198 protein-coding genes, 1 rRNA gene and 3 riboswitches (1 of these 202 cut by a window edge) are annotated in these 224433 nt (G+C 69.6%); of the genes, 100 read left to right on the forward strand and 99 right to left on the reverse strand.

Going from position 1 to position 224433, the window contains the following annotated elements; translation table 11 throughout:
* Nucleotides 1-657 carry the 5' portion of an alpha/beta fold hydrolase gene (locus tag PFX98_RS03120; RefSeq protein WP_285233713.1) on the reverse strand. It extends 192 nt beyond the left edge of the window, so only the first 657 of its 849 coding nucleotides appear in the window; the start codon lies at nt 655-657; the stop codon falls past the left edge of the window.
* 131 nt (nt 658-788) lie between these two features.
* Here PFX98_RS03120 and PFX98_RS03125 point away from each other — a divergent pair, with 131 nt between their 5' ends.
* The 6 genes from PFX98_RS03125 (at nt 789) to PFX98_RS03150 (ending at nt 7007) form a co-directional block, all read left to right on the forward strand.
* Nucleotides 789-1931 carry a sensor histidine kinase gene (locus PFX98_RS03125; protein WP_285233714.1) on the forward strand — a complete coding sequence of 381 codons (1143 nt, stop codon included), beginning with the start codon at nt 789-791 and terminating at the stop codon, nt 1929-1931.
* Nucleotides 1928-3010, forward strand: a complete 1083-nt coding sequence (locus tag PFX98_RS03130; protein ID WP_285233715.1) for a histidine kinase — start codon at nt 1928-1930, stop codon at nt 3008-3010. The genes PFX98_RS03125 and PFX98_RS03130 overlap by 4 nt, the downstream gene beginning before the upstream one ends.
* A complete protein-coding gene (locus tag PFX98_RS03135; RefSeq protein WP_285233716.1) occupies nt 3007-3774 on the forward strand; it encodes a LytR/AlgR family response regulator transcription factor in 768 nt (255 codons plus the stop codon). The genes PFX98_RS03130 and PFX98_RS03135 overlap by 4 nt, the downstream gene beginning before the upstream one ends.
* Nucleotides 3775-3849: 75 nt before the next feature.
* Complete coding sequence (locus PFX98_RS03140) at nt 3850-4389, forward strand: protein tyrosine phosphatase family protein (RefSeq protein WP_285233717.1); 540 nt, start codon at nt 3850-3852, stop codon at nt 4387-4389.
* Between the two features lie 2 nt (nt 4390-4391).
* The gene (locus PFX98_RS03145) at nt 4392-4733 is read left to right on the forward strand and encodes a nuclear transport factor 2 family protein (RefSeq protein WP_285233718.1); all 342 of its coding nucleotides are present in this window, start codon (nt 4392-4394) and stop codon (nt 4731-4733) included.
* A gap of 54 nt (nt 4734-4787) precedes the next feature.
* Nucleotides 4788-7007, forward strand: coding sequence for a molybdopterin-dependent oxidoreductase (locus PFX98_RS03150; RefSeq protein ID WP_285233719.1), 2220 nt, complete (start codon nt 4788-4790; stop codon nt 7005-7007).
* On the opposite strand, the gene PFX98_RS03155 is transcribed toward PFX98_RS03150, so the two are convergent.
* From PFX98_RS03155 to PFX98_RS03175, 5 genes are all read right to left on the reverse strand, one after another.
* Nucleotides 7004-7852, reverse strand: a complete 849-nt coding sequence (locus PFX98_RS03155; RefSeq protein ID WP_285233720.1) for an alpha/beta fold hydrolase — start codon at nt 7850-7852, stop codon at nt 7004-7006. The genes PFX98_RS03150 and PFX98_RS03155 overlap by 4 nt on opposite strands.
* Before the next feature lie 7 nt (nt 7853-7859).
* Complete coding sequence (locus PFX98_RS03160; RefSeq protein WP_285233721.1) at nt 7860-10082, reverse strand: TonB-dependent receptor; 2223 nt, start codon at nt 10080-10082, stop codon at nt 7860-7862.
* Nucleotides 10083-10502: 420 nt separating this feature from the next.
* Complete coding sequence (locus PFX98_RS03165; RefSeq protein ID WP_285233722.1) at nt 10503-11288, reverse strand: 3-hydroxybutyrate dehydrogenase; 786 nt, start codon at nt 11286-11288, stop codon at nt 10503-10505.
* Nucleotides 11285-12823, reverse strand: coding sequence for a class I adenylate-forming enzyme family protein (locus PFX98_RS03170; RefSeq protein ID WP_285233723.1), 1539 nt, complete (start codon nt 12821-12823; stop codon nt 11285-11287). The genes PFX98_RS03165 and PFX98_RS03170 overlap by 4 nt, the downstream gene beginning before the upstream one ends.
* A complete protein-coding gene (locus PFX98_RS03175; protein ID WP_285233724.1) occupies nt 12820-13986 on the reverse strand; it encodes an acetyl-CoA acetyltransferase in 1167 nt (388 codons plus the stop codon). Before PFX98_RS03175 ends, PFX98_RS03170 begins: the two co-directional genes overlap by 4 nt.
* A gap of 84 nt (nt 13987-14070) precedes the next feature.
* Between PFX98_RS03175 and PFX98_RS03180 the strand changes: the two genes are divergently transcribed.
* Complete coding sequence (locus PFX98_RS03180; protein WP_285233725.1) at nt 14071-14649, forward strand: PAS and helix-turn-helix domain-containing protein; 579 nt, start codon at nt 14071-14073, stop codon at nt 14647-14649.
* A 9-nt stretch (nt 14650-14658) separates the two neighbouring features.
* On the opposite strand, the gene PFX98_RS03185 is transcribed toward PFX98_RS03180, so the two are convergent.
* A complete protein-coding gene (locus PFX98_RS03185) occupies nt 14659-15867 on the reverse strand; it encodes a serine hydrolase domain-containing protein (protein WP_285233726.1) in 1209 nt (402 codons plus the stop codon).
* Between the two features lie 378 nt (nt 15868-16245).
* On the opposite strand from PFX98_RS03185, the gene PFX98_RS03190 reads away from it, so the two are divergent.
* On the forward strand, nt 16246-16452 hold the full coding sequence (locus PFX98_RS03190) for a cold-shock protein (RefSeq protein ID WP_285235527.1): 207 nt from the start codon (nt 16246-16248) through the stop codon (nt 16450-16452).
* A gap of 305 nt (nt 16453-16757) precedes the next feature.
* Nucleotides 16758-16979 (forward strand): hypothetical protein, encoded by a 222-nt coding sequence (locus PFX98_RS03195; RefSeq protein ID WP_285233727.1) that lies wholly within the window; start codon nt 16758-16760, stop codon nt 16977-16979.
* 80 nt (nt 16980-17059) lie between these two features.
* Here PFX98_RS03195 and PFX98_RS03200 read toward each other — a convergent pair whose 3' ends face one another.
* Genes PFX98_RS03200 through PFX98_RS03210 form a run of 3 tightly spaced genes read right to left on the reverse strand, consistent with a single transcriptional unit; the run spans nt 17060 to nt 22868 of the window.
* Nucleotides 17060-18439, reverse strand: a complete 1380-nt coding sequence (locus PFX98_RS03200; RefSeq protein ID WP_285233728.1) for an efflux transporter outer membrane subunit — start codon at nt 18437-18439, stop codon at nt 17060-17062.
* A 1-nt stretch (nt 18440) separates the two neighbouring features.
* Entirely contained in the window at nt 18441-21605 is a 3165-nt protein-coding gene (locus tag PFX98_RS03205; protein WP_285233729.1) for an efflux RND transporter permease subunit, read from the reverse strand.
* Between the two features lie 18 nt (nt 21606-21623).
* Nucleotides 21624-22868: an efflux RND transporter periplasmic adaptor subunit gene (locus PFX98_RS03210; RefSeq protein WP_425334688.1), complete on the reverse strand. Its 1245-nt coding sequence runs from the start codon at nt 22866-22868 to the stop codon at nt 21624-21626.
* Between the two features lie 157 nt (nt 22869-23025).
* Between PFX98_RS03210 and PFX98_RS03215 the strand changes: the two genes are divergently transcribed.
* Together PFX98_RS03215 and PFX98_RS03220 are read left to right on the forward strand one after the other, a co-directional pair.
* Nucleotides 23026-23709 (forward strand): TetR family transcriptional regulator, encoded by a 684-nt coding sequence (locus PFX98_RS03215; RefSeq protein ID WP_285233731.1) that lies wholly within the window; start codon nt 23026-23028, stop codon nt 23707-23709.
* A 99-nt stretch (nt 23710-23808) separates the two neighbouring features.
* Entirely contained in the window at nt 23809-26106 is a 2298-nt protein-coding gene (locus tag PFX98_RS03220) for a YgiQ family radical SAM protein (protein ID WP_285233732.1), read from the forward strand.
* 11 nt (nt 26107-26117) lie between these two features.
* Here the strand turns inward: PFX98_RS03220 and PFX98_RS03225 are convergent, their stop codons facing one another.
* Both PFX98_RS03225 and PFX98_RS03230 read right to left on the reverse strand, forming a co-directional pair.
* Nucleotides 26118-26468: a hypothetical protein gene (locus PFX98_RS03225; RefSeq protein WP_285233733.1), complete on the reverse strand. Its 351-nt coding sequence runs from the start codon at nt 26466-26468 to the stop codon at nt 26118-26120.
* Complete coding sequence (locus PFX98_RS03230; protein WP_285233734.1) at nt 26465-26866, reverse strand: phage holin family protein; 402 nt, start codon at nt 26864-26866, stop codon at nt 26465-26467. The genes PFX98_RS03225 and PFX98_RS03230 overlap by 4 nt, the downstream gene beginning before the upstream one ends.
* 293 nt (nt 26867-27159) lie before the next feature.
* On the opposite strand from PFX98_RS03230, the gene PFX98_RS03235 reads away from it, so the two are divergent.
* Nucleotides 27160-29406, forward strand: coding sequence for a putative bifunctional diguanylate cyclase/phosphodiesterase (locus PFX98_RS03235; RefSeq protein ID WP_285233735.1), 2247 nt, complete (start codon nt 27160-27162; stop codon nt 29404-29406).
* A 28-nt stretch (nt 29407-29434) separates the two neighbouring features.
* Here PFX98_RS03235 and PFX98_RS03240 read toward each other — a convergent pair whose 3' ends face one another.
* From PFX98_RS03240 to PFX98_RS03305, 14 genes are all read right to left on the reverse strand, one after another.
* Nucleotides 29435-29749 (reverse strand): ElaB/YgaM/YqjD family protein, encoded by a 315-nt coding sequence (locus tag PFX98_RS03240; RefSeq protein WP_285233736.1) that lies wholly within the window; start codon nt 29747-29749, stop codon nt 29435-29437.
* 83 nt (nt 29750-29832) lie between these two features.
* Nucleotides 29833-30948 carry an alanine dehydrogenase gene (ald, locus tag PFX98_RS03245; protein WP_285233737.1) on the reverse strand — a complete coding sequence of 372 codons (1116 nt, stop codon included), beginning with the start codon at nt 30946-30948 and terminating at the stop codon, nt 29833-29835.
* 111 nt (nt 30949-31059) lie between these two features.
* On the reverse strand, nt 31060-31296 hold the full coding sequence (locus tag PFX98_RS03250; RefSeq protein ID WP_285233738.1) for a hypothetical protein: 237 nt from the start codon (nt 31294-31296) through the stop codon (nt 31060-31062).
* Nucleotides 31297-31317: 21 nt separating this feature from the next.
* Nucleotides 31318-32826 carry a C25 family cysteine peptidase gene (locus tag PFX98_RS03255; protein WP_285233739.1) on the reverse strand — a complete coding sequence of 503 codons (1509 nt, stop codon included), beginning with the start codon at nt 32824-32826 and terminating at the stop codon, nt 31318-31320.
* A gap of 95 nt (nt 32827-32921) precedes the next feature.
* Nucleotides 32922-34364: an alkaline phosphatase PhoX gene (locus PFX98_RS03260; RefSeq protein ID WP_285233740.1), complete on the reverse strand. Its 1443-nt coding sequence runs from the start codon at nt 34362-34364 to the stop codon at nt 32922-32924.
* Between the two features lie 137 nt (nt 34365-34501).
* The gene (locus PFX98_RS03265; RefSeq protein ID WP_285233741.1) at nt 34502-35410 is read right to left on the reverse strand and encodes a hydroxymethylglutaryl-CoA lyase; all 909 of its coding nucleotides are present in this window, start codon (nt 35408-35410) and stop codon (nt 34502-34504) included.
* A 3-nt stretch (nt 35411-35413) separates the two neighbouring features.
* A complete protein-coding gene (locus PFX98_RS03270) occupies nt 35414-37408 on the reverse strand; it encodes an acetyl/propionyl/methylcrotonyl-CoA carboxylase subunit alpha (protein WP_285233742.1) in 1995 nt (664 codons plus the stop codon).
* Between the two features lie 36 nt (nt 37409-37444).
* A complete protein-coding gene (gene bioB / locus PFX98_RS03275) occupies nt 37445-38503 on the reverse strand; it encodes a biotin synthase BioB (RefSeq protein WP_285233743.1) in 1059 nt (352 codons plus the stop codon).
* Nucleotides 38500-39210 carry a dethiobiotin synthase gene (gene bioD, locus PFX98_RS03280; RefSeq protein WP_285233744.1) on the reverse strand — a complete coding sequence of 237 codons (711 nt, stop codon included), beginning with the start codon at nt 39208-39210 and terminating at the stop codon, nt 38500-38502. The genes bioB and bioD overlap by 4 nt, the downstream gene beginning before the upstream one ends.
* Nucleotides 39207-40436 carry an aminotransferase class I/II-fold pyridoxal phosphate-dependent enzyme gene (locus PFX98_RS03285; RefSeq protein WP_285233745.1) on the reverse strand — a complete coding sequence of 410 codons (1230 nt, stop codon included), beginning with the start codon at nt 40434-40436 and terminating at the stop codon, nt 39207-39209. The genes bioD and PFX98_RS03285 overlap by 4 nt, the downstream gene beginning before the upstream one ends.
* Nucleotides 40426-41721 carry an adenosylmethionine--8-amino-7-oxononanoate transaminase gene (bioA, locus tag PFX98_RS03290; protein WP_425334659.1) on the reverse strand — a complete coding sequence of 432 codons (1296 nt, stop codon included), beginning with the start codon at nt 41719-41721 and terminating at the stop codon, nt 40426-40428. The genes PFX98_RS03285 and bioA overlap by 11 nt, the downstream gene beginning before the upstream one ends.
* 5 nt (nt 41722-41726) lie before the next feature.
* Nucleotides 41727-42512: an enoyl-CoA hydratase/isomerase family protein gene (locus PFX98_RS03295; protein ID WP_285233747.1), complete on the reverse strand. Its 786-nt coding sequence runs from the start codon at nt 42510-42512 to the stop codon at nt 41727-41729.
* Entirely contained in the window at nt 42509-43039 is a 531-nt protein-coding gene (locus PFX98_RS03300; protein WP_285233748.1) for a GNAT family N-acetyltransferase, read from the reverse strand. Before PFX98_RS03300 ends, PFX98_RS03295 begins: the two co-directional genes overlap by 4 nt.
* 31 nt (nt 43040-43070) lie before the next feature.
* Nucleotides 43071-44678 carry a carboxyl transferase domain-containing protein gene (locus PFX98_RS03305; RefSeq protein ID WP_285233749.1) on the reverse strand — a complete coding sequence of 536 codons (1608 nt, stop codon included), beginning with the start codon at nt 44676-44678 and terminating at the stop codon, nt 43071-43073.
* A 165-nt stretch (nt 44679-44843) separates the two neighbouring features.
* On the opposite strand from PFX98_RS03305, the gene PFX98_RS03310 reads away from it, so the two are divergent.
* From PFX98_RS03310 to PFX98_RS03335, 6 genes are all read left to right on the forward strand, one after another.
* A complete protein-coding gene (locus PFX98_RS03310; RefSeq protein ID WP_285233750.1) occupies nt 44844-45584 on the forward strand; it encodes a TetR/AcrR family transcriptional regulator in 741 nt (246 codons plus the stop codon).
* A 74-nt stretch (nt 45585-45658) separates the two neighbouring features.
* Nucleotides 45659-47263 carry an ABC transporter substrate-binding protein gene (locus PFX98_RS03315; protein ID WP_285233751.1) on the forward strand — a complete coding sequence of 535 codons (1605 nt, stop codon included), beginning with the start codon at nt 45659-45661 and terminating at the stop codon, nt 47261-47263.
* A 78-nt stretch (nt 47264-47341) separates the two neighbouring features.
* Nucleotides 47342-48352 carry an ABC transporter permease subunit gene (locus PFX98_RS03320; protein WP_285233752.1) on the forward strand — a complete coding sequence of 337 codons (1011 nt, stop codon included), beginning with the start codon at nt 47342-47344 and terminating at the stop codon, nt 48350-48352.
* On the forward strand, nt 48345-49226 hold the full coding sequence (locus PFX98_RS03325; protein ID WP_285233753.1) for an ABC transporter permease subunit: 882 nt from the start codon (nt 48345-48347) through the stop codon (nt 49224-49226). Before PFX98_RS03320 ends, PFX98_RS03325 begins: the two co-directional genes overlap by 8 nt.
* Nucleotides 49223-50218 carry an ABC transporter ATP-binding protein gene (locus PFX98_RS03330; RefSeq protein WP_285233755.1) on the forward strand — a complete coding sequence of 332 codons (996 nt, stop codon included), beginning with the start codon at nt 49223-49225 and terminating at the stop codon, nt 50216-50218. Before PFX98_RS03325 ends, PFX98_RS03330 begins: the two co-directional genes overlap by 4 nt.
* Complete coding sequence (locus PFX98_RS03335; protein WP_285233757.1) at nt 50215-51189, forward strand: ABC transporter ATP-binding protein; 975 nt, start codon at nt 50215-50217, stop codon at nt 51187-51189. Before PFX98_RS03330 ends, PFX98_RS03335 begins: the two co-directional genes overlap by 4 nt.
* A 13-nt stretch (nt 51190-51202) precedes the next feature.
* Here the strand turns inward: PFX98_RS03335 and PFX98_RS03340 are convergent, their stop codons facing one another.
* Nucleotides 51203-51790 (reverse strand): Hcp family type VI secretion system effector, encoded by a 588-nt coding sequence (locus PFX98_RS03340; protein WP_285233758.1) that lies wholly within the window; start codon nt 51788-51790, stop codon nt 51203-51205.
* An 82-nt stretch (nt 51791-51872) separates the two neighbouring features.
* On the opposite strand from PFX98_RS03340, the gene PFX98_RS03345 reads away from it, so the two are divergent.
* The 3 genes from PFX98_RS03345 to PFX98_RS03355 are packed head-to-tail and all read left to right on the forward strand — an operon-like array spanning nt 51873 to nt 57327.
* Entirely contained in the window at nt 51873-53300 is a 1428-nt protein-coding gene (locus PFX98_RS03345) for a methyltransferase regulatory domain-containing protein (protein ID WP_285233760.1), read from the forward strand.
* A gap of 59 nt (nt 53301-53359) precedes the next feature.
* Nucleotides 53360-54961: a FecR family protein gene (locus PFX98_RS03350; RefSeq protein WP_285233761.1), complete on the forward strand. Its 1602-nt coding sequence runs from the start codon at nt 53360-53362 to the stop codon at nt 54959-54961.
* Complete coding sequence (locus tag PFX98_RS03355) at nt 54961-57327, forward strand: hybrid sensor histidine kinase/response regulator (protein ID WP_285233762.1); 2367 nt, start codon at nt 54961-54963, stop codon at nt 57325-57327. The genes PFX98_RS03350 and PFX98_RS03355 overlap by 1 nt, the downstream gene beginning before the upstream one ends.
* Here PFX98_RS03355 and PFX98_RS03360 read toward each other — a convergent pair.
* From PFX98_RS03360 to PFX98_RS03370, 3 genes are read right to left on the reverse strand one after another with little or no spacing between them, the layout of a single operon-like run.
* Nucleotides 57320-57910 carry a DedA family protein gene (locus PFX98_RS03360; protein WP_285233763.1) on the reverse strand — a complete coding sequence of 197 codons (591 nt, stop codon included), beginning with the start codon at nt 57908-57910 and terminating at the stop codon, nt 57320-57322. The two genes, PFX98_RS03355 and PFX98_RS03360, sit on opposite strands and share 8 nt — an antisense overlap.
* Nucleotides 57910-58203 (reverse strand): hypothetical protein, encoded by a 294-nt coding sequence (locus PFX98_RS03365; protein WP_285233764.1) that lies wholly within the window; start codon nt 58201-58203, stop codon nt 57910-57912. The genes PFX98_RS03360 and PFX98_RS03365 overlap by 1 nt, the downstream gene beginning before the upstream one ends.
* A gap of 40 nt (nt 58204-58243) precedes the next feature.
* On the reverse strand, nt 58244-59128 hold the full coding sequence (locus PFX98_RS03370) for a LysR family transcriptional regulator (RefSeq protein ID WP_285233765.1): 885 nt from the start codon (nt 59126-59128) through the stop codon (nt 58244-58246).
* 83 nt (nt 59129-59211) lie between these two features.
* Here PFX98_RS03370 and PFX98_RS03375 point away from each other — a divergent pair, with 83 nt between their 5' ends.
* The 4 genes from PFX98_RS03375 (at nt 59212) to PFX98_RS03390 (ending at nt 62995) form a co-directional block, all read left to right on the forward strand.
* A complete protein-coding gene (locus PFX98_RS03375; RefSeq protein WP_285233766.1) occupies nt 59212-59628 on the forward strand; it encodes a DoxX family protein in 417 nt (138 codons plus the stop codon).
* Nucleotides 59629-59638: 10 nt separating this feature from the next.
* Nucleotides 59639-60313 (forward strand): glutathione S-transferase family protein, encoded by a 675-nt coding sequence (locus PFX98_RS03380; RefSeq protein WP_285233767.1) that lies wholly within the window; start codon nt 59639-59641, stop codon nt 60311-60313.
* 76 nt (nt 60314-60389) lie between these two features.
* On the forward strand, nt 60390-60857 hold the full coding sequence (locus tag PFX98_RS03385; RefSeq protein WP_285233768.1) for a (2Fe-2S)-binding protein: 468 nt from the start codon (nt 60390-60392) through the stop codon (nt 60855-60857).
* Nucleotides 60858-60859: 2 nt separating this feature from the next.
* Nucleotides 60860-62995 (forward strand): xanthine dehydrogenase family protein molybdopterin-binding subunit, encoded by a 2136-nt coding sequence (locus PFX98_RS03390; RefSeq protein ID WP_285233769.1) that lies wholly within the window; start codon nt 60860-60862, stop codon nt 62993-62995.
* Here PFX98_RS03390 and PFX98_RS03395 read toward each other — a convergent pair whose 3' ends face one another.
* Both PFX98_RS03395 and PFX98_RS03400 read right to left on the reverse strand, forming a co-directional pair.
* On the reverse strand, nt 62996-64297 hold the full coding sequence (locus PFX98_RS03395; RefSeq protein ID WP_285233770.1) for an HD-GYP domain-containing protein: 1302 nt from the start codon (nt 64295-64297) through the stop codon (nt 62996-62998).
* 40 nt (nt 64298-64337) lie between these two features.
* Nucleotides 64338-64532 carry a heavy-metal-associated domain-containing protein gene (locus tag PFX98_RS03400; RefSeq protein WP_285233771.1) on the reverse strand — a complete coding sequence of 65 codons (195 nt, stop codon included), beginning with the start codon at nt 64530-64532 and terminating at the stop codon, nt 64338-64340.
* Nucleotides 64533-64628: 96 nt separating this feature from the next.
* Here PFX98_RS03400 and PFX98_RS03405 point away from each other — a divergent pair, with 96 nt between their 5' ends.
* The gene (locus PFX98_RS03405) at nt 64629-67031 is read left to right on the forward strand and encodes a heavy metal translocating P-type ATPase (RefSeq protein ID WP_285233772.1); all 2403 of its coding nucleotides are present in this window, start codon (nt 64629-64631) and stop codon (nt 67029-67031) included.
* Nucleotides 67031-67459: a Cu(I)-responsive transcriptional regulator gene (cueR, locus tag PFX98_RS03410; protein ID WP_285233773.1), complete on the forward strand. Its 429-nt coding sequence runs from the start codon at nt 67031-67033 to the stop codon at nt 67457-67459. The genes PFX98_RS03405 and cueR overlap by 1 nt, the downstream gene beginning before the upstream one ends.
* A 1-nt stretch (nt 67460) precedes the next feature.
* Here cueR and PFX98_RS03415 read toward each other — a convergent pair whose 3' ends face one another.
* Together PFX98_RS03415 and PFX98_RS03420 are read right to left on the reverse strand one after the other, a co-directional pair.
* Nucleotides 67461-68444: an SGNH/GDSL hydrolase family protein gene (locus tag PFX98_RS03415; protein WP_285233774.1), complete on the reverse strand. Its 984-nt coding sequence runs from the start codon at nt 68442-68444 to the stop codon at nt 67461-67463.
* Between the two features lie 139 nt (nt 68445-68583).
* Nucleotides 68584-70533 carry a GspE/PulE family protein gene (locus PFX98_RS03420; RefSeq protein ID WP_285233775.1) on the reverse strand — a complete coding sequence of 650 codons (1950 nt, stop codon included), beginning with the start codon at nt 70531-70533 and terminating at the stop codon, nt 68584-68586.
* 97 nt (nt 70534-70630) lie between these two features.
* Between PFX98_RS03420 and PFX98_RS03425 the strand changes: the two genes are divergently transcribed.
* Nucleotides 70631-71182: an NADPH-dependent FMN reductase gene (locus tag PFX98_RS03425; protein WP_285233776.1), complete on the forward strand. Its 552-nt coding sequence runs from the start codon at nt 70631-70633 to the stop codon at nt 71180-71182.
* A gap of 1 nt (nt 71183) precedes the next feature.
* Nucleotides 71184-72089, forward strand: a complete 906-nt coding sequence (locus tag PFX98_RS03430) for a pirin family protein (RefSeq protein ID WP_285233777.1) — start codon at nt 71184-71186, stop codon at nt 72087-72089.
* Here PFX98_RS03430 and PFX98_RS03435 read toward each other — a convergent pair.
* From PFX98_RS03435 to PFX98_RS03450, 4 genes are all read right to left on the reverse strand, one after another.
* Nucleotides 72067-74085, reverse strand: coding sequence for a hypothetical protein (locus tag PFX98_RS03435; protein WP_285233778.1), 2019 nt, complete (start codon nt 74083-74085; stop codon nt 72067-72069). The two genes, PFX98_RS03430 and PFX98_RS03435, sit on opposite strands and share 23 nt — an antisense overlap.
* Entirely contained in the window at nt 74082-74630 is a 549-nt protein-coding gene (locus PFX98_RS03440; RefSeq protein WP_285233779.1) for a PEP-CTERM sorting domain-containing protein, read from the reverse strand. Before PFX98_RS03440 ends, PFX98_RS03435 begins: the two co-directional genes overlap by 4 nt.
* A 101-nt stretch (nt 74631-74731) precedes the next feature.
* Nucleotides 74732-75604, reverse strand: coding sequence for a pirin family protein (locus PFX98_RS03445; protein WP_285233780.1), 873 nt, complete (start codon nt 75602-75604; stop codon nt 74732-74734).
* Nucleotides 75605-75636: 32 nt separating this feature from the next.
* Nucleotides 75637-76275, reverse strand: a complete 639-nt coding sequence (locus PFX98_RS03450; protein WP_285233781.1) for an FMN-dependent NADH-azoreductase — start codon at nt 76273-76275, stop codon at nt 75637-75639.
* A 123-nt stretch (nt 76276-76398) separates the two neighbouring features.
* Here PFX98_RS03450 and PFX98_RS03455 point away from each other — a divergent pair, with 123 nt between their 5' ends.
* Nucleotides 76399-77349: a LysR family transcriptional regulator gene (locus PFX98_RS03455; protein ID WP_285233782.1), complete on the forward strand. Its 951-nt coding sequence runs from the start codon at nt 76399-76401 to the stop codon at nt 77347-77349.
* Here PFX98_RS03455 and PFX98_RS03460 read toward each other — a convergent pair.
* Complete coding sequence (locus PFX98_RS03460) at nt 77318-78019, reverse strand: TonB family protein (protein ID WP_285233783.1); 702 nt, start codon at nt 78017-78019, stop codon at nt 77318-77320. The two genes, PFX98_RS03455 and PFX98_RS03460, sit on opposite strands and share 32 nt — an antisense overlap.
* 155 nt (nt 78020-78174) lie before the next feature.
* A riboswitch (TPP riboswitch) is annotated at nt 78175-78299 on the forward strand.
* Nucleotides 78300-78395: 96 nt separating this feature from the next.
* On the opposite strand from PFX98_RS03460, the gene thiC reads away from it, so the two are divergent.
* The 5 genes from thiC to PFX98_RS03485 are packed head-to-tail and all read left to right on the forward strand — an operon-like array spanning nt 78396 to nt 83861.
* Entirely contained in the window at nt 78396-80258 is a 1863-nt protein-coding gene (thiC, locus tag PFX98_RS03465) for a phosphomethylpyrimidine synthase ThiC (protein ID WP_285233784.1), read from the forward strand.
* Between the two features lies 1 nt (nt 80259).
* Nucleotides 80260-81318 (forward strand): FAD-dependent oxidoreductase, encoded by a 1059-nt coding sequence (locus tag PFX98_RS03470; RefSeq protein ID WP_285233785.1) that lies wholly within the window; start codon nt 80260-80262, stop codon nt 81316-81318.
* Nucleotides 81315-81521, forward strand: a complete 207-nt coding sequence (gene thiS / locus PFX98_RS03475) for a sulfur carrier protein ThiS (protein ID WP_285233786.1) — start codon at nt 81315-81317, stop codon at nt 81519-81521. Before PFX98_RS03470 ends, thiS begins: the two co-directional genes overlap by 4 nt.
* A 4-nt stretch (nt 81522-81525) precedes the next feature.
* Nucleotides 81526-82317 (forward strand): thiazole synthase, encoded by a 792-nt coding sequence (locus PFX98_RS03480; RefSeq protein ID WP_285233787.1) that lies wholly within the window; start codon nt 81526-81528, stop codon nt 82315-82317.
* A complete protein-coding gene (locus PFX98_RS03485; protein WP_285233788.1) occupies nt 82314-83861 on the forward strand; it encodes a bifunctional hydroxymethylpyrimidine kinase/phosphomethylpyrimidine kinase in 1548 nt (515 codons plus the stop codon). Before PFX98_RS03480 ends, PFX98_RS03485 begins: the two co-directional genes overlap by 4 nt.
* Before the next feature lie 17 nt (nt 83862-83878).
* Here PFX98_RS03485 and PFX98_RS03490 read toward each other — a convergent pair whose 3' ends face one another.
* Together PFX98_RS03490 and PFX98_RS03495 are read right to left on the reverse strand one after the other, a co-directional pair.
* Nucleotides 83879-84793, reverse strand: coding sequence for a glutaminase (locus PFX98_RS03490; RefSeq protein ID WP_285233789.1), 915 nt, complete (start codon nt 84791-84793; stop codon nt 83879-83881).
* Nucleotides 84794-84883: 90 nt separating this feature from the next.
* Complete coding sequence (locus PFX98_RS03495; protein WP_285233790.1) at nt 84884-85273, reverse strand: nuclear transport factor 2 family protein; 390 nt, start codon at nt 85271-85273, stop codon at nt 84884-84886.
* A gap of 165 nt (nt 85274-85438) precedes the next feature.
* Here PFX98_RS03495 and PFX98_RS03500 point away from each other — a divergent pair, with 165 nt between their 5' ends.
* From PFX98_RS03500 to PFX98_RS03525, 6 genes are all read left to right on the forward strand, one after another.
* Entirely contained in the window at nt 85439-86164 is a 726-nt protein-coding gene (locus tag PFX98_RS03500; RefSeq protein ID WP_285233791.1) for a type 2 periplasmic-binding domain-containing protein, read from the forward strand.
* 66 nt (nt 86165-86230) lie between these two features.
* Nucleotides 86231-87247: an ABC transporter substrate-binding protein gene (locus PFX98_RS03505; protein ID WP_285233792.1), complete on the forward strand. Its 1017-nt coding sequence runs from the start codon at nt 86231-86233 to the stop codon at nt 87245-87247.
* Between the two features lie 10 nt (nt 87248-87257).
* Nucleotides 87258-87833 carry an SCO family protein gene (locus PFX98_RS03510; RefSeq protein WP_285233793.1) on the forward strand — a complete coding sequence of 192 codons (576 nt, stop codon included), beginning with the start codon at nt 87258-87260 and terminating at the stop codon, nt 87831-87833.
* Nucleotides 87830-88249, forward strand: a complete 420-nt coding sequence (locus PFX98_RS03515) for a cupredoxin domain-containing protein (protein ID WP_285233794.1) — start codon at nt 87830-87832, stop codon at nt 88247-88249. Before PFX98_RS03510 ends, PFX98_RS03515 begins: the two co-directional genes overlap by 4 nt.
* On the forward strand, nt 88246-89022 hold the full coding sequence (locus tag PFX98_RS03520; RefSeq protein ID WP_285233795.1) for an ABC transporter permease: 777 nt from the start codon (nt 88246-88248) through the stop codon (nt 89020-89022). The genes PFX98_RS03515 and PFX98_RS03520 overlap by 4 nt, the downstream gene beginning before the upstream one ends.
* Nucleotides 89012-89782: an ABC transporter ATP-binding protein gene (locus PFX98_RS03525; RefSeq protein WP_285233796.1), complete on the forward strand. Its 771-nt coding sequence runs from the start codon at nt 89012-89014 to the stop codon at nt 89780-89782. Before PFX98_RS03520 ends, PFX98_RS03525 begins: the two co-directional genes overlap by 11 nt.
* Here PFX98_RS03525 and PFX98_RS03530 read toward each other — a convergent pair.
* Nucleotides 89779-90018 carry a DUF1272 domain-containing protein gene (locus PFX98_RS03530; protein ID WP_285233797.1) on the reverse strand — a complete coding sequence of 80 codons (240 nt, stop codon included), beginning with the start codon at nt 90016-90018 and terminating at the stop codon, nt 89779-89781. The two genes, PFX98_RS03525 and PFX98_RS03530, sit on opposite strands and share 4 nt — an antisense overlap.
* Nucleotides 90019-90228: 210 nt before the next feature.
* Here PFX98_RS03530 and PFX98_RS03535 point away from each other — a divergent pair, with 210 nt between their 5' ends.
* The 3 genes from PFX98_RS03535 (at nt 90229) to PFX98_RS03545 (ending at nt 92319) form a co-directional block, all read left to right on the forward strand.
* Entirely contained in the window at nt 90229-91131 is a 903-nt protein-coding gene (locus PFX98_RS03535) for a type 2 periplasmic-binding domain-containing protein (protein ID WP_285233798.1), read from the forward strand.
* A gap of 9 nt (nt 91132-91140) precedes the next feature.
* The gene (locus tag PFX98_RS03540) at nt 91141-91815 is read left to right on the forward strand and encodes an alpha/beta hydrolase (protein ID WP_285233799.1); all 675 of its coding nucleotides are present in this window, start codon (nt 91141-91143) and stop codon (nt 91813-91815) included.
* An 84-nt stretch (nt 91816-91899) separates the two neighbouring features.
* The gene (locus tag PFX98_RS03545; RefSeq protein WP_285233800.1) at nt 91900-92319 is read left to right on the forward strand and encodes a c-type cytochrome; all 420 of its coding nucleotides are present in this window, start codon (nt 91900-91902) and stop codon (nt 92317-92319) included.
* A gap of 12 nt (nt 92320-92331) precedes the next feature.
* Here the strand turns inward: PFX98_RS03545 and PFX98_RS03550 are convergent, their stop codons facing one another.
* Together PFX98_RS03550 and PFX98_RS03555 are read right to left on the reverse strand one after the other, a co-directional pair.
* On the reverse strand, nt 92332-93558 hold the full coding sequence (locus PFX98_RS03550; protein WP_285233801.1) for a sensor histidine kinase: 1227 nt from the start codon (nt 93556-93558) through the stop codon (nt 92332-92334).
* Nucleotides 93548-94882 carry a sigma-54-dependent transcriptional regulator gene (locus PFX98_RS03555; protein ID WP_285233802.1) on the reverse strand — a complete coding sequence of 445 codons (1335 nt, stop codon included), beginning with the start codon at nt 94880-94882 and terminating at the stop codon, nt 93548-93550. Before PFX98_RS03555 ends, PFX98_RS03550 begins: the two co-directional genes overlap by 11 nt.
* Before the next feature lie 158 nt (nt 94883-95040).
* Here PFX98_RS03555 and PFX98_RS03560 point away from each other — a divergent pair, with 158 nt between their 5' ends.
* The 3 genes from PFX98_RS03560 to PFX98_RS03570 are packed head-to-tail and all read left to right on the forward strand — an operon-like array spanning nt 95041 to nt 99476.
* The gene (locus tag PFX98_RS03560; RefSeq protein ID WP_285233803.1) at nt 95041-96330 is read left to right on the forward strand and encodes an efflux RND transporter periplasmic adaptor subunit; all 1290 of its coding nucleotides are present in this window, start codon (nt 95041-95043) and stop codon (nt 96328-96330) included.
* A 21-nt stretch (nt 96331-96351) separates the two neighbouring features.
* Entirely contained in the window at nt 96352-97029 is a 678-nt protein-coding gene (locus tag PFX98_RS03565) for an ABC transporter ATP-binding protein (RefSeq protein WP_285233804.1), read from the forward strand.
* Between the two features lie 17 nt (nt 97030-97046).
* Complete coding sequence (locus PFX98_RS03570) at nt 97047-99476, forward strand: FtsX-like permease family protein (protein WP_285233805.1); 2430 nt, start codon at nt 97047-97049, stop codon at nt 99474-99476.
* A gap of 30 nt (nt 99477-99506) precedes the next feature.
* On the opposite strand, the gene PFX98_RS03575 is transcribed toward PFX98_RS03570, so the two are convergent.
* Entirely contained in the window at nt 99507-99965 is a 459-nt protein-coding gene (locus PFX98_RS03575) for a MerR family transcriptional regulator (RefSeq protein ID WP_285233806.1), read from the reverse strand.
* 61 nt (nt 99966-100026) lie between these two features.
* On the opposite strand from PFX98_RS03575, the gene PFX98_RS03580 reads away from it, so the two are divergent.
* Nucleotides 100027-101085, forward strand: coding sequence for an MBL fold metallo-hydrolase (locus tag PFX98_RS03580; RefSeq protein ID WP_285233807.1), 1059 nt, complete (start codon nt 100027-100029; stop codon nt 101083-101085).
* A 249-nt stretch (nt 101086-101334) separates the two neighbouring features.
* On the opposite strand, the gene PFX98_RS03585 is transcribed toward PFX98_RS03580, so the two are convergent.
* The 7 genes from PFX98_RS03585 to PFX98_RS03615 all read right to left on the reverse strand — a co-directional run bounded on the left by PFX98_RS03585 (nt 101335) and on the right by PFX98_RS03615 (nt 109180).
* Complete coding sequence (locus tag PFX98_RS03585) at nt 101335-102231, reverse strand: M48 family metallopeptidase (protein WP_285233808.1); 897 nt, start codon at nt 102229-102231, stop codon at nt 101335-101337.
* 19 nt (nt 102232-102250) lie between these two features.
* Nucleotides 102251-103042, reverse strand: coding sequence for a lysophospholipid acyltransferase family protein (locus PFX98_RS03590; RefSeq protein WP_285233809.1), 792 nt, complete (start codon nt 103040-103042; stop codon nt 102251-102253).
* A gap of 5 nt (nt 103043-103047) precedes the next feature.
* Complete coding sequence (gene gmhB, locus PFX98_RS03595; RefSeq protein WP_285233810.1) at nt 103048-103704, reverse strand: D-glycero-beta-D-manno-heptose 1,7-bisphosphate 7-phosphatase; 657 nt, start codon at nt 103702-103704, stop codon at nt 103048-103050.
* 18 nt (nt 103705-103722) lie between these two features.
* The gene (gene glyS, locus PFX98_RS03600) at nt 103723-105831 is read right to left on the reverse strand and encodes a glycine--tRNA ligase subunit beta (RefSeq protein ID WP_285233811.1); all 2109 of its coding nucleotides are present in this window, start codon (nt 105829-105831) and stop codon (nt 103723-103725) included.
* 3 nt (nt 105832-105834) lie between these two features.
* On the reverse strand, nt 105835-106755 hold the full coding sequence (glyQ, locus tag PFX98_RS03605) for a glycine--tRNA ligase subunit alpha (RefSeq protein ID WP_285233812.1): 921 nt from the start codon (nt 106753-106755) through the stop codon (nt 105835-105837).
* Between the two features lie 65 nt (nt 106756-106820).
* Nucleotides 106821-108296 (reverse strand): apolipoprotein N-acyltransferase, encoded by a 1476-nt coding sequence (lnt, locus tag PFX98_RS03610; RefSeq protein ID WP_285233813.1) that lies wholly within the window; start codon nt 108294-108296, stop codon nt 106821-106823.
* Nucleotides 108296-109180, reverse strand: coding sequence for a CorC family transporter (locus tag PFX98_RS03615; protein ID WP_425334660.1), 885 nt, complete (start codon nt 109178-109180; stop codon nt 108296-108298). Before PFX98_RS03615 ends, lnt begins: the two co-directional genes overlap by 1 nt.
* A gap of 119 nt (nt 109181-109299) precedes the next feature.
* On the opposite strand from PFX98_RS03615, the gene PFX98_RS03620 reads away from it, so the two are divergent.
* The 6 genes from PFX98_RS03620 to PFX98_RS03645 all read left to right on the forward strand — a co-directional run bounded on the left by PFX98_RS03620 (nt 109300) and on the right by PFX98_RS03645 (nt 115824).
* Nucleotides 109300-110352, forward strand: coding sequence for a CobW family GTP-binding protein (locus tag PFX98_RS03620; protein WP_285233815.1), 1053 nt, complete (start codon nt 109300-109302; stop codon nt 110350-110352).
* Nucleotides 110353-110501: 149 nt separating this feature from the next.
* Nucleotides 110502-111218 carry an RNA polymerase-binding protein DksA gene (gene dksA, locus PFX98_RS03625; RefSeq protein WP_285233816.1) on the forward strand — a complete coding sequence of 239 codons (717 nt, stop codon included), beginning with the start codon at nt 110502-110504 and terminating at the stop codon, nt 111216-111218.
* A 45-nt stretch (nt 111219-111263) separates the two neighbouring features.
* Nucleotides 111264-113009 carry a hypothetical protein gene (locus tag PFX98_RS03630; RefSeq protein ID WP_285233817.1) on the forward strand — a complete coding sequence of 582 codons (1746 nt, stop codon included), beginning with the start codon at nt 111264-111266 and terminating at the stop codon, nt 113007-113009.
* A 76-nt stretch (nt 113010-113085) separates the two neighbouring features.
* Nucleotides 113086-113658, forward strand: coding sequence for an ATP-dependent protease subunit HslV (hslV, locus tag PFX98_RS03635; protein ID WP_285233818.1), 573 nt, complete (start codon nt 113086-113088; stop codon nt 113656-113658).
* The gene (hslU, locus tag PFX98_RS03640; RefSeq protein WP_285233819.1) at nt 113655-114965 is read left to right on the forward strand and encodes an ATP-dependent protease ATPase subunit HslU; all 1311 of its coding nucleotides are present in this window, start codon (nt 113655-113657) and stop codon (nt 114963-114965) included. Before hslV ends, hslU begins: the two co-directional genes overlap by 4 nt.
* Nucleotides 114966-115032: 67 nt before the next feature.
* On the forward strand, nt 115033-115824 hold the full coding sequence (locus PFX98_RS03645) for a potassium channel family protein (protein ID WP_285233820.1): 792 nt from the start codon (nt 115033-115035) through the stop codon (nt 115822-115824).
* Here the strand turns inward: PFX98_RS03645 and PFX98_RS03650 are convergent.
* Entirely contained in the window at nt 115816-120582 is a 4767-nt protein-coding gene (locus PFX98_RS03650; RefSeq protein WP_285233821.1) for a beta strand repeat-containing protein, read from the reverse strand. The genes PFX98_RS03645 and PFX98_RS03650 overlap by 9 nt on opposite strands.
* A gap of 186 nt (nt 120583-120768) precedes the next feature.
* Here PFX98_RS03650 and PFX98_RS03655 point away from each other — a divergent pair, with 186 nt between their 5' ends.
* Nucleotides 120769-121851, forward strand: coding sequence for a helix-turn-helix transcriptional regulator (locus tag PFX98_RS03655; RefSeq protein ID WP_285233822.1), 1083 nt, complete (start codon nt 120769-120771; stop codon nt 121849-121851).
* On the opposite strand, the gene PFX98_RS03660 is transcribed toward PFX98_RS03655, so the two are convergent.
* Entirely contained in the window at nt 121852-122619 is a 768-nt protein-coding gene (locus tag PFX98_RS03660) for a type III pantothenate kinase (protein ID WP_285233823.1), read from the reverse strand. It abuts the gene before it with no gap.
* 139 nt (nt 122620-122758) lie between these two features.
* Between PFX98_RS03660 and PFX98_RS03665 the strand changes: the two genes are divergently transcribed.
* Nucleotides 122759-124498 carry a methyl-accepting chemotaxis protein gene (locus PFX98_RS03665; RefSeq protein WP_285235528.1) on the forward strand — a complete coding sequence of 580 codons (1740 nt, stop codon included), beginning with the start codon at nt 122759-122761 and terminating at the stop codon, nt 124496-124498.
* Nucleotides 124499-124510: 12 nt separating this feature from the next.
* Here PFX98_RS03665 and PFX98_RS03670 read toward each other — a convergent pair whose 3' ends face one another.
* From PFX98_RS03670 to PFX98_RS03680, 3 genes are read right to left on the reverse strand one after another with little or no spacing between them, the layout of a single operon-like run.
* Nucleotides 124511-124909, reverse strand: coding sequence for a nuclear transport factor 2 family protein (locus PFX98_RS03670; RefSeq protein WP_285233824.1), 399 nt, complete (start codon nt 124907-124909; stop codon nt 124511-124513).
* Between the two features lie 35 nt (nt 124910-124944).
* Complete coding sequence (locus PFX98_RS03675; protein ID WP_285233825.1) at nt 124945-127086, reverse strand: molybdopterin cofactor-binding domain-containing protein; 2142 nt, start codon at nt 127084-127086, stop codon at nt 124945-124947.
* Nucleotides 127083-127613: a (2Fe-2S)-binding protein gene (locus PFX98_RS03680; RefSeq protein ID WP_342399171.1), complete on the reverse strand. Its 531-nt coding sequence runs from the start codon at nt 127611-127613 to the stop codon at nt 127083-127085. The genes PFX98_RS03675 and PFX98_RS03680 overlap by 4 nt, the downstream gene beginning before the upstream one ends.
* 153 nt (nt 127614-127766) lie before the next feature.
* On the opposite strand from PFX98_RS03680, the gene PFX98_RS03685 reads away from it, so the two are divergent.
* Nucleotides 127767-128654 (forward strand): LytTR family DNA-binding domain-containing protein, encoded by an 888-nt coding sequence (locus PFX98_RS03685; protein ID WP_285233826.1) that lies wholly within the window; start codon nt 127767-127769, stop codon nt 128652-128654.
* Here the strand turns inward: PFX98_RS03685 and PFX98_RS03690 are convergent.
* Genes PFX98_RS03690 through nirB form a run of 5 tightly spaced genes read right to left on the reverse strand, consistent with a single transcriptional unit; the run spans nt 128606 to nt 135406 of the window.
* Nucleotides 128606-129064, reverse strand: a complete 459-nt coding sequence (locus tag PFX98_RS03690; RefSeq protein WP_285233827.1) for a GNAT family N-acetyltransferase — start codon at nt 129062-129064, stop codon at nt 128606-128608. The genes PFX98_RS03685 and PFX98_RS03690 overlap by 49 nt on opposite strands.
* 3 nt (nt 129065-129067) lie before the next feature.
* Nucleotides 129068-129838 carry a uroporphyrinogen-III C-methyltransferase gene (cobA, locus tag PFX98_RS03695; protein ID WP_285233828.1) on the reverse strand — a complete coding sequence of 257 codons (771 nt, stop codon included), beginning with the start codon at nt 129836-129838 and terminating at the stop codon, nt 129068-129070.
* The gene (locus PFX98_RS03700; protein ID WP_285233829.1) at nt 129835-132591 is read right to left on the reverse strand and encodes a nitrate reductase; all 2757 of its coding nucleotides are present in this window, start codon (nt 132589-132591) and stop codon (nt 129835-129837) included. The genes cobA and PFX98_RS03700 overlap by 4 nt, the downstream gene beginning before the upstream one ends.
* 1 nt (nt 132592) lies before the next feature.
* Nucleotides 132593-132970, reverse strand: coding sequence for a nitrite reductase small subunit NirD (gene nirD / locus PFX98_RS03705; protein ID WP_285233830.1), 378 nt, complete (start codon nt 132968-132970; stop codon nt 132593-132595).
* Between the two features lie 9 nt (nt 132971-132979).
* Nucleotides 132980-135406 (reverse strand): nitrite reductase large subunit NirB, encoded by a 2427-nt coding sequence (gene nirB / locus PFX98_RS03710; RefSeq protein WP_285233831.1) that lies wholly within the window; start codon nt 135404-135406, stop codon nt 132980-132982.
* A gap of 65 nt (nt 135407-135471) precedes the next feature.
* Between nirB and PFX98_RS03715 the strand changes: the two genes are divergently transcribed.
* Nucleotides 135472-137190 carry a bifunctional protein-serine/threonine kinase/phosphatase gene (locus PFX98_RS03715; RefSeq protein ID WP_285233832.1) on the forward strand — a complete coding sequence of 573 codons (1719 nt, stop codon included), beginning with the start codon at nt 135472-135474 and terminating at the stop codon, nt 137188-137190.
* A gap of 4 nt (nt 137191-137194) precedes the next feature.
* On the opposite strand, the gene PFX98_RS03720 is transcribed toward PFX98_RS03715, so the two are convergent.
* A complete protein-coding gene (locus PFX98_RS03720; protein ID WP_285233833.1) occupies nt 137195-138457 on the reverse strand; it encodes an MFS transporter in 1263 nt (420 codons plus the stop codon).
* A 189-nt stretch (nt 138458-138646) separates the two neighbouring features.
* Here PFX98_RS03720 and PFX98_RS03725 point away from each other — a divergent pair, with 189 nt between their 5' ends.
* Entirely contained in the window at nt 138647-139894 is a 1248-nt protein-coding gene (locus PFX98_RS03725; protein ID WP_285233834.1) for a type IV pili methyl-accepting chemotaxis transducer N-terminal domain-containing protein, read from the forward strand.
* Here PFX98_RS03725 and PFX98_RS03730 read toward each other — a convergent pair whose 3' ends face one another.
* From PFX98_RS03730 to PFX98_RS03745, 4 genes are all read right to left on the reverse strand, one after another.
* On the reverse strand, nt 139895-140698 hold the full coding sequence (locus tag PFX98_RS03730; protein ID WP_285233835.1) for an ABC transporter ATP-binding protein: 804 nt from the start codon (nt 140696-140698) through the stop codon (nt 139895-139897).
* 3 nt (nt 140699-140701) lie between these two features.
* The gene (gene ntrB / locus PFX98_RS03735; protein ID WP_285233836.1) at nt 140702-141586 is read right to left on the reverse strand and encodes a nitrate ABC transporter permease; all 885 of its coding nucleotides are present in this window, start codon (nt 141584-141586) and stop codon (nt 140702-140704) included.
* Nucleotides 141587-141596: 10 nt separating this feature from the next.
* Nucleotides 141597-142814, reverse strand: coding sequence for a CmpA/NrtA family ABC transporter substrate-binding protein (locus PFX98_RS03740; protein ID WP_285233837.1), 1218 nt, complete (start codon nt 142812-142814; stop codon nt 141597-141599).
* Between the two features lie 229 nt (nt 142815-143043).
* Entirely contained in the window at nt 143044-143700 is a 657-nt protein-coding gene (locus PFX98_RS03745) for an ANTAR domain-containing response regulator (protein ID WP_285233838.1), read from the reverse strand.
* A gap of 83 nt (nt 143701-143783) precedes the next feature.
* Here PFX98_RS03745 and PFX98_RS03750 point away from each other — a divergent pair, with 83 nt between their 5' ends.
* Nucleotides 143784-144509, forward strand: coding sequence for an AsmA family protein (locus PFX98_RS03750; protein ID WP_285233839.1), 726 nt, complete (start codon nt 143784-143786; stop codon nt 144507-144509).
* A gap of 9 nt (nt 144510-144518) precedes the next feature.
* Here the strand turns inward: PFX98_RS03750 and PFX98_RS03755 are convergent, their stop codons facing one another.
* The 6 genes from PFX98_RS03755 to PFX98_RS03780 form a co-directional block, all read right to left on the reverse strand.
* On the reverse strand, nt 144519-144845 hold the full coding sequence (locus PFX98_RS03755) for a c-type cytochrome (protein WP_285233840.1): 327 nt from the start codon (nt 144843-144845) through the stop codon (nt 144519-144521).
* Nucleotides 144846-144947: 102 nt separating this feature from the next.
* Entirely contained in the window at nt 144948-146264 is a 1317-nt protein-coding gene (locus PFX98_RS03760) for a S8 family peptidase (RefSeq protein ID WP_285233841.1), read from the reverse strand.
* A complete protein-coding gene (locus PFX98_RS03765) occupies nt 146261-146965 on the reverse strand; it encodes an anti-sigma factor (RefSeq protein WP_285233842.1) in 705 nt (234 codons plus the stop codon). Before PFX98_RS03765 ends, PFX98_RS03760 begins: the two co-directional genes overlap by 4 nt.
* A 10-nt stretch (nt 146966-146975) precedes the next feature.
* Nucleotides 146976-147566, reverse strand: a complete 591-nt coding sequence (locus PFX98_RS03770) for an RNA polymerase sigma factor (RefSeq protein WP_285233843.1) — start codon at nt 147564-147566, stop codon at nt 146976-146978.
* Between the two features lie 83 nt (nt 147567-147649).
* A complete protein-coding gene (locus PFX98_RS03775) occupies nt 147650-148378 on the reverse strand; it encodes a TorF family putative porin (protein WP_285233844.1) in 729 nt (242 codons plus the stop codon).
* 37 nt (nt 148379-148415) lie between these two features.
* Entirely contained in the window at nt 148416-150482 is a 2067-nt protein-coding gene (locus tag PFX98_RS03780; RefSeq protein ID WP_285233845.1) for a TIGR03118 family protein, read from the reverse strand.
* 147 nt (nt 150483-150629) lie between these two features.
* Here PFX98_RS03780 and PFX98_RS03785 point away from each other — a divergent pair, with 147 nt between their 5' ends.
* Together PFX98_RS03785 and PFX98_RS03790 are read left to right on the forward strand one after the other, a co-directional pair.
* Entirely contained in the window at nt 150630-151076 is a 447-nt protein-coding gene (locus PFX98_RS03785; protein ID WP_285233846.1) for a hypothetical protein, read from the forward strand.
* Between the two features lie 5 nt (nt 151077-151081).
* On the forward strand, nt 151082-152170 hold the full coding sequence (locus tag PFX98_RS03790) for a hypothetical protein (protein WP_285233847.1): 1089 nt from the start codon (nt 151082-151084) through the stop codon (nt 152168-152170).
* Here PFX98_RS03790 and PFX98_RS03795 read toward each other — a convergent pair.
* From PFX98_RS03795 to PFX98_RS03810, 4 genes are read right to left on the reverse strand one after another with little or no spacing between them, the layout of a single operon-like run.
* The gene (locus PFX98_RS03795) at nt 152153-153166 is read right to left on the reverse strand and encodes an SRPBCC family protein (protein ID WP_285233848.1); all 1014 of its coding nucleotides are present in this window, start codon (nt 153164-153166) and stop codon (nt 152153-152155) included. The two genes, PFX98_RS03790 and PFX98_RS03795, sit on opposite strands and share 18 nt — an antisense overlap.
* Nucleotides 153167-153185: 19 nt before the next feature.
* On the reverse strand, nt 153186-154469 hold the full coding sequence (locus PFX98_RS03800) for a TRAP transporter large permease (protein ID WP_285233849.1): 1284 nt from the start codon (nt 154467-154469) through the stop codon (nt 153186-153188).
* Between the two features lie 4 nt (nt 154470-154473).
* Nucleotides 154474-155097: a TRAP transporter small permease gene (locus PFX98_RS03805; RefSeq protein ID WP_285233850.1), complete on the reverse strand. Its 624-nt coding sequence runs from the start codon at nt 155095-155097 to the stop codon at nt 154474-154476.
* A 33-nt stretch (nt 155098-155130) separates the two neighbouring features.
* Nucleotides 155131-156171, reverse strand: coding sequence for a TRAP transporter substrate-binding protein (locus PFX98_RS03810; protein WP_285233851.1), 1041 nt, complete (start codon nt 156169-156171; stop codon nt 155131-155133).
* A 150-nt stretch (nt 156172-156321) separates the two neighbouring features.
* On the opposite strand from PFX98_RS03810, the gene PFX98_RS03815 reads away from it, so the two are divergent.
* The 5 genes from PFX98_RS03815 (at nt 156322) to PFX98_RS03835 (ending at nt 163248) form a co-directional block, all read left to right on the forward strand.
* Nucleotides 156322-158316 (forward strand): sensor histidine kinase, encoded by a 1995-nt coding sequence (locus tag PFX98_RS03815; protein ID WP_285233852.1) that lies wholly within the window; start codon nt 156322-156324, stop codon nt 158314-158316.
* Nucleotides 158306-158917 carry a response regulator transcription factor gene (locus PFX98_RS03820; protein WP_285233853.1) on the forward strand — a complete coding sequence of 204 codons (612 nt, stop codon included), beginning with the start codon at nt 158306-158308 and terminating at the stop codon, nt 158915-158917. Before PFX98_RS03815 ends, PFX98_RS03820 begins: the two co-directional genes overlap by 11 nt.
* 406 nt (nt 158918-159323) lie before the next feature.
* A complete protein-coding gene (locus PFX98_RS03825; RefSeq protein ID WP_285233854.1) occupies nt 159324-159848 on the forward strand; it encodes a P-loop nucleotide/nucleoside kinase family protein in 525 nt (174 codons plus the stop codon).
* 70 nt (nt 159849-159918) lie between these two features.
* The gene (locus tag PFX98_RS03830) at nt 159919-160575 is read left to right on the forward strand and encodes a DUF4145 domain-containing protein (protein WP_285233855.1); all 657 of its coding nucleotides are present in this window, start codon (nt 159919-159921) and stop codon (nt 160573-160575) included.
* 864 nt (nt 160576-161439) lie between these two features.
* Nucleotides 161440-163248, forward strand: coding sequence for a tetratricopeptide repeat protein (locus tag PFX98_RS03835; RefSeq protein WP_285233856.1), 1809 nt, complete (start codon nt 161440-161442; stop codon nt 163246-163248).
* Between the two features lie 14 nt (nt 163249-163262).
* Here the strand turns inward: PFX98_RS03835 and PFX98_RS03840 are convergent, their stop codons facing one another.
* The gene (locus PFX98_RS03840) at nt 163263-165311 is read right to left on the reverse strand and encodes a serine hydrolase domain-containing protein (protein ID WP_285233857.1); all 2049 of its coding nucleotides are present in this window, start codon (nt 165309-165311) and stop codon (nt 163263-163265) included.
* Between the two features lie 188 nt (nt 165312-165499).
* On the opposite strand from PFX98_RS03840, the gene icmF reads away from it, so the two are divergent.
* Nucleotides 165500-168790, forward strand: coding sequence for a fused isobutyryl-CoA mutase/GTPase IcmF (icmF, locus tag PFX98_RS03845; RefSeq protein WP_285233858.1), 3291 nt, complete (start codon nt 165500-165502; stop codon nt 168788-168790).
* 32 nt (nt 168791-168822) lie between these two features.
* Here icmF and PFX98_RS03850 read toward each other — a convergent pair whose 3' ends face one another.
* Complete coding sequence (locus PFX98_RS03850) at nt 168823-169758, reverse strand: VTT domain-containing protein (RefSeq protein ID WP_285233859.1); 936 nt, start codon at nt 169756-169758, stop codon at nt 168823-168825.
* A 99-nt stretch (nt 169759-169857) separates the two neighbouring features.
* Between PFX98_RS03850 and PFX98_RS03855 the strand changes: the two genes are divergently transcribed.
* Complete coding sequence (locus PFX98_RS03855; protein WP_285233860.1) at nt 169858-170232, forward strand: rhodanese-like domain-containing protein; 375 nt, start codon at nt 169858-169860, stop codon at nt 170230-170232.
* Nucleotides 170233-170247: 15 nt separating this feature from the next.
* On the opposite strand, the gene PFX98_RS03860 is transcribed toward PFX98_RS03855, so the two are convergent.
* Nucleotides 170248-170703: a rhodanese-like domain-containing protein gene (locus PFX98_RS03860; protein WP_285233861.1), complete on the reverse strand. Its 456-nt coding sequence runs from the start codon at nt 170701-170703 to the stop codon at nt 170248-170250.
* Nucleotides 170704-170805: 102 nt separating this feature from the next.
* Here PFX98_RS03860 and pdxR point away from each other — a divergent pair, with 102 nt between their 5' ends.
* The 5 genes from pdxR to PFX98_RS03885 all read left to right on the forward strand — a co-directional run bounded on the left by pdxR (nt 170806) and on the right by PFX98_RS03885 (nt 175351).
* The gene (gene pdxR, locus PFX98_RS03865) at nt 170806-172248 is read left to right on the forward strand and encodes a MocR-like pyridoxine biosynthesis transcription factor PdxR (protein ID WP_285233862.1); all 1443 of its coding nucleotides are present in this window, start codon (nt 170806-170808) and stop codon (nt 172246-172248) included.
* On the forward strand, nt 172245-172916 hold the full coding sequence (locus tag PFX98_RS03870; protein WP_285233863.1) for a glutathione S-transferase family protein: 672 nt from the start codon (nt 172245-172247) through the stop codon (nt 172914-172916). Before pdxR ends, PFX98_RS03870 begins: the two co-directional genes overlap by 4 nt.
* Before the next feature lie 69 nt (nt 172917-172985).
* Entirely contained in the window at nt 172986-173807 is an 822-nt protein-coding gene (locus tag PFX98_RS03875; protein WP_285233864.1) for a class I SAM-dependent methyltransferase, read from the forward strand.
* Nucleotides 173808-173822: 15 nt separating this feature from the next.
* Entirely contained in the window at nt 173823-174641 is an 819-nt protein-coding gene (locus tag PFX98_RS03880) for a transporter substrate-binding domain-containing protein (RefSeq protein ID WP_285233865.1), read from the forward strand.
* A gap of 71 nt (nt 174642-174712) precedes the next feature.
* Nucleotides 174713-175351 (forward strand): class I SAM-dependent methyltransferase, encoded by a 639-nt coding sequence (locus tag PFX98_RS03885; protein WP_285233866.1) that lies wholly within the window; start codon nt 174713-174715, stop codon nt 175349-175351.
* Here the strand turns inward: PFX98_RS03885 and PFX98_RS03890 are convergent.
* A complete protein-coding gene (locus PFX98_RS03890) occupies nt 175348-176451 on the reverse strand; it encodes a calcium:cation antiporter (protein WP_285233867.1) in 1104 nt (367 codons plus the stop codon). The two genes, PFX98_RS03885 and PFX98_RS03890, sit on opposite strands and share 4 nt — an antisense overlap.
* 38 nt (nt 176452-176489) lie before the next feature.
* Between PFX98_RS03890 and PFX98_RS03895 the strand changes: the two genes are divergently transcribed.
* A complete protein-coding gene (locus tag PFX98_RS03895; RefSeq protein WP_285233868.1) occupies nt 176490-177095 on the forward strand; it encodes a YdeI/OmpD-associated family protein in 606 nt (201 codons plus the stop codon).
* 8 nt (nt 177096-177103) lie between these two features.
* On the opposite strand, the gene PFX98_RS03900 is transcribed toward PFX98_RS03895, so the two are convergent.
* Genes PFX98_RS03900 through PFX98_RS03915 form a run of 4 tightly spaced genes read right to left on the reverse strand, consistent with a single transcriptional unit; the run spans nt 177104 to nt 183762 of the window.
* Entirely contained in the window at nt 177104-178078 is a 975-nt protein-coding gene (locus PFX98_RS03900) for a transglycosylase SLT domain-containing protein (protein ID WP_285233869.1), read from the reverse strand.
* A gap of 29 nt (nt 178079-178107) precedes the next feature.
* Nucleotides 178108-179784 (reverse strand): magnesium transporter CorA family protein, encoded by a 1677-nt coding sequence (locus tag PFX98_RS03905; RefSeq protein ID WP_285233870.1) that lies wholly within the window; start codon nt 179782-179784, stop codon nt 178108-178110.
* Between the two features lie 45 nt (nt 179785-179829).
* Nucleotides 179830-181626, reverse strand: a complete 1797-nt coding sequence (locus PFX98_RS03910; protein ID WP_285233871.1) for a carboxyl transferase domain-containing protein — start codon at nt 181624-181626, stop codon at nt 179830-179832.
* 51 nt (nt 181627-181677) lie between these two features.
* Entirely contained in the window at nt 181678-183762 is a 2085-nt protein-coding gene (locus PFX98_RS03915) for a TonB-dependent receptor plug domain-containing protein (protein ID WP_285233872.1), read from the reverse strand.
* Nucleotides 183763-183911: 149 nt separating this feature from the next.
* Here PFX98_RS03915 and PFX98_RS03920 point away from each other — a divergent pair, with 149 nt between their 5' ends.
* Nucleotides 183912-184961: a proline racemase family protein gene (locus PFX98_RS03920; RefSeq protein WP_285233873.1), complete on the forward strand. Its 1050-nt coding sequence runs from the start codon at nt 183912-183914 to the stop codon at nt 184959-184961.
* A 10-nt stretch (nt 184962-184971) separates the two neighbouring features.
* Nucleotides 184972-185718, forward strand: a complete 747-nt coding sequence (locus PFX98_RS03925) for an AraC family transcriptional regulator (RefSeq protein WP_285233874.1) — start codon at nt 184972-184974, stop codon at nt 185716-185718.
* A gap of 11 nt (nt 185719-185729) precedes the next feature.
* Here PFX98_RS03925 and PFX98_RS03930 read toward each other — a convergent pair whose 3' ends face one another.
* The 3 genes from PFX98_RS03930 to PFX98_RS03940 all read right to left on the reverse strand — a co-directional run bounded on the left by PFX98_RS03930 (nt 185730) and on the right by PFX98_RS03940 (nt 191428).
* Nucleotides 185730-187823: a prolyl oligopeptidase family serine peptidase gene (locus PFX98_RS03930; protein ID WP_285233875.1), complete on the reverse strand. Its 2094-nt coding sequence runs from the start codon at nt 187821-187823 to the stop codon at nt 185730-185732.
* Nucleotides 187823-190624: a TonB-dependent receptor plug domain-containing protein gene (locus PFX98_RS03935; protein ID WP_285233876.1), complete on the reverse strand. Its 2802-nt coding sequence runs from the start codon at nt 190622-190624 to the stop codon at nt 187823-187825. Before PFX98_RS03935 ends, PFX98_RS03930 begins: the two co-directional genes overlap by 1 nt.
* 108 nt (nt 190625-190732) lie before the next feature.
* A complete protein-coding gene (locus PFX98_RS03940) occupies nt 190733-191428 on the reverse strand; it encodes an ArsR/SmtB family transcription factor (protein WP_285233877.1) in 696 nt (231 codons plus the stop codon).
* 51 nt (nt 191429-191479) lie between these two features.
* On the opposite strand from PFX98_RS03940, the gene PFX98_RS03945 reads away from it, so the two are divergent.
* From PFX98_RS03945 to PFX98_RS03955, 3 genes are read left to right on the forward strand one after another with little or no spacing between them, the layout of a single operon-like run.
* The gene (locus tag PFX98_RS03945; protein ID WP_285233878.1) at nt 191480-192445 is read left to right on the forward strand and encodes a cytochrome P450 family protein; all 966 of its coding nucleotides are present in this window, start codon (nt 191480-191482) and stop codon (nt 192443-192445) included.
* Between the two features lie 7 nt (nt 192446-192452).
* A complete protein-coding gene (locus tag PFX98_RS03950; RefSeq protein ID WP_285233879.1) occupies nt 192453-192797 on the forward strand; it encodes an antibiotic biosynthesis monooxygenase family protein in 345 nt (114 codons plus the stop codon).
* Between the two features lie 13 nt (nt 192798-192810).
* Nucleotides 192811-193281, forward strand: a complete 471-nt coding sequence (locus PFX98_RS03955) for a CreA family protein (protein WP_285233880.1) — start codon at nt 192811-192813, stop codon at nt 193279-193281.
* A gap of 12 nt (nt 193282-193293) precedes the next feature.
* Here the strand turns inward: PFX98_RS03955 and PFX98_RS03960 are convergent, their stop codons facing one another.
* Nucleotides 193294-194289 carry a zinc-dependent alcohol dehydrogenase family protein gene (locus tag PFX98_RS03960; protein WP_285233881.1) on the reverse strand — a complete coding sequence of 332 codons (996 nt, stop codon included), beginning with the start codon at nt 194287-194289 and terminating at the stop codon, nt 193294-193296.
* Nucleotides 194290-194474: 185 nt separating this feature from the next.
* On the opposite strand from PFX98_RS03960, the gene PFX98_RS03965 reads away from it, so the two are divergent.
* Nucleotides 194475-195371, forward strand: coding sequence for a LysR family transcriptional regulator (locus PFX98_RS03965; protein ID WP_285235530.1), 897 nt, complete (start codon nt 194475-194477; stop codon nt 195369-195371).
* A 30-nt stretch (nt 195372-195401) separates the two neighbouring features.
* Nucleotides 195402-195788 carry a VOC family protein gene (locus tag PFX98_RS03970; RefSeq protein ID WP_285233882.1) on the forward strand — a complete coding sequence of 129 codons (387 nt, stop codon included), beginning with the start codon at nt 195402-195404 and terminating at the stop codon, nt 195786-195788.
* 30 nt (nt 195789-195818) lie between these two features.
* Here PFX98_RS03970 and PFX98_RS03975 read toward each other — a convergent pair whose 3' ends face one another.
* On the reverse strand, nt 195819-196718 hold the full coding sequence (locus PFX98_RS03975; protein WP_285233883.1) for a LysR family transcriptional regulator: 900 nt from the start codon (nt 196716-196718) through the stop codon (nt 195819-195821).
* 70 nt (nt 196719-196788) lie between these two features.
* Here PFX98_RS03975 and PFX98_RS03980 point away from each other — a divergent pair, with 70 nt between their 5' ends.
* Nucleotides 196789-196989 (forward strand): YjiS-like domain-containing protein, encoded by a 201-nt coding sequence (locus PFX98_RS03980; RefSeq protein WP_285233884.1) that lies wholly within the window; start codon nt 196789-196791, stop codon nt 196987-196989.
* On the opposite strand, the gene PFX98_RS03985 is transcribed toward PFX98_RS03980, so the two are convergent.
* Nucleotides 196940-200494, reverse strand: coding sequence for an alpha-1,6-glucosidase domain-containing protein (locus PFX98_RS03985; RefSeq protein ID WP_285233885.1), 3555 nt, complete (start codon nt 200492-200494; stop codon nt 196940-196942). The genes PFX98_RS03980 and PFX98_RS03985 overlap by 50 nt on opposite strands.
* A gap of 187 nt (nt 200495-200681) precedes the next feature.
* Here PFX98_RS03985 and PFX98_RS03990 point away from each other — a divergent pair, with 187 nt between their 5' ends.
* From PFX98_RS03990 to PFX98_RS04000, 3 genes are all read left to right on the forward strand, one after another.
* Complete coding sequence (locus PFX98_RS03990) at nt 200682-202187, forward strand: AMP nucleosidase (protein ID WP_285233886.1); 1506 nt, start codon at nt 200682-200684, stop codon at nt 202185-202187.
* 48 nt (nt 202188-202235) lie between these two features.
* Complete coding sequence (locus PFX98_RS03995; RefSeq protein ID WP_285233887.1) at nt 202236-203396, forward strand: GGDEF domain-containing protein; 1161 nt, start codon at nt 202236-202238, stop codon at nt 203394-203396.
* A gap of 134 nt (nt 203397-203530) precedes the next feature.
* Nucleotides 203531-204160, forward strand: a complete 630-nt coding sequence (locus PFX98_RS04000) for a GNAT family N-acetyltransferase (protein ID WP_285233888.1) — start codon at nt 203531-203533, stop codon at nt 204158-204160.
* On the opposite strand, the gene PFX98_RS04005 is transcribed toward PFX98_RS04000, so the two are convergent.
* A complete protein-coding gene (locus tag PFX98_RS04005; RefSeq protein ID WP_285233889.1) occupies nt 204161-204904 on the reverse strand; it encodes a TetR/AcrR family transcriptional regulator in 744 nt (247 codons plus the stop codon).
* Between the two features lie 97 nt (nt 204905-205001).
* On the opposite strand from PFX98_RS04005, the gene PFX98_RS04010 reads away from it, so the two are divergent.
* A complete protein-coding gene (locus PFX98_RS04010; protein ID WP_285233890.1) occupies nt 205002-205994 on the forward strand; it encodes a GNAT family N-acetyltransferase in 993 nt (330 codons plus the stop codon).
* A gap of 21 nt (nt 205995-206015) precedes the next feature.
* On the opposite strand, the gene PFX98_RS04015 is transcribed toward PFX98_RS04010, so the two are convergent.
* From PFX98_RS04015 to PFX98_RS04025, 3 genes are all read right to left on the reverse strand, one after another.
* Nucleotides 206016-207185 carry a serine hydrolase domain-containing protein gene (locus PFX98_RS04015; protein WP_285233891.1) on the reverse strand — a complete coding sequence of 390 codons (1170 nt, stop codon included), beginning with the start codon at nt 207183-207185 and terminating at the stop codon, nt 206016-206018.
* Between the two features lie 127 nt (nt 207186-207312).
* Nucleotides 207313-207876: an RNA polymerase sigma factor gene (locus PFX98_RS04020; RefSeq protein ID WP_285233892.1), complete on the reverse strand. Its 564-nt coding sequence runs from the start codon at nt 207874-207876 to the stop codon at nt 207313-207315.
* A gap of 6 nt (nt 207877-207882) precedes the next feature.
* Complete coding sequence (locus tag PFX98_RS04025; RefSeq protein ID WP_285233893.1) at nt 207883-208095, reverse strand: YgaP family membrane protein; 213 nt, start codon at nt 208093-208095, stop codon at nt 207883-207885.
* Between the two features lie 169 nt (nt 208096-208264).
* Here PFX98_RS04025 and PFX98_RS04030 point away from each other — a divergent pair, with 169 nt between their 5' ends.
* Nucleotides 208265-209917: an isovaleryl-CoA dehydrogenase gene (locus PFX98_RS04030; protein WP_285233894.1), complete on the forward strand. Its 1653-nt coding sequence runs from the start codon at nt 208265-208267 to the stop codon at nt 209915-209917.
* Nucleotide 209918: 1 nt separating this feature from the next.
* On the opposite strand, the gene PFX98_RS04035 is transcribed toward PFX98_RS04030, so the two are convergent.
* Nucleotides 209919-210716 carry an alpha/beta hydrolase gene (locus PFX98_RS04035; protein WP_285233895.1) on the reverse strand — a complete coding sequence of 266 codons (798 nt, stop codon included), beginning with the start codon at nt 210714-210716 and terminating at the stop codon, nt 209919-209921.
* A 73-nt stretch (nt 210717-210789) separates the two neighbouring features.
* Nucleotides 210790-210882: riboswitch (glycine riboswitch) on the forward strand.
* Between the two features lies 1 nt (nt 210883).
* A riboswitch (glycine riboswitch) is annotated at nt 210884-210997 on the forward strand.
* A gap of 84 nt (nt 210998-211081) precedes the next feature.
* On the opposite strand from PFX98_RS04035, the gene PFX98_RS04040 reads away from it, so the two are divergent.
* The 8 genes from PFX98_RS04040 to PFX98_RS04075 all read left to right on the forward strand — a co-directional run bounded on the left by PFX98_RS04040 (nt 211082) and on the right by PFX98_RS04075 (nt 217932).
* Nucleotides 211082-212374 carry a D-amino acid dehydrogenase gene (locus tag PFX98_RS04040; protein ID WP_285233896.1) on the forward strand — a complete coding sequence of 431 codons (1293 nt, stop codon included), beginning with the start codon at nt 211082-211084 and terminating at the stop codon, nt 212372-212374.
* A gap of 122 nt (nt 212375-212496) precedes the next feature.
* A complete protein-coding gene (fusA, locus tag PFX98_RS04045) occupies nt 212497-214587 on the forward strand; it encodes an elongation factor G (protein WP_285235531.1) in 2091 nt (696 codons plus the stop codon).
* A 118-nt stretch (nt 214588-214705) separates the two neighbouring features.
* Complete coding sequence (locus PFX98_RS04050; RefSeq protein ID WP_285233897.1) at nt 214706-215260, forward strand: hypothetical protein; 555 nt, start codon at nt 214706-214708, stop codon at nt 215258-215260.
* A gap of 378 nt (nt 215261-215638) precedes the next feature.
* Nucleotides 215639-215821: a hypothetical protein gene (locus tag PFX98_RS04055; protein ID WP_285233898.1), complete on the forward strand. Its 183-nt coding sequence runs from the start codon at nt 215639-215641 to the stop codon at nt 215819-215821.
* 48 nt (nt 215822-215869) lie between these two features.
* Nucleotides 215870-216148 (forward strand): hypothetical protein, encoded by a 279-nt coding sequence (locus tag PFX98_RS04060; RefSeq protein WP_285233899.1) that lies wholly within the window; start codon nt 215870-215872, stop codon nt 216146-216148.
* Nucleotides 216129-216335: a hypothetical protein gene (locus tag PFX98_RS04065; protein WP_285233900.1), complete on the forward strand. Its 207-nt coding sequence runs from the start codon at nt 216129-216131 to the stop codon at nt 216333-216335. The genes PFX98_RS04060 and PFX98_RS04065 overlap by 20 nt, the downstream gene beginning before the upstream one ends.
* A 130-nt stretch (nt 216336-216465) precedes the next feature.
* The gene (locus tag PFX98_RS04070; RefSeq protein ID WP_285233901.1) at nt 216466-217305 is read left to right on the forward strand and encodes an HDOD domain-containing protein; all 840 of its coding nucleotides are present in this window, start codon (nt 216466-216468) and stop codon (nt 217303-217305) included.
* A 9-nt stretch (nt 217306-217314) separates the two neighbouring features.
* Nucleotides 217315-217932 (forward strand): methyltransferase domain-containing protein, encoded by a 618-nt coding sequence (locus tag PFX98_RS04075; protein WP_285233902.1) that lies wholly within the window; start codon nt 217315-217317, stop codon nt 217930-217932.
* 15 nt (nt 217933-217947) lie between these two features.
* Here PFX98_RS04075 and PFX98_RS04080 read toward each other — a convergent pair whose 3' ends face one another.
* Nucleotides 217948-218430, reverse strand: a complete 483-nt coding sequence (locus PFX98_RS04080) for an Lrp/AsnC family transcriptional regulator (protein WP_285233903.1) — start codon at nt 218428-218430, stop codon at nt 217948-217950.
* A gap of 122 nt (nt 218431-218552) precedes the next feature.
* Between PFX98_RS04080 and hppD the strand changes: the two genes are divergently transcribed.
* Nucleotides 218553-219683 (forward strand): 4-hydroxyphenylpyruvate dioxygenase, encoded by a 1131-nt coding sequence (hppD, locus tag PFX98_RS04085; RefSeq protein ID WP_285233904.1) that lies wholly within the window; start codon nt 218553-218555, stop codon nt 219681-219683.
* Nucleotides 219684-219728: 45 nt separating this feature from the next.
* Here the strand turns inward: hppD and PFX98_RS04090 are convergent, their stop codons facing one another.
* Nucleotides 219729-220652: a PGAP1-like alpha/beta domain-containing protein gene (locus PFX98_RS04090; protein ID WP_285233905.1), complete on the reverse strand. Its 924-nt coding sequence runs from the start codon at nt 220650-220652 to the stop codon at nt 219729-219731.
* An 81-nt stretch (nt 220653-220733) separates the two neighbouring features.
* Here PFX98_RS04090 and PFX98_RS04095 point away from each other — a divergent pair, with 81 nt between their 5' ends.
* Genes PFX98_RS04095 through PFX98_RS04105 form a run of 3 tightly spaced genes read left to right on the forward strand, consistent with a single transcriptional unit; the run spans nt 220734 to nt 224161 of the window.
* Complete coding sequence (locus PFX98_RS04095) at nt 220734-221465, forward strand: DUF8198 family protein (protein ID WP_285233906.1); 732 nt, start codon at nt 220734-220736, stop codon at nt 221463-221465.
* A 60-nt stretch (nt 221466-221525) separates the two neighbouring features.
* The gene (locus PFX98_RS04100) at nt 221526-223220 is read left to right on the forward strand and encodes a long-chain-fatty-acid--CoA ligase (protein ID WP_285233907.1); all 1695 of its coding nucleotides are present in this window, start codon (nt 221526-221528) and stop codon (nt 223218-223220) included.
* 2 nt (nt 223221-223222) lie between these two features.
* Nucleotides 223223-224161: an MBL fold metallo-hydrolase gene (locus PFX98_RS04105; RefSeq protein WP_285233908.1), complete on the forward strand. Its 939-nt coding sequence runs from the start codon at nt 223223-223225 to the stop codon at nt 224159-224161.
* Between the two features lie 70 nt (nt 224162-224231).
* Here the strand turns inward: PFX98_RS04105 and rrf are convergent.
* Nucleotides 224232-224344: ribosomal RNA gene (rrf, locus tag PFX98_RS04110) — 5S ribosomal RNA — on the reverse strand.
* Between the last annotated feature and the right edge of the window lie 89 nt (nt 224345-224433).

The following is a 224433-nucleotide window of genomic DNA, read 5'->3' on the forward strand; positions in this document are numbered from 1 at the left end:
GTGCGCCAGGCCCGGCCGCAGGTCCAGGCCCTGCATTTCGCCGGCCGCGAAGTGCAGCAGGATGTCGGTGTTGAGCAGCACGCGCGCGCCGGCATCGGGGTCGATCGGATCACGCGTGTTGTAGAGCTTGCGGCAGCCGGCCCAGTAGGCGGCCCAGGTGTCGGCATTGGGCGTGCTCCAGAAGGCGCGCGCCAGCTCGCGCGCCACCGGCCCGCCGCGGCGCTCGAACACCGCCAGCTTGCGCGCCAGGCCCATGTGGTGCGAGGTGCTGGAGAGCACTACCTTGGACGCATGGCCGGGGTGGCGTGCCAGGTAATGCTGGGCCACGAAGCCGCCGAAGCTCTGCCCCAGCACGATGGGCTTGACCAGGCCCAGCGCGTCCGACAAGCGCACCACGTCATCGGCCCAGGTATCCAGCGTCCATTCGCTGCGCGGGCGCGGGTCGCTGCGGCCATGGCCGCGGTGGTCGTAATAGATGATCTGGGCCACATCGGCGAGCGCGCCGAAGCCGGGCTTGAAGGCCGAATGGTCGAAGCCGGGCCCGCCATGCATGCAGATCAGCGTCGGCAGCTCGCGCATCAGCGGGCCGTCCGGCAGCAGGCCGGGGCCCTGCACATCGACAAAAAGGCGCACGCCCGGGGCAATTTCAAGTCGCATGAATTTCACTCCTGGTGGCCAGTATGCCGTGGCCCGCCTCCCCAAGCCGATTTCGTCGCCGCATGGCGGCGTCGGTCGCAAGGCGCTCGCCCCGGCCTGGCGGCGGCGGCAGAATCGCTACCATGCCCTCCATGCCCAGCAGCCCCGGTAGCCCTGCCAGAGCCTTCCGTGCGGTCTTCAACCTGCGCGTGCTGGCGGCCATGGTGGGCCTGTGCGTGCTGTTCGCCGGCTCGCGCGTGCTGACCTGGTACGTCGGCTACAGCGATCTGCACAAATGGCTGATGGGCTGGCTGAGCTACACGCGCCAGACCCTGATCTCGGGCTTTGTGCTGCTCTTGCTGATCGGCTGTGCCGAGGCCTGGCTGGCGCGCTGGCCGCTGCGCACGGAATCCGCCAAGCGCCTGCTGCGCGCTGGCGCGGTGCTGCTGGGCGCGGCCCTGGGCGCCGTGCTGCGCAACCGCGTGGCCTACTGGCTGGACCCGGCGCGCGTCAAGTTCGAATGGAGCTGGTTCTTCAGCCTGCTGCTGCTGTGGAGCGCGCTGGGCGGGCTGGGCTATGCGCTGTTCCTGAAATCGCAGCGCGCCAACCTCAGCCGCCAGGCCCTGGCCGAGGCCAGGCTGCAGAGCGAACGCCTGCAGATACGCCAGGTCGAGGCCCAGGTGTCGGCGCTGAACGCGCAGATCGAGCCGCATTTCCTCTTCAACACGCTGGCGAACGTGAAGCGCCTGTACGAGACCACGCCCGAGCGCGGCCGCGACATGCTGGGCCATTTGATCGCCTATCTGCGCTCGGCCCTGCCCGGCATGCGCCGCAGCCAGTCCAGCCTGGGCGAGGAGCTGGCCCTGGTGCGCAACTACCTCAGCATCCTGCAGATGCGCATGGGCCCGCGGCTGCGCTTTCGCATCGAGGTGCCCGAGGCGCTGCAGTCCGTCGTGCTGCCGCCGATGGTGCTGGCCACTCTGGTGGAGAACGCCATCAAGCATGGGCTGGGCCCCTTGCCCGAGGGCGGCGAGATCTGCATCCGCGCCGCACGGCGCGAGGTACAGGGCGGCGCGCAGGGCCTGGTGATCGAGGTCCAGGACAACGGCCATGGCTTCAGCGCCAGCGCCGGCAGCGGCGTCGGTCTGGCCAACACGCGCGCGCGCCTGCAAGCCATGTTCGGCGACGCCGCCCGCCTCGAACTGGAGGCCGCCAGCCCGCGCGGCGTGCTGGCGCGGCTGCACCTGCCGCTGCTGGCGCTGGCGGTGGCCGAGCCCGCGGAGGCCCTCGCGTGAGCGGCCTGACGGCCCATGTCTGGCAGTCCTGGCGCAGCCTGCGCGCGCGCGAGCTGGCCGGCTGGTTGCTGATCGGCCTGCTGTTCGGCGTGCTGGATTCCAGCTCGCTGATCTATGTGCTGGACCAGCCGGGCTGGCCGCTGGCCCTGCTGGGCCAGCTGATCTCGCCGCTGGTGCTGGTGCTGGTGATCGCCCTCATCTGGCTACCGGTGGACCGCAGCGACGCGCAGCATCCGGCCCGGCCCTGGCGCCTGGCCGCCGCCCTGCTGCTGGGCGCGGGCCTGGCGCTGCTGCTCTTGCAGTGGCTGCTGCAGTGGCTGGCCTGGCCCGACGCGATGGCGCTGATGATGAAGAAGGAGGGCAAGCCGCCCTACGACCGCTGGCACTGGACCGGCGTGCTGGGCGATGCGCTGTTCGCCAGCCTCTGCGCCGGCCTGGTGGTGGCCCTGCACGAGATGAACCGGGGCCAGCAGGCGCTGGAGCTGGCGATGCAGGGCAGCCTGCAGGAGCAGACGGTGCTCAAGCGCAAGGCCATGGCGGCGCGCCTGGCCACGCTGCAGGCCCAGGTCGACCCGCAATTCCTGTTCGACACCCTGGTCGGCATCGAGCAGGACTATGCGCGCGGTGCGGCCGGCGCGGCCCTGCGCATGGAGCAGCTGATACGCCATTTGCGCGTGGCCCTGCCGCGCCTGCGCGAATCGGGCAGCAGCCTGGAGGCCGAGGCCGAGCTGCTGGAGAGTTATCTGGCGGTGCGCCTGGGGCCGGCATCGCCCGGGCTGCGGCGCGACTGGCCGGCCGAGCTGGGGCAGCTGGCGGTGCCGCCGATGGTGCTGCTACCGCTGCTGCAACGTGCGCTGGCGCTCAGCGAGGGCGCGCCCGGCCCCTGCGAGCTGCGCGCGGAACTGAACTCGCCGGGCTGGCGCGTCGGCCTGCGCTTCGGCCGCCCCGGCCTGTGTGGCGACGCCGCCGAGATCGCCGGCCTGCAGCAGCGCCTGCAAAGCACCACCGATACCCAGACCCGCCTGGCCTGCAGCAGCAGCGCCGATCACACCCTTTTCAGCCTCGAGCTGCACCCATGAACAGCAGTGCCCCCACCGCCATCGTGGCGGAAGACGAAGACACCTTGCGCCATGAGCTGGTCGAGCAGCTCGGCCGGCTCTGGCCCGAGCTCAGCATCGTCGCCGAGGCCGGCGACGGCATCGAGGCCCTGCGCCTGCTGGAGCTGCACAAGCCCGACCTGATGTTCCTGGACATCCAGATGCCCGGCCTGACCGGCATCGAGGTGGCCCGCCAGGTGGGCGCGCGCAGCCATGTGGTGTTCGTCACCGCCTACGACCAGTACGCGGTGCAGGCCTTTGACGAGGGCGCCGTCGATTACCTGCTCAAGCCCCTGCAGGCGGCGCGCCTGTTCACCGCCATCAACCGCCTCAAGCAGCGCCTGGCGCAGCCGCTGGCGGACCTGAGCGCGGTGCTGGACCGCCTGGCCGCCGCGCCCCGGCTGCTGGAGACGCCGCGCCAGCCGCTGCGCTGGATCAACGCCTCGGTGGGCCAGACCCTCAAGCTCATCACCGTGGACGAGGTGCTGTACTTCCAGTCCGACAACAAGTACACGCGCGTCGCGATCCGCGAGGGCGAGGCGCTGATACGCAAGCCGCTGAAGGAGCTGGTGGAGGAGCTGGACGCCCAGCAGTTCTGGCAGATCCACCGCTCCACCCTGGTGAACGCGGCCGCGATCGCCGGCGTAACGCGCGACTTCCGCGGCCGTCTGCAGGTCAGGCTGAAGGACAGCACCGACGTGCTGCTGGTGGCCGAAAGTTACGCCCACCTGTTCAAGCAGATGTAAGGGCGGTGGCCAGACCAGACTTTTGGCATCGGCGCAGGCGCTGCTTACCATCGGCTCCGATCCCTGGAGTCCGCCATGAAGAACCGCCTGGCAGCCGGCATGCGCCTGCTGCTTTCCCTGCCCCTGCTGTTGAGCGCGGCTGCGCATGCGGCGCCGCCGGCACCGCCCAATCTGGTGGCGCTGAGCGAACAGCTGGTGACCTCGGGCCAGCCCTCGGCGGATTGGCTGGCCACGCTGGGCGCGCAGGGCTTTGATGCGGTGATCTATCTGGCGCCGCCCACCGTCGGCGATGCGGTGCGCGAGGAGCCGCTGATCGTGGCGCGCCAGGGCCTGGTCTTCATCAACATCCCGGTGCGCTTCGACGCACCCAGCGCGCGCGATTTCGAGACCTTCGCGGCCCAGCTGGGCGCCCTCAAGGGCCGCAAGGTGCTGGTGCACTGCCAGGTGAATATGCGCGCCAGCACGCTGAGCTTTCTTTACCGCACGGTGGTGGAGAAGGCCGAGCCGCGCCAGGCCTATGAGCAGGTCGCGCGCATCTGGACCCCGTCGGGGCCCTGGAAGACGCTGATGCTTGATCAGCTGCGTCAGCACCAGATCAACTTCGACCCGTTCTGACCATGCAATACACCTTGTTTGCCCTTGAACAGGAACTCGCCCTGGTGGGCCACCATCCGGGCCCCGAACGGCTGGAGCAGCTGATTGCCGACGAGTTCGTCGAGCATGGCAGCTCCGGCCGCATCTGGACCAAGGCCCAGCTGCTGGAGGTGATGCCCCGATGGCCGGTGGTGCAGCGCGAGGTGAGCGAGTTCAGCGCCGAGGCGCTGGCCGAGAACCTCGCTCTGGTGCGCTACCGCTCGCTGCGCATGGGCCAGCTGAGCCTGCGGGCCTCGGTCTGGAAGCGCCAGCCGCGCGGCTGGCAGATCGTCTTCCATCAGGGAACACCCGTGTCGCCAACTTGACCCCGGGCAAACCGGCCTCGTCTCACAATCGGCCGACCAACCGGAGACGAGCGCATGGCCGAACAAACCCACTACCGCATCTGCCCCCTGTGCGAAGCCTGCTGCGGGCTGGAGATACGCAGCGAGGGTGACAAGGTCATCGCGATCCGCGGCGCCGAGGGCGATGCCTTCAGCGCCGGCTACCTCTGCCCCAAGGGCGTGTCGCTGAAGGACCTGCACGAGGACCCCGACCGGCTGCGCCAGCCGCTGATCAAGCGCGATGGCCGCTTCGTGCCGGCCAGCTGGGACGAGGCCCTGGCCGAGGTGGAGGCGCGCCTGCTGCCGATCCTGCGCGCGCATGGGCCCGACGCGGTGGCCGCCACGGCGGGCAACCCCTCGGCGCACAAGATCAGCCTGCTGGCCTACTTCCCGCGCCTGGTGCGTGCGCTGGGCACGCGCAATGTGTTCTCGGCCTCGACGCTGGACCAGATGCCCAAGCAGCTCAGCAGCGGCCTGATGTACGGCCACTGGCTCTCGATCCCGGTGCCCGACCTGCCGCGCAGCGATCTGCTCATCATCCTGGGCGCCAACCCCATGATCAGCAACGGCAGCCTCTGGACCGTGCCCGACTACCGCGGCAAGGCCAAGGCGATGCGCGCCCGCGGCGGCCGCATCATCGTGATCGATCCGCGCCGCAGCGAGACCGCCGCCGCGGCCGACGAGCACCTGCCGATCAAGCCCGGCGGCGACGCCTTCCTGCTGCTGGGCATGCTGCACACCCTGTTCGACGAGGGTCTGGTAGAGCTCAAGCACCTGGCCGCGCATGTCAACGGCCTGGACGAGTTGCGCGCCGCCGCCAGCGCCTATGCGCCCGAACGCATGGCGGCCGGCTGCGGCATTGCCGCGGCCGAACAGCGCCGCCTGGCGCGCGCGCTGGCGAGCACGCCGCGCGCCTCCATCTATGGCCGCATCGGCACCTGCACGCAGCGCTTCGGCACGCTCAACAGCTGGCTGATCGATCTGCTCAACATCCTCACCGGGCACCTGGATGCCGAGGGCGGCGCGATGTTTCCCAAGGCCGCCGCCTTCGCATCCAACACCCAGGGCAAGCCGGGCCAGGGCAAGGGCATCAGCACCGGCCGGCGCCACAGCCGCGTGAGCGGCGCGCCCGAGGTGTTCGGCGAACTGCCCATCACCTGCCTGGCCGAGGAAATCGAGACGCCTGGCGCCGGCCAGGTGCGCGCGCTCATCACCCTGGCCAGCAACCCGGTGCTGTCGGCGCCGAACGGCCCGCGCATCGCCAAGGCGCTGGATGCGCTCGAGTTCATGCTGAGCCTGGACATCTACCTGAACGAGACCAGCCGCCATGCCGACGTGATCCTGCCCGGCCTCTCGCCGCTGGAGGATCTGCATTACGACATGGCCTTCCCCCAGCTCAGCTGGCGCAACCACGCGCGCTTCTCGGGGCCGGTGTTCGCGCGCCCCGCCGGCCAGCCGGAGGAATGGGAGACCCTGCTGCGCCTGGCCGCGATGGTCGAGGGCAAGGATTGGCGCGGCGATGTGGGCGCGCTGGACGACGCCTACGTGGCGGCCGACGTGCAGCGCCTGGCCGGCGAACACGCGCCAGCCGTGCTGGCGGCCCTGCAGCCGCAACGTGGCCCCGAGCGCCTGATCGATCTGGCGCTGCGCAGCGGCCCCTATGGCGACCGCTTCGGCCTCAAGCCCGATGGCATCAGCCTGGCCAAGGTCAAGGCCGCCCCCTGCGGGCTGGACCTGGGCGAGCTCAAACCACGCATCCCCGAACTGCTGCGCACGCCCTCGGGCCGCATCGAGCTGGCGCCAGCCGCCCTGCTGGCCGACCTGGGTCATGTGGACGCGGCGCTGGACGCGCTGCAAAGCGCAGCCGCCGGCCTGCTGCTGATCGGCCGGCGCGACACCCGCTCGGGCAATAGCTGGATGCACAACCTGCCGGTGCTGGCCAAGGGCCCGGAGCGCTGCACCCTGCTGGTGAACCCGGCGGACGCCGCGCGCCTGGGCCTGGTCGATGGCAGCCAGGGCCGGCTGCGCACCGCCACCGGCGAGCTGCTCGCGCGCGTCGAGCTGAGTGCCGAGATGATGGCCGGCGTGGTGAGCCTGCCGCATGGCTGGGGCCATGACCTGCCGGGCGCGCAGCTGGGGCTCGCCCGGGAGCGCCCGGGCGTGAACCTGAATGCGCTGCTGGACGATGCGGCGCGCGACCCGCTCTCCGGTAACGCCGTGTTGAGCGGCGTGCCGGTGGCGCTCAGCCCGGCCTAGGCATAGGCGCGCGCCAGCAAGGCCTGGATGGCCTCCTGCGCGGCCGGCTCGTCCAGCGTCGGCGCGTGGCCGCGGCCGGCGATCTCCACCGCCTGCAGCTCGGGCAGGCGCGCGCACATCGCCGCCACGGTGGCGGCCGAGAGGATGTCCGAGCGATCGCCGCGCAGCACCAGCGCCGGCTTGCCCCGGATGGCATCGAACAGCGGCCACAGCGTGGGCGCGGCGCTGCCCGAGTTGACCCCCTGCGCGATCGCCGGGTCGTAGTCGGGCACGGCCACCAGGCCCTCCATCACATGCGTGGCCATCACCATGTCCAGCCAGTCGGCCGGGCCGAAGTCGGGGAAGTTGCCGTCGTTGATGCGCTGCAGCCGCGCCACCGCCTGCTCCAGCCCGCCGGCCTCGGCCGGCTCGCCCATATAGGCCTGGATGCGCGCCACGCCGCGCGGGTCGAGCTCGGGCCCGACATCGTTGAGCACCACGGCGCGCAAGCGCGCCGGCTGCAGCGCGGCCATGATGATGGCCATCAGCCCGCCCAGCGAGGTGCCGACCACGCTGCACTCGGCCAGCCCGAGCAGGTCGAGCAGGGTGAACATGTCGGCCGCATAGCGGTCGGGCCGGTAGCGGGCGGGGTCGGGGTCACGCTGCGAGTGACCGCGGCCGCGCTGGTCCGGGCAGATCACGCGGTAACGCGCGCTCAGGGCCAGGGCCAGGCGATCGAAGTCGCGGCTGTTGCGTGTCAGCCCGGGCAGGCACAACACGCAGGGCGCGCCCGGGCCGGGGCCCGGGTAGTCGCGCGCGAACAGCCGCAGCCCGTCGTCACTGCGGTAGTAACGCTGCAGGTACATGGCCGCCTCAGAACTTCATCTGCACGCCCAGCGTGACCGTGCGCGGCGCGCCGTAATAGCCGCTCAGGATGCCCAGTGCCGGGATGTTGTAGCCATCGGTGCGGTAGGCCTTGTCGGTGAGGTTGCTGCCCTGCAGCGAGAAGCTGAGGTTCTTGCTGCGCTCCCAGATCAGGCCGGCGGACAGCAGCGAGTAGGCGTCCTGCGCAATGATCTCGCTCAGATCGGTGGTGGGGTAGACCTTGGTGCGATAGCTCAGGCCGACGCGCGCGCGCAGCAGGCCGCCGAAGGCCGGCTGGCTCAGGTGCTCGAGGTTCAGGCCGCCCTGGAACTTGGGCGCATTGGAGAACTTCTTGTCCTTGGCCACGTTGACGCCCTTGTCCATGTACTCGTCGTACTTGGCATGCAGGGCGGCGAGGTTGCCGCTGACGGTCCAGGCCGAGCTGGGGCGCCAGACGAACTCGAGCTCGGCGCCCTGCACGGTGGCCTTGCCGGCGTTGGTGAAGTCGCCCAGGAAGGTGGGCGCGCCATTGATGACCACGGTGCTGAACACCGAGAGCTGCACGTTCTTGTACTTGTTGTGGAAGGCCGCCGCATTCAGCTCCAGCCGGCCGCCGTCCAGCACCATCTTGGAACCCAGCTCGAAGGAATCGAGGGTCTCGTCCTCGAAGGGCTTGAGCGTGAGCGGGTTGGCCTGGTTGGCGCGCACGTTGTAGCCGCCGGACTTGAAGCCGCGCGAGGCGGTGGCGTACAGATTGGTGGTACTGCTGAACTTGTAGTCCATCGACAGCTTGGGCGCGGTGTTGTGCACCTTGCGCGTCTTGTCGAAGTCGGCCGCGGTGGCCACCACCTTGGTGTAGGTGCCGTCGGAGAAGCCCTGGTTGAGCACCACCGCGCGCTTGCTCTCCTCGGTGAGGCGCAGGCCGGCGGTCAGGCCCAGGTCGGGCGTCAGGCGCCAGTTCCAGTCGCCGTAGACGGCCGTGCTCTTGGTGTAGACCTTGCCGTTGGTGTTGCCGAAAGAACGGAAGATGGTGTCCGCCAGGAAGGCGTTCAGCACCGTGCCGCCGGCCTTGCCATCGAACTGGTAAAGGCCGAGCACGCCCGACTGCGTGCCGCCGGCGTCGTAGGTGAACTGCAGCTCGTTGCTGCGCTGGCTGTCCGAATAGCTGGCGCGCACGTCGGCGATCTTGTTGGGCAGGCCGTCGAAGTCGATGCCGGTGGCGGTGTCGCCGCTGCGATAGGCGCTGATGAACTTGGCGGTCCAGGCGTCCGAGACATTCCAGGTGGCGGTGAGCGACTGGCCACCGCCATGGGTGAAGTTGGCGTTGGCCATGCCGCTGGTGATGTCGTAGCGGCTGGTCGGCACCGGCGTCTTGAGCGGGTCCCAGGTGCTGTTCACCGCCATGCGCTGGAAGCCGCGCATGTTCGAGTCGTCGCGCGTGCGGTCGATGCTGAACAGCACATTGAAGGGCATGCCGGTGGGGAAGAAGCCGAAGCTGGCGCGGCCGGCATTGGTCTTCTGGTTGCTGACGGCGCTGCCGTCCACCAGGTTGTGGCCATAGCCATCGTGGTTCAGGCTGGCCAGGGCCACGCGGCCGCGCAACTGCCCGTCGGCGCTGGCCGCCCCGGCAGCAGCCTTGAGATTGATCTGGCCATAGTTGCCGAAGGCAAAGCTCAGCGCACCCTCGGTGTCCTTGCCGAGCGGGCGCGACACGTACTTGATGGCGCCGCCAATGGTGTTCTTGCCGTACAGCGTGCCCTGCGGCCCGCGCAGCACTTCCACGCGCTGCACATCGAACACGTCCAGCAGGCCGCCCTGGGGCCGTGCCACATAGACATCATCGAAGTAGATGCCCACGCCCGGGTCCACGCCCCACAGCGGATCGGCCTGGCCGACGCCGCGGATGAAGCTGGTGACGGTGGTGTTGCTGCCGCGCGCGGCATAGACGGTGAGGTTGGGCACCTGGCCCTGCAGGTCGCCGAGGTCCTTCACGCCCAGGGTCTCCAGGGCCTTCTCGGTCATGGCGGTCACGGCCACCGGCACGTCGCGCAGGCTTTCTTCGCGGCGGCGCGCGGTGACGGTCACCGTCTCCAGCGTCGTCACCTCGCTCTTGGCCTCGTCGGCGGGCTTGCCGCTGGCCGCGGGCGCGGTCTGTTGTGCCATCGCGGGGGCGGCAAAGGCTGCGGCCAGGGCCAGGCAGAGGCGGCTGATGCGTTGATGCTGAAGGGTCATGAGGTCTCCGTTTTGTGGTCTGAACTTTTTTGAGGGCGAGTCCACCCAGCCGGCGCGCGCGGCCGGCGCAAATGGGCGGGTGGGGAATGCGGGGCTGGCGCGCGCCTAAAGCGGGCGTTAAGCGGGCGCTAAGCGGGCGCAGCCGTGGTGTGGGTGCTGGTCATGCCTGTCTCCAACTTGTTGTCATGGCCTGTGCGCGGCCAGGTAGGCTTTTCTTTGCAAAGGCCATGCCCAAGGCCGGCCCGGCGGCCCCAAGCAAGTGCAAACCACTAGGCTTTGGGGCCGAAAGCGGGGCTGGCTCGCCGCTTGGCCGCGCCGGGCCGCGGCGCACAGCGCCCAATTGTCCACACAACAGGCACCGATACGTAAATCGTTGTCCAATTTTCAGTCGATGTCTGTGTTTCAGACAGCTGGTGCGGCTCATTGCGCCGTCCAGCCGCCGTCCACCGGCAGGGCCACGCCGGTGATGCCGGCGGCCGCCTCACTGCACAGGAACACCGCTACCTCGCCGATGCGCTGCGGCGGCAGCAGGGTCAGGTTGGGCTGTTTCTCGCGCAGCAGTTCGCGGATGCCGGCCTGGCGGTCGCCGCCCAGGGCGGCGGCGACCGCCTCAATCTGCGGCTGGATGATGGCGGTGTCGGTCCAGCCCGGGCAGATGCAGTTGACCGTGATGCCCTCGGCCGCGGTCTCCAGCGCCACGCCCTTGGACAGGCCCACCAGCCCATGCTTGGCAGCCAGGTAGGCGGCCTTGTTGACCGAGGCCACCAGGCCATGCACCGAGGCGATGTTGACGATGCGGCCCCAGCCGCGCGCGCGCATCCGCGGCACCGCCGCCTTCATGGTGTGGAAGGCCGCGCTCAGATTGACCGCCAGGATGGCGTCCCAGCGCTCGGCAGGAAATTCCGCAATGCCGCAGGTGTGCTGGATGCCGGCGTTGTTGACCAGGATGTCGGGCGCGGCCAGCGCCGCGCTGGCGGCGGCAAGCAGGCCCGCGGCCGCCTGGGCATCGCCCAGATCGGCGCGCACATAGGCGGTGCGGCGCCCCGTGGCGCTGGCCAGTTCGGCGGCCACCGCATCGCCCTGCGCCTGCGGCTCGATGCCATGCAGCACCAGGTCCGCGCCGGCTTCGGCCAGGCAGCGGGCGATCGCCAGGCCTATGCCCTGGGTGGCCCCGGTCACCAGGGCGGTACGGTCGTGCAAGGTCATGTCTCGTCGTCCTTCTTGAGTTGCTGGCGCAGCGCCGTCTTCAGCACCTTGCCGTAATGGTTCTTGGGCAGCGCATCGACGAACAGATAGCGCTTGGGTCGCTTGAAGCGCGCCAGGGCCTGCAGGCATTGCGCATCCAGCGCGGCGGCGTCCGGTTGCGCGCCGGCCTCGGGCGCGACAAAGGCCACCACGATCTCGCCCCATTCGGCATCCGCCTGGCCCACCACCGCCACCTCGCGCACGCCGGCGCAGCGCAGCAGCACCTCCTCGACCTCGCGCGGGTAGATGTTGGAGCCGCCGCTGATGATGAGGTCCTTGGAGCGGTCCTTCAGGGTCAGAAAGCCCTGGGCATCGAGCGCGCCCATGTCGCCGGTCCAGAGCCAGCCACCGCGCAGGGCCTGGGCCGTGGCCTCGGGCTGCCGCCAGTAGCCGGCCATCACGGTGTCGCCGCGCACCAGCACCTCGCCGGTCGCGCCGGCCGGCAGCGCATTGCCCTGCTCGTCCGCCACGCGTACCTCCACCAGGCTTTGCGCCACCCCCACCGAGGCCAGACGGGCGAGCCAGTCGGGATGGTCGCGGTCGGCCAGCTGCGCGCGGGCCAGCGCGGTGATGGTCATGGGCGACTCGCCCTGGCCATAGATCTGCACGAAGCGCGGCCCCATCAGGGCCAGCGCGCGCTGGATGTCCTGCACATACATGGGGCCGCCGCCATAGACGATGGTCTTGTAGCCCGAAGCGTCGCCGCCGCTGGCCTGCAGATGCTCGACCAGGCGCTTCACCATGGTGGGGGCGGCAAACAGGCACAGCCGCCCCAGCCGCTGCGAAAGCCCCTGCAGCTCAGCCACATCGAAGCCGCCCGAGCGCGGCACCACATGGCGCGCGGCCCCGGCGACGAAGGCAAAGTTGTAGAGCCCGGCGCCATGCGACATCGGCGCCGCATAGACGATCACGTCCTCGGCCTCGACCGCATCCACGTCGATGAAATAGCAGGCCGTCATGGCGAGCAGATTGCGATGCGTCTGCATCACGCCCTTGGGCCGGCCGGTGGTGCCCGAGGTGTAGAACAGCCAGGCCAGATCGTCGGGGGCGCGCGCCTGCATGGGCGCCGGCTCATGGGCCAGCAGCGCGGCATAGGCGGCCTCGTCGGGGCAGCAGAGCATGCGCAGGCCCGGCATGCTGGCCAGCTCGGGCTGCAGCGCGGCGCCCAGGTCGGCGCTCACGAACAAGGCCTCGGCACCGGCGTCCTGCACGATGTAGGCGAGCTCCTTGGCGTGCAGCTTGGCATTCACCGGCACCACCGCCAGCCCCGCCCACCAGGCCGCATAGAGCAGCTCCAGATAGGCCGGGTGGTTGCTCATATAGAGTGCCACACGCGCACCCGGCCGCAGGCCGCAGCCCTGGCTCAGGCCATGCGCCAGGCGCGCCACCCGGTCGGCCAGCTCGCCATAGCGGACCAGCAGCTCGTCGCCGTGCAGCAGGGCTGGCCGCTCCGGGTGAAGCAGCGCGCTGCGCTGCAGCAGGCTGGCCAGGTTCATTGCACCCGCTCCAGCACGCTGACGTAATTGGCCACCGCCGAGCCGCCCATATTGAAGACGCCGCCCAGGCGCGGCTGCGGCAGCTGCATCTCGCCCGCCTCGCCCACCAGCTGCATGGCGGCCAGCACATGCATGGAGACGCCGGTGGCGGCGATCGGGTGGCCCTTGGCCTTGAGCCCGCCCGAGGCATTCACCGGCAGCGCGCCATCGGCCATCACCAGGCCCTGCTCCAGCACGCGGGCGCCCTGCCCGGGCGGCGCCAGGCCCATGGCCTCGTAGCTGAGCAGCTCGGCGATCGTGAAGCAGTCGTGCACTTCGGCGAAGGAGAGATCGCGCACGCCGATGCCGGCCTGCTGCAGGGCCTGTGCCCAGGCGCGACGCGGGCCCTCGAAGGCGAGCGGGTCGCGCCGCGAGAGCGGCAGGAAATCGTTCACCTGCACGCGGCTGCGCAGCGCCACCGCGCGCCTGAACTGGCGTGCCAGGCTGGCATCCACCAGGATCAGCGCGGCCGCCCCGTCCGAGACCAGCGAGCAATCGGTCTTGCGCAGCGGCGCCGCGATCAAGGGGTTGCGCTCAGAAACTTCGTTGCAGAACTCGAAGCCCAGGTCCTTGCGCATCTGCGCCCAGGGGTTGCGCACGCCGTTGGCGTGGTTCTTGGCGGCGATGCGGGCCAGCACCGCGCCGTGATCGCCATGGCGCTCGAAATAGGCCTGGGCGATGCGGCCGAAGATGCCGGGAAAGCTCAGGCCCTGGCTGGCCTCCTCGGGCACATAGGAGGCATTGCCAAGGATGCGCGTGACCTCGGCGCCCGACACCGCCGTCATCTTCTCGGCCCCCACCACCAGGGCGATGCGGGCACGGCCGGCCTCGATCGCGTCGGCCGCCGCATACAGCGCCGCGGCACCGGAGGCACAGGCATTCTCCAGCCGCGTGGCCGGGGCCCAGCGCAGCGCCGCGTTGGCCTGCATGGGCAGGGAGGAGGCAAAGATCTCCGGCACGAAACCGCCGTTGAGCTGACCGAGCCAGATGCCGTCGACCTCGGCGCCGCCGAGGCCCGCGTCCGCCAACGCGCCCTGCGTCACGCCGCCGATCAGCTGCTCGAGATCCAGGCCGTCCAGACGCCCGAACTTGCTGTGGGCCCAGCCAACGATGCACACTGCCATGCCATGCTCCTTGTGAGGTTCGGCGCGACTATAGGAACAGCGCCGCGCCCGCGAAACACGTACAACTACCTCAGGACTGCCCCCATGCCCGCCAGCGACGCCAGTGCCGAACCGAGCGCCGACGCCGATCTCAACCTCGCCTTCGACCTCGCTCCCGTGGGCCTGTGCGTGACGCGCGAACGCGGCATCCAGCGCTGCAACGATGCCTTCGCCGAGATGTTCGGCTACCAGCCTGCCGAGCTGGCGGGCCGCTCGATGGCCTGCCTCTACCCCTCGGATTCCGAGTTCGAGCACATCGGCGCGCAGGGTTTCAACGTGATGCTGGAGACCGGCCGCTACAGCGACGAGCGCATCATGAAACACCGCAGCGGCCGGCTGTTCTGGGTGCATGCGGCCGGGCGTTCGCTGCGCCGCGATCAGCCCTTTGCCTGCGCGGTCTGGATGTTCGAGGACATCTCGGCGCGCCGCGCCGTCACCGTGGACCTGACGGCGCGCGAGCGCGAGATCGTGCGCCAGCTGGCCGCCGGCCAGAGCACCAAGCAGATCGCGCGCCTCTTGGGCATCAGCCCGCGCACCATCGACGGCCACCGCGCCCGCATCATCCGCAAGGTCGGCGCCAGCAGCGCCAGCGAGACGCTGGCCAAGCTGGTGGGGCTGGCCTGAGCGGCCGGCTCAGGGCTGGTAGAAGCGCAGCAGGCCCTGCCACAGCGCCAGCGCCTCATGGGCCATGCTGGTGCTGCCGGCCAGGGGCTTGGCGTCGGCGGCCAGTTGCACCATCACCAGCTTGAGGGCCGGATCGATCAGCATCATCTGGCCGAACACGCCCAACATCGCAAAGCGGCGCGAATTGCCCGGGAAGGTCCAGAACTGGTAGCCGTAGCCGAAGTAGGGGCTGGCGCGGCCGGGCTGGAAGGCCGGCGCATGCAGGTGCCAGTCGGTGGCCTCGCGCAGAAAACGCGCCGGGATGATTTGCTGGCCGTTGTCGGGGCGCCGGCCATCGTTGGCCAGCAGCACGCCCAGGCGCGCGTAGTCGCCCAGCGTGGCGTTGAAGTTGCCCGCCGCGGCCTCCAGGCCGGTGCGGTCGGCGCGCCACAGCGCGCTCTGCTCGGCGCCCATCGCCTGCCACAGTCGCGGCCCCAGGTAGTCGCTCAATGACTGGCCGGTGGCGCCGCGCAGCGCCGCCGCCAGCATCACCGTCTCGGTGCTGGCGTAGTGAAAGCGCGTGCCCTGCGGCGCGATGCGCTGGTTGATCTGGCTGGCGGCGGCCTCCAGGCCCTCGCGGCTGGCGGCACGGCCGTAGCGGGCCAGATCGTCCTGGCCGTCGTAGCGCTCCTCGAAACGTACGCCCGAGGCCATGCGCAGCAGATTGCGCAAGCTGGTCTGGCCGTACAGGGTGTCGGCCAGGCCAGGCGCATAACGCTCGGCCGTATCGTCCAGCGAGCGCAGCTTGCCCTCCTGCAGCGCCAGCCCCACCGCCAGCGCGACGATGGACTTGGCCATCGAGTGCGAGACAAAGCGGTGCTCGGGCCCGCGCTCGTACTGATAGCGCTCGAGCTGCACCACGCCGTCCTTCACGATCATCAGGCCCATCACGCGCTGGCGCGCCAGGTAGGCGCTGACGTCGCGCTCGACGCCATCGTCCGCCAGCCAGCGCAGCGCCGGCTCGCTGGCCGCGCGAGGCAGCCGCAGCGGCTGCTCGCTGGCCGGCAACTGGTGCACCGGCCCATTCAGGATGCCGGCGATCGCGCCCTGGTTGCTGAAGGAGCCCACGCGCACCGCTTCATTGCTGAACCAGTCGCCGGCGGTGCCGAGCGGATAGCCCTGCTGGCGCCCCAGCAGATCCTCATCGGGGGCGGCATGCAGCAGCGCCGGCAGCAGCATGGCCAGCCATATGCAATGCCTTGTCGTCGCCATCACCACCGTGCTGCCGCCCCTGCGAGTCTTGTTTGATGAGGCGCATTTCAACAGCATTCCCGGCCGCTCCCAATCCCAGGGACTGGGGGCCAAGTAGCGCCGGCCGTGAAACTTCGTTAGGGTGAACCGGGTAACTGTGGTACATTCGGCAGCATAGATACGCACAAGACCGTTTCTTCAAGGTCTTCAATCTGCAGCCCCGCCGTACGTTCGCTTCATTCGTCGCGCCAGGCTCGCTCCAGTTTTAACTCCCCGTTTGACTGTTCTTGAGTGTTTCTGTCTCCGCAGGCCATGTGGTCGCGGAGTGTTTTTCAATAGTTTCCTAAGGAACAGATCATGACGACTATGCAAACCGGTACCGTGAAGTGGTTCGACGACGGCAAGGGCTTTGGTTTCATCACCCCCGATGACGGCACCAAGGACCTGTTCGCCCACCACAGCGAAATCCGCAACAACGGCGGCTTCCGCACCCTGGCCGAAAACCAAAAGGTCGAGTTCGAAGTGAAGCAAGGCCCCAAGGGCCTGCAAGCCGCCAACATCCGCGGCGTGTAATTCACGGGGCCTGGTGGATCTTTCGAGCTCCGCCCGGCCTCTGAACTCAGCCTGGGAAGGCTGGGACCCTGGTGCAAGCCAGGGTCTCTATCCGCAAGCAGCGTTGACCCAACAACATCTGTCTTGCGATTGAATGCAGTGACCCGTGTCACTCATCTGCGCGACCCGATGCGCAGCGGCGCCAGCAAAGCTGGTTGCCAACCCGGTGCATGGCACCAAATCCCTTTATCGCAATCCGCGCCAAGACGGTTTCCCTATTCGCTCACGCCACAGGGACGGCATCAAGGCGCACACCTCAAAAGACTATGCAAACGAAAAAAAGCATTGAGGTGGGGCGTTTCCTTGTCTCACCTTTCACCAAACCCACCCATGACGGCGGCTTCGCAGCCTCGGTCTCGATCCGCTCCGGCCAGGGCATGGCCAGCCATGACCGCGTGATGCGCTTCACGCCGCGCTTTGCCACGCAGCGCGCCGCGATCGCCTATGCCACCCGCGAGGGCGTGGCCTGGGTCAGCAAACTCCATTAAGACGCCTCGGCGCCTTGCCAACAAAAAGGGCGACTCCTTGCGGAGCCGCCCTTTTGCTTTGCAGCGGAAGAACCTGAGGGTCAGGTCTTGCCTGGCAGCGCCACGCCGCCGCCCAGCGCCTTGTAGAGCTGCACGCCGTTGACCAGCTGCGCCAGCCGCACCTGCAGCGCCGCCTGGCGCGCCGCGAAGCTGGCGCGCTGGGCGTCCAGCAGCTCCAGCGAGCTGGAGGCGCCGTTGGCAAAACGCAGCTCCACCAGTCGCAGACGCTCGGCCTCGGCCGCGGCCTGCGCATCCTGGGCGCGCGCCTGCTCGCCCAGCGTGGCCCGGCCCGCCAGCGCGTCGGCCACCTCGCGGAAGGCGCTCTGCACGCTCTTCTCGTACTGCGCCACCGCGATCTCGCGCGCCGCCTTGGCCGAGGCCAGGTTGGCTTCGTTGCGGCCGCTGTCGAAGATCGGCAGCAGCAGTTGCGAGGCAAAGCTCCAGGCGGTGTTCTTGAACAGGCCGTCGAGCTCCGAGCTGGCCGTGCCGAGGCTGGTGGTGAGCGTGATGCTGGGGAAGAAGGCCGCACGCGCCGCGCCGATATTGGCATTGGCGGCGCGCAGCAGGCTTTCGGCCTGCAGCACATCGGGCCGCTGCACCAGCACTTCGGAGGGCAGGCCGGCCGGCAGCTCGGCGAGCTGCTGCGCGGCCAGGGCCTGGCCCGCCGGCAGATCGGCCGGCAGGGGCTGGCCGAGCAGCAGCACCAGGGCGTTCTCGTCCTGGGCGCGCTGGCGTTCGGCCTGCGCCACGGCCGCACGCGCGGCCTCGAGCGCCGAGGCCGCGCCGGCCAGATCCAGGCTGGAGGCGGCGCCGTTGTCGAAGCGCAGCTTGAAGAGGCGATGGCTGTCCTCGCGCGTCGCCAGGGTCTGGCGCGCCAGCTGCAGCAGCTCCTCGTCCGCCTGCAGGCCCAGATGGGCAGCGGCCACCGCGGCCACCAGGCTCAGCTGGGCCGCGCGCGCGCCCTCGGCGCTGGCCAGGTAGCGCTGCGTCGCCGCGTCGCTCTGGTTGCGCAGCTTGCCGAACAGGTCCAGTTCATAGGCACTGATCTGCAGGCCGGCCTGGTAGCTGCTGGTGATGGTGTCGTCCTTGCCGGGCTGGCGCGAGCTGGCCAGGCCGACGCCCACGGTGGGCAGCTGGTTCGCGGCACTGACGCGCGCCAGCGCCCGCGCCTGCTCCACATTCAGCAGGGCCACGCGCAGATCGCGGTTGTTCTGCAGCGCCAGCTCGATCAGCTTACGCAGCCGCGCATCAGCGTAATAGCGCTGCCAGTCCAGTTGCGCGGCCGCCTCGGGGCCCTGGCTGGGCTGGGCCCAGGACTGCGCCACTGGTGCGGCGGGGCGCTGATGCTCGGGCGCCAGATTCACGCAGCCGCTCAGGGCCGCGGCCATGAGGACACTCAAGGTCAGGATTTGCTTGCTCATCTCAGCGGCCCTCCGTCGTGTTGCTGGCTTCACTCATTGCCGCCTCATGCGCATACAGCCGCCGCTGCCGGTCGCTGCCCTTGAAGATGCGTCGCACCACCAGGAAGAACACCGGCACGAAGATCACCGCCAACACCGTGGCCGAGATCATGCCCGACAGCACGCCGGTGCCGATGGCACGCTGGCTGGCCGAGCCCGCGCCGGTGGCGAAGAACAGCGGCGTCACGCCCAGGATGAAGGCCATCGAGGTCATGATGATGGGGCGGAAGCGCAGATGGCAGGCTTCCAGGATGGCCTCGATCAGGCCCTTGCCCTCGGCCTGCAAGTCCTTCGCGAACTCGATGATCAGGATGGCGTTCTTGGCCGAGAGGCCGATGATGGTGATCAGGCCCACCTTGAAGTAGACGTCGTTGGGCATGCCGCGCAGGCTGGCACCGGCCAGCGCACCCAGCAGACCCAGCGGCACCACCAGCAGCACCGAGAGCGGGATGGACCAGCTCTCGTACAGCGCCGCCAGGCACAGGAACACCGCCAGCAGCGAGAAGGCGAGCAGGATGGTGGCTTGCGAGCCCGAGAGCTTTTCCTCGCGCGACAGGCCGGTCCACTCATAGCCGATGCCGGGCGGCAGCTGCTTGACCATCTGCTCCAGCTCGGCCATGGCCGCGCCGGTGGAGGCACCGGGCGCGGCGTCGCCGGCCAGGCGCATCGCCGGGTAGCCGTTGTAGCGCGTGGCCTGCATCTGGCCGGTGATCCAGTGGGTGCGGGCAAAGGCCGACAGCGGCACGCCCTGGCCCTTGGCATTGCTGACGTTCAGGCGCAGCAGGTCCTCGGGCTGCATGCGGGCGGCGGCATCGGCCTGCACCACCACGCGCTGCAGGCGGCCGCTGCTGGGGAAGTCGTTCACATAGGCCGAGCCCAGCTGGGTGCCGATCACCGCGGCGATCGCGTCGTAGCTGACGCCCAGGGCGTTGGCCTTCTCGCGGTCGATGTCCAGCTGCAGCTGGGGGGCGTCTTCCAGGCCGTCGGGGCGCATGCCGGTGATGAGCTTGCTCTGGCTGGCCATGCCCATCAGCTGGTTGCGCGCGTTCAGCAGCGCCTCGTGGCCGAGGCCGGCGCGGTCCTGCAGGCGCAGGGCAAAGCCGGTGGCCGTGCCCAGCTCAGGGATGGGCGGGGGCGAGAGCGGGAAGATGAAGGCATCGCGCACCGCCATCATGGCGCCGAAGGCGCGGCCGGCCAGCGCCGAGGCGCTGTGCTGCGGGCCGACGCGCTCCTCCCAGGGCTTGAGCGGCACGAACACCAGCGCGGCGTTCTGGCCCTGGCCCGAGAAGGAGAAGCCGATCACGCCCACAGTGTGCTGCACCTCGGGCTGCTTGAGCATGAAGTCTTCCACCTGCTTGACGGCCGCCTCGGTGCGGCTGGCGGTAGCGCCCGGGGGCAGCTGCACATTGACGATCAGGTAGCCCTGGTCTTCGTTGGGCAGGAAGGAGGTGGGCATGCGGGTGTAGAGCAGGCCCACGGCCGCCACCACCACGCCATACACGATCAGCATGCGGCCGCTCTTCTTCAGCAGCTTGGCCACCCAGCCCTCATAGCCCTTGGCGGTGCGCGCGAAGCCGCGGTTGAACCAGCCGAAGAAGCCGGTCTTGGCGTGCGCATGGCCGGCCTGCACCGGCTTCAGCAGGGTGGCGCACAGCGCCGGCGTGAGCGTCAGCGCCATCAGCGCCGACAGCAGCATGGAGGCCACCATGGCCAGCGAGAACTGGCGATAGATATTGCCCACCGAGCCGGCAAAAAAGGCCATCGGCACGAACACCGACACCAGCACCACGGTGATGCCGATGATGGCGCCCGAGATCTGGCTCATCGCCTTGCGCGTGGCCTGCAGGGGCGGCAGCCCCTCCTCGTTCATGATGCGCTCGACGTTCTCCACCACCACGATCGCGTCGTCGACCAGGATGCCGATCGCCAGCACCATGCCGAACAGCGTCAGCACATTGATGGAGAAGCCCATCCACAACATGATGGCGAAGGTGCCCAGCAGGGCCACCGGCACCACGATGGTGGGGATCAGGGTGTAGCGCCAGTTCTGCAGGAACAGGAACATCACCAGGAACACCAGAACGACGGCCTCGACCAGGGTCTCGACCACCTGGCTGATGGAGATCTTCACGAACTTGGACGAGTCGTAGGGGATCGCGTAGTTCACGCCCTCGGGGAAGTAGCGCTCCAGTTCCAGCATGCGCTCCTTCACCGCGGTGGCCGAGGCCAGGGCGTTGCCGCTGGGGGCCAGCTGGATGCCGATGCCGGTGCTGGGCTTGCCGTCCAGGCGTGAGTAGGAGCCATAGCTCTGGCCACCCAGCTCGATGCGCGCCACGTCCTTGAGGCGCACGCTGGAGCCGTCGGTATTGGCGCGCAGCACGATGTTGCGGAACTGGTCCACCGTCTCGAGCTGGCCCTTCACCACCACCGTGGCCGACATGGTCTGGCTGGAGAGATTGGGCAGCTCGCCGATCGAGCCCGCCGGCACTAGCGCGTTCTGCGCGCGGATGGCGGCATTCACCTCGGCCGGGCTGATGTTGAAGGACAGCAGCTTGGCCGGGTCCAGCCAGATGCGCATGGCGCGCTCGGTGCCGAACAGCTGGGCCTGGCCGATGCCGGGCAGGCGCTGCAGTTCGGGGATGATGTTGCGCGAGGCATAGTCACCCAGGGCCACCGGGTCCAGCGTGCCGTTCTTGCTGGAGAGCGTGACGAAGAGCAGGAAGTTGCTGCGCGACTTGTCCACGCGCACGCCCTGCTGCACCACCTGGGCGGGCAGGCGCGGCGTGGCGCGGCCGAGGCGGTTCTGGATCTCGACCTGGGCCAGGTCGATATTCGTGCCGGGCTCGAAGGTGACGGTGATGGCGCCGGTGCCGTTGGCCTGGCTGACCGATTCCATATAGGCCAGGCCGGGCGCGCCATTGAGCTCCTGCTCGATCACCGAGACGACGCTCTCGTCCAGGGTCTTGGCCGATGCGCCCGGGTAGGCGGTGCTGATGACCAGCGATGGCGGCGCCACCGTGGGGTACTGCGCCACCGGCAGCTTGGTGACGGAGACCGCGCCGAACACCAGGATGAACAAGGCGATCACCCAGGCGAACACCGGCCTGTCAATGAAGAAACGTGACATGTGTGGTGCCTCCTCGGCTTAGCGGCTGGCGGCGGAGGCCGGTGCTGCTGCGGCGTTGGGCACCCACGGCACCGGCGTCACCGGCGCGCCGGGCACGAACATCTTCTGGAAACCGTCGACGATGACTTGATCGCCCGGCTTGAGGCCGTCCAGCACCACCCATTGGTTGCCCTGGGCCGCGCCCACCTTGACCATGCGCGGCTCGGGCTTGTTGCCGGCGCCGACGATCAACACCGAGTCACCCTGGTTGCTGCGCTTGACCGCCTGCTGCGGCAGCAGGATGCCGGCGGGCAGCTCGGCCTGCGCCAGGCGCACGCGCACATATTGGCCGGGCAAGAGCTGACCCTCGTTGTTCGGCACCTCGGCGCGCAGCAGCACCTGGCCCGAGCTGGCGTCCACGCTCAGGTCGGTGAAGAGCAATTTGCCGGGCTTGGCCAGCTCGCTGCCATCGTCCAGGGCAATGCGCACCTGCGCCGCCTGGGCGCCGGCCGAGCGCAGTTGGCCCTTGGCCAGCGCGGCGCGCAGCTGCTGCACCTCATTGGCGCTCTGGGTGAAGTTCACGTAGACGCTGGAGGTCTGCTGGATCAGCGCCAGCTGGGTGGCCTCGGCGGCGCTCACCAGGGCGCCCTCGGTCACCAGGGCACGGCCGATGCGGCCGGAGATCGGCGCCGTCACATGGGCGTAGTCCACGTTCAGCTTGGCGGTCTGGATCGCGGCCTTGGCGGCAGCCACATCGGCCTCGGCGGACTTGGCGGCCGCCACCGAGCTCAGGTATTCCTGCTGGCTGATCGCCTTGGCATCCACCAGAGGCTTGTTGCGTTCGGCCTGAGCCGCCGCCTGGGCCAGATTGGCCTGGGCCTTGGCCAGGCTGGCCTGGGCACTTTCCAGCGCGGCCAGGTAGGGGGCCGGATCGATCTGGAACAGCGGCTGGCCGGCCTTGACCTCGCTGCCTTCGGTGAACAGGCGCTTCAGCACCACGCCGTTCACGCGCGCCCGCACCTGGGCGGTGCGCTGGGCCTCCACGCGGCCCGGTAGCTCGGTCTGCAGCGCCACCGCCTGCAACTCGGCCTTCAGCACGCCCACCGGGGCCGGCGGCGGCATGCCACCGCCACCCGCGCCGGCGGCCTTGTCGCCGCCGCCGCAGGCGCTGAGCGCCGCGGCCACCGCCACCACAAGGGGCAGCAGGTAAAGGGCGCGGGCACGCAGGCCAGCGCCGGATGAGGATGTTGCGGCGACTGTTACTGCTTCTTCTTGGACTGGCATCACGATGGGATTCCTCTCTGCAACTCGGTAGAACAACGACGAACGGCGCGTCGGTTTTCGACATGGGGATGGGGCGGAGTATAAACATACATTCGCGTATGTATGTTTCTTGACCTAAAATCCCTACACCATGGCCAGGAAAACCAAGCAAGAAGCAATGGAGACACGCCACCGCCTGCTCGACGCGGCGGAGCAGCTCTTCCATCAGCACGGGGTTTCACACACCTCGCTGCAGGATATCGCGCAGGCCGCCGGCCTGACGCGCGGCGCCATCTATTGGCACTTCGAGGACAAGGCCGAGCTCTTCGACGCCATGATGGAACGCGCCGCCATGCCGCTGGAAGAAGGCATGAGCATGACGAGCGAGGCCTCGCCGCAGCTGAGCCTGGCCGAGCTGCGCTGGGGCCTGGTGAACGTCTTCTACTCGGCCATGCACAACGAGCGCACCCGGCGCGTGTTCGAGATCGCGATGCAGAAGGTGGAGTACACCGGCGAGCTGCAGGCCCTGAAGGACCGCAAGCTCAGCGCCCATCGCGATTGGCGCGCGCAAAACCAGGCCGCGTTCGACCATGCGGTGGCCCTGGGCCAGCTGCCCAAGGCGATGGACACCCGCCTCGCCGCGATCGCCCTGGTGGCCCTGGTGGACGGGCTGATCCATCAATGGATCATGGACCCCGAGTCCTTCGACCTGATGCAGGTGGGCCAGGCCAGCGTGGAGGGCTTTCTCACCAGCCTGGCGCAAAGCGGCAGCGCCCTGCTGCCGCCCATGAGCGCCGAGGAACGGGCCCGCCTGGGCCAGGCCGGCATTTGCCGGCGCGCGGCACAAAGCCACGCCGAATGACCTTTCAAGCCCCGGGCCTTCGTCGGGAGGGTTCGGGTTTGTGCCGAGTCAAGGGACAATCGCGGGTTGCCCGCGCCCGATTGATCTGAAAGCCCTGCCGTGTCCGCCCATCCCGCCATTACCCCGCCCAAAGCCTCCAAGGCCCTGACGGCCTACCGCCCGTTCTGGGCCAAGCGCTTTGGCGTGGCGCCCTTCCTGCCGATGAGCCGGGCCGAGATGGAACAGCTGGGCTGGGATTCCTGCGACATCATCATCGTCACCGGCGACGCCTATGTGGACCATCCCAGCTTCGGCATGGCGGTGATCGGCCGCACGCTGGAGGCGCAGGGCTTTCGCGTCGGCATCATCGCGCAGCCCGATTGGCAGAGCGCCGATCCCTTCAAGGTGCTGGGCAAGCCGAACCTGTTCTTCGGCGTGGCGGCAGGCAATATGGATTCGATGATCAACCGCTACACGGCCGATCGAAAGATTCGCAGTGACGACGCCTACACGCCCGGCGGCGAGGCGGGCAAGCGGCCGGACCGCGCCACCCTGGTCTACACCCAGCGCTGCAAGGAGGCCTGGAACGATGTGCCGGTGGTGATCGGCGGCATCGAGGCCTCGCTGCGCCGCATCGCCCATTACGACTACTGGAGCGACAAGGTGCGCCGCTCCATCCTGGTGGACGCCAAGGCCGATCTGCTGGTGTATGGCAATGCCGAGCGGGCCATCGTCGAGATTGCCCACCGGTTGGCGCAACGCAAGCCCATCGAGAGCATCACCGATGTGCGCGGCACCGCCTTCATGCGCCGCACCAACGACCCGACGGCCGCCGGCTGGTTCGAGCTGGATTCCAGCTCGGTGGACCTGCCCGGCCGCGTGGACGAGCTGATCAGCCCCTACCAGGAGATCGCGCAGGAGACTTGCGACAGCGCCACCGCCTCCGACGCGCCGAAGCCGATCACCATCCACCGCAGCGGCAAGATGGCCCTGCCCCCGCGTGAACAGACCGTGATACGGCTGCCGGCCTACGAGCAGGTGAAGAGCGACCCGGTGCTGTACGCCCATGCCAACCGCGTGCTGCATCTGGAAACCAACCCCGGCAACGCGCGCGCCCTGGTGCAGAAGCACGGCGAGCGCGACCTCTGGATCAACCCACCGCCCATCCCGCTGACCACGGCCGAGATGGACCATGTGTTCGACCTCAACTACGCGCGCGCGCCGCACCCGCGCTATGCCGACGAGCATGGCGGTCATGATGGCGCGACCAAGATCCCGGCCTGGGAGATGATCCGCTTCAGCGTCAACATCATGCGCGGCTGCTTCGGCGGCTGCACCTTCTGCTCCATCACCGAGCATGAGGGCCGCATCATCCAGAGCCGCTCGGAAGACTCGGTGATCCGCGAGATCGAGGAGATGCGCGACAAGGTGAAGGGCTTCACCGGCGTGGTGTCCGACCTCGGCGGTCCCACCGCGAACATGTACCGCATCGGCTGCAAGAGCCCCGAGATCGAGGCCGCCTGCCGCAAGCCCAGCTGCGTCTACCCCGGCATCTGCCAGAACCTGCAGACCGACCACGGCCCGCTGATCCAGATGTACCGCCGCGCCCGCGCGCTCAAGGGCGTGAAGAAGATCCTGATCGGCTCGGGCCTGCGCTACGACCTGGCGATCAAGTCGCCCGAGTACATCAAGGAGCTGGTGACCCACCATGTGGGCGGTTACCTGAAGATCGCGCCCGAGCACACCGAGGGTGGGCCGCTGTCCAAAATGATGAAGCCGGGCATCGGCACGTACGACAAGTTCAAGCAGCTGTTCGAGCAGGCCAGCGAGGAAGCCGGCAAGAAGCAGTACCTGATCCCCTACTTCATCGCCGCGCATCCTGGCACCGCCGACGAGGACATGATGAATCTGGCGGTGTGGCTGAAGAAGAACGGCTTCCGCGCCGACCAGGTGCAGACCTTCTACCCCAGCCCGATGGCCACCGCCACGGCGATGTACCACACCAGCAAGAATCCGCTGAAGAAGGTCACGCGAGACAGCGAGACGGTGGACATCGTGCGCGGCGAGCGCCGCCGCCGCCTGCACAAGGCCTTCCTGCGCTACCACGATGCCAACAACTGGCCCTTGCTGCGCGAGGCCCTGCAGGCGATGGGCCGGGCCGATCTGATCGGCAACGGCAAGCACCACCTGATCCCGACCTACCAGCCGATGACGGACGGCAGCTACGAGAGCGCGCGCCGCAAGAACTCGACGCCGGTGAAACCCTGTAGCGCCAAACCGACGGCCAAGCCCGCCGGCACGGCGCCGCGCAAGGGTCAGATCTTGACCCAGCACACCGGACTGCCGCCGCGCAACACCGGAGCCAAGCCGGCGCGCCCCGCCGCCAGGCCGGGCACGGCCAAGCCGCCAAAACGCTGAGCGGGGGCTGATCAGGGCTGGGGCGGTGGCTCCGACTGCGTTTCGGCTGGCTGCGCCTGCCAGGCACGCCACAGTCTGAGCGCCTGCAAGCCCGTCTTCAGCAGGCCCAGCAGGCCGGCCACCTTGGCCGGGCGGCGCAGCATCAGCACCACGCCGGCCACCCCCAGGCCGGTGGCCGCCGCCCGCCAAGGCGGTGGCAGGCCGCGCAGCAGGCGCAGGCCGCGCCAGGCCCAGGGCATCCAGCCCAGCGGCCGCACCAGCTCGCGCACGTCGGCCTGCAGATCGCCACGCAGCGTGGCGCTGCGCATGCGCAACTCCAGCTGGCGCAGGCGCAGCGTCTGTTCTGCATCGCGCCAGATCATGATGACGAGCTCCCCAGAGCGTCGCGGTCGCGCGCCAGTTCGGCGGCGCTGGCGGCGAACACCCCGTCGGGGCTCTGCAGCCGGTCGCGCGCCCGCCCCAGCATGGCGTAGCCCAGGCCGGCGTACACCAGGCACAGCCCCAGTGCCACCGCCCAGCGCCAGCCCTCGGGGCTCAGCAGCAGCAGGGCCAAGCTCAGCATCACCACCGCTGCCATCACCAGCATCACGGCCAGCAGGGCCGTCACCAGAGCCGAGACTAGGCGCAGCTTCTCAGCCTCGAGCTCGGTGCCCAGCAGTTCCAGGCGCAGCTGCAGCAGTACCAACAGATGGCCGCCCAAGCGCTGCAGCGCTGGCTTCAGCCCGCTGCCGGCGCCATCATCAGTTGCGGGGCTGCTCATGCCTCATCTCCGTGTGAACGAATGCCAGCATTGTGCTCGCAGCGCTGCAAATCAGGGTAAGGCCTGTCCCTCCCTAGACACAGGGAGGCGCCGGCTTGGGCTACAGTCCGGCTAGCAGACAAAGACCTATGACCAAAGCCTCGAAGAAGCGCCACAACACCCGCTTGATCGCCACGATCGAGCCTGTCGGTGCGGTCCATAGTGGCGCAAAGGCTGGGCTTGAGGCAAGCTACGGCGTGCTCGTACTTGTCCGCCTCACCACCCCCAAGGTTGAATAAATGTCGGAAAGCCAGATGTCCAACAGCGCAGAGCTCGCCCCAGGCGATGACGACCTGCTGGAGTTCCTGGACGGTCCCGAGCATCACGACGAGATACCCGCGCACGAGCAACAGCCCTGGCGCATCCTGATCGTCGACGACGACGCCGATGTGCACAAGGCCACCGAGCTGGCCATGCAGGGCCTGCAGGTGGAGGGCCAGCCGCTGTCCTTTCTGCACGCCGAATCGGCCGCGCAGGCGCGCCAGGTGCTGAGCGCCGAGCCCGATCTGGCGGTGGTGCTGCTGGACGTCGTGATGGAATCGGAAGACGCCGGCCTGCAGCTGGTGCGCTTCATCCGCGACGATCTCAAGCTGCGCGCGGTGCGCATCGTGCTGCGCACCGGCCAGCCCGGCTATGCGCCCGAGATCGAGACGGTGCAGACCTACGACATCAACGACTACAAGACCAAGTCGGAGCTGACGCGCACGCGGCTCTACACCGTGCTCACCGCCGCGATCCGCTCCTACCGGCAGATCCGCGCGCTGGAAAGCAACCGCAAGGGCCTGGAGCTGATCGTCGAGGCCAGCACCGAGCTGAGCCGGCTGCAGGGCCTGCAACGCTTTGCCGAGGGCGTGGTGACCCAGCTCTGCGCCCTGCTGGGCATCCTGCCCGAGGGCCTGGTGTGCGCGCGCTCGAGCGCCGATGTGGACGATCAGTCGCGCATCGTCGCCGCCGCCGGCCAGTTCAGCAGCCTGATCAACTGCCCGCTGGGCGCGGTGCAGGTCACCAAGGTCAGGCACATCCTCACGCGCTGCCTCAGCGAGCGCCAGAACATCTACGAAGACGGCTGCACCTGCCTCTATTTCGGTCTCTCCAACGGTCGCGCCCTGGCGGCCATGGTGGACGTGGGCCGCCCCCTGGACGAGCTCGACCAGCAGCTGCTGCGCGCCTTCTGCTCCAACATCGCGGTGGGCTTCGAGAACGTGGTGCTGTATTCGCAGCTGATCGACCAGGCCTACAACGACCAGCTGCTGCACCTGCCCAATCGCACCCGTTTCATCGAGCTGCTGGAGCAGAACCTCAAGCATCCCGACGGCATCACGCTGGCGCTGATCGACCTGGACGACTTCTCCGACGTCAACGACGCCTTCGGCCACCGCTTCGGCGACCAGGTCCTGCAGGCCGTGGTGTCACGCCTGGCGGACCAGCTCGGCTTCAACACCTCGATGGCGCGCGTGGCGGCCGATGCCTTCGGCCTGATGGGCCCGAACCATCTGGTCAACGGCGACAACATCCGCAACCTGTTTGCCGAGCCCTTCACGGTGGCGGGCGAACGCCTGCAGCTCTCGGCCACCACCGGCCTGGTGCGCCTGACCGAGTCGAATTCGGTGGGCTCGGAACTGCTGCTGGATGCCCAGATCGCGCTCAAGCGCGCCAAGCAGCAGCACCGCGGCTCCTCGCAGTATTTCTCCGCCGCCATGGGTACCGACGCGCGCGAGCGCTTCAAGCTGCTGAAGGGCCTGCGCGCCGGTTTCGAGGAACGCCGTCTGTTCGTGGTCTACCAGCCTCAGGTGGATCTGGTGAGCCGCCAGCCGCTGGGCGCCGAGGCGCTGCTGCGCTGGCGCACCGCCGAGGGCCAGTTCGTGCCGCCGGACCAGTTCATCCCGCTGGCCGAGCAATCCGGGCTGATCATCAGCATCGGCGACTTCGTGCTGCGCACCGCCTGCTTCCAGCTCAAGCATCTGCGCGACCTGGGCTATCAGGACTTCCGCATGGCGGTGAACATCTCGCTGGCCCAGTTCCGCCATCCGCTCTTCATCCAGACCGTCAAGGCGGCGCTGGAAGACAGCGGCGTGCCGGGCACCAGCCTGGAGCTGGAGATCACCGAATCGATGGCGATGGAAGACATCTCCCTGGTGCTGCGCGTGCTGGCGGACATCCGCAGCACCGGCGCCTCGGTGGCGATTGACGACTTCGGCACCGGCTTCTCCTCGCTGAGCCAGCTGCGCCAGCTGGACGTGGAGCGGCTCAAGATCGACCGCGCCTTCGTGCGCGAGGCCCAGAGCAGCAATGCCGGCTCCACCATTGCGCAAATGGTGGTGAACCTGGGCCGCGGCCTGGGCATGCGCGTGATCGCCGAGGGCATCGAGACCGAAGAGCAGTGCCAATACCTGCAGACCCTGGGCTGCCACGAGGGCCAGGGTTATCTGTTCGCCAAGCCCATGATGGCCGACCAACTCCAGCTCTGGCTGGAGAGCGGTAAGGGCGAGCCGCTGCAGTAAGCCGGCCCGCCCCCTGCGCGGCAGGTGGCTACTTGCTGCGCGCGATCAACATGCCCAGCAGCAGGCCGACGCCGGCCGCCACGCCGATGGACTGCCAGGGGTTCTCGTGCACATAGTTGTCGGTGGCCTTGCCGGCGGCCTTGGCCTTCTCGATCGCAGCCTCCTGCAACTCGGTGAGATGGCGCTTGGCGCGGTCCAGGCTGGCCTGGACCTTGGCGCGCAACTCGCTGGCGCCCTCGCCGGCCTGGCCGGCGGTGGCCTTCAGCAGGGACTCGGCCTCGGCGACGACGGCGTGCAAATCTGCCACCAGGCGTTCCTTCTGGGCGTGTACTTGGTCTGACATGGCGTCCTCCGTTGCGGTACTGGGATCAATGCTTGTACACCTTATCCCAGCCCGGTGCAGCCCCAATGTCCCAGATCAACGTATCAGGCCAGCAGGGTGTCGGCGCTCACATAGGCATAGCCCAGATCGCGCGCCACCGCCTCGTAGGTGACGTGGCCGGCGGCCACGTTCAGGCCCGCCTTCAGATGCGGGTTGTCCTTGAGCGCCTGCTTCCAACCCTTGTCGGCCAGCGCCACGGCATGGCCGATGGTGGCGTTGTTGAGCGCGAAGGTGGAGGTGCGCGCCACCGCGCCGGGCATGTTCGCCACGCAGTAATGCACCACGCCGTCCACCACAAAGGTGGGCTCGGCATGGGTGGTGGCGTGCGAGGTCTCGAAGCAGCCGCCCTGGTCGATCGCCACGTCCACGATCACCGCACCCTTCCTCATGCGCGACACCATCGCGCGCGTCACCAGCTTGGGCGCCGCGGCGCCGGGGATCAGCACGCCGCCGACCACCAGATCGGCCGACAGCACCGCCTCTTCCACGCTCTGCGCCGTCGAGTACTGAGTGGTGATGCGGTTGCCGAACACCAGGTCCAGCTGGCGCAGGCGGTCAACGCTCTTGTCCAGCACGGTCACCCGCGCGCCCATGCCCACCGCCATCTGCAGCGCATGCGTGCCCACCACGCCGCCGCCCAGGATCACCACATGGGCGGGCGCCACGCCGGGCACGCCGCCCAGCAGCACGCCCATGCCGCCCTTGCTCTTTTCCAGATGCGCGGCGCCGGCCTGCACGGCCATGCGGCCGGCCACCTCACTCATGGGCGCCAGCAGCGGCAGGCCGCCGCCGGGCGCGGTGACGGTTTCGTAGGCAATGCAGATCGCGCCGCTCTTCACGAGTGCGGCGGTCTGCTCGGGGTCCGGCGCCAGGTGCAGATAGGTGTAGAGGATCTGGCCGGGGCGCAGCATCGCGCATTCCTGCGGCTGCGGCTCCTTGACCTTGACGATCATCTCGCTCTGCGCAAACACCGTGGCGGCGTCGGGCGCCAGCTGCGCGCCGGCGGCCAGGTACTGCTCGTCATCCAGCCCGATGGCGGCGCCGGCACCGGCCTGCACCAGCACGCTGTGGCCGCGGCTGCTGAGTTCGCGCACGCTGGCGGGCGTCAGGCCCACGCGGTACTCGTGGTTCTTGATTTCCTTGGGGCATCCGATCTTCATGGCTTGTCTCCGTTCTTGTAGGACTTGGCTCCGCGCTTTGTACGACCGGCAGCCGTCCGAGCGCAAATGGCATTTGCCGCGCTACAGCGGCATTAGCAACGCTAATCGGCGCTAATCCGCCGCCTCTTCCCAACGCTCGACCAGGAAGAAACCCTCGGTGGCACGCCCCAGCAGGCGCAGGCGGCGCCCCTCCAGCGCCTCCAGCTCGGAGTCGCGAAAGGGGTTGCCGCCCACGCGCCGCAGCACATGCTGCAGCCCCTGGGCGTCCTCCAGCACCATGCCCCGGTGCTCGCTCTTCGTGCCCTGCGCCAGCAGGCGCTTGCTGATCTTGCCCACGATCTCGCTCATCGGCCAACCTTTGTGTGGAAATTAGCGCGAATGCACCCGCCGCACATGCAGCAGCTGGCCGTTCTCCTCGGTGGCGACGATGGCCAGCAGATGCGGCACGCGCTGCTCGCCCGTGCCATGCTGCGCCAGGCCCTTGAGCACATGGATGCGACGTATCGGCCCCTTGCCGCCGATCTCGAAGCTCAGCCGCGAGACCTCGCCCTGCAGGCCCGATTCGCGCGCCATCATCTGCATGGTGCGCTCCACCGGTGCGGCCGGCTCCAGCGGCTTCGACCGCACCGGCGGCAGCGCGCGTGCCAGGTGCCGCCCCTCGCGCTCCAGCCGCTCGCGCCGCAGGCCGCGCACACCGCGGTCCTGCACCTTGGCGAAGGCCTGCTTGAAGGCCTTGGTCTTGCTGAGGGCATGGGCGGCATAACCCACCGGCTGCAGGGCCGGATCGCCGAGCAGGTAGAACTGGCCCAGGGTCTTCAGATCGAAGGGGTCCAGATGGGTGCGTTCGCCGGCGAACTTCTGGCGCGCCTCCAGCGCAGCGCGGCCCAGCGAGGAGCCCGCCAGCACGCGCTGCAGGAAATACTGGCAGATCAGGTCGGCCGAGCCATTGCCCTCGCTGGGCCCGTAGGCAATCGTGGTGCTGCCGAAAAAGCCGCTCGCGCCGTCGGCCAGGTAGCTCAGCGCGATGCCCTGGGTGCCGGCGCTCTCGGCCGGATCGTAGAGCTGGGCGCCATAGCAGCACTCGGCGGCCACCACGGTGCCGGCGGTGATCTTGCCGGTGAGCAGATTGGCGCGGTGCGCCACCGGATAGGCGTCGCCGCGCTGGCCGAAGTATTCGGGCGAATGGGCGGCGCCATGGCAGTTGATGAAGTGCATGCGCGGGGCCAGGTCTTGCTTGGCCCAGCGCGGGCCCTTGGGCGGCGCCAGGTTCAGCGGCGCGGCGTCGCCAAAGGTGTTGTTCACGCTCAGGCGCGTGGAGCCCTGCCAGACCTCGGCCGAAAGCGCGAAGCTCTGCTGATAGTCCTCGCGCGGCAGCGGCTTGGCGCGGGCCGAGGCGCGCAGCAGCTGCAGCAGCAGATCGGGCTTGCTGGCGCCCGGCACATCGGGCAGGCGCCCCACCACCCGGGTCGGCCCCAGGAAGCGGTTCACGTCGGTGCCGTAGGGCGCCTCGCAGGCATAGGGCAGATCGCTGGGCACGGTCTTGTCGTCGTCCCCGCCCGGGCCACCATAGGCCGGGTTCACCAGCGGCACCATGGGCAGCACGTCCAGCGCGCCGAGCAGCAGGATGTAGTGCGGCTTGGCCGCCGTGGCCACGGCATCGATGGCGGCCTTGAGCGCGCGCGCATCGGGCTTGGCCGGCACCGCGGCGCCATAGGGCTTCATCGCCGAGGCCAGGCTGACGTCCAGCACCACGGTCTCGATGCCGCGCTTCTTGTCGGCGCTCACCAGGGTCTTGAGCGCCGCATCTACCTTGGCCAGCCCGGCCGCCGCGTACTTGGCACGTAAGGCCGCGCCATGCTTGATCACCAGCTTGTCCATCTTGTGCTCCCGGGGGGCAAAAGCCCATTGTGGCGAGGGGTCGGCCGCAATGGCAATGCGCTGCCCCTAACTTGGCACAAGCTGGTGGGTAGGCTTCAGTCCCCGCGACGGCGGCGCGCCAGGCCGGCCACGCCCAGCAGGCCGGCCAGCATCAGCGCATAGGTCTGCGGCTCGGGCACCGCCGAGATCTGCACCAGGCTGTCCACGCCGCTGCTGGGGTGCTGCACATTGACGTAGGCCAGGTTGGGATTGAACTTGTCGAAGTACAGGCCGGTGGGCTCGGCGCCGGTGGTGCTGAGGCTGGCCCACTTCGCCACCGAATCGGCCACGCCATCGTTGTCGCTGTCCTTGGCAAACCAGATGTCGGCCTTGCCGCCATCCTGGTCTTCGATCACATAGATATTGCCGGCGGCATCGATGGCGAGATTGTCCGGGTTGCTCCAGCTCGCGCCCACCTTGAGGCCGGTGGCCTGGTCGATGCTGTTGTTGTCCGCGAACAGCTTCACCGTGCCGGTATCGAGGTTCAGCGAGTAGACGCGGCCTCGGCCGTTGCCGCTCACGCCGTCATTGTCGGAATCGGTGGTGGTGAAGTAGATCATCTGCTGGCCATTGGGCAGCAGCTTGAACTCCAGGTCCTCGGGGCGGTTGTAGCCGGTGCCGAGCACGCTCGCATGGTCGGCGGTGGCGCGTCCGTCAATCGTGCCGTCGCCCAGCACGGTGGAAACACCGGGCAGCGCGCCGCCTGTGGCATTGGTGATCGCCACCCAGGAGGCCCCGCCCGTGATGGCCGCACCGTTATTGCCTTCGAACTGGGCGCCCGCGCCGACCTTCAGCACAAAGGTCTGGCCGGCCGCGAAGAAGTCATTGCCGTTGCTGGCATTGGGGCTGGCCGACACGTATTTGTAGATGGCACCGCCGTTGAGTTCGTCGACGAAGTAGAGATTGTTCTGCTGGTCGAAGGCCAGGCCCTCGTGCGAGACGCGCGGCAGGATCGAGCGCTGCACGAAATTGCCGCCATTGGCCGCCGCCGTGGTGGCATTCGTCAGCTCGAACAGCCGGCCCTTGCTGCTGCCGCTGCCCCAGGACTCCTCGGCCGTGAGGTAGCTGCCCCAGGGCGTCCAGCGCGAGGCATCGCCCGAGACAAAGCCCTGCGTGCCGGGCGCCACGATGGTGACCGTGCGGGTGGCGTAGTTCTTGTCCCAGAGATCCACGCGCTGCACGCCGGCGCTGCCGGTCTCGAAGGGCATGAACAGATAGCGGCCGGCCTGCGCGCCCGTCTCGTTGGCGGTGATCATGTCCCAGCTGCCCGAGTTGGAACCCGGCAGCAGGCTGTTCTGGGTCTTGCGATCGGCCAGCAGCAGCTGGCTGAACTTGGGCGAGGAGAGCTGGAAGGGCGCGCTCTCGGGCAGCGCACCGGCGGCCACATTGCCGATCAGCGGTGTGAAGTTGGCGAACTCGGTGGCGGCCGCCTGCGCCTGGCTGGCGAGCAGGGAAAGCAGGCCGATGGCGGCAGCGATGCGGGATGGCTTGACGAACATGGAGGGCTCCGATGGTCTGGCTGTCAACAACGACAGCCAGCAGTCTCGGAAGCCGCCATGACCGGGCCGTGACGCCGGGGGTCAGGCCTTGTCCCCGGATTCGGGCTCGCGCGGCTGATCCGACCGCCCAGGGCCGCTCAGCCCGCCCGCTTGGCCAGCAGCGCGCGTCCCACGCGCGAGACCGGCGGGCGGCCCAGCACGTTCGAGATGTAGGCGCCGGCGTCGACCAGCTTGTCGATGTCGATACCGGTCTCTAGCCCCAAGCCATTCAGCATGAAGACGACGTCTTCGGTCGCCACATTGCCGGTCGCACCCTTGGCATAGGGGCAGCCGCCCAGGCCGGCCACGCTGGCGTCGAAGTTGTGCACGCCCAGCTCCAGGCAGGCGTAGATGTTGGAGAGCGCCTGGCCGTAGGTGTCGTGGAAATGGCCGCTCACCTCCACCAGGGGGTAATGCTTGAGCGCACGCTCCATCGCCGCCTGGATCTTGCGCGGCGTGCCCACGCCGATGGTGTCGGCCACGCCCAGGTGGTCGACGCCGATGCCCTTCATCAAGAGCACCACGCGCTCAACCTGGTCGGCGCTGATGTCACCCTCATAGGGGCAGCCCACCGCGCAGGAGAGCGCGCCGCGCACCTTGAGGCCGGCGGCATGGGCGGCCTCCACCACGGGGGCGAAGCGCTCGATGCTCTCGGCGATCGAGCAGTTGATGTTCTTCTGGCTGAAGGCCTCGCTGGCGGCCGCGAACACCACGATCTCGTCCGGCTTGGTCGGCAGCGCCGCCTCCAGGCCCTTCATGTTCGGCGTCAGCACCGAGTAGCGCACGCCGGGCTGGCGCGCGATGGCGGCCATGACCGCCTCGTTGTCGGCCATCTGCGGCACCCATTTGGGGCTGACGAAGCTGGTGACCTCGATCTCGCGCAGGCCGGCGGCCTGCAGCATGGCCACCAGCTGCGCCTTGTGTTCGGTGGCGACCGGCTGCTTTTCGTTCTGCAGGCCGTCGCGCGGGCCCACATCGACCAGGGTGACGCGGCTTGGCAAGTTCATCTTTCAGGCCTCCATGCGCAGCAGTTCGGCACCATCCGTCACCTGATCGCCGACGGCGAACAGCAACTCGGCCACCACGCCGTCGCGCGGCGCGTTGATGGTGTGCTCCATCTTCATCGCTTCCATCACCGCCAGCGCCTGTCCCTTGGCCACCTTGTCACCCGGCTGGGCCAGGAAGGACACCAGCTTGCCGGGCATGGGGGCGGTGAGGCGGCCGCCTTCGCCGCCACCCTCGCCGGCATGGGCAATCACGTCCACCTCGGTGACGATGGCCGAGCCCTCGGCCGCGAACACGGCGACGCGCTCGCCCTGGGCATAGGTCTTCACTGTCACGCGCCGCTGTGCCAGGCCTTCACCCAGCAGCAGTTCATGCGATTCGAGGCCCGCGGAGTTCACCGCGAAAGGCAAAGATTGCCCCTCCACCGTGAGATGCATGCCACCCTGGTGGTGGCGCGAGAGCAGCACCTCGTGGTGCGTGCCGCCAGCCTCCAAATCAAAGCGGCGTGCCGAGGCGCCGTACATGCGCCAGCCGTCGCGTGCGGTCCAGGGGTCGGTGCTCTGCAGCGCGGCTTCCTTGGCCAGGGTATGGGCCACCACCGCGGCGGCGCTGATCTGCAGCGGCAGGCCGGGCTGGTCGAACAGCGCGGCGCGCTCGCGCTCGATCAGGCCGGTGTCCAGATCCGCACCGGCGAAGGAAGCGGTGGCGGCGCAGCGGCGCAGAAAGGCCACATTGGTCTGCAGGCCGACGATATGCGTGTCGCGCAGCGCCGCATCCAGGCGCGCCAGAGCCTGGGAGCGGTCCTCGCCCCAGACGATCAGCTTGGCCACCATGGAGTCGTAGTAGGGGCTGATCTCGTCGCCCTCGCCCACGCCGGCATCGATGCGCACATGGCCGCGCTCGAAGCTCACATGCGCCGGCCAGCGCGCCACGTCCAGGCGGCCGGTGGCGGGCAGGAAGCCGCCATCGGGGTTCTCGGCACAGATGCGCGCCTCGATGGCGTGCCCATGCATTTGCAGTTCATGCTGCTTGAGCGGCAGCGCTTCGCCGGACGCCACGCGCAATTGCCACTCCACCAGGTCCTGGCCGGTGATGGCTTCGGTGACCGGATGCTCCACCTGCAGGCGGGTGTTCATTTCCATGAAGTAGAAACGGCCGTCCTGCTCGGCGATGAACTCCACCGTGCCGGCGCCCACATAGCCCACCGCCTTGGCGGCCGCCACCGCGGCCTCGCCCATCTCGCGGCGGCGCGCCGCGCTCATGCCGGGGGCCGGGGCCTCTTCCAGCACCTTCTGGTGGCGGCGCTGCACCGAGCAGTCGCGCTCGAACAGGTAGACGCAGCTGCCCTGGCTGTCGCCAAACACCTGGATCTCGATGTGGCGGGGCTTCTGCACATAGCGCTCGATCAGCACCGCATCGTCGCCAAAGCTGTTGATGGCCTCGCGCTTGCAGGAGGCCAGCGCGGCGTCAAAGTCGGACGCCTGCAGCACCGCGCGCATGCCCTTGCCGCCGCCGCCAGCGCTGGCCTTGATCAGCACCGGATAGCCGATGCGGTCGGCCTCCCGCTTCAGCAGTGCCGGGTCCTGGTCGGCGCCGTGATAGCCGGGCACCAGGGGCACGCCGGCCGCTTCCATCAGGCGTTTGGACTCGGCCTTCAGGCCCATCGCGCGAATCGCCGAGGACGGCGGGCCGATGAAGACCAGGCCGGCCTTGGCGCAGGCTTCAGCGAACTCCTCGTTCTCGCTCAGAAAGCCGTAGCCGGGGTGCACGGCCTCGGCGCCGGTGGCCTTGGCCGCCTCGATGATGCGCTGCCATTGCAGGTAGGAATCGCGCGGCGCCGGGCCGCCGATCAGCACCGCCTCATCGCAGGCCTGCACATGCTTGGCACGCGCATCGGCCTCGGAATAGACCGCCACGGTCTTGACGCCCAGACGGCGCGCGGTGGCCGCCACGCGGCAGGCGATTTCGCCGCGGTTGGCAATGAGGATCTTCTTGAACATGGCGGAGTCTCCGGGGTCTTCGTTTTTCTTGTCGGTTCAGTGCGTAGCGCAGCCGTGCTCGCTGCAGCCGGCACTGGGCTCGGCGCTCAGCTCGGCCTCGGTGGCGCAATGCATGCCCAGGCGGTCCAGCAGGGCGCGGTCCTTCTCGGCCTGCGGGTTGCTGGTGGTGAGCAGCTTGTCGCCATAGAACATGCTGTTGGCACCGGCCAGGAAACAGAGCGACTGCAGGCTCTCGGGCATCTCCTCGCGGCCGGCCGAGAGGCGCACCATGGCGCGCGGCATGATGATGCGGGCCACCGCGATGGTGCGCACGAACTCGAACGGGTCCAGCGCGGCGGTGCCGGCCAGCGGCGTGCCTTCCACCTGCACCAGGTTGTTGATGGGCACCGACTCGGGATAGGGGTCCAGATTGGCCAGCTGCACCAGCAGGCCGGCACGCTCGCGGCGCGTCTCGCCCAGGCCGACTATGCCGCCCGAGCAGACCTTCAGGCCGACGTTGCGCACGCGGTCCAGCGTGTCCAGGCGGTCCTGGTAGGTGCGCGTGGTGATGATCTGGCCGTAGAACTCGGGCGAGGTGTCGAGGTTGTGGTTGTAATAGTCCAGGCCCGCCTCACGCAATTGCTCGGCCTGGCCATCACCCAGCATGCCGGCGGTGAGGCAGGTCTCCAGGCCCAGGGCCTTGACCTCGGTGATCATCTCGCCGATCGCTTCCAGATGGCGTTCCTTGGGCGTGCGCCAGGCCGCGCCCATGCAGAAGCGCGTGGCGCCATTGGCCTTGGCGGCGCGCGCCGCCTCCATCACCTCCTGCAAGGGCAGCAGCTTCTCGGCCTTCAGGCCGGTATCGAAGTGCGCCGACTGCGGGCAGTACTTGCAATCCTCTTCGCAGCCGCCGGTCTTGATCGAGAGCAGCGTGGAGAGCTGCACCGCGTTGGCGTCGAAGTTCTCGCGGTGCACCTGCTGGGCGCGGAACATCAGGTCGTTGAAGGGCAGCTCGAACAGGGCGGCGACCTCGTTGACCGTCCAGGCCTTGCTGTTGCGGCGCTCGGCGTCGGTGCTGGGAGTGAGGGACTGGACTTGGTTAAACGTCTGTTTCATGGGAAGGATTCCAGGGCTTGCAGCAGCGGCGGCTGAGGCAGATGCGCGGCGACTGCCGCAGGGGAAGGATCGAAGAGCCGGGGCACATGGCCCCAGCAGGGAGCGTTGAAGGGTGCGGCGGACAGCACCGCCGTCAATGCGGCCAGATTGTCCGCCACATGGGGCATCTCGGTGTCCACGGTATTGGCCACCCAGGCGGCCAACCGCAGGCCGCGCGCGGCAATCGCCTCGGCGGTGAGCAGGGCGTGGTTGATGCAACCCAGACGCAGGCCGACCACCAGCACCACCGGCAGCTGCAGATCGGCCGCCAGGTCGGCGGTGTCCCAATGCGGGCTCAGGGGCACGCGGAAGCCGCCCACGCCCTCGACGATGCACAGCTCGGCGCGCGCGGCGGTGCTGCGCACGGCATGCAGCAGCGGCTCGCGATCAATGGTGCAGTCCTCCAGGCGGGCGGCGATGTGCGGCGCGCAGGCGGCGCGCAGCTGCAGCGGGCCGACCTCGGCATCGCTGAGCGCCATATTGCTGGCCGCGCGCAGGCGCCGCACGTCCTCGTTGACCCAGGCGCCGTCGACGAAGTCCTGCCCCGCCGCGATCGGCTTGATGGCGGCCACGCGCAGGCCCAGCTGCGCAAACGCGTGGGTCAGGCCGGCGCTGATGCAGGTCTTGCCGATCTCGGTGTCGGTGCCGGTGATGAAGAAGCCTCTCATGCTGCCACCCTGTCCATGTCCGCGGCCGCCGACGCGAGCGCCGCCAGCAGCTGTTCCACATCGGCCGCACTGTGTGTGGCGCACAGCGTGATGCGCAGCCGCGCCTCGCCCTTGGGCACGGTGGGCGGGCGGATGCCGGGCACGCGCAGGCCCTCGCGCTCCAGCCTTGCAGCCAGCTGCATCACCTCGGCATTGCCGCCGACGATCAGCGGCTGCACCGGCGTCTCGGAGGCGGCCAGCTTCCAGCCCAGGCGCGGATGGCGGGCCAGCAAGGCCTCGATGCCCTTGCGCAGCTGGGCTTGCAGGCGCACCAGGTTCTCGCGGCGCTGCACACCGGTTTCGCCCTCGATCAGATCGAAGCTGGTGAGCAGCGCATGCTCGATCGCGGCCGGCGAGGCGGTGGAGAAGATGAAGTTGCGGGCGGCCTGCAGCAGGTACTCGACCACCGTCTCATGCGCCACCACGAAGGCGCCGGCCAGGCCCGCGGCCTTGCCCAGCGTGCCCACCAGGATCAGGCGCTGGCTCTTCAGGTCGAAATGCTCCAGCGAGCCACGGCCCTTGGCGCCCAGCACGCCGAAGCCATGGGCATCGTCGACGATCAGCCAGGCATCGAATTCCTCGGCCAGGGCCAGCAGCTGCGGCAGCGGCGCGAGGTCGCCATCCATGCTGAAGACGGCATCGCTGACGATCAGCTTGATCTTGGCCTGGCTCGCCGCCAGCAGCGTGCGCAGCTGGCCCACGTCGGCATGGCCGAAGCGCGTGACCTTGGCCTTGGCCAGGCGGGTGCCGTCGATCAGCGAGGCATGGTTGAGCGCCTCCGAGAAGATCTCGGTCTGCTCATCGCCCAGCGCGGTGACCACCGCCAGATTGGCCATATAGCCGGTGCAGAAGCCGATCGCGCGCGCCTGCGGGATGTGCGGCGCGAACCAGTCGGCCAGGGTCTGGGCGACGCGCTCATGCGCCACCGTGTGGCCGCTGATCAGCGGCGAGGCGCCCGAGCCGCCACCATAGATGCGCGCGCCCTCGGCCAGGGCCTCGGCGATGCGTGGATGGGCGGCCAGGCCCAGGTAGTCGTTGGAGCAGAACATCAGCAGTTCGCGCGCGATGCCATCAGCGCCACGCACGATCTGGCGCGGCGCGGTGCGGCTCTCGGCCTGGCGCAGGAAGCGCGTGAGGCTTTGCGCCTCGATGGCCTTGAGCTTGGTGTTCAGGTGTTCAAGCAACATCGTCGAGGGTCCGGCGCACGGCCTCGGCCAGGAAGGCCGCGGTCTGCTGAGCATCAATCAGATAAGGGGGCATCAGGTAGACGGTGGCGCCGATCGGGCGTATCAGCAGCTCATGGGCGCGCGCCGCCAGATGGAAACGCTCGGCGAACCGTTCGCCGGGCTTCTTCACGTCGAAGGCCAGGATCATGCCGCGCTGGCGAAAGTGCTCGACCCGTGGGTCAGCCGCCAGCGGCGCGAGGGCCTCGGCCAGCAGGGCGGCCTGCACGCGATTGGCCTCCAGCTGGCCGGCATCGAAGCGGTCCAGCACCGCGTTGGCGGCGGCGCAGGCCAGGGCATTGCCGGTGTAGGAATGCGAGTGCAGAAAGCCGCGCGTCACATCCTCGGACCAGAAGGCGCGGTAGACCGCATCGGTCGTCAGCACCAGCGACAGCGGCAGGGTGCCGGCGGTGATGCCCTTGGAGAGCAGGATGAAGTCGGGCCAGTCGGCGCCCGTTTGTTCCCAGGCAAAGAAGGTGCCCGTGCGGCCGCATCCCACCGCGATTTCATCCGCGATCAGGTGCACCTCGAACTCGCGCGTCAGTTCACGCAGCGCCTTCAGGTACGAGGGCGCATGCATCACCATGCCGGCGGCGCCCTGCACCAGGGGCTCGACGATCACCGCGGCGATATGTTCATGGCGCTCGGCCAGCAGGGCGCGCATCGCGGCCAGGGCCTCGGCCTCGTTGTCCAGGCGGCTGTCGGGCGAGCTCACGATATGGGCGCGCATCAGCAGCGGGTCGTAGGCATCGCGGAAGATCGCCACATCGGTGACGGCCAGCGCGCCGATCGTCTCGCCGTGGTAACCGTTCTTCAGGCAGACGAACTCGCGCTTGTCGCCGCGGCCCAGATTGCGCCAGGAATGAAAGCTCTGCTTGAGCGCGATCTCCACCGCGCTGGCGCCGTCGCTGCCGAAGAAGCAATGGCCCAGGGCGCCGCCGGTGCGCGCCGAAAGCCGCTCGGCCAGGCGCACCGCCGGTTCATGCGTGCAGCCCGCCAGCATCACATGCGGCAAGGTGTCGAGCTGCTGCTTGATGGCGGCGTTGATGCCGGCATCGGCGTGGCCGAACAGGTTCACCCACCAGCTGCTGTTGGCATCGAAATAGCGCCGGCCATCGAAGTCGTGGAGCCACGGCCCCTCGCCCCGCGCGATCGGCAGCGGTGGCACGCTTTCAGCCCGCGCCATCTGGGTGCAGGGGTGCCACACCGCATCGAGGCTGCGGCGCTGCAGGGCCTGGGTCGCGCTCATCGTCGTCATGCCAGCCAGCTGGGCTTGCTCTTGTTCAGGAAGGACTGCACACCTTCGCGGCCCTCGGCGCTGGCGCGGATGTCGGCAATGCGGCGCGCGGTGTCGTCGCGCAGCGCGGGCGTGATGGCCTGATGGGCCACGTCCTGCACCAGCTTCTTGCAGGCGCGCACGGCGGCCGGGCCGTTGGCCACCAGGGCCGCCAGCAGGGCATCGACCCGCTCGTCCAGCGTCTCCGGCGTGGCCAGCTCATGCACCAGGCCCAGGCGCTGCGCCTCGGCGGCGCCGAAGCGCTCGGCGGTGAGGAAGTAGCGGCGCGAGGCCTGCTCACCCAGCGCCCGCACCACATAGGGGCCGATGGTGGCCGGCAGCAGGCCCAGCTTGGCCTCCGACAGGCAGAAGCCCGCGCCCTCCACCGCCACCACCATGTCGCACACCGACACCAGGCCCACGCCGCCGGCATAGACATCGCCCTGCACACGTGCGATCACGGGCACCGGGCAGCTGTAGATGGTCCACAGCATCTCGGCCAGGCGCGAGGCATCGGCGTGGTTCTCGTCCCAGCTGTAGCCGGCCATGGCCTTCATCCAGTTGAGATCGGCGCCGGCGCAGAAGGCCTTGCCCTCGGCGGCCAGCACGATGGCCCGCAGGGTCGGGTCTTGCGCCAGCTCGGCAAAGGCCTGCGTGAGTTCGGCGATCACCGCCTCGTTGAAGGCATTGCGCACCTCGGGGCGGTTCAGGGTCACGCGGGCCACATGGCCCATGCGTTCAATCTTCAAGCTGCTGGTCGTCATGCGATTTCCTTCGTCCGCAGCGGCTTCACCATCAGCACGCTGGAATAGGTCTTGCCGTCCCACTGCACCTCGCCGACCTGCTGGTAGCCGCGCTTGAGATAACGCTGGCGCAGGTGCTGGGCGGGGCCGGCGGTGTCGAGCGCCACATGGGCGAAGCCGCGCTCGGTGGCCCAGGCCTCGGCGGCGTCCATCAGGCGCTCGCCCAGGCCCTGGCCCTGGCAATCCGGGTCGACGGCGAACTGCGACAGGATGGCGGTGTCCTCGCGCAGATACCAGGGCGTGTTGAGGCACCAGGCATCCTGCTCGGGCCGGTAGGGCCCGCGCACATTCACCGTGCCCAGCAGGCGGCCCGCGCGCTCCGCCACCAGGCAGCCGCCGGCGGCCACCCGCTTGGCGGTAACGGCCACGCTCTGGTCGGCCGCGGTGAAGTTCCAGCCCTGCGCGGCCAGGGCCGCATAGGCCTTGTGCAGCAGCGCGGTGAGCGCGTGCAGATCATCGTCGGCACGCAGGGGGCGGATCACGATCATGGGGTCGGGTCTTGCCAGGCCTTGCGGCGGTTTACATGCGGAACACGCCGAACTTGGTATCCGGGATCGGCGCGTTGAGCGCGGCCGACAGGCCCAGCGCCAGCACGCGGCGCGTGTCGGCGGGGTCGATCACGCCGTCGTCCCACAGGCGGGCGCTGGCGTAATAGGGATGGCCCTGGTCTTCGTACTGCTGGCGGATCGGCGCCTTGAAGCTTTCCTCTTCCTCCGCGCTCCACGAACCGCCCTTGGCCTCGATGCCGTCGCGCTTGACGGTGGCCAGCACGCTGGCGGCCTGCTCGCCACCCATCACCGAGATGCGCGCGTTCGGCCACATCCACAGGAAGCGCGGGCTGTAGGCACGGCCGCACATGCCGTAATTGCCGGCACCGAAGCTGCCGCCGATGATGACGGTGAACTTGGGCACCTGGGCGCAGGCCACGGCGGTGACCATCTTGGCGCCGGCGCGGGCAATGCCCTCGTTCTCGTACTTGCGGCCCACCATGAAGCCAGTGATGTTCTGCAGGAACACCAGCGGGATCTTGCGCTGGCAGCACAGCTCGATGAAGTGCGCGCCCTTGTTGGCGCTCTCGGCGAACAGGATGCCGTTGTTGGCGACGATGCCCACCGGCATGCCCTCGATATGGGCGAAGCCGCACACCAGGGTGGCGCCGTAGCGGGCCTTGAATTCATCGAACTCGCTGCCGTCGACGACGCGCGCGATCACCTCGCGCACATCGAAGGGCTTGCGCGTGTCGGTCGGGATCACGCCATGCAGCTCGGTGGCATCGAACAGCGGCGCACGCGGCGCCTGCATGGCCATGCCGATGTTCTTCTGCCAGTTCAGGCGCGCCACCGACTGGCGTGCGATCGCCAGCGCATGGGTGTCGTTATTGGCCAGGTGGTCGGCCACGCCCGAGAGGCGGGTGTGCACATCGCCGCCGCCCAGGTCTTCGGCGCTCACCACCTCGCCGGTGGCGGCCTTCACCAGCGGCGGGCCGCCCAGGAAGATGGTGCCCTGGTTCTTCACGATGATGGTCTCGTCGCTCATCGCCGGCACATAGGCGCCGCCCGCCGTGCAGGAGCCCATCACCACGGCGATCTGCGCCAGCCCCTTGGCCGAGAGATTGGCCTGGTTGTAGAAGATGCGGCCGAAATGGTCGCGGTCCGGGAAGACCTCGTCCTGGTTCGGCAGATTGGCGCCGCCCGAGTCCACCAGATAGATGCAGGGCAGATGGTTCTGCTCGGCGATCTCCTGGGCGCGCAGATGCTTTTTCACCGTGATGGGGTAGTAGGTGCCGCCCTTCACCGTGGCGTCGTTGCACACGATCATGCATTCCACGCCCGAGACGCGGCCGATGCCGGCAACGATGCCGCCGCCGGGCGCGGCGTTGTCATACATATTCAGGCCGGCCAGCGGGGCCAGTTCCAGAAACGGCGTGCCGGGGTCCAGCAGCATCTCCACCCGGTCGCGCGGCAGCAGCTTGCCGCGTGCGGTGTGCTTGGCACGCGCGGCCTCCCCACCACCCTGGGCGATCTTTTCAAGCCGCGCGCTGAGGTCGGCGATGAGCGCCCGCATGGCCTCGGCATTGGCCTTGAAATCGGCCGAGCGGGCGTTCAGTTTGGTGGTCAAAACCGGCATGGTGTCTCCAGCGAGGCGTACAAACTGAGTACGACTCAATTCATCTTGTTGCAGCGCCCTGCCCAGGTCGGCAGCGCGCACACGAGGCCGCAAGGATAAGCCAGCCGGCGCCCCAAGGCAAGCCGGCTTCACAAAGACTTGAGCTTTACTCAATTCCCACGCAGAATGCGCCCCGTGAGCGCCATTCTCCCCGCCAGCACCGCACGCCGCGCGCCCGTCAGCGCCAAGGCGGAGCAGCGCGTGCGCGACATCCTGCGCGTGGGCCGATCGGTCTTTGCCCAGCGCGGCTACGAGAAGGCCACCACCACCGAGATCGCCAAGCAGCTGGGCATTTCCGAGGCCACCGTGTTCACCTATTTCCGCGGCAAGCGCGAGCTCTGCATGCGGGTGATCGCCGACTGGTACGACGAGATCATTGCCGCCATCGAGGGTGGCCTGCCGCGCGAGGCCTCGGTGCGCGAGCAGCTGGAGTTCGTGGTGCACACCCACCTGCGCCTGTTCCTGATCCAGGGCACGGGGCTGTGCGAGCTGGTGCTGTCGGAAGGCCGCAAGCGCGAGGCCGACATGACCAACGCCAAAGGTGCGGAACAAGGCGCCGAGTTCGGCGAGGCCTTCATCGAGCTGCAACGTCGCTATACCGCACCGCTGATGGACCTGCTCTCGCGCGGCCAGGCCCTGGGCCAGGTGCGCCAGGACATCCCGCTGCGCATGTTGCGCTCGCTGGTGTTCGGACCGATGGAGCACATGCTCTGGGAGGTCATCATCGCCGGGCGCCAGATCGATGTGGACCAGAGCGCGCGCGACCTGGTGGCCCTGCTCTGGCCGGCCCTGCAGACACCCGATGCCGAGCTGCAGGCGCTGCGCCGCCTGCGCAGCGAGATCCAGACCGCCTTGCAAGGTAGCTGAAGTCACCCCGGGTTACCCCGATGTTTGATGCCGGCAGACCGGCTAGCATCGGCCGACTTTTCATGGAGGGTGAGATGAAGAAGACGCGATTCCTGCGATTGGCCGCCGTGCCCGCCACGTTGCTGAGTCTGGGCCTGCTGAGCGGCGCCGCCCAGGCCAAGACCCTGGTGTATTGCTCCGAAGGTTCGCCCGAGAACTTCACCCCCGCGCTCAACACCACCGGCACCAGCTTCGACACCATCCGCGGCGTGTTCGACAAGCTCACCGCCTTCAAGCGCGGCAGCACCGAGGTGGTGCCAGGTCTTGCCGAAAGCTGGACCATCTCGCCCGACGGCAAGACCTATACCTTCAAGCTGCGCGCCGGCGTCAAGTTCCACAGCGTGCCCGGCTTCAAGGCCACGCGCGACTTCAATGCAGACGACGTGGTGTGGAGCTTCGAGCGCCAGTGGAAGGCCGATCACCCCTATGCCAAGGTCTCGGGCGGCAAGTTCGACTACTTCGCCGACATGGGCCTGAAGGACGATCTGGTGGCGGTGGAGAAGGTGGATCCGCTCACCGTCAAGCTGGTGTTCAAGCGCCCCAACGCCACCATGCTGGCGAATCTGGCGATGGAGTTCGCCTCCATCCAGTCGGCCGAATATGCCGACGCCCTGGCCAAGCAGAACAAGAAGGAGCAGTTCGACCAGGTGCCCGTGGGCACCGGCCCCTTCAACTTCGTGATGTACCAGAAGGACGCGGTGATCCGCTACAAGGCCAACAAGGACTATTTCGGCGAGAAGGCCCTGGTGGACGACCTGGTGTTCGCCATCACGCCCGACCCGACCGCGCGCTACAGCAAGCTCAAGGCCGGCGAATGCCATTTCGCCGCCTACCCGCGCCCGGCCGACCTGCCCGAGATGCAGAAGGACCCCGCGCTCAAGGTCATCAGCGCGCCCGGCATGAACATCGCCTACTGGGCCTTCAACACGCAGAAGCCGCCGCTGGACAAGAAGGACGTGCGGCTGGCGCTCTCCATGGCGGTGGACAAGGCGGCGATCCTGAAGGATGTCTACCTGGGTGCCGGCCTGCCCGCCAAGAACTTCATCCCGCCCACCCTGATGGGCTACAACGACGCCATCAAGGACGTACCCTTCGACCCCGCCAAGGCCAAGGAGCTGCTCGCCAAGTCGGGCCTCAAGCTGCCGCTGGAGATCGACCTCTGGTACATGCCGGTGCAGCGCCCCTACAACCCCAACGCCAAGCGCATTGCCGAGATGATGCAGTCCGACCTGGCCAAGGTGGGCGTGAACGCCAAGCTGGTGAGCTACGAGTGGGGCGAGTACCGCAAGCGCCTGCAGCAGGGCGAGCACATGACCGGCATGATGGGCTGGACCGGCGACAACGGCGACCCCGACAACTTCTTCTTCCTGCACGGTTGCGACGCCGCGCGCGCCGGCGGCCAGAACCTGGCCAAGTGGTGCCACAAGGGCTTTGACGACAAGCTCGAACAGGCGCGCGCGCTAACCGACAACAAGGCCCGCGCCAAGCTTTACAGCGAGATGCAGCAGATCGAGCACGACGAGGTGCCCGATTTCAAGATCGCGCATGGCGTGGTGTTCGAGGTGATGCGCAAGGAAGTCACCGGCTACAAGCAGAGCCCCTTCGGCTCCCATCTGTTCAACGGCGTCGACCTGAAGTAAACCCATCAGGGCAAGGCAACGCCCGGCCCCCATGCAACGGGGCCGGGCGTGTTTGTTTGTCCTTGCCAGCAGCCACCCATGTTCAAGTTCCTGCTGCGCCGCCTGGCGCTCACCATCCCCACCTTCTTCGCGCTGATGTTCGTCACCTTCGTGGCGATACGCATGGTGCCGGGCGATCCGGTGGAGGCGCGCGTGGGCGAGCGCGGCATCTCGCCCGAGCGGCTCGCGCAGTTCCGCCACGAGCTGGGGCTGGATCAGCCGGTGTGGAAGCAGTTCGCCGACTACTGCTGGCAGCTGCTGCATGGCGACTTCGGCACCTCGCTGTCCACCAACGAGAAGGTGCTGACCGAGTTCCTCGCCCTCTTCCCCGCCACCATCGAGCTCTCGCTGTTCGCGATGCTGCTGGCGGTGCTGATCGGCGTGCCGGCCGGCACCCTGGCCGCGGCCAAGCGCGGCAGCTGGTTCGACCAGACCCTGATGGGGCTCTCGGTCACCGGCTACTCGATGCCGATCTTCTGGTGGGGCCTCTTGCTCATCATGTTCGTGGGCGAGCGCTGGGGCCTTACGCCGGTGTCGGGCCGGGTGGATCTGATCAAGTATTTCTACGAGCCCGTCACCGGCTTCATGGTCATCGATGCCTGGCTCTCGGGCCAGGTCGGTGCGGTAAAGGACGCGCTGCACCACCTGGTGCTGCCGGGCTTTGTGCTGGGCACCATCCCGCTGGCGGTGATCGCGCGCATGACGCGCTCGTCCATGCTGGAGGTGCTGAGCGAGGACTATGTGCGCACCGCGCGCGCCAAGGGCCTGCCGGCCTGGCGCGTGGTGGGCGTGCATGCGCTGCGCAATGCGCTGATCCCGGTGGTCACCATCATCGGCCTGCAGGTGGGTACGCTGCTGGCCGGCGCGGTGCTGACCGAAACCATCTTCTCCTGGCCCGGCATCGGCAAATGGCTGATCGAGTCGATCTCGCGGCGCGACTACCCGGCCCTGCAGGGCGGCGTGATGCTGGTCTCGGCGGTGGTCATCCTGGTCAATCTCCTGGTCGATCTCAGTTACGGCCTCATCAATCCCCGCATCCGTCATGGCTGAGCTCGCTGCCCCTCCCTCCCGCTTCAAGGCCTTCTGGTCGGCCTTTGCAGAGAACCGCGGCGCCGTCATCGGCCTCGTGCTGCTCACGCTGATCGTGCTGATGGCGATCTTTGCCGACCTGATCGCGCCGCATTCGCCCACCGAGCAGTTCCGCGAGGCGGTGCGCGCCCTGCCGGCCTGGGAAGACGGCGGCAGCAACCGCTTCCTGCTGGGCACCGACGCGCTGGGCCGCGACCAGCTCTCGCGCCTCATCCACGGCGCGCGCATCTCGCTCTTCATCGGCCTGTCGGTGATGGGCGTGGCCCTGGTGGTCGGCGTGCTGCTGGGCCTGGCCTGCGTCTCGTTCGGCAATGCAGTGGACGTGCTCATCACCCGCTGCATGGATCTCATCATGGCCGTGCCCGGCCTGGTGCTGGCCATCCTGGTGGTGGCGGTGCTCGGCCCCAGCCTCACCAACACCATCGTGGCCGTGACCCTGGTCTCGCTGCCGCGCTATGTGCGCCTGCTGCGTGCCTCGGCGCAGGCGGAACTGGGCAAGGACTATGTGACCGCCGCGCGCGTGGCCGGCGTGCGCAAGTGGCGCCTGATGTTCGTCACCGTGCTGCCCAACTGCCTCTCGCCGCTGATCGTGCAGGCCGCGCTGGGCGTGTCGGACGCCATCCTCGAAGCCGCGGCGCTGGGCTTTCTGGGCCTGGGCGCGCAGCCGCCCACCGCCGAGTGGGGCACCATGCTGGCCGATGCGCGCGAGTTCATCCGCTCCAACCCCTGGCAGGTCACCCTGCCCGGCCTCGCCATCCTGTTCACCGTGGTCGCGATCAACCTGACCGGCGACGGTCTGCGTGATGCGCTGGACCCCAAGATGCGTCGCACATGAGTTCGCTTCTCGATATCAAGGGCCTGACGGTCCGCTTCGCCACCCGCGGCGGTGCCTTCACGGCCGTCGATGGCGTGGACCTGCAGCTCGCGCCCAACGAGGTGCTGGCCATCGTCGGCGAGTCGGGCTCGGGCAAGTCGGTGGCCATGCTGGCGCTGATGGGCCTGCTGCCCTGGACCGCCACCGTCACGGCCGAACGCATGGCGTTCGATGGCCATGACCTCGCCAAGCTCTCGCCGCGCGCACGCCGCCAGATCGTCGGCCGCGACATGGCGATGGTGTTCCAGGAGCCGATGAGCTCGCTGAACCCTTGCTTCACCGTGGGCTACCAGATCGGCGAGGCCCTGGCCGCGCACACCACGCTGGACCGCCGCGCGCGGCGCGCCCGCGTGATCGAGCTGCTGGAGCGCGTCGGCATCCCGGACGCAGGCAGGCGCCTGAACGTGTTCCCGCACCAGCTCTCGGGTGGCATGAGCCAGCGCGTCATGATCGCGATGGCACTGGCCTGCTCGCCCAAGCTGCTGATCGCCGACGAACCCACCACCGCGCTGGACGTCACCATCCAGGCCCAGATCCTGGACCTGCTGCTGCAGCTGCAGCGCGAGAATGGCATGGGCCTGGTGCTGATCACCCACGACCTCGGCGTGGTGGCCGAGACCGCCCACCGCGTGGTGGTGCAGTACGCAGGCCGCCAGGTGGAGTCGGCGGCCGCGGACGCGCTGTTCCGCAACCCGCACCACCCCTATACCGCCGCCCTGCTGGCCGCCCTGCCCGAACATGCGGCGCAGGACGGCAGCAAGCTGCTGGCCGCCATCCCCGGCATGGTGCCCGGCCAGTTCGACCGGCCCCAGGGCTGCTTGTTCGCGCCGCGCTGCGCGCATGCCACCCAGCGCTGTCAAGACCTGGCCCCGGTGCTGGCCGACGAGGCCCTGGGCCGCGCGCTGTGCCACACCCCGCTGCAGGCGGGTGTGCCTCTGGAGTTGCAGGCATGAGCGATCAAAAAGCAGAAATCGTCTTGAAGGCGCGCGATCTGAAGCGCAGCTACGAGGTGCGGCGCGGCCTGTTTGCCGGCAGTGCCACCGTCCAGGCCCTGGGCGGGGTGAGCTTCGAGGTGGCGCGCGGCCAGACCCTGGCGGTGGTGGGCGAGTCCGGCTGTGGCAAGTCCACGCTGGCGCGCCTGCTCACCATGATCGAGGCGCCCAGCGCGGGCAGCCTGCAGCTCAAGGGCGTGGAAGTGGCCACGGCCAGCGAGGAGCAGAAGCGCCTGCTGCGCCGCCAGGTGCAGATCGTGTTCCAGAACCCCTATGGCTCGCTGAACCCGCGCCAGACCGTCATCGATGCGCTGATGGAGCCGCTGCTGGTGAACGGCATCGGCGACGCCAGCTCGCGCCGCGCCGAGGCCGAAGCGATGATGGCCCGCGTGGGCCTGCGCCCCGAGCAGGCCGCGCGCTATCCGCATATGTTCTCGGGCGGCCAGCGCCAGCGCGTGGCGATCGCGCGCGCGCTCATGCTCAAGCCCGAGGTGCTGGTGCTCGACGAGCCGGTCTCGGCCCTGGATGTGTCGATCCGCGCCCAGGTGCTGAACCTGCTGGTGCAGCTGCAGCGCGAGCTGGGCGTGGCCTATGTCTTCATCTCGCACGACCTCTCGGTGGTGCGGCACATGGCCGACGAGGTGGCGGTGATGTACCTGGGCCGCATCGTCGAACGCGGCCCGCGCGACGCGGTGTTCGAGCACCCGGCCCACCCCTACACCCAGGCACTGCTGTCGGCCACGCCCACCGTGGACCCGGCGCTGCGGCGCGAACGCATCATCCTGCAGGGCGAGCTGCCCTCACCGCTGGCGCCGCCCTCGGGCTGCGCCTTCCATGCACGCTGCCCCAAGGCCGAGGCGCGCTGCTCGGCCGAGGGTCAGGTCTTGCGGGCGTTGGGAGACCAGCAGGCTGTCGCCTGCTTCAAGGCCTGAACTGAACTCGAAATCAGAAGGCCCTGTTCGCCTTGCAGTCGAAGGTGAAGGTCTTCGGCGTATCCAAGCCGCCATCGGCCTTCTGCGTGCGGTAGCTGAATTCGAACTTGGACGCGGCCAAGGACACCGACTCGGTGATGCGCGTGCCATCCGAGGCCGCGTCGCTTTGCTGCACCGAGGTGACAAAAATCTCGCTCAGGACGACGGTGTAGTAGTCCGTGTCGCCCTTGCCAGACACCGAACGGAACGCCAGCGTGCCCTTGGCAATGTGCTTGCCAGTCATCACCGCCTCCATCAGCTTCGGGCTGGCAATATCGATGGACTTCATCACGTTCACATCGCCACAGCTGACCTTGCCGGCGCCACCGCCACCGCCACCGCCGGTGGAGGCAGGATTGGAGAAGCCCTGGGAGTAGGAGCGGATCTCGATCCATTCCTTGTGCTTGGCATCGGTGGATTCGCCCTTGATGCCGTCGAGCTGCAGGAACACATCGGTGGCGGCCTGGGTCGGCAGGGCACCGACCGCGGCCAGGGCGCCCGCGAGCATCGGACGGGCCAGACGGCTAACCAGCCTGGGCTTGGGATCAGCGGCATCGGACATAGGACCTCCTGGGGTAGGCAGTGGGCCGATTCTCAAGCGCGCCCCTAGCCACCACAAGCCCCTCCCCCTAGACTGGCCCCGCATGGACCAAGACAGCTACGACCGCTTGCCCTACCCCGGGAACCCCTACCCGGACACCCATATCGCCCACCTGCACAGCCTCGGGTGCTGGTTCGGCCTGCGGCCGGCGCCGCCCGAGCAATGCCGGGTGCTGGAGCTGGGCTGCGGCGATGGCGCCAATCTCGCGCCGATGGCGGCGCAGTATCCGGGCAGCCAGTTCACCGGCCTGGATCTGGCGCGCCAGCCGATCGCGCGCGCCGAGGCGCTGGGCAGGCAGATCGGACTGCAAAACGCCGCCTGGCTGGCGGCCGACCTGTGCGACTGGCAGCACCAGGGGCCTTACGACTACATCATCGTGCACGGCCTCTACTCCTGGGTGCCGGCGGCGGTGCGCCAGGCCCTGCTGCAATTGCTGGAGCGGGCGCTGGCGCCGCAGGGCATCGCCTTCGTCAGCTACAATTGCTATCCCGGTTGCCACCGCCGCGCCCAGGTGCGCGAGCTGCTGCGCTACCACGTCGAGGGCCTCGATTCGGAGCAGGCCCGCCTGAGCGAGGCGCGCGCCCTGCTGCAGTTGCTGATCGGTGCGCGCGCCGAGACCGATGTGGCCGCGCAGGCCTGGCGGCGTGAGCTGGAACGCGCCGCACGCAGCTCGGACGGCGCGCTCTTCCACGACGACCTGGCCGAGGTCAACCAGCCCTTCTACTTCCACGAATTCCTGGCCCAGGCCGAGGGCGCGGGCCTGCAGTTCCTGGCCGAGGCCGAGCTGCCCGCGATGGGTCTGCATGGGCTCTCCATCGAGGCGCGCACCGCGCTGGGCCAGCTGGACCCGCTGGCGCGCGAGCAGTACCTGGACTTCGTGCGCGAACGGCGTTTCCGGCAAAGCCTCCTGTGCCGGCAAGACCTGACCCCGAATCGCCAGCCCGCGGCCGGCCAGCTGGCGGCCTACCACCTCAGCGCCGATCTCAAGCTGCAAGGCGAGCTCGACGCCACCGCCCCGCACAGCCAGCAGACCGTGATGCGCGACGCCCTGCAGGCCCTGCAGGCGGCGGCGCCGCGCAGCCTGCCGGTGCCGGCGCTGCTGGCCAGCCTCATGCAGCTGCACGCACCGGCCCACCACGAGGCCGGCCTGCTGGCCATTCTGTATGCCGGGCTGATGAGCGGGCTGGCGCGCCTGCATGCGCAGGCCCTGGCGCTGCCCGAACAGGTGGGCGCCCGCCCGGTCGCCAGCGCGGTCGCCCGGGCGCAGCTGCGGCTGGAGCCCGGCTGCGACACGATCACCACCCTGCGCCACGACATGCTGCGGCTGGACGAGCCCATCGTGCGCGAACTGCTGCCGCTGCTGGACGGCAGCCGCGATCGCGCCGCGCTGGCCGCCGCGCTCGGCCTGGATGCGGCCACCCTGGATGCCCATCTGCGCAAGCTGAACGATCTGGCCCTGTTCAGCGCTTGAGCGCCTCGCCCCTCTTGGCTACTATCGCCGCACAGGCCCAGCCAGGCCCAGGAGGAGGCATGAGAGCAAGCGTGAAACTCGCAGGCGCAATGCTGCTGACGGCCTGCGCGGCCGGGGCCCAGACGCCCGCCGAGGCCGACTGGCGCTATCGCATCGCGGTCGGCGACACCCTGATCGCCCTCACCGAAACCTTTCTGCAGCCCGGCCACAGCTGGCGCGAGCTGCAGAAGCTCAACCATGTGGCCGACCCGCTACGCCTGCCGCCCGGCGGCCAGCTGCGCATGCCGGTGGCCTGGCTAAAGCGCGAGGCCAGCGTGGCGCAGACCCTGTTCGTCCAGGGTCAGGTCATGCTGAGCCGGCCTCAGCAGGAGGAGCAGCGCCTGCAGATCGGCGCCGAGCTGCGTAGCGGCGATCGCCTGCGCAGCGCCGCCCAATCCTCGGCCAGCCTGCGCTTCGCCGATGGCTCGCGCCTGCTGATCCCGCCGCTCAGCGACCTGACGCTGGAACAGCTGCTGGTGTATGGCCGCAGCGCCATCCCGTCGGTGCAGCTGCGCCTGCACCAGGGCGGCGCCGACAGCCAGGTGCAGCCGACCCAGGGCCGCGTGCCGCACTACGAGATCCGCACCCCCAGCATCAACCTGGGCGTGCGCGGCACCGAGTTCCGCGCCCAGGTGGACGGCGCGCTAGCGCGCCTGCAGGTGCTCAGCGGCACGGTCGCGGCCGATGGCCAGGCGGTGCCGGCCGGCATGGGTCTGCTGGCCGATGGCCAGGGCCGGCCGCGCGGCGCCGCGCTGCTGGCCGCGCCCGATCTCGCCGGCCTGCCGGGCTTGATCGAACGCCTGCCGCTGCGCTTCGCCTGGCCGAGCCAGGGCGCGGCCGGCGGCTGGCGCGCCCAGGTGTTTGCGCGCGGCGACTTCACGCGCCTGCTGCTCGATCAGCGCGGCAGCGCCGCGCAGGCCAGCTGGGCCGACGATCTGCCCGACGGCGACTACACCCTGCGGCTGCGCGCCATCGACGCGCTGGGCCTGGAGGGCCAGGCGGCCGACCATGCCTTCCGCCTCAAGGCGCGCCCCGAGCCGCCCTTCATCCAGGGCCCGGCGCCCGCCGCCAGGCTTTATGGCGAGGCGGCGGAGCTGAGCTGGACCCTCAACACCCAGGCGCGCGCCTACCGCCTGCAGATCGCGCGCGACCCCGGCTTTGGCGAGCTGGTGCTGGAGCAGGCCGCGCTGGCCGACAGCCGCCATCGCGCCGCCCTGCCGCCCGGCGTCTACCACTGGCGCCTGGCCTCGCTGGCCGCTGACCAGGGCCCCTGGAGCGAGGCCCAGCGCTTTGAGCTCAGGCCCATGCCGCCCAGCCCGGCAGCGGCGGAACCCGATCTGAGCGGCGACGGCCTGCAGCTGCGCTGGCGCGCCGAGGCCGGCGTGGCGCGCTACGAGCTGCAATGGGCCGGCGATGCCGCCTTCAGCCAGGGCCTGCAAAGCTTCGCCAGCGAGCAGCCAGCGCTCAGCCTGCCGCGCCCCGGCCCCGGGCGCTACTACCTGCGCATGCGCTGCCTGGACGCCGACGGCCAGGCCGGCCCCTGGGGCCAGGTGCAGCTGATCGAGGTGCCCTACCCGCGCTGGCTGTGGCTGCTGCCGCTCGGGCTGTTGCTGGCACTCTGATGCAACTTGGCCTGAGCCCGCATCTGCAGCGCCTGGGCCAGTTGGCGCGGTTGCCGCTGCTGGCCCTGCCGCTGGCGCTGCTGATCTGCACCCTGGCCCAGCCCCTGCTGCGCCCGCTGGAGCAGGGGCTGGAGGACCGCCTGCTGCGTGCCACTGCCCAGCCGCTGCAGGCCGGCGAGCTGGCGCTGATCGACATCGACGACGCCTCGCTGCGCGCGCTGCAGCCGCAGCTGGGCGACTGGCCCTACCCGCGCAGCGTCTATGCCCTGCTGCTGGACTATCTGCGCGACGCCGGCGTCGAGCTGGTGGTGTTCGATCTGGTGCTGACCGGTGCACGCACCGGTGATGAGGCGCTGGCCCACGCCATCGCGCTGGGGCCGCCCACCGTGCTCGCCGCCGCCGCCCTGCAGCAGGACAAGACCCAGATGGAACTGCAGCCCGCCGAGATGGCCATGCTGCGGCGCCAGGCCATGGTGGCCGGCGGCGCGGCCCAGCCCTGGGACGCGCTCACCCTGCCCGCACCCGCCCTGCTGGGCAGCGCACCGCCGGGCAGCCTGGGCCTGATCTCGGCGCCGCTGGACGGCGACGGCGTGCTGCGCCGCCTGCCGCTCTGGCATCGCTACCAGGGTCAGGTCTTGCCGGCGCTGCCGCTGGCGGCGCTGCAGCGCCGCGGCACGCCCCTGCCCGACTGGCACAAGGACGCGCAGGGCCGCGTGCAGCTCAAGCTGGCGGCGCGCCTGGACGGCGTGCTGCCGCTCAACTGGGCCCATGTGATGCAGGCCGCGCTGGGCGCCATCGACGACCCCGAACAGCGCCGCCTGCTGCGCGGGCGCACCGTCTTCATCGGCAGCAGCGCCTTCTTTGCCGACGCCGTCAGCACCCCGCTGGGCCGGCTCTCCGGCAGCGCGCTGATGGCCAGCGCCTATGTCTTGCTGGCGCGCGCCCAGGTGCTGGCGCCGGCGGGTGCGCTGTGGAGCGGCGTGCTGCTGCTGCTGGCCTGGGCACCGGCGCTCGGCGGCTGCCGGGCCGCGCGCCCGCATTGGCGCCGGCTGGCCGGCTTCTCGCTGCTGGCGCTGCTGCTGATGCTGGCGCTGGCCTATGGCCTGGTGCAGCAGGCCTTGCTGATGCCGGCCCTGCTGGCGCCGCTGACGGTGCTGCTGCTGGGCCTCTTGCTGGCGGCCGCGGCCGAGCAGCGCTGGCATGCGCTCACCGAGCGCCAGCTGCGCCACGAGCGCGAGGTGGCGGAGGCCGCCAACCAGGCCAAGACGCGCTTTCTCGCCCATGTCAGCCACGAGATCCGCACCCCCATGAACGCGGTGCTGGGCATGGCCGAGATCCTCGCCGGCACCGCACTCGACGCCGAGCAGCGCCGCTATGTGCAGGTGTTCCAGCGCGCCGGCCAGCAGCTCTTCGAGCTCATCAACGACCTGCTGGACAACGCCAAGATCGAGGCCGGCAAGCTGGGCCTGGCGCCGCATGCCTTCGAGCTGGGCGAGCTGCTGAGCCAGCAGATCGAGCTGCTGCGCCCGCGCGCCGAGGCCCAGGGCCTGTGGCTGCGGCTGACGCTGGCGCCCGCGGCGCAGGGCTGGGTCTGGGGTGATGCGCAGCGCGTCGCCCAGATCCTCGTCAATCTGGTGGGCAATGCCATCAAGTTCACGCGCCAGGGCGGCGTCGATGTGCAGGCCTGGCGCGCCGAGGACGGGCGCCTGGGCCTGAGCGTGCAGGACACCGGCATCGGCATCGCCCCCGAGCAGCATGAGCGCATCTTCCAGCCCTATGCCCAGGCCGAGGCCGAGACCGCGCGCGAGTTCGGCGGCACCGGCCTGGGCCTGGCGATCACGCGCAGCCTGGTGGAGCTGATGGGCGGGCAGATCAGCCTCACCAGCACGCCCGGCGAAGGCAGCCGCTTCGAGCTGCGGCTGGACCTGCCGGCCCGGCCCGCGCCGGCGCGTGCGAGCCAGGCGCCGCGCCCCGAGCCCGGCCAGCCCCAGGCAGCGCTGCAGCTGCTGCTGTGCGAGGACAACGAGGTCAACGCGCTGGTGATCGAGGCGATGCTGCAGCCGCTGGGCCATCGCATCGAGCTGGCGAGCGATGGCGAACAGGCGCTGGCCAAGCTGCAGCAGGGCCGCTATGACCTGGTGCTGATGGACCTGCAGATGCCGCGCCTGGACGGCCTGGAGGTGACGCGGCGCTGGCGCGCCATCGAGGCCGCGCAGGGGCGCCGCCGCACCCCCATCATCGCGCTCACCGCCAACGCCTTTGCCAGCGATATCGCGCAGAGCCTGGCGGCGGGCTGCGATGCCCACCTCAGCAAGCCCATCGGCCGGCAGGCGCTGCTGCAGGCGCTGGCGCGCTGGGCTACTTGAACAGCAGGCGCAGCGCCAGCCCGCCCAGGCCGAGCACCAGGCCCAGCACCACCAGGCCGCCCAGGTGCTCATGCACCAGCGGCACGCGGCCCAACCAGTAGCCCGCGGCAATCAGGCCGCCCGACCAGGCCACACAGCCGGCCAGCGCGGCCGTGGCGAAGGGCCGCGCCGGCATGCGCGCCACCCCGGCCGCCAGCGGCGCAAAGGTGCGCAGCACCGCCACATAGGGCGAGACCAGCAGGCTGGGGCCGCCCCAGCGGGCAAAGAAGCGCTGGCCGCGCGCCAGCAGCGCGCGGTTCAGCCAGCGGTAGGCATGGCTCTCCAGATGCCGGCCCAGCCGCAGGCCCAGGCGATAGGCCAGCAGGCTGCCGCCCCAGGCGGCCAGCGCCAGCAGCGGCACCAGCAGCGCGGCGCGCAGGGCGCCCTGGGCACATAAGGCGCCGCACAGGAACAGCAGCGGATCGCCGGGCAGGAAGAACAGCGGCGCCACGCCGATCTCGCAGAACACCAGCGCGAACAGCAGCAGGTAGACGCCCTGGTCGTAGCGCGCGATCCACTCGGTCAGCAGGGCGGTGAGGTCCATCAACGTCTCCGGTAGGACAGGCCGTGCACCAGCACATGCTCGCAGAGCTTGAACACCAGGTAGGCGGCGATCGCGGCGAAGGCGCTGAGCCACAGCTCCAGCAGCTGCTGCAGGCCGCCGTCCTGCAGGGCCTGCCAGCCATGCGTGCCGAGCAGGCTGGCGTTGGCGCTCACCAGCTTCACCAGGTCCAGCGAGAGGCAGCCGAACAGCACGAAGCTGGCCGTCATCAGCGCAAAGCAGGCCATGCGGTGCTGGCTCAGCCAGTGGTGGAGCTTGCTGTGACCGTCGTGCATGGGCGTCTCCCTTGGTCCGGAAGCGCCCATCCTAGCCGGCTCAGGCCAGCGCCATGCTGCGCGCCAGGTGCGCGTACACCGCCGCCACCCGACGCAGGTGGCGCGACTCGGGATGCGTCAGCAGCCACAGCTCGGTGCGGCAATCCTCCAGCACCTCGGTGAGCTGGCGCAGCTGCGGCTGGCCGCGCGCCAGGAACAGCGGCAGCACGCCCACCCCCAGGCCCAGGCTCACCAGCTCCATCACGCTGAGAATGCTGTTGACGCGGTAGGCCGGCCGCACCCTGGGGAAATGGCGCTTGCGCCATTGCACCGAGGGATGCTCGGGCAGGGCATCGTCGGGCGCGATCCAGTCCGCCTTGCCGGCCTCGACATCGGCATAGTGCTTGATCGCGCTCTTGCCGGCCGCGAACAGCGCCACGTCGATGGGGCCGAGGCAGCGCCCCACCAGATGCTGGGGCGGGCGCCGCGTGGCGCGCACCGCGATATCGGTGTCGCGGCGCGTCAGGCTGGCGAGCTCGTTGCCGGCGTGCAGCTCGAAGCTCAGCTGCGGATGCTGGGCGTGCAGGGCCTTCAGGGCCGGCGCGACCAGGCCATGCAGGATGGTGTCGGTGGTGCTGATGCGCACCGTGCCGCTCACCTGCCCGGGCAGCTGCTGGGCGGCCGAGCGGGCCGTCTCCAGCACCGCCTCCAGCTGCTCGCCCTGCTCGGCCAGCTGCTGCGCCAGCTCGGTGGCCGCATAGCCGCTGCGCGAGCGCACGAACAGCGGCAGGCCCAGCCCGCGCTCGACCCGCTGCACCGCGCGGAACACCGTCGAGCCATCCAGGCCCAGGCGCTCGGCCGCCCCGGCGAGCGTGCCGGCGCGCACCAGCGCCAGCAGCAGCTGGAGGTCGGTGGCGCTCAGTCGGTATTGCGTTTGTGCATGCATGGCTTGCGGAGCCGCCTATTTTGCCGGCGCTGACGCAATCCTACATTCCGCCCATCGTCCACTCGATTTCTCAGGAGTTCCCCATGTCCCAGCTCAATTCCGGCACCCCCTACGGCATCGCCCTGCTACGCCTCGGCCTGGGCCTGATGTGGATCGCCCATGCGCTGCTGAAGCTGCTGGTGTTCACGCTGCCGGGCACCGCGCAGTTCTTCGCCAGCCAGGGCCTGCCCGGGGCGCTGGCCTATCCGGTGTTCGCGGCCGAGCTGCTGGGCGGTCTGGCCATCCTGCTGGGCCTGTACGCGCGCCAGGTCTCGCTGGCGCTGCTGCCCATCATGCTGGGCGCGGCCTGGGTGCATCTGCCGAATGGCTGGGTCTTCACCAGCGCGGGCGGCGGCTGGGAATATCCGCTCTTCCTGGCGCTCGCCTCGCTGTCGCTGTGGCTGCTGGGCGATGGCGTCTGGTCGCTGCGCCGCAGCGCGCGGTTGACCCTGGGGCGCTGAGGTGCTCGCCATGCAGCCCGCCTACACCCTCGTCAGCCACCCGCTGTGCCCCTATGTGCAACGCGCCGCCATCGTGCTGGCCGAGAAGGCCCTGGCCTTCGAGCGGCGCGACATCGACCTGGCGCGCAAGCCCGACTGGTTCATGCGGATCTCGCCGCTTGGCAAGACGCCGGTGCTGCTGGTCGCCGGCGGGCAGGCGATCTTTGAATCCGCCGTGATCTGCGAGTATCTGGAGGACTGCCATGGCCCGGCCCTGCATCCCGCCGATGCCTTGACGCGCGCGCGCCATCGCGGTTGGATGGAGTTCGGCTCGGCCACGCTGAACGGCATCGCCGCCTTCTACAACGCGCCGGATGCCGCAGCGCTGGCGCAGCGCGCCGCCGAGCTGCGCGGCCGCCTCAAGCAGCTGGAGGCCGCGCTCGGCGCAGGGCCCTGGTTCGCGGGCCGGCAGTTCGGCATGGTGGACGCGGTGTTCGGTCCGGTGTTCCGCTACTTCGAGCTGTTCGACACCTTGGACGAGTTCGACTTCTGCGCCGCCCTGCCCAGGCTGCAGGCCTGGCGTGCCGCACTGGCGCGGCGCGCCTCCGTGCGCATGGCGGCGCCGGCCGACTACGCCGAGCGGCTGCGCGACTTTGTGCTGGCGCGCGGTGCCGCGCTGGCAGCGCGTCTGCAAAGCCGCGTCTGAGCGCAGGCACGCCAGCAAGAAAGCGCCGCCCTGTGTATGCTTGCCGCCATCTTTGCCATCCATCAAGGAGACTTGGATGATCAAGTTGACCGTCAACGGCAAGCCGGCGAGCCTGGATGCCGACCCCGAGATGCCCCTGCTGTGGGCCCTGCGCGAGGATCTGCAGCTCACCGGCACCAAGTTCGGCTGCGGCATGGCGCTGTGCGGTGCCTGCACCGTGCATCTGGACGGCCAGCCGGTGCGCGCCTGCTCCACGCCCTTGTCGGCCGCGGCCGGCAAGAAGGTCACCACCATCGAGGGCGTGGGCAGCAGCAAGACCGGCCGCGCGGTGCAGCTGGCCTGGCTCAAGCTCGACGTGCCGCAATGCGGCTACTGCCAGAGCGGCCAGATCATGAGCGCCTGCGCCCTGCTGGGCAGCAAGGCCAGGCCCAGCGACGCCGATATCGACGCCGCCATGAGCGGCAACATCTGCCGCTGCGGCACCTACAACCAGGTGCGGGCGGCGATCCACGACGCCTCGGCCACGCTGACGAAGGGGGCCTGATCATGAGCAGCTCGCGTCGCGACTTTCTCAAGACCGGCGGCAGCGCCGCCCTGGTGGTTTCCTTCGCCCTGCCGCTGGCCGCGCCCAAGCGCGCCGAGGCGGCGCTCAGCAACAGCTTCAACCCGAACGCCTATCTGCGCATCACGCCGGACAACCGCATCACCGTGGTGTGCGGCTCGGCCGAGATGGGCCAGGGCGTGCTGACCGCCATCCCCATGCTGGTGGCCGAGGAGCTGGACGCCGACTGGGCGCTGGTGAGCGTCGAGCAGGCGCCGGTCGACCAGGCCTACAACAACCCCATGTTCGGCATGCAGGCCACCGGCGGCAGCACCACCGTGCGCGGCCAATGGGCGCCGATGCGCGAGGCCGGTGCCGCCGCGCGCGCCATGCTGGTGGCTGCCGCCGCCGAGACCTGGGGCGTCGATGCCGCCACGCTGCGCACCGAGCGCAGCCAGGTGTTCGGCCCGGGCGGCAAGAAGCTCAGCTATGGCGCGCTGGTGGCTGCCGCCGCCAGGCAGAAGGCGCCGGCCAAGCCCGCGCTCAAGGCCAGCAAGGACTTCAAGATCCTGGGCAAGCCCACGCGCCGCCTGGACAGCGCCGCCAAGATCAACGGCACGGCGCAGTTCGGCATCGATGCGCGCGTGGACGGCATGCTGGTGGCGGTGATGGCGCGCGCGCCCATCGCCGGCGCCAAGCCCAAGGCGATGAACGAGGCCAAGGCACGCGCCGTCAAGGGCGTACGCAAAATCATCAGCATCGACAGCGGCGTGGCCGTGCTGGCCGATGGCTACTGGGCCGCCAAGCAGGGCCGCGATGCGCTCGCGGTGCAATGGGATCTGGGCGCGCACGCCGATCTCTCCGCCGCCAAGGTGCATGAGCTGCTCGTCTCGGGCGCCAACCAGGCCGAGGCGGTGGCGCGCGACGAGGGCAATGTGAAGGACGCCGCGGCGAATGCCGCCAAGACCCTGAGCGCCGAGTACGAGGTGCCCTATCTGGCCCACGCCTGCATGGAGCCGCTCAACTGCACCGCCTGGGTCAAGGGCGACGAGGTCACGATCTGGGCCGGCACGCAGAGCCAGGGCCCGGCGCAGGGCATCCTGGCCCAGATCGGCGCGGTGACGCCGGCCAAGGTCAAGATCAACACCTTGCTGCTGGGCGGCGGCTTCGGGCGCCGCTTCGCACCCGACTTCACCATCGACGCCACCCTGCTCTCCAAGCTCAGCGGCAGCCCGGTGAAGCTGATCTACAGCCGCGAGGACGATATAGCGGCGGGCTTCTACCGCCCGGCCTCGCTGGTGCGCTTCGAGGGCGCGCTGAACGAACAGGGCCAGCCCACGCTGCTGCGCGCCGCGGTGGCCAGCCCCTCAATCATGGCGGCCTCGGGTTTCATGCAGATCCCCGAGAACGGCGTGGATGCGATGGCGGTGGAGGGCCTGGCCGACCAGCCCTATGAGATCGCCAACCAGCGCATCGTCTACGGCCGCGCCGAGCCGGGCCCGCAGGTCTGGTTCTGGCGCTCGGTGGGGCATTCGCAGAACGCCTTCTTCATCGAGAGCTTTGTCGACGAACTGGCGCATGCGGCCAAGGCCGACCCGCTCAAGTTCCGCCTCGGCCTGCTGGCCAAGCACCCGCGCCTGCGCGGCGTGCTGGAGCTGGCCGCGGCCAAGGCCGGCTGGGGCCAGCCCGCGCCCAAGGGCGTGCATCGCGGCATCGCCGTGGCCGAGAGCTTTGGCAGCTTTGTGGCCGAGGTGGCCGAGGTCTCGGTGGCCAAGGACGGCACGCCCAAGGTGCACCGCGTGGTGGCGGCGGTGGACTGCGGCCAGACCGTGAATCCGCAGACCATCGCGCGCCAGATCGAGAGCGCCATCGTCTACGGCCTCTCGGCCGCGCTCTACGGCAAGATCACCCACAAGGACGGGCGCGTGGAGCAGAGCAACTTCCACGACTACCCGGTGCTGCGCATGAGCGAGATGCCGAAGGTGGAGGTGCACATCGTGCCCAGCATGGAGGCGCCCGGCGGCATCGGCGAGCCCGGCACGCCACCGATCGCGCCGGCGGTGATGAACGCCATCTTCGCCGCCACCGGCGTGCGCGTGCGCAAGCTGCCGCTGGAGACGGCCGCACTGGCCAAGGCCTGATCAGGCGGGCGGCGGGCCCTCGTCCTTGAGGGCCGCGACCAGGTCCAGCACCACCGCCTGGTCGCCCGGCTTGAGCGCGCTGCTGCGCAGCAGCACCACGCGCTCGAGCTCGCGCAGGCGCCAGTCGAACTCGCGCGCCATCGCCTCCACCTCCAGCCGCACCGCCCATTCATCCGGGCCCAGCATCTCGGCCAGCTGTTGCGGCGCCTGCGCATCCAGCCCGGCGCTGGAGAAAGCCAGCAGCAGGCGCTCGAAGCGCAGCCGGCAGGGGCGCAACAGCTTGCGCATTTCCTCGTTGTCGGAGGCCACCAGGGCCTGAATCAGGCCGGCGCGGGCGCGATAGCGCCGCATCGCGATCTGCAGGCTGTGCACCCGGTCCAGCCCCTGCAGCGGCGCCGCTGCGGCCGGCGCATGCGGCACGCTGGCGGCGGCCTCCAGCAGCAGGCTCAGCAAATCGTTGTTGAACTCGCCCAGCACCAGGGTCGAGGCCACGCGCGCATGCACGGCCGCTGAGGTGCCCGCTTCCAGCACGCCGATCAGCCATTCGGCCAGCGCCAGGATCTGCCCTTCCAGGCCGAAGCGCTCGCCGTCCAGGCTGCGCGGATAGCCAAAGCCATCCAGGCGCTCGTGGTGGCACAGCACCGCCTCGGCCTCGGCCACGCTGGCACCCGGCATGCGCAGCAGCACGCGGTGGCCCACCACCGGGTGGGTCATGACATGGCGCCATTGCTGGATGTCGAGCTGGGCTTCGGGCTGCCAGAGGCCGGGATCCAGATAGAGCTCGCCGATGTCGTGCATCAGGCCGGCCCGCCCCAGCATGCGATGCAGGTCGACATCGCCGGGCCGCAGCCGCCGCGCCAGGCCCTTGGCCAGCAGGGCCACGCTGACGGCATGGCGCAAGCGCCCCTCGCGATGCTCGGCATAGACCGTCAGCATCGACAGCATCTCCGCGCTGAGCCCCAGCCGCCCCAGCAGGGACTGGGGCGCCGCGCCGGGCTGCGCGCCGGTGGCTGCACGCAGGATCGCGTGCTCGTCCAGCAGTTCCTCGGCAAGCGCCTGGACCTGCGCCTCGCTGACCACGCCCTGCACTTCCAGGCAGTCTTCCAGCGGCCGCGTCAGCTTGTGCTCGAGCAGGCGCTCGCGCATCTCGGCGCTCATGCGTGCGCCCTTGGACAGAAGCTTGACGCCGCTCTGGCTGACGATGTCGTCCGTCACCGCCACCTCGTGCAAGGCCGCGGTATGCACCAGGTGGTTCAGGTAGTTCGGATTGACCGCTTCGGTCTGCGCTCCTTGATCTTGCACGGCAAGCCTCCCCTGGGTCGGCTCGCTATTGTGGCGCGCTTCAGTTGGCCGGGGGATAGCCGGCTTCGGTCAGCGCCGCCACCAGGGCGGCCTGGCTGAGCTGGCTCTCGACCTGCACCTTGTGGCTGGGCAGGTCGAACTGCAGCTTGGCCTGGGCATCGAGCGCCTGCACGGCCTTGGTGATGCTGGCAACGCAATGGCCGCAGCTCATATCGGGCAGGGTGAATTCGGACATGGTGGACTCCTGTTGGTATTGTCACTGTAGAGCTTGCCATCATGGTAATGTCAAGCCGCTTGACATTGACATGATGTCAAGCATCAAACTGCGCACATGACCGATCAACTCACCCTCCCCATCACCGGCATGAGCTGCGCCTCCTGCGTCAAACGCGTGGAGAAGGCCTTGCTGGGTGTGCCCGGCGTGCAGGCTGCCGAGGTCAACCTCGGCACCGAGAGCGCCAGCGTCAGCGGCACCGCCGCGTTGCCCGACATGGCGGCCACGCTGGCGCGCGCTGGCTATGCCGTCGCCGAGCGCGAACTGACGCTGCAGATCAGCGGCATGACCTGCGCCTCCTGCGTCGGCCGGGTGGAGAAGGCACTGCTGAAAGTGCCCGGCGTGCTGCGGGTGAGCGTCAATCTGGCGCTGGAGAACGCCAGCGTCGGCATGCTGGCCAATGTGGACCCGGCCGCACTGCTGGCCGCCGTGCAGCAGGCCGGCTACCAGGCCGCCCTGGAGGCCGGCGAGGCCAGCGGCGCCGATGCGCCGCGCCCGGTGGACTGGCAGCACAGCGGCTGGCCGGTGCTGATCGCCGCCCTGCTCTCGGCGCCGCTGGTGCTGCCCATGCTGGCGATGCTGGCCGGCCGCCACTGGATGATCGATGGCTGGCTGCAGCTGGCGCTGACCCTGCCTGTGCAGTTCTGGCTGGGCGCGCGCTTCTACCGGGCCGGCTGGGCCGCGCTGCGCGCCGGCAGCGGCAATATGGATCTGCTGGTGGCCCTGGGCACCAGCGCCGCCTTCGGGCTCTCGGTCTACGAGCTGCTGCAAAACGGCGCACGCAGCATGTCGCTGTACTTCGAATCGGCGGCGGTCGTGATCACCCTGGTGCTGCTGGGCAAGTGGCTGGAGGCGCGCGCCAAGCGCCAGACCAGCGAGGCAATCCGCGCCCTCAAGGCGCTGCGCCCGGAGACCGCGCGCGTGCGCCGCGCCGGCGCCGAGCTCGAGCTGCCGCTGGCCCAGCTGGTGCTGGGCGACGAGGTGGTGGTGCGCCCCGGCGAGCGCATCCCGGTCGACGGCCTGGTGCTGGCCGGCGCCAGCCAGGTGGACGAATCGCTCATCACCGGCGAGAGCCTGCCGGTGGCCAAGGAGGTCGGGGCCCGGGTGGTGGGCGGCGCCGTCAACGGCGAGGGCCTGCTGACGCTGCGCACCACCGCGCTGGGCGCCGAATCCACGCTGGCGCGCATCGTGCGGCTGGTGGAATCGGCGCAGGCCAAGAAGGCGCCGATCCAGCGCATGGTCGATCAGGTCAGCGCCTGGTTCGTGCCGGCGGTGATAGCTGCCGCCCTCGTCACCCTGCTGGGCTGGGGCTTGGTGCGCGGCGACTGGACCCAGGCGCTGCTGAACGCGGTGGCGGTGCTGGTGATTGCCTGCCCCTGCGCGCTGGGCCTGGCCACGCCCACCGCCATCATGGCCGGCACCGGGGTGGCGGCCCGCCATGGCATTCTCATCAAGGACGCCGAGGCGCTGGAAATCGCCGCCAGGCTGGAGGTGGTGGCCTTCGACAAGACCGGCACGCTGACCCTGGGCAAGCCCGAGCTGCTGGCCTTTCACAGTGCCGCCGGCCTGGATGAGGGCCAGACCCTGGGCCTGGCCGCCGCCCTGCAGGCGGGCAGCGAGCATCCGCTGGCGCTGGCGGTGCGCCAGGCCGCCGCCCAGCGCGGCCTGGCCGTGCCGTTGGTGCAGGGCCTGCGCGCCGTGGCCGGCCGCGGCGTTGCCGCCCAACTTTCCACGCAACCGCCCGGGCAAGACCTGGCCCCGCGCGAATTGCAGCTGGGCAGCGCCCGCTACATGCAGGAGCTGGGCGTGGACCTGGGCGCCATGCAGGCCGAGGCCACCGCCCTGCAGGCCCTCGGCCGCACGGTGTCGTGGCTGGCCGAGGGCGGCGCGGGCCAGCAGCCGCGCCTGCTGGCCCTGCTGGCCTTTGGCGACCAGCTCAAGCCCAGCGCCGCCGCGGCGCTGGCCAGCCTGCGCGCGCTGGGCGTGCACAGCGTCATGCTCAGCGGCGACAACCGCGGCAGCGCCGAGGCGGTGGGGCGCCAGCTCGGGCTCGACGAGGTGCGCGCCGAGGTGCTGCCCGAGGACAAGGCCCGCATCGTCAGCGAGCTGAAGCGGCAGGGCCATGTCGGCATGGTGGGCGACGGCATCAACGACGCGCCGGCGCTGGCCGCGGCCGATGTGGGATTCGCGATGGCCACCGGCACCGAGGTGGCGATGCAGGCGGCCGGCGTGACCCTGATGCGCGGCGACCCGGCGCTGGTGGCGCAGGCGATCTCGCTCTCGCGCCGCACCGTGCGCAAGATCCACCAGAACCTGTTCTGGGCCTTTGCCTACAACGTGGTGGGCATCCCCTTGGCCGCGCTGGGCTTTCTGAACCCGGTAATCGCCGGCGCGGCAATGGCTTTTTCGAGCGTGTCGGTGGTCAGCAATGCCCTGCTGCTCAAGCGCTGGAGACCGTGATGGACGAAGCATCGATGACGAGCTTGTGCAATATCGGCGAGGCCGCGGCGCGCAGCGGCGTCTCCGCCAAGATGATCCGGCACTACGAGTCGCTGGGCATGCTGCCCAAGGTGGCGCGCACCGAGGCCGGCTACCGCCTCTATTCCGAGCGCGAGGTGCACACCCTGCGCTTCATACGCCGGGCGCGCGACCTCGGTTTCTCGATCGTCGAGATCAGCGAGCTGCTCAAGCTCTGGCAGAACCGCCGCCGCGCCAGCGGCGATGTCAAGCGCATCGCGCTGGCGCACATCGCCGACCTGGAGCGCCGCCTGGCCGAGATGCAGGCCATGAAGCAGACGCTCGCGCAGCTGATCAGCTGCTGCCATGGCGACGAGCGCCCGGATTGCCCGATCCTGGAAGAACTGGGCAGCGCTCAGGGCCCCCGCTAGCCTAGCGCGCGTCGCGGCGGCGCCGTGCCGCCAGCGTGCAGAACAGCAGGCCCAGGCTCATCAGCGCATAGGAGGCCGGTTCGGGCACGGCCACCGCCAGCACGCCGTCCGCCAGGATCTGGTGCGCCTTGTCGGTCGGATGGATGCCGTCAAAGTAGAGCGCGCTGGCGGGATCCGCACAGGCATTGCTGAGCGCGCCACAGGCATGCAGCACATCGCTGAAGCCCAGCGCGGCGGCATTGGCCACCGCGCCATGCATGAAGCCGAAGAAGTCGAAGCGCAGCACCGCCTCGCCCGCCAGCCGCTGATCGAGTGCCCCGTTCATGGCCATGGAGAGCGAGGTACTGGCAAAGCTGGCCAGGGAACCATAGCTGTTGGCCAGCGGCGTCAAACCGAAATCGGGGGTATTCCAGACCAGGATGTGCTGGGCGCCGGCCGCCTGCAGGCTGTCGACGATGGCGCCGACGTCTGCCGCGTAGGCCATGGCGGTGGCCCCTATCGTGCTGTTGATGTCGGCGCCCATCAGCATCGCTTCCAGCGCCACACGGGCGTTATTGCCGCCACCGGCCACCACGTAGAGCGCGTTCGGGTCGGCCATGCCGGACTGGCGCGTCAGGTACTGCCCCAGTTGGGTGTTCAGGCTGATGGGATAACCGCCGGCGCCATCGCTGCCCGTCTCGGCGCCGCCGTAGGCGAAGATATCGCCGCCCGCCTGGGACGGCAAGGCGGCCAGGCCGAGCTTGGCGGCAAAGCGTTGTGCCCACACCTGGCCGTTGGTGTAGGTGCCCGACGCATAGCTGCGCTGCGCAAAGTAGCCATCGCCGGTGATCTGCTGGTCTGCGTCGCTGCCGAACAGCAGGGCGTTGTTGCCAACATCCGAAAGGCTGTCGCCGAACACAACGAGGCGATCGTAGCTCGCGGCCTGCACCACCAAGGTGAGCGTCAGACCCGCGCACAGCAGCGCCGACTTGAGAATTTTCTTCATGGTTTTCTCCCTGCTTGTCGCTTTTCTCTGCGGCCAATGACCATCGTCCGCCGCCGCGCAGCATCTGCGCTAGGCGGTGCGCTTGTCAACCAGACCTTGCACAAAAGCGCCATTCAAACGGGGGGTGGCCGGCTCGAATTCAGTTGGTCGCAGCCAGCACCTCGGGCAGGTCGGTCAGGCCGGCCAGCAGTTTCTCGATGCCGTCCTGGCGCAAGGTGCGCATGCCGCTGCGCTGCGCGCTGACGAACATCTCGGCGGCCGGGGCGCGGCGGCGTATCAGCTCGCGCAGCGATTCGTCGGCGATCACCAGCTCGTGGATGCCCAGGCGGCCGTGGTAGCCGGTGCCGCCACAGGTGTCGCAGCCATGGCGGCGGTACTGGCGCAGGCCGCCGCCAGCTCCGTCAACGCCGAAGCGCTGCCGCCAGCCGGCCAGCAGCTCCTCCTCGTTCATGGCCTCGGCCGCGCCGCCGCCGGATTGCTGATACAGGCGCAAGAGCGAGCGCGCCGCGCGTTCATCCAGCGGCTCGACGATGCGGCAATCCAGACACAGCCGCCGCACCAGGCGCTGCGCCAGCACCGCCAGCAGCGAGTCGGAGAACATGAAGGGGTCCAGGCCGATCTCCAGCAGCCGCGTCACGCTCTCGGGCGCCGAGTTGGTGTGCAGGGTGGACATCACCAGATGGCCGGTCAGCGAGGCCTCCACCGCGATGCGCGCGGTCTCCTCGTCGCGCATCTCGCCGATCATGATGACGTCGGGGTCGGCGCGCAGAAAGGTGCGCATGGCGGCCGCAAAAGTCCAGCCGATGCGTGCGTTCACCTGCACCTGGCGCAGCCCGTCCTGGCTGATCTCGATCGGGTCCTCGGCGGTCCAGATCTTGCGCTTGTCCTCGTTGAGCTCGCGCATCACCGAGTGCAGGGTGGTGGTCTTGCCGCAGCCGGTGGGGCCGCAGATCAGCAGCAGGCCATAGGGCTTGCTCATCATGCGGCGCAGGCCCGCCAGATTGGTCTCGGACAGGCCGATCGCGTCCAGCGGCAGCGGCTTCATGCCGCCCAGCAGGCGCAGCACCACGTCTTCCAGGCCGCCGCTGGTGGGCACGGTGACCATGCGCAGCTCCAGCGATGTGCCGCCGAAGCGCGCGAAATCGATCTTGCCGTCCTGCGGCCGGCGGTGCTCGGAGATGTCGAGATCGGCCATGATCTTGAGCCGCGCCACCAGCGCGAAACGCACCCGCGCGGGCAGCTCCAGATAACGGATCAGATCGCCGTCCACACGCAAGCGGATGCGCACCGGCTTGGGCGACTCGAAGGTCTCCACATGGATGTCGGAGGCGCGCAGCTCGATGGCATCGGCGAGCAGGCGGTTGACCAGGCGCACCAGCGCGTTGTCGGACTCCGACACCACCTCGGCATCGGTTTCGGAGGTGCCGGGATCGGCCTGGCTCAGCTCCTGGGCGAGTTCGCGCACGGTGGCCATCTGCGGCGTGCCGGCGCCGGCATTGGCGGCATCGCCGCTGGGCACCTGGTAGGCCATGGCGATGGCCTGCGAGAGCGTGCCCGCCGCCGCCAGCACCGGGCGCACGCGCAGCTCGCTGACGAAACGCAGGTACTCCAGCAACCGGTAGTCCCAGGGGTCGGAGACCACCACCACCAGCACCTCGTCGCGCACCAACAGCGGCAGCACGCCCTCGCGCTGCGCAAGCGCGCGCGGGATGCGCGCCAGCGCCGCCGGCTCGGGCTTGAGCTGGGCCAGATCGACGGTGGGCACGTCCAACCAGCTGGCCAGGGCGATGCGCAGCTGCGCCGGGCTGAGCAGCCCCAGCTGCACCACCAGCTCGCCCAGCGGCACATGCTGCTCCTGCGCGCGCTGGCGGCGCAGCGCCGATTCCAGCTGGCTGGCGGTGAGCATGCCGGCCCCGACCAGGGCCTGGCCCAGATGGGCCGCATGATGTTCGGGCTCGCGCTGCAACGCCGCCCAGACACCTTCCATATCCGCCTCCACCGGCGGCACGCCCAGCTCGGTGCTTGGCCGGCTCAGCGCATCCAGGGCGGCGGGTACGGTGTCGTGTTCGTAGTGGTGGGGCTCGCTCATATGCACAGGCTAAGGCCGGCGCGCCGGCGCGACGCTTGATCTGCATCAGATCGTAGCCGCTCGGCCACAATCAGCCATCCCATCCGCAGGTATCGACATGACCCGATTGATCGCCCTTTCCGGCAGCCTGCGCCAGGCTTCCTTCAATACCGCCCTGCTGCGCGCCGCCACCGGCCTGGCGCCGCAGGGGGTCGACATCGAGCTGCGCACCCTGCATGGCATCCCGCTCTACGACGGCGATGTGGAAGCCCAGGGCGTGCCGGCGGCGGTGAGCCGGCTGCGCGCCGAGATCCAGGCCGCCGACGGCCTCATCATCGGCACGCCCGAGTACAACAACTCCATCCCCGGCGTGCTCAAGAACGGCCTCGACTGGCTCTCGCGCCCGCCGGCCGAGGGGCGCAAGACCTTCTTCGGCAAGCCGGTGGCGGTGCTGGGGGCCACGCCCGGCGGCTTCGGCACGGTGCAGAGCCAGGACGCGATCCTGAGCGTGCTGCGCGCCTTCGGCTGCAGCTGCTGGTTCGGCGGCCGGCTGATGGTGTCCAAGGCGAATACCCTGTTCGATGCGCAGGGCGAGCTGCTCGACGAGACGCTCAAGCAGCAGCTGCGCGATTTTCTGAGCGGCTTTGCCGCACAACTCGGAAGGCCATGAGATGAGCAAAAAGTTCGAACTGCTGCCGGCACATTTCGGCGATGTCGGCGGGCTGACGATACGCCGCGCCCTGCCCACCGCCAGGCGCCGCATGGTGGGCGCCTGGTGCTTCCTCGACCACGCCGGGCCGGCCGAGCTGCCCGCCGACAAGCCCATGCGGGTGGGCCCGCATCCGCACACCGGCCTGCAGACCTTTTCCTGGCTGATCGAGGGCGAGGTGCTGCACCGCGACTCGCTGGGCACGGTGCAGATGCTGCGCCCCGGCCAGGTGAATCTGATGACGGCGGGCCGTGGCATCGCGCATTCGGAAGAATCGCAGACGGCACGCTTGCAGCTGGCCCAGCTGTGGATCGCGCTGCCGGACGCGCAGCGCTTTTGCGAACCCGCCTTCGAGCATTTCCCGCTGCTGCCGCAACTCGCCCTGAACGGCTTCAACACCACCCTGCTGGTGGGCCGCTATGGCGCCGCGCATTCACCCGTGCCCAGCCACACGCCCCTGCTGGGCATGGACCTGCGCTGCCAGGCGCCGGCCAGCACCGAGCTGCTGCTGACCCCGGGCTACGAGCATGGCCTGATGGCGCTGGAGGGCGAGCTGCAGATCGGCATGGAGGACGGTGAGCGTCAGACCCTGAGCCCCGGCCAGCTGCTCTATCTGGCCCCCGGCGCGCATCGGCTGCAGCTCAGCAGCGCGGCGCCGGCGCGCCTGCTGCTGCTGGGCGGCACGCCCTTCGAGGAGCCGGTGCTGCTGTGGTGGAACTTCGTCGCGCGCGACAGCGAGGAGGTCCAGCGCTTCGCCGCCGACTGGAACGCCGGCATCGGCTTCGGCACGGTGCAGGGCTACGCGGGCGAGCGCCTGCTCGCCCCCGATCCGGCCGGCCTGAAGCTCAAGTCCCCGGCGCGAAATTGAACACGCCGGAGCCGTGCTGTGGGCGCGCCCCGCCGGTGCGTATCAGGATCAGCACGGTGAAGCTGACATTGCCGCCCGAGACGTTCTTGAAGCCGCTCGGGTACTGCATCTCCATGCAGAAGCTGGAGAAGGTGGCGAGGCAGCCGAAGTTCTCGTCGAAGCTGTTGTAGACCACCTGGGCGGGCTGCTGGTGCGCCAGGTCGTAGGCCTCGCCGACGCCCTGGATGGCCGAGATCAGGCCATCGAAATAGTCGTAGACCTCCTTGATGCTGGTCGGCTTGGGCGGAGGCAGGGCGCTCGCCAGTCCGCCCAGCGCATTGATGGCCGCGCCACCGATCAGGTAAACATCGGCGGTCTGCGCCACCGCCAGGTCCATGCCGCGGACCTCGATGGTGCTGTCGGGGTAGTTGTAGGCATAAGGCCCCAGCACCGCGGCGCCCGCATGCACGCCGTCGATCAACACCGTCTGGGTCAGGAACTGGTCCAGCAGGCCCTTGGCCGCCAGGATGGCCGCCATGTTCTGCAGCTGGTTCAGGTAGTCGCCGTAGATCTTGTTGACCAATTGGCCGATCGGCCCCAGGGCATTCAGCAGGCCGCCCAGCAGGAACTGCGGCTTGGCCTGCCCGGCGGCGCTGGGCCAGGCTTGCAGCGGTGCGGCCCTGCCGAGCAGGCGATCCAGGCTCATCGCCTTGGCGCTGGGCACCGCGCCAAGCAGCGCCTGCGGCGCCAGCTGGGCATTGGTGCGATCGGCCATGGCCTTGAGCAGCGCCGGCATCTCGGTGGCGATCAGGCCCTGGATCAGGTCGGCCTTGTCGACCAGCCCATACAAGCTGGGCTGCGCGCCCGCCGCGGCCAGCTGGGTGGCCAGGGTCTGCAGCTCGCTGCGGTACTGGTCCAGCAGGGCGGTGTTGGCGGCGTCGTCGCCGCCCGACTGCTTCAGCAGCGCGGTGATCTGCTGCATCTTGGCCTTCAGCTGCGCGGTGGCGGCAGCATGGGCCAGATCGCCGGGCGTCTGCGGATAGCCGTTCGCCGCCAGCTTGGCCGGCAGCGGCACAAAGCCGCTGGCGGGCTGGTAAGGCGTGCTGAACACCATGCGCACCGGGTCCACGCTGGCCGCCGCCGCCGTGATGGCGGCCTTGGCCGCCGCCGCGCCGGTGTTGTCGCCGCGGTCCAGCGCCTCCTTGAGCAGCTTGAGATTGCGCGCCAGGCTGCCCTGCGCCGCCGACAGATTGGCATACAGGCCGGAGTTCTTGGACACCGGGGTCGGCGCGATCACCGTGAAGGGCTGCTGCACGCTGATGGCCGTGCCATCCACCGTGGCCACCAGGGTGAAGCCGCCACGCGTGTCGGCGGCGCTCAGCAGCTGCAGGCCCGCCACCGCGGGCGTCGCACCCTCCACGCCCTCGGCCGGGCGCAACACCTGGTAGCTGATCGGTGGCAAGGGGTTCATGGCCTTGCCATCGGTGTCGAGCACGGTCGGCATGATGCCCACCGCCGTACCGGCACCCGCGACCAGTTGGCCCAGCTCCAGCGCGATGCTGGCCGGCGCGGCCACTGGCGGCGCGGCCGCGAACTGCCACACCAGTTGCGCCGGCAGGAAGGGCAGCAGCCGGTCCTGGCGCAGGGTGATGGTGTCGGCCGGCGTGGCGCTGGCATTCGCGGCGATATCGCCGACATTGACGTCGCCATCGAGCACCGTGGTGCCGGCGCCGCTGCCCACCAGCTTGGCCGTCAGCGCCGTCTGCGCCTGGGCGCCATTGAGCACCGTGATCTTGAAGACATAGTCGTAGAGCGTGCGCCCCACGCGCGTCTCGCCGACCTTGGTGAGCGAGACCACCGAGGCGCTGGCGGCCGCGACGGCCTGGATACGCGCCTGCGTGGCCTGCGGCCGCATCGGGGTCAGGTCTTGACTCTCGCCGCCTCCGCAGGCGGCCAGCAACAGCGCCGCGCCGCAGACCAGGCCCTGCAGGCTGCGTGCGATCAGCCCGGCGCTCATGAGCGGCTCCCGTCGGCGCGCCGGCGTGCCAGCAGGGCGAGCAGGCCCAGGCCGCCGAACAGCTGCGCCCAGGTGGCGGGCTCGGGCACCACCGCGGTCTGGCCGCTGGCCAGCAGCTGGAAGTTCTCGTCGGTGATCTCAAACTGCAGACTGCCCGGCGCCGCGGCGCCCTGGTAATCGAATTTGACGACAAAGCCGCCCTGCGACTGCCCCGCGGTCAGCCCCAGCGAGCGGTTCAGCATCACGCTGTCGAAGAAACCGGCCGCCGGGATGCCGGTATCCGGCTGCGCGACCAGGCTGTCCCAGCTGCCCGGCGATCCCTGCACAAGCAGATTGCTGAAATCGGCCTCGGGAAAGAACACGGTGAAGCCGGACAGGCTGGCCGGCGTGCCATCGGCCAGCACGGTGAAATCCACCGTCCAGCTGTTGCCGCCCAGCGGCGTGAAGACGCTGTTGATGGTGGCGGCGGAAGCGCCCTGGGCAAGGGCCAGGGTGAGCAGAGCGGGGGCGACCCAGCGGGCGCGCGGGAGGGGCATCGGCTGCATAGAGGGCTCCAAGTGGCAAGCCCTGACCCTAAGCAGCCCCCGCCGCGACAACCATCCCTAACTTGGCCGCGCGCCCTGTTTCACTGACAAGCGTCAAAGCCTCAGGCCAGCTTGCCGGTCTGGAAGTCACGCACCGCCTGCATCAGCTCGGCCTCGGTATTCATCACGAAGGGGCCGTACTGCGCAATCGGCTCGTTGAGCGGCTTGCCGGCGATCAGCAGCAGGCGCGCGCCCGCCTCGCCGGCCGTGAAGGCCACGCCATCGCTGCCCGCGGTATTGGCCAGGATCGCCATGCGCTGGGCCGGCACGGTGCAACCCGAGCCGAACTGCACGCCGCCACGGTAGACGTAGACGAAGGCGTTGTGCGTGTCCGGCAGCGCCTGTTCAAACCTGACCCCCGGCTGCAGATGGATGTCCAGATAGACCGGCTCGGTGCCCTCGCGCTGCACCGCCCCCTGCACGCCCCGGCTGGCGCCGGCGATCACGCGCACGCTGGCGCCCTCGCCATGCCACTCGGGGATTTCGGCCGAGGGAATGTCGCGGTACCAGGGCGCGCGCATCTTGTCCTTGGCCGGCAGGTTGAGCCAGAGCTGGAAGCCTTCCATGCGGCCCTCTTCCTGCTCGGGCAGCTCCGAATGGATCACGCCGCGCCCGGCCGTCATCCACTGCACGCCGCCATTGCCCAGCAGGCCCTCATGGCCGGCGGAGTCGCGGTGGCGCATGCGGCCTTCCAGCATATAGGTGATGGTCTCGAAGCCGCGGTGCGGATGGTCGGGGAAGCCGGCGATGTAGTCGTCGGCCTGGTCCGAACCGAAGGCGTCCAGCATCAGATAGGGATCGAGGCGGCGCTGCAGGTTCTGCGTCAGCACGCGGGTGAGCTTGACGCCCGCGCCATCGCTGGTGGGCTGGCCGGCGATCAGCCGCTCGACCTGGCGAGGCTGTTGCAGAACGGTGGTGATCGTGGCGGCAGTCATGATGGCGTTCTCCGTGGTCAATGCATTCAGGGTCAGACGGTAGCAGGCTCGGCCGCTTGCGGTTGCAGCAGCTGCTGGATCTGGGCACGCGCCGAGGCCAGGCCTTGCGCCTCGGCCTCCGGGCCCATGCCCAGGCCTTCGGCATAAATGAACTCGACATCGCTCATGCCCAGGAAGCCCAGCACGGTACGCAGATAGGGCACGACGGTGTCGCTGGGGCGGTCGCGGTGCAGGCCGCCGCGCGTCAGCACCGCATAGACCTTCTTGCCGGTGAGCAGGCCCTCGGGGCCGTTCTCGGTGTAGCGGAAGGTGACGCGGGCCCGCGAGATCGCGTCGATCCAGTTCTTCAGCTGGCTGGGCACGCCGAAGTTGATCATCGGCACGCCCAGCACCACCACATCGGCCGCCTGGATCTGGGCAATCAGGCCATCGTCCAGGGCCACGCGCTCGGCCTGCGCCGCGCTGCGCTGCTCGGCCGGGGTGAACAGGGCTTGCAGGGCGGCCTCGTCCAGCACCGGATGGGCTTGCTGCGCCAGGTCGCGCACCTGCAGGCTGGCACCGGGCTGGGCCTGTTGCAGACCCTCGACCAGCTCGGTCGCCAGGCGGGTGGAGAAGGAACCCTGGCCGTCTTGAACACGGCGGGCGCTGGAATTGATTTGCAGGATGTTCATCTGGGGGCTCCGTTGGTTTGCTGATCGGGTCTTGCGAAAGACCATGGATGAACTGTATTGATCGCAGCCAAGCATCGGAAGACACCGGAATGGATATGATCGTTCCACCAATGGAACAATGCCATGAGCCTGGACGCTGACGATCTGCTGCTGTTTGCGCGTGTGATGGAGGCCGGCAGCTTCAGCCGCGCGGCCGACCGGGTGCAGCTCCCCAAGTCCACCGTGTCGCGCCGCATCGCCGCGCTGGAGCAGCGTCTGGGCGAGAAGCTATTGCAGCGCAGCACGCGCCGGCTGGCGCTGACCGAATTCGGCCAGGGCGTGCTGGAACATGCACGCGTGCTGGCCGCCGAGGTGGACGGCGCCCTCGCCCTGGCCCTGCATCGCCAGCAGCGCCCCACCGGGCGGCTGCGCGTCTCGATGCCGGGCGACTTTGCCAACCAGGCGCTGGACCAGATGCTGAGCCGCTTCGTGCTGGACTATCCCGAGGTGCAGCTGGAACTGGACCTCTCGCCGCGCCGCGTGGACCTGATTGCCGAGGGCTTCGACCTCGCGGTGCGCATGGGCAGCCTGCCCGACGATTCGCAGCTGGCGGCGCGCCGCCTGGCCCTGTTCAGCAACGGGCTCTATGCCTCACCGGCCTATCTGCAGCGCCATGGCGAGCCGCAGCTGCCCGAGGCGCTGAGCAGCATGCAGGGGCTGATGATTCTGGGCCGCACCGGCGAGCCCGTGCCCTGGACACTCATGCGTGGGGAAGGCGCCGAGGGCGCCGAGACGCAACGCTGGCAAGGCGTGCCCGAGCAGCGCACCCTGGTGAATGCGCCCGACATGCTTCTGCGCATGGCCTGCGCCGGCCTGGGCATCACCGCGGTGGGCGAGCATTTCGCCCAGCCCTATGTGGAGCGCGGCGAGCTGTTGCGCGTGCTGCCCGACTGGTGCCTGCCACCGGTGGCCTGCTGGGCGGTGTTCCCCGAGCGCCGCCTGATGCCGCTGCGCAGCCGCGTCTTCATCGAGGCGATGGCGGCCACGCTGGCCAGTTGCCCGGCTACTCAGCCTGAAAGCCGATCTCCACACTGACCTCGCGCGAGCGCGGGATCGGCGCGAAGCGCCATTGGTTGACGGCATCGATGGCCGCCACCGAGAGCTTGCGGTGCGAGCTCTTGATGGCCTCGGCCCCGCTCACCGCGCCATTCGGCTCGACGGTGAACTTCACCACCACCAGGCCGTTGCGCACGCTGCTGAGCAGCTGGCGCGGGATCTCGGGCTCGACCTTGTTGATCAGCTTCAGCGCCACCTCGGGTTCGGGCTCGGGCGCCGCTGCGGGCGCCACGGCGGCGGGCGGCGGGGGATTCAGCTTGGGGCTCGCGGTGGCCAGCTGAACCGGCTCGGGCGCCGGGCTGCTGCTGCTCGCCGCAGTGGCCACGGCAGGCTCGGGCTTGTTCTGCAGCTCCTCGGCCTTGGGGCTGGGCGCCGGTGACTCGTGCCGCGGCGCGGCCTTGGCCACCGGTGCGGCCGGCTTGGCCGGTGCGGGCGCAGGCGCGGCGGGCTTGGCGGGCGCCTTGTCGGCGTTGAACTTGATCCACTGGAACACCTTGTCGGCGTCGCGCTTGGCCCGATCGGCATCGCTGAGGGAAGACTTCTTCTCAAGGTCCCCGAGCTGCTGAGCGGCAACACCCAGCGTCGCGGCGGCAAGGCCCAGCGCCAAGGCCAGACGGCACATGCGCAATGCAGACAAGGAGCCGTTCATCGTTCCATTCCTTCGTCGAGAGCCCGCCGGCGGCCCAGCTTTTGACGGGCATGCGGGACGGTGAGCGCCCGGAGTGTACGCAGCGCCCCCGGCCGCCCTGGCCAAGGGTTTGCCCGCAGCCCCGTCAAAGTCTTCACGCTTGCCGCCTATACTCGCGCCTTGCTCCGGGGAGCCCTGCCGTGCGTCGCAACGATGCACCGGGCTGAGATGTGGTGGAAGCCACGGACCCGCTGAACTTGATCCGGCTCGTACCGGCGTAAGAAGAGCTTGTCTGCATGCCCGCCCGCGGGCCTCAGGCCGCCCCGCGCGCCCGTCCGTCCGCCTGCTTGAGTCCGACCTCCGGAGTCCTTGTTGCACCGACCGGAGGAAGACGAGCATGAACAGCGTGAGCGACGCAGGCCTTGAAGGCATCAGCGACAACATCCAATTGACCCGCGAGCCCCTGCCCGGCTCCAGCAAGCAGTACCTGCCGGGCGAGCTGCACCCCGAGCTGCGCGTGCCCCTGCGCGCCATCGCGCTCAGCAACGGTGAGGTGGTGACCGTCTACGACGCCTCCGGCCCCTATACCGACGCCAACGCCAACATCGACGTGCACCGCGGCCTGCCCGCCCCGCGCGCCGCCTGGGTGAAAGCGCGCGGCGACACCGAGGCCTACGAGGGCCGTCGCATCCAGCTGATCGACGACGGCCTGCGCGACCAGGCCCAGCAGCTCAGGCTGCAGGCCCTCAGCGCCGGCCTGCAGCGCCAGCCACGCCGCGCCAAGCCTGGCGCCAACGTGACCCAGCTGCACTACGCGCGCCGCGGCATCGTCACGCCCGAGATGGAATACGTGGCGATCCGCGAGAACCAGCGTCACGCCTGGATGCAGGAATACCAGGCCGATGCCGAGCGCGAGGCGCGCCTGGCCGGCCACGCCTTCGGTGCCAGCATCCCCGACCTCATCACGCCCGAGTTCGTGCGCGACGAGGTGGCGCGCGGCCGCGCCATCATCCCGGCCAATATCAACCACCCCGAGCTGGAGCCGATGGCGATCGGCCGCAACTTCCTCGTCAAGGTGAATGCCAATATCGGCAACTCGGCGGTCACGTCCAGCATCGAGGAAGAGGTGGAGAAGCTGGTGTGGAGCACGCGCTGGGGCGCCGACACGGTGATGGACCTCAGCACCGGCCGCAACATCCACACCACGCGCGACTGGATCATCCGCAACAGCCCGGTGCCGATCGGCACCGTGCCCATCTACCAGGCACTTGAAAAGGTAGGTGGCGTGGCCGAGGACCTCACTTGGGCGCTGTTCCGCGACACCCTGATCGAGCAGGCCGAACAGGGCGTCGACTACTTCACCATCCACGCCGGCGTGCGCCTGCCCTTCGTGCCCATGACGGTGAAGCGCCGCACCGGCATCGTCTCGCGCGGCGGCTCCATCCTGGCCAAGTGGTGCATCGCCCACCACCAGGAGAACTTCCTCTACACGCATTTCGAAGAGATCTGCGAGATCATGAAGGCCTACGACGTCAGCTTCTCGCTCGGCGACGGCCTGCGCCCCGGCTCGCTGGCCGACGCCAACGACGAGGCCCAGTTCGCCGAGCTGCGCACCCTGGGCGAGCTCACCAAGATCGCGTGGCAGCACGATGTGCAGACCATGATCGAGGGCCCCGGCCATGTGCCCATGCACATGATCCAGGCGAACATGACCGAGCAGCTCAAGCACTGCGACGAGGCGCCCTTCTACACGCTCGGCCCCTTGACCACCGACATCGCGCCCGGCTACGACCACATCACCTCGGGCATCGGCGCGGCCATGATCGGCTGGTTCGGCTGCGCCATGCTCTGCTACGTCACGCCCAAGGAACATCTGGGCCTGCCGAACCGCGACGACGTCAAGGCCGGCCTGATGGCCTACAAGATCGCCGCCCACGCGGCCGATATCGCCAAGGGCCACCCGGGCGCACGCGCCCGCGACGACGCGCTCTCCAAGGCCCGCTTCGAATTCCGCTGGCAGGACCAGTTCAACCTCGGCCTCGACCCCGAGACCGCGCGCGAGTTCCACGACGAGACCTTGCCCAAGGACAGCGCCAAGGTGGCCCACTTCTGTTCCATGTGCGGGCCCAAGTTCTGCTCGATGAAGATCACGCAGGATGTGCGCGAATACGCCGAGGGCATGGCGGCCGGGATGGAAGCCAAGAGCGCCGAGTTCAAGGCGCAGGGCAGCGAGCTCTACATCCCGATCGCGAAGGCCTGAGATGGCGAAGAAGATCGCCATCGCCGGCGCCGGCCTGGCCGGCCGCCTGTTCGCCTGGGCGCTCGCGCGCGCCGGCCATGAGGTGCGGGTCTGGGACGCCGGCCCCGGCCCCGCGCCCGCCTTCGATGGCCAGGGCGCCGCCGCCTTCACGGCCGCCGGCATGCTCAGCCCGCTGGCCGAGCTGGACCGCGCCGAGGCCGAGGTGGCGGTGCTCGGCTGGCAATCGCTGCGCCTGTGGCCCGCCATCGTCGCCGCGCTGCATCAGCCGGTGCGCCTGCAGACCGAGGGCAGCCTGCTGCTGGCGCACCGCCCCGACCAGGGCGCCGCGGCGCGCGTGCTGCAGCGCCTGCAGCAGGCCGGCGCGGACCTCTCATCCTTCCCGACGCCGCAGCCGCTCAGCGCGGCCCAGCTGCGCGAGCTGGAGCCGGCGCTGCCCGCCGGCCCGCGGGCCTGGCTGCTGCCCGGCGAGGGGCTGATCCATCCGCTGCAGGCCATGCAGGCGCTGCACAGCTCGGCGGCTGGCGTGCAGTGGCATTGGCAGCGCCCGGTGGCCGAGGTCCAGGCCGGTCGGATCACGCTCAGCGACGGCGAGCAAGTCCACGCCGACTGGGCCATCGACACGCGCGGCCTCGGCGCCCGCCCCACCCTGCCGCTGCGCGGCGTGCGCGGCGAGGTGCTGACGCTGGAACTGGCCGGGCATGGCCTGCGCCGGCCGCTGAGGCTGATGCACCCGCGCCATTGCGTCTACCTGGTGCCGCGCAGCGCAGATGAGCTGCTGATCGGCGCCAGCGAGATCGAGAGCGAGGACCGCTCGCCCGTCAGCCTGCAGAGCGCGGTGGAGCTGATGGCCGCGGCCCACAGCCTGATGCCGCAATTGGGCGAGGCCCGCATCACGCGGCTGGACCGCAATCTGCGCCCCGCCCTGCCCCACCACCGCCCGCATGCGCACAGCGCGCCCGGCCTGATCCAGCTCAACGGCCTGTTCCGCCATGGCTGGCTGCTGGCGCCCGCCCTGGTGCAGCGCCTGCTGACGCAAACCCAGCTGGCCAGCCTGCCATGAACATCCAGATCCTGATCGACGAGCAACCCCGCGAGCTGCCGGCCGGCAGCAATCTGGCCGAGCTGCTGGCCTTGCTGCAACGCGAGCCGCGGAGCGTGGCCACGGCCGTGAACGGCCGCTTCGTGGCGCGCGAGGCAAGACCCGGCACCATGCTCGCCGAGGGCGACCAGGTGCTGCTGTTCCAACCCATCGTAGGAGGCTGAACCCATGACGGACAGCTTTGAAATCGCCGGCGTGCCGCTCGCCAGCCGCTTCCTGCTCGGCACCGCCGGTTACCCGAACCCGCAGCTGCTGGCCGAGGCGGTGAAGGCCTCGCAAACCCAGCTGCTCACCGTGGGCCTGAAGCGCAGCGCCCAGGGGGGCGACAACGGCTTCGTGGCCATGGCCTTGGCGGCAGCGCGCGCCCAGGGCGCGCGCCTGCTGCCCAACACCGCCGGCTGCCGCAGCGCCGCCGAGGCGGTGCAGCTGGCCTGCATGGCGCGCGAGCTCTACGACACCGCCTGGATCAAGCTGGAGGTCACCGGCGACGAGCACACCCTGCAGCCCGACCCCTTCGAGCTGCTGGCCGCGGCCAGCGAGTTGGTGAAGCTGGGCTTCACCGTGCTGCCCTATTGCACCGACGATCTGGTGCTGTGCCGCCGCCTGCTGGACGCCGGCTGCGCCGTGCTGATGCCCTGGGGCGCGCCGATCGGCTCCGGCCAGGGCCTGCTCAACCCCTGGGCCCTGCGCACGCTGCGCGAGCGCCTGCCGGAGGCCGTGCTGATCGTCGACGCCGGCCTGGGCGCGCCCTCGCACGCGGCCCAGGCCATGGAGCTGGGTTATGACGCGGTGCTGCTGAACTCGGCGGTGGCACAGGCACGCGACCCGGTGCGCATGGCTCACGCCTTCCGCGACGCGGTGCGCGCCGGCCGCCAGGCGTACCTGGCCGGCGTGATGCCGGCGCAGGACTTCGCCGTGCCCTCGACGCCGGTAAGCGGCCACGCCTTTGTGCTGTCATGAGCCAGCCGCATCCCTGCCTGCCTTCGCCCTGGGCCAGCGACGCTGATTGGCAGCAAGACCCGGCCCCACCGATCATCTGGTCCGTGGCCGGCACCGACAGCGGGGGCGGCGCCGGCCTGAGCGCCGACCAGCGCGCCGCCGCCACCCTGGGCGTGCATCTGTGCCCGGTGGTGGCGGCCGTCACGGCCCAGCATTCGCGCGGCGTCGCGGCCGTGCACGCGCTGCCCGGCGCGCAGCTGCAGGGCCAGCTCGACGCGCTGGCCGCCGACCTGCGCCCGCGCGTCATCAAGACCGGGCTGCTGGCCAGCGTCGATGCGGTGGCGGCGGTGGCGCGCTGCGTCGATGCACTGCGCCGCGATGGCAGGGTGGATCTGGTGGTGGACCCGGTGCTGGGCGCCAGCGCCGGCGGCGCCGCCTTTGCCGATGCCGCCCTGATCGCCGCCTACCGCGAGCTGCTGCTGCCGCGCGCCACCCTCGTCACGCCGAATCGCCGCGAGGCCGAACGCCTGCTGGGCCTCGCGCCGCAGGCAGGTTCCGAGCCGGAACTGGCACGCGCGCTGCGCGCGCTGGGCGCCCAGGCCTGCTGCGTGACCGGCGGCGACACACTCGACCCGGCCGCGCAAGACCTGGCCCTCGATTGGCTTGCGAGCGAACTGGCCGATGGCTGGCTATCCCTGCCGCGCCTGCCCTCCGCCCACCATCACGGCAGCGGCTGCAGCTTCGCCAGCGCCGCCGCCGCGGCGCTGGCGCGCGGCTATCCACTGCCCGACGCGGTGCTGCTGGCCAAGATGCTCAGCTGGACGGCGGTGCGCGATGGCTACGCCGCCGGCGCAGGCGCCGGCCCGGTGCGCCCCAATCCAGGCTTCATGCAGGACGCAAGTGCCATGCCGGTGATGAGCTTTGGCGACGAGTTCTCACCGGCGCGCTGGGGCCAGGTCTTGCGTGGCGAGCTGCCACCCGCTGATTTCCGGCCCGGGCTCTACGCCATCACCGAGGACGCAGGCCGCGTGGCCGAGCTGGCCTCGGGCGGGCGCTTCAGCCAGATCCAGCTGCGCATCAAGCAGGCGGATGCCGCCGTCCCGCTACGCGGCGCCATCGAGCAAGCGCTGCAGGGGGCGCAGCAGGGCCAGGCCCGGCTCTGGATCAACGATCACTGGCAGCTGGCGCTGGACTGCGGCGCGCGCGCCCTGCACCTGGGGCAGGAGGATTGGGCCGCCCTGCCCGCCGCGGCGCGCGCACGTCTGCTGCAGCCCGATGTGCGCCTGGGCATTTCAAGCCACAGCCTCTGGGAGCTGGCGCGCGCACGCGGCCTGGCGCCGCACTACATCGCCTGCGGGCCGCTCTGGGCCACCAGCACCAAGCAGATGCCCTGGCAGCCGCAGGGCCTGGACAACCTGGCCTGGTGGGTGCGCATGGCGGGGCGGCCGGTGGTGGGCATAGGCGGCATCACCACGCGTGAGCGCCTGCAGGCGGCCCAGGCCAGCGGGGCTGCCGCCCTGTGCCTGGTACGCGGGCTGGAACTGGCGGAGGACCTGCGGCGCTGAGTACGCCCAGGTTGCGCTCAGAAGATCGAACGCTCGGTGAGGGTCGTGAACATCTCCAGCGCTGCCGTGCCCGCCAGCGAGTTGCCGGTCTCGTCCAGGCCCGGCGACCAGACGCAGATGCCGCAGCGCCCAGGTATCAGCGCGACGATGCCACCGCCCACGCCGCTCTTGGCCGGCAGCCCGACACGGAAGGCGAAGTCACCCGCCGCGTCATAGGTGCCGCAGGTCAGCATCAGGGCGCTGATGCGCTTGGCGAGGCTGGGCGTCAGGAGCCGCTCGCCGCTGTGCGGCACGCTGCCATGCTGGGCCAACAAGAGAGCCGCACGCGCCAGTTCTACGCAGTTCATCTCGATCGAGCATTGGCTGCAATAGGCATCCAGCACGCGATCCACCGGATTGGCCAGGCGGCCGAAGCTGGCGATGAAATGCGCCATGGCCGCATTGCGATCGCTGTGGCGGCGTTCGGACTGGGCCACTTTGAGGTTGTAGTCCAGCGCCGCGTTGCCGCTGAGCCGGCGCATCAGGCCCACCAGCGCGTTCTCGGGCGTGGCGAAGCGGCTGCACAGCACATCGGTCACCACCAGAGCGCCGGCATTGATGAAGGGGTTGCGGGGCTTGCCGCCCTCAGCCTCCAGCTGCACCAGGGAATTGAAGGGCGTGCCCGAAGGCTCTCGGCCAACGCGTTGCCACAGCGCCTCGCCCTCGCTCTGCAGCGCCAGCACCAGGGCGAAGAGCTTGGAGATGCTCTGGATGGAAAAGCGCTGTTCGGCCGCGCCTACCTGCAGCACCTCGCCGTCCAGCTTGACGATGGCCATGCCGAACTGCTCGCGCGGCACATGGGCCAGCTCGGGGATGTAATCGGCCACGCGGCCCTGGCCCAGCAGGGGCTGCACATGGGCATAGATGGCGTCCAGCGCCTGGCGGTCATGCATGCGGGAGTTCCGGAGATCGATCTTGGCCGCCATGGTAAGTGCGCCGGTCCGCCGCACGGATGAACGCTGCCAGCAGGCCCTGCGGCTCGGTCAGTAGCGTTGCACCACCGCGGTGGCCCGCGCCGGCGGCTCGTAATCCTCGGGCCAGTAGTCGGTCAGCTTGGTGATCAAGCCGGCCTCGACGGCGAACAAGGTGATGCCGCGCATGCGCGGCTCGCTGGGCGTGACGAAGTCGAACACCGTCACGGCCGATTTTTCGTCGGCGATCAGCTGCAGCAGTTCGACCTGCCAGCTGCCCGGCCAGGTGCGGAAGAACTCCGTCATGGCAGCGCGGCCGCACACGCGCTCGCGTGTCTGCGGTACCTCGTAGACCAGCTCGGGGTCGAGCAGGGCGGCGAATGCTGGCCAATCGGCGGCATTCGCGGTGGCCCAGAAACGCGTGGCCAGCTCACGGGCGGACGCGGTGGCGTTGTCGGTCATACGCAGCTCTCCAGGGCAGGTGTGGCGCGGCAGTGTACGGCGCCCGCCGCCCCTGTTCTTTGCCCCGCGCCGGGTTCAGAATGCATGGGCCACCGCAGGGAGAAAAAGAACAACCGCAGGCATCGTCACGGAAGGGCCGCCATGCAGCTCAGCGCGCCTCGGCGCATGTTCTTGATCGGGCTGCTGCCGGCGGCCTCGCGGCAGGCCTGGGCCGCGCCGCAGCGCTGGCGCTTTGCCACCGACAGCAACGACCGCAGCGGCCTGGCGCCGGCCGGGCGGGCGGTGCTCAGGCGGGCCTTCGAGCGGCTCGGGCAGGTGCTGGAGTTCGAGCCCCTGCCGCTGCGCCGTTCGCTGCGCCTCACCGAGCTGGGCCAGTTGGATGGCGAGCCCCTGCGCATCGCGAGCATCGTCGATCGGCGCCCCCAGCTCCTGCTGGTGCCGGTGGCGATCTCGCGCGTCGAGGTCTGGGGCTTCGTCGGCGATGCGGCCCTGCAGCCGCATGACATGGCCGAGCTGCGCCCGCTGCGGGTGGCGCACCAGCGCGGCATCCTCCTGCTCGAGCAGCTGCTCGGCGAGGTGGCGCGGCGCGTCGAGGCCACCACGCCCGACGACGTGTTGCGCCTGCTGCGCCTGCGCGTGGTCGACATCGGTCTGCTGACCCTGGCCTCCGGGCAGGCGCCCTTGCGGCCGGCCCAGCTGGAAGGGCTGGTGCCGCTGACGGCGCCGCTGTACAGCAGCTCACTCTACCCGGTGCTGCACCGCAGCCATGCGCAGCTGCTGCCGGCGCTCACCGCCGTGCTGCAGGAGATGGAGAGCAGCGGCGAGTCCGATGGCCTGCGCCGCAAGGCCTGGGCGGACGCACGCGAAGGCGCCGCGGCCTTGTCGCCCTAGTGGTCTTCCGCCTGCCCGCCGGCGCGGCCCTGTCGGAAAATGCGCGCACGCACCCGAAGCCAGCCCATGCAAGCACCCGACCCTCATCACATCCAAGGCCTGGCGCGCCGCCAGCTGCTGTGCGGCGCCGCGGCCCTGGCGCTGCCCACGCTGCCGGCCCGTGCCGCCGCCGCGCCCCTGCTGGTGGGCGGCCTGCCGGTGACCTGCAACCTCACCCTGCCGGTGGCCTGCGTGACCAACCAGACCGCCGGCGGCAAGCATGCCTTTGAATACAGCAAGTACAACGGCTGGCCCGAGATCAAGGAATCGCTGATGACGGGCCGCATCCAGGCGGCCTATATGCTGGCGCCGCTGGTGATGGACCTGGCGGACAAGAAGATCCCGGTGAAGATCGTCTCGCTGGGCCATCGCTCGGGCGCCGTCATCATGGTGCGCAGCGATTCGACCTATCAGAAGTTCAAGGACCTGGCCGGCAAGCGCATCGCGATACCGAGCCGCTTTGCGGTGGACTTCCTGTTCCTGCGCAAGATGCTGGCGCGCGAGGGCATGACGCCCAAGGACGTGCAGATCGTCGAGATGGCGCCGCCCGACATGCCGGCCGCCCTCTATGCCAAGGCGGTGGACGCCTATTGCACCGGCGAGCCCTTCGGCGCCGCCGCCCAGCGCGCCGGCTATGCGCGTGCCCTGCGCATGACGCGCGACGAATGGCGCAACTACATCTGCTGCGTGCTGACGGTGCGCGAGGAGCTGATCCGCGACAACCGGCCCGCGGTGCAGGAGCTGGTGAATCTGGTGCTGGGCGCCGGCCAGTGGCTGGACCAGAAGCAGGACAACCGCAACAAGGCGGTGACGATCGCCGCCGGCCGCAAGTACTTCAACCAGGATCCCAACATCATCCGCTTCGTGATGGAGAACCCCACCGACCGCGTCACCTACGGCGATCTGCGCATGATACGCAGCGAGTTCGAGGAGCTGATGCAGCTCTCCATCGAGGCCGGCACGCTCAAGGCCCCGGTGCCCTATGAGAAATACATGGACGAGAGCTTTGCCAAGGCGGCCAAGGCCAGTGCCATCACGCTTTGAACCCGCCCTCATGATGCGCCATCTGTTGCTCTCCCTGTTCGCGCTGCTGCTGGCCACGCCCCTGCTGGCCGCCACCGCCCGGCTCAAGGCCGGCGTGTTCGAGCCCCCGCATGCCGCGCCCGAATTCAGCCTGCAGGGCTCCGATGGCGCCGAGCTCAAGCTCAGCCGCTACCGTGGCAAGCTGGTGCTGCTGGTGTTCGGTTTCACCCATTGCACCGAGGTCTGCCCGATCACGCTGGGCACCCTGGTGCAGGCGCGCCAGGCGCTGGGCAAGGCCGGCGAGGCGGTGCAGGTGGTCTATGTGACGGTGGACCCCGAGCGCGACGATACCGCGCAGATGAAGCGCTACCTGGCCGCCTACGACGCCAGCTTCATCGGCGCCACCGGCCAGCCCGCGGCCCTGGCGGCGGTGCGCGCCAGCTATGGCGTGGTGGCCAACAAGCTCGCCACCAAGGGCGGCTATGCGGTGGACCATTCGTCCTCGGTCTACCTGATCGACCGCGCGGGCAAGCTGCGCGGCATGATGCCCTACGGCCATGGCCCCAAGGACTATGTGCACGATCTGCAGCTGCTGCTGAGCCTGTGAAGCTGCGCCCGCTTGCGTTGACCCTGACGCTGCTGCTGGCCGCACTGGCCTGGGCCGCGCTGGCCCCGCTCGCCCCCGCCCGCCGCGACGAGCTGTTCGAGATCCCCAAGGGTACCTGGGCACGCCGCATGGCGGGCGACCAGGTCGAGATCCTGCCCGAGCGCATCCACCTCACCCTGGGCGCCAACGATGTGCTGCTGCTGCGCAATCTCGACGAGGTGCCGCAGGTGTTCGGCCCGGCGCTCATCATGCCCGGCCAGAGTTTCCGCCTGCCCTTCGAAGTAGCCTCCAGCTACAGCTTTGCCTGCACCGCGCATGCCAGCGGGCAGCTGAGCGTGATCGTCGCACCCCATCCCGCGCCGGGCTGGGAGACACTCAACTGGCGCCTGCGCGCCTGGATCAAGCAACTATCGTGAACCCAAGCTCCCCGCATCAACGGCTGGCCAAAATCCTGCCGCCGCTGCTCGTGATCGCGGCCATCGTGATCCTCTGGTGGCAGGTGGTGCTGCGCACCGAGAGCGCCATCTTCCCCACCCCCTGGCAGGTGCTCACCGGCGCCTGGGAGCTGGCCGAGGACGGCACGCTGTGGGAGCACATCAGCGCCTCGCTGCTGCGCGTGGGCATTGGCTTCGGCCTGGCGATGCTGGTGGCGATCCCGCTGGGCCTGTGGATGGGCTGGGTGGGCGGCGCCTACCGCACCTTCAACCCGATCTTCCAGATGCTGCGGCCGATCTCGCCGATCGCCTGGATCCCGCTGGCCATCCTCTGGTTCGGCGTCGGTGATGTCTCGCCGATCTTCCTGATCTTCATCTCCTCGGTGTTCCCGATGATCGTGCAGACCACCTCGGGCGTGCACACCATCGAGCGCCGCTACTTGCGCGCGGCCGCCAACTTCGGGGTCTCGCGCACGGTGCTGTTCCGCCGCGTGGTGATACCGGCGGTGCTGCCCGAGATCATCGTCGGCATGCGCATCGGCATCGGCGTGGCCTGGCTGGTGGTGGTGGCGGCCGAGATGATCGCGCTGCGCTCGGGCCTGGGCTACTTGATCATGGACTCGCGCAATGCCGGCAACCGCTACGACCTGGTGATCGCCAGCATGATCATCATCGGCATCATCGGCCTGCTGCTGGACGGCGCCACGCGCCTGCTGGAGCGACTCAAGACGGTGAAATGGCGCTATGTCCGCTAAGCAAGCAAACCAGCACAAGATCGTCGTCAGCGACATCAAGAAGAACTTCGTCTCGGCCCAGGGCGCGCTGCCGGTCATCGGCGGCGTCAGCTTCACGGTGGACGACGGCGAGTTCGTCGCCATCGTCGGCCCCTCGGGCTGCGGCAAGTCCACCCTGATGAACATCATCGCGGGCTTCGAGCAGCCCGACAGCGGCAGCGTGCGGGTGGACGGCGCCGCGCAACGCGGCCCCAGCCCCAAGGGCATCGTGATCTCCCAGCATGGCTCGGTGTTCCCCTGGTTGACGGTGCAGCAGAACCTGATGTTCGGCCTCAACGATGCCGAACATGGTGCGCGCCACGACGAGCGCGCCGCGCTGGCCGATCACTACGCCGCGATGGTGGGCTTGAAGGGCTTCGAGGCCAGCTATCCGCACGAGCTCTCGGGCGGCATGCTCAAGCGCGCCGAGCTGGCGCGCGCCTTCGTCGTCAAGCCCGAGATCCTCTACATGGACGAGCCCTTCTCGGCCCTCGATGCGCTGATGAATATGCGCATGCGCACCGAGCTGCTGCGCATCCTGGCGGAGGAGCGCCACACCGTGCTGCTGATCACCCACGACGTGGAGGAGGCCATCTACATGGCCGACCGCATCCTCGTGCTCTCGCCGCGCCCCACCACCATCCAGGCCAGCTTCCAGGTGCGCCTGCCGCATCCGCGCAAGCTCGCCAGCCCCGAGGCCCAGGCCCTGCGCGAGGCGATCCTGCGCGAGCTCGGGCTTTAGCCAAGCGGGCGGGGCTTGAAGACGCGCTCGGTGGAGGCCGGGTTGCGCGCCAGCACCGCGCCCACACGGCGCGGCCGCGGCGCGAAATCGCCGCCGCAGTTGGGGCAGACCCCGGCCAGGCGCTGCGTCACGCAACTGGCGCAGAAGGTGCACTCGAAGGAGCAGATGCGCGCCTCGGTCGAGTCGGGCGGCAGGTCGCGGTCGCAGCATTCGCAATTGGGTCGGAGTTGCAGCATGGTGGGCGCCTCTGGTTGAGGCAGCCACGATAGCGCCCGGCGGCCCGGCGCGTCGGGCAGATCCGGACCGGCAAGGCTCGGATCCGGACCGCCAGCCGGGCAAGCCCGGTCGATGGGCGGGGCCGAAATGGGTTACCGTTGCGGCAAGTCCAGGGCATTGGAGCCCATGCCGATGAACACCACCACCACGGTCCAGCGGGCCGCCCTCCCATGCTGATACGGCGCCGCCGCTGGCTGCTGAGCGGGCTGCCGGCCGCGCTGGCCGGCGCCTCCTCATGGGCGGCGCCGCTGCGCCCGCCGCGCGCGCCGGGCGGCGAGCCGCAGCCCTTGCATTACCCGCGCCACAACAAGATGCCGGACCCGCAGCAGGCCTATATGGTCGAGCTGCTGCAGCTCGCGCTGGGCCGCGGCAGCAAGCCCTACCGCCTGCAGGCGCTGCCGATGACGATGGCCCAGGGCCGCACCATGGTGGAGATGGCGCATGGCGGCAACGAGCTCGACCTGATGTGGACCATGACCAACCGCGAGCGCGAGGCCATGGGCCTGATCCCGGTGCGCATCCCGGTGGACCGCGGCCTGCTGGGCTGGCGCCTGATGCTGATACGCCAGGCCGATGTGCCCTTCTGGCGCAAGCTGCGCAGCCTCGCCGAGCTGGCGCCGCTGGTGGCCGGCCAGGGGCATGACTGGCCCGATGCCGAGGTGCTGCGCGCCAACGGCCTGAACGTCGGCACCTCCAGCTCCTACGAGGGCCTGTTCCGCATGCTCGCGCGCGGCCGCATCGACTACTTTCCGCGCTCCATCATGGAGGTGGATGCCGAGCTGGCCATGCACGCCGACGAGGGCCTGGTGATCGCGCCGCATGTGATGCTCTACTACCCGACGGCCTCCTACTACTTCCTCGCGCCCCAGCATGCCGAGGCCGCCGAGCAGCTGCGCCAGGGCCTGGAGGAATGCCTCGCCGACGGCAGCTGGGACAAGCTCTTCCAGCGCCATTACAGCGCCCTGCTGGCCCGCCACCAGATCGCACAGCGCCTGGTGCTGAGGCTCTCGAACCCGCTGCTGCCCGAGGCCACACCGCTGCAGCGCAAGGCGTTCTGGTTGCAGCCCGACTAGGATGCGCGCATGAACCAGCCCCCTCTTCTCGACTGCATCGAACTGCAGACCCAGGCCACGCCGCGCGCCAGCCTGATCGTGCTGCATGGCCTGGGCGCCGACGGGCGCGACTTCGTGCCGGTCTGCCAGGCCCTGGACCTGCAGGCCATCGGCGGCCTGCGCTGCGTGCTGCCGAATGCGCCGCAGATCCCCGTCACCATCAACGGCGGCTACCGCATGCCGGCCTGGTACGACATCCTCGGCACCCAGCTCGAGCGGCGCGAGGACGAGACCGGCCTGCGCGCCTCGCAGGCCGCGATTGCCGCGCTGATCGACCGCGAGCGCGAGCGCGGCATCGCCGCCGAGCGCATCGTGCTGATGGGCTTCTCGCAGGGCTGCGCGATGGCGCTGCTGACCGGCCTGCGCTACCCACAGCGCCTGGCCGGCATCGTCGGCCTGTCGGGCTATCTGCCGCTGCTGGACAGCACCGCGGCCGAGCGTCATGCCGCCAACGCCGCCACGCCCATCCTGCTGGCCCATGGCCGGCAGGACCCGGTGGTGGCGCTGGACCGCGGCGCGGCCGGACGCGACGAATTGCTGCGCCTGGGCTATGCGCCCGAATGGCATGAATACCCGATGCAGCACGAGGTCTGCAACGAGGAGATCGAGGAGCTGAACCGCTTCCTGCTGCGCGTGCTGGGCTGAAGCTTTGATCCAGCGCAGCACGGCGCGCCGTCACCGCGGGAAGATGGGCAGGCGCACCTGCGCGTCAATCCGAGGAGAGCTGTCATGACAACTCCTACGATTTCCCGGTGTCTGCTGATTGCATCCCTGCTGGGCGGCTCGGCGCTGGCCCTGGCACAGGGCAAGGTCGATCTGGGCCAGCGCGAGTACATGAGCAAATGCGCCGCCTGCCATGGCGAAAGCGCCAAGGGCAATGGCCCGTTCAACGAGCTGCTCAAGAAGAGCGCCGCCGATCTCACCACCCTGGCCAAGCGCAACGGCGGCGTGTTCCCGGTGGCACGCGTCTACGAGGTGATCGACGGCAGCGGCAGCAGCCATGGCTCGCGTGACATGCCCGTGTTCGGCACCGACTACAAGCTCAAGGCGGCCGAGTACTACGGCGACATGCCCTACGACCCCGAGGTCTATGTGCGGGGCCGCATCCTCATGCTGGTCGAGTACCTGAACCGGCTGCAGGTCAAGTAGGCAGCGGCGGGCTCAGAAGCTCAGCACGAAGCAGGCCCCGCCGGTGGGCGGCTTCACATAGCGCACCGTGCCGCCCATGCCGTGCACGAGGTTGCGCACCACCGCCAGGCCGATGCCCGATCCGGCACCGCCGCCGGCGGGGCTGCTACGCGCGCTGAAGAAGGGCATGAAGATCTGCTGCTCCAGGCCCTGCGGCACGCCGGGGCCGTTGTCGCGCACGCTGATGGCCAGGCGGCCGCCGCGCGTGAGCCGTGCCTGCACCTCCAGGCTGGGCTGGACCAGCTCGGCGGTGGCCTCGGCGGCGTTCTTCATCAGGTTGATGAGGGCCTGCTCCAGCTGGCCAGGGTCGGCCATCAGGCTCAGCGAGTCGGGTTGCACCTGGAAGCGCGCCTGGCCGCCGCGCGCGCGCCAGCCCGCGGCCACCAGCTGCTCCAGGCGCGCGAACAGGGCCTGCAGCTCGACCGGCTCGGGCCGCGGCTCGGGCCAGTCGCTGACGCGCCGGTAGTCCGCCACAAAGCGCGCCAGCGCCTCGGCACGTCGCGCCACCGTGTCCAGCGCCAGGGCCAGGTCCTGCGCGCGCTCGGCATCGCCCTGCAGCTCCTGCGCGCTGCGCGCGAGCGAGGCGATCGGGGTGAGCGAATTCATGATCTCGTGCGTCAGCACATGCACCAGCTGGCGCCAGGCCTTCAGCGTCTCGGCCTCCAGCTCCGACTCCAGCGGCAGCAGGGCCAGCAGGCGCACCGGCTCGCCCTGCAGCGTCATGGCGCTGGCGGCCAGCAGCCAGCGCTCCAGGCCGCGTTCGGTGGCGATGTGCAGCAGCGCGCGGCCGGCCTCGCCCTGCGCCTCGGCCAGCTCCCGCAGCAGCTCGGCGCGCTCCTGCGCGCCGCCGGGCGCCAGCAAACGGCGTGCGCGCGCGTTCAGCGCCCGCACCTGGCCGGCGCTGCAGCGGAACAGCGCCACCGGCACATGCTCCAGCTCGCCCTCCAGCAACAGCAGGCGCTGCTGCAGATCCTGTTGCGGCTGCGCCGGCTCGGCCTGCAGCGCCGGCGCCGGCCATTGCAGGCGCGCCAGCGCCCGCCAGCCCCAGCCGGCCAGCCCCGCCATCGCCAGGCCAAGCAGCAGCTGCACGCGCGGCGAACCCGCGGCGGCCAGCAGGCCGGCGCTGCCCAGGGCCAGCAGGGCGGCGGCCAGCACCACGCGGGCGCGCAGCCACTGGCCACGGCGCAACTCAGAGCTCATGCTTTTCCATGCGGCGGTACAGGGCCGCCCGGCTCAGGCCCAGCAGGCGCGCGGCCTGGCTGATATTGCCCTGGGCCTGGCGCAGCGCCTCGTCGAGCGCGGCGCGCTCGCGCTGGTGCAGGGTCAGGTGTTGCGCGGGGGCCGGCTCAAGCGAGGCCGGCGCCGGGCCGGCGCGCAGGCCGAAGTCGGCGTACTCGTAGCGATCGCCCTGGGCCAGGATCACCGCGCGCTCGCAGGCATGGCGCAGGGCGCGCACATTGCCATGCCAGTCGTGCGCCCGCAGGGCCGCCAGCGCCGCCTCGCTGCAATGGCGCGGCGGCTTGGCGTACTGGGCCGCGTATTGCGAGAGGTAGTGCTGGCACAGCAGCGGGACGTCCTCGCGGCGCTCGCGCAGCGGCGGCACGCGCAGCACGATGGTGTTGAGGCGGTAGAGCAGATCGGCGCGGAAGCGCTGCGGGTCGAACAGCGCGGCCTCGTCCAGATTGGTGGCGCTGACGATGCGCACGTCGATGGCCTGCGGCTGGTCGGCGCCCAGCGGCGTGACCTCGCGGCGCTCCAGCGCGGTGAGCAGCTTGGCCTGGCTGGCCAGCGGCAGGTTCGCCACCTCGTCGAGGAAGAGCGTGCCGCCCGCGGCCGCCTGGAAGCGCCCCGGGCGCTCGCTGCGCGCATCGGTGAAGCTGCCGCGCTTGTGGCCGAACAGCTCGCTCTCGAGCGTCGACTCGGCCAGCGCGCCCAGGTCCACCGCCAGAAAGGTGCCGGCCGCACGCGCCGACTGCAGATGCAGCTCGCGCGCCACCAGCTCCTTGCCCGAGCCCATCTCGCCCAGCACCAGCACGTTCGCCTCGGTGGGCGCGACGCTCTGGATCAGCGCGCGCAGCTCCTGCATCGGCCGCGCCTCGCCCAGCAGGGCCGAGGCATTGGCCGCCGCCTGGGCCGGCCGGCGGCTCGCCAGGGCGGCGGCCACCGTGGCCACCAGCCTGGCGTTGTCCCAGGGTTTGGTAATGAAGTCGAAGGCACCGGCCTTGAGCGCCGCCACCGCGAGATTCACCTCGGCATAGGCCGTCATCACGATCACCACCGGCGCGGCCGCGCCGCGCCTGAGCAGCTGCTCCAGCAGCGCCAGGCCCTGGGCGCCGTCGGTGCGGCCGGGCAGGAAGTTCATGTCCAGCAGCAGCAGTTCCACCGGCTCGGCCTCGAGGGCAGCCGCCAGCTCGGCCGGCCGCTGCAGCAGCCGCACCGGGCAGGTCGGCGGGAGCCGGCGCTGCAGCAGCAGCTTGGCCGCCAGGCCCACGTCGGGGTCGTCGTCGAGTATCAGCATGGACATGGGCAACACCATAGCAGCGGCGCGCGCCGCCATCCAGCCACTGTCCGCTTCCGGACAGTGAGCCCGGTCGAACCTGTCCGCTTGCGGACGCCGACGCGCCCAGGCAGCGGCTTTCTCCCGGCAAGACGCCCTGGCACGGCGCTTGCACTGAAGTGGCGATGAGCGCACATTTGCACAGCCTTCCGCCCGCCTCGGGCGCCGCCATGGACCGCCCCCTGCCGCGGCGCAAATACCAGCGCCCGCTGCGCTGGGGCGGTGCCGCGCTGGGCCTGCTGGGCCTGGGCGCGCTGCTGTTCACCAGCCTGCCGCGCGGCCTCTCGGTGCCGGCCGCCGAGCTCAGCCTCTCGACCGTGGCGGAGGGCGAATTCCTCGACGAACTGAGCCTGCGCGCCCAGGTCGTGCCGGCGCACCAAGTGCTGCTGGACGCCACCGAGGGCGGCCGCGTCGATGCGGTGCTGGTGCGCGATGGCGAGATGCTCAAGGCCGGCGCCCTGCTCTACCGCCTCTCCAACCCGCAGCGCGAGCAGGAGGTGCTGCAGCGCTCGGCCGAGGTGGCGCAGCAGCTCGCCAACCTCTCCGGCCAGCGCACCGGCCTGGCCAACGCGCGCGCGCTGCAGCGCCGCGACCTCAGCAATCTGGCCCATGAAGCCGAGCGCGCCAACACCGATCTCAAGCGCCAACAGGAGCTGGCCGCGCAGGGCTTTGTCTCGGCCGCGGTGCTGGAGGACGCGCGCCTGAAACAAGCGCTGCAGCAGCGCCTGCTAGAGCAGGCGCGCGAAGACGGCGCCGCCGAGATGCGCACCCGCGAGCAGGCCATCGGCGAGTTGGAGCGCGCCGTCAGGGGCTTGAGCGAGGGCCTGGCGCTGGTGCGCCAGGCCGCGGCCGGCTTGTCGGCGCGTGCCCCGCGCGACGGCCAGCTGAGCGGCTTTGCCCTGCAGGTGGGCGGCTCGGTGAAACCGGGCGACCGGCTCGGCCGCATCGACGATATCGCCAGCTTCAAGCTGGTCGGCAATGTCGACGAGTTCTACCTGAACCGCCTGCAGACCGGCCTGCGCGCCAGCCTGGACATCGCCAGCAAGACCTGGCCCCTGACGGTGACCCAGCGCCTGCCCCAGGTGAAGGAAGGGCGCTTCGGCGTCGAGATGGAATTCACCCAGGGCCTGCCGCCGGGTCTGCAGGCCGGCCAGAGCCTGGATGCGCGCATCCGCCTGGGCCAGCCCAGCCGCGCGCGCCTGATCGCCGATGGCGCCTTCTATGCCGACAGCGGCGGCGCCTGGGTCTATGTGCTGAACGCCAAGGGCAGCCAGGCCGAGCGCCGCAACGTGCGCCTGGGCCGCCGCGCCGCCGGCCGCATCGAGGTGCTGGACGGCCTCGCGCCCGGCGAGCGCGTGGTTGTTTCCAAGGTGCGCCAGTACGGCGACGCCGCCCTGCTGAATCTGCAAAACTGAACGAGGACGAGGAGAGCCCCCATGATCAAGCTGAAGAACCTGAGCAAGCTGCATCGCAGCGCCGAGGTGGAGACCACCGCGCTGAACCGCATCGACCTGGAGATCGAGGCGGGCGAGTACCTGGCCATCACCGGCCCTTCCGGCTGCGGCAAGTCCAGCCTGCTGAGCATCCTGGGCCTGCTGGACGCGCCCAGCAGCGGCGAATACTGGTTCGACGGCCAGAACGTGGCGGGCTGGAACGAGCGCCAGCTGAGCCGCCTGCGCCGCGGCCGCATCGGCTTCGTGTTCCAGAGCTTCAACCTGATCGACGACCTGAGCGTGCGCGAGAACATCGAGCTGGCGCTGGAGTACGGCGAGGTGCCGGCGCGCGAGCATGGCGCGCGTGTGGACCAGGCCATGCAGCGGCTGGGCATCGCGCACCGCGCCGGCCACAGGCCCTCGCAGCTCTCGGGCGGGCAGCAGCAGCGCGTGGCGATTGCGCGCGCCATCGTCGCGCGCCCGGCCCTCTTGCTGGCCGACGAGCCCACCGGCAATCTCGACAGCGCCCAGGGTGACGAGGTGATGCGCATCCTGCGCGAGCTCAACGAAGAGGGCACGACCCTGGTGATGGTGACCCACTCGCCCGCACATGCCGCACAGGCCTCGCGCTGCCTGCGCCTGCTGGACGGCCGCATCCTCGTCGACGCGCTCGCGGCCTGAGCACAGGGAGTCTGGCAATGAAATTTCTGGATCTGCGCGTGGCCTGGCGTCAGTTGCTGGCCGAACCGCTCAACGCCGCGGTGCTGATCGGCGGCCTGGCGCTGGCGCTGGCGGCCTGCTATTTGCTGGCCATTCTGCTGGGCGAGCGCTATCGGCCCGACCCGGCCCTGCAGGCACCCGAGCGCATCGTGCTGATCGACTTCCACGGCAATATGCCGGGGCGCGAGGAAGACTGGTTCCTGGGCTCGCCCTTCGTGTTCAGCCAGGCACTGGCACAGGCGCGCGCACCGGTGCAGCTGCTCAGCCGCGTGTCCGAGGACATGGTGACGCTGCGCCAGGGCGAGCGCAGCGTGCGCGCCAGCACCCTGGCCGCCGACGCCAGCCTGGTGGAGCTGTTCAATCTGCGCGCGCTGCAAGGCGATCTGCGCAGCAGCCTGGGCCGCCCGGACACGATCGCCATCACCGAGGGCCTGGCACGCAAGCTGTTCGGCCATACCGCCGTGCTCGGCAAGACCCTGGTGCTTGGCAAGCACCCGCTCAGCGTCGCGGCCGTGCTGCCCGAGCCGCAGTCGCGCAGCCAGTTCCGCGCCGAGGCCTATCTCGGCTTCGACGCGCCGGCCGCGGGCATCGATCGCGACACCCGCGAGGCCTGGTTCATGATCGCCGGCCGGGTCTACGGCCGCCTGCTCCCGGGCGCCAGCGCCGCCCAGGTCGGCGCGGTGGCGCAGGCCCTGCTGGACGCCAGCCCTATCATGAAAGAGCTGCCGCCGGAATGGACCGCCAAGGGCCGCAAGGCCGCCTTCATGCGCGCCCTGCCGGTGACCGAGATGCCCTTCGAGGGCCGCGAGGGGCGCTTGCGCGTGCAGGTGCTGGCGGCGCTGGCCGCCATCGCCGCCCTGCTGCTGAGCCTGGCCCTGCTCAACTTCGTCAACCTCAGCGGCGTGCGCACGCTGCAGCGCCAGCGCGAGATCGCGGTCCGCAAGAGCCTGGGGCTGAGCCCGGCCCGGCTGCTGCTGCAATTCGCCGTCGAAGCCCAGCTGAGCATCCTGCTGGCCTCGGCGCTGGCCCTGCTGCTGGCCTGGCTGCTGCTGCCGTGGCTAACGAACGCCTTGCGCGTCCCGATGCCCGACGCGCTGCTGCAGCCGCTGCCCCTGCTCGGCCTGCTGCTGGTCGGCCTGCTGCTGGGCCTGCTGGTCAGCCTCTACCCGGCCTGGCTGGCCTGGCGCCAGCAGGCGGCCGCGGCGCTGCAGGGGCGCCAGGCCAGCGAGGGCCGCGGCGGGCTGCTGCTGCGCCGCGTGCTCAGCGGCCTGCAGTTCGGCATCGCGCTGCTGGTCTGCAGCCTGGCCCTGCTGCTGAGCCTGCAGAACCGCCATGTGCTGCAGCGCGAGCTCGGCTACCACCCCGAGGGCGCGCTGGCCCTGCCGATGCCGGCCGGCGCCAGCGCCCAGCAGGCCGAGGACCTGCGCCAGGCCTTGGCACAGCTCGCCGAGGTCAGCGCCATGGCCTGGACCGACAGCGTGCCGGGCAGCGCGCGCCTGGATCGCAACGCCGACTTCAGCTACCAGGACCGCCAGGCCAAGCTGCGCATGAGCGCACTGGACAGCGACTTCTTCGCCTTCTACAAGGTGCCCCTGCTGGCCGGGGAGCTCGCGGGCGCCGGCCGCGATGCCATCGTGCTCGACGAGCCGGCCGTCCGCGCGCTCGGCTTTGCCAGCGCCGCCGAGGCCATCGGCAAGACGGTGGCCTCGACCATGGTCGGGCTGAACCAGCAGCGCGAGCAACTGCGCATCGTCGGCGTCGTGCCGGCGCTCACCCTGGAGGGCACGCGCGAGCTACCGCGCCCGCACATGCTGCGCCTGCAACGCAGCGAGCAGGCGCTGGCCGAACGGCGCGGCTTCTGGGTGCTGAACCTGCGCCTGAAGCCCCACTACCAGACCGACCGCCAGGCCGAGCAAACTGCCGAGCAATTGCTGGCGCCGGCCTGGAAGCGCATCTTCCCGGGCGAACCCTTCAGCGTAGAGAGCGTCGAGCAGGCCATGCTGGAGCCCTACGAGACCGACCGGCGCATCGCCCAGCTGGTCAGCGCCACCGGCGTGCTGGCCCTGGCCCTGGCCGGCTTCGGCGTCTATGCGCTGGCCGCCTATCTGGTGCAGCGCCATGCACGCGAGCTGGTGCTGCGCAAGCTGCATGGCGCCTCCTCGCTGCAGGCGCTGACCCGGCTGTTGCGCGAGTTCGCTGTGCTGCTGCTGCTGGCGGCGCTGATCGCGCTGCCGCTGTCCTGGTGGCTGGGCCAGCAATACCTGAGCCAGTTTGCCGACCGCAGCCCCAGCGGCGCCTGGCCGCAGGGCCTGGCCCTGGCGGGCCTGCTGCTGGTGAGCCTGCTGGCCAGCCTGCGCCACGGCCTGGCGGCGATGGCGATGCGGCCCGTGCTGGCGCTGCGGGCCTGAGCCTGAACCTAGGCGTCTTGCGGCGCCGGCTCAGGCGCGCCGTGCCTTGTTGGCCACCTCGCCCAGCAGGCTCTGGCAGCGCTCCTCATGCTGGGCGATCTCGGCCAGCGTGACCTCGATGTCGTCGAGCTGCTGCTCGAGCTGGCGGCGGTGCTGCTGCAGCACCGCCAGAAAGGCCTTCAGCTGCGGCGCCGCGTCGGACTCGGAGTCGTACATGTCGACCAGTTGCTTGACCTCCTGCAGCGTCAGGCCCAGGCGCTTGCCGCGCAGGGTGAGCTTCAGGCGGGTGCGGTCGCGGTGCGTGTAGACGCGGTTGCGGCCGGCGCGCGCCGGCGTCAGCAGGCCCATGTCCTCGTAGAAGCGGATCGCCCGCGGCGTGATGTCGAACTCGGCGGCCAGCTCGGTGATGGTGAACAGGCGCGAGGCCGGCTCGACCGCACGTGCCGCTGCCTTGCTCTTCTTGGCCGGAGGGCTGGACTCTGTGCTCATGGCTACACTTGGGCTCACGTGACGTTAACGTAAACGTAAGTCTAAGGCAGGCAGTCCCCCCATGGCCAATCCGCGCGAATCCGAACTCTCCTACCCGATGGGCGATGCCCTGCCCGCGCCCGGCGGCGTGCTGGAGCTGCAGCCCGGCGTGCGCTGGCTGCGCATGGGCCTGCCGTTCGCGCTGGACCATATCAATCTCTGGCTGCTGCGCGACGAGATCGACGGCCAAGCTGGCTGGAGCATCGTCGACAGCGGCATCCACAACGACGCCACCAAGGCGCTCTGGGAGCAGGTATTCGCCGCGCACCTCGACGGCCTGCCGGTGCTGCGCGTGATCGTCACGCATTTCCACCCCGACCACATGGGCCTGGCGGCCTGGCTGACGGAGCGGTGGCAATGCCGCCTGTACATGAGTGCGACCGACTACAACCTGGCGCGCCTGGCCAGCGGCTCCACCGTCGGCATGGGCGGCGAACTGGCCGCCAATTTCTTTGCCAGCCACGGCCTCACCGACCCCGACTCGCAGGCCAAGATCCGCGCCCGCTCGAGCTACTACCCCAGCATGGTGCCGGCGGTGCCGAGCAGCTACCGCCGCCTCATGGAGGGTCAGGTCTTGCGCATCGGCGGGCACGACTGGCGCTGCATCACCGGCTACGGCCATGCGCCCGAGCACATCAGCCTGCACAGCGCTAGCCAGGGCCTGCTGATCTCGGGCGATATGGTGCTGCCGCGCATTTCCACCAATGTCAGCGTGGTGGATGTGGAGCCCGAGGCCGACCCGCTGAGCCTCTATCTGGACTCGGTCAAGCGCATGCTGAGCCTGCCGGCCGAGACCCTGGTGCTGCCCTCGCATGGCAAGCCCTTCCGCGGCCTGCATGCGCGCGTGGACCAGCTGCTGGAGCACCACGACGAGCGCCTGGCCGAGGTGCTGCAGGCCTGCACGGCCAAGCCCTGTCATGCGGCCGAATTGTTGGAGCTGATGTTCAAGCGCAAGCTCGACCTGCACCAGACCACCTTCGCGATGGGCGAGTCGGTGGCGCATCTGAACGCGCTGTGGCTGGCGGGGCGCTTGCGCCGCAGCCTGGATGAGAACGGGGTGTACCGCTTCTCGGCGGTCTAGGCTCAACCGGTGTCCGCCGCCCCCGGGAGGGGGCGGCGGGTCGGGCCTTTTTTATGGCATCAACTTTTCGGTTCTAAGCGCGGGTCTACCGGATCCATGGGGATGCGGGGCCCTGGCGCCACCGTAAGTTCCGAGGGACTTGAAGAAACCCTTGTGAACTCAGATGCGGGTGATGACAGCTTGCAGGCGCGAGTGTGAGGGTCACCCCTTCCTGCGGCAAGCCCCCCCAAAGGGGGAAAGGTCCCAGGTTCAGGCCTCGAAGCTGGGCAGGGCCGCCTGGCGCAGGCGCTCGCGCGAGGCCTCGTAGTCCGGAATCACCGAACGCACCAGGGCCCAGAAGCGCGGGCTGTGGTTCATCTCGCGCAGATGCGCGAGCTCATGGGCCACCACATAGTCGATGGTGGCTAGGCCGAAGTGGACGAGGCGCCAGTTCAGGCGTATCACGCCGTCGGCGCTGGCGCTGCCCCAGCGCGTTTGCGCCGACGACAGGCGCAGCCTGGTCATGTGCACGCCCAGCTGGGCGGCGAAATGGCGGCAGCGCTGCTCGAACAAGGCCTTGGCCTGGCGCTGCAGCCAGGCCTGCACGGCATCGCGCACCTGCTCGGCGCTGGCGCCCTGCGGCAGGCCCAGATAGAGGGTGTGGCGTGCCACCGAGGCCAGCGTGGCCTGCGGATCGGTCGCGCCGCTGTCGTAGCGCGCGCCGCCGGGGTGCTGCGCGGCGGACGGATCCAGCACCACGATCAGGCTCTCGCCCAGATAGGGCACGCTGCAGCCATCGGCCCATTGCACCCGGGCCGCCTCGACGCGCTGGGCGCGTTCGCGCTGCTCCACCAGCTTGCGCAGGATCCAGCCGGACTTGCCCTGCAGCGCGCGCTCGATCTCGCCCAGCGGCACCCAGCGCGGCGCGCTGACGCGCAGACCCAGCTCGCTGACGGTGAAACCGATGCTGCGGCGGCGCGCGCGGCGCAACTCGTAGCCGACGCGGTGGCCATCCAGCAGCAGCTCGCGGCTGTGCGCCGAGGGCGTGGGGCGCTCGGGCCGGGCCGCCGACGGCGCGCTCACCAGGGGCGCAGCCTGCGGCTCATCGCTGTCGAACAGCGACAGCTGTGCGTTCTTGGAAAAGAGCCCGGCCAGACGTCTCAGCATGGCCTGCGAGTGTACTGATTCAAGCCAGCGTGCGCTCGACGCGCCCGACCGCGGGCGCATAGGCCTCGGGATCGAGCCGGTGCATCTCGGCCTCGATCCAGGCCTCGACCTCGCGCATCAGCTCGGCCGGTTCGCGGCCCACCGAGGGGATGGGCTTGCCGATCGAGATGTCCACCACGCCCGGCCGCACCAGCAGGCTGCGCGGCGGCCAGCAGCGCGCCGAGCTGGTGGCGATGGGCACCACCGGCACGCCATTGGCAATCGCCAGGCGCGTGCCGCCGGTCTTGTAATCGCCCTTGCGGCCGCGCGCGATGCGCGTGCCCTCGGGGAACATGATGACCCAATGCCCCATCGCCGCCAGGCGCTTGCCCTGCGCCGCCACCCGGGCCCAGGCCTCGGCGCGCTTGCTGCGGTCGATGTGGATCATGTCCATGCGCGCCATCGCCCAGCCGAAGAAGGGCACATAGAGCAGCTCGCGCTTGAACACATAGGCCATCGGGTGGGCCATCAGGGTCGGGTAGGCAAAGGTCTCCCAGGTGGACTGGTGCTTGGAAAGCAGCACCACCGCGGAGTTCCGCTCGGCCTTGCTGGGCAGGTTCTCCATGCCGTGCACGCGGTAGTCCACGCCGCAGATGGTCTTGGCGGCCGCGATCGCCAGGCGCAACCAGCCCACGCAGGCCCAGTAGACGCGGTCGCCGCGCGCAAACACGGAGATGGCCAGCACCGCCAGCGCCCAGGGGATCACCGTCGCGGTGAGCACCAGCACCAGCACGGCAGACCTCAACACGGAAAGCAGTACGGACAAGCCCATCGTGATCACTCGCTCAGATCACCTGGGCCGGTATCGGGCGGCATGGCCTCGCCGCGCGCATCGGCCTTGGCGCGGCGCTCGTCCTGGATCAGATGGTCGGCGAACTGGGTCAGGTCGGCATGCAGGCGCGCGCCCGGCACCTGGGCCAGCAAGGCCTGGAGCTGGGCCTCGTCGAGCTTGCCGAGGCGGTCGCTGCGCAGCAGATGCGGCACGCAGCCGGCGGCCTGCGCCGTCTGCAGGTCGCGCAGGCTGGCGCCCACCATATGCACCTGCGGCAGCGCCACGCCGAAGCGCTCGCCGATCTGCTCGATCAGGCCCGGCAGCGGCTTGCGGCAGGCACAACCCTCCTCGGGCGTGTGCGGGCAGAAGAACACCGCGTCCAGCCGCCCGCCCTTCTCGGCCAGCAACTGGTTCAAACGCATATGCACCGCGTTCAGCGAGGCCATGTCCAGCAGGCCGCGGCCGATGCCGGGCTGGTTGGTGGCCATCACCGTGTGCCAGCCCGCATGGTTGAGGCGCGCCACCGCCTCGAGCGCACCGGGCAGGGGCTCGAGCTCGTCGATCGACTTCACATGGTCGTCGCGGTAGCGGTTGATGGTCCCGTCACGGCCCAGGATGACGAGCTTCATGCTGTGGCTGTGGTCGGAGCGCATCGAGGGCATGGTGCTTGCGAACGGTGGTTAGCTGGCCAGGCGGGACAGATCGGCCACGCGGTTCATCGCCTCGTGCAGGCTCTTCAGCAGGCCCAGGCGGTTGGCGCGCAGCGCCGGGTCTTCGGCATTCACCATCACGCCGTCGAAGAAGGCATCCACCGGACCCCTGAGCGCCGCCAGCTCGCGCAGCGAGGCGGCGTACTCGCCGTTGTGGAACAGCGCGTCGGCCACCTGGGCCGTGATCTTCAGCGCGCCGGCCAGATGCTGCTCGGCCGGCTCGGCCAGCAGGGCGTCCTTGATCTGCGCCTGCACCGGCTCTTCGCTCTTCTTGAGGATGTTGCCGATGCGCTTGTTGGCGGCGGCCAGCGCGGCCGCCTCGGGCAGGGCCGCGAAGGCGCGCACCGCCTGCAGGCGCGCTCCCACATCGGCCAGGCGCTGCGGATTCAGCGCCAGCACGGCGTCCACTTCCTGGGCGCTATAGCCCTGCTCGCGCAGGCTGCCGGAGAGGCGCTCGTAGATGAATGGCGCGAGCGCCTCGCTGGGGTCCTGGATCAGGCCGCCAAAGGCCGGCACGGCCGCCTTCAGCAGGCGGCTCAGCTCCAGCGTGCCGGCACGCTCGGACAGCATGCGCACCACGCCCAGGGCATGGCGGCGCAGCGCGAAGGGATCCTTGTCGCCGGTGGGCAGCTGGCCGATGCCGAACAGGCCCACCAGGGTCTCCAGCTTGTCGGCCAGCGCCACCACCAGGCCCACCTCGTTGCGCGGCAGCTCGTCGCCGGCAAAGCGCGGCTTGTAATGGTCTTCGATGGCGTCGGCCACGGCCTCGCTGAGGCCGTCGTGGCGGGCGTAATAGCCACCCATGATGCCCTGCAGCTCGGGGAACTCGCCCACCATGTCGGTAAGCAAATCGGCCTTGGCCAGATGGGCAGCCTGATCGACCTGGGCGGCCAGATCGACGCCGCCAAGTTGTTCAGCGATGGCCCGTGCAATCGCGCGCACGCGCTCGACGCGCTCGCCCTGCGTGCCCAGCTTGCCGTGGTAGACCACCTTGGCAAGACCTGGCACCCGCTCGGCCAGGCTCTTCTTGCGGTCCTGGTCGAAGAAGAACTTGGCGTCCGACAGGCGCGGGCGCACCACGCGCTCGTTGCCGCCGGTCACGGCGCTGGCGTCGGCCGGGCGGATATTGGAGACCACCAGGAACTTGTGCGTCAGCTTGGCCGTAGCGTCCAGCAGCGGGAAGTACTTCTGGTTCGCCTTCATCGTCAGGATCAGGCATTCCTGCGGCACCGCCAGGAACTCGGTCTCGAACTGGCAGCTCAGCACATTCGGGCGTTCGACCAGGGCCGTGACCTCGTCCAGCAGGGCCTCGTCCTCGATCGGCTTGAGCCCTTGCTGGGCGGCCGCCTCGCCGAGCTGGCGCAGGATCTCGGCGCGGCGCTCGGCAAAGCTGGCGATCACGGCGCCCTGCTCGCGCAGTTGCGCGGCATAGCTGTCGGCACTTTCAATGCTCAGCTCGGGCACGCTGGCCTCGAAGCGATGGCCGCGCGTCGTACGGCCGGCCGTCAGGCCCAGGGCCTGCACCGGCAGCACGGCCGTGCCATGCAGGGCCACCAGGCCATGGGCCGGGCGCACGAACTTCACATCGCTCCAGCCATCGGCCAGCTGGTAGGTCATGACCTTGGGGATGGGCAGCTTGGCCAGGCTCTCGTCCAGCGCCTTCTGCAGGCCCTCGGTCAGGGTGGCACCGGCCACGATGGAATCGAGGAACAGGGCCTCGGCCTTGCCGTCCATGGCGCGCTTGAGCTGGGGCACGACGGCCGCGTCAGCGCCCACCGCGGCCAGCTTCTTCAGCAGGGCCGGCGTGGGCTGGCCCTCGGCCGTCAGGGCCACGGCCACGGGCATCAGCTTCTGCTGCACGGCGCGATCCGCGGCCTTGGCGGCCACGCCCGCCACCTGCACGGCCAGGCGGCGCGGCGAGGCGTAGGCGGTGACGGCGGCACCCGCTGCGGCCAGGCCTTGCGACTTCAGGCTGTCGGCCAGCACAGCCGCAAAGGCCTCGCCCAGCTTCTTCAGCGCCTTGGGAGGCAGCTCTTCGACAAACAGTTCAACCAGCAGGTTCTTGTGATCAGCAGTCATGGTTCAGGCCGCCTTCTTCTTTTCGATCTGGGCAATCACTTCATCGGCCCAGTCCTTGGGCGCCATCGGGAAGCCCAGGCGGGCACGGCTGTCCAGATAGCTCTGCGCCACGGCGCGCGCCAGATTGCGGATGCGGCCGATATAGGCGGCGCGCTCGGTCACCGAGATGGCGCCGCGTGCGTCCAGCAGGTTGAAGCTGTGGCCGGCCTTGAGCAGCTGCTCGTAGGCGGGCAGCGCCAGCTGCTCGCTCATCAGGTGCTGACTCTGCTTCTCATGCGCCGCGAAGGCGCTGAGCAGGAACTCGACATCGCTGTGCTCGAAGTTGTAGGTCGACTGCTCCACCTCGTTCTGGTGGAACACATCGCCGTACTTGAGCCCCGGCGTGTACTCCAGGTCGTAGACCGACTCCACGCCCTGCAGATACATGGCCAGGCGCTCCAGGCCGTAGGTGATCTCGCCGGTGATGGGCTTGCAGTCGACGCCGCCGACCTGCTGGAAATAGGTGAACTGGGTCACTTCCATGCCGTTCAGCCAGACCTCCCAGCCCAGGCCCCAGCAGCCCAGCGTCGGATTTTCCCAATCGTCCTCGACGAAGCGCACGTCGTTCTTCTTCAGATCGAAGCCCAGCGCCTCCAGCGAGCCCAGATAGAGCTCGAGGATGTTGGCCGGTGCCGGCTTGAGCACCACCTGGTACTGGTAGTAATGCTGCAGGCGATTCGGGTTCTCGCCGTAGCGGCCGTCCTTGGGGCGGCGGCTGGGCTGCACATAGGCGGCCTTCCAGGGCTCGGGGCCGAGGGCGCGCAGGAAGGTGGCGGTGTGGCTGGTGCCGGCGCCGACCTCCATGTCATAGGGCTGCAGCAAGGCGCAGCCTTGGGCGGACCAGTATTCCTGAAGCTTGAGAATGATTTGCTGGAAGCTCAGCATGGTGGGCGCGTGGCGGTCGACATTGGGAAGCGCCCGATTCTAGGTGAGCCCAGGGTGAGCAGGGCTCAGCGCCGCCGTCGCCAGGCCCAGCCCAGGCCAAGAACCAACAGTGCGCCGAAGGGCCAGAGCCCCAGCGCCGCTAGCCAGCGCGCATAGGGAGTGCTGCCCGTCCGCCCCTCCACCTCCACCTCCAGCACGCCCGCGGTGGCGGCGGGCAGGCGCGCCAGCACACGGCCGCGATGGTCCAGCGCCGCGGTGGCGCCGGTATTGGTGGAGCGCACCAGCGGGCGCTGGAATTCCAGCGTCCGCATGACGGAGAACTGCAGGTGCTGGTCCTGCACCATCAGCGTGCCGAACCAGGCCAGGTTGCTGGCATTCACCAGCACGGTGGCGGCGTCCGCGCCCACCACGCTCTGCACAAAGTCCTCGCCGAACAGATCCTCGTAGCAGATCAGAGGACGCAGGCGCTGGCCCGCTACCGCAAAGGCCTGCTGGTGCTGGCCGGCGGCCTGGTCGTCCATGGGAATCTGCAGCATGCGCACGAACCAATGGAAGCCGGGCGGGATGTATTCGCCAAAGGGCAGCAGATGGCGCTTGCCGTAGCTGTAGGCTTGTTGGCCACGAGCATCACCACCGAAGGCCTGCAGCGAGTTCACAAAGCCCGTTTGCTCATCGCCCAGAAAGCTGCCCAGCAGCAGGGGCCGTTCGCGCGCGCCCTGCGCCAGCGCCTGCAGGAACTCAGGCGGCAGATAGGCGAGCGGAAGCGGCACCACGGATTCGGGCGTCAGCACCACCTGGCCGCGCGCTGCAGCAATCTGCGCATACAGGCGCTGCAGGTTCGCGTCCATCAGCTCGCGGTCGAATTTCTGGTCCTGCGGCACATTGGGCTGCAACAGCGAGAGCTTGATGCTGCCGCTGCTACGGGTGAAGTCCTGCGGCAGCAGCAGGCCGGCCAGCAAGATCAGCAATGCGGGCGCCAGCGCCAACCGTGCTCCGCGCAGCGCCGCCGCCAACGCCGCCGCCAGCAGCGCCGCCAGCAGGGTGATGCCATACACGCCCAGCCAGGGCGCCCAGGCGGCCAGCGGCCCGACCGTGTGCGCATAACCGCTGGCGATCCAGGGGAAGCCACCGAACAGGGTGGCCCGCGCCAGCTCGGCGAGCAGCCAGCACAGCGCCCAGGTCAGCCCATGCCAGGCCGAAACCGATGTGCCGCGCAACCAGGCTGCCAGCGCCATGGCTCCGGCAAGGTACAGCGACAAGAACGCCGCCAGCAAGAGCACCGCCCCGCCCGCCATCAGCCCCGGCAGATGGCCGAACTCGTGCATGCTGATATAGAGCCACCACAGCCCACCCGCCAGCCAGGCCAGGCCGAAGGCCAGCCCCAGGCGCGCGGCGCGCGCCGGCGTCGCGTCCCAGCTGGCCCAGGCCAGCCAGGCCAACGCCAGGGGCTGCAGCACCCAGGCCTGCGTCGGGGCAAACGCGGCCAGGTGCAGCAGGCCGGCCAGCAGGGCCACCGGCCAGGACTGGAGCAGGCGCCGCATCAACTATCTTGCGAGCCGGTTTCGCGCGTGACCTTGAACCAGCGCACCGAGCCGCCGCGCGTCAGCATCACGTGGAAGTGCAGGCCGGCCATCGTCACCGTCTCGCCACGGCGCGGCACGCGGCCATGCTGGTGCGCGACCAGGCCGCCGATGGTGTCGAACTCCTGCGCGGGCAACTCGACGCCGAAGGCCTGGTTGACGGCCGCGATCTCGGCATCGCCCGCCACGCGCTGGCTGCCATCGGCCAGGGTGTAGATGCTGGACTCGCCATCCTTGTCGTCGAACTCGTCCTCGATCTCGCCGACGATCTCCTCCAGCACATCCTCGATGGTGATGAGGCCGGCGGTGTTGCCGAACTCGTCGATGACGATGGCGAGGTGGTTGCGGTTGGAGCGGAAGTCGCGCAGCAGCTCGTTCAGGCCCTTGGTCTCGGGCACGAACACCGCCGGGCGCAGAAGGGTGCGCAGGTTCAGCTCGGGGGCGCGCTGCAGCTTGAGCAGATCCTTGGCGAGCAGGATGCCGATGATGTTGTCGCGCCCGTCCTCGTAGACCGGGAAGCGCGAATGGCCGGTCTCGATCACCGTGGCCAGCAAATCCTCGTAGCTGGCATCGATATTCAGCAGGTCCATGCGCGGCGCCGCCACCATGGCGTCGCCGGCGCTCAGCTCGGCCATGCGCAGCACACCCTCGAGCATCTGCCGGGATTCGGGGGCGATCAGCGCCCGCTCCTCGGCATCGGCCAGGGTTTCGATCAATTCGGAGGTGGAATCCGGCCCGGGATGCAGGAATTCCAGCATGCGGTTCAGGAGACCGCGGGGCTCGGCGGCAGACTTGTGACCCCCACTCTTGGTGTGGGGGCTCCTACTAGGCTGGGGTTCAGACACAGTGCTGCGTGTCGTAGTTTCAGGACGCACAGAATAACCGATTGACATTGCAGCCCGCTTGAAAGACAGTCAGCCGCCCTCATCTGTGGGGCTCGTTTGCTTCATCTGTAGAGAACACCATGTCATCCGCATCCCAGGGTCTGATTCCCGCCACCATCCTCACCGGCTTCCTCGGCTCGGGCAAGACCACCCTCCTCAAGCGCGTGCTGTCGGAGGCCCATGGCCAGAAGATCGCCGTGATCGAGAACGAGTTCGGCGAGGAGAACGTCGATACCGAGATCCTGGTGGCCGAAACCCAGGAGCAGATCATCCAGATGAGCAATGGCTGCGTCTGCTGCACCATCCGCGAAGACCTGCGCACCACCCTCTCGGACCTGGCCACCAAGAAGCGCCGCGGCGAGCTGGACTTTGACCGCGTGGTGATCGAGACCACCGGCCTGGCCGACCCCGGCCCGGTGGCGCAGACCTTCTTCATGGACGACGAGATTGCCGAGAGCTTTCTGCTCGACTCCATCCTCACCCTGGTGGACGCCAAGCATGCCGAGCAGCAGCTCGACACGCGCCAGGAAGCGCGCCGCCAGATCGGCTTCGCCGACCAGATCTTCATCAGCAAGAGCGATCTGGTGGACGAGGCCAGCGTGGACGCCTTGAGCCACCGCATCAAGCACATGAACCCGCGCGCACCGCAGGAGCGCGTGCATTTCGGCGAGGTGCCGATTGCCAAGGTGTTCGACCTGCGCGGCTTCAACCTCAACGCCAAGCTGGACATCGACCCCGATTTCCTCAAGGCCGAGGAGCACGACCATCACCACCACCATGATCACGACCATGAGCATGGCGAGCATTGCGACCACCCGCATCACCATGTGCACGATGACGACGTGAAGTCCTTCGTGTTCCGCTCCGACCGCGCCTTCAACCCCGCCAAGCTGGAGGAGTTCCTGGGCGCCATCGTGCAGGTCTACGGCCCCAAGATGCTGCGCTACAAGGGCGTGCTGAACATGAAGGGCACCGACAAGAAGGTGATCTTCCAGGGCGTGCACCAGCTGATGGGCTCGGACCTGGGCCCCAAGTGGATGCCCGGCGAGAAGAAGCAGAGCAAGATGGTCTTCATCGGCATCGACCTGCCCAAGGACATCCTTATGCAGGGACTGGAAGGCTGTCTGGCTTAGTGCCACACTCGGTGACAAATTGGACAAACGAGGGCTTGGCGCAAGCTGGCTACAATCCGCGGCGCCCAAGAAGCGGCGCATGCTGGCCAGCAGGCGTCAACCCGTTGCGAACTGACCCTACAGAGCAGGTATAACTGCCAAAGAGGAGTGTGAACGTGAGCAAGACACCGGCCCCAAAACCCACCCCGACGACGGCCAAGGCCGCCGCCGAGGGTCGCCCCGCTGCCAAGGCTGGAAAGACTGCGAGCAAGCCCAAGGCTGACGCGCACGAAGACTCCGCCGCAGTGGCCACCCTGGAAGTCGCCGCACCAACGCCTGGCAGCAACCGATTTGCAGACCGTTTTGCTCCCCCGAAGCCGCCAACGCGCCAAATGAGTAGTCCCGTGATTGAATCTCCCCGTACGCCGGCCAAGGCCGACCCCAAGCTCGTCAACGCCTGGAAGACCAAGGCCGGCCATGAACTGACCGATGCCGAAGTGCTCGCCATGCCCGAGAGCGAGTACATGAACGACAAGCAGATCGAGTTCTTCCGCGCCAAGCTCACCGAGCTGAAGGACGGCGTGCTCTCGAATGCCGGCGAGACCACCGAGCACCTGCGCGAAGACACCTCCATCGTCCCCGACCCGGCCGACCGCGCCACCATCGAGGAAGAGCACGCACTGGAACTGCGCACGCGTGACCGCGAGCGCAAGCTGCTGAAGAAGATCATGCAGTCGCTGGCCCGCCTGGACACCGGCGACTATGGCTATTGCGACGAGACCGGCGAGCCCATCGGCCTCGGCCGCCTGATCGCCCGCCCCACCGCCACGCTCTCGCTGGAAGCCCAGCAGCGTCGCGAGCTCAAGCAGAAGATGTTTGGCGATTGAGCCCTGGGGCTCCGTTCCTGAACCCCCGCCAGCCGACGCACGCGCATGACTGAACCGAAGGACGGCGAAAGCTTCTTCCGCAAAGTGGCGCGCTTCGTGGCCAATCCGACCACGGATTGGGCCGAGATCAATTCGCGCCAGGACGACCCCGAGGGCGATGCTGCCAAGGCCGAACTGCGCGCCATGGTGGAGCGCAAGCGCCGCAACGACTTCGTGCGCAAGCGCGAGCTCGACATGCTGCGCCGCATCCGCCGCGAGGGCCTCACCGCCGAACAGCTGGCGGCGCTGGGCGGCTCGTCCTCGAGCATCGACGAGATCGTCCGCAATAGCGAGATCAACTCCAAGATCGACCTGGGCGTGAAGGCCAAGATCGACCAGATCGAGCAGCAGATGGTGGGCGAGAACTTCGCCCCCACCGAACGCCAGCAGAGCCAGCACGCGCCCGGCTTCTTCGACACCAGCACGCGCCCCGCGCATTTCGCCCCCACCGAGGCGGCCCAGCAGGAGCTGGCGGCGCGCGTGGCCGAGTACGCCCCGCCCGAGGAGATCGAGCGCCTGGAGATCGCCCCGCCGCCCGCGGCCGTGGTGATGGGCGCGGGCATGTCGCCGCTGTCGGACGGCAAGCCCAGCATCCTGCCGCCGCTGGACCTGCCCGAGCCGCCGCTGAGCTTCAGGGCGGCCAACCAGCCGGCCGTCGAGGTAAACGAGTTCGTGCACGACGCCGAGCTCGACGAGGCGGTGATCGCCTTTGCGAATGCCGATTACGAAAGCTGCGAACGCGGCCTGCTGGAGCTGACCCGCCCCGGCGGGCAACGCAATCTGCATGCCGAGACCTGGCTGGCGCTGTTCGACCTCTACCGCGCCACCGGCCAGCAGAGCAAGTTCGAGGGCCTGGCGGGCGACTACGCCCACCAGTTCGGGCTCTCGGCCCCACAGTATTTCTCCCTGCCCAAGCTGGTGGCCGAGGCGGCGCGCAGCGAGCGTGTGCCGCATGGCCAGGCCGGCGGCGTGACCTGGGCCGCGCCCGAGTACCTGGACCTCGAGGCGGTGGCGCAGCTGCGCTCGCGCTGCGAAGTGCAGCCCATGCCCTGGGTGCTGGACTGGACCAAGCTCAACCAGATCGACGCCGAAGCCTGCGCCAAGCTGCGCGAGCTGTTCCGCGCCTGGGCCGGCCAGCCGCTGGACATCCGCTGGCTGGCGGGCGACAACTTCCTGCTGCGCCTCAAGGAGCAGGCGCCGGTGGGCGTGCGCGACGTCGATCCGGCGTTCTGGATGCTGCGCCTGGAAGCGCTGCGGGTGGTGAACCGGCCCGACCAGTTCGACGAGGCCGCGATCGATTACTGCGTGACCTACGAGGTCTCGCCGCCCTCCTGGGAGCGCGTCCGGTGCAGCGTGCGGGTGAGCGGCAACAGCCTCTCCACCAGCGCGCCCGCCAGCACCACCATGCAGCCCGGCGAGGCAAGCAGCTCCTTCATGGAGACCAGCATCACCGACCAGACCCAGCTCGATGGCGCGGTGCAGCTCGAGCTCTCGGGCCAGCTGAGCGGCGACATCAGCGAAACCCTGCAGCTAATGACGGAGCAGCTCGGCGCCGCCACCATCATCAACATCGCCTGCCCCAAGCTGATCCGCCTGGACTTCATGGCCGCGGGCGACCTGCTGAACTGGGTGCTGGCGCGCCGCAGCGAGAACCGCGCGGTGATCTTCAGCGAGACCCACCGTCTGGTGGCGATGTTCTTCGGCGCGATGGGCATCAACGAGCACGCCCGCATCAAGGTGCGCCAGGTTTAAGCTCCCGACATCCGAATCAAGCCGCGGGCCGCATGCTTGGTTGAAGCTGCGGCCCGCGCCCCCATCTGGAGCCCCTATGGACTCTTCATCATCTTCTTCCTTCCCCAGCTACCACGGCACCACCATCGTCAGCGTGCGCCGGCAAACGCCCCAGGGCATGCAGGTGGCGATCGGCGGTGACGGCCAGGTGACCCTGGGCACCATCGTCGTCAAGGCGAGCGCGCGCAAGGTGCGCAAGCTCTACCGCGAGCAGGTGCTGGCGGGCTTTGCCGGCGCCACCGCCGATGCCTTCACCCTGTTCGAGCGCTTCGAGGCCAAGCTCGAAAAGCACCAGGGCAATCTGGTGCGCGCCGCCGTCGAGCTGACGCGCGATTGGCGCACCGACCGCGTGCTGCGCCGGCTCGAGGCGATGCTGGCGGTGGCCGACCGCGAGGCCTCGCTGATCATCACCGGCAACGGCGATGTGTTGGAGCCCGAGCAGGGCATCGTGGCGATCGGCTCGGGCGGCGCCTATGCCCAGGCCGCCGCCAAGGCGCTGCTCAACCACAGCCAGCTCTCGGCCGCCGAGATCGTCAAGCAGTCGCTGGTGATCGCCGGCGAGATCTGCATCTACACCAATGGCAACCACACCATAGAGACCCTGGAATGAGCAGCATGACCCCCCAGGAGATCGTCTCCGAACTCGATCGCCACATCGTCGGCCAGCAGGCCGCCAAGCGCGCCGTGGCGATCGCGATGCGCAACCGCTGGCGCCGCCAGCAGGTGGATGAAAAGCTGCGCGGCGAGATCACGCCCAAGAACATCCTCATGATCGGCCCCACCGGCGTGGGCAAGACCGAGATCGCGCGCCGCCTCGCCAAGCTGGCCGACGCGCCCTTCATCAAGGTCGAGGCCACCAAGTTCACCGAGGTGGGCTATGTGGGCAAGGACGTGGACTCGATCGTGCGCGACCTGGTCGACATGGCGATCAAACAGGAGCGCGAGCACGCCATGCGCCGCCAGCGCACGCGCGCCGAGGACGCCGCCGAGGAGCGTGTGCTGGACATCCTGGTGCCGGGCAGCGATGCCGAGAACCCCACCCGCCAGCTGATGCGCAAACGCCTGCGCGAGGGCACGATGGCCGACAAGGAAATCGAGATCGAGCTGCTCGAGCCCAAGCCCACCATGGAAATCCTCGGCCCGGCCAATATGCCCGGCATGGAGGACATGGCCGAGCAACTGAAAGGTCTGTTCTCGCAGATGGGCGCGGGCAGGCGCAAGGCCCGCAAGCTCAAGATCGCCGAGGCGATGCAGCTGCTGGTGGAGGAGGAAGCCGCCAAGCTGCTCAACGAGGACGAGATCAAGACCACGGCACTGCGCAACGCGCAGGAGAACGGCATCGTCTTCATCGACGAGATCGACAAGGTCGCCAGCCGCGCCGAGCATGGCGGCGCCGATGTCTCGCGCCAGGGCGTGCAGCGCGACCTGCTGCCGCTGGTGGAGGGCACGACGGTGAGCACCAAGTACGGCCTAGTGAAGACCGACCACATGCTCTTCATCGCCTCGGGCGCCTTCCACCTCAGCAAGCCCAGCGACCTGATCCCCGAGCTGCAGGGCCGCTTCCCGATCCGCGTGGAGCTGGGCTCGCTGTCGGTGCAGGACTTCGAGGCCATCCTCTCCAGCACCCATGCTAGCCTGGTGAAGCAGTACCAGGCCCTGCTGGCCACCGAGGGCGTGACGCTGACGCTCAGCGCCGACGGCATCCGCCGCCTGGCGCAGATCGCCTTCGAGGTGAACGAGCGCACCGAGAACATCGGCGCGCGCCGCCTCGCCACCGTGATGGAGCGCCTGCTCGACGAGATCAGCTTCGACGCCCCCAATCTGGGCGGCCAGAGCATCACCCTGGACGGCGCCGCGGTGGACGCCAAGCTGGGCGAACTGGCCAAGGACGAGGACCTGAGCCGCTTCATCCTGTGACGGCCCGCCCGGTCGGCGCTTGACCAGAGTCAACGCCGCCCGGCGCACCAGCCCCTAAGCTCGCGCCATGCCACATCGCATGAGCACGCGCAGCTGGGGGCTGGCGCGGCCCTCGGCCCTGAACCCTGCCGCCACCAGGGTCGAACGTTTCTGGCGCTGGCCGGTGCTGCTGGCGCTGATCGCCACCATCCCGGCCTTCTACATCGAACTGCTGGAGAACCTGCCGACGCCGCTGGCGATCGGTATCTACCTCGGCTCGGCCAGTATCTCGGCCCTGTCGCTGTGGCGCGTGGCCCGCATGGTCAGCCATCCGCGCCAGTATCTGCGCAGCAATGCGCTGGACCTGGTGCTGATCGCCTGCCTGCTCGGCGCGGCCCTGCTGCCGCCCAGCGCCGAACACAGCTGGGCCTTGGCCGAGCGCCTGCTGGTGGCCCTGCTGACCCTGGTGCGCATGGTCTGGGCCGTCAAGTCCTGGGTCTCGCGCGGCAGCCTCATCTATCTACTGGCGCTCTCGCTGCTGGTGCTGGGCTTTTGCGGGGTCGGCTTCTGGGCCCTGGAGCCGCATGCTCGCAGCCTCGGCGACGGGCTCTGGCTGGCCTTCACCACCGCCGCCACGGTGGGCTACGGCGACATCGTGCCCACCACCCCGGCGGCCAAGATCTTCGCCGTGTTCGTGGTGCTGCTGGGCTATGCGGTGCTCTCGCTCGTGACCGCCGCGATCGCCGCGATGTGGGTCGAGACCTCGGAGCGGCGCATGGAGCAGGACATCATGCGCGACCTGCACGCGCAGTTGCGCGGCCTGCGCGAGGAGGTGGCGGCGCTGCGCGAGGAGCGCAAGCAGCCACCACCATCACGCTGAACGTACCCGACGGCGCCATAGCACGCCGAGGCCGAGCAGCAACATGCCCCAGGTAGCCGGCTCGGGCACCGGTTGCGCCGAGAACAAGGCGCCGCTACCGGCGTCGAACGTGAAGTTGCTGATCGTGTAAGCGTCGGCCCTGGCGCTGAACGTGACCCCGCCGAACAATTGCGGGTCCAGCGCCGCACCACCTTGCTGCTGCATGAAGCTGCCGATCCTGAAGCCGCCGCTGGCCTGGAAGGCATTGGGATCGGTCGTGCCGAGGAAGTGGAAGCTGATCTGCAGGCTGCCGAGATCCGGCGCGCCGGCCCCGCCGAAGATGAGATGGTCGGTGACGAAACCGCCCTGCCCGTCGGACTCGACCTCCAGCACCAGCCGCCCGCCGGCCTCGTTGACGAAGCTGCCATTGAGGGTCAGCGTGCCGGGCGAGTTGCCGGGGCTGAAGATGCCGCGGTTGATCACGTCCGCGATGATCGTGCCGTTGCCGCCGACGTAGCCCTTGGCCCCGACCTCCAGCGTCGTTGCGGACAGCACGCTGTCGTTGACGATCAACGTACCGAGCCCGCCGTCGCCCTTGCGGGTGCTGCCAACGCCCACATAGTCGGCCGTCAGCGTCGAGCCGCCCAGCAAGCGCAGCGTGCCGACGGCCGAGGCGTTCTGGCCGACGACGACGTCGCCCTGCGCGATCGTCAGGCTGGATCCGCCGTCGAAGGTGGCCATGCCGCTGCCGCCCAGGCCGACGACGACGGCGTTCATGCCCGGCTGGCCGCTGATCGTGACATGCGAGTTGTTCAGCACCTGCAGCGCGCCGCTGCCCTTGGGGGACTGGTTGATGCCGCCGAGCAGCAAGCCCGCGCCGGCCGAGCCCATATTCGTGATGTTGACCTGCGCGCCGTTGCCGAAAAAGGCCGAGCCCAGCGAGCCGTTGCCGTACCCCAGCGAGAGGATCGAGCCATAGGGCGCGCTGACCCATTGGCCGCTGAGATTCAGCGTGCCGCCATTGACGTTGAGATTGCCGGTCGCGCCGTCGGCACCAACGTTCAGCAGCGTCGAGCGGACCTCGCCGCCGTTGTTGACCGACAGGGTGCCGAAGCCGCCGCTACGCCCGACATAGGTGATCGGATCGACGCCGGCGACGCTCAGCAGCGAGCCGGCCTCGCTGACGACGACGACGCCGCTGCCGGTCACACCATTGATCGCCTGCCCGATGGTCAGCCGTGTGCTGCTGATCGCATTCGGCGCCGAGCCACCTTGCCCCAGCAGCGTCAGTTGGCCGCCATTGACGATCTGGACCGAACCGCTGCCGCCCCAACCGATCTGGCCAGTCGGATTGGCCCAACCCGAGCCGGCGGCGAAGGCTGGACTCTGCAGCGCCACGGCGCTGCCGGCGCCGTCGATGCGCAGCGTGCCCGAGGCACCGTCGGCACCCGTACCGTCGCCGACATAAAGCCGCGTGAAGGCATTGCCCTGCAGGTCGACGCGACCGCCGTGCAGCACCTGGGCCGAGCCGAAGCCACCCTGCCGGCCCACGTAGAGGTCAGCAAAGCTGCTGCCATAGCTGATCGCACTGCCGACGCCGTCGACCAGCAGCGAGCCGGTGGCGCCGGTGTTGCCAACCTGCACCCGGTTGACGCCCTGGATCTGGCCGCCGTTCGTCAGCTTGACGCCGGCGATCGCGCCATTGCGGCCGATCCACAGGCCGGCGTTGTTGTTGTCGCTGTAGACGACGGCCGCACCGGGCCCGCTGACCAGCAGGTTGTGCATGCCGCCCTCGATGCCCAGCTGGATCCAGGCGGCATGGCTGCTGTCGGCATGCAGGCGCAGTTGCGCGCCGTCGCGCACCTGGATGTCGCTCTGCGTGTTGGCACCGCCGCCGGTGCCGGTGAAGAAGTTGGCCTGGCCGCCATCGCCGGGGCCACCGCGCACATCCCAGACCGAGCCGGCGCCGGACAGCTTGACCACCGCCTGCACGCCCTCGGCCCCGGTGGCGGCCGGTCCGCTGGGGCCCTGCCCGATCCGCGCCCCCTCGGTCTCGAGCCGGCCGCCGTTCAGCACGTTCAGCTGCACGGTACTGGTCTCGCCGGGCCGGCCGAGGGTCCAGGCCGTGCCGGGCGGCGCCGTCACGTAGGCCATGCCGACATTGAAGCCGCTGAGGAAGCTGGCGCGCGAGCCGGCGCCGGTGATCGTGAACACCGCATGGTCGCCGGCGTTGTTGGCCAGGAAGGTGCCGCACCAGTGGCCGTTGCAGGCGGCCGCATTGATGGTGGCGTCGAGCACGGCACCGCCGGAGACGGTCAGCGAGCCGTTGCTGATCGCCAGCCGGTGCCAGTCAAGGGCGTCGGTCTCGATGCGCGAGCCCACGCCATCGATCAGCACGCTGCCGCTGTCGCTGCCATAGCCATTGCCGATCTGCAACGAGAAGGCCGAGGCCAGGCCGCCGTTGCGCACGGTCAGCGCGCCGCTGCCCGAGGTGCCGACATTGAGCTGCCCAACGAAGCTGCCGTTACGGTCGGTCGTCAACAGGCTGCCGGCGCCATCGATCAGCAGGCTGCCGCTGCCGCCGTTGCCAACGTTGACGAAGCGCGCGCCGCTCAGCGTGCCACCGGAGAGCAGCTCGACGGTGCCGATGGAAGACGGCTCGCCGATGTTCAGGTAGCTGTTGCTCGGGCTGCTCTGCACGACGCTGCCGCCATTGCTGACGACCAGCTTGCCGATGCCGCCGCCGAACTGGCCGACGACCAGCCGCGACTCCCGGTCGCCGATGATGTCGACCCGCGAACCCGAACCGTCGACGGTCAGCAGGCTGGTGCCGCCTGGGACCTGACCGCCGGGACTCAGATTGATCGCGGCGCCGCGCCCGGCCGGAGCGACCACGCTGAGGCGCCCGCCGGCCTCGATGCGCACGCGGGCGTCGGCACGGGCCTGCGTGGCAAGGTCCAGATTGGCGTCCTGGCCCGCCGCGCCATTGCCGCTGATCCACCAGCGTGAGCCGGCACCGCTGACACGGGCCTCAGACAGGCTGCTTTCGGTGCCGATCGCCGACGGCGCCCGCCAGCCGCCCAGATAGACCCGCTCGGTCTTGACCGTGGCGCCGTCAAGCACCTCGAGCACGCCATGCGAACCGCCGCCGGGCGCGCCATAGGTATAGCCGTCGATCGCCTGCGTGGCCAGGCCGGTGTTGCCGATGACCAGCCCGGCCAGGAAGCGCGCCTCGGAGCCGGCCCCGGTGATGGTCAGCCGGCCGCTGCTGCCAGCGGCAGCAGCGATAAAGCTGTCGCACCAGGTGTTGAGGCAGGCCGCCGCGTTGAGGGTCGCATCGAGCAGCGCACCGCCGGAGACCGTCAATGTTCCCTGGCCCCAGTCGCCAACGGCCAGTCGACGGCCGTTGGCGCGATCAAGCCACAAGACGCTACCCGCCCCATCCAGCCAGAGCTCACCTCGACCATCCCGGCCGGAGCCAAGGTCGATCGAGCCGGTCTCGAAGCGTGAGCCACTCAGGAGCTCCAGGCGCCCCTGGCCTCCCGCGCGCCCGACCACCGCGTAGCCAAAGTCGCTGCCGCCTTGGCGCCACAGCGAACCATTCGACAGGCTCAGCGTGCCCTGCCCACCCTCGATGCCCAGACCCAGCGCCGAGCCCTGGCTGGCGTCCATCAGGAACTGGGCGTTGTTCAACGACATGGTGCCGAGTCCATTGCCCTGTCCGATCTGCGTGTCCATGCGCTGGCCCAGCATCTGCACTACCGCGCCATTGCGCAACGAAGCGCTACCCTGCGATGCGCCTTCCCGGCCGATGCCGAAGAAGTTGTGCGTGCCGGCCAGCAGTTCGACCCGCCCGCCATCAACGGTGAGCTCTGCCTGCGCGCCTTGCGTCGCGAGGTCCAGATTCGCATTGGAGCCACCTGGCTTCAGGCGCAGAACGCCACCGGCCTCGACCCGGACCTCGGTACGCGCCTTGCTGCCCGAGCCAAGATTGGCGTAGGCCTGCCCCGTGCCCAAATCCCGCCCATTGATCTCCCACAGCGAACCCGCTCCGGCAATCTGCACAAATGCCAGGCTACGCTCTTGGCCATTCGCAGCCGGACTCGACCAGGACACACCTGCCGACAGGTCGTCGCTGAACAGTCGCGCGCCGTCCAGCACCTGCACACGGCCGGTGGTGGTGCCACCCGGTAAGCCGAAGCCGGTGTTGTTGACGTGGATGTTCCCGATGACAAAGAGGTTCTGGAAGCGCGCCTCGCTGCCACTGCCGGTGACGGTCAGCTGCCCGGTGGAACCGGCAGCGCCGCCGATATACGTATTGCATGATTGATAGCCTTGCAAGCATTTCCAGCCCTCCGCCCGGCCATCCAGAAGTGCACCGCCAGAGATCGTGAACTGCCCTGAGCCGCTATTACCGACCTCAAACCGGTTCTTGTTTCCATCCGCTCGCAACACCAGCGCGGTGCCCTGACCATCCAACACGCCCGTGCTCTGCGCGCCCCAGGTCTGCCCCAGCGAAAACGCTGCGAGATCGACAACACTACCCGCAAGCGCTGAAAAGCTGCCATTGCCTCCCGTGCCAATAGACAAGATGCTGTTGGGGCGGATCAGGTTCTGTCCATTCAAGGGAGCAGGATCCCACGGATCAAGCCCATACGGCCCCGTCACCGTCACCGCCGCCTGTACCCAGGGCCCCGCCAAGCCCAGCAGCAGGATCAGATGGCGCAGGCGCAGATGCGCGGGCCGCGCAGCGCGTGATGATGAGTGGTGACGGGACATGATGAGAAGCCTCCCCGGAGCTGAGGTGGCGATGGTGTCAGCCTGCCGCCCTGGTGGAGCGTCCCTGTCCCCTGCGGCGAGGACGGCCAGCGAAGCGATGCCCCATGACCGCAGGGCATGGCGGCCGCCCGCCCGTCATCAGAGTTGAGGATACGGCGGCAGGCGCTAGCCGCTAGCCTGCGCGGCATGAAGAGCATCAAGCACAGCCGCGTCCTCCACAAGCTGCGCGATCTGGCAGCGCTGGCGCTGCCGGCACAGCTGCTGCTGCCGGCCTTTCTGCAGACCCTGCACGAGCTGATCCCTTCGCAGCGCAATCTGTTCGACTGGTGCGATGCACTGGGGAGGCTGACGCATTACTACATCGAGGGTCCGGTGGATGAGCGCATTGCGCGCCTGTACTTTGACGAGTTTCACAACCGGCGCGAGGCCGAGGTCATGCTGCCCTTTGCCAGCGCCTTGCGCGGTGCCGCCACCATCCACAGCGCCGGCGAGCTCAATACCAAGGCCTTCTTCAACTCCGCCCTGTACTGGGAGATCTGGCGCCCCCAAGGTCTCAAGTACCGGGTCGAGGCGATCGTGCGCGCGCCCGAGGGCCTGCCGCTGGGCTCGCTGGTGCTGTACCGCGGATCCGGCGAGCCCTGTTTCAGCGCCGAGGAGGAAGCCCTGCTGCCCGCGGCCCTGCCCTATCTGGCCAGGCTGCTGCTGCGCCATGACGATGGAAAAGACGCGTGCAAGGGCGAATGGGTGCCCAGCGCCGAGCCGATCGAGACCCTGCTGCTGGACGACGAGGGGCGGCTGCGCCACGCCAGTGCCGGGGCCATGCGCCTGCTGCTGCTGGCCGGCGATGGCCTGGCAGCCGGCAGCTTCGGCAGGTCGGCGGGCGCCGAGCATGCGGCGCTGATGCGCCTGCGGCAAGCCCTACAGGGGCAGGACGAGGCCGACATCCTGCACGCCAGCGCCAGCGGCCGCTATCGCTTCCGGGCGCTGCGCCTGCACGCCCTGGCGCAAGATGATGCCGGCTGGCTGCAGGTGCAAATCACCCGGCTGGAGCCCGCCAGCCTGGCGCTGGAGCGCCGCCTGCTGGCGCTGCCGCTCTCGCATGGCCAGACCTCGGTGTGCCGCCTGCTGCTGCAGGGCTGCTCGCAACCCGAGGTGGCCAGGCGGCTGGCGGTGGCGCCCAGCACGGTGGCCGACCACACGCGCAAGCTCTACAAAAGCCTCGGCGTGCGCTCGCTGCAGGAACTCAGCGAGCGCGTGCGCAAGCCATGATCACAGCGCCAGCCGATGCGACTGCAGCGCCAGCATGCCGTCGAAGATCAGCGACTCGAGCAGCTCATGCGCAATCTCCAGCGTAGGCGCGACCTTCCAGCCGGCGCCGCCGGTCATGAAGGTATAGGGCTGGTGGCCGGCGCGCTTGGCCAGATGCCGGTGCATGCGTTCGATCGCGCCGGTGATGGCATAGGTGCCGCCGCTGGTGAGCGCGTCCGAGGTGTTGGTGGGGAATTCGCGCACCTCGCCGGTGGGCACGCGCAGGCCGGCGGTGCCGCCCTCGAGCGCGCGCAGCATGATGCCGTGGCCGGGCAGGATCAGCCCGCCGAGGAAATGGCCGCCGGCGTCCAGCGCGTCCACCGTCACCGCCGTGCCCACCATCACCACCAGGGCGGCGCGGTCGCCGCCGCGCTGCAGCACATGCGAGCGTGCCCCGATCAGGGCCACAAAGCGGTCCGCCCCGAGGCGGCCGGGATAGTCATAGCCATTGGTGACGCCGCCGGCATGGGCGCTCGAGACCACCCAGCGCGGTTCCAGATCCCACAGCTCGAGCTGCTCCTCGACGCGCCGGCGCACCGCGTCGCCGGCCACATTGCAGCCCAGCATGCTGTGCGGCGGGGTCAGGTCTTTCCATTCGGCCTCGGCCAACTGGTCGATGTTCTCCAGGAACACCGCGCCATGGGCCAGCAGCACCGCCCCGGGCTGGGGCGAGGCATAGACGGCCCATTTGAGGCGGGTATTGCCGATGTCGATGGCGAGAAAGCTCATGGGAAAAGCGCTGCTGGCGGGGGCGACCCTCGCAGCCTAACAGCAGTTGCGCGCCTCAAGTCGGTGCAGTTCCGGCCGAAATTGCCGTATGGTGGTGCCACGCCACGCTCCGCAACAAAAACCGAGACAAGCCGCGATGATGAAGTCACTCTCGATCTCCACCAAGCTCTGGATTCCGGTCATGGTGATGGCCGTTTTCATGGTGCTGATGACCACGGTTGCCGCCACGCGCACGCGCCATCTGCAGGCCATCGCCAAACAGACCCAGGAGCAGCAGCAGCGCAAGTTCGAGCTGGCGCTGAGCTGGCGCGGCATGACCGAGGCGAATGCCGGGCGCGCGCTCGCGTCGCTGGCGGCCAGCGACAGCAGCGCGGCGGACGCGCTCAAGAGTGACATCGAGGCCACCACCGCGCGCATCTCCGAGCTGCAGAAGGAGCTCGAAGGCATCGCCACCGAGCCCGACGAGAAGGCCGCGATGGCGCGCATCGCCGACACGCGCAAGAGCTATATTGCCGCGCGCGCGGCGGCCACCAAGCTCAAGAGCGAAGGCAATGCCGAGGGCGCCAAGCAGGCGCTGGAGCAGAACGTGCGCCCGGCCATCGCCAGCTACCTCGGCGCGCAGCAGGATTTCGTCAAGCTCGAGAACGCCAAGTCCGACGAGCTGCGCGATGCCGCGGGCGCCGAGCGCATGCGCACGGTCTGGAGCGTGGCCGCGGTGATGGGCCTGATCGTGCTGGTGCTGGCCTTCGTCACGCGCTACCTGATCAAGACCATTTCGGCGCCGCTGCACGAGCTGGTGGTGCAGGCCGAGCAGATCGGCCGCGGCGACCTGAGCGCCAGCATCGCCTCCGACCGCAAGGACGAGATCGGCGATGTGCAGCGCGCCCTCGGCCAGATGAAGGATTCGCTCAACAAGGTGGTGGCCGAGGTGCGCCGCAGCACCGACAGCATCCAGACCGCCAGCGCCGAGATCGCCACCGGCAACACCGACCTGAGCCAGCGCACCGAGCAGACCGCCTCCAATCTGCAGCAGGCCGCCAGCTCGATGAGCCAGCTCACCGGCACGGTGCGCCAGAGCGCCGAGAGCGCCGCCACCGCCAACCAGCTCGCCAGCAGCGCCGCCCAGGTGGCGCAGCGCGGCGGCCAGGTGGTGGGTCAGGTGGTGAGCACCATGGACGAGATCAACAGCAGCTCGAAGAAGATCGGCGACATCATCGGCGTGATCGACGGCATCGCCTTCCAGACCAATATCCTCGCCCTCAATGCGGCGGTGGAAGCTGCGCGTGCCGGCGAGCAGGGCCGCGGCTTCGCGGTGGTGGCCAGCGAGGTGCGTTCGCTGGCCCAGCGCAGTGCCGAGGCGGCCAAGGAGATCAAGACCCTGATCGGCGCCAGCGTGGAACGCGTGGAGGCCGGCGCACGCCTGGTACAGGACGCCGGCACCACGATGGAGGAGATCGTCGCCAGCGTCGGCCGCGTCAGCGACATCATCGGCGAGATCTCGGCCAGCACCGTCGAGCAGAGCGAGGGCATCGGCTCGGTGAACGGCGCGGTGGTGCAGCTGGACCAGATGACGCAGCAGAACGCCGCCTTGGTGGAAGAAAGCGCCGCAGCGGCCGAGTCACTGAAGGACCAGGCCGTCAAGCTGGCCGGGCTGGTGAGCAGCTTCAAGCTCAGCGGTGGCGAGAGCGCGGTGGCCGCGCCGCGTGCCCCCAGCTACGCCGCACCGTCCCCGATGGCGAAAAAGCCGGCGCCCAAGGCGGCTGCCGGCATCAAGCCGGCCGCGCCCAGGCCGCCAGCCTCGGCCAAGCCGGCCGCGCCGCGCCCCGCACCGGCGCCCGCGCCCAGCGCTGGCACCGAGCACGACTGGGAGAGCTTCTAAGAGCGTGCGTCCTCAGGGGGCGGCGGCGGCCTGCGGCTGCGCATGGAAGGTCTTGCTGACGATCTTCCACTCGCCGGCGATCTTGAGCAGGGCCATGTGGTCCACAAAGCGCATGGTCGGATAGTCCAGCACCACCTTGGCCAGCGCGGCATCGCCGCTGAGGTCGAGGATTTCAACGCTGCGCCGGCGCTGCGCCTCGTCGGCGGCGGGCTTGCCGCCGAAGCGGGCGGCGTACTGCTCCACGCTCCATGCAATCGGCTGGCCATTGAGTTGGCCGACGATGCGGGCATCGGCGGCAAAGGCCTTGCGCATCCAGTCGGCCTCGCCGCTCTCGTGGGCGCGCAGATAGTTCTGCAGGGGCACGCGCACGGCGTCCAGTTCGTGGCCCTGGGCCAAGGCGTTGCTGCTCATCAGGCATGCTCCAAAAAATAGTAGAAGGGCTTGCTTCACGAATTCCCCCGCTGAGCTTGAGACGGCGCGGCACGGCCCCGCAGCAGGGCGGGCAGCTGGGCCCAGGGCAGGCGGGTGACGCGCCCCCCGCCGGCGGCGGCCCAGGCATTCAGCAGCGCCGGCGCCAGCGAGGGCACGCCTTTCTCGCCCGCGCCGCTGGGATGCTCGGCGCCGGGGCGCAGGTGCACGTGCACCGCGGGCATCTCGCTGTGGCGCAGCAGGGGGTAGGCGTCGAAGTTGCGCGCCTGCGGCCGGCCGTCCACATAGCGCAGCTCGGCCAGCATGCCCGAGAGCGCCCAGGCCACCCCGCCCTCGAACTGCGCGCGCACCTGGTCGGGCGCCACCACCAGGCCGCAGTCCACCGCCACGTCCACCCGCTCTATGCCCCAGCCCTGCGGGCCGCGCGCCAGGCTCACCAGGTGCGCGACAAACACGCCATAGGGCGCACCGCGCTCCTCGTCCTGCTCCTGGAAGACGGCCAGGCCCTGGGCCCGGCCGGGGCGCGGCGGCCATTGCCAGTCGCCCGCCGCCAGCACCGCCTCGAGCACGCGGCGCATGCGCGGGGCCTGCAAGAGGCCCAGGCGAAAGCGCGCCGGGTCGGCGCCGGCGCGCTCGGCCAGCGCGTCGATACCCTGCTCCTGCACCAGGCAGTTGGCCACATGGCCGATGCCGCGCCAGATGCCGCAGGGGATGGCCGTGCGCACGCCGCCGCTCTCGGTATGCAGCGCCGCCACGCGGTAGGCCTGCATGGCGAGGCCGGCGTGGGATAGATAGTCCTGGTCGGGCGGCAGCTGCTGATCGCTGCCGTACCAGGGCAGCACCGCCGCCGCCACGGCCTGGTGGCGCCAGGCCGCGATCGTGCCGTCGGGGGCCAGCTGGGCGAACAGGCGATGCTCGCTGGCGGGGCGCACCGGATCGCTGGCGAACTCGTCCGCGCGGCTGTAGAGCGCATGCCAGTCCTGCGCCGGGCGGCCGGCCTCGCGCCAGGCCAGGATCAGGCGCTCCAGCGCATCGTGGTATTGCTTGCGGCCGAAGCCGCCGCCCAGCCAGCATTTGCGCAAGCCATAGTCCTCGGCCTCGCCGCCCAGCAGGCGCTGCAGGCTGCGCCGCGCGCCGGCCGGGCTTTGTGTGGCCAGCCAGGCCTCGGCACTGGCGCCGCGCCACACCGCCGCCGGCGGCTCCAGCGTGGCATGGGCCAAGAAGGGCATTTGGAATTGCAGGCTGATGCTGCGCGCCGGATCGGGCGCGGGCCAGTCGGCGCCGGCGCGCTGCTGCTCAAACAGAGGGCGCCGCCAGCGCGCCGCAAAGGCGCGCTGCAGCGCGGCGTTGTCGTTGGGCGCCGGGTCGCTGCGGCGCAGCTGCACGCGCAGCGCGTCGCGCGCCTGCCAGGCCGACCAGGTATCGGCCGCCAGCACCGCCACCGCCGTCGGGCCGGCCAGCAGGCGCACCCCGGCCGGCGCGCGCTGCACGCGCACGACGCTGTAGCCATGCGGCGGGATCCAGAAGGCCAGGGCCTGGCTGTGCGCGGCCGCGGCATCGACGCCGTAGACGGCGCGGCCGCGCAGCTTCTCGGCCATGTCCAGGCGCGGCAGCACCGCACCCAACGGCGGCAGGCCGGGGCGCAGCGGCGGCGCGGCGATCTGCGGCTCACGCAGCTGCGCCCACAGCTGCCGATAGTCCAGCGCGCCGGCCGGGCCATGCACGGCACCATCGGCGCAGCGCAGGGCCGCGGGCGGCAGGGCCCAATGGCGGCCCGCGGCCTCCAGCAAGGCCTGGCGCAGCAGTGCACCGGCCTGGCGGTAGACCAGGAACTGGCTGTGCAGGCTGTCGCTGGCGCTGGTGCCCTGGCGCTTGATGGCGGCGGGGATGTCGGCATGTTCGATGCGCAGCTGCGCCCAGGGCAGGTCCAGCTCCCAGGCCAGCAGCTGGGCCAGGCCGCTGGCAACCCCCTGGCCCATCTCGGAACGGGCGATGCGCAGGCGCAGGCCCTGCACCGGGTCGATCAGCAGCAACGGATGCAGCAACGGGCCGGGCAGCTGATCCTCGGCATGGCCGCTGCGCCACAGCAGGGTGCCGCTGGCCGACAGCCCCAGCAGGATGGTGCCGCGCAGCAGGTCGCGGCGGCTCAGGCCGCTCATGGCGCCGCCTCCTGGGTCAGCGGGCCGGGCCCCGGCCGCGCCGTGCCCGGCGCCAGCAGGCCCAGCTCGGCCGCCGCGTCCAGCACCGCCCGGCGTATGCGCAGGTAGCTGCCGCAGCGGCACAGATTGCCCTCCATGGCGGCGATCACATCGGCCTCGCTGATCGGGCGCCCCTGCGCCAGCAGGGCGGCGGCACTCATGATCTGGCCGGTCTGGCAATAGCCGCACTGGGCCACCTGGTGGCGCTCCCAGCTGCGCAGCAGCGGATGCTCGAGGGCCTGTGCCGCCAGCCCCTCGATGGTGCTGACCTGCTGGCCCCGCAGCGCCCCCACCGGCACCTGGCAGGCGCGCGCCGCGGCGCCGTCGATATGCACCGTGCAGGCGCCGCAAAGGCCGGCGCCGCAGCCGAACTTGCTGCCCCTGAGCCCGCCCACATCGCGCAGAAACCACAGCAGCGGCATCCCTGCATCCACCTCGCCGCGCAGCGGCGCGCCATTCACCTGCAACTCCACCATCACCTTGCCCACGCTCGCCTCCCGAATTGAAGGCCCCCAGCCTAGGGTGCACGGCGGCCCGCGTGACGAGGCTTGTGACCAGCGCCCGGGCGCTGGGACGAGCGGCTGGGCCCTGGGACGAATGGCGAATGGCTGGGCGCGCGGCCTGCCTTACCATGCGCGGCCATGCACAACGCATCCCCTGCCATCTCGCTTGAGACCCCGTGGATAGACACGCGGCTGTACGCCTTGCTGCTGCGCGGCCGGGTATGGCCGGTGGCCTTGGCCCTGTTCGCCGCCACCGCGCTCTACTGTGCCGCCAGCCGCCTGCTGCATGGCAGCCGGTTGGACTGGGGCCATTGCGCCCTGCCCTGGGCGGCGGCCGTCAGCCTGCCCTGGGTGGCGGCCTGGGTGCTGGCGCGGCGCGGCTGGCGCCCGGCCCGGCGTGGCGCCCTGTGGGCCTGGGCAGCGGCGCTGGCCGCGCTGGCCTGGGCCGGCCGCCTCGGGCTGGAATGCCTGCTGCTGGGCTTTGACGCCGGCACCGCGCTGCGCGACAGCTTCGCCGCCCTCTCCACCTGGCCGGTGGCGACGCTGGCCTATGCGCTGATCCTGCATTGGCGCGGCCCGCCCGCACCGGCGCCGCTGCCGGCCGCCGCAGCTCCGGCCTTGATCGAGCTGCCGCAGAGCCCGGGCGAACGCCTGGCCTGGCCCGAGGTGGAGGCGGTGCTGGCGGCGGGCAACTATGTGGAGCTGTGCGTGCGCGGCCGGCGCCACCTGCTGCGCAGCACCATGGCCGACACCGAGGCCTTGCTGGCGCCCATGCCCGGCAGCGCTTTTGTGCGCATCCACCGCACCGTGCTGGTCAATCTGGCCGCGGTGCAGGGCCTGACGCGCGCGCCCGGCGCCGCGCTGACGGTGCTGATGCGCGACGGCAGCCAGCACCCGGTGAGCCGGCGCCGCCAGGCCGAGCTGGAAGCCGCCTGGCAGCGGCATCGATCAGCCAGCGCCGCCCCCGCCAACCCTCATCACGACAGCCGCTTCTGCATGAACACGCTCAGCGGGTCGTCGCGGTAGCTGCCGAACGGGCCGCGGCGCGTATAACCCAGCGCCGCGTAGAAGGCCAGCGCCTCGGGCTGGAAGGGCCCGGTTTCGAGCTTGAGCTGGGCGCAGCCGCGTGCCAGCGCGGCCGCCTCGAGGGCGGCCAGCAAGCGCCGCGCCAGGCCCTGGCCACGGCAGGCCGGGCTCACGAACATGCGCTTGAGCTCGCCATAAGCGGAGCCCAGCACCACCGCGCCACAGCCGACGGCCCGCCCGGCGGCATCGCGCGCCACCGCGAACAGCACGTTTGCCTGCCGCAGCGCGGCCAGGTCCAGCGCATGGCGGCTCTCCGGCGGATAGAGCCGGTCCTGGTAGGCATCGAGCTCGGCGATCAGCGCGATCACCTCGGGCTGATCGGGTGATTCAAAACCGATCGCTGCCGTCATCGCTCAGGCGCTCCTCTGCAGGCCCAGCTCGGCCTGCAGGCCTTGCCAGGCGGCGCTGAGCCCCACCACCTCGCCCACCACCAGGATGGCCGGGCTGGCGAGTTGCTCGCGCAACAGCATGGCGGGCAGCTCGGCCAGGCGGCAGAGCTGCTGGCGCTGGCGCGGCGTGTGCGCCGAGGCGATCGCCGCGGCCGGGGTATGGGCCGGCAGGCCACCGTCGACGAGGGCCTGCACGATAGCCTCGGCGCGCGCCAGGCCCATATAGATCACCAGGGTCAGCCGGCTCTGCGCCAGCGCGGCCCAGTCTGGCGCCACCCCACCCTCACCGTTATGCCCGGTCACCAGGGCCACCCCGGGGGTGCAGCGGCGGTCCGTCACCGGCACGCCGATGCTGGCGGGCGCGGCCAGGCCGGCGCTGATGCCGTTCACCACCTCCACCGCGATGCCGGCAGCCTGCAGCGCGTCCATCTCCTCGCCGCCGCGGCCGAACACAAAGGGGTCGCCGCCCTTCAGGCGCACGACGCGATGGCCGGCGCGCGCCTCGCGGATCATCAGCTCGTGGATGAAGCGCTGCTCGGTGGAGACGCAGCCACCGCGCTTGCCGACGCGCAGCACGCGCGCGGCGGGGTTCGCCAGCGCCAGCACGCGGGCGTCGACCAGGTCGTCGCTGAGGATGACCTCGGCGCCCTGCAGGCGCTTCAGTGCCTTCAGCGTCAGCAGTTCGGGGTCGCCGGGGCCGGCGCCAAGCAGGCAGACGGGGTGGCTTGTGGTCATGGGGAAACCTCCTCGGTTTGGGCGGCCACCAGGCGCCGCAGCGCCGGCAGGCAGGAGCCGCATTGGGTGCCGCAGCGCAGCGCACTTTGCAGGCCCGCCAGGCGTTCGCCCGGCGTGCCGCTGCAATGGCCAAGCTGGCTGCGGATGCTGGCCTCGGACACGTCGAAACAGTTGCAGACCTGGGGGCTGCGCGCGGCGGCGGGCGCCGTCTCCAGCTGCTCGGGCGCGAGCAGCTGGCGGCCCTGATTCGGGTTCGGGGCCACCGGCAGGGCATCGCGCCACAGCGGCAATAACCAGGCGGCGGTGCCGCGCTCGCCCACCAGCAGCAGGGCCTGCAGGCGTGCCTCGGCGCCCTCGCCCTGCAGGCGCAGCAGCCGGCTGCGGCCGCGTTGGCTGTCGGCATAACGCAGCACCCCCATGCCACGCAGGCCCAGCGCCTCGGCCAGGCGTGCCACCAGGGCGGCCGGCGGCGCCTCGGCGCAGGCGGCCTCGAAGCTCAAGCCCTCGCGCCCCTCCGGACCGGCCACCGGCACGCAATGCGCGTAGGCGAACTCGGCCAGCAGGGCGCGCAAACTGGCACGCATCGCCGCGCCCTCGCCGGCGCTGCACCAGGCCGCGCCACTGAGCCGCCAGGGCAGCTCCAGGCGCTGCAACGAGATCGCGGCGTACTTCAGCTCGGGCTGCTTGGAATCGGGGCAGAAGCCCGGCTGGGTGAGCACGTTGACGCCCAGCCCGGCGACGAACTCGCTGCCCCAATGCATGGGCACATAGGCCTGGGCGGGCGCCACGCCGGCATCGGCGCGCAGCGGCAGCGTCAACTCGCCCTGCGCCGAGCGCAGGCGCACCAGATCGCCCTCGGCCAGGCCGCGGCGCGGCAGCTCCTGCGGGTGCAGGCTCAACGCCGGCGCGCCCTCGTGGCCGAACAGGCGCGCCACCACGCCGCTGCGGCTCATGCCATGCCATTGGTCGCGTAGGCGGCCGGTGCTGAGCGCGAGCGGATATTGCGCATTCGCCGGGGCCAGCGGCAGGGCGAACGGCTGGCTGACGAAGCGGGCGCGGCCGTTGGCGGTGGCGAAGCGGCCGTCTTCGTAGAGCCGGGCCCGGCCTTGCAGCGCGCCCTCGGGAAAGGGCCATTGCTGCGGGCCGGCGCGGTCCAGCAGCGCGTAGCTCAGGCCGCTGATGTCGAGGTCGCGGCCACGCGTGGCCTCGCGGTGTTCCAGCCAGAGCTGCTCGGGCCGCTCGTAGCCAAAGCGGCGCGGCAGGCCCAGGCGCTTTTCCAGCGCAGCGGCGATGTCGCTGGCGATCTGCCAATCGGCCCTGGCCTGGCCGGGCGGCGGCACGGCGGCGCGCACGCGCGAGATGCGGCGCTCGCTGTTGGTGACCGTGCCCTCCTTCTCGCCCCAGCTGGCGGCGGGCAGCAGCACGTCGGCATAGGCGGAGGTGGCGGTGTCGGCAAAGGCCTCCTGCAGGATCACCAGCTCGCAACGCTCCAGCGCGCGGCGCACCAGGGCCTGCTCGGGCAGCGACTGGGCCGGGTTGGTGCAGGCAATCCAGAGCGCCTTGATCTCGCCGCGCGCCGCCGCCTCGAACAGTTCCACCGCGGTCTTGCCCGGCTTCTCGGGCAGGGCCTCGACGCGCCAGAGCCGCGCGATCTCGGCGCGGTGTTCGGCATTGGCGGGGTCGCGATGGCCGGGCAGCAGCGTGGCCATGCCGCCGGTCTCGCGCCCGCCCATCGCATTGGGCTGGCCGGTGAGCGAGAACGGCCCGGCACCGGCACGGCCGATCTGGCCGGTGGCCAGGTGCAGATTGATGAGCGCGGTGTTCTTGGCGGTGCCGCTGCTGCTCTGGTTCAGGCCCATGCAGTAGAGCGAGAGGCTGGCGGGCGAGCGGGCAAACCACGCGGCCGCCTGCAGCAGATCGGCCTCGGCAATGCCGCAGACGCGCGCCGCCGCGGCCGGCGTCATGGCACGCACCAAAGCTTTCAGCGCCTCGAAGCCCTCGGTGTGCGCGGCGATGAAGGCCTGGTCTATCCAGCCCTCCCAGATGCAGGCGTGCAGCATGCCGTGGAACAGCGCCACATCGGTGCCGGGCAGGATCTGCAGATGCAGGTCGGCGAACTCGGCGCTCTCGGTGCGGCGCGGATCCACCACGATGATCTTCATGCCGGGCCGCTGCTGGCGGGCGGCCTCGATGCGGCGGAACAGGATGGGGTGGGCCCAGGCCGGATTCGCGCCGGCGATGAAGAGGCAGTCCGCCAGCTCCAGATCCTCGTAGCAGGCCGGCGGCGCATCGGCGCCCAGCGCCTGCTTGTAGCCCACCACCGCCGAGCTCATGCACAGGCGCGAGTTGCTGTCGATATTGTTGGTGCCCACCACCGCGCGCGCCAGCTTGTTGAAGGCGTGGTAGTCCTCGGTGAGCAGCTGGCCCGAGATGTAGAAGCCGATCGCGTCGGGGCCATGTTCGGCGCGGATGGCCGCGAGCCGCGCCGCGATGCGCTCGTTCGCCTCGCCCCAGCCGAGCGCCTCGGGCGCCGCGCCGCGCGCGGGCCGCCAGGCCGGCTGCAACAGCCGGCGCGTCTGCAGCACCATGGGCGTGGCGGTGAGGTGCAGGGTCGATCCCTTGCTGCACAGGCGGCCGAGGTTGGCCGGGTGCTCGGGGTCGCCGCGCACGCCGGTGATGCGGGCGCCCTCGCTCTCGATGATCACCCCACAACCGACGCCGCAGTAGGGGCAGGTGGAGCGTGTCTCGGTCATCTCAGCAAGCCCTGGCGCAGGGCCCCGCCTTGACGGGCTGCAGCTCGATCGCGATGGTGTCGAGCTCATGCTGGTTCAGCAAGACCTGACCCTCTTCAACGCGCACCGTGAAGGTGGGCGTGGCGCCCTCGTCGGGCTCGCGCGCGCAGCCGCTGTCCAGCGCGATGGTCCAGTTGTGCAGGGGGCAGGCGACGGCCTTGCCGAACACGATGCCCTGGCTCAAGGGCCCGGCCTTGTGCGGGCAGCGGTCCAGCAGCGCAAACACCTGGTCGTCGACGGTGCGGAACAGCGCCACTTGCGGCCCCTGGGCGCGCTGCACGCGGCGGGCGCCCAGCACGGGGATGTCGGCCACGGCGCAGATGGTTTTCCAGTCACTCATAAGGGCTCCTCAAACAGCTTCAAACTGGCGCAGATCGACCTTGGCCTGGTCGAAATCGAACCATGGATCGGGCTCGCCATCGAGCGCGAACTGCAGCTCGGCCCAGAGCGCTTTGCGTCCGGCGTGGTCGTCCAGGATGCGGGCCTTCACATGGTCCAGGCCCACGCGGCCGACGTAGTGCACGGTGCGCTCCAGGTACCAGCCCTCCTTGCGGTAGAGCTGCATGAAGGCGCCGGTGTACTCCAGCACCTCCTCGGCCGTCTTCAGCTTGGTGAAGAAATGCGCCACCTCGGTCTTGATGCCGCCGTTGCCGGCGATATACATCTCCCAGCCGCTGTCCACGCCGATGATGCCCACGTCCTTGATGCCGGCCTCGGCGCAGTTGCGCGGGCAGCCGCTGACCGCGAACTTGACCTTGTGCGGCGCATACATGCGCCACATCGCGCGCTCCAGGTCCTTGCCCATCTGGGTGCTGTCCTGCGTGCCCATGCGGCACCATTCGGAGCCCACGCAGGTCTTCACCGTGCGCAGGGCCTTGGCATAGGCATGGCCCGAGGGCATGCCGATGTCCTTCCAGACGTTCACCAGGTCTTCCTTCTTCACGCCCAGCAGGTCGATGCGCTGGCCGCCGGTGACCTTGACGGTGGGAATCTGGTACTTGTCCACCGCGTCGGCGATGCGGCGCAACTCGTCCGCGGTGGTCTCGCCGCCCCACATGCGCGGGATCACCGAGTAGCTGCCGTCCTTCTGGATATTGGCGTGGGCGCGCTCGTTGATGAAGCGGCTCTGCGGATCGTCCTGCGCCTCCTTGGGCCAGGAGGAAATCAGGTAGTAGTTCAGCGCCGGGCGGCAGCTCGCGCAACCGTTGGGCGTCTTCCAGCCCAGGGTCTGGTAGACCGCATCCAGGCTGGTGAGGTGCTCCGCAAAAATGGCATCGCGCACGTCCTGGTGGCTCATGTCGGTGCAGGCACAGATCGCCTTCTTCTTGGGCGTGGCCGAATAGTCACCGCCGGCAGTGAACATCAGCAGCTGCTCCACCAGGCCGGTGCAGCTGCCGCAGGAGGCGCTGGCCTTGGTGTGCTTGCGCACCTCTTCGAGCGTGAACAGGCCCTTCTCCTTGATGGCCTTGCAGATCGTTCCCTTGTTGACGCCGTTGCAGCCGCAGACCTCGTCGCTGTCGGCCATGGCGGCCGCCTTGCTGTGGCCCTGGTGGCCCACGTCGCCGATATTGCTTTCGCCGAACATCAGCTTGTCGCGGATGTCGGCCACCTTGCGGCCCTCGCGCAGCAGCTTGAAGTACCAGCTGCCGTCGACGGTGTCGCCGTAGAGGCAGGCGCCCACCAGCTGGTCGTTCTTGATGACGAGCTTTTTGTAGACCCCGGCGAAGGGATCGCTCATCACGATCTCTTCGCTGCCCTCGCCGCCCATGAAATCACCGGCCGAGAACAGGTCGATGCCAGTGACCTTGAGCTTGGTGCTGGTCTGGCTGCCCTGATAGCGGCCGATGCCGAACTCGGCCAGATGGGTGGCGCAGACCTTGCCCTGCTCGAACAGGGGCGCGACCAGGCCATAGGCGATGCCGCGGTGGGCCGCGCATTCACCGACCGAGTAGATGCGCGGGTCGGTGGTGGTCTGCATGGTGTCGCTGACGACGATGCCGCGGTTGCAATGGATGCCGGCCGATGCGGCCAGCTCGGTATTGGGGCGGATGCCGGCGGCCATCACGACGAGGTCGGCCGGGATCTCCTTGCCGTCCTTGAACTGCACCGCCATCACGCGGCCGTCTTTGTCACCAATCAGCGCCTGGGTCTGCGCGCCGAGCAGAAAGCGCAGGCCGCGCTGCTCCAGCGATTTGCGCAGCAGCTCGCCGGCATGGTCGTCGAGCTGGCGCTCCATCAGCCAGTCGCCCAGGTGCACCACCGTCACCTGCATGCCGCGCAGCATCAGGCCGTTGGCGGCCTCCAGGCCCAGCAGCCCGCCGCCGATCACCACCGCATGCCGGTACTTGGTGGCGGCCTCGATCATGGCGTTGGTATCGGCGATGTCGCGGTAGGCGATCACGCCGTCCAGGTCCTTGCCGGGCACCGGCAGGATGAAGGGGCTGGAGCCGGTGGCAATCAGCAGGCGGTCGTAATCGGCCTCGGTGCCATCCTCTGCAATCACACGGCGCTTGATGCGGTCGATCTGCGTCACCTGCTTGCCCAGGTGCAGGGTGATGCCCTGCTCTTCGTACCAGGAGAGCGGGTTGAGGATGATCTCGTCCACCGTCTGCTCGCCGGCCAGCACCGGGCTCAGCAGGATGCGGTTGTAGTTGGGATGCGGCTCGGCGCCGAACACCGTGATGTCATAGAGATCCGGCGCGATCTTCAGCAACTCTTCCAGGGTGCGCACACCGGCCATGCCGTTGCCCACCAACACCAGCTTCATCTTTTTCATGAGCGCACCTCGCATCGACTTGAAATTTGATTCGCACAATCCATGCCCGACCAATAATCGCGGCCATGAGTTTTGACATTGCCATCGGCCTGGCCAGCGCGCGCGGCCCGCGTGCCGATATGGAAGACTGCGCCGCGGTGCAGCGCGATGCCGCACGCGGCTGGATTGCCGCGGTGGCCGATGGCGTCTCGGCCGGCGGCGGCGGCCGCATGGCGGCGCGCACCACCGTCACCAGCCTGGTGCAGGACTTCTTCGCCGCACCGGCCGACTGGGACGTCAGCGTGGCGCTGGACCGCCTGATCGGCGCGCAGAACACCTGGCTCTACGGCCATAACCGGCGCCAGCGCCAGGCCGAGCACGACGAGCCCGCCGCGCTCACCACGCTCAGCGTGCTGGCCCTGCATGGCGACCGCTACACCCTCGCCCATGTGGGCGACACCCGCATCTACCTGCTGCGCGGCGGCGAGTGCCTGGCGCTGACGCAGGACCACAAGACCGATGAAGGAGGAGGCGGCGCGCATTTCGCGCGCCTGGCCCGCGCCATCGGCCTGCGCGAGCGCCTGCAGATCGACTACGCCAGCGGCGAGCTGCACGCCGGCGATCGCCTGCTGCTGTGCACCGATGGCGTGCATGGCGCGCTGAGCGCCAAGGCCCTGGCCCAGCTGGCCGGCGGCCATGGCACGGACGAACCGCAGGCCGCCGCCGAGGCGCTGGTGCAGGCCGCGCTGGCCGCGGGCAGCCACGACAACGCCACTGCCCTGCTCCTGCAGGTGCGCGGCCTGGGCAGCGAAGGCAGCAGCCTGCTGGACGCCGACCAGGGCCTGCCGGTGCCGCCGCTGCTGGCGCCGGGCCTGCAGCTCGACGGCCTGACGGTGCAGGCCCTGGTGGCCGACAACGGCGTGCACCGGCTCTACCGCGTGCAGCGCCAGTCCGACGGCCAGCTGCTGGCGCTCAAGACCCTCTGCGAGGGCCGCGCCGGTGACCCGCAGGAACGCGCCATGCTGGCCCATGAGGGCTGGCTGGGCCAGCGCCTCGCCGGCGCCGGCCTGGTGCGCGTGCATGCCCATGCCGGCGCTGCTTCCTGCTTCTACCTCTTGTTCGACTGGCAGGAGGGCCAGACCCTGGAGCAGCTGATGACGGGGGACGAGGGCCGTCCGACCTTGGCGCAGTTCCTGAGCGCGGCCAGCGCGCTGGCCGCGGCCCTGGGCCGCCTGCACCGCGCCGGCGTGGTGCATCGCGACATCAAGCCCGCCAATCTGCAGCTGGGCGCCGACGGCCAATGGCGCATCCTCGACCTGGGCGTGGCGCTGTCGGGCCGCGAGCCCGAGGCCCTGCGCGATCTGCATGCCGGCACGCCCAGCTACATCAACCCCGAGCAATGGGCCGAGCCGCCCGCAGCGCCCGATGCCGGCAGCGATCTCTACGCCCTGGGCGTGACGCTCTACCAATGGCTCACCGGCCACCTGCCCTATGGCGAGATCGAGCCCTACCAGAGCGCGCGTTTCCGCCGCGATCCGCGCGCGCCCTCGCGCAGCCGGCCCGAGGTGCCGATCTGGCTTGACCATGTGCTGCTGAAGGCGGTGGCGCGCGAGGCCAACAGTCGCTTCGAGACCGCCGAGGAATTGCTGCTGGCGCTGGAGCGCGGCGCCGCCCGCCCCCTGCCCGCCCCCGGCAGCACGCCGCTGGCGCGCCGCAACCCGCTGGCGCTGTGGCAGATCGCGCTGGGCATCTCCTTGTTGTTCAACGCCCTGCTGGTCTACTGGCTCTTGTTCCTGCCGCGATGAATGATCAGGCCTCATAGCTGGCCTTGCCGGTAGGCTTCGCGGCCCGTGGCGCGGGCCCAGCGGGCCGGGCCCGGCCGCCGCGCTCGGCCCAGGTGCGCGTCCAGCGGATCTGCACCACGCGCAGCATCGCCAGCATCGCCAGCGCAAGGACAGCGAAGGCGACGAAACCCCACAGATAGCTGCCGACATGCTGCTTGGACAGGCCCATGGCATTGGGCAAGAAACCGCCACCCAGCGCCCCGATCTCGCCGATCATCGAGCCCGCCACCGCGGTGCTGAGCGGCCAGCGCAGCGGCACCAGCTGGAACAGCGCGCCATTGCCGGCGCCGAGGGCGGCAAAGCACAGCATGAAGAGCAGGGTCGTCACCGCCACCGACTGGCCGCTGAGCCCGCACAGCAGCAGGCTGCCCGCCACCAGCAGCAGCACGCCGCTGAGGGTGTTGACGCCGCCGATGCGGTCCGAGATATAGCCGCCCGCCACGCGCACCGCCGAGCCCATCAGGGTGGCCAGCATGGTGAGCTGGCCGGCCTCGATCTTGGTGACCTTGAACTGGTCGTAGAAATAGGTGGGCAGGAAGCTGGCGAGGCCGATGAAGCCGCCGAAGGTGACGATGTAGATCAGGCTGAAGGCCCAGCCGTCCTTCTCCCACAGGCAGGCCAGGTGCTCGCGCAGGCTCTGGTGCTCGCGGTCCGGCGGCTCCTTGGCGGCGAACCACATCACCGCCATCGGCAGCAGCATGGTCAAGGCGGCCAGGCCGTAGACGGCCTGCCAGCCATAGGCGGTGGCCAGCGGCGGCGCGAACAGCACGGCCAGCACCGTGCCCGAATTGCCCGCGCCCGCCAGGCCCATGGCCAGGCCCTTGTAGCGCGGCGGGAACCAGCCGCTGCCCAGCGACAGCGCCACGCCGAAGCTGGCGCCGGCAATGCCCAAGAGCACGCCCATCAGCAGCACCTCGTTGTAGCTGTCCACCATGGTGTAGCCGAAGGCCAGGGCGGCGACGATCAGGCTCATCTCCACCATCGCCGCGTTCTTGCGGCCGATGTATTGCGAGAGCACGCCCAGCGGAAAGCGCATCAGCGCGCCGGCCAGGATCGGCACCGAAATCATGAAGCCCTTCTGCGCGGCATTGAGCCCGAAGCTCTCGCTGATGAAGGGCGCCATGGCACCGTTCAGCACCCAGACCGCAAAGCAGAAGTCGAAGTACAGGAACGAGGCCAGCAGGGTGGGCCAATGACCGGAGCGCACAAAGGTCTTGAAGCTGGACATGCTGCGGATCGCCAGGTTGAGGGACAGAAGAAGAACGCCAAAAGGCCGCGTCGAGCACCGGGCTCGTCGAGGCCTTGAAAAAGGAAGCTGTGAGAAAAAAACCGCGGCGCGCCATTGCGCCACGCCTGGGTACTTGCAAGCGCCGTGCCAAGGGCGGGCGGGGCCAGCCTTGCCTTATGCTGGCGCCCCATGTCCGAGCCCGATCTGCCCAGCCATCTGCTCCTGCTGAACCCGCCCGATGAAGGCTTGGCGGAGGCCTTGCGTGCGCTGGGCTGCGGCGTGCAGATCTGCCGCGAGCGCCACGCTTTGGTGCAGCACGCACAGGAACAGCCCAGAACCGCCTTGCTGCTGTGCGCCGCCAGCGCGGCCGAACTCGACCCGTGGCTGGAAGCCCTGGCGGGGCTGAGCCCCCCCCTGCCCGGCGTCTGCATCGCCGCGGCGAGCAGCGCGGAGCAGCAGCAACGCGGCCTGGCCCTGGGCCTGCAGGTCTGGCTGGCCGCGCCGCCGCCACCCGCCGAGCTGCTGCGCCAGCTACGCTGGGCGGGCTGGCAGGCGCGCCGCCTGGAAGCCCTTCAAACCCAGCTGGACGAGCGCAAGTGGACCGAGCGCGCCAAGGGCCTGCTGATGGCAGCGCGCGAGATCGACGAGGACAGCGCCTTCCGCCTGCTGCGCGAGACCGCCATGCAAGCCCACCTGCGCCTGGGCCAGGTGGCGCGCTCGGTGGTGCAGGCGGCGCAGCTGGCCGAGGCGGTGAACCTGGCCGGCCAGCAGCGCATGCTCTCGCAGCGCCTGGTGAAGCTGATGGCGCAACGCGCCGCCGGCATCGAGGCGCGCCGCGCCAAGGCCTTGCAGGACGAATCCGCCGCCCGCGTGGATGCCAATCTGGCGCGCCTGCCGGCCCTGCTGGGCGCCGAGCATGGGCCGGCGCTGGGCGGCTTGCAACAGGCCTGGCAGGCCCTGCGCGGCCTGCTGGTGGGCAAGCCCACGGCCGATGTGCTGCGGCGCGCCGAGGCCGCCGCCCAGACACTCCTGCAGCGCTCCGAGCAGCTCACCGCGACGGTGGTGGCGGCGGGCGCGCAGCAGCCGCTGCGCCTGGTGAATCTGTGCGGCCGCCAGCGCATGCTGAGCCAGCGCCTGGCCAAGCAGGCCTTGCTGGCCGATCTCCTGAACGGGCAAGACCCGACCCTGCTGGGCGCGGGCTTGAGCGAGTTCGAGGCCGGCCTGCTGGAGCTGGAGGCAGCGCCGCTCAGCAATGCCGAGATCCGCGCGCTGCTGGCCGAGGTGCGCGAGGAATGGCTGCGCCTGCTGCGCAGCCTGCGCGAGACCCAGGGGCCCGAGGCCGCCGCCGGCCTGGCGCGCAGCAGCGAGCTGCTGTTGAGCCAGCTCGACGCGCTGACCGCGCAATACCAGCAGAGCCTGCAGACCCTCCTGGCCTGATCAGGCGGCGTTCTCGACGCGGCGATGCCGCGTGTAGAGAAAATCGATCACCGCCTTGCGCGCCGCGACATAGCGCGCGTCCTCGGCCAGGGCCACGCGTTCGCGCGGGCGCGGCAGGTCCACCGCATAGATCTCGCCGATGCTGGCGGCGGGGCCGTTGCTCATCATCACGATGCGGTCCGAGAGCAGCACCGCCTCGTCGACATCGTGCGTCACCATCACCACCGTGCTGCGGGTGCGCGCGACGATCTTCAGGAGCTCGTCCTGCAGATGCGCGCGCGTCAGCGCGTCCAGCGCGCCAAAGGGCTCGTCCATCAGGAGCACCTTGGGCTCCATCGCGAGCGCGCGCGCGATGCCCACGCGCTGCTTCATGCCACCCGAGATCTCGTGCGGGCGCTTGAACATGGCGTGGCCCATGCCCACCAGCTCGAGCGCATCCTCGGTACGCTGCATCAACTGGCGCTTGAGTTCGCGCGCGCCGAACACCGATTCCACCGCCAGCAGCACATTGTCGAAACAGCTCAGCCAGGGCAGCAGCGAATGGTTCTGGAACACCACCGCGCGCTCGGGGCCGGGCTCGGCGATCTCGCGGTTGTCGCACAGCAGCACGCCGCTGGTGGGGCGCAGCAGGCCGGCGATCAGGTTCAGCAAGGTGCTCTTGCCGCACCCCGAGTGGCCGATCAGGGTGATGAACTCGCCGCGCTGCACCTGCAGCTCGATCTGCTGCAGCGCGTGGAAGGAGCCCTTGCGGGTGTTGAAGCGCATCTCGACGTTCTGCACCTCGATGAAAGCTCGCTGGCTCATGATTCACTCCTCCTCGAAGCTGAAGCGTTTGGCGACGGCGATCAGGGCCCATTCGAGCAGCAGGCCGACGATGCCGATCACGAAGATGGCGATGATGATGTGCTGGACATTGAGGTTGTTCCACTCGTCCCAGACCCAGAAGCCGATGCCCACCCCGCCGGTCAGCATCTCGGCCGCCACGATCACCAGCCAGGCCGTGCCCACCGAGAGGCGCACGCCGGTCAGCACATAGGGCAGCACGGCGGGCAGCAGGATGCGGGTGATGACCTTCCATTCGCTGAGCTTGAGCACGCGGGCCACATTCAGGTAGTCGGCCGGCACGCGCTGCACGCCCACCGCGGTGTTCACCACCATGGGCCAGATCGAGCAGATGAAGATGGTCCAGATCGCGGCCGGATTGGCGCTCTTGAACACCAGCAGGCCGATCGGCAGCCAGGCCAGCGGCGAGACCGGCTTGAGCAGGCTGATGAGCGGCGAGACCATGCGGCTGGCGAACTCGAAGCGGCCGATGATGAAGCCCAAAGGGATGCCCACCGCGGCGGCCAGGCCGAAGCCCAGGCCCACGCGCTGCAGCGAGGCCAGGATGTTCCAGCCTATGCCCTGATCGTTCGGGCCGTTGCGGTAGAACGGGTCGGCAAACAGCTTGAGGGCGGCATCGAAGGTGAGGGCCGGGGTGGGAAAGCTGCCGCCTTTTTGCGTCAGCAAGCCCCACACCCCCACCAGCAGGGCCAGGCCCAGCACCGGCGGCAGCACGCGCATCCAGAGGGCGCGCCAGTCGAAGGGCGGCCTGGCGGGCCGGGCGGGGAGCGGCGCCCTGGCCACCGGCTTGGCCGGCGCGGCGTCCTCGCGGGTGGCCGCGAGCGGATCATGAAAGACAGCGGAGACCATGGCGCCCTCCTCAGGCTTTGACTTTGAAGGCATCGGCGTACTTGGCAGGGTCCTTGCCATCCCACACCAGGCCGTCGATGAACTTGCTGCTGCGCATCGGCTCCTTGGGCACGCTGATGTTCAGCTGCGCCGCCGCCTGCTTGTAGAGCTCGATCTGGTTGATCTGCCTGGCCACGCCCAGGTAGTCGGGATGCTCCTTCAGCAGGCCCCAGCGCTTGTGCTGGGTGAGGAACCACATGCCGTCGCTGAGGTAGGGAAAGGTCACCGCCCCGTCGTTGAAGAACTTCATGTGGTTGGGGTCGTCCCAGGTCTTGCCCAGGCCGTTCTGGTAACGGCCCAGGATGCGCTGGTTGATCGCATCGACGCCGGTGTTGACATAGGCCTTGTCGGCAATCACGTCGGCCATCTTGAGCTTGTTCTGCAGGCCGGCATCGATCCAGCGGCCCGCCTCCAGCACGGCCATGATGACGGCGCGCGCGGTGTTGGGGTACTTCTTGGCGAACTCGCCCGTCGTGCCCAGCACCTTTTCGGGATGGTCCTTCCAGACGTCCTGGGTCGTCACCGCGGTGATGCCGATGCCGTCCATGATGGCGCGGTGGTTCCAGGGCTCGCCGACGCAGTAGCCGTCCATATTGCCGACGCGCATGTTCGCCACCATTTGCGGCGGGGGCACGGTGATGACCTTGGCGTCCCTGACCGGGTTCACGCCATGTGCGGCCAGCCAGTAGTTGAGCCACATCGCATGCGTGCCGGTGGGGAAGGTCTGCGCAAAGGTGTACTCGCGCTTCTCGGCCGCCATCAGCTTGGCCAGCGAGGCGCCATCGATGGCACCCTTGTCGGCCAGCTTCTTCGACAGCGTGATGGCCTGGCCATTGTTGTTGAGCGTCATCAGCACGGCCATGTCCTTCTTGGGGCCGGCAATGCCCAGATGCACGCCATAGATCAGGCCGTAGAGCACATGGGCCATGTCGAGTTCGCCGTTCACCAGCTTGTCGCGCACGCCGGCCCAGGAGGCCTCCTTGGTGGGGATGATCTTGATGCCGTACTTCTTGTCGAAGCCCAGCACCGCGGCCATCACCACGCTGGCGCAATCGGTCAGCGGGATGAAGCCGATGCGCACCTCCTCCTTCTCGGGCTTGTCGGAGCCGGCGGCCCAGACCGTGGGGTGCAGCGCACCCACGGCAGCACCGGCGGCGCCGGCCAGCAGCTTGCGACGGTCTTCGCTCATCAAACCCTCCTTGCGCTTCTCGCTCATTGACATCTCCAAACAAGGCCACGGAAAAACAAAAAGGCGCCACGACCATCCAGCGCTTGCAGGGGCAAGCACCAGGGGTCGGACGCCTTTGTCCAGATTTCAGCTGAGCCCGCGCCGTTGCGGCCTCAACCTTGTTTAGCAGGAGCCGTGCCAGCCCTTGCTGCCTTGCGCCGGCGCCGCCATGCACGCTTGCAAGGCGGAATCAGCCGCCGCGCACCCCGATTTGGTGCGGACGCAGCAGGGCCTGCGCCTCGATGATGCGGTCGGCCACCTCGGCCAGCGGCTCGCCGCGGTCCATGGCCAGGCGGCGCAGGCGCTTGTAGGCCGCGTCTTCGTCCAGGCCCAGCTCCTGCATCAGGATGCCCTTGGCCCGCTCCACGCTCTTGCGGCCGGCCAGCTGGGCCTGGGCGCGGCCCAGCTCCTGGCGCAGGGCCAGGTCTTGCTCGAAGCGCGCGATCGCCACCTGCAGCACCGGCGCCAGGCGCTCGGCCTGCAGGCCCGCCACCACATAGGCGCTCACACCGGCCTTGAGGGCGCGGCGCATCGGGTCGTCGCTGGCATCCTCGGAGAACACCACCACGGGCCTTGGCATGCGTTCGTGCAGGGCCGCCAGGTTTTCCACCGTGTCGCGCGTGGGCGATTCGCTGTCGACGATCACCACATCGGGCTTGAGGCGCAGCACGCAGTCATGGATCAGGGTGGCCTGCTCGATCACGCCCACCACCTCGCAGCCCTGGCGCGTGAGCTCCTCGCGGATCAGCTGCACGCGGTTGGCGCCGTCGTCGATCAGCAGCACGCGCAGGCCGGGGGTGGCGGCGCGGGGATCGGGGTGCGGCGATGGCGGCGTGGGCAGCGACATGTGGGGCTGCGCTCACGCAACTTCCATGCCGCGCTGCCGGACAATCGGCCTCCCTCCCTGCTCCCGACGACGAACTCCGCACCATGAAACCGCGCTCCCTGGCCCTGGTCGCCCTGTGCTTGCTGCTGGCCCTCGGCGCCGCCGGCCTGTTCTGGCTGCGCGGCAATCTCGACCGCCTGGTGCGCGACGCCATCGTCGGCTATGGCAGCCAGATGACGCAGGCGCCGGTGCGGCTGGGCGCCGTCAAGCTCAGCGCCGGCGACGGCCTGGGGGTGTTGCGGGAGCTCAGCATCGGCAACCCGGCCGGCTTCAAGACCGCCCACGCGCTGCGCGTCGAGCAGATCGCGATCGCCGTGGACCTGGCCTCGCTGACCCGCGAGGTGGTGCTGATACGGCAGATCGAGCTGATCGCCCCCGACTTGATCTACGAGAAGGCCGGCGGCCGCACCAACTTCGATGCGCTGCAGGCGAATATCGCGCAGCAGCTGGGTGCGAGCGGCGGCGCGCCCGCCAGGGATGGCAAGCCAGGCAAACGCTTCATCGTCGAGAGCTTTGCGCTGCGCAAGGCGCGTGCCCAGGTGAGCGCCGGCTTCCTGCAGGGCAACACCGTCTCCATCGCCCTGCCCGACATCAGCCTGCGCGACATCGGCAAGGCCCAGGGCGGGCTGACGGCCGACGAACTGGGCCAGGTGATCGCCCAGGCCATCAATCGGCAGCTGCGCGCCTCCATCAGCTTCGACAAGCTGCTGAAGTCCACCGAGTCGGGGCTGGAGAGCGTGGGCCGGGCGGTGAAGGGCCTGTTCAAGTAAGGCCGCAGCTCACTGCTTGAGGATCCACTTCGCGATCTGCCGCGCCTCGGCCTCGCTCACCAGGGGGCGCTCGCTCTGGTCGGGCATGGTGGCCTTGTTCCAGTGCGGCCCGCCGGTGGCGGCGCTGCCCTTGCGTATGGTGGCCACCATCGCCACCTCGGCATTGCCCTTGCCCTTCCAGAACTTGGCGATCTTCTGGAACGAGGGCGCGGCGCCGTCCTCCTTGAGGGCATGGCAGCCCATGCACTGCTTGTCCTGCACGAGCTTCTCGTTGGCCATGACCGCGCCGGGCAGAACCAGCAGCATGAGGGCCGCGAAACGCAGAGATGTCTTCATAGCAAACCTCCGTTCACCCAGGGTCTGTCTAGACCTTAGGCGTCTGCCAAGCTTCAGCATTGCGGGAGATCAAGGCATGGCGGGCGGCAGCGCCGCCGCGCTTCAGTGCCCGCCGGCGACGGCGGCGTCGAGCTCGGGGCAGTGCCCCTGGGCGCCCTGGGCGAGCAGGCTGCGCAGCGCCGCGCAGGCATGCACCGGCCGCCGCCCCGCGGCGGTGGCGGCGGGCATGGACTGGCGCAGCAGGCGCTCGAGTTCGGGTGCGGCCAGGCCGGGTCGGCGCGCCAGCAGCAGGGCGGCAATACCGCTGACCTGGGCGGCCGCGATCGAGCTGCCCGAGATCGCGTCGTAATGGCCGCCCGGCGCGAGCGTGAAGACATCGACGCCCGGCGCATACAGCACGCCTGGCGCCGGGTCGCGGCCATGCTCGAGCGCGTCGATCGCGATGACGCCGGCAATGCCGGTCGGGAAGCCCTCGCGCCGACCGCTGGGCGGCACCGCGCCGACAAACACCGTGCCATGCTGCAGGCCGCGCTCGACGATGCGCCGCAGCAGCGCGTCGTCCGGCCCGCCGAGGCTGAGATTGACGATGTCGGCCTTGGCATGCAGCGCGGCGATCAGGGCCTGCGCCAGCGTGAAGCTGTTGCACTGCCCCTGGCCGGCGCCGTTGACCCAGCAGCCGCGCAGGCTCAGCAGCCGGGCGTCGGGGGCGATGCCGGCAATGCCGATGCCGTTGTTGGGCTGCGCCGCGATCACGCCGGCCACCGCCGTGCCATGCACCTCGGCGGGCGCACGCCCATCGGCCACCAGATCGGCGGCGACCAGCCGACGGCCCAGGTCGGGATGGGCCAGGTCCACCCCAGTGTCGACCACCGCGATGCGCACGCCCTCGCCGCGCGACCAGCGCTGCGCGGCGGCCACCCCCATGTCCTGCAGATTGCGCTGCAGGGCGGCATAGGGGTCGTTGTAGTCCGCGCCACGCAGCGCATGGCCGGCCAGGGGCTGGGCGGACTCCACGCGCGCATCGCGCTGCAGCGCGGCCAGCACCTGCTCGCGCTGCGCGCCCGCGGGAATTTCGTACACCAGGCAATGCAGGCCCAGCAGCTCGATCGGCCAGGCCGCCACCTCGCGCAAGCCATGGCTGCCGGCAATGCCACGCGCCAGCGCGAGCGCACTGCTGCTGGCCCGGTAGGCGCCGGCACCCGCATAGCCGCGCGGTGTGGAGCCGGCATAGCCCTGCGGGCTGAGCGCCAGGTTGTGCACCGTGACGACGACATATCGCTCCGGCTGCGACAGCACCGCCTCGCCCAGCGGCACGGCCTCCGGCATCGGCATCGGCATCGGTAGCTGTGGCGCCGGGCGCAGCGCAGCGCATGCCGCCAGCAGCAGGGCCAGCAGGGCCGGCAGCAGGCGCGCACTCATCGCGGCGCCGCGGCCAGCGGCTCGGCAAAGCGCACGCGCGGGTCGGCACGCAGGCGCGCCAGCACCGCGGCCAGCGCCTCGGGCGTGGACGACGGGCTGCCGCGCAGCGCCAGGGTGAACAGGCCGGCCTCGGAGGGCCCCGCCACCGCCACCAACTGATGCGCCTGCAGCAGGCCCTGCAATTCCGCCAGGCTGAGGCTGGGCGCGAACAGCACGCGCAGGCGCGCCTCGCCGGCCGGCTGCGAGCTCAGCGTCAGGTAGCGCGGCGCGGCATCCAGCGCCGCCGTATCGGGCCGCCAGAGCGTCAGGCCCAGCAAGAGGCTCAGGGCCAGCGCCTGCACCAGCACCGCGGCGCTCAGCCAGGCCACCAGGCCACGCGGCCGGCGCAGCGCCGCCAGGCCGGCCAGCCAGGGCCTTTGGGTCGCCGGCGCGCGGGCGGGATGCACGGCTTTGGCCGCGGCATCGATGCGCTGCATCAGCTTGCGCAGGCCCGCCTGTGGCGCGTACTCCAGCTGCACCGGCGCGCGCATCAGGCCGCGCAACTGCTGCTGCGCGCGCAGCTCCTGGCGGCAGGCCGGGCATTGCTCGAGATGGGCCGTCAGCTGCCGGGCCTGGCCCTCCGGCAGCGTGCCATTCACATGCCAGGGCAGCAGCTGCGCCAGCTCGCTCCTGCAGGTGGCGGTTTCGCGGGCTTGCTTCATCGCGATATCCTCATTTCTGCCCCGACAGATCCGGCAGCAATTGGCGCAGCTTGCGGCGCGCGTGGAACATGCGCGTCTTCACCGTGTTGACCGGGCAGTCGGTGATGACGGCAATCTCTTCGCAGCTGTGGCCCAGGTAATAGGTCAGCTCCAGCACCAGGCGCTGCTCCAGGGGCAGGGTGGCGAGCGCGCGGTCCAGCAGCTCGCGGCGCTCGAACTCGCTGGCCGGGTCCTCCTGTTCGATCGGCTCGTCCAGCGCCGTCGCATGCGGGCGCACGCTGGCATGGCGCATGGTCTTGAGGGCGCGCCGATAGGCGATGCCGACGATCCAGGTGGAGACGCGCGACGCCGCGCGGAACTCGCCGGCGCTCTGCCAGACGATCCAGAGCGTGTCGTTGATGATTTCCTCGGCCAGCTCGTAGCGCAGGGTCACGCGCGTCAGAAAGCGCGCCAGCCGGCGGTGGTAGCGGGTGTAGAGCTCCTCGAGCGCGCTGCGCTCGCCGGCCGCCACGCGCCGCAGCAAGGCCAGGTCATGGGCGTCGTCCGCCCCCAGGCCGCCGGGCTCCGGCATCAGGCCTTTGGGTTCACCCAGCACATGCACGCTCCGACCTCCTTGCTCCGCCATCTCATCAGCAACGCCCGCCATGAGTACCCGCCAGGCGCGCCACGGTTCAATCGCCCGCCTCAAAATTTCCAGGCGGCGCTGAGCGCCCAGCGCCCATGGGCGGCATTCACGCCGAACAAGCGGCGCGCCGCCGCGCTGCTGTCGATGCGCGCCAGGCTCAGCTCGGCGCGCCCGAACTGGGCGGCCAGGCCCAGATCCCAGGCGCGGTAGGACTCCCCCAGCAGCGCCCTGGTGTCGTAATGGCCCAGCGAGGCGGTCAGCGCCAGCGGGCCGGCCGGCGTCCAGCCCAGCGGCTGCCGCGCCACCAGCTCGTAGGCGCGCGTCGCCTGGCGCTGGACCAGGCCGTAGTCGGCGCGGCGCCCGGCATTCGGCGCCAGCCCCACGCTCAGGCTCAGGCGGTCCTCGAAGCGCAGGCTGGCCGAGAGCTCGTCGGCGTCCGGCCGGCCATAGACCGACGCGTCGGCATAGCGGTAGTGCACATAGCGCAGCGCCGCGGCCCAGCCGCGCGGCAGCGTCAGGCCCAGGCCGGCGTAGAGATTGAGCTCATGGTTGCTGAGGTTGGACGGCGCGCGCGTCGCGGCCGAGGCCCAGAGGCCGGCGAACCAGCCCCCGGGCAGGCCGGCATGCAGATCGGCCTGCAGGGTGGGCCGGCCGCGCGCCTGCAGCACGCCACGGAACACGCTCTCGTTGGTGAGCAGCAGTGAGCCGCCCAGCAAGGGCTGCGCGGCAGCCGGCACGGCGGCCAGTGCCAGCAGCCCCACCCCCAGCGCAGAACTCCCTACGGCCATGCAGCGCCCCAAAAGCATCGGGTCCGATTATGGGCGCTCAGTTATTGGGCGCACCGGCCGCGATCCAGGCCTTGATCTGCTCGATCGTCGCGGCATCCAGATAAGGGCCGCCGAAGGGCATGCGCGCGCCGCTGATGCCGGGCCCGCCCTCCAGCTTGCGTATCAGGTAGCTGTTGGCGGCGTCGCCGGGCTTGACGCGCTTCAGGCTCGGCTGCTCCAGGCTGTCGACGTTCACCAGCGCCGCGAAGCTGCTGCCGGCGCTCAGGTTCTGCGAGCCGGGCAAGGCACCGCCGGCCGGCTGCGAACCATCGTGACAGCCGGAACACCGCGCCGTGAACACCTGTTGCTGGAGCTGCGTCAGGGTCGGCGCCGCCGGCGCGTGGTTGGCCACCGTCACGTTCACCGCGGCCGAGCTGCCCACCGCGTTGTTGACATTGGTGGCGGTGGCGGTGATGGCGGCGCTGCCATCGGCGATCAGGGTGGTGTCCCAGCTGATCGTGTAGGGCGAGCTGGTGGCCACGCCCAGCGACTGGCTGCCATTGGCGAAGAACTCCACCTTGCTGATGCGCAGCGCATCCTGCACCGTGGCACTGAGCGTCACCGTGCCGGCGAGGCTGCCGGTGGGCACCGTCAGGCTCACCACCGGCGGCACATTGAGCACCGGCGGCGTGGCGCCCAGGTCGATGCGGCCATAGGCACCGCCGCTCTCGTCGTTCACGCCGGCGGCATAGAACAGCGTGTTGTGCGGCTGGTTGCTGGCATCGTTGCCGAAGCTGAGGCCCCACAGCCCGGGCAGGGCGAAGGCCACGCCCGCGGCGTCGCCCAGGGTGCCGACGAAGGTGCCGCTGGCGGGGTCGTAGGCATGGATGCGGCCGTCACCGAAATTGCCCACCAGCAGGGCATTGCTGAGCGTGCCGAAGTCGGCCGGCGCCAGCGCCATGCCCCAGGGCGAATTGAGCGCGCCGCCGACGTCGACCAGGCGCCTGACGAACACGCCATTGGCATCGAACACATTCACCAGGCCGAGGCCGGCACCGTTGACGTTGTCGATGCTGCCGGCCGCGCCCTGCCTGGCATAGCTGACATAGAGCTGGGTGCTGCCGCCGGCGCCGTTCTTGATCGCCTGGATGCCGAAGGGCGCATAGCCCGCCGGCAGATTGGCGTCGCTGAAGGCAAAGCGGCCCGCGCTGGGCGCCTGCTTCTGGTAGCTGGCGTCGAACACATCGACCTTGGCCTTGGCGAAATCGGCGGCGTAGAGGAAGTTGGCGCTGCCGTTGCTGGCGATCGCAAGGCCCTTGTAGACCGCGCCGCCGGTGTCGGCAAACATGGTCAGCGCATGCGTGCCGTCCACGCTCGCGGCCCAGCCGGCGATCATGCCGCCCTCGCCCGCGAAGATGAAGGCGGCCGGCGCCGACTTGCCGGCGGCCGCGACGACGAAGTCCGCGCTGCCGTTGAAGACCATGCCGGTGGGGCTGAAGGCGGCCCCGCCGGCACTGGGCGCCAGCGCCACCACGCGCGGCGTCGCCACCGGTTGGGCCTTGCCATTGCCGTCGTAAATGGTCGAGCTGGCGGTGGCGGCATTCGCCACCCACATCGGCGAGGTGGGCCCCAGCGCCAGGCCCCAGGGGTTGACGAGGTGGCTGTCGACGGACTGCGCGTTGCCGCCCGCCGCATTCGCCACCAGCAGGGTGTTCGAATAGGCGCTGGGCGCGCTCACCGTGAGGGTGGCCGACTGCGTGCTGCTGCCGGTGTAGGCGGCGCCCGCGCACATCAGCGTGTAGACGACGGCGCCGACGCTGCTGGGCGTGACCGCCTGGCTGCCGCTGGCCGGCTCCGTGCCCGACCAGCCGCCACTGGCGGTGCAGGAGGTGCCATCGCTGGACTTCCATGTGAGCTGTGCGCTTTGCCCCAGCACGATGTTGCCGGGCTGCACCGCCAACGTCAGCGTGGGCGGGGGTGGTGGCGGTGGGGGCGGCGGTGGGGGCGGCATGCCGCTGTCGCCGCCGCCTCCTCCTCCGCAAGCGGCGAGGCCGCAAGCCAGCAGCAGGCCGAGTACTTGCCAGGGCCGCGGCTGGATGAGTGAGCCATGCATGTTCAGGTTCATCGCTGAGCTCCTGCCGATGATGTTTGGTGCGGTAAGTGCCGCCAGCCGCCTGCGGGGTTCATTGCGGCAACAAAAACATTTGCGCGCGCACTGAACCCCGGGGCCGCCGAGCTGGCACTTACCGCCAATCACGCCGAGGAGCTGCCCATGCCAAGAGGATCCCTGCCGCTGGCCACGATGCTGGCGACCCTGCTGGCGGCATGCGGCGGCAGCGGCGAAGGGCTGGACGCCAACGGCCGCCCGCTCACGCCCGGCGGCGGCAGCGGCGGGCCGCTGAGCGCCGACTTCGGCGCCATCCAGCAGCATGTGTTCACGCCCATCTGCAGCGTCTGCCATGCCGGTGGCGCGGCGCCGCAGGGCCTGCGCCTGGACGCCGCCAACAGCTACGCCATGCTGGTGGGCGTGGCCAGCACCGAGTCTCCCGGGGTGTTGCGGGTGGCGCCCGGCGACCCCGATCGCAGCTATCTGATCCAGAAGCTGGAGGGCCATGCCGCGGTGGGTGCGCGCATGCCGCTGGGCGGGCCCTATCTCGATGCCGACACCATGGCGCTGCTGCGGCAATGGATCGCGAACGGCGCCCAACGGGGAACATGATGACGATGAAGCGCATCCTGCTGCGGGCGCTGGCCCTGCTCGCCCTGCTGGCCCTGGCGGCACTGCACGGGCCGGCCCGCGCCGAACCCTATCTGGCGCTGCGGCAGGGCTGGGCCTGCAGCGCCTGCCATGTCAACGCCACCGGCGGCGGGCTGCGCAACGCGCTGGGCAATGCCTTCGCCCAGAAGATGCTCGCCGCCCATGAACTGCCGGACAGCTGGCCCGACTGGAGCGGCAGCATCGGCACGCGCCTGCGGCTGGGGGCCGATCTGCGCGACAGCTGGTCGCGCATCAGCGTGCCGGGGCAGGCCAGCCAGAGCCGCCAGGGCCTCGATCAGTTGCGTCTCTATGCCGACCTGCTGTTGCTACCCGACTGGCTGAGCGTCTCTCTGGACGAGCAGCTGGCGCCGGGCGCCGCGCAGCGGCAGGAAGCCTATCTGCGGCTCAGCCATGCGGGCGCCTATCTGAAGGCCGGGCAGTTCTACCTGCCGCTGGGCTGGCGCCTGCAGGACGCCAGCAGCCTGGTGCGCGAGGTCAGCGGCATCGGCATGACGACGCCCGACAAGGGCGTCGAGCTGGGGCTGGAGCGGCCGGGCTGGTCGGCCCAGCTGGCCTATAGCAAGGGGCCGGGCAACGCCGGCACGGACGCGGGCCATCAATGGACCGGCCAGCTGGTCTGGCTGGGCAGCGAGGGCCGCATCGGCCTGGGCGGCGTGCGGCTCAGCTCGGCGGCCGGCGATCGCAGCGTGCTGGCCGGCTTCGGCGGCTGGCGGTTCGGCCCGCTGGTGCTGCTGGGCGAGCTGGACCTGATTGCCGACGACGGCTACCCGGAGGGCCGGCGCCGCCTGATGGCCGGCCTGGCCGAGCTCAACTGGGGCTGGCGCCGCGGCCACAACCTGAAGTTCAGCGCCGAGAGCTACGACCCCGACCGCCACGTGCGCGAGGACCAGAAGGCCCGCTTCAGCCTGGTGTACGAGTACACGCCCCTGCCCTTCCTGCAGCTGCGCGGCGGGCTGCGCCGCTACCAGGGCATCCCGCAGAACGCGCTGGACCACCGGCGGCTGATCTTCCTGGAGCTACACGCTTTTATCTGAGGGCGCGGCGCGCATCGGCAGGTAGAGCTCGACCTCGTTGTGCGCGCTGGCGGGATCCAGCGGCGCGCGCAGATAGCGCTCGAAGGGCGGGATGCGCAGATCGGGCTCCAGCGCCTCGATGCGCAGGCGCTGCATGCCCTGGTACCAGGCCGTCTCGAGCGCGGCGAGCGGGCCCTGCAGCCGCAGCACATAGGCGCGGTGCGCGGGGATCTCATGCTGCAGCTGATCGCCGACGGCCTCGCCAGGCACGCCGATACGGCAATCGGTGCGGCGCTGCTTGATCTGGGTGCGCAGGTAGACGGCCAGGGCCTGGCCGTCGCCGGGCTGGCCCGCCGCCTGCAGCTCGGCACGCAAGGCGGCAACGACGCCGGGCACGGCGGCCGGCAGATCGGCCAGCGGCCCGCGGTAGGGCCGGCAGGCGCAGCGCTGCGCCGGCAGCTCGCGCACGCCCAGGTAGCTGATCGTGTAGGCCTGCTCGGGCCGGTGCTCGAGCTGCGCCGCCAGCCGACTCAGGCCATGGCGCAGATCCAGCGCCAGCATGCCCTGCACCGTCTTGGCAAAGGCGCGCATGCTAAAACCGACGCGGCCGCGCAGCGACCAGTGCACGCGCGTGCCGCCCGGCACCGCCTCGAGCTGCCAGCGCGTGCGGGCGCGGAACTTGAAGGGTTCCAGGCAGGCCAGGCTCATGTCGACGCCATCGCTCTTGCGCAGCCGCGTCAGCGTGAGCCGGCCCACGCCCGCCGCGCCCTGCTCCCAGGCCAGCGCATGGCCGGGCTGCCCGGCCGTGCCGCTCAGCAGCACGGGCGCCGCGCGCGCATGTTCCAGCCAGGGGTTCCAGGCCTGCCAGCGGGCGAAGTCGAGCAGCTGGGCGCGCAGCGTCTCCAGCGGCACCGCCAGCACGCGCACCTCGTCCACGCGCAGCCGGCCGCTGAAGCGCCCCATATAGGCCAGCAGGGCGACGATGCAGAAGGCGGGAACGAAGAGCAGTGCAGTCATGCCGGATGCATCCCGCCCACTACATCATGCCCATGGCCTTGGGTAGCACCAGGGTCAACCAGGGCCAGTAGGTCACGATCACCAGGAACACGATCATGGTCAGCAGCCAGGGCATCACCGCCTTGGTCAGCTCGGTGATGCCGAGCTTGGAGATGCCCGAGGCCACGTAGAGGTTGAGCCCGACCGGCGGGTGGCACAGGCCCACCTCCATGTTGACGTCGATCAGGATGCCGAAGTGCACCGGGTTCACGCCCAGTTGCACCGCCGCCGGGAAGAAGATCGGAGCCATGATCAGGATGATGGACGAGGGGTCCATGAAGTTGCCGGCCGCCAGCAGGATCAGGTTGACCACGAACAGGAAGCCGTGCTGGCCCAGGTCCATGCTCAGCAGCCAGTCGGCCAGGCGGTGCGGCATGTTCTCGTTGGCCAGCACGAAGGAGAACAGCACCGCGTTGGTGATGATGTAGAGCAGCATCGCCGACATATTGGCCGAGTCCAGCAGCACGCGCGGCACGTCCTTGAGGCGCAGATCCTTGTAGACGTAGATGGAGACGAAGAAGGAATACACCGCCGCCATCGCCGCCGCCTCGGTGGCGGTGAACATGCCGGAGTAGATGCCGCCCACGATGATGACCACCAGCATCAGGCCCCACACGCTCTTGCGGAAGGCCTGCAGGCGCTCGCCCCAGGTGGCGCGCACCATGCGCGGGTAGTTGTTCTTGCGGGCGATGTACCAGGTCACCACCGCCAGCATCAGCGCCAGCGTGATGCCGGGCAGCAGGCCGGCCACGAACAGCGCGCCGATCGAGGTGTTGGTGGAGATGGCGTAGATCACCTTGGGGATGGAGGGCAGCATCAGGATGCCCAGCGAACCCGCGGTGATGATGACGCCGGCGCCGAAGCGCATCGGGTAGCCATGCGCCACCATGGCCGGCAGCACGATGGAGCCGATCGCCACCACCGTGGCCACGCTGGAGCCGCACACCAGCGCGAACATCGAGCAGGCCAGGATGGAGGCCAGCGCCAGGCCACCGTGGAAATGGCCCACCATCGAGGTGGCGAAGTTGATCATGCGTTTCGCCACCCCGCCATGGGTGAGGAAGTTGCCGGCCAGGATGAAGAAGGGCACGGCCATGATTTCCCACTTCTCGATGCCGGTGAACAGCTTCATCGCCACCGACTCCACCGGCACCTGGGTCATCGTGAAGATGAAGGTGAGCACGGTGAGACCGAGCGAGATCGAGATCGGCATGCCGGTGAGCATGAGGGCCAGCAAGAGCCCGAAGATGATGACGGCGTTCATGGTCTTAGGCCTTCTTCTCGATCAGGGTGTGATCGGCTTGCGCGCTGTCCACCCCTTCCACATAGGCGTGGTCGTGCACCGGCAGTTCACCGGTACGCCAGAACGCCACGCAGACCTGCACGAAGCGATAGCACATCAGCGAGGAGCCCAGCGGCACGGCGGAATAGACCATCCAGGTGGGCCATTCCAGGTCCGGCGTGGTGGGGCCCTCGGGCACGTCGCCGATCGGCATACCGAACAGCTGCAAAAAGGCGTGGTGGGCGCCGTTCTCCCACACGAAGTGGCCGCCCAGGTAGGCGATCGAGGCGGTGAAGACGGCGCCGGCGACGAGGCCGAACAGCACCACCTTGGAACGCCAGGCCGGGCTGAGGCGGTTCACCACCACGTCCACGCCCACATGGATGCCGGTGCGCACGCCATAGGCGGCGCCGAACTTGCACATCCACACGAACATGATGATGCAGAGCTCCTGCGCCCAGCTCACGTCCATGCGCAGGGCCCAGTCCTGGATATAGGGCACGCCCGCCAGATAGCGGTGCACCACGGCGGCAAAGATCACCAGGGTGGCCGCCGCCATCAGGAAGGCGATCAGCCATTCCTCCAGGTGGTTGAGGAAGCGATTGATCATGATGCGGGCTCCGTCTGCGCGGGCTGATGAGGATTACTTCGGAGCGACGAAGCCGGCGGCCTTGTAGACGGCCTCGACGGTGGCCTTGCCGACGCGCGCCTCCATCTCCTTGTGCACCGGCATCAAGGCCTTCTTCCACTCGGTCAGTTCGGCCTGGGTGGGCATGTAGATATTGGTCTTGCCGCTGTTCTTGATGGCGGTGAAGGCTGAAGCGTTCTCGGTGCTGGCGATCGCGTTGGCGTAGGTGCTGGCCTCCTTCATGGCGCCCTCGAGCTGGCCGCGGATGTCGGCCGGCAGGCCGTCCCAGAACTTCTTGTTGACGATCACCGCATAGGCCAGGTGGCCGTGGTTGGAGACGGTGATGTGCTTCTGCACCTCGAAGATCTTCTGGGTGTAGAAGTTGGAGGCCACGCCCTCGGTGCCGTCCACCACGCCGGTCTGCAGGGCCTGGTAGAGCTCGCTGAAGGCCATCACCTGCGGGATCGCGCCGAGTGCGCGCATCTGCGCGTCCAGCACCTTGCTGGACTGGATGCGCATCTTCATGCCCTTGAAGTCCGCCACGTTGTGCAGGGGCTTGTTGGCGCTCATGATGTGGAAGCCGTTGTCCCAGTAGGCCAGGCCCTTGATGCCCTTGGGCTCCAGCTTCTTGAACAGATCGGCGCCCACCGGCCCGTCGGTGACGGCGCGGAAGGCCTCGGTGTCCTTGAACACAAAGGGCAGGTCGAAGACCTCGAAGTCCTTCACGCCCAGCGGCCCGAACTTGGCCAGCGAGGGCGCCAGCATCTGCACCGAGCCGAGCTGCAGCGCCTCCATCTCTTCCTTGTCCTTGTAGAGCTGGCTGTTGGGGTAGAGCTCCACCTTGACCTTGCCGCCGGTGCGCTGCTCGGCCAGCTCCTTGAAGCGCTGGGCGCCCTTGCCCTTGGGCGTGTCGGGCGCCACCACATGGCTGAACTTGATGACGATGGGCGCCTGCGCCTGGGCCGGCGCGAAACCGGCCAGCGGCAGGGCCAGGGCGGCGCCCAGCAACAGGCGACTGGAAGTGCGGCGGGTCAGCGAGGTGAAGCGTGATGTCATGGCGGTCTCCGGGTGGATGGTCGGCAGCGTCGGGTGCATGGCCGTTTTGGGGCAATTGTGCGAAGCGTGCCCGCTCGCGGGTAGTTGTGGAGTTCCACATTTGTGCGTGCGCGCCGCGTTCTGGGGCGCGGCCGTCCGTAGACTGCGGCCATGCTCGCGACGACAGCCGCCCCAACTTCGCGCCTGCGCCGCGCCTGGCGTGCGTCGCTCTGGGCGCTGCCGCTGGTGCTCTCGCTGCTGTTCGTGGCCGGCGTGCTGGCCTGGGTACATGCCAACGATGCCGAGGAGCTCGAGCAGCAGCGCCTGACCCTGATCTCCGACGCGCTCAGCGCCGAGGCCCAGCTGCGCGCCCGCCTGGACGCCGAGGTCCAGCAGGTGCATCTGCTGGCCGCCGCGCTGCAGGCGGTGCAGCCCGGCAGCGAGGCGCTGGCGGCGCGCCCCGAAGTCAACGCCGGCCTGCGCCGGCTGTGGCTCTCGGCCACCTGGCTGGACGGCCGCAACCGCGTGCTGGCCCAGGTGCCGCAGTCCAGCGCCGAGCGGTCCGCGATGGCCGAGGACGGCCTCTCGCTGCACCTGGTGGCGCCGGTGGGCGCGCGCGGCGAGGGCGGCACCCTGGTGGTGCGCTACGCCCCCTCGCTGCTGCTCAAGCGCGGCATCCCCTGGTGGCTGGCGCGCAAATACGATGTGCAGATGGTGGACAGCGCCGACCAGGTGATCGCCTCCAGCACCGAGGGCCCGGGCCGCATGGCGCAGGGGCGGCGGCCGAGCTACCGCGTCGCCTTCGTCGGCCCCCTGCGCGCCGGCCCGCTGGCCGAGGCCGCGCTCAGCGACGCGGCCCTGGAGCTGACGCTGCGCGAGCCCGGCAGCACCACGCTGAAGCCGCTGGCCTGGGTGCTGATCGCCGGCTTCCTGCCGCTGGTGGCGGTGGCCAGCTGGCTGCTGCGCCGCCAGGTCAGGCAGGTGCGGCGCGCCGAAGCCGCCTGGCGCACCGAGGCGGCCTGGCGCCGCGCGATGGAAGACTCGGCCCTGGTGGCGCTGCGCGCGCGCGATGCCCAGGGCCGGCTGCTCTATGTGAACCGCACCTTCTGCGAGATGGTGGGCCTGCGCGCCGACGAGCTGGTGGGCCTGGCGCCGCCGATGCCCTACTGGCCGCCCGACACCCTCGACGAGGTGATGCAGCGCAACCAGCGCAACCTGGCCGGCCACGCGCCGCGCGAGGGCTACGAGGCGCGCTGGCGCCACCGCGACGGCCATCTGCTGGACGTGATGGTGTTCGAGTCGCCGCTGGTCGACGCGGCGGGCCGGCAGGTCGGCTGGATGGGCTCCATCGTCGACATCACCGCGCGCAAGCGCCTGGAGGAACGCGAGCGGCGCCAGGTCGAGACGCTGGCGCACAACGCCCGCCTCACCATGCTGGGCGAGGTGGCCTCGACCCTGGCCCATGAGCTGAACCAGCCGCTCACCGCGATCGCCAGCTACAACGCCGGCATCATCAACTCCCTGGCCAAGCTGGGCGTGGACGATGGCCCGGTGCTGGGCGCGCTGCAGCGCCTGGGCAAGCAGGCCGCCCAGGCCGGGCGGGTGGTGCAGCGCATCCGCGAGTTCCTCACCCGGCGCGAGCCCCAGCATGAGGAATGCGCGCTCAACGAAGTCATCACGGCCGCGGTGGAGCTGCTGCGCAAGGAGCTGCAGCGCGGCCAGATCCAGCTGAGCCTGCAGCTGGCCGATCCCCTGCCCGCGGTGCTGGCCGATGCGGTGCTGGTGGAGCAGGTGGTGATCAACCTGGTGCGCAATGCCGCCGACGCCCTGCAGGCGCAGCCGCTTGATGCGCAGCAGCGACCGCGCCGCATCGAGATCCACAGCCGCCTGATCGCCGGCGAGGCGCTCAGCTTCGTGCGCGTGGACGTGCTGGACAACGGCCCCGGCCTTGGCGGCCTGGGCGTGGAGACGCTGTGCGCGGCCTTCTACTCGACCAAGCGCGAGGGCATGGGCATGGGCCTGGCGATCTGCCGCTCCATCATCGAGGCCCACCATGGCGTGCTGGATGCCGGCGAGGCGCCCGGCGGTGGCGCGCGCTTCTCCTTCAGCCTGCCCCTGCATGCCGACGCGCATGCCCATGACGTGGAGCCCCCCCATGACTGCTGAGGCCAAGGTCTATCTGGTCGACGACGATCCCGATGTGCGCGACGCGCTGAGCTTTCTGCTGAGCTCGCGCGGCCTGCGGGTGCAAGCCTATGACAGCGGGCCAGCGCTGCTGGCGCAGCTGGATGCCGGCCTGCGGCCGCAGGGCGTGTTCCTGCTCGATGTGCGCATGGAGCCGATGGCCGGCACGCGCCTGCACGACGAGCTGCTGCTGCGCGGCCTGCGCAACCCGGTGCTCTTCCTCACCGGCCATGGCGACATTCCCATGGTGGTGGACGCGCTCAAGAAAGGCGCCTTCGATTTCCTCGAGAAGCCCTACAGCGACAACGCCCTGGCCGACCGCATCGAGCAGGCGCTCGCGGTGGACGCGGCGATGCGCGCCGACGGCGCCCAGGCCGCCGAGCGCCAGGCGCGCCTGGCCAGTCTGACCGAGCGCGAGCACGAGGTGATGCTGCGCGTGGCCGCCGGCAAGCTCAACAAGGTGATCGCCGACGAGCTGCATGTCTCGGTGCGCACGATCGAGGTGCACCGCGCCCGCGTCTTCGCCAAGCTGGGCGTGCGCTCGGCGGCCGAGGTGGCGACGCTGCTGGCGCAGGGGGGGTAGCGGCCCACCCCCTACCGGCTGCGCCGGCCCCCTCAAGGGGGCACGCCCGTAGGCCCGGCGGAGCCGGATCCTCGGGCGTCGCTGGGCAGCGCCGGAGCCAGAACGAGCGCTTCCCTCCGTGGGGTGATAGACGTGCCAGGCATGCACACCTCCAATCCATGCCATTCGCCATAACGGCTCCGGCACGCGCATACCCTTAGGCCGCAATTGGCCTGAGCGGCGAAACTTACAAGGTGTCGGATTTGGCAACTTGATAATGCTGTGCGAATTAACAGTCGAACACCAAGAAATCAAGGACTGGCGTGCCCTGCAGCGCGGCCACACGTCCGACGCTAGGGAGACAGCTGCCGGTGTTATCCAGCAGAACTGCGCCCTACAACCAAGTTAGCCATCAAGCCGCATCGCCATGCCCATTGTTCGATTGATTGAAGGGCCCGTAGGGGCTGGAAAGTCGACGTTCTCAGCGTCGCTTGCTACGCGCACCGGCGGCTTGCACATCGCTCTTGACGCCTGGTTTGCAAAGCTGTTCAGCCCAGATCGGCCAACCGGTGATTTCATCCCCTGGTACATGGCGCGAAAAGATCGCCTTCTCGATCTCATCTGGACTCACAGCCAAGCGGTACTAGCCTCTGGATCCGACGTCATCCTTGAGCTTGGCCTTATCCAGCGCCAGCCGCGAATGGACTTTTGTCGCAAGGTGATCGGCGAAGGGTTCGGCCTCATGATCTATGAACTTGATGCGCCAAGAGAAGTGCGCTGGGATCGAGTTCAGCGGCGAAACATCGATAGAGGATCGACGTTTTCCATGATTGTCTCGGAGCAAGTATTCGAACTTGCGAGCAGCATGTGGGAGCCTTCGGATGAGATTGATCGTGAAGAGTGCGAGATTGAGTATGTATCTACTATTTCCGACAAAGAGAGAGATGGCTAACCAGTCGCTCGAGCCGACTCGCGTCGGCAGGCCGCCGCTCGCGGCTCAGCTTCAACGTTAGGCATCACATATGCAGCATGCCCTGTTCTCCCGGCGATTCGAGGAACTCTCCAAGTCGTTTGCCGAGTTGCAGTTCCATCCAAACGGCGGCGGCATGTCCGGCAGCAATGTAAAGGCTGGCGACTGGATGCGTTGGGCAACGAGCGCCCAAAGTCTTGTTCGAGCGGTCTACGGTGAGGACACGCCGCACTATCAGAATCTTGTGAAGGCGATCGCGGACTGCTCCGGTTATGACTACGACGTCATGGCTCTGCGCGGCATCTTTCTTTCTGCAAAGGACGATTTCGATGGTGGATACGTTTTCAATCCAGATTTGCGCGTATCCGGCGAAGTCTTTGGTGACTTTGTAGCCTTGGCAAGGCAGTCGCTTTCTGAAGGCAACAAGGATGTAGCCGCTGTCCTAGCTTGCGCCGCGCTTGAAGATGCTCTGAAGCGGTACGCCGCCGCGAATTCTCTGCCGGTCGAAGGCAAGACCATGTCGGAGGTGGTGAACCTGCTCAAGGCGCAAGGCTTGGTTGCCGGGGCTCAAAAGTCTATGCTCGACACCATGCCCAAGATTCGGAACTACGCACTGCATGCGGACTGGTCCAAGCTGTCGGAACCAGAAGTAGCGAGCGTCATTGCTTTTGTTGAGCAGTTCTTACTGTCGAAATTCAGTGCTGCCTGACCCTGCGCTGGAGCCGACTCGCAACGGCTGGTCACTTCAGGCCCGCCTATTCATTCTGGGCATTCCGTGCCCAGCCGCTACTCGTGGCTCAGCTTGAACGTTAGGCGTCCGAATTCATGCGCTCCACGGCTGTGCTTGTTCTTGTACTTCTGTTTGCCGCGTACGGGGCATTCGCGGTTCCAGTAGTGCTCCACTTTCGCACCTACTGCCGGCGCGTTGCGCATGCAACGAATCGCATTGGTGAGCTCAATGACCAGCGGAGCACTGATGACGGGGGCAACAACGCGTTCGAACGTGAGCAATGGTGGAGCCTGTTACGTGGCGATTTCAAAGAACTCGCCGATCCAAGCCTCGTAGCAGAGGCAGCGAATCTATCCAAGAAGGTTCGGCTTTCGATGCTTCTCGCCGTCGGTTTGGTCGTTGCGTTCCCGTTCGTAGCCGGCCTACGATGACGCCTAACCAGTTACAGGAACTCCCCCCCGCGTCAACACCGTCGCATTGAAGTTTCCTCATCAAGACCTGACCCTTGCCAAGGGCCGTCGTGCACGCCGACGTATTGAATAACTGAACAGAGAACAGACTGCCGCTCTACAGACGGCCTTGTTGCATGCCTGTGCGCATGCGGACCCAGAGACGAACCGCTCAGCGGTTCTCCATTCCGTTCACGTGGACTTGAGCCCAAGGGTACGCGCCAAGCCGATGCCTTGGCCCTGCGTCAGCCCGCTGCCGGTCTGACCTGTCGGTGCATCTGCTGCTGCACGCTTTCGGGTCGCGCTCCTCGAAGCCAAGCGCTATGGACTTGCGCCCGCAGGACGCGCAACATCGCTCACTCGGCCTTCATTCAAGCGCCGATGGGAGACGACGATGGATGCAGCAGCACGCCCCACCTATCTGAAGTTCACCGCACTGAGCTTCGCGCTGGCGGGGCTGTTCGGCTCGGCCGAACTGGCAGCAGGCAGCGGTGCCTACGACCCGCTGCTCTCCGACCCTGGCAATCTGCTCTGCACGCCGGCCGTGGCCGGACGCCCGCCGCTTCTTCAACAGCTCGTGCTGGCGCAGGCCGGGACGAAGAGCGAGACCAAGCCCTTCAAGCCGCAGCCGATGCAGGCGGCCAGCGGCGAGGTGCCGCTCTACGACAACCTGGGCACGCTATCCCTCAAGGTGGGCACGCGCGACGCGAAGGCGCAGGCCTATTTCGACCAGGGCATACGCTGGGCCTTCGCCTTCAACCATGCCGAGGCGCAGCGCGCCTTCCAGGCGGCGCAAAAGGCCGACCCGAAGCTAGCGATGGCCTGGTGGGGCGAGGCACTGGTGCTCGGGCCCAATATCAACGCGCCGATGATGCCCGAGGCGGTGGCGCCGGCCCTGGCCGCGCTTGCCAGGGCGGTCGAGCTGGCCCCCGGCGCGCCGCCGAAGGACCGTGCCTTGATCGCGGCGCTGCAGCAGCGCTACTCGCCCGACCCGAAGGCCGAACGCGCCGCGCTCGATGCCGCCTTCGCCGACGCGATGAAGGCGGTGGCCGCGCAGTACCCGGCCGACGACACCCTGCTCACGCTCTATGCCGAGGCCATCATGGACACCCAGCCCTGGGACTACTGGGAGGCGGCGGGTGCCAAGCCCAAGGGCCGCGCTGGCGAACTGCTCGCGGTGCTGGAGAAGGTGCTCGCGCGCAACCCCAGGCACGCGGGCGCGATCCATCTCTACATCCACGCGGTCGAGGCCTCGACCAGGCCCGAGCGCGCGCTGCCGCATGCGCGCCGGCTAGCCGCCCTGATGCCGGGTGCGGGTCATGTCGTGCACATGCCGGCCCACATCTACTACCGTGTCGGCCTCTACAAGGAATCGCTGGAGATCAACAAGCGCGCCATGGCCGTGGACGAGCAGTACTTCCGCAGCTCGCCGTCGGACCCGATGTACCGCTCGGCCTACTACCCGCACAACATCCACTTCGTGCTGGTCTCGGCGCAGATGGGGGGTGACGGCCCGACCGCGATCGAAGCGGCGGCCAAGCTCGATGCGTCGCTGTCCGACGCGGTGATCGCGCAGTTCGCGGTGCTGGAACCCATCAAGGCCGCGCCCTACCTGGCGCACGCGCTCTTCAGCGCGCCCGAGGTGATCCTCGCCCTGAAGCTGCCGCCGAAGGAGCAGCTGCTGGTCGCCGCGCTGGCGCATTACGCGCGCGCGCTTGCGCTCGCGGCGAAGCAGGACATGGGCGGCGCCCAGCGCGAGATCGACGCCATCGCCGCGCTGGAGCAGCGGGCCGACTTCAAGCCCTACGCCGACTGGGGCGTGCCGGGCAAGGAGATCGTGCAGACCGCGCGTCTGGTTGCGAGCGCGCGCCTCGCGGATGCGCGCGGCGACCTCCCCGGGGCCGCCAAGGCCTATGAGGAGGCCGTCGCGATCGAAGACGCACTCGCCTATATGGAGCCGCCCTACTGGTACTACCCGATCCGCCAGTCGCTGGGCTCGGTCTATCTGCGCCAGGGCAAGCTCGACGCCGCCGAGCAGGCGCTGCGCGACTCGCTGGCCCGCGTGCGCAGCAATGGCTGGGCGCTGGCCGGGCTTGCGGAGGTCTACAAGCGCAAGGGCGACGCGAAGGCCGAGTCCCTGGCGCGCCAGGGCTTTGCGCGCGCCTGGCTCGGCGGCGCTCCCCCCGACGTCGCCCGGCTCTAGGCAGCGGCCGCCGCTCAGGGCTTGGCCGCCGCCATCCTTTTGCCCGCGGCGGCCTCCACAAAGCGGTACTCATGCTGCGCATCGCGCAGGATCAGCGCGCGCGGGCCCTTGCCATCGCCCCGCACGAACTCGATGCCGCCGATGCCGGGATCGATGGTGACGAAGGACTGGGTGCCGTCCTCGGCCTTGCGCAGGGCCACCTCGCTCTTCCAGTGGTCGAACTGGAAGAACACCTGGCCCTGCTGGCGGCTGACCTTGATGCTGCCCAGCGCCGGGCTGGCATAACGCGCCGCCAGCGTGTCCGCGACGGCCTTGGGCACCGGCATGGTGAGCAGCTCGCGGTTCTTGGCCGCCTCGGCCTTGCGGTTCTCGGCCGCCAGGCGCAGGCGCTCGTCGGCCTCGGGCTTGCCCTCGAACACCAGCTCGAGCAGCTTGCGCAGGAAGGGGCCGCGCAGCAGCACGCCGGAGTCCGAGTTGGTCAGGATGGTGCCGCCGATGCCGAACTCGGGCAGCCAGAACATATTGCTGTGGAAGCCCAGCATGTCGCCGCCATGGCTCACCACGGTGACGCCATCCTGCTTGTTGATGAACAGGCCCATGCCGTAGACGTTGTCCTCGCCCACCATGATCTGCGGCTGGTAGCGCGCCAGCAGGTTCTGCTCGGACACCAGCTGCTGGCCCTCGGGGCTGCGGCCACGGCCCAGCTCCATCAGCACATAGCGGCTGAAGTCGTGCGGGCTGGTCCACACCGCGCCGGCCGGGCGCGCCGGCACGATGGTGTAGTTGAGGTCCATGCGCGCCGGCTGGGTGCGGCCCTGCAGGTCGTCGCCATGCGGCTCGGCATGGTTGCCGCCCAGCGCCTTGGCGTAATCGAAGGTGGTGTTCAGCATGCCCAGGGGCTTGAAGAGGCGCTCGGCCATCAGCCGGTCGTAGGCGGCGCCCACCTCCTGGCCGGGCGCCAGCGCCGCCGCGGCGATATAGCCACCCGCCGCCACCATCAGATTGCTGTACTGGAACACCTCGCCGAACTGGCTGGTGGGCTTCATCACGCTGAGCTGCTCGAAGCTGGTGGTCGGCGCGGCGCGGCCGTCGCCGAACAGCCATTCCAGGTCCTGGCGCGGCAGGCCGGTGCAGGCGCACACCAGGTGCTTGATCAGCACCTGCTTGGTCACCTCCGCGTCGCCCAGCCTGAAGCCCGGGTAGGCCTGGGCGGCGGGCTGATCCCAGCGCAGCTTGCCGGCATCCACCGCCTGGGCCAGCAGGGCGGTGGTCATGGCCTTGGTGTTGGAGGCCGCCATGAAGAGGGTGTGGGCGTCCACCGGCGTGGGCTTGCCGAGCTGGCGCACACCCAGGCCGCCCTCGAACACCACCTTGCTGCCGTCGATCAGGCTGAAGCCCACGCCCGGGATGTCGAGCTGCTGCATGCCCTTGGCGACAAAGGCCTGCAGCGCGGCGATGCGCTCGGCATCCAGGGGCTTGGGCTTGCGGCCGGCAAAGCTCTCGCGCTCATAGCCCTTGGGGCGCAGGCTGGTGAGCATCTTGCCGATCGGGGCGCCGCGCTTTTCCAGCGTGGCGTCGGCGGCCTCCAGGGTCACCACCACCCAGGCCGTGCCGGCGCGGCGCGCGATCGCCTGCACCGATAGGCGCTCGTTGGGCGAGGTCTCGTAGTCGAACACGCGCTGCTCCTCCCAGCCGCTGCGCGGCGGGCGCGGCGTGGCCAGGCGCAGCGTGCGCTTGAAGCCGGGATGGGCCAGGGCCCAGGCCTGGGCCACCGCCTCCTCGGCGCTGTTGGCCTGCGGCACATCGATGATGGCCAGCTGGGCGTCGCCCTCGGGCGCGGTGAGGCGCAGCAGGGCACCCTCGCGGCCGAGCGCGAAGCCATCCGCCGGCGTGAAGGTATGGCCGGCCGAGGTGGTTTGCACGGCCGCGGCCGCCGCGGCGGCGGCGGGGGCCTCGGCGGCCTGCGCGGCGCCCAGCGGCGCCAGCGACAACAACAGGGCCAGGCCGGCGGCGGCCAGCTGGTTCAGGGGCTTGGGGGCGTTCAATCGGGCATCGGGTCGCATGGCTTCTCCTCAGGTGCGGCGCATGCTAGGTGGGCCCCCAAAGCCCGCCTATAGGTCATAGCCCTTGCCCCGGGCTGACGTGATCGCGCCAATTGACGTTTACGTAAACGTCAATCAGCCTCTAGAATCCGCCTACCTTTGCTGATAGAACCGGGCATTGCCGCTGCTTTGCCCGCTGGAGACACGCCATGACCGATTTGTCCGCCGAGTACAAGGCCCTCGCCGACTACCGCCCCACTCACAAGGTTCGTTTCGTGACGGCGGCCAGCCTGTTCGATGGCCATGACGCGGCGATCAACATCATGCGGCGCATCCTCCAGGGCATGGGCGCCGAGGTCATCCACCTGGGCCACAACCGCTCGGTGGACGAGGTCGTCACCGCCGCGCTGCAGGAAGACGCGCAGGGCATCGCCATCAGCTCCTACCAGGGCGGCCATGTCGAGTACTTCAAGTACATGGTGGAGCTGCTGAAGGCGCGCGGCGGCGAGCATATCCAGGTCTATGGCGGCGGCGGCGGCGTGATCGTGCCGGCCGAGATCCGCGATCTGGCCGAGCATGGCGTGCGCATCTTCAGCCCCGAGGACGGCCAGCGCATGGGCCTGGCCGGCATGATCGGCGAGATGGTGATGCGCTGCGACCAGGATCTCTCGGTGCACGCGCCCAAGCAGCTGGAAGCCATCCAGGGCCATGACGAAGCCGCCTGGCGCGCGCTGGCCCAGCTGATCACCGCGCTGGAGAACGGCAAGGCCGAGGCCGGCCTGGTGGCCGCGCTGCAGGCCGCCAGCAAGGACATCAAGACCCCCGTACTGGGCATCACCGGCACCGGCGGAGCGGGCAAGTCCAGCCTCACCGACGAGCTGATCCGCCGCCTGCGCCTGGACCAGGGCGACAGCCTGCGCGTGGCGCTGATCTCGATCGACCCCTCGCGCCGCAAGAGCGGCGGCGCGCTCTTGGGCGACCGCATCCGCATGAATGCGATCGGCCCCTGGAAGAACGGCCAGCGCGTCTTCATGCGCAGCCTGGCCACGCGCGACTTCGGCAGCGAGATCTCCAAGGCCCTGCCGGACGTGATCGCCGCGGCCAAGCTGGCGGGCTTCGACCTCATCGTGGTGGAGACCTCGGGCATCGGCCAGGGCGACGCCGCCATCGTGCCGCATGTGGACGTACCCATGTATGTGATGACGCCCGAGTTCGGCGCCGCCAGCCAGCTCGAGAAGATCGACATGCTGGACTTCGCCGAGTTCGTGGCCATCAACAAGTTCGACCGCAAGGGCGCGCCCGATGCGCTGCGCGACGTGGCCAAGCAGGTGCAGCGCAACAAGGAGGCCTGGGGCAAGAAGCCGGACGAGATGCCGGCGTTCGGCACCATGGCCAGCCGCTTCAACGACGACGGCGTGACCGCGCTCTACCAGGCGCTCAAGGGCCGCCTGGCCGAGCTGGGCCTGCAGTTTGGCGAGGCCCGCCTGCCGCTGGTGCACACCCGCCACAGCACCAACCAGACCCCCATCGTGCCGGGCGCGCGCGTGCGCTACCTGGCCGAGATTTCCGATGCGGTGCGCGGCTACAAGAAGCGCGCGCGCCAGCAGGCCACCCTCGCGCGCGAGATCCAGCAGCTCTGGGGAAGCTCGCGCATGCTGCTGCAAGCCAACCCCGACAAGCACCGCGCCCGCGACGCGCTGAACGAGCTGGCGCAGGAACGCGAGGGCCAGCTCGACCCCGCAGCGCGCAAGCTGCTGGCCCAGTGGCCCGATATGCAGAAGGCCTATGCCGGCGACGAGTACGTGGTGAAGATCCGCGACAAGGAGATCCGCACCAGCCTGATCTCCACCAGCCTGTCCGGCACCAAGATCCGCAAGGTGGTGCTGCCGCATTACGAGGACCATGGCGAGCTGCTGAAGTGGCTGCTGCTGGAGAACGTGCCCGGCAGCTTCCCCTACACCGCCGGCGTGTTCGCCTTCAAGCGCGAGGGCGAGGACCCCACCCGCATGTTCGCTGGCGAGGGCGATGCCTTCCGCACCAATCGCCGCTTCAAGCTGGTGAGCGAGGGCATGGAGGCCAAGCGCCTCTCCACCGCCTTCGACTCGGTGACCCTGTATGGCAACGACCCCGACCCGCGCCCGGACATCTACGGCAAGGTGGGCAATTCCGGCGTCAGCATCGCGACGCTGGACGACATGAAGGTGCTGTACGACGGCTTCGACCTCTGCAGCCCCAGCACCTCGGTGTCGATGACCATCAACGGGCCCGCGCCCTCGATCCTGGCGATGTTCATGAACACCGCGATCGACCAGAACCTCGCCAAGTTCAAGGCCGACAACGGCCGCGAGCCCACCGCCGACGAGGCCGCCAAGATCAAGGACTGGGTGCTGGCGAATGTGCGCGGCACCGTGCAGGCCGACATCCTGAAGGAAGACCAGGGCCAGAACACCTGCATCTTCTCGACCGAGTTCTCGCTCAAGGTGATGGGCGACATCGCCGAGTACTTCGTGCACCACAACGTGCGCAACTTCTACTCGGTCTCGATCAGCGGTTATCACATCGCCGAGGCCGGCGCGAACCCGATCAGCCAGCTGGCGCTGACGCTCTCCAACGGCTTCACTTTTGTGGAAGCCTATCTGGCGCGCGGCATGCACATCGACGACTTCGCGCCCAACCTCAGCTTCTTCTTCAGCAACGGCATGGACCCCGAGTACACCGTGCTGGGCCGCGTGGCGCGCCGCATCTGGGCGGTGGCGATGCGCGACCGCTATGGCGCCAACGAGCGCAGCCAGAAGCTCAAGTACCACATCCAGACCTCGGGCCGCTCGCTGCACGCGCAGGAGATCCAGTTCAACGACATCCGCACCACGCTGCAGGCGCTGATCGCGGTGTACGACAACTGCAACTCGCTGCACACCAACGCCTTCGACGAGGCCATCACCACGCCGACCGAAGAAAGCGTGCGCCGCGCCATGGCGATCCAGCTCATCATCAACCGCGAGTGGGGCCTGGCCAAGAACGAGAACCCCTCACAGGGCGCCTTCATCATCGACGAGCTCACCGAGCTGGTGGAAGAGGCGGTGCTGGCCGAGTTCGAGAAGATCGCCGAGCGCGGCGGCGTGCTCGGTGCGATGGAGACCGGCTTCCAGCGCAGCAAGATCCAGGAAGAGAGCATGCATTACGAGATGCTCAAGCACACCGGCGAGTACCCCATCATCGGCGTCAACACCTTCCGCAACCCGCATGGCGACACCGTGCCCGAGACCATCGAGCTGGCGCGCTCCACCGACGACGAGAAGCAGAGCCAGCTGCAGCGCCTGCACGACTTCCACGAGCGCCACGCCGGCGCCAGCGCCGCGATGCTGCAGCGCCTGCAGCAGGCCGTGATCGCGAACCAGAACGTGTTCGAGGTGCTGATGGACGCGGTGCGCGTCTGCTCGCTGGGCCAGATCACCTCGGCGCTGTTCGAGGTGGGCGGGCAGTACCGCCGCAGCATGTAAGCAGGCCGCGAGGCACGGGGGGGCTCGCGGACTCAGCCGCCGTCGAGCGCCTGCCCGTCGCGGACCCAGGCCTCGATGCCGCCTCGCAGCACGCGCGCCCGACGGCCTTGCTGGCGCAGCCAGACGGCGGCGCGCACGGCCGAGGCGTCCTGAGGGCAGGCGCAGTAGGTAAAGAACTCGGCCGTCGCCGGCCATTGGGCCAGGTCGGTTTGCTGCAGCCGGCCCAGATCGAGCGGGCGCGCGCCTGGGATGCGGCCGGGCGCCGGCATGCCGGGCAAGCTGGCACGCACGTCCAGCACCACAATGTCGGGCCCTTGCGCCAGCAGGGCCGCCAGCGCGGCCGCGTCGATGCGCTCGAAGCGCAGCAGCTCGCGCCGGTTGCGCCAGCGCCGCCAGAGCCGCCAGGCCAGGTAGGCCAGCAGCAGGGCCAAGACGCCCCAGAGCGCGGCGCTGCCGAGCTCGCCGAGCCCGGCCAGGAGGCGCTCGATCTGGCGGCTGAAAAGCCAACCCACGCCTATGCCCGTGGCCGCCCACAGCAGGGAACCGGCCAGATTGAAGAGCATGAAGCTGCGCAAGGGCATGCCGAGGGCGCCGGCCAGCGGCGGCGCCAGCACCGACAGCCCCGGCACGAACTTGGCGATCAGCAGCGTGCGCGCGCCGCGCCGCGCAAAGCTCGCCTCGTTCTGGCGCACGCAACTGTCGGGCGAGATCGAGATACGGCAGAGCGTCGACAGCACGCGCCGCCCAAGCCGGCGCCCGGCATAAAACCACAGCGTGTTGGCCAGCATCGCCGCCAGCGTGGCCAGCAGCAGGGACTGCAGCGCAAAACCGGCATTCGCCACCGCCTGCGCGCCGGCCAGCATGAGCAGGGGCGTGGACGGCAAGGGCGCGCCGATCTGTTCGAGAAAGACCCCGATAGCGACGGCCAGCAGGCCATGCTGCGACAACAAAGCGGCGAGTTCCTGCATGACGGGAGTCAGGATAGCAGCGCCGCACCGAAGGCCCTGCGACTCGCGGTCGGAGCGAAATTGGCGTAAAACGGAACCGTCGCCACGAAGGAGGCCGCCATGAACTGGAACACCGGACTGCTACCCATCGAAGCGCAGATGGACATCCCGCCGGAGGGGCCGGGCGAACGCCCCGCGGAGCCGCCCAGCGCCCTGCCCGAGCAGGCCCTGCTGATCGACGTGCGCTCCTATGCCGAGTACATGCAAGGCCATCTGCCGGGCGCGCATTGCCTGCCGCTGCCCAAGCTCGACGTCATGATCCACGAGCTGGCGCCGGACCCGCAGACGCCGCTGATCGTCTACTGCGCCAGCGGCGCCCGCGCCGAGCTGGCGCTGGGCCAGCTGCGGCGCCTGGGCTACCGCCAGGCCCACTACGGCGGAGCGGCGATGGCCCTGGCCAAACAGCTGCGGCTGCCGCTGAGCGCGGGCATGTAGGCTCGCGCGCCGCGCTCAGGCACAGCCGCACTCGAGCAGCTGCGCGTCCCGCATCGAGCCGGGCGCGCTGCCGGTGGCCAGCGGGTGGCCGTCGCGGCGCCAGAAGTCCAGGCCGCCCAGCATCTCCTTGACCGAGAAACCCAGGGCGGCGAGCTTGTAGGCGCCCTTGGTCGAGCCGTTGCAACCGATGCCGTCGCAATAGGTCACATAGGTCTTGGTGCGGTCCAGGCCCGCGGTGGAGGCAGCGTCCATCCGGCGATGCGGCAGGCTCAGCGCGCCCGGCACATGGCCGGCGGCGTACAGGGCCTCGGCGCGCGTGTCGATCACCACGATGTCGGCCAGGCCGGCGCGCAGATCCTCGGCCACGTCCCAGGCATCGGCGTGGTATTGCAGCTTGGCCAACATGAAGGCGGCGCTCTCGGCGGGGCTGGGGGCGGGGTGGGCAAGCACGGCGGACGGGGCGGCAGGCATGGTCGGGCTCCTTGATCGGTGGCTGTTGCTAGGTGTCGTTGCGCCAGTGTCTTCCCGGATGGCCTTAGCATTGATACCAATTCATCCACATCCATAAGACCAATGAGCAAGCCGCGCCTGTGGTTGCAGCTGTTTGAACGCCAGGCCGGCCAGGGCCTGGGCCGGCGCGAGCAGCTCTGCGCCAGCCTGCGCGCGGCCATGCGCGCGGGCGAGCTGGGGCTGGACGAGCGTCTGCCCGCCAGCCGGGTGCTGGCGGCCGATCTGGGGCTGTCGCGCGTCACCGTCGAGGCCGCCTACGGGCAGCTCGAGGCCGAGGGCTATCTGAAGCGTGCGGTCGGGCGCGGCAGCTTTGTGGCGGTCTCGCTGGCGCGCGCGCCGCAGCGCAAGCAGGCGCCCGCGCCGGCCCTGGGCCCGGGGCTGTCGCGCCGCGGCCGGCGTGTGGCCGAGGGCGGCGGCTGCATGGATCCGCTGCGGCCGCTGCCCTTCGCCGCCGGCAGCCCCGATCTGCGCGCCTTTCCCATCGCCCTGTGGCGGCAGCTGAGCAACAAGCGGTTGCGCGCCGAGCCCGGCCTGCTGGGCTATGGCGACCCGCAGGGCCACGAGGGCCTGCGCGCCGCCATCGCCGACCATCTGAACCAGTCACGCGGCCTGCGCTGCCGCGCCGAGCAGGTGCTGGTGCTCACCAGCTCGCAGCAGGCCCTGCAATTGCTGGCCGGCATGCTGCTGGACGAGGGCGACACGCTCTGGATGGAAGAACCCGGCTACCGCGGCGCGCGCACCGCCTTCGCCGCCGCCGGCGCCGCCGTGCTGCCGGTGCCGGTGGATGAGCAGGGGCTGCGGCCCGATGCCGCGCTGCCGGCGCCGCGCCTGATCTACCTGACGCCCTCGCACCAATACCCCTGCGGCATGGCGCTGAGCCTGCCGCGGCGCCTCGCCCTGTTGGCCCTGGCGCGGCGCGAAAACGCCTGGATCGTCGAGGACGACTACGACAGCGAATTCCATTACGAGGGCCGGCCCACGCCCGCGCTGCAGGGGCTGGACGAGCATGGCCGGGTGATCTACCTGGGCACCTTCTCCAAGGCCTTGTTCCCCTCGCTGCGCCTGGCCTATATGGTGCTGCCCGAGGCCCTGGTGGCGCCGCTGGTGACGGCGCGCAACATCCACGACGGCCACAGCGCCCAGCTGGCCCAGGCCGTCACCGCCGACTTCATCCGCCAGGGCCATCTGGCCGCGCATCTGCGCCTGATGCGCCAGCTCTACCGCCAGCGCCGCGAGCGGCTGCTACAGGCCTGCCAGCAACACCTGGCGCCCTGGCTGCGCCCCCAGCCCAGCGCCGGCGGCCTGCAGCTGGCGGCCCTGCTGCCCGCCGGCGAGGAAGCGCGCTGGACGCGCGCCGCCGCCGCGCTGGGCGTGCTGACGCCCAGCCTGCGCGCCCTCTACGCCGGGCCGGCCACGCAGGACGGCTGGCTGCTCGGCTACGCGGCGCTGACGCCGGATGAGATCATCGCTGCCGTACGGCAATTGGCCCGCATCCGCCCGCTATGACCATCACCCTCTACCACTGCCTCAGCGCGCGCTCCTTCCGCCCCTTGTGGGCGCTGGAAGAATTGGGCCTGCGCTACGAGCTCAAGCTGCTGCCCTTCCCGCCGCGTGCGCACCACAAGCCCTTCTTCGAGCAGAACCCGCTGGGCACCGTGCCCCTGCTGGTGGATGGCGCCACGCGCATCAGCGAATCGGCCGCCAGCTGCCAGTACCTGGCGGCAAGACATGACCCCGGCGGCCTCGACGTGAGCCCCGGCGAGCCCGACTACGGCGCCTACCTCAACTACCTGCACTTCGGCGAGGCCACGCTGACCTTCCCGCAGACCCTGGTGCTGCGCTACCGCTTTTTCGAGCCGCCCGAGCGCCGCCAGCCGCAGGTGGCCGACGACTACGCCAAATGGTTTCTGGCGCGCCTGCGCACGCTGGAGCCGCGCCTGGCCGAGCAAGAGCATCTCTGTGCCGGGCGCTTCAGCGCCGCCGACATCTCGGTCGGCTACGCGCTGCTGCTGGCCCAGCATCTGGGCATGGCCGAGCAGTTCACGCCGATGGTGGCGGCCTACTGGCAACGCCTGCAGGCCCGCCCGGCCTACCAGCGCGCCCAGGCGCTGCAGTTCGAGGCCGCTGCGGCGCAGGGCGTGCCGCTGATTGCGGCGCCGGATCTCCGGCCCTGACATGGCTTTGGGCAGGGTCATCAGCGCTGCGCCATACTGCGGCGCTTCAACTGCCACCGAGCGTCCGCCATGAAACACTGGATCCTGCCCCTGCTCACCTCAGCGCTGCTGGCCGCCGCCCCCGCCCATGCGGACGAGGCCCAGGACGCTGCATTGAAGGCCGCCATTGCGGCGCCGCACCGCACGCCCGCCAACGTGGCCCGCGACGGCTGGCGCCATCCCTACGAGACCCTCAGCTTCTTCGGCCTCAAGCCCACGCAGACGGTGGTCGAGCTCACGCCGGGCGGCGGCTGGTACACCGAGATCCTGGCCCCCTATCTGCGCGAGCGCGGCCAGCTGATCCTGGGCGCTGACGACCCCGCCTCCAGCAGTGCCTACTCGCAACGCAACGCCGCGCGCCTGCAGCAAAAGCTGGCCGCCCTGCCCTCGGTATACGACAAAGTCCAGGTCGGGGTGTTCGACGCCGAGGCCGGCAAGCTGCAATACGCCAAGCCCGGCAGCGCCGATCTGGTGCTGACCTTCCGCAATGCCCACAACTGGGCCGCGCTGGGCGAGGCGCAGACGCAGGCGGTCTTCAAGAGCGCCTTCGACGCGCTCAAGCCAGGCGGCGTGCTGGGCCTGGTGGACCACCGCCTGCCGGCCGATCGCGTGCAGGATGCCAAGGCCAGCAGCGGTTATCTGCACCAGGCCTGGGTGGTGCGCATGGCCGAGAGCGCCGGCTTCAAGCTGCTGGCCAGCTCGGAGATCAACGCCAACCCCAAGGACAAGGCCGATCACCCGAACGGCGTCTGGGCCCTGCCGCCCACCTATGCCAACAAGGACCAGGAGCGAGCGCGTTATGAGGCGATCGGCGAGAGCGACCGCATGACGCTGAAGTTCGCCAAGCCCTGAGTCTAAGATGCGGCCATGCATGCCATGCCGCTTCGCAGCGCCGCCGCATTGATTGCGCTGAGCCTGGCCGCCGCCGGTGCGCAGGCGGGCTGCGCCAAGGCCTACACGGTGGGCGTCTCGGCGCTGGGCTACAGCGCCTTCCTGCACGACAAGCAATGGCGCGGCGTGGTGCCCGATCTGGTGCAGGCGCTGGAGGTGCGCAGCGGCTGCCGCCTCGTGCTGGAAGCGCGCCCGCGGGCGCGCGTGATGCTGGAGTTCGGCCGCGGCGCGCTCGACATCGTCACCTCCTCGCAGCCCACGCCCGAGCGCGACCAGATCGGCCAATACCTGCCCTATGCCTATACCGAGCTGGACCTGGTGGTGGGCGCCGGCCTGCGCCAGCAGATCCGCTCGGCGGCGGACTTCATGGCCCTGGAGGGCCCGACGCTGGGCCTGGTGCGCGGCATCTTCATGGGCGCCGAGCTGGAGGCCTGGGCCGCCGCCCTGCAGCTGGCCAAGCGGGTGGAATGGGCCGCCGACTTCGAGAACCTCGCCACGCGCCTGAACGCCGGCCGCATCCAGGCCGCCATCGTGCCCTCGGCCATCCACGCCAAGCTGTTTGCCGAGGGCCAGATGCAGGCGGGCAGCTATGTGGTGGACCTGCCCGAGGCCGAGCCGGTGCCCATCGGTCTCTACCTGAACCGCCAGACCGTCGGCGAGGCCGACCAGCAGCTGCTGCAGCATCATCTGCAGCAGCTCGTGGGCGAAGGCCAGGTGGAGCAGATCTACACGCGCTACCTCGGCCCGGCGCTGACGCAGCGCCTCTTCAAGCTGCGCGCGCGCCCGAAACCCTGAGCCGGCTTGTTTGAGTTGGCGCAGACACCGTGCCGCCCTGCATGCTTCAATGCCACCGGGAGGCCCCCGCCATGCCAGATCCGCAAGCAGATGCCCGCCAGGCCGCGCTGGAGCTGTACGAACGCCGCGCGGGCCGTTACGACCTGGAACTGGCCGCCTTCGGCGCGCTGCGCCAGGAGGCGGTGCAGGCCCTGCGGCTGCAGCCCGGCGAGACCGTGCTGGACCTGGGTTGCGGCACCGGCCTGAGCCTGCCGGCGCTGCGCGCCGGCGTGGGCGCGCGCGGCCTGGTGCTGGGCGTGGAGCAAAGCCCGGCCATGCTGGCGCAGGCTCAGGCACGCGTGAAGGCGGGGCATTGGCGCAATGTGCGGCTGCAGGGCTGCGCGGTGGCACAGGCGCGCCTGCCGCGCCAGGCCGATGCCGCGCTGTTCTTCTTCACCCACGACATCCAGCAGCAGGAGGCGGCGCTGGCGCGCGTCTGCGGCCATCTGCGGCCGGGCGCGCGCGTGGTGGCGGTGGGGCTCAGCTGGGCGCCGCCCTGGCTGGCCATCAGCAATCTGTTCGTGCTGGGCGCGGCGCTCTACTCGATCCGCGCGCCCGGCTATCTCACCAGTCTGGGCCAGCCCTGGCGGCTGCTGGCGGCAAGGCTCGCCAGCCACCGCGTCGAGAAGCGCTGGCTGGACAGCATCTACCTGCTGCAGGGCCAAGCCTAGGGCACGATCGCCAGGAACAGGAACACCGCGAACACCACCAGGTGCACGGCGCCCTGCAGCACGGTGGCGCGGCCGCCGCCCAGGGTCAGCGTGCCCACCACGAAGCTCAGCGCCAGCAGCACCATATTGGTGGGCGTCAGCCCCAGCTGCAGGGGCTGGGGCAGGAACAGCGAGAGCACCGCCACGGCCGGGATGGTCAGGCCGATGCTGGCCAGGCCCGAGCCCAGCGCCAGGTTGATGCTGGTCTGCAGCCGGTTGTGCAGGGCCGCACGCACCGCCGCCACCGTCTCGGGCAGCAGCACCAGCATCGCCACGATCACGCCCACCAGCGAGGTGGGTGCGCCGGCCGCGTGCACCAGCGCCTCGATGCTGGGTGCCAGCAGCTTGGCCAGGCCCACCACCCCCACCAGGCACAGCAGCAGCAGGCCCAGGCTGAGCCAGGCCACCGCGCTGCTGGGCGGCTCGGCATGGGCCTCGGCGTCGGCGCCGCTCTCGGGCAGGAAGTAGTCGCGGTGGCGCACCGTCTGCACGAACACGAAGGCGCCGTACAGCACCAGCGAGACCACGCCCGCGAACATCAGCTGTGCGCGCGAGAAGGTGGGCCCGGCGCTGCTGGTGGTGAAGGTGGGCAGCACCAGGGTCAGGGTGGCCAGCGCGGCCAGCACCGCCAGCGTCGGGCTGGTGCCCTGCACCCGGAACGCCAGTTCGCGGTAGCGCCAGCCGCCGGCCAGGATGCACAGGCCCAGCACGCCGTTGCAGACGATCATGATGGCCGAGAACACGGTGTCGCGCGCCAGGCCGCTGGCCGCGGGGCCGCCGGCCAGCATCAGCGAGACGATCAGCGCCACCTCGATGACGGTCACCGCCACCGCCAGCACCAGCGAGCCATAGGGCTCGCCGACGCGGTGCGCCACCACCTCGGCATGGTGCACCGCGGCCAGCACGGCGGCGATCAGCAGCGCGGCCACCAGCGCCAGCAGGGCCGTGCCCAGCGTGGCCGTGCCCAGCCCGGCCAGGGCCAGGGCGGCGGTCAAGGGAGCGGCCAGGGTCCAGAGCGGCAGCGCGGCCGGCAAGCGGGAAAGAAGCGAGGGCTTGGGCATGGCGGCGAGCATAGCTTGCGGCTAGGATCGCAGCCGCCATGCCACATACCGATCCGCGCATCGACGCCTATATCGAGCGGGCCGCGGCCTTCGCCCAGCCCCTGCTGGCCGACTGGCGCGCCCTCGTGCACCAGGGCTGCCCCGAGGTCGAGGAGACCATCAAATGGGGCATGCCGCATTTCGTGCACCGCGGCAAGATCCTCGCCAATATGGCGGCCTTCAAGGCGCATTGCAGCTTCGGCTTCTGGCATGGCGAGGCGGTGGCGCAGCAGGGCAAGAGCGGCGAGGCGATGGGCCAGCTGGGGCGCGTCACCGGCGCGCAAGACCTGCCCCCGCGCACCGAGCTGGCGGCGATGGTGGCGCGCGCCCGCGCGCTCATCGAGGGCGGCGTGAAGCCGGCGCGCGCGGCCCGCCCGGCCGCGAAGAAGCCGGCCCCCGAACTGCCGGCGGAGCTGGCCGCCGCGCTGGCCGGCGATGCCGGCGCCCGGGCCTTCTTCAGCACCCTGGCGCCCAGCCATCAGCGCGAGTATGTGGACTGGATCGGCGAGGCCAAGCGGCCGGAGACACGCGCCAGGCGCCTGGCCCAGACGCTGCAATGGCTGGCCGAGGGCAAGCGGCGCAACTGGAAATACGAGAACTGCTAGGGCCGCTTTCAGGGCCGTCTTGGCGGCGGGCGCCACAGGTCCAGCACCGGCGAGGGCGGCGTCACCGAGGCGTCGTAGGGGTGCGAGCGCTGGCCGTTGATGGAGGCGATGATGCGGCGCACATAGAGCCGCGTCTCGGCATAGGGCGGCACGCCGCGGTAGCGCTCCACCGCGCGCTCGCCGGCGTTGTAGGCCGCCAGCGCCAGCGTCAGGTCGCCCTCGAAATAGGCCAGCAGCCAGCGCAGATAGGCCATGCCGCCGCGGATGTTCTGCACCGGGTCGGTGATGCGGCCGACCTTGAAGCGCGCCGCCGTGTCCGGGATCAGCTGCATCAGGCCCTGCGCCCCCTTGGGCGAGGCGGCGAGCGGATCGAAGTTGGACTCGGTGGCCATCACCGCCAGCACCAGGTGCGGCGCCAGCTTGTAGTCGGGCGCCACCAGCTTGACGAAGTTGACGATGGTCTCGGGCGCGTTCTTGGGCGGCGGCGGCGGTGGCGGCAGCGCCCAGGCGCCGGGCTTGCCGCCCTTGGGCGCGGCCACGACGATGGGCTGCGGATCGGTGTCGGGCGGGCGCAGGCATTCGGGCGGCGCGCCGCGCGGCTCGCCCATCGATGCCGCCATGTTCTTGGCCTGCTCCAGCCCCTGCTCGGCCGCGGCGTTGAAGAGGTGTGCGGCCTGGGCATCGTCGCGCGCGATGCCGCGCGCATGCACCAGCATCCAGGCCAGGTTGTACTGCGCCACCGGGTCGCCATAGCGGGCCGCGCGGCAGTAGAGCTGGGCCGCGGCCACCGGGTCGCGCGGCACGCCGTCGCCATGCTCCAGCGCCTCGCCCTCCTGGCGCCAGCGCTCCACCTGGGCCGGCACCACCGGCCCGCGCTCGGGCGGCGGGGTGCTGGGGCGCGGCAGGTTCTCCAGGCTCAGGCCGGGCATCTGGGCACAGGCGCTGCCCATCAGCAGGGCAAGCAGAACGGGGGCGAAGCGCATCGCGCGGCAGTGTAGCGGGCGCCTCGTGTTCACAGCCCCTGATCGGAGCCGCGCCGCCACACCGCGGCAAACGCCAGCAGCTTGTGCCTGAGGCTCAGGCGCTCGTCCGAGAGCGCATCCAGGAAATCAGAGAGCCGCTTGGACTTGACCATGGTGTAGACGGTGAGCGCGATCGTCACCCCCAGGGTCAGCATGAACCAGCCCAGACGCTCGAGCAGCGGCGCATCCGCCTCGGCAAGCAGGTTCATGCCCAGAAAGCCGGTGGTGATGGTGCCCACCAGGCCGAAGATCGTCACCACCGTGAGCCGCACCACCGTGTTGGCCTGGCGGCGGATGCTGTCGGTCTCTAGGTAGGCGCTCATGTCGCCGATGCGCTCCTTCACCTCGGTGTACAGCGCGTCGGTCTCCAGATGGCGGGCACAGAGCCGGAACAGCGCGCGCGCCTGCGCCTGCTCGGCCACCTCGTGGAACCAGTAGCGGTGCGTGAAGCGCAGAAAGCCCTCGAAGCAGCTGCGGATGGCGCGCTTGAAGCGGCGCACATTGTCGGGGTCTTGCACGTTCAGGCGGCGCAGCGCCTCCACCAGCCGGTCGGAGAACATCAGCAGCGCCGCCTTCTGGAAATGCGCCAGCAGAAAGATCAGGAAATGCTGGTGGCGGAACTGCGCCAGCACGCCGCGGTCGCGGCAGGCGTAGAAGGCGGCATCGGCGCGGCCCAGCACCACCAGGGCATGGCCGCAACACAGATAACGCGTGTGTGGCGCGGCACCGCCGGCGGCCCAGAAGCGGTCGTAGCAATAGCGCTGCTCGAAGTCCTGCAGGTGCTGCTCGCCATAGGGCAGGCCGCCCTCGCCCGCCCCCGCCACCAGGCCCAGGCGCACGAAATCGCTGCGGCTCAACGCGCCGGGATCGTCCAGCGCCAGATAGGCCATCACCGGCATGCGGTAGTACTCGATCTGGCGGTAGCGCAGCAGCCCCTCATGCCCGGCCTGCCCGGCCTGTCCGGACGCCTCGCCATGCTCGCTCACCAGCGGGCGCAGCACGAAGTCCCAGTGCGCGGCGATGCGCGGCGCGCGGTGCGCCTGCACATGCGAGATGAAGCGCTCGCGCTCGCGCGTGTCCGAGCGCGCCAGCACCACGTCGCCCTCGCCCAGCCATTCGGCAGCGGCCAGGCAATGCAGGGGCTGGCCCTGCGCGTCCCAGCCCGAGGGGTAGGCGCGGCCCAGGCGGTAGAGCAGCTCCTGCACCTGCTGCAGCGGCAGATCGGTGGCGGCCAGCTCGACATTGAGCATCACCACGTCCACGTCGAAGAAGAAGTAGAGATCCACATGCACCAGCTCCAGGCGCAGCGGCGCGTCCTCGGGCCGCAGCCAGGCGCGCAGCGCGCGGATGTCGTGGCGCCGGAACACCTTCATGCCCGACTCGCCGAGCGCATCGCCGGCGCCCTGGCCGGAGCGGCCCTCGCCGTAGAGCACGCGCTGCACATAGGGCAGAAAGGTCACGAACTCCTGGTAATGGCGCTCGTGGAAGGCGCCGGGCTCGCCGGTGTATTCGTCCTGCACCTCGCGCCAGGGGCAATCGTGGCCGGGGCCGTGCAGCAGCTCCCAGGGCCGGCGCGGCGCGCCCGGGCTGTCGCCCACCGGCATCAGGCGCAGCGGCCAGAGCAGGATCTGATGCAGGCGCTGGACATGCACGGCGGCTGGGCTCATGGCGGCGATGATGCGCCCGCCACGGCCGCGGTCAAGCCCCCGGTGTCAGGTCTTGCCGAGCAGCTGGCTCAGCCAGGCGCGCGTCTCGGCCGGGTCGATCACCGCATCGATCTCCAGCATCTCGGCCATGTGCAGGGCGCGGCCACGCTCCACCTGCTGGGCCAGCAGGCGCTCGAACAAGGCCTCGCGCTCGGCCCCCTCGGGCAGGGCCTGCAGCTCCTTGCGGTAGCCCAGCCGCACCGCGCCCTCCAGGCCCATGGCGCCGAACTCGGCGCTGGGCCAGGCCAGGCTGGCCAGCGGCCGGTGCAGGCTGCCGCCGGCCAGGGCCATCGCGCCCAGGCCATAGGCGCGCCGCAGCACCACCGAGACCAGGGGCACGTCGAGCGCCGCGGCGGCCTGGAACAGCTCGCCCACATCGCGCAGCTGGCCGCTGGCCTCGGCCTCCGGGCCCACCATGAAGCCGGGGCAATCGATCAACGCCACGAGGGGCAGGCCCTGGCGCTGGCACAGGCGCAGAAAGCGCGCCAGCTTGCGCGCGGCCGCGCCATCCACCGCGCCGCCGAGCTGGCTGCAGTCGCTGGCGATCACGCCCACCGGCCGCCCGTCCAGCCGGGCCGCGGCGGTGCGCACGCTGGCGCCATGGCCGGCGCCCAGCTCGATCAGGCTGGCGCGGTCGAACAGGGTCTCGAGAATGGGCCGGATGGCATAGCCGCGCACGCGGTTCTCCGGCACCGCCGCGCGCAGCGTCAGCTGGTCGGCGGCCTCACCCACCTGAGCCGCCTGCGCCGGCAGCGCCCGGCCCTGCAGCCAACCCAGCAGCTGGCGCGCGCACGCGGCCGCCTCGGCCTCGTCGGCCACCAGCAGGTCCAGCGCGCCGGCCGCGGCCAGCTGCGGCGCCGGGCCCACCTGCTCGGGCGCGTAGCGGCCCAGGCCGCCGCCCTCGATCATGGCCGGGCCGCCCAGGCCGATATTGGCACTGCGTGTGGCCAGCAGCAGATCGCAGCAGGCCAGCAGCGCCGCATTGCCGGCAAAGCAGCGCGCGGCCGCGATGCCGATCAGCGGCACCTGGCCGGCCAGGCGCGCGAAGCTGGCGAAGGTGGGCACATGCAGGCCGGCGACGACGGGCATGTCGGTATCGCCGGGCCGGCCGCCGCCGCCCTCGGCGAACAGCACCACCGGCAGGCGGCGCTCGGCGGCGATCTGCAGCATGCGGTCTGTCTTCTGATGGTTGCGCAGGCCCTGGGTGCCGGCCAGCACGGTGGCGTCGTAGGCCAGCACCACCAGGGGCCGGCCCTGCACCTCGGCCAGGCCGGTGACGATGCCGTCGGCCGGGGTCTGGGCGCGCAGCTCGTGCACCGGGCGGCGCGCGGTCTGGGCCGCGAAGGCCAGGCCGCCGTATTCGCGCAGGCTGCCGGGGTCGCACAGCGCCGCCAGGTTCTCGCGCGCGCTGCGCAGGCCCTGGGCATGGCGGCGCGCGATGGCCTCGGGGCGGGCGGCGTCGGCCAGCAAGGCCTCGCGCTCGCGCCAGGCCTGCAGGTCGGCGCGCGGGCCGGCCATCGCGGGCGCGCCGACGCCAGCGGTTTCAGTGGCTTCAGCGGTGTCAGCGGCGGCCGGCTGCGCCTGCGCGCGCCAACGCAGCAGCGGCTCGCCCTCGCGCACCCAGTCGCCCGCGGCCACCAGCCATTCCAGCAGCTCCAGATCCGCCGGGGCCGGCAGCTCGTGCTCCATCTTCATGGCCTCCAGCACCAGCAGGGGCTGGCCCTTGGCGAGGGCCTGGCCGGCCGCGGCCAGGCAGGCCAGCACTTGCGCCGTCATGGGCGCCTCAAGCGTTTGTTTGGACATGGCGCAATCTAGCCCGGGCCGGCGCGGCGCGCTGCCGCGCAGATGACAGCGTCAGAAGCGGTAGCTGCCCTCGACATACCAGGAGCGCCCGGCCAGCGGCAGGTCGCCGGGGAGATTGATGGCTGACTGGCTGGGCTCGCGCGGCTTGGCGTCGAAGGCATTGCGCAGGGCCAGCGCCCAGCCCGGGCCGCGCTGCTCGCCGCCGTGGCGCAGCTGCAGATCCAGGGTGCGGTAATCGGCCACCGGCGGCCGCGCATCGCCGGCGGCGCGCGCGCGGCCGCCCACCGCATTGAACTGGGCCCCCAGCAGCGCCTCGCCCATCAGGCGCCAGTCGGCGCGCACGAACAGATGGTGGTGCGGGGCATAGCCGGCGTCGGTGCCCGTGGCCACGTCGAGGGTGTGCTGCAGGGAGAGCTGCGCCGTCAGCTGCAGCTGCCGCAAGGCCTGCCAATGCGCTTCCATCTCCAGGCCCTGGCCGCGCAGGCGGCCCTGGTTCTGGTAGCTGGCCCCGGTGGCCGGCGCCGGATTGGGCACCACACGCACCTGGTCGCGCATATCGAAGCGGTAGACGTTGAGCTTGAGCTGAAGCGTGCTGTGGGCCTGCCATTCCAGCGCCAGCTCATGCGTGGCGATACGCTCGGGCTTGAGCTGCGGATTGCCGGTGGCCACCGGATTGACGGTGTACTGCTCGTTGAAGCCGGCGGCGCGGAAGGCCTGGCCGTGCAGCAGCTTGACGGTGAGGTTGTAGGCGGCATCCCAGACCAGCGCGAGGCGCGGGTTGACGGTGCTGCCGAGGTCCGAGTAGCGGTCATCCCGCAGGCCCAGGGTCAGCGCCCAGTCGGGCGCCAGCTGCCATTCGTCCTGCACGAAGACGAACAGATTGCGCCGCCGCGAGGGCGGGATGTGCGGCTGGATCGCGCTGTACTCGATCACCGGGCCGGTCGGGATGGGCACGCCGGTGGGGCTCAGGAGAAAGTTCTTGTAGGTGCGCGAGGCAAACAGATTGATGTCTTCATGGCCCAGCCCGACGCGCAGCACATGGCCTTGCCAGCCCGTATAGCCGGCATGGGCCGAGAGGCGGGTCTGGCGGTCCCAGCGCCAGGGACCGCCGATCATGCCGTCAGGGAACAGATTGGGGCCGATGCGCGTGCCGGGCGGAAACAGCATCAGGCCCACCGGCGACTCCTCGGTGTAGCGGGTATGGCTGAGGCTGGCGCCCAGTTGCCAGTCGCGGTCCGGACTGGTGCTGGCCCAACCCAGCTCGAGGATGCTGCGGCGCGAACTGGTATAGCTGTCAGGGTCCAGGGCCGAGTTCACGCCAGCGCCGGTAGCCATGCGCGGCCGCCATTGCTGGCTGCCGTTGAGATGCCAGTCGCCCCAGTTCAGCTTCAGGCCCAGGTCGAGGTCGCGGTGGAAGGTGTTGACGGGCCCGGGGGCACGGCTCGCATGGGTGCCGAAGAGTTTGTCCAGCCGGGTCGCGGCATCGGCGGTGATGAGTTCACGCTGGCCGTCGCTGCGCCCGCCATAGACATAGGCCACCAGTTGCAGCGGGCCGACGCTGCCGCCATGCTGCAACCAGGCCTCACGGCTGCCGAAGGCGCCCAGGCGCACACCGGCCGCGCTGCCCTTGATGTCGGCCGCGCTCTTGGTCACCACATTGATCACGCCCGCGAAGGCGTCCGCACCATAGAGCGCCGAGCCGGGGCCGCGTATCACCTCGATGCGCGCCACATGCTCCAGCGGCAGGCCCGACCATTGCGTGCCCTTGTCGCCGCTGTAGGCCCCCTTCATCGGCACGCCGTCCAGCAGCAGCAGCACATGCGGGTTGGTGGAGATGGCACTGAAGATGCCGCGCACGGCATAGATCGACGCATAGTTGATCGCGTTGACCGAGACATGCACGCCCGGCACCGACTCAAGCACCTGGTCGAGGTTGGTGGCTCCCATGGCCGTGATATCGGCCGCGGTGATGACGCTGGCCACCGCAGGCGCGCGGCGCAGCGGCTGGCTGCTGCCGGTGGCGATGCTGATGGTGGCGGCCTCGTCATAGGCCAGCGCCAGATCCTCATCCCGCTGCTGCGCCTGCGCGGAGGCCACCCACAGGGCCAGCAGCGCAAGGCCATGATTTCGCCGCATCGGCCCTCCCGGCATCGTTGATGCGCCATCCTAAGCCAAGCGGGCCGCCGTGCCATCCCTGCCATGCCCCTGGGTCGACCCCAGCATGAGCACTCATATATTAATCATATACTTCGATTCGAAACAACCTTCGACGAGGCCCGCCCGCCATGAGTACGCCGCTGTTTTCCGACTGGCACCATGAGCCGCCCGCGCATTGGCAGCAGTTGCAGACGCTGGACATGCACACCGGCGGCGAGCCGCTGCGCGTGATCACCGCCGGCCTGCCCGAGCTGCCGGGCGCCGGCGTGCTGGACAAGCGCCGCTATTTCAGCCACGAGCTCGACCATCTGCGCCGCGCCCTGATGTGGGAGCCGCGCGGCCATGCCGATATGTACGGCGCGGTGCTGACGCGCTCGCAGAGCGCCGACTTCGACGTGTTCTTCCTGCACAACGAGGGCTACAGCACCATGTGCGGCCACGCCATCATTGCGCTCACCAAGCTGGTGCTGGAGACCGGCCTGCACCGCGGCGCGCCAGATGCGCAGGGCCTGCACCACATCAGCTTCCAGGTGCCGGCGGGCCGCGTCGAGGCGAGCGCCCGCCTGGTGGACGGCCTGGCGCAGCAGATCCGCTTCGTCAACGTGCCCTCCTTCGTCTATCTGGCCGGGCAGCGCGTCGAGGTCGAGGGCCTGGGCGTGGTGCGCTTCGACATCGCCTATGGCGGCGCCTTCTACGCGCTGGTGGAGGCGGCACCGCTGGGCCTGCAGCTGCTGCCGGAGCAGCAGAGCCGGCTGATCGACGCCGGCCGCCGCATCAAGCAGGCGGTGATGGCGGCGCTGCCGATACAGCACCCCTTCGAGCCCGAGCTGGGCTTTCTCTACGGCACCATCTTCACCGGCCCGGCGCAGCACCCGGCCCACCACAGCCGCAATGTCTGCATCTTTGCCGACGGCGAGGTGGACCGCTCGCCCACCGGCTCGGGGGTGTCGGCACGCGCCGCCCTGCACCATGCGCGCGGCGAGCTGGCGCTGGGCGAGACGCTCTGCATCGAGAGCATCCTGGGCAGCCTGATGACGGTGCGCGTGGCCGCCACCGAGACCTTCGGCCCGCATGCGGCGGTGCGGCCCGAGGTGGGCGGCAGCGCCCATTACACCGGCCGGCACCGCTTCTATCTGGACCCCGACGACCCGCAGGGCGCCGGCTTCCTGCTGCGCTGAGGCCCTGGCCATGCTGGCGCTGCAACAGGCCCTGCGCAGCTGCGAGCTGAGCCTGGTCGAGGCCTTGTTCGACCCGCTGCCCGACGTGGTGTTCTTCGTCAAGGACCGCGATGGCCGCTATCTCTCGGTGAACCAGACCCTGGTGCGCCGCAGCGCGCTGCGCAGCAAGCAGGCCTTGCTGGGCCGCACGCCGCGCGAGGTCTTCCCCGGTGCGATGGGCGAGGCCTTCGCGCGCCAGGACCATGCGGTGATCGCCAGCGGCGCCGCCATGCCGCGCCAGCTCGAGCTGCACCTCTATGCCGATGGCGGCGCCGGCTGGTGCCTGACCCACAAGCTGCCGCTGTGCGACGCGGGCGCCGTGCTGGGCGTGGCCGGCATCTCGCGCGACCTGGGCCTGCCCGACCAGGGCCATCCCGTCTACGCCCAGATCGCCGAGCTGGCCGCGCATATCCGCGCCCATTACGACCAGGCCGTCAACCTGGGCGAGCTGGCGCGCCGGGCCGGGCTCTCGCTGGACCGGGTGGAGCGCCTGTTCCAGCGCATCTTCCACCTCAGCCCGCGCGAGATGCTCCTGCAGGCGCGCCTGGACGAGGCGCGCCGCCTGCTGCTCGAGGCGCCCGGGCTCAGCGTGGCCGCGGTGGCAGCCAGCTGCGGCTACAGCGACCACAGCGCCTTCGCGCGCCAGTTCAAGGCCACCACCGGCATGACGCCCTCGCAGTACCGGGCACTGCAGCGCGGGGTGGCGCCCGGCGCCTGAGCGCGGCCGCCCTAGCGCATCAGCTGCTCCGCCAGAAAGCCGTAGCTCAGCGCCCACAGCTTCACCTGCTGCTCGATCGTGGCCGCGCCGGCATGGCCGCCCTCGGTGTTCTCCCAGTACAGCACCTCATGGCCCTGGGCCTGCAGCCGCGCCACCATCTTGCGCGCATGGGCGGGATGGACGCGGTCGTCGCGGGTCGAGCTGGTGTAGAGCACCCTCGGGTAGACCACGCCCGCCTGGCTGTTGTGATAGGGCGAGTACTTGGAGATATAGGCCCATTGCTCGGGCAGGTCGGGGTTGCCGTATTCCTCGATCCAGGAGGCGCCGGCCAGCAGGCGGTGATAGCGCCGCATGTCGGTGAGCGGCACCTGGCTGACCACCGCGCCGAACAGCTCGGGCCGCTGCACCAGGGCCACCGAGGTCAGCAACCCGCCCAGGCTGCCGCCCATGATGCCCAGACGTTTGGGGCTGGTGATGCCGCGCGCGATCAGGTCCTCGGCCACGGCGATGAAATCGTCGAAGCTGCGCTGGCGGTGCTCGCGCAGCGCGGCCTGGTGCCAGCGCGGGCCGAACTCGCCGCCGCCGCGCAGATTCGCCAGCACATAGACGCCGCCCTGGCTCAGCCAGCCCCGCCCCAGCACGCCGCTGTAGCCCGGCTTCATCGAGATCTCGAAACCGCCATAGCCGTACAGCAGGCTGGGCCAGCCGCCGGCGGGCGGCGGCACGCCGCGCGGCTTGACGATGAAGTAGGGCACGGCCGTGCCGTCCCGGGAACGCGCGTGCAACTGCTCCACCGCGTGGCTGCTGGCATCGAAGAAGGCCGGCAGCTGCTGCAGGGTCTGGCGCGCGTCGCGGCCCGCCTCGGCCAGCTCCAGCGTGGCGGGCGTGAGAAAGTCGCTGCGGGTGAGCAGATAGCGGTCGCTGCGCTGACCGGCCAGCGCCGTCACGCTCAGGCTGCCCAGCTCGCCGGTGGGCAGCGCACGCGCGCGCCAGCGGCCCTGCGTGTAGCGCCACTCGCTGAGGCGCTGCTTCACATCGTCCATGCGCAGCAGCAGCACCGCGCTGCGCAGCACCGTGTGGCTTTGCAGGGCGCTGCCGGGCGTGGGCGCGAACAGGGTCTGGAACTGGCGCCCGCCGGCCAGAAAGCGCTCCAGCGCGATCGCCAGCAGCGAGCCCGCCGCATGGCGCCGGCCGCCCACCTCCCAGTCGGAGCGCAGCTCGATCAGCAACTGATCGCCAAAGGGCGTGGCGCTGGCGTCGTCGGGCTTGGGCAGCTTGACGAGCCGGCCGGCGCGCAGCAGGTATTGCTCACCCGCGAAGAAGCTCGTGCGGCGCTCGATCAGATGGGTGGCGCGGCCGGGCGCATCGTCGGCCCAGGTCCACATACCGACGTCGTCGGTACCGGCCTCGAACAGCACTGGCGCCTGCGCCAGCGGCGTGCCGCGCTTCCACAGCCGCACCTGGCGCGGATAGCCCGAGGCCGTCATGCTGCCGGGGCCGAAATCGGTGTAGACGCTGAGCGTGTCGGCGTCCACCCAGCTGGCGCCGCCCTTGGCCTCGGGCAGCGCGAAGCCGCCCGCCGCGACGTCGACGAAGCGCCCGCTCACGGTGTCGAACTCGCGCAGCACATGGGCGTCGCCGCCGCCACGGCTGAGGCTCAGCAGGCAGCGCCGGGCCTGGGGCGGCAGACAGCTGGCGCCACCCCAGACCCAGCGTTCGCCCTCCTCCTGCGCAAGTCGGTCCAGGTCCAGCACGGTCTGCCACTGCGGCGCCGCGCTGCGGTAGGAGGCCAGCGTGGTGCGCCGCCACAGGCCGCGCGGATGCGCGGCGTCGCGCCAGAAGTTGTAGAGCTGCTCGCCCAGCTGCTGGGCCGGCGCCAGGCGCTGCGGCGAAGCCAGCACCTCGCGCAGGCCCTCGGCCAGCGCCGCCTGGCCGGGCCGGGCCTGCAGCGCCTGCTCGGCGGCCTGCTGCTGCTCGCGCACCCAGGCCAGCGCGCGCTCGCCCTGCACCTCCTCCAGCCACAGATAGGGGTCTTCCTCGGCCGCCGCCGCCCCGCCCAGGCCCAGCAGCAGCAGCAAGGCCAGGCACCGCCAGCGCGCGCGCATCAGAACTTCGCCTCCAGCGCCAGCTTCAGCACCCGGCCCGCCAGCGGCAGCGCCAAGTTGGGGCGGTACTCGATCAGGCTCGGCTGGTTGAAGGCATTGAAGAGATTGGCCGAGAGCGTCAGGTTCTTGAAGCCGCCGTACTGCAGCCAGAGATCGGTGCTGGTCCAGGCCTTGATGCGGCAGTCGCCCTCGGCCACGCCGCGGGCGGCGCAGCCCTCGGGCAGGTTGTCGCTGTCCCAGTCGGCGGCGGCGAGCTTGGTGGCGCTACTGTAGTTGACGCGGGCGCCCAGCTTCCAGTCGGCGCGCGCCCAGTTCAGCTTGAGCACCGAGTTCTGGCGCGGCGTGCCGCGATAACCCACGCGGTTCTCGGTGTAGTCGGCGGCAAAGCTGTCCCAGTAGCGCACGCCCAGCTTGACGTTGGTCTCCAGGTTCACGTCCAGCGTGCCCCATTCGCCCAGCTTCCAGCGGCTGCGCAGGTCCAGGTCCAGGCCCGAGACCTTGGTCTTGCTGAGGTTCTGGTACTGCAGGCCCACGGTGCGGATGGAACCGACGGCAAAGCCGATGTCCTTGCCCGACAGCTCCTTGACCCGCTTGGCATAGTCCTTGTCCTGCGCGCTGACCGGATCGCGCGGTGCCAGGCCGGGGTGCGCATCCTCGTTGGTCAGCACCTCGTTGATGTCCAGGGTGCCAATCTCGTCGCGGCGCTGGATGTTGTAGTAGTCCAGCGAGGCGCTGATGTTCTGGCTGGCCTGGAACACCAGACCCAGCGAAGCGTTGTTGGAATGCTCGGGCTTGAGGCCGGGGTTGGGCGTGATCACCGAGGGGAAGCTGATCGAGCAACCCGAGTTGTAGACCGCGGTGGCGTCGAGCTTGTCGTTCGCGTCACCGGTCTTCAGCACATCGCGCATTTGCCGCGCGGTGTCGCAGCGCTTGGGGTCGAGGTAGCCGTTGTTGAACCAGGAGGCGCCGCCATTGCCGGTCTCGGGCAGGCTGGGCGCGCGGAAGCCCTGGCTGGCGGTGCCGCGCAGCATCAGCTCGCGCAGCGGGCGCCAGGCCAGCTGGACCTTGGGCGTGATGGCACCGAAGCCGTTGAAGACCTTGTCGCCGCGCAGCGCCAGCGTGGCCTCGATCTGCTTGGTGAAGGGGGCGCTGAACTCGGTGAAGATCGCCGCCACATCGCGCCGGCCCTGGATGTCCACGCCCGAGAAACCGACGATGCGGCCCTCCAGGATGTTGTCCATGCTGCGGTGCTCGAAACTTTCATGGCGCAGCTCGGCGCCCAGCGCCATCATCAGCGCCCCGCCGGGCAGGCTGCCGATCTCGCGCGAGCCCTTGAAGTCGGCGAAATGCTGGCTGTAGGTGCCCGAGGAACCCATCTCGGGGAACATCTTCTCGAGCAGCTCCGGCGCGTTCTGCTGGCCGAACTTGTAGGCGCCGCTGGTGATCGCATCGGCATAGGCGTAGCGGTCCCTGTAGAGATGCTGGCGCTGGGTGGCGTGCGAGCGCATCGTGCCCACCGCGCTGTCGATGTCCCAGCCCCAGGCCGTGCCTTCCACGCCGGCCAGCAGGCGGTAGTCGCGCGAGGCGCCGACGTTCTTGAACATCTCCGGATCGTCGACGAAACGGTAGGCCAGGCCCACCGGGAAGCCATAGGGATTACTGGGATGGCCGGCCGGCAGCAGCGGGTCGGTGAAGCGCTGCAGCTCACCCTTCAGCGAGTTGTACCAGCTGCTCACCGCGCCCGGGTTGCTGCGCGGGATGCTGGTGTAGTACTTGGCCTTGATGTCGGCGCCCTGCAGTTCGGCAAAGGCCGTCAGGTCCTTGTTCAGCTGCAGGCGCGCGCCCGCCAGGAAGGTGACGCGCTCGGTGGCCGGGCGGGCGTCGCTGTCCTTCCAGTAGTCGTACTGGCACACGCCGCCGATCAGGTTCTCGGCCGCGCAGCCGGGCGCCGGCGTGTTGATGCGCTTGCCGGCCAGCGCCGGATCCTTGTAGTCGGCCGGGTAGCTGCCCGTGTAATTGCCCGGGAAGGAACCCGCCGAGCGCTGGCCGCGCGCCGGGTTCTCCAGCAGATACCAGTCGGGCAGCAAGGGGCGCACCTCGCTGTCCTTGTAGCTGCCGCGCTTGTAGAGCTCCAGGTGCGCGTAGGCATTGAAGCCGTCGCTATCGAGATTGCCATGGCCCACCGTCACCGAGCCCTGCTGGTCTTGCGCGAGGAAGCTGCGCTTGAGCGACTGCTGCGCGCTCACTGCCACGCCCACGCCGCTGTAGTCGCGCTTGGTGATGATGTTGATGACGCCGCCGATCGCATCGGAGCCGTAGATGGCCGAGGCGCCGTCCTTCAGCACCTCCACGCGTTCGATGATGTTGGCGGGGATGGCATCGATATTGGTGAAGTTCAGCTGCAGGCCGTCGGCAAAGCCGTAGCTGGCCAGGCGCCGGCCGTTCAGCAGGGTCAGCGTGCCGCCGGTGCCCAGATTGCGCAGCGACACGCCCGAGGCACCGCTGGCCCAGGAGTTGGCGCCGCCCAGATCGCTGATGGCGCTGCCGTCGTTGGTGGTGAGATTGGCCAGCACATCGCCCACGGTGAGCGCGCCCATTGCCTTGATCTCGTCGCCCGAGACGACCTGCAGGGCCTGCGAGGTCTCGCTGTCGGTACGTTTGATGTTGGAGCCGGTCACGACCACGCGGTTCAGCGTGGTGGCGGACGCATCCTTGGCGCCTTCCTGGGCCTGGGCGGCAAAGCCGCTCAGGGCCAGGGCGGCAGCCAGCGCGATGGGGGTCAGGTCTTGTTGTTTGCTCACGGGTCTCCTCGGGGTTTGCTTTTCTGAAGCCCCGAAGCTTAGGAAGCGCGCCCCCGCCCGTCTTGATGCGGGCCGCCGGCGCGGCCGCCGAAATCAGCACATGCGGGTTTAACCGAGCAGCTGTTCCAAGCCCGCCTGGCCGCGGCGCGTCAGCCGCAGGGCGCGGCTGTCCAGCTCGTCTTCGACCCAGCGGCGCTCCAGCAGCAGCTGCAGCCAGGCGGCGCCGAGCGCCCCACCCAGATGCGGGCGGCGCTCGCTCCAGTCCATGCAGGCGCAGGCCAGGCGCCGGCGCCTGGCGCCGGCCGCCGCCACGTCCAGGCCCAGGGCCCCGAGCGCGGCCGCACCGCGCGCGCTCAAGGCATAGGCGCGCGCCTGGCTGAGGTCGGGCTGCAGCCAGCCCTGGCGCAGCGCATGATCGTGCAGGCGCACCGCCCAGCGGCCGGCCATGTGGTCGTAGCAGCGCCGCGCCTCGCGCAGCCCCACAGGGGTGCTCGGCTCGAAACGCGGCGCGCTGCGCCCGGCCAGCACCAGCATCGCTTCCAGCGCCGCGCCCACCTCGCCGCCGGCCAGGCGGTAGTAGCGGTGGCGGCCCTGGCTCTGGCAGTCCAGCAGACCCTTGGCCTGCAGCCGCGCCAGGTGGGCGCTGGCGGTGGAGGCGCTGACCTCGCCCACCGCGGCCAGCTCGGTGGCGGTGCGCGCATGGCCATCCATCAGGCAGCACAGCATGCGCGCGCGCGCCGGCTCGGCCATGCACTGGGCCACCTCGGCAAGGGCGCTGTCCGCGAAATTCCTGTCTGCATCCATGCTTCGATGCTAAGCGAAGCATGAACGCCGCGGCCGGTTCACAGTCGCGCCATGAGCTGCCCCCATGCCACCACCCACACGCCCATCCATTCATTGAACGCCGCGCACCACGCCGATCCCTGGGCCTTCTACCGCACGGCCTGCGCGCGCCCGGGCCTGCATTTCGACACCGCATCGGCGCAATGGATGGCCGCCGACGCGGCGACGGTGCGCGCGCTGCTGGCCCACCCCGGCCTGGGCGTGCGCCCGCCCGACGAGCCCGTGCCGCGGGCCCTGCTGGGCCGGCCCTTCGGTGCCGTCTACGCGCGCTGGCTGCGCATGCGCGACGACGCCGGCCATGCGGCCGAGAAGGCGGCCCTGAACGCGGCGCTGGCGCGCTGGACGGACGCGCAGATAAGGCGGCATGCCGAGGCGGCCAGCCGCCTGGCTGCCAGCGGCGGCCCGCGCCACTGGCAATGGGCCAGCCTGCCCTGCAGCATCGCCGGCCTGCTGGGCCTGGCGTTGCCGGATCTGGCCGCACAGCGCCGCCTGTTGCGGCAGCTGGCCAGCTGGGCCGCCGCGTTCAAGCCCGGCGCCACGCCCGCCGAGCTGGATGCCGCGGACGCCGCGGTGGCCGAGCTGGGCCAGCTCGACGCCCAGCTCGATGCCCAGCTCGACGCCCAGCAGTTGGCCCTGCTGTGGCAGGGCTACGAGGCCGGCGCCGGCCTGCTCGGCAATGCCTGGCTGGCCGGCACGGCGCCGGACGGACAGCCCCCGCCCGTGCACCACACGCGCCGCTTCGCGCAGGCCGAGCTGCGGCTGGCCGGCGCCACGCTGGCGCGTGGCGCCTGCGTGCTCTTGCTGCTGGTGGCCGAGCCGGCGCTGGGCTTTGGCCATGGCCGGCATCAATGCCCCGGCCGCGAGCTGGCCATGCAGATCGCCAGCATCGCCCTGCGGCACGCGCCGGCGCGTCCGCCGCAGCTGGCAGCCGCCTGCCTGCCGCTGCCCAATGTCCGCATTCCCGAACTGTCGCTGTGAGCCGCCCATGATTGCCGTGATCTTCGAAGTCAGCCCCGCCCCGGGGCGCCTGCAAGCCTATCTGGACCATGCCGCGGCGCTGCGCGCCGAACTGCAGGCCATCGACGGCTTCATCAGCATCGAGCGCTTCCAGAGCCTGAGCGATCCGGCGCGCCTGCTTTCGCTCTCGTTCTGGCGCGACGAGGCGGCCGTGCAGGCCTGGCGCCGGCTGGAGTCGCACCGCGCCGCCCAGGCCGCCGGCCGCGCCGGCGTGTTCAGCGACTACCGGCTGCGCGTGGCCGAGGTGCTGCGCGACTATGGCCTGCACGAGCGCGCGCAGGCCCCGGACGACAGCCGCAGCTTCCACGCCTGATACGCTTGTAGCCATGCGCATCCAAACCGCCTTGCCCCTCCTGCTGGCCTTGCTGAGCCTGCCCGCCCTGGCCGAGCCCATCGGCGAGGTCGACACGGTGTTCAAGTTCATCGGCCCCGACCACAAGATCGTCGTCGATGCGCACGACGACCCCAAGGTGCAGGGCGTGACCTGCTATGTCTCGCGCGCCAAGACCGGCGGCATCAAGGGCGCCCTGGGCCTGGCCGAGGACAAGAGCGAGGCCTCGATCGCCTGCCGCCAGACCGGCCCCATCAGCTTCGTGAAGCCGCTGGCCCAGCAGGAGGATGTGTTCACCGAACGCATCTCGCTGGTGTTCAAGAAGCTGCGCATCGTGCGCATGGTGGACGTGAAGCGCAACACGCTCGTCTACCTGACCTATTCCGACCGCGTCATCGAAGGCTCGCCGCAGAACAGCGTCACCGCCGTGGCGGTGGACCGGGGCACGCCGATACCGCTGAAGTAGGGCGCGGCTCAGTCAATCCTGCGCCGGCACGATCAGGATCTTGCCCTGACGCTCGCCGGCGGCGGCGGCGATGGCCTGCTTGATCTGCGCCACCTCGTAGCTGGCCTGGATGGGCGTGCTGAGCTTGCCAGCGGCGATCAGGTTGGCGAGCTCGGTCAGCAGCGCAAGTTGCTGCGGCTGCGGTGTGACGCGGAACCAGCGGGCCAGCCAGAAACCCTTCAGGGTGACGTCGCGGAACACCAGCTCGCGCGGAGATACGGTGCAGGGCTCGCCGCCGAGCGCGCCGTAGTTGACGATGGTGGCGCTCTCGGCCAGGGTGCCGGCAAGCCGCATCGTGGCCTTGCCGCCCACGGCGTCGATGCCCAGCTTGATGGCAGCGCCGCCGGTGGCCGTCTGCACGCGTGCGGCCAGGTCATCGCCGTCGACCAGCACCACGTCGCCGCCCTGTGCCTGCACCCCCGCCACGGCCGCTTCGCGACGCACGATGTTGACGGTCTTCAGCCCCCTCAGCCTGGCCAGCTGCACCACATAGCTGCCGACGCCCGAGTTGGCGCCGTTCTGTATCACCCAGTCACCCGGCTGCAGCTGGACGAAGTCGCTCAGCAGCAGCGACGCCGTGGGCGGGTTCACCGTCAGCATGGCCAGCTGCTTGGGATCGGCGTCGTTGGGCAACGGCAGCAGCCGCGCGGCCGGTGCAACCAGATGGCTTGCCCAGGTGCCGGAACCGGCGGGCAGCAGCACGGTCTGGCCCACGGCCGGGCCCTGCGTATCCGGGCCGAGCTCGATCACGCGCCCCACCCCCTCGCTACCGCCAACCGCCGGCAGCGGCGGCAGCATGCCGTACTGGCCGGTCAGCATCAGCACGTCGCTGGGGTTGATGGGCGCGGCCAGCACGGCCACCAGGGCCTGGCCCTGGGTCAGCGTGGGGCGCTCGAACGGCACCGCCTCGATCACGGCTTGCGGCACCGGGCCGCGTTCGGAGTATTGGGCTTTGAGCATCGTCGTCATGGCGGGTTCCTTGCTGCCGGTGTCGGCCTTGGCTTGTGGTGAGTGAATGCTAGAGACAAGGCAATCAATACGGAACTGGGCGTATTCGGCAAAATCTTTTGCCACAAAGGCAACAATAGCTCGCTTGGAGGACTGCCACGGACAAGCTGCGCGCCCTGCAATACCTGCTCAAGGTCGCCGATACCCTGAATTTTTCGCGTGCCGCCAAGGCCTTTGGCGTGCCCGCCTCGTCGATCTCGCGCCGCATCGCCGATCTGGAAACGGCATTGGGCGTCGAGCTGCTGCACCGCACCACGCGCACCGTGCGGCTGACCGAGGTTGGCGCGCTTTACCTGGAGCAGGTGCGTGCCGGCATGGCCCTGCTGCACGATGCCGAGGAGCTGGTGGGCCAGCGCAGCAGCGCACCCAGCGGTACCTTGCGCATCAGCGCCATGCCCAGCTATGGGCAGCTGCTGCTGATGCCGGCGCTGCAGGACTTCAGCGAACGCTATCCCGACATCGTGCTTGACGTGCAACTGAGCGACGCCCTGGTGGACCTCGGCCGCGACCAGATCGACATTGCGATACGCGGCGGCAGCCAGCCGCAGGACCGCGTGGTGGCGCGCCGGCTCGACCCGAATCGCTTCGTGCTCGCCGCCTCGCCGCAATACCTCGCGCAAATGGGCACGCCGCGCACATTGGACGAGCTGACGCAGCACCGCGCGCTGATGTACCGCGGCCCCAACGCGCTGATCAAATGGCAGGGGCTGGACCAGGACGGCTGGCACGAGGTGCCGATCACACCCGCCTTCATCAGCAACGACGGCGCCAGCCTTATTGCGATGGCTTGCAAGCACCGCGGCCTGGTGCTGCTGTCGGAATGGGGTCTGCAGGACTATCTGCGCCGCGGCGAGCTGGTGCAGCTCACGCTGGAACAGCCCTTGTCGGTCGGCCGCGGCGGCGAGTCAGGCATCTATCTGCTCTACCTGCAGACGCGCTACCAGATCCCCAAGGTGCGGGTGGCGGTGCAGTTCTTGGTGGAGCGACTGGCGGCTGGTATGACAGGCCAGCGCGACGAGCCAGGCAACCGCGGCTCGCGCTAAGCTCCCACCGCTTGCACTCAGGAGAAGCCCATGAAGAGAGTCACAGGTATCGGCGGCATCTTTTTCAACGCCAAAGACCCGGTGGCGCTGCGCGCCTGGTACCAGCAGCACCTGGGCATCGACGTCCAGGCCTGGGGCGGCACCGCGTTCAGCTGGGCCGATGCGGCGGGCCAGCCGACCGTGGGGACGACGGTCTGGTCCATCGGCGCGGCCGCGGGCGAGCCCTTCGCGCCCAGCCAGGCCAGCTTCATGATCAACTACCGCGTCGACGACCTGGCCGCGCTGCTACAGGCGCTGCGCGCCGAGGGCTGCCAGGTGCTGGACAAGACCGACGACTCCGAATACGGCAAGTTCGGCTGGGTCATCGACCCCGAGGGCAACAAGGTCGAGCTCTGGCAGCCGCCGCCGGGGCACTGAGCGCCCGGCGCCGGGCGGCATGGCACGGCCTCACTGGCGATGCGCCTGCAGCACCGCCAGCAGCTGTTTCACGCTGGGGGCCAGCGCTTTTTCGTTGCGCCGGTGCGCCACCGCCATCTCGCGATGCATGGCCGGCTGCAGCGGGCGCAGCTGGATGCGGCCGTGCAGGGCCAGCTGGTGGGGCTCGGCCTCGCCGTCCAGCGGCAGCACCGCGGCGCCATAGCCGGTGGCCACCAGGCTCTTCATCGCCTCCGTGTAATTGAGCTCGATGCGCGCGCGCGGGTGCAGGCCGACGGCGGCGAACCAGGCCATGGTCTGGCGGTAGATCTGCGAGACCGGTTCGTTGAGGATCAGCGGCCGCGCCGCCAGCCACTGCGGCGTGATGCGCCTGGGGGCCTGCCATTGCGGCGGCAGCAAGGCCATCACCGGATCCACGCGCCAGCGCTTGAGCACCAGATCAGCCGACTCCTGCACCGGCATGGACACCAGCGCCACGTCCACGGTGCCGGCCAGGACGCGCTCGCAGGCCTGCGTGGTGCCCAGCAGGCTGAGCTCCACCTGCACCTCCGGATGCGCGCGTGCCATCTGCTCCAGCACTGGCGGCAGCAGATGCACCAGCGGGCCGGTGCTGGCGGCCAGGCGCACCCGGCCGGTCAGGCCCTTGGCATGCAGGCCGATCTGGCGCTCGGCCTCGTCGGCGTCCTGCAGCAGCTGGCGCGCGCGCGGCAGCAGGGCCTCGCCGGCGGCGGTGAGCGCCACCGCCCGTTTGCTGCGCAGCAGCAGCGGCGTGGCCAGGCGCGCTTCCAGCTCGCTGATGTGCAGGCTGACCGTGGGCGCTGCGAGGTGCAGGGCCTGGGCGGCGGCAGCAAAGGTGCCGAGGTCGGCAATCGCCACCAGGGTTCGCAACTGGTCGAGGTTCAGGCTACGCATCAGGATTTCTGACGTGAGACGTCAGATGATTCAACTTTCCAGATGATAGCGAGCGCGGCACGATGCGCTCATGAACACCACCCCAAGCCCCTCGCTGCTGCTGAAACTGCTATCCCTGCTGCGGCGCGCCCGCGCGCGCCGGCTGGCACGCCAGCAGCTGCGCGCCATGGAGACGCGCGAGCTGCTGGACCTGGGCATAGGCGCGGGCGAGATCGATCAGCTCACGGCTGCGCCAGCACAAACACCACCGCGCTGCGCGCCGGCACGCTGAAGCTGCCGCTCACCGCATCGAAGCGCGCCTCGGCGGCGATGCGCGCATCCGCCGCGCCCGCGGCCAGATGTACCGGATGCAGGGTCAGGGCCTTGCCCTTCAGCGCCGGCACCGGCACCGTCTGCGCCAGCTTGTCGGTGTTGAGCAGGTAGACGAGCTCCTTGAAGCCCGCCCCCGCCAGGCCTGCGCCGTTCAGTGCCCCGACCAGCACCGTGGGCACCTGGCCCGAACCGGTGTTGTGGAACACCAGGCGGCTCTTGATCTCGTCGGCGCTCTTCAGGCGGAACAGCGTCGAGCTGGCGCGGATCCTGAGCAGATCGCGGAAGGCATCGCGGGTCCAGGCGATCTCGGCCGGCGTGGGCTTGATCGAAGCATCTGCCAGCAGGGGCTTCATCACCGACCAGCTGTCGCCGTTGTCGCCCTTCATCGGCAGGCCGACGCCGAAGTTGTTGTCCTGGTAGCTCCAGTCCAGGCGGTTGAACCAGTCGCCCGCGTCGTAGCTGTTGCGGTCCAGCGATTTGCTGCGCAGCGTGTCCACGCCGGCGTGGAAGTAGGCCACGCCCTGGCTGAAGGCATTGATGGCCGCGCCCAGGATCTGCACCCGGGCCCGATCCATCCGGCTGGTGCCCTGCGGCAGGTGGTAGACGTTGATGTCGAACAGCGTCTGGTTGTCGTGGTTCTCGATGTAGTTGACCACCTCGGACGGGTCGGTGACGAAGCCGGCACCGTTGAGTTGGTCCAGCGTCACGTTGGCATCCCAATGGGTCTGCAGCGCGTAGCTGCGGATCGAGCCGGCCAGGCCGGCCTTGATCAGGTCGCCCTGCCACATCAGATCGCTCTTGGCGCGGCCGCCGCCCTGCGCATTGGGATCGAAGTACAGGCCGTTGATCCAGCCCTGGTTCTTCAGCAGGGCTGAGCCCGCATCGAACGGACTGCCGCCGCGCACCGCGTCGCGGATGAAGGGATTGAAGCTGCCGATGCCCGAGCCATTGAGGCTCCACATCGAGGCCTGCACGAAGCGCGCACCATCGGCCACCTCGCCAAAGTTCCAGCCCTCGCCCAGCAGCTGCACCGGCCGGCCGGCGGCCGCGGCCACGGCGCTCTTGAGTTGCTCCATCACGCTGCGCGGCTGGTGGCCCATCACGTCGAAGCGGAAGGAGCTGATGTGATAGTCGCGCGCCCAGACGATCGTCGAGTCGATCATCAGCTTGCCCATCATCAGGTTCTCGGTGGCGGTGTTGTCGCAGCAGGTCGAGTTCTCCACCACGCCGCTGGCGTTGAGGCGGTGGTAGTAGCCGGGCACGATGCGGTCCAGCACCGACTTGCCGTTCTGCCCCGAGGCGGTGGTGTGGTTGTAGACCACGTCCATGCCCACGCGCAGGCCGGCGCTGTTGAGCGAAGCCACCATCTGGCGGAACTCGAGGATGCGCTTGGCGCCGTCGCTCGCATCGCTGGCGTAGCTGCCCTCGGGCGCGGTGTAGTGGTAGGGGTCGTAGCCCCAGTTGAAGCAGTCGCCGCCGGCGCTGGCGGCCACTGTGGCCTGCTGGCTTTCGGCGTCGGGCGCACCGGCGGGCGCGGGCGTGCTGCAGCCGCTCTCGGGCACGCTGGCGAGGTCGAAGCTGGGCAGCAGATGCACATCGGTGAGGCCGGCATCGGCCAGCGCCTTCATATGCTTCATGCCCTGGCTGCCGACCTCGCTGAAGGCCAGGTACTTGCCGCGGTTGGCGGCGCTGACGCTGGCGTCGTTGGCCGAGAAGTCGCGCACATGCAGCTCGTAGATCACCATGTCGGTGGATCCGCTCACCTTGGCGGGCGGGCTGCTGGCATCCCAGCCGGCGGGCTTGAGCTTGGCGGCGTTGAGGTTGGCGATATAGCTGCGCCTGGACTCGGCGCTGAGGCTCAGCGAGTACGGATCGGTGACCAGGTTGCGCACCAGGCCCGTGCCGCGCACGAACACGTCGACGGCGAACTTGTAATAGCGGCCCGAGAGGTCGCCGCTCTTGCTGACGCTCCAGACGCCGGTGGCGGCATCGAAGGCGAGCTTGTCCACGCTCAGCGCGTCGCCGCTGCCATCGGCGTAGGTGAACACCAGCACCTGCTGCGCGGTGGGGGCCCAGAGCTTGAAGGCGGTGTTGCCATTGGCCACGGTCACGCCCAGCTCATTCACCTGGGCGGCGGCCGCGTACAGATCGTCCAGCGCGCCGGGCAGCTGGGCGGTGGTGGCGTTCTGCACATTGCCGCCGGCATCTTCCTGCACCAGCAGCAGCTGTTTCTTGAAGAGCTCGGGCAGCTGCGGCAGATCGGCATCCTTCACCGCCAGCAGCGCGCCGGGGCTGACGAACTTGAAGCGCGTGGCCAGCGCCTGGGGCAGCGCGGCGCCATAGCGCTGCAGGGTCAGCGCGCCGTCGGCACCGGCCACCTTGCCGTCCTTGGGCGCGGTGATCTGGCCGGTGGCCGAGTGGTAGAGCTTGAGCACGCCGCTGCCGTCCACGCGTGGCCACTGGATGATCTGCTTGCTCAGCCAGTAGGCACGCGCGTCGCTGGTGGAGACCGAGCGGGTGTCGGGCGCGCTCGCGTACACGCCGGCATCCTGCTGCACCAGCCAGACCTCGGCCAGCTGGTTCTTGATGACGAGGCTGCCGTAGTCGACCCTGATGTTGTCGCTGCGGCCGTCCTTGTCGTTCTCGTTGGGCGCCAGGCCGTGGATGATGAACTCCAAGGCCTTGCGCGACGCGTCGGCCTTGGGATTGAGCACGGGGATGTCGAACACCACCTCGCTGGCGCCGGCGCTGTAGCCCGGCATCTTGGCCAGCGGCACGGCCTGGCCCCAGTCCTCGATCACCACGCCGGCGGGCAGGCGGGCGCTGTCCAGGCCGCTGCCGTTCCACAGATGCAGGCCCCAGGCCGCGTAGTCGGCTCCATAACGCTTGTAGTGCACGCGCACGGTCGTGAGGTCCGGCGCCGCGGCGCCCAGCGGGTTGCTGAGGTAGGTGGCGCTGTCGTCCTGCACGCGCCAGATCTCGTTCTTTCCGCTTTTCAGCAGGTATTTCTGATCGGTGCCGCCATGGTCCTTGCTGTCGCCCTTGTGGAAGAGGTAGCCCACCTCGCCGCTGGCGGCGGCCAGGGGCACTTCGTAGACGGCGCCGAAGGCGTCGCTGCCGCTGGCGTTGTAGCCGGCATTCCAGCCCGGATCCTTGGCCGCACCCCATGCATGCAACTGCCAGCCGGTGTAGGCGGCATCGCTGCGGCGGTAATGCACCGTCAGCGTGGTGGGCGCGTCGCCGCCGGGCGCCGGCCCGGGGTTGGCCGGGCTGGCATTCAGCACGGTCTGGAAACCCTCGCCATTGCCCAGCGCCAGCAAGGGGTCGGCGGGCGCGGGCGGCGGCGGCGCCGGGCTGTCGGCTCCGCCACCACCACCACAGCCCAGCAGGCCGAGGCAGGCCAGCGCGGCCAACAGCAGATGGCGCCAGCGGCGCGGCGGCTTCACAAAGGTGGGCAGGGCCATGCTTGTCTCACTCGGCTGTGTTTTGGCCATCGTAGTGAAACAAAACTACTCGCGTAAGCAAGGAATTACCCCGTGTAATTTGATGAAACAACCAGGAGCAAGCATCATGAATTTAGTCAAACTACATTTGTTGCCACTGCCGCGCCGCCAGATTTCGGCACGCCCGGACGGCATCACAATGCGAGGTATGAGCTCGCCCTTCTTCGCCCCCCTCGCCTTTGACGATGCTGCCGCGGCCCTGGCCTGCGCGCAGCGGATCTACAGCGCCGGCGTCACGCATCTGCGCGATGCCTTGCAACGCTTCGTGGCCGGCGAGGATCTCGCCCGCACGCGCGCCTGCTACCCCTTTGTGCGCCTGCGCACCAGCACGGTGGCGCGTGCCGACTCGCGCCTGGCCTATGGCTTCGTGTCCGGGCCCGGCAGCTTCGAGACCACGCTGACGCGGCCCGATCTGTTCGGCCCCTACTACCAGGCCCAGTTCGAGCTGCTGCTGAAGAACCATGGCGTGAGCCTGGAGGTGGGCAGCAGCCACCAGCCCATCCCGCTGCACTTCGCGCTGGGCGAGCACGACCATATCGAGGGCGCACTGAGCCCCGAGCGCCGCCTCATGCTGCGCGATCTGTTCGACCTGCCCGACCTGGCGGCGATGGACGACGGCATCGCCAACGGCACGCACGAGCCGGCGCCCGGCGAGCCGCATCCGCTGGCGCTCTTCACCGCGCCGCGTGTGGACTACTCGCTGCAGCGCCTGCGCCACTACACCGGCAGCTCGCCCGAGCATTTCCAGAACTTCGTGCTCTTCACCAACTACCAGTTCTACATCGATGAGTTCGTGCGCATGGGCCACGAGCTGATGCTGCGCGCGCCCGACCCCGCAAGACCCGACCCCCTGGACGATTGCATCGCCTTCGTCGAGCCCGGCAATGTGGTGACGCGGCGCCTCGGCTGCGCCGCCGAGCCGCTGGATGGCTTGGGCGCACCGCCGCCGCGCCTGCCGCAGATGCCGGCCTACCACCTGCTGCGCCGCAACCGCAGCGGCATCACCATGATCAATATCGGCGTGGGCCCGGCCAACGCCAAGACCATGACCGACCATGTCGCGGTGCTGCGCCCGCATGCCTGGCTGATGCTGGGCCATTGCGCCGGCCTGCAGAGCAGCCAGGCCCTGGGCGACTATGTGCTGGCCCATGGCTATGTGCGCGAGGACCATGTGCTGGACGAGGAGCTGCCGCTGTGGGTGCCGATCCCGGCGCTGGCCGAGATCCAGGTGGCGCTGGAGCGCGCGGTGGCCGAGGTCACGCAGCTGCAGGGCTTCGAACTCAAGCGCGTGCTGCGCACCGGCACCGTGGCCTCCACCGACAACCGCAACTGGGAGCTGCTGCCCAGCCACCACAAGGGCGGGCCCGAGCGCCGCTTCAGCCAGAGCCGTGCCATCGCGCTGGACATGGAGAGCGCCACCATCGCCGCCAACGGCTTCCGCTTCCGCGTGCCCTACGGCACCCTGCTGTGCGTCAGCGACAAGCCCCTGCATGGCGAGATCAAGCTGCCCGGCATGGCCAACCAGTTCTACCGCGAGCGCGTCGACCAGCACCTGCGCATCGGTCTGCGCGCCGTCGAGCTCTTGCGCTCCGGGCCGCTGGGCCAGTTGCACAGCCGCAAGTTGCGCAGCTTTGCGGAAGTGGCCTTCCAGTAGGCGCGCACATCCACCACAATCGGCCAGCGCCCACACAACAACACCCTCATGCGCCTGGACATTCCCACGCTTTTCAGTCTGCTGCTGATCCAGTCGCTGGCGATGGCCTTGATGCTGCCCCTGCTGATGGGCTGGAAGCAGAGCCGTGGTGCCCGCCTGGCCCAGGGCGCGGCCGAGTTGCAGGCGCTGGGCTGGCTGCTGCTGATGATCTCGCCGCTGGGCCTGCAGCGCTGGCTGGCCAGCGCCGCGATGCTCTCGCTGAGTGCCAGCCTGGCCCTGCTCTGGTTCTCCATCCAGCATTGGCTGGGCCACCGGCCCGGGCGCTGGCTGGCGCTGGCGATCCCGCCCCTGCTGACGCTGGGCTATCTGCTCGGCTTCGACAGCTATGCCTTCCGCCTGGGCTGGAGCAGCGCCTTGTTCGCGCTGCAGATGCTGGCCATCAGCCTGGCCCTGCTGCTGCAGAGCCCGCATGCCGAGCGGCACAGCCTGCGTTGGCGCGGCCTGCTGGGCGGCAGCCTGGCGCTGATGGCGCTGTTCAGCCTGGCGCGCGGCCATCTGGCCGTGACAGACACCGCGGCCCTGCCCGCCTACACCGCCGAGCACTGGATCAACACCGGCTTTGCGCTGATGGGCAATATCAATCTGCTGGCGGTGATGCTGGCGGTGCTGGTGGCCTGGCGCGGCGAGACCGAGACCCAGCTGAAGCGCCTGACCCAGCTCGACGACCTCACCGGCCTGTGCCACCGCCGCGCCTTCGGCCTGCGCGCGGTGGACATGATCTCGATGGCGCGCCGCTACGACGAACCACTGGCCCTGATGCTGATGGACCTGGATAGCTTCAAGCAGATCAATGCCGAGCATGGCGAGGCCGCGGGCGACCAGGCCCTGGCCCTGTTTGCCAGCTGCCTGCAGCAGCAGATGCGGCTGGGCGATCTGGTGGCGCGCGTGGGCGGGCAGGAGTTCGCCGTGCTGATGGCGCGCAGCGACGCCCAGGGCCCGCGCGCCATGGACCTGCGCGTGCGCGACGCGCTGGCCGCCCGCAGCCCGGCCGAGCTGGGCTTCGCGATCAACTACTCGGCCGGCTGGGCCAAGCTGCGCCACGGCGATCGCAATGTCGAGGACCTGCTGCGCCGCGCCGATGCGGCGCTCTACGAGGCCAAGCGCACCGGCAAGGGCTGCCTGGTGGCGGAGCCGGGGCTGGAGGCCTGAGGCCGGCCACGGCGAGGCCTCGTGGCAAGACCTGGCAAGACCTGGCACAGGGCTTGCGTTAGGGAATACCAGATCCCGTCCACAAGACGGGCGGAATGTTTGATTGATCGAACTCTGATCTGGGAGCCCTCACCATGCACGTCGCCTACAGCCCTTCCGCCGTTCCCGCCCGCGCCCCGCGCGCCCTCACCGCGCTGGCACGCGACAGCGGCGCCCAGACCAGCCTGCGGCGCACACCGGTGAAGGTGCTCAAGCTCAACTCGCGCGATCTGCAATGGCTGCCGGCGCTGGCCGATCTGCTCATCGACAGCGTGCACCAGGGCGCCTCGCTGGGCTTTCTGGCGCCGCTCTCGCGCTATGCGGCGCTGGACTACTGGCATGGCGTGTACGCCAAGCTGGGCCAGCACCACAGCCTCTGGATCGCCAGCGAGGACGAGGGCCATGGCCCGCTGCAGGGTGCGGTGCAGCTCTCGCTGTGCCCGCAGGCGAATGCGCACCACCGCGGGGAAGTGCAGCGTCTGATGGTGCACAGCCATGAGCGCGGACGGGGCATCGCCAGCCAGCTGATGAGCCGGGTCGAATGCGAGGCCATCAGCCAGGGCCGCCATCTGCTGGTGCTGGACGCGCCGGCCGATTCGCAGGCCGAGGCGGTCTACCAGCACCTGGGCTGGCAGCGCGCCGGCGAGATCCCCGACTACATGAGCTGCGCCGAGGGCCGCCTGCACAGCTCGGCGCTCATGTACAAGCGTCTGCCGGGGCGCTGATCAGCAAAAGCCCGCTTCGATCAGGCGCGCCAGCCCGTCCAGGCGCGCCTCGAAATCCCGCCAGGGATAGCCGGCCTCCCGGGCCAGGCTTGTTTCCAGCAGGGCCGCGCCATGCAGGGCCGCCCACAGCGTCTGTGTGGCCAGGTCCAGGTCTTGCCAGCCGGCCGCCAGCCGCAGCTGACCCAGGGCCGTGCGCAAGAGCGCGTAGGCCTCCAGCGCGGCCGCCTCGTCCAGCGCCGGATCCACGCACAGCAGCCGGTAATGATGCGGATGCGCCACCGCCCAACGCACATAGGCGATGGCCATGCGCCGCAGCGTCAGCCGGCGCTCGGCGGCGCCGGCTGACGCCGGCCCGGCCTGGCCGGCCAGGCAATCGCGCAGCAGCTCGGCCCCCTCCTCGCTGAGGCGCGCCAGCAGGCTGCGCTTGTCGGCAAAAAAGCTGTAGATGGTGGCGTGTGAATAGCCCACCGCGGCCGCCACCTCGCGCAGCGTGACGGCCTCGTGGCCGCGCTCGGCAAACAGGGCGCGGGCGGCATCCAGGATGGCCTGCTCCAGCGCCTCCTTGTGCGCCGCCCGGCGCAGCTTGGAGGCACTGGGCGCCGCATCCTCGCCCACGCTCTTGCGCGCCTGCCGCTTCAGCGGCCCTTCCGGCCTCGCCAATTTCTGGCGCGTGCGCGGCACCGGCTTGGCGGCCGGCCGATCCCCCTCTGGTGCGGGCGTCACCACCCCGGTGCTGGGGTGCAAGCCCTTGGCGCCAGTGGGGCGGGCAGTGGGATTTGCGTTTTTGCTAACCATTGGTTAATAATTTGTCACTGGATAAATTCTTACCGCAGGCTCTACCATGCCACAGATTGCCGCCGAACCCACCGCCCATCGCCTGCTGCCGCTCGACCCGGCCGCGCCGGTCGCCCTCGAACTGATGCAGGCCTTGAACGCCGAGTTGGCGGCCATCAGCGGCGACAGCGGCGCCGCACGCTTCGATCCGGACACGGTGCGCGGCGAGCGCGCGCTCTTCATGGTGGCCCTGGGCGCGCAGGGCGAGGGCCTGGGCTGCGCGGCCCTGCGCCCGCTGGGCGAGGGCCATGCTGCCGAGCTCAAGCGCATGTATGCGCGAGCCGGCACGCGCGGCGTGGGCAGCGCATTGCTGCGCCATCTGGAGCTGCAGGCCCTGGATCTGGGCTACCGCGAGCTGTGGCTGGAAACGCGGCCCGCCAACGCGCGCGCCCTCGCCTTCTATCGGCGCCATGGCTATCGGGAGATCGCCAGCTACGGCGACTACGCGCTGCGGCCCGACTCGATCTGCCTGGGCAAGACGCTGGTGCCGGCGCTGCTGCTCAACGAGGTGGCGCAGCTCGACGCGTCCCTGCTCGCCCAGCTCTGCGAGCTGCTGATCGACAGCGTGCAGCGGGGCGCCTCGGTGGGTTTTCTCAAACCTCTGGGCATGGCCGAGGCACAGGCCTACTGGCAGCAGGTGGCGCGCAGCCTGGGCCCGGCCCAGCGTCTGCTGGTGTTGCAGGAGGGCCAGCAACTGCTGGGTTCGGTGCAGCTGGCGCTGTGCCAGAAGCCGAATGGCCGCCATCGCGGCGAGCTGCAGAAACTGTTCGTGCACAGCCGCGCGCGCGGCCGCGGCCTGGCCAGCCTGCTGCTGCGCCGCGCGGACGAACTCGCGCGCGCCGCGGGCTGCAGCCTGCTGGTGCTGGACACCGAGAGCGGCTCCAAGGCCGAGCAGGTCTACCGCCATCTGGGCTGGCAGCATGCCGGCAACATCCCGGACTACGCGAGCACCCCGGAGGGCAGGCTGCACCCGACGGCGCTCTATTTCAAGCAGCTGTAGACATGCAGCTGGCGCCGGGGCTCAGGGCGCCATCGCCTTGAGTGCCCGCACCGCCACCTCCCGCACCGCCTTGTCGGCCTTGGCGTCCTCGCCGGCATTGCTGACCACCAGCACCGCATCCTCGCTGTCGGGCTTCATGGCGATGAGCGCGAACCAAAGCTCGTTGCTGCCGGTGTGTGCGAGGTGGCGTGCCGTCACACCCGCCATGCTGCCCTGCAGCCGCCAGCCCAGCGCGAACTTGCCCCCGGCGCGCGCCGCCTGGTGCAGGAAGCGATAGCTCTCGGGCTTGAGCAGCTTGCCGCGGCCCTGCTCGCCGGCCATCTGGTCGATGGCAAAGCGTGCCCAGTCCGCCAACGACATTTGGATGCCACCTGCGGGTGCCAGCACGGCCGGGTTGTCGGCTTCGGGCCCTTCCACCGGCACGCCGGCCTTGTGGCCCAGCGGCTGGCCGTGGTGCGTGGCACCAAAGCCCGCGCTCGCCAGGCCGAGCGGCTCGAACAGCTCACGCCGCATCAGGGTTTCATAGGGCAGGCCGGTGGCACGCTCGGCCACCAGGCCGGCAATCAGCACGCCGCTATTGGAATAGCCATCGGCGCTAGCCACGGCAAAGGCCGGGGTCTGGGCCAGGGCCAGGCGGGCAAAGGCCAGGCGCTGCTCATGGAGGCTGCGCCGGTCCTTCTGGAACACCGGCGCCCAGGACTCGTCAATGTCCGGCTGCATGCCAGCCTGGTGGGCAAATAGATCGCGCAGCGTGGCCGCGCGGTAGCTGGGCTGCATGTCGGCGGCCAGTTCGGGCAGCAATTGGCTCAAGGGCGCATCCCAGGCCAGCAGGCCGCGCTCCACCAGGCGCGCCACCATCACCGCCGTCATGGCCTTGCCATTGGAGCCGAGGTGCCACACATCGCCTGGCTGCACACTGTCAGCCGATCCACTCGCGCGCAGACCCAGCACGGCTTGCTCGCGCAGCTGCCCCTGGCGTATCAGCACGGCGCCCATGGCGGGCAGTTTGTGTTCGGCCAAGGCGGCCTGCAGCAAAGCGTCCAGGCCCACGGCCGGGACGGCAGGCTGGGCGGCTGCCACTGGCTTGGCCGCCTCGGTGGCCGCTTCGCTGCCCCAGGCAGTGGTCGTGGCGGCGGCAGCGCACAGCAGGGCGGCGCGCGCGGCCAGGCCCATGATTGTCATGTTCATCATCTTGGATGGGTCGCTTGCAGAGGAGGAAGGCGCGCAGTGTCGCCAGGCACAGGCCGCCGAGCCGCGACGGAGCGACTCAGCGCCCAGCCGGTGGCATGAACTGCCGTGGCGAGCGATGCACAGTGGCTCAGGAAGCGTCGGGCTCGGGCGCACCGTCCTTCATCCAGTAGCCGCTTGCCAGCAGCTGCTCGCGCACCTGGGCGCGTGCGCGATGCAGGCGGCTCTTCACCGCCTCCAGACTGAGCCCAAGCTGCGCGGCCACCTCGGGCGCCGTCAGCTCATGCACATCGCGCAGCAGCAGCACCTCGCGATGGGCCGGGCTGAGCCGCTCCAGCGCGCGCAGCAGGTCCAGGCGCAGATCAGTGGGCAGGGTCGGCGCGCTGGGCTGCTCGGTGGGCGCCAGTTCGTCCAGATCCTCGGTCTTGCCGCGGCCGCGGTAGAGCCGGTAGCACTCGCGCTCGACGATGCGGAACAGCCAGGTCGCGAAGGTAGCCACGGTGCGCAGCGTGCCGACCTTGCGGTAGAGCTGCCAGAGCGCGATCTGCACCGCGTCCTCGGCGTCCTCGCTGCTGGCGCAGGTGCGCCGGGCAAAGCGCTTCAGGTCGGGCTGGCAAACGCTCAGCAGGCTGGAGAGCGCACCCGGGTCGCCGCGGGTGGCGGCCTCGATCAGCGGGGCTTGGGCACGGATCATGGTGGCTCAGTTCTTCAGGGCGCGGCGCCCCAGCATCGCACAGGCCGGGCAGAAGCCGACCAGGGCGGTCGAGGCCAGGGTGGCGGCGGCGGCGCCCGCCATCCAGCTCAAGGGGCCGGCACCGAACCAGCCCATGAAGACGGCCCCGCCCATGAGCAGACCCATGAGGATGCGCAGGGCGCGCTCCCAGTGCGGCAGATTGCGTTTGATGAAGAACATGTGTGGCTCGGTTTGGAAGTGATGGACACCGACCTAGAGTGCGAAGGGCCTCAAAAGGATTCGGCATTGCGAAAAGAATTCGCCCGCCCCCGGCCCGCCCCGGATGGCGCAGCGCCAGCGACTGCGCTCTACTTCCGGCATCAACAAAGCGAGAGCATGGAGCCCGGGCATGTGGCAGACGCACAGCATCAGCAACCAGGTCGATGACTACGCCGACTACAACGTGTTGGCCACCGACCCGATCCTGCGGCAGGCGCTGGCGCGCGCCGGCGCCGACTGGGCCGAGCCGGCCCTGCTCGATTTCGGCGCGCAGCTGGGCCGGCGCGAGAGCTATGCCCAGGCCGAGCTGGCCAACCGCCACGGCCCCGAGCTGAGGAGCCATGATGCGCGCGGCCGCCGCGTCGACCAGGTGGAGTTCCACCCGGCCTGGCATGAGTTCCTGGCGCTGTACCGCGGCCAGGGCCTGGTGAGCCTCGCCTTCGAGACCGAGCGCCGCGGGCGCTGGAGCGCCTTTGCCGCCGGCTTCTACCTGCATGGCCAGATCGAGGCCGGCAGCCTCTGCCCCGCCACCATGACGCAGGCCTGCATCCCGGTGCTGCAAAAGGAAGCGGCGCTGTTCGAGCGCCTGCGCGGCCAGCTCTACAGCCGCGCCTACGACCCGCGCGACCTGCCGCTGGAACAGAAGACCAGCCTCTGGGTGGGCATGGGCATGACCGAGAAACAGGGCGGCTCGGACCTGCGCGCCAACACCACGCTGGCCACCCCCCTGGGCGCGGGCGGCCGCGGCGGCGAGTACAGCCTGCGCGGCCACAAATGGTTCTTCTCGGCGCCGATGTGCGATGCGCATCTGGTGCTGGCGCGCACCGAGGCCGGGCCCAGCTGCTTCTGGGTGCCGCGCTGGCGGCCCGATGGCACGAAGAACCCCATCCACATCCAGCGCCTCAAGTCCAAGCTGGGCAACCGCAGCAACAGCAGCAGCGAGGTCGAGTTTGCCGATGCCTGGGGCCTGATGCTTGGCGAGGACGGGCGCGGCATCCCCACCATCATCGAGATGGCCGGCTACACGCGGCTGAACTGCGTGATCGGCAGCGCCGGCATCATGCGGCAGGCGCTGGTGCAGGCCCTGCACTATGCGCGCGAGCGCCTGGCCTTCGGCAAGCGCCTGGCCGAGCAGCCGCTGATGCGCAGCGTGCTGGCCGATCTGGCGCTGGAAAGCGAGGCCGCGGCGCTCCTGATGATGCGGCTGGCCCAGGCCTTCGAGCGCGGCGCGGACGCTCCCGCCGAGCGCGCCTGGCAACGCATCATGACGCCGGCCGCCAAGTTCTGGGTCTGCAAGCGCGCCGTCGAGCTGAGCGGCGAGGCGATGGAGGTGTTGGGCGGCAACGGCTATGTGGAGGAAGGCGTGCTGGCGCGCCTGTACCGCGAGGCGCCGGTGAATTCGATCTGGGAAGGCTCGGGCAATGTGATGTGCCTGGACGTGCTGCGCGGCATCGCACGCGAGCCGCAGGCCGCCCATGCCCTGCTGGACGAGCTGCAGCAGCTCGCCGGCGACAGCGCGCCGCTGCGCAGCGAACTCGCCGCCCTGCGCGACCTGCTCACGCGCACCCCGGCCGCCGACTTCGAGGCCCTGGGGCGCCAGTTCGCGCAGCGCCTGGTGCTGCTGGCCCAGGCCTGCCTGATGAGCCAGCATGCCCCCGGCGAGGTGGCCGAGGCCTTCATCGCCAGCCGCCTGCTGGACGCGCAGAGCGGGCGCGTGTTCGGTGCGCTGGACACGCGCGGCATCGCCATCGATGCGCTGCTGGCGCGCGCGCTGCCGATCTGAGTCAGAGCGCGGCGAGCGCCTCGCGCAGGGCCTGCTGGTATTGCTCGAAGCGCTGCAGGTCGTTGTGCGCCGCGCCGGGCACCAGTACCAGCCTGGCCTGCCCTTGCTGCCGCAGCAAGGCCTCGCTGTGCTGGGGTGCGATGAGGCTGTCCTGCCCGCCATGCACCAGCAGCAGCGGCGTGCGCAGCCGGGCCACGTCGGCGCCGGTGTCCAGCGGGTAGCGCAGCAGGCCCGGTGGCACCCAGGGAAAGTGCTCGCGCATCAGCGCCGACATGCTGGCGTAGGGCGATACCAGCACGGTCAGCTCCGGCCCGACCTCGGCGGCCAGCCCCGCCGCCAGACCCGTGCCCAGCGAGCGCCCATAGATCACATGCTTGAGCCCGCGGTACTGCGGCGCTACGGTGTCCCAGGCGGCGCGCACATCGGCGCGCAACTGCGCCTCGCTCTCGATATGGCCGCTGCTCTTGCCATAGCCGCGGTAGTCCAGCATGAAGAGGTCGTAGCCGGCGCGGCGATAGAAGTCGGCGTTGACGAACCAGGTCTGCAGATTGCCGGCGTTGCCGTGCAGAAAGAACACCAGGCCCTTGGGCCGGGGCAGGCGCAGATGCAAGGCCGAGAGCGTGGCTCCGGGCACGTTCAGCCGCAGGTCCTGCACATCGGCGCCGAGCTCGAAGCGATGGCCGGCGGCCAGCGGCTCGGGCTGGAACAGCAGCTGCTCCTGGCGCCAGTACAGCCAGGCCATGGCGGCGCCATAGGCCAGCAGCAGCATCAGGCCGGCCCCCAGAATGGTCTTGCGCATGCAGCATCCTCCACGCTTGCCCGCAGTCTACGCAGGCGGCGCCCCGCCGGATGCAAGACCTGGGCTACACTGGCTCCCGGATTCAGGAGAGTGCGGCCCGCCCTGCGAGCCGCCGCCGAAGGCGCAAGCTCCCATACTCGCTCAGGCCCCGTACTGGATCCGATTTCAAGCCGAATGCTGGAGAGTGCCTCATGTGCAATGCATGGGGCCGCCGAAGGAGCAAGGCGCGGGCCGCAAGCCCGGCGCCGAATCTCTCAGGCACCAAGGACAGCGGGAGCGGCGCGCCCAGGCGCACGCATCCCTTTTGGCATCACTTCCGCCAGAGACTGCACGCCTGCGCGTTCAACCCGAACGGAGTATTCGCAATGCATGTCATCGTCCTGGGCGCCGGCGTCACCGGCATCACCACCGCCTGGTATCTGCGCGCGGCCGGCCATGAGGTCACCGTGCTCGAACGCCAGCCCGCCGCCGGCCTGGAAACCAGCTATGCCAATGGCGGCCAGATCTCGGTCTCGCACGCCGAGCCCTGGGCCAATCCGGGCGCGCCGCTGAAGGTCCTGAAATGGCTGATGAAGGAGGACGCGCCGCTGCTGTTCCGCCTGCGCGCCGACGCCGCGCAATGGCGCTGGGGCCTGCAGTTCCTGCGCGAATGCACGCCCGGCCGCACCGCCCACAACATCCGCAACATCGTCAGCCTGGGTCTCTACAGCCGCGCCAAGCTGCAGAGCCTGCGCCAGGAGCTGGGTCTGCAATACGACCAGCGCAGCCAGGGCATCCTGCACTTCTACACCAGCGAGGCCGAGTTCGAGGCGGCGCAGGAGCCGGCGCGCATCATGCGCGAGCAGGGTTGCGAGCTGGACATGAAGACGCCCGACGATTGCGTGGCCATCGAGCCGGCGCTGGCGCAATGCCGCGGCAAGATCGTCGGCGGCAGCATGACGCCCAGCGACGAATCGGGCGATGCCCATGCCTTCACCCAGGCGCTGGCGGCGCGCTGCGCGGCGGCCGGCGTGCGCTTCGAGTACGAGACCCGCATCCTCGGCCTGGAACAGGGCCGGCAGGGCGTTGAGCGCGTCATCGTCGCCAACGCCGCGGGCGTGGTGAGCCGGCGCAGCGCCGACCGCATCGTGCTCTGCATGGGTTCCTTCAGCCGCCAGCTGGCGCGCGAGCTGGGCGTCTCGCTCAACATCTATCCCGCCAAGGGCTACTCGGTCACGCTGCCGGTGATCGCGCCGGCGCACAGCTACCAGGTCTCGCTCACCGACGACGAGTACAAGCTGGTGTTCTCGCGCCTGGGCGACCGCCTGCGCATCGCCGGCACGGCCGAGCTGAACGGCTACAGCACCGAGCTCAATCTGGTGCGCTGCGAGGCCATCGTGCGCCGCACGCGCGAGCTCTTCCCGCACATGACCGATGGCCAGGGTGCCCAGTACTGGACCGGCCTGCGCCCCGCCACGCCCTCCAACCTGCCCTATATCGGCGCCAGCAAGGTGGCCGGCCTGTACCTCAACACGGGCCATGGCACGCTGGGTTGGACCCATGCCTGCGGCTCGGGCGCAGCCATCGCCGACATCGTCAGCGGCCGACAGCCGGCGCTGGATTACGCCTTCACCGCCGCGACATGCAGGCCACGGCAGCTGCAGGCGGTGGCCGCCTGACAACAGTGTGGCGGCTTTGATCTGACCCCTTGCCGCCGGGCACCGCATCCTCTACGCTGGGGCCATCCCAGAAGGAGGATGCCATGTCCCCGAGCCCATCGATGCACAACGACGGAGGCGCGATGGCCTCCGACAGCCCCAACGGTAGTCGAGGGGGCGCCGGGGGGCCGGCGGCCCAGGCCGAGATCGCCAAGATCCGGACCCTGGCCCTGCTGGGCCCCGCCGGCGCGGGCAAGACCAGCCTGATCGAGGCGCTCTTGCATCACTGCGGCGTCATCACGGCGCCGGGCTCGGTGGAAAAGGGCAACACGGTCAGCGACCACGATGTGCTTGAGAAGCGCATGCAGCATTCGCTCTATGCCTCGCTGGTGCACATGAAGCACCAGGGCCTGCGCATCCACGCCATCGACACCCCCGGCGCGCCCGACTTCGTGGGCCTGGCGCTGCCGGCGCTGGAGGCGGTGGAGAGCGCGGTGCTGGTGATCAATGCGCAGAACGGCATCGAGCTGATGGCCTCGCGCATGATGGAGGCGGCGGCGCAGCGCGGCCTCACGCGCCTGATCGTGGTGAACAAGATCGACGCCCCCGGCGTCAATCTGCCGGCCCTGCTGGAACAGCTGCAGGCCGCCTTCGGGCGCGAATGCCTGCCGCTCAATCTGCCGGCCGGCGGCGGCACCCGCATCGTCGACTGCTTCTTCAACCGCGCGGGGGAGTCGGATTTCGGCTCGGTGGAAGCCGCGCACCGCGCCCTGGTGGAGCAGGTGGTGGAGGTGGACAGCGCCTTCGTCGACCGCTATCTGAACGAGGGCGACGTGGACGCCAGCGAGCTGCATGCGCCGCTGGAGCAGGCGCTGCGCGAGGGCCATCTGATCCCGGTGTGCTTCACCGCCGCGAAGTCCGACCTCGGCATCAGCGAACTGCTGGATGTGGTGGCCAAGCTGCTGCCCAACCCCTTCGAGGCCAATCCGCCCAAGTTCCTGGAGGGCGAAGGCGCCGACGCCAAGCCGCTGCAGGCCGAGCCCGATGCCGGCAAGCATGTGATCGCCCATGTCTTCAAGATCAATGCCGACCCCTACCTCGGCAAGATGGGCGTGCTGCGCGTGCACCAGGGCACGCTGACGCGCAACAGCCAGCTCTTCGTGGGCCATGCGCGCAAGCCCTTCCGCGTCTCGCACCTGTTCATGCTGCAGGGCAAGGAGCATGTGGAGGTGGACCAGGCCATCCCGGGTGATCTGGTGGCGATCGCCAAGGTCGAGGAACTGCACTTCGACGCGGTGCTGCACGACGCGCAGGAAGACGAGCACATCCACCTCGCGCCGCTGGACTTCCCCACCCCCGTGCACGGCCTGGCCATCAGCCCCTCGCGCCATGGCGACGAGCAGCGCCTGTGGGAAATCCTCAGCCGGTTGGTGGACGAGGATCCCTGCCTGAAGGTCGAGCATGTGGGCCTCACCAACGAGACCCTGGTCTACGGCCTGGGCGAGTTGCATCTGCGCATGCTGCTGGACCGGCTGCGCGACAGCTACAAGTTCGAGGTCAAGACCCAGCCGCCGCGCATCGCCTACCGCGAGACCGTCTCGGCCCCGGCCGAGGGCCATTTCCGCCACAAGAAGCAGAGCGGCGGCGCCGGCCAGTTCGGCGAGGTCTATCTGCGCATCGAGCCGCTGGAACGCGGCGCCGGCTTCGAGTTCCGCGACGAGGTCAAGGGCGGCACCATCCCGGGCCAGTTCATGCCGGCGGTGGAGAAGGGCGTGCGCCAGGCCCTGGCCAGCGGCGTGGTGGCCGGCTATCCGCTGGTGGATCTGCGCGTGGTGGTGTTCGACGGCAAGCACCATAGCGTGGACTCCAAGGAGGTGGCCTTCGTGACCGCCGGCCGCAAGGCCCTGATCGCCGCGGTGCAGGAGGCCCGGCCCCTGGTGCTGGAGCCCATCGTGCATGTGGAGATCGTCACCCCGGAAAGCGCGATGGGCGACATCACCGGCGACCTGGCGGCGCGCCGCGGCCAGGTGAACGGCACGCGCAGCGCGGTGCCGGGGCTGATCACCGTGCAGGGCCTGGCCCCGCTGGCCGAACTTGCCAGCTATCAGAGCCGGCTCAATGCCATGACCAGCGGCCAGGGGCGCTACAGCCTGGCGCTCTCGCACTACGAGGCGGTGCCGCCCAACACCCAGGCGCAGCTGATGGCGGCGCACAAGGTCAGCGACGAGGAGTAGACAGGGTCTGGCGCGACACTATCTTGCTCACCCTGGGCAACTGGGGTGAAGCCGGCTTTATCATACGCAGATGTGTTCCGCTGCCCGGGACGTCGCCCAGATCCGCTTGGACAACGCGATGCTCCTGTTTGAAGAGTTCGTTGCCGCCACCGTCAAACACGCCGATGCCGCCGCCCTGCGCGGTCTGGAGCGGCGTTTCGCGGAGCGCTTGCAGATCCAACCCAGCTATTGGAGCCAGATCAAGGGTCGCTCGCGCCAGATCGGCGAACGCCTGGCGCGCCAGTTCGAGCTCTTGTGCCACAAGCCGCAGGGCTGGATGGACCAGGAGCATGGCGCCCATGGCCAGCCCGCCGCCGCCGGCCCGGCGCCGCAGGACAGCACGCCCAGCGTGCCGCAGGATGACGACGAGCGCTTCATCGTCGGCCTGGTGCTCACCTATTACCGCCGCCATCCGCAGCGCGCGCGCACGCGCTTGCTGGATCTGCTGGGCGAGGTGCTGACGCCCGAGCCGGCGCCGCTCGGTGCGGCCAGCGCCGGCAAGCCCGTGGCGGGTCTCAAGCCGGCGGCCCTGCCGGGCCCCAAACCCGTGCCCGCCCCCAGCCCGGCGGATGAGCTGGACGCCTGGCGCCGCCTGCAACAAGGCATCGCGCCGCTCAAGCCCAAAAAGCGCTGATAACGCTGACCCCTAATTTGTTTATCAGATCCGATAAATAACACTTGCGCAAGATAATCAATCGTTTATCATTTGCGCAAGTCGCGGATGGTTCACCGCGGCGAGGCCCCTCTTTCCATTGACGCCTTGACCGGGTGCCGCTCGCCAGAGCTCACCATGCCGCCCGCGGGTCCGAACCGGCCCGCCGTGCCCCGCATGTGCCGCAGCTCCGCGCGACGCTAGCGCCCAAACCGAACTCAGCGCCAGGCTGAGTGCTCTCGTTCCCAGTTGACGCCCCGGTGGTCCGTCCGGCCGCTGCGCTTGGCATCGCCCTTGTGTTCCCCATTAACGCTGCAGCGCCGCAGTGGCGCCGCCGCATTGCCCAGGAGTTTTGCACCCATGACCCAGTTCACCTCACCGCGCCCCATGAGCCTGCGCCTGAACAAGCCGCGCAATCCGATCGTCGCGCCCAGCCTGCTGCGCCAGGCCGGACGCCATGCGCCGGGCCATCAGCGCCAGGCCCAGCGCCGCGATCTGCACAAGCAGCTGCTGCAACTCGCCAGCAGCGACAGCAGCCCCTGAATTCACCGGCAAGCCTCTGAAGAAGGCTGGTCGGGTTGGAGACCCCCCATGAGATTGACCGAATTGCGCGGCCCGCAAGATGCCGCCCAGAGTTACGAAGCCTGGCGCCAGCGCCTCGCCCCCTTGCTGCAATGGAGCAGCGCCGCCTTGCTGCGCACCGCGCGCCGGCTGGCCCGCGTGAAAGCGGCCTATTGCCAGCCCGAGCTGGAGTTGTACGCAGAGGCCGCAGCGCCCGAAGGCGCCCTGGTGGTGCCGCTTCTATCCAAGGACCCAGGCGCCCGACAGCGCAGCAAGACGCGGAGGCAGCATGTACGCGGATTGGCGTGAGCCCACCACCCGGCTGCTGCTGCGCGGCAGTGCCCTGCTGACCCGTACCGCACTGCGCCTGGCGCAGGTGCGGCCGAGGTCGGAACGTAGCATCGTGGAGTTCCATGCCGAGCGCGGCGCCGAGGGCGGCACCTTGTTTGTGAACGGCCAGCGCGTTGGCATGCTCACCGGGGTGCGCAGACTGTGACGAATGTCGCCGGAGTCCGGGCGCGCCGACGCCCGGACTCAAGCCGGCGACTGGGCTGTCGATATACGATCAACGCAAACCTCGCGATGTCGCGGGCGCGCTTGCCACCTCATATCGACATGTCGCTGCCATGAACTACGCGCCGCTCACCCAGCCCCTGCCGGACCTGGCACGTTGGACCGCGCACTTTCGTGGCGAGGAAATCCCCGTGCTGGCCCGCAGCGCCGAGCAGCTGGAGTTCTGGCGTGCCAACGAGGACGATGTGGACGCCAACAGCCTGGGCGAGGAGATTGCTTGCGATCCCCTCATGACGCTGAAAGTGCTGGCCTACGCCTCGGCGCATCGCTCCGCGCGCCTGCTGGCGGATGCCGAGACCGTCACCGCGGCCCTGGTGCTGATGGGCATCACGCCCTTCTTCAACGCCTTCGGCCCGCAGCCCACGGTGGAGCAGCGCCTGGCCGACCGGCCCGACGCGATGGCCGGCCTGCAGCGCGTACTCAGGCGCGCCGAGCGTGCCGCGCGCTTTGCGCTGGGCTTTGCCGTGCACCGCACCGATCCGGATGCGGCGGTGATACACAGCGCCGCGCTCTTGCATGACTTCGCCGAGATGCTGCTGTGGTGCTATGCGCCCGACCTGGCGCTGGAGATCCAGCAACGCCAGCGCCTCGACCCCGCGCTGCGCAGCGCGGTGGCTCAGCGCGCCGTGCTGAACATCGAGCTGGGCGATCTGGAACAGGCGCTGATGCAGGCCTGGCGCCTGCCCGAGTTGCTGGCCCACATCACCAACGACAAGCGCGGCAACGATCCGCAGGTGCAATGCGCCAAGCTGGCCGTGCGCCTGGCCCGGCATACCTCCGAGAGCTGGGAGAACCCGGCCGTGCCCGACGATCTGCGCGAGATCGGCAGCCTGCTGAATCTTGGCCCGGACCACACGCTCAAGCTGCTGCAGGAACTCGACGGCGAACTATGATCCTGCGCCATGGCAGGACCTACCCTCGAGTTTTGGCAGCAGCGCTTTGAATCCGGGCAGACGCCCTGGGATCGCGGCGCCGCACATCCCCAACTGCTGCAATGGCTGGCCGAAGGCCGCTGGCAGGCCGGCGAGGCGCTGCTGGTGCCCGGTTGCGGCCGCGGCCACGAGTTGCTGGCGCTGGCCGCGGCGGGCATCACCGCCACCGGCCTGGACTATGCCCCCGCGGCGGTGACGCTGGCCCGCGAGGCCCTCGCCGCGCGCGGGCTTGCCGGCCGCGTGGAGCAGGCCGATGTGCTGCTATGGCAGCCGGACGCCCCGGTCGATGCCGTCTACGAGCAGACCTGCTTGTGCGCCCTGCATCCCGATCACTGGCAGCGCTACGCGGCGCAGCTGCGGCACTGGATCAAGCCGGGCGGCCGGCTGTTCGCGCTCTTCATGCAGGCCCGGCGTGACAGCGCGGCGCAGGGTGTGGTGGAAGGCCCGCCCTATCACTGCGACATCAACGCGATGCGCGCGCTGTTCCCGCAGGCGCTGTGGGATTGGCCGGCACCGCCCTATGCGGCGGTGGGCCATGGGCAGGGCTGGCAGGAACTGGCGGTGGTGCTGACGCGCCGCCCCGATTGAGCCAGGCGGCCGGCCTCAGATGGGCACGGCCGTGGTGTTCTTCAGGCGGTCCAGCACAAAGCTGGTCTTGCAGTCCTGCACGCTGGGGTGCTTGAGCAGGGTCTCGGTGATGAAGCGGGAGTAATGCTGCATGTCCTGCACCAGCACGCGCAGCAGATAGTCCATCTCGCCGGTGAGGGCCGCGCATTCCACCACCTCGGGCCAGGTCTGCACCGCGGCGCGGAACAGGTCCATGGGGTTGCGCTTGTGGCTCTCGGTGTGCTTTTCCAGCCGCACATTGATATAGGCCGTCAGCCCCAGGCCGACATGCTCGGGGCTCACCAGGGCCACATAGGCCGCGATCACGCCCGCCTCTTCGAGCCGCCGCACGCGCCGCAGCACCGCCGAGGCGGACAGATTGACCTGCGCCGCGAGGGCGTCATAGGTCACGCGCCCGTCGAGCTGCAACGCCCTCAAAATGCGCTTATCAATGGCATCGAGCTGGGTTTCCTTGTCCATTTCTGCATTTTTGCAGTTTTCCTGCGCGCGAAAACAAAAGTCGCGCGCCAATCGCATGAATCCTGCAGGCCCCTGGACCTACAGTCTTGACCCATCGCAAGACATCCGCTGCAGGAGACAACATGGCATTCACTCCCTGGGACAACCCAATGGGCACCGACGGCTTCGAGTTCATCGAGTTCGCCGCGCCCGATCCGGCCGCGCTGGGCAAGCTGTTCGAAACCATGGGCTTCACCGCCGTGGCCAAGCACCGCCACAAGAACGTGACTTTGTACCGCCAGGGCGAGGTGAACTTCATCATCAATGCCGAGGGCGACTCGTTTGCCCAGCGCTTTGCGCGCCTGCACGGCCCCTCGATCTGCGCCATCGCCTTCCGCGTCAAGGACGCCGCCTTCGCCTACCAGCGCGCGCTGGAGCTCGGCGCCTGGGGCTTTGACAACAAGGCCGGCCCGATGGAGCTGAACATCCCGGCCATCAAGGGCATCGGCGATTCGCTGATCTATTTCGTCGACCGTTGGCAGGGCAAGAACGACGCACCCGCCGGCGCGATCGGCAACATCAGCATCTACGACGTGGACTTCGTGCCCCTGCTGGACGCCGAAGGCAAGCCGGTCCCGTCCAAGCCGGTGGGCCATGGCCTGACCTATATCGACCACCTGACGCACAACGTGTTCCGCGGCCGCATGAAGGAATGGGCCGAGTTCTACGAGCGCTTCTTCAACTTCCGCGAGGTGCGCTACTTCGACATCGAGGGCAAGCTGACCGGCCTGAAGTCCAAGGCCATGACCAGCCCCTGCGGCAAGATCCGCATCCCCATCAACGAGAGCAGCGACGACAAGAGCCAGATCGCCGAGTACCTGGACCTCTACCATGGTGAGGGCATCCAGCACGTGGCGCTGGGCACCGACGACATCTACGCCACGGTGGAAGGCATGAAGGCGACCGGCGTGGTGTTCCAGGACACCATCGCCACCTACTACGACCTGGTGAACAAGCGCCTGCCCCAGCATGGCGAGAACCTCGAGGAGCTCAAGCGCCTGCGCATCCTGATCGACGGCGCCGCTCACGAAGGTGCGCCGCACGAGTTGCTGCTGCAGATCTTCACCAAGGAAGTGATCGGGCCGATCTTCTTCGAGCTGATCCAGCGCAAGGGCAATGAGGGCTTTGGCGAGGGCAACTTCAAGGCCTTGTTCGAGAGCATCGAGCTGGACCAGATCCGCCGTGGCGTGCTGAAGGTCGACGAGCCCATCTGAGCGCCGGCGATCGAGCCGCGCCGCGAAACGCCTTGAGCCCTGCGCTCAAGGCGTTTTTTCTTGTGCGTCCTGCAGCAACGCCATCACTGCGGCGCGCAGGCCGGCGTGAAACAGCAGGTCGAGGTGGCCGCAGGCCTGCACGTGATGATTGCGCGCGCCTGGCAAGGCGGCGGTGCCGGCCGGGCAGACGATCTGGTCGGCATGACTGAAGAAGCAGTCGAAGCGCTGGTAGTGCTGCGCCTGCTCCAGCTGCGCCAGCGTCGCCAGCCACGGCGAGTCGCGGCGCATCTGTCGGGCATTGGCCGCCGATGAGAAGCGCGCCATCAGCGTGCCCGCATGCGGCGAGCCCAGGGTGACGATGCGGTGCACGCGGCTGCCGTCATGCCCCGCATGGCGCCACCAGGCACGTGCGGCCAGCCCACCCATGCTGTGCGCCACGATGATGGGCGCACGGCCGCTGCAGACCTCAAGCCGCCGCAGCGCCGCGTCGATGGCCGGCACATAGGCATCGATGCTGCCGAACGCCGGCTCCAGCGTGAGCGCCATGAAGGGCTGGCCACGCTCGCGCAACTGGCGCATCCAGGGATTCCAGAGTCCGCGGTTGCAGGTGAAGCCGTGCAGCAGCAGCACGCCGCGCTGCGCGCTGTGGGTGGGCAGATGGTCGGGCTCGGCCCGGTCGGCAAAGGGCTGCTGCCAGCTGAACACGCGCTCCAGTGCGCCGCATTCGCGCCACCAGGCGGCGATGGCCTGCCAGCGCCCCAGGCGCGGCACGCCCGCGGCAAGCGGCAAGCCGCGCAGCCAGAAGAACACCGGCAGCAGCGCGATCTGTTGCAGCATCAAGGTCGCAAGGGCCAGGCCGAGCCCCTGCCAGACGCCCCAGCGCGGCAGCGCCCAGGCCAGCGCCGCCGCGGCAAGCATGAGGCGCAAGCCCAGATGCAGGCGTTGCCAGCGCGCATTCACTCCCGCCATCTCGACGCCCTCCTCTAAGCTGTGAGCCAGTGTAGGCCGCCGGCAGCGGCACAATTTGAGTCCAGACTCTGAAGGTGGTCGATGCAAGCCGAGATCCTGGGTTTCCTGCAGCAAGTGGAGGCGGAGCGCCGGCGCCGCGCGGCCGACCCGGCCCTCGAGGCCCGGGTACAGGCCGTCAAGAGCTATCAGCAGGCGCGCTTTTCGCGCAGCTATGCCGACCTGCTGGCCAGCACGCGCTATGCCGGCGCCGCGCGCTTCTTTCTGGAGGAACTCTACGGCCCGGGCGATTTCAGCGAGCGCGATGCGCAGTTCGCGCGTGTGGTGCCGGCGCTGACGCGGCTGTTCCCCGCCGAGGTGGTGAAGACGGTGCGCCTGCTCGCCGAACTGCACGCCATCTCGGAGCAGCTGGACAGCGCAATGGCGGGCCAGCTGGCCGTGCCCCAGCTCTCGGCCCAGGGCTATGTGAGGGCCTGGCAGGCGGTGGCCCAGCCACGCTACCGGCAGCAGCAGATCGACCTCACCATGGCGATCGGCGCGGCCCTGGATGGCTACACGCGCAAGCCGCTGCTGCGCCAGGCCTTGCGCATGATGCGGGGCCCGGCCAGCGCGGCTGGCCTCTCGGCCCTGCAGCATTTTCTGGAGACCGGCTTCGACACCTTCAAGGCCATGAAGGGCTCGGGCGAGTTCCTGGCCTGCGTGCGCGAGCGCGAAGAGGCGTTTGCGCGGGCCTTGTTCGCTGCCGACGCGGGCGCGCTCGAACTATCTCGCCCCGCTTGTCCCACAGGTGACGATCCACTAGGGCAACTCCCCTAGCTGCGCAGGGCCCGCAACGCTGACCATCGGAGATCGCCGCCGACTACAAGACGAGGAGACATGGCCGCAGTACTCGCAGACAAGCCCTGGTTGAAGAGCTACCCCGAGGGCGTTCCGGCGGAGATCCGCACCGACACCTACCGTTCACTGGTGCAGTTGCTGGAAGAAGCCTTCCGCAAGCATGCCAAGCGCGACGCGGCCGCCTGCATGGAGCAGCGCCTGAGCTTTGGCGAGGTGGACGAGATGTCGCAGGCGCTGGCCGCCTGGCTGCAGGGCAAGGGGCTGGCGCGCGGCGCGCGCGTCGCCATCATGATGCCCAATGTGCTGCAGTACATGGTCGCCATCGCCGCCATCCTGCGCGCCGGCTATGTGGTGGTGAACGTCAATCCGCTCTACACGCCGCGCGAGCTGGAGCACCAACTGAAGGACTCGGGTGCCGAAGCCATCATCGTGCTGGAGAACTTTGCCGCCACGCTGGAAGAGGCGATTGCCCACACCGATATCAAGCATGTGGTGCTGGCCTCGCTGGGCGACCTGCTGGGCTGGTGGCGCGGCCCGCTGATCAATTTCGCGGTGCGCCATGTGCGCAAGATGGTGCCGGAGTTCCGCTTGCCCACCGGTGCCGGCCACAGCGTCACGCGCTTCAACAAGGCGCTCGACGAGGGCCGCGGCATGCGCATGAAGCCGGTGGAGGTGGGCGCCGACGACGTGGCCTTTCTGCAGTACACCGGCGGCACCACCGGGATCTCCAAGGGCGCCACGCTGCTGCATCGCAATGTGGTGGCCAACATCCTGCAAAGCGAGGCCTGGTTCGGGCCCATGCTGGCCCGCATCGGCAATAAGCAGCTCACGACCGTCTGCGCCCTGCCCCTGTATCACATCTTCGCGCTCACGGCCTGCTACATGCTGGGCGCGCGGCTGGGCATGATGAACCTGCTGATCCCGAATCCGCGCGACATCCCCGGCTTCATCGCGACGCTGCAGCAGTATCGCGTCAATATGTTCCCTGCGGTCAACACGCTCTTCAACGCCCTGGCCAACGAGCCCTCGTTCGCGCGCCTGGATTTCAGCGAGCTGGTGATCTCCAACGGCGGCGGCATGGCGGTGCAACAGGCCACGGCGGAGAAGTGGCTCAGCATCACGGGCTGCCCCGTGGTGGAGGGCTACGGCCTGTCGGAAACCGCCCCCGTCGCCACCATCAACCGGCTCGACCTGCACGACTTCAATGGCTCGATCGGCCTGCCCGTGCCCAGCACCGAGATCGCGATCCGCGACGACGCCGGGCAGGACGTGCCGCAGGGCGAGCGCGGCGAAATCTGCATCCGCGGCCCACAGGTGATGGCGGGCTACTGGAACCGCCCGGACGAGACCGCCAACGTCATGTATGCGGACGGCTTCTTCAAGAGCGGCGACATCGGCGTGATGGACGCCGCGGGCTTCATCCGCATCGTCGACCGCAAGAAGGACATGATTCTGGTCTCCGGCTTCAACGTCTATCCCACCGAGATCGAGCAGGTCGTCAACATGCATCCGGGCGTGCTGGAATGCGCCGCCGTGGGCATCCCGGACGCCCGCTCGGGCGAGACCGTCAAGCTCTATGTCGTGAAGAGCGACCCCGCCCTGGCGGAGGAAGACCTCAGCGCCTTCTGCCATGACCAGCTCACCGCCTACAAGCGCCCCAAATACATCGAGTTCCGCGACGAGCTACCCAAGAGCAACGTCGGCAAGATACTGCGGCGCGAATTGCGCAGCTGACGATGGCGGCCGCGCACGCCTTGCTACCGCCCCAAGTACGCGTGCTGGAGCGGGGCTGGCTGTCGTCCAACTCGATCCTGCTCTTGGGCGACCCAAGCGCCGGGCCCATCCTGATCGACACCGGCTACGCCAGCCATGCCCAGCAGACCCTGGCGCTGGTCGCCGAGGCGATTGCCGGTGAAGCGCGCGGCCTGAGCCGCATCATCAACACCCATCTGCATTCCGACCACTGCGGCGGCAACGCGGCCCTGATGGCGGTCTATGGCTGCCCGGCCTGGATCCCGCCCGGCCACTACCAGGCGGCGCTGGACTGGAACGAGGCGCAGCTCAGCTATCGCCCCACCGGCCAGCAATGCCCCCGCTTTACGCCCACGGCCATGCTGGAGCCCGGCGCCTTGATCGAGCACGCGGGGCTGCGCTGGCAGGTCCATGCAGCGCCCGGACATGATCCGCATTCCCTGCTTCTGTTCGAGCAGTACTCGCGCACCCTTGTTTCGGCCGACGCCTTGTGGGAGCACGGCTTCGGCATCGTCTTCCCGGAAATCGAGGGCGAGGGCGCCTTCGACGAAGTGGACGCCACGTTGACGCTGATCGAGGAGCTGAATCCCCGCGTCGTGATACCCGGCCATGGCGCCGTCTTCGACAACGTGAGTGCGGCCCTGAGCGAGGCCCGCTCGAAGCTCGCCTTTTTCCGCAAGGAGCCGGCCCGGCATGCCAAGCACGCATCCAAGGCCTTGATCATGTTCCATATGCTGGAAGTGCGCGCGCAGTCTCGTCCCGATCTGCTGGCCTGGCTGCAAGAAACCCCGATCCAGCGCCTTATGTGGGAGCGCTATTTCTCAGAACAGCAGATGCAGGCATGGTGCGAGCGCGTGATTGCCGAGCTGCTGGCAGGTGGCGTATTGACCATGGATGAGCAGGAGCGGCTGTCGATCGCTTGATCGAATTTGCGGCCCTTAAAAGCAAAAACCCTCCGACTCATAAGAGGCGGAGGGTTTGCTTTGGATATTAGCCTGACGATGACCTACTTTCACACGGGAATCCGCACTATCATCGGCGCTGAGTCATTTCACTGTCCTGTTCGGGATGGGAAGGAGTGGGACCAACTCGCTATGGTCATCAGGCTTAACTGGTTGGCAAGTTGTTGCTGGAACAACTTACCCAATTTGTAGAGTTGCGCATTATACAAGGGCGTTGGCTCTTGCGCGCTTCG

The organism is Paucibacter sediminis, from assembly GCF_030254645.1.
Classification (GTDB): domain Bacteria; phylum Pseudomonadota; class Gammaproteobacteria; order Burkholderiales; family Burkholderiaceae_C; genus Paucibacter_B; species Paucibacter_B sediminis.

Coding starts and splice junctions, on each gene's coding strand:
- PFX98_RS03585 (WP_285233808.1), bottom strand. CDS start 102,231: ATGCTGAGACGTCTGGCCGGGCTCTTTTCCAAGAACGCACAGCTGTCG.
- PFX98_RS03460 (WP_285233783.1), bottom strand. CDS start 78,019: ATGAACGGCTCCTTGTCTGCATTGCGCATGTGCCGTCTGGCCTTGGCG.
- PFX98_RS03655 (WP_285233822.1), top strand. CDS start 120,769: ATGAAGAGCATCAAGCACAGCCGCGTCCTCCACAAGCTGCGCGATCTG.
- PFX98_RS03720 (WP_285233833.1), bottom strand. CDS start 138,457: ATGTCCAGCTTCAAGACCTTTGTGCGCTCCGGTCATTGGCCCACCCTG.
- PFX98_RS03930 (WP_285233875.1), bottom strand. CDS start 187,823: ATGCGCGCGCGCTGGCGGTGCCTGGCCTTGCTGCTGCTGCTGGGCCTG.
- PFX98_RS04070 (WP_285233901.1), top strand. CDS start 216,466: ATGAACTACGCGCCGCTCACCCAGCCCCTGCCGGACCTGGCACGTTGG.
- PFX98_RS03665 (WP_285235528.1), top strand. CDS start 122,759: ATGAAGTCACTCTCGATCTCCACCAAGCTCTGGATTCCGGTCATGGTG.
- PFX98_RS03785 (WP_285233846.1), top strand. CDS start 150,630: ATGCCAAGAGGATCCCTGCCGCTGGCCACGATGCTGGCGACCCTGCTG.
- fusA (WP_285235531.1), top strand. CDS start 212,497: ATGGCCTCCGACAGCCCCAACGGTAGTCGAGGGGGCGCCGGGGGGCCG.
- PFX98_RS03315 (WP_285233751.1), top strand. CDS start 45,659: ATGAAGAAGACGCGATTCCTGCGATTGGCCGCCGTGCCCGCCACGTTG.
- PFX98_RS03975 (WP_285233883.1), bottom strand. CDS start 196,718: ATGCGTAGCCTGAACCTCGACCAGTTGCGAACCCTGGTGGCGATTGCC.
- PFX98_RS03960 (WP_285233881.1), bottom strand. CDS start 194,289: ATGACGACGATGCTCAAAGCCCAATACTCCGAACGCGGCCCGGTGCCG.
- PFX98_RS03900 (WP_285233869.1), bottom strand. CDS start 178,078: ATGCGCTTCGCCCCCGTTCTGCTTGCCCTGCTGATGGGCAGCGCCTGT.
- PFX98_RS03740 (WP_285233837.1), bottom strand. CDS start 142,814: ATGAGCGAAGACCGTCGCAAGCTGCTGGCCGGCGCCGCCGGTGCTGCC.
- PFX98_RS03325 (WP_285233753.1), top strand. CDS start 48,345: ATGGCTGAGCTCGCTGCCCCTCCCTCCCGCTTCAAGGCCTTCTGGTCG.
- PFX98_RS03320 (WP_285233752.1), top strand. CDS start 47,342: ATGTTCAAGTTCCTGCTGCGCCGCCTGGCGCTCACCATCCCCACCTTC.
- hslU (WP_285233819.1), top strand. CDS start 113,655: ATGAGCAGCATGACCCCCCAGGAGATCGTCTCCGAACTCGATCGCCAC.
- PFX98_RS03225 (WP_285233733.1), bottom strand. CDS start 26,468: ATGATCTGGCGCGATGCAGAACAGACGCTGCGCCTGCGCCAGCTGGAG.
- PFX98_RS03270 (WP_285233742.1), bottom strand. CDS start 37,408: ATGTTCAAGAAGATCCTCATTGCCAACCGCGGCGAAATCGCCTGCCGC.
- PFX98_RS04075 (WP_285233902.1), top strand. CDS start 217,315: ATGGCAGGACCTACCCTCGAGTTTTGGCAGCAGCGCTTTGAATCCGGG.
- PFX98_RS03880 (WP_285233865.1), top strand. CDS start 173,823: ATGCATGCCATGCCGCTTCGCAGCGCCGCCGCATTGATTGCGCTGAGC.
- PFX98_RS03675 (WP_285233825.1), bottom strand. CDS start 127,086: ATGAGCGGCCTGAGCCGCCGCGACCTGCTGCGCGGCACCATCCTGCTG.
- glyS (WP_285233811.1), bottom strand. CDS start 105,831: ATGACTGCTGATCACAAGAACCTGCTGGTTGAACTGTTTGTCGAAGAG.
- PFX98_RS03300 (WP_285233748.1), bottom strand. CDS start 43,039: ATGATCGTGATCCGCCCCCTGCGTGCCGACGATGATCTGCACGCGCTC.
- gmhB (WP_285233810.1), bottom strand. CDS start 103,704: ATGCCCTCGATGCGCTCCGACCACAGCCACAGCATGAAGCTCGTCATC.
- PFX98_RS04015 (WP_285233891.1), bottom strand. CDS start 207,185: ATGATGAACATGACAATCATGGGCCTGGCCGCGCGCGCCGCCCTGCTG.
- hppD (WP_285233904.1), top strand. CDS start 218,553: ATGGCATTCACTCCCTGGGACAACCCAATGGGCACCGACGGCTTCGAG.
- PFX98_RS03750 (WP_285233839.1), top strand. CDS start 143,784: ATGAAACCGCGCTCCCTGGCCCTGGTCGCCCTGTGCTTGCTGCTGGCC.
- PFX98_RS03670 (WP_285233824.1), bottom strand. CDS start 124,909: ATGAGCAGCAACGCCTTGGCCCAGGGCCACGAACTGGACGCCGTGCGC.
- PFX98_RS04090 (WP_285233905.1), bottom strand. CDS start 220,652: ATGGCGGGAGTGAATGCGCGCTGGCAACGCCTGCATCTGGGCTTGCGC.
- PFX98_RS03370 (WP_285233765.1), bottom strand. CDS start 59,128: ATGCATGCACAAACGCAATACCGACTGAGCGCCACCGACCTCCAGCTG.
- PFX98_RS03950 (WP_285233879.1), top strand. CDS start 192,453: ATGATTGCCGTGATCTTCGAAGTCAGCCCCGCCCCGGGGCGCCTGCAA.
- PFX98_RS03910 (WP_285233871.1), bottom strand. CDS start 181,626: ATGTCCAAACAAACGCTTGAGGCGCCCATGACGGCGCAAGTGCTGGCC.
- PFX98_RS03175 (WP_285233724.1), bottom strand. CDS start 13,986: ATGGCAGTGTGCATCGTTGGCTGGGCCCACAGCAAGTTCGGGCGTCTG.
- PFX98_RS03360 (WP_285233763.1), bottom strand. CDS start 57,910: ATGGACCTCACCGCCCTGCTGACCGAGTGGATCGCGCGCTACGACCAG.
- PFX98_RS03525 (WP_285233796.1), top strand. CDS start 89,012: ATGTCCGCTAAGCAAGCAAACCAGCACAAGATCGTCGTCAGCGACATC.
- PFX98_RS03505 (WP_285233792.1), top strand. CDS start 86,231: ATGCAAGCACCCGACCCTCATCACATCCAAGGCCTGGCGCGCCGCCAG.
- bioD (WP_285233744.1), bottom strand. CDS start 39,210: ATGAGAGGCTTCTTCATCACCGGCACCGACACCGAGATCGGCAAGACC.
- PFX98_RS03185 (WP_285233726.1), bottom strand. CDS start 15,867: ATGCTGCTGCCGGCGCTGCTGCATGCCGCCCCCGATGAGGATCTGCTG.
- PFX98_RS03490 (WP_285233789.1), bottom strand. CDS start 84,793: ATGCATGACCGCCAGGCGCTGGACGCCATCTATGCCCATGTGCAGCCC.
- PFX98_RS03825 (WP_285233854.1), top strand. CDS start 159,324: ATGCCCATTGTTCGATTGATTGAAGGGCCCGTAGGGGCTGGAAAGTCG.
- PFX98_RS03425 (WP_285233776.1), top strand. CDS start 70,631: ATGACCCGATTGATCGCCCTTTCCGGCAGCCTGCGCCAGGCTTCCTTC.
- PFX98_RS04040 (WP_285233896.1), top strand. CDS start 211,082: ATGCATGTCATCGTCCTGGGCGCCGGCGTCACCGGCATCACCACCGCC.
- PFX98_RS03925 (WP_285233874.1), top strand. CDS start 184,972: ATGCTGGCGCTGCAACAGGCCCTGCGCAGCTGCGAGCTGAGCCTGGTC.
- PFX98_RS03455 (WP_285233782.1), top strand. CDS start 76,399: ATGAGCCTGGACGCTGACGATCTGCTGCTGTTTGCGCGTGTGATGGAG.
- PFX98_RS03150 (WP_285233719.1), top strand. CDS start 4,788: ATGGCCGAACAAACCCACTACCGCATCTGCCCCCTGTGCGAAGCCTGC.
- PFX98_RS03915 (WP_285233872.1), bottom strand. CDS start 183,762: ATGCGGCGAAATCATGGCCTTGCGCTGCTGGCCCTGTGGGTGGCCTCC.
- PFX98_RS03760 (WP_285233841.1), bottom strand. CDS start 146,264: ATGAGTGCGCGCCTGCTGCCGGCCCTGCTGGCCCTGCTGCTGGCGGCA.
- PFX98_RS03645 (WP_285233820.1), top strand. CDS start 115,033: ATGCCACATCGCATGAGCACGCGCAGCTGGGGGCTGGCGCGGCCCTCG.
- PFX98_RS03125 (WP_285233714.1), top strand. CDS start 789: ATGCCCAGCAGCCCCGGTAGCCCTGCCAGAGCCTTCCGTGCGGTCTTC.
- bioB (WP_285233743.1), bottom strand. CDS start 38,503: ATGAAACAGACGTTTAACCAAGTCCAGTCCCTCACTCCCAGCACCGAC.
- PFX98_RS03500 (WP_285233791.1), top strand. CDS start 85,439: ATGTTCTTGATCGGGCTGCTGCCGGCGGCCTCGCGGCAGGCCTGGGCC.
- PFX98_RS03840 (WP_285233857.1), bottom strand. CDS start 165,311: ATGCGACCCGATGCCCGATTGAACGCCCCCAAGCCCCTGAACCAGCTG.
- PFX98_RS03995 (WP_285233887.1), top strand. CDS start 202,236: ATGCGCCTGGACATTCCCACGCTTTTCAGTCTGCTGCTGATCCAGTCG.
- PFX98_RS03905 (WP_285233870.1), bottom strand. CDS start 179,784: ATGAGCCCAGCCGCCGTGCATGTCCAGCGCCTGCATCAGATCCTGCTC.
- PFX98_RS03820 (WP_285233853.1), top strand. CDS start 158,306: ATGACTGCTGAGGCCAAGGTCTATCTGGTCGACGACGATCCCGATGTG.
- PFX98_RS03955 (WP_285233880.1), top strand. CDS start 192,811: ATGCGCATCCAAACCGCCTTGCCCCTCCTGCTGGCCTTGCTGAGCCTG.
- PFX98_RS03545 (WP_285233800.1), top strand. CDS start 91,900: ATGACAACTCCTACGATTTCCCGGTGTCTGCTGATTGCATCCCTGCTG.
- PFX98_RS03780 (WP_285233845.1), bottom strand. CDS start 150,482: ATGAACCTGAACATGCATGGCTCACTCATCCAGCCGCGGCCCTGGCAA.
- PFX98_RS03480 (WP_285233787.1), top strand. CDS start 81,526: ATGACGGACAGCTTTGAAATCGCCGGCGTGCCGCTCGCCAGCCGCTTC.
- pdxR (WP_285233862.1), top strand. CDS start 170,806: ATGAGCAAGCCGCGCCTGTGGTTGCAGCTGTTTGAACGCCAGGCCGGC.
- PFX98_RS03265 (WP_285233741.1), bottom strand. CDS start 35,410: ATGAACTTGCCAAGCCGCGTCACCCTGGTCGATGTGGGCCCGCGCGAC.
- nirB (WP_285233831.1), bottom strand. CDS start 135,406: ATGAAAAAGATGAAGCTGGTGTTGGTGGGCAACGGCATGGCCGGTGTG.
- PFX98_RS03365 (WP_285233764.1), bottom strand. CDS start 58,203: ATGCACGACGGTCACAGCAAGCTCCACCACTGGCTGAGCCAGCACCGC.
- PFX98_RS03235 (WP_285233735.1), top strand. CDS start 27,160: ATGTCCAACAGCGCAGAGCTCGCCCCAGGCGATGACGACCTGCTGGAG.
- PFX98_RS03295 (WP_285233747.1), bottom strand. CDS start 42,512: ATGACGACCAGCAGCTTGAAGATTGAACGCATGGGCCATGTGGCCCGC.
- PFX98_RS03530 (WP_285233797.1), bottom strand. CDS start 90,018: ATGCTGCAACTCCGACCCAATTGCGAATGCTGCGACCGCGACCTGCCG.
- PFX98_RS03835 (WP_285233856.1), top strand. CDS start 161,440: ATGGATGCAGCAGCACGCCCCACCTATCTGAAGTTCACCGCACTGAGC.
- glyQ (WP_285233812.1), bottom strand. CDS start 106,755: ATGCTGAGCTTCCAGCAAATCATTCTCAAGCTTCAGGAATACTGGTCC.
- PFX98_RS03990 (WP_285233886.1), top strand. CDS start 200,682: ATGAGCTCGCCCTTCTTCGCCCCCCTCGCCTTTGACGATGCTGCCGCG.
- PFX98_RS03155 (WP_285233720.1), bottom strand. CDS start 7,852: ATGTACCTGCAGCGTTACTACCGCAGTGACGACGGGCTGCGGCTGTTC.
- PFX98_RS03985 (WP_285233885.1), bottom strand. CDS start 200,494: ATGGCCCTGCCCACCTTTGTGAAGCCGCCGCGCCGCTGGCGCCATCTG.
- PFX98_RS03330 (WP_285233755.1), top strand. CDS start 49,223: ATGAGTTCGCTTCTCGATATCAAGGGCCTGACGGTCCGCTTCGCCACC.
- icmF (WP_285233858.1), top strand. CDS start 165,500: ATGACCGATTTGTCCGCCGAGTACAAGGCCCTCGCCGACTACCGCCCC.
- ntrB (WP_285233836.1), bottom strand. CDS start 141,586: ATGGTCTCCGCTGTCTTTCATGATCCGCTCGCGGCCACCCGCGAGGAC.
- PFX98_RS03415 (WP_285233774.1), bottom strand. CDS start 68,444: ATGAAGAAAATTCTCAAGTCGGCGCTGCTGTGCGCGGGTCTGACGCTC.
- PFX98_RS03435 (WP_285233778.1), bottom strand. CDS start 74,085: ATGAGCGCCGGGCTGATCGCACGCAGCCTGCAGGGCCTGGTCTGCGGC.
- PFX98_RS03775 (WP_285233844.1), bottom strand. CDS start 148,378: ATGGCCGTAGGGAGTTCTGCGCTGGGGGTGGGGCTGCTGGCACTGGCC.
- PFX98_RS03195 (WP_285233727.1), top strand. CDS start 16,758: ATGCAAACGAAAAAAAGCATTGAGGTGGGGCGTTTCCTTGTCTCACCT.
- thiS (WP_285233786.1), top strand. CDS start 81,315: ATGAACATCCAGATCCTGATCGACGAGCAACCCCGCGAGCTGCCGGCC.
- PFX98_RS03285 (WP_285233745.1), bottom strand. CDS start 40,436: ATGTTGCTTGAACACCTGAACACCAAGCTCAAGGCCATCGAGGCGCAA.
- bioA (WP_425334659.1), bottom strand. CDS start 41,721: ATGAGCGCGACCCAGGCCCTGCAGCGCCGCAGCCTCGATGCGGTGTGG.
- cueR (WP_285233773.1), top strand. CDS start 67,031: ATGGACGAAGCATCGATGACGAGCTTGTGCAATATCGGCGAGGCCGCG.
- PFX98_RS03210 (WP_425334688.1), bottom strand. CDS start 22,868: ATGCCAGTCCAAGAAGAAGCAGTAACAGTCGCCGCAACATCCTCATCC.
- PFX98_RS04060 (WP_285233899.1), top strand. CDS start 215,870: ATGAGATTGACCGAATTGCGCGGCCCGCAAGATGCCGCCCAGAGTTAC.
- ald (WP_285233737.1), bottom strand. CDS start 30,948: ATGAAGATCGGATGCCCCAAGGAAATCAAGAACCACGAGTACCGCGTG.
- PFX98_RS03255 (WP_285233739.1), bottom strand. CDS start 32,826: ATGGACAAGCTGGTGATCAAGCATGGCGCGGCCTTACGTGCCAAGTAC.
- PFX98_RS03870 (WP_285233863.1), top strand. CDS start 172,245: ATGACCATCACCCTCTACCACTGCCTCAGCGCGCGCTCCTTCCGCCCC.
- PFX98_RS03540 (WP_285233799.1), top strand. CDS start 91,141: ATGAACCAGCCCCCTCTTCTCGACTGCATCGAACTGCAGACCCAGGCC.
- PFX98_RS03470 (WP_285233785.1), top strand. CDS start 80,260: ATGGCGAAGAAGATCGCCATCGCCGGCGCCGGCCTGGCCGGCCGCCTG.
- PFX98_RS03685 (WP_285233826.1), top strand. CDS start 127,767: ATGCACAACGCATCCCCTGCCATCTCGCTTGAGACCCCGTGGATAGAC.
- PFX98_RS04000 (WP_285233888.1), top strand. CDS start 203,531: ATGCACGTCGCCTACAGCCCTTCCGCCGTTCCCGCCCGCGCCCCGCGC.
- PFX98_RS03580 (WP_285233807.1), top strand. CDS start 100,027: ATGGCCAATCCGCGCGAATCCGAACTCTCCTACCCGATGGGCGATGCC.
- PFX98_RS03145 (WP_285233718.1), top strand. CDS start 4,392: ATGCAATACACCTTGTTTGCCCTTGAACAGGAACTCGCCCTGGTGGGC.
- PFX98_RS03350 (WP_285233761.1), top strand. CDS start 53,360: ATGAGAGCAAGCGTGAAACTCGCAGGCGCAATGCTGCTGACGGCCTGC.
- PFX98_RS03765 (WP_285233842.1), bottom strand. CDS start 146,965: ATGAAGCAAGCCCGCGAAACCGCCACCTGCAGGAGCGAGCTGGCGCAG.
- PFX98_RS03165 (WP_285233722.1), bottom strand. CDS start 11,288: ATGACCTTGCACGACCGTACCGCCCTGGTGACCGGGGCCACCCAGGGC.
- PFX98_RS03860 (WP_285233861.1), bottom strand. CDS start 170,703: ATGCCTGCCGCCCCGTCCGCCGTGCTTGCCCACCCCGCCCCCAGCCCC.
- PFX98_RS03450 (WP_285233781.1), bottom strand. CDS start 76,275: ATGAACATCCTGCAAATCAATTCCAGCGCCCGCCGTGTTCAAGACGGC.
- PFX98_RS03565 (WP_285233804.1), top strand. CDS start 96,352: ATGATCAAGCTGAAGAACCTGAGCAAGCTGCATCGCAGCGCCGAGGTG.
- PFX98_RS03575 (WP_285233806.1), bottom strand. CDS start 99,965: ATGAGCACAGAGTCCAGCCCTCCGGCCAAGAAGAGCAAGGCAGCGGCA.
- PFX98_RS03715 (WP_285233832.1), top strand. CDS start 135,472: ATGAGTTTTGACATTGCCATCGGCCTGGCCAGCGCGCGCGGCCCGCGT.
- PFX98_RS03355 (WP_285233762.1), top strand. CDS start 54,961: ATGCAACTTGGCCTGAGCCCGCATCTGCAGCGCCTGGGCCAGTTGGCG.
- PFX98_RS03560 (WP_285233803.1), top strand. CDS start 95,041: ATGAGCGCACATTTGCACAGCCTTCCGCCCGCCTCGGGCGCCGCCATG.
- PFX98_RS03690 (WP_285233827.1), bottom strand. CDS start 129,064: ATGACGGCAGCGATCGGTTTTGAATCACCCGATCAGCCCGAGGTGATC.
- PFX98_RS03805 (WP_285233850.1), bottom strand. CDS start 155,097: ATGATCAATCGCTTCCTCAACCACCTGGAGGAATGGCTGATCGCCTTC.
- PFX98_RS03445 (WP_285233780.1), bottom strand. CDS start 75,604: ATGACTGCCGCCACGATCACCACCGTTCTGCAACAGCCTCGCCAGGTC.
- PFX98_RS04035 (WP_285233895.1), bottom strand. CDS start 210,716: ATGCGCAAGACCATTCTGGGGGCCGGCCTGATGCTGCTGCTGGCCTAT.
- PFX98_RS03510 (WP_285233793.1), top strand. CDS start 87,258: ATGATGCGCCATCTGTTGCTCTCCCTGTTCGCGCTGCTGCTGGCCACG.
- PFX98_RS03180 (WP_285233725.1), top strand. CDS start 14,071: ATGCCCGCCAGCGACGCCAGTGCCGAACCGAGCGCCGACGCCGATCTC.
- PFX98_RS03810 (WP_285233851.1), bottom strand. CDS start 156,171: ATGACATCACGCTTCACCTCGCTGACCCGCCGCACTTCCAGTCGCCTG.
- lnt (WP_285233813.1), bottom strand. CDS start 108,296: ATGCGGCGCCTGCTCCAGTCCTGGCCGGTGGCCCTGCTGGCCGGCCTG.
- PFX98_RS03495 (WP_285233790.1), bottom strand. CDS start 85,273: ATGACCGACAACGCCACCGCGTCCGCCCGTGAGCTGGCCACGCGTTTC.
- PFX98_RS03790 (WP_285233847.1), top strand. CDS start 151,082: ATGAAGCGCATCCTGCTGCGGGCGCTGGCCCTGCTCGCCCTGCTGGCC.
- PFX98_RS03305 (WP_285233749.1), bottom strand. CDS start 44,678: ATGCCGGTTTTGACCACCAAACTGAACGCCCGCTCGGCCGATTTCAAG.
- PFX98_RS03940 (WP_285233877.1), bottom strand. CDS start 191,428: ATGGATGCAGACAGGAATTTCGCGGACAGCGCCCTTGCCGAGGTGGCC.
- PFX98_RS03260 (WP_285233740.1), bottom strand. CDS start 34,364: ATGTTCGTCAAGCCATCCCGCATCGCTGCCGCCATCGGCCTGCTTTCC.
- PFX98_RS03485 (WP_285233788.1), top strand. CDS start 82,314: ATGAGCCAGCCGCATCCCTGCCTGCCTTCGCCCTGGGCCAGCGACGCT.
- PFX98_RS04055 (WP_285233898.1), top strand. CDS start 215,639: ATGACCCAGTTCACCTCACCGCGCCCCATGAGCCTGCGCCTGAACAAG.
- PFX98_RS03895 (WP_285233868.1), top strand. CDS start 176,490: ATGCCACATACCGATCCGCGCATCGACGCCTATATCGAGCGGGCCGCG.
- PFX98_RS03745 (WP_285233838.1), bottom strand. CDS start 143,700: ATGTCGCTGCCCACGCCGCCATCGCCGCACCCCGATCCCCGCGCCGCC.
- PFX98_RS03980 (WP_285233884.1), top strand. CDS start 196,789: ATGAACACCACCCCAAGCCCCTCGCTGCTGCTGAAACTGCTATCCCTG.
- PFX98_RS03535 (WP_285233798.1), top strand. CDS start 90,229: ATGCTGATACGGCGCCGCCGCTGGCTGCTGAGCGGGCTGCCGGCCGCG.
- PFX98_RS03725 (WP_285233834.1), top strand. CDS start 138,647: ATGTCCGAGCCCGATCTGCCCAGCCATCTGCTCCTGCTGAACCCGCCC.
- PFX98_RS03240 (WP_285233736.1), bottom strand. CDS start 29,749: ATGTCAGACCAAGTACACGCCCAGAAGGAACGCCTGGTGGCAGATTTG.
- PFX98_RS03945 (WP_285233878.1), top strand. CDS start 191,480: ATGAGCTGCCCCCATGCCACCACCCACACGCCCATCCATTCATTGAAC.
- PFX98_RS03200 (WP_285233728.1), bottom strand. CDS start 18,439: ATGAGCAAGCAAATCCTGACCTTGAGTGTCCTCATGGCCGCGGCCCTG.
- PFX98_RS03660 (WP_285233823.1), bottom strand. CDS start 122,619: ATGAGCTTTCTCGCCATCGACATCGGCAATACCCGCCTCAAATGGGCC.
- PFX98_RS03215 (WP_285233731.1), top strand. CDS start 23,026: ATGGAGACACGCCACCGCCTGCTCGACGCGGCGGAGCAGCTCTTCCAT.
- PFX98_RS03550 (WP_285233801.1), bottom strand. CDS start 93,558: ATGAGCTCTGAGTTGCGCCGTGGCCAGTGGCTGCGCGCCCGCGTGGTG.
- PFX98_RS03230 (WP_285233734.1), bottom strand. CDS start 26,866: ATGAGCAGCCCCGCAACTGATGATGGCGCCGGCAGCGGGCTGAAGCCA.
- PFX98_RS03340 (WP_285233758.1), bottom strand. CDS start 51,790: ATGTCCGATGCCGCTGATCCCAAGCCCAGGCTGGTTAGCCGTCTGGCC.
- PFX98_RS03650 (WP_285233821.1), bottom strand. CDS start 120,582: ATGTCCCGTCACCACTCATCATCACGCGCTGCGCGGCCCGCGCATCTG.
- PFX98_RS03335 (WP_285233757.1), top strand. CDS start 50,215: ATGAGCGATCAAAAAGCAGAAATCGTCTTGAAGGCGCGCGATCTGAAG.
- PFX98_RS03390 (WP_285233769.1), top strand. CDS start 60,860: ATGAGCAGCTCGCGTCGCGACTTTCTCAAGACCGGCGGCAGCGCCGCC.
- PFX98_RS03345 (WP_285233760.1), top strand. CDS start 51,873: ATGGACCAAGACAGCTACGACCGCTTGCCCTACCCCGGGAACCCCTAC.
- PFX98_RS04065 (WP_285233900.1), top strand. CDS start 216,129: ATGTACGCGGATTGGCGTGAGCCCACCACCCGGCTGCTGCTGCGCGGC.
- PFX98_RS04020 (WP_285233892.1), bottom strand. CDS start 207,876: ATGATCCGTGCCCAAGCCCCGCTGATCGAGGCCGCCACCCGCGGCGAC.
- PFX98_RS04105 (WP_285233908.1), top strand. CDS start 223,223: ATGGCGGCCGCGCACGCCTTGCTACCGCCCCAAGTACGCGTGCTGGAG.
- PFX98_RS03885 (WP_285233866.1), top strand. CDS start 174,713: ATGCCAGATCCGCAAGCAGATGCCCGCCAGGCCGCGCTGGAGCTGTAC.
- PFX98_RS03380 (WP_285233767.1), top strand. CDS start 59,639: ATGCAGCCCGCCTACACCCTCGTCAGCCACCCGCTGTGCCCCTATGTG.
- PFX98_RS03135 (WP_285233716.1), top strand. CDS start 3,007: ATGAACAGCAGTGCCCCCACCGCCATCGTGGCGGAAGACGAAGACACC.
- PFX98_RS03405 (WP_285233772.1), top strand. CDS start 64,629: ATGACCGATCAACTCACCCTCCCCATCACCGGCATGAGCTGCGCCTCC.
- PFX98_RS03590 (WP_285233809.1), bottom strand. CDS start 103,042: ATGGGCTTGTCCGTACTGCTTTCCGTGTTGAGGTCTGCCGTGCTGGTG.
- PFX98_RS03420 (WP_285233775.1), bottom strand. CDS start 70,533: ATGAGCGAGCCCCACCACTACGAACACGACACCGTACCCGCCGCCCTG.
- PFX98_RS03755 (WP_285233840.1), bottom strand. CDS start 144,845: ATGAAGACATCTCTGCGTTTCGCGGCCCTCATGCTGCTGGTTCTGCCC.
- PFX98_RS03730 (WP_285233835.1), bottom strand. CDS start 140,698: ATGAGCCAGCGAGCTTTCATCGAGGTGCAGAACGTCGAGATGCGCTTC.
- PFX98_RS03385 (WP_285233768.1), top strand. CDS start 60,390: ATGATCAAGTTGACCGTCAACGGCAAGCCGGCGAGCCTGGATGCCGAC.
- PFX98_RS03970 (WP_285233882.1), top strand. CDS start 195,402: ATGAAGAGAGTCACAGGTATCGGCGGCATCTTTTTCAACGCCAAAGAC.
- PFX98_RS03160 (WP_285233721.1), bottom strand. CDS start 10,082: ATGACCCTTCAGCATCAACGCATCAGCCGCCTCTGCCTGGCCCTGGCC.
- PFX98_RS03400 (WP_285233771.1), bottom strand. CDS start 64,532: ATGTCCGAATTCACCCTGCCCGATATGAGCTGCGGCCATTGCGTTGCC.
- PFX98_RS03140 (WP_285233717.1), top strand. CDS start 3,850: ATGAAGAACCGCCTGGCAGCCGGCATGCGCCTGCTGCTTTCCCTGCCC.
- cobA (WP_285233828.1), bottom strand. CDS start 129,838: ATGACCACAAGCCACCCCGTCTGCCTGCTTGGCGCCGGCCCCGGCGAC.
- PFX98_RS03630 (WP_285233817.1), top strand. CDS start 111,264: ATGACTGAACCGAAGGACGGCGAAAGCTTCTTCCGCAAAGTGGCGCGC.
- PFX98_RS03815 (WP_285233852.1), top strand. CDS start 156,322: ATGCTCGCGACGACAGCCGCCCCAACTTCGCGCCTGCGCCGCGCCTGG.
- PFX98_RS03555 (WP_285233802.1), bottom strand. CDS start 94,882: ATGTCCATGCTGATACTCGACGACGACCCCGACGTGGGCCTGGCGGCC.
- PFX98_RS03205 (WP_285233729.1), bottom strand. CDS start 21,605: ATGTCACGTTTCTTCATTGACAGGCCGGTGTTCGCCTGGGTGATCGCC.
- hslV (WP_285233818.1), top strand. CDS start 113,086: ATGGACTCTTCATCATCTTCTTCCTTCCCCAGCTACCACGGCACCACC.
- PFX98_RS04030 (WP_285233894.1), top strand. CDS start 208,265: ATGTGGCAGACGCACAGCATCAGCAACCAGGTCGATGACTACGCCGAC.
- PFX98_RS03190 (WP_285235527.1), top strand. CDS start 16,246: ATGCAAACCGGTACCGTGAAGTGGTTCGACGACGGCAAGGGCTTTGGT.
- PFX98_RS04080 (WP_285233903.1), bottom strand. CDS start 218,430: ATGGACAAGGAAACCCAGCTCGATGCCATTGATAAGCGCATTTTGAGG.
- PFX98_RS03800 (WP_285233849.1), bottom strand. CDS start 154,469: ATGAACGCCGTCATCATCTTCGGGCTCTTGCTGGCCCTCATGCTCACC.
- thiC (WP_285233784.1), top strand. CDS start 78,396: ATGAACAGCGTGAGCGACGCAGGCCTTGAAGGCATCAGCGACAACATC.
- PFX98_RS03830 (WP_285233855.1), top strand. CDS start 159,919: ATGCAGCATGCCCTGTTCTCCCGGCGATTCGAGGAACTCTCCAAGTCG.
- PFX98_RS03375 (WP_285233766.1), top strand. CDS start 59,212: ATGTCCCAGCTCAATTCCGGCACCCCCTACGGCATCGCCCTGCTACGC.
- PFX98_RS03570 (WP_285233805.1), top strand. CDS start 97,047: ATGAAATTTCTGGATCTGCGCGTGGCCTGGCGTCAGTTGCTGGCCGAA.
- PFX98_RS03850 (WP_285233859.1), bottom strand. CDS start 169,758: ATGCAGGAACTCGCCGCTTTGTTGTCGCAGCATGGCCTGCTGGCCGTC.
- PFX98_RS03620 (WP_285233815.1), top strand. CDS start 109,300: ATGTCATCCGCATCCCAGGGTCTGATTCCCGCCACCATCCTCACCGGC.
- PFX98_RS03310 (WP_285233750.1), top strand. CDS start 44,844: ATGCGCCCCGTGAGCGCCATTCTCCCCGCCAGCACCGCACGCCGCGCG.
- PFX98_RS03890 (WP_285233867.1), bottom strand. CDS start 176,451: ATGCCCAAGCCCTCGCTTCTTTCCCGCTTGCCGGCCGCGCTGCCGCTC.
- PFX98_RS04050 (WP_285233897.1), top strand. CDS start 214,706: ATGCTCCTGTTTGAAGAGTTCGTTGCCGCCACCGTCAAACACGCCGAT.
- PFX98_RS03430 (WP_285233777.1), top strand. CDS start 71,184: ATGAGCAAAAAGTTCGAACTGCTGCCGGCACATTTCGGCGATGTCGGC.
- PFX98_RS03440 (WP_285233779.1), bottom strand. CDS start 74,630: ATGCAGCCGATGCCCCTCCCGCGCGCCCGCTGGGTCGCCCCCGCTCTG.
- PFX98_RS03920 (WP_285233873.1), top strand. CDS start 183,912: ATGAGTACGCCGCTGTTTTCCGACTGGCACCATGAGCCGCCCGCGCAT.
- PFX98_RS03700 (WP_285233829.1), bottom strand. CDS start 132,591: ATGACCGAGACACGCTCCACCTGCCCCTACTGCGGCGTCGGTTGTGGG.
- PFX98_RS03170 (WP_285233723.1), bottom strand. CDS start 12,823: ATGAACCTGGCCAGCCTGCTGCAGCGCAGCGCGCTGCTTCACCCGGAG.
- PFX98_RS04095 (WP_285233906.1), top strand. CDS start 220,734: ATGCAAGCCGAGATCCTGGGTTTCCTGCAGCAAGTGGAGGCGGAGCGC.
- PFX98_RS04025 (WP_285233893.1), bottom strand. CDS start 208,095: ATGTTCTTCATCAAACGCAATCTGCCGCACTGGGAGCGCGCCCTGCGC.
- nirD (WP_285233830.1), bottom strand. CDS start 132,970: ATGAGTGACTGGAAAACCATCTGCGCCGTGGCCGACATCCCCGTGCTG.
- PFX98_RS03875 (WP_285233864.1), top strand. CDS start 172,986: ATGAAACACTGGATCCTGCCCCTGCTCACCTCAGCGCTGCTGGCCGCC.
- PFX98_RS04100 (WP_285233907.1), top strand. CDS start 221,526: ATGGCCGCAGTACTCGCAGACAAGCCCTGGTTGAAGAGCTACCCCGAG.
- PFX98_RS03855 (WP_285233860.1), top strand. CDS start 169,858: ATGAACTGGAACACCGGACTGCTACCCATCGAAGCGCAGATGGACATC.
- PFX98_RS04010 (WP_285233890.1), top strand. CDS start 205,002: ATGCCACAGATTGCCGCCGAACCCACCGCCCATCGCCTGCTGCCGCTC.
- PFX98_RS03250 (WP_285233738.1), bottom strand. CDS start 31,296: ATGAGCGAGATCGTGGGCAAGATCAGCAAGCGCCTGCTGGCGCAGGGC.
- PFX98_RS03795 (WP_285233848.1), bottom strand. CDS start 153,166: ATGACTGCACTGCTCTTCGTTCCCGCCTTCTGCATCGTCGCCCTGCTG.